This is a genomic window from Bacillus sp. K7 (genome assembly GCF_053903245.1).
Map to the genome: position 1 here is coordinate 3,622,550 of NZ_CP096406.1, position 230,686 is coordinate 3,853,235.

The 230,686-nt window shown below is 44.2% G+C and carries 220 protein-coding genes, 4 tRNA genes, 10 pseudogenes, 4 riboswitches and 1 other annotated feature (1 of these 239 only partly in view); of the genes and pseudogenes, 76 read left to right on the top strand and 158 right to left on the bottom strand.

Features of this window, described 5'->3' with window-relative positions; translation table 11 throughout:
- Positions 1-501 carry the 5' portion of a class I SAM-dependent rRNA methyltransferase gene (locus M1D98_RS18535; RefSeq protein WP_268522678.1) on the bottom strand. The gene continues 687 nt to the left of window position 1, outside the view, so only the first 501 of its 1,188 coding nucleotides appear in the window; the start codon lies at positions 499-501; the stop codon falls past the left edge of the window.
- Positions 502-623: 122 nt separating this feature from the next.
- Here M1D98_RS18535 and glxA point away from each other — a divergent pair, with 122 nt between their 5' ends.
- A complete protein-coding gene (gene glxA / locus M1D98_RS18540) occupies positions 624-1,004 on the top strand; it encodes a glyoxalase GlxA (protein ID WP_100739859.1) in 381 nt (126 codons plus the stop codon).
- Between the two features lie 38 nt (positions 1,005-1,042).
- On the opposite strand, the gene M1D98_RS18545 is transcribed toward glxA, so the two are convergent.
- Complete coding sequence (locus M1D98_RS18545; protein ID WP_121643553.1) at positions 1,043-1,720, bottom strand: DUF2711 family protein; 678 nt, start codon at positions 1,718-1,720, stop codon at positions 1,043-1,045.
- Between the two features lie 98 nt (positions 1,721-1,818).
- Complete coding sequence (celB, locus tag M1D98_RS18550) at positions 1,819-3,135, bottom strand: PTS cellobiose transporter subunit IIC (protein WP_039075091.1); 1,317 nt, start codon at positions 3,133-3,135, stop codon at positions 1,819-1,821.
- 227 nt (positions 3,136-3,362) lie between these two features.
- Here celB and M1D98_RS18555 point away from each other — a divergent pair, with 227 nt between their 5' ends.
- The 3 genes from M1D98_RS18555 (at position 3,363) to sacY (ending at position 8,027) form a co-directional block, all read left to right on the top strand.
- Positions 3,363-5,300 carry a S8 family peptidase gene (locus tag M1D98_RS18555; protein ID WP_121643554.1) on the top strand — a complete coding sequence of 646 codons (1,938 nt, stop codon included), beginning with the start codon at positions 3,363-3,365 and terminating at the stop codon, positions 5,298-5,300.
- Positions 5,301-5,751: 451 nt separating this feature from the next.
- The gene (locus M1D98_RS18560) at positions 5,752-7,131 is read left to right on the top strand and encodes a sucrose-specific PTS transporter subunit IIBC (RefSeq protein ID WP_456279837.1); all 1,380 of its coding nucleotides are present in this window, start codon (positions 5,752-5,754) and stop codon (positions 7,129-7,131) included.
- 53 nt (positions 7,132-7,184) lie between these two features.
- Positions 7,185-8,027 carry a transcription antiterminator SacY gene (gene sacY, locus M1D98_RS18565; protein ID WP_121643556.1) on the top strand — a complete coding sequence of 281 codons (843 nt, stop codon included), beginning with the start codon at positions 7,185-7,187 and terminating at the stop codon, positions 8,025-8,027.
- Positions 8,028-8,077: 50 nt separating this feature from the next.
- Here sacY and M1D98_RS18570 read toward each other — a convergent pair whose 3' ends face one another.
- Entirely contained in the window at positions 8,078-8,938 is an 861-nt protein-coding gene (locus M1D98_RS18570) for a glycosyltransferase family 8 protein (protein WP_456279838.1), read from the bottom strand.
- Between the two features lie 110 nt (positions 8,939-9,048).
- On the bottom strand, positions 9,049-9,762 hold the full coding sequence (locus M1D98_RS18575; protein WP_456279839.1) for a YwaF family protein: 714 nt from the start codon (positions 9,760-9,762) through the stop codon (positions 9,049-9,051).
- 150 nt (positions 9,763-9,912) lie between these two features.
- Between M1D98_RS18575 and M1D98_RS18580 the strand changes: the two genes are divergently transcribed.
- The 3 genes from M1D98_RS18580 to M1D98_RS18590 all read left to right on the top strand — a co-directional run bounded on the left by M1D98_RS18580 (position 9,913) and on the right by M1D98_RS18590 (position 13,438).
- Positions 9,913-10,428: a MarR family transcriptional regulator gene (locus tag M1D98_RS18580; protein ID WP_456279840.1), complete on the top strand. Its 516-nt coding sequence runs from the start codon at positions 9,913-9,915 to the stop codon at positions 10,426-10,428.
- Positions 10,423-10,635, top strand: a binding site (T-box leader). (Overlaps the previous gene by 6 nt.)
- 43 nt (positions 10,636-10,678) lie before the next feature.
- The gene (gene tyrS / locus M1D98_RS18585; RefSeq protein ID WP_456279841.1) at positions 10,679-11,917 is read left to right on the top strand and encodes a tyrosine--tRNA ligase; all 1,239 of its coding nucleotides are present in this window, start codon (positions 10,679-10,681) and stop codon (positions 11,915-11,917) included.
- Between the two features lie 153 nt (positions 11,918-12,070).
- Positions 12,071-13,438, top strand: coding sequence for a M28 family metallopeptidase (locus tag M1D98_RS18590; RefSeq protein WP_456279842.1), 1,368 nt, complete (start codon positions 12,071-12,073; stop codon positions 13,436-13,438).
- 28 nt (positions 13,439-13,466) lie between these two features.
- Here M1D98_RS18590 and ywaC read toward each other — a convergent pair whose 3' ends face one another.
- Positions 13,467-14,099 (bottom strand): GTP pyrophosphokinase YwaC, encoded by a 633-nt coding sequence (gene ywaC, locus M1D98_RS18595; RefSeq protein ID WP_100739848.1) that lies wholly within the window; start codon positions 14,097-14,099, stop codon positions 13,467-13,469.
- A 141-nt stretch (positions 14,100-14,240) separates the two neighbouring features.
- Positions 14,241-15,176: a 1,4-dihydroxy-2-naphthoate polyprenyltransferase gene (locus tag M1D98_RS18600; RefSeq protein ID WP_121643580.1), complete on the bottom strand. Its 936-nt coding sequence runs from the start codon at positions 15,174-15,176 to the stop codon at positions 14,241-14,243.
- Positions 15,177-15,624: 448 nt separating this feature from the next.
- Here M1D98_RS18600 and M1D98_RS18605 point away from each other — a divergent pair, with 448 nt between their 5' ends.
- The 7 genes from M1D98_RS18605 to M1D98_RS18635 all read left to right on the top strand — a co-directional run bounded on the left by M1D98_RS18605 (position 15,625) and on the right by M1D98_RS18635 (position 21,998).
- Positions 15,625-15,774 (top strand): teichoic acid D-Ala incorporation-associated protein DltX, encoded by a 150-nt coding sequence (locus tag M1D98_RS18605; RefSeq protein ID WP_039075082.1) that lies wholly within the window; start codon positions 15,625-15,627, stop codon positions 15,772-15,774.
- Positions 15,775-15,791: 17 nt separating this feature from the next.
- Positions 15,792-17,303, top strand: a complete 1,512-nt coding sequence (gene dltA / locus M1D98_RS18610) for a D-alanine--poly(phosphoribitol) ligase subunit DltA (protein ID WP_456279843.1) — start codon at positions 15,792-15,794, stop codon at positions 17,301-17,303.
- A complete protein-coding gene (gene dltB, locus M1D98_RS18615; RefSeq protein WP_121643582.1) occupies positions 17,300-18,487 on the top strand; it encodes a D-alanyl-lipoteichoic acid biosynthesis protein DltB in 1,188 nt (395 codons plus the stop codon). Before dltA ends, dltB begins: the two co-directional genes overlap by 4 nt.
- Before the next feature lie 16 nt (positions 18,488-18,503).
- A complete protein-coding gene (dltC, locus tag M1D98_RS18620; protein WP_039075079.1) occupies positions 18,504-18,740 on the top strand; it encodes a D-alanine--poly(phosphoribitol) ligase subunit DltC in 237 nt (78 codons plus the stop codon).
- Positions 18,740-19,918 (top strand): D-alanyl-lipoteichoic acid biosynthesis protein DltD, encoded by a 1,179-nt coding sequence (gene dltD, locus M1D98_RS18625; protein WP_456279844.1) that lies wholly within the window; start codon positions 18,740-18,742, stop codon positions 19,916-19,918. The genes dltC and dltD overlap by 1 nt, the downstream gene beginning before the upstream one ends.
- Before the next feature lie 88 nt (positions 19,919-20,006).
- Complete coding sequence (locus tag M1D98_RS18630; protein ID WP_121643585.1) at positions 20,007-20,765, top strand: SDR family oxidoreductase; 759 nt, start codon at positions 20,007-20,009, stop codon at positions 20,763-20,765.
- Between the two features lie 141 nt (positions 20,766-20,906).
- Positions 20,907-21,998 (top strand): branched-chain amino acid aminotransferase, encoded by a 1,092-nt coding sequence (locus tag M1D98_RS18635; protein ID WP_039075076.1) that lies wholly within the window; start codon positions 20,907-20,909, stop codon positions 21,996-21,998.
- Positions 21,999-22,028: 30 nt separating this feature from the next.
- Here M1D98_RS18635 and licH read toward each other — a convergent pair whose 3' ends face one another.
- From licH to M1D98_RS18670, 7 genes are all read right to left on the bottom strand, one after another.
- Entirely contained in the window at positions 22,029-23,357 is a 1,329-nt protein-coding gene (gene licH / locus M1D98_RS18640; RefSeq protein WP_121643586.1) for a 6-phospho-beta-glucosidase LicH, read from the bottom strand.
- The gene (licA, locus tag M1D98_RS18645) at positions 23,354-23,686 is read right to left on the bottom strand and encodes a PTS lichenan transporter subunit IIA (RefSeq protein ID WP_039075074.1); all 333 of its coding nucleotides are present in this window, start codon (positions 23,684-23,686) and stop codon (positions 23,354-23,356) included. The genes licH and licA overlap by 4 nt, the downstream gene beginning before the upstream one ends.
- An 18-nt stretch (positions 23,687-23,704) precedes the next feature.
- On the bottom strand, positions 23,705-25,063 hold the full coding sequence (gene licC / locus M1D98_RS18650) for a PTS lichenan transporter subunit IIC (RefSeq protein WP_121643587.1): 1,359 nt from the start codon (positions 25,061-25,063) through the stop codon (positions 23,705-23,707).
- A 15-nt stretch (positions 25,064-25,078) separates the two neighbouring features.
- On the bottom strand, positions 25,079-25,387 hold the full coding sequence (gene licB, locus M1D98_RS18655) for a PTS lichenan transporter subunit IIB (protein ID WP_003218755.1): 309 nt from the start codon (positions 25,385-25,387) through the stop codon (positions 25,079-25,081).
- Between the two features lie 128 nt (positions 25,388-25,515).
- Positions 25,516-27,441 carry a transcriptional regulator LicR gene (licR, locus tag M1D98_RS18660; RefSeq protein WP_121643588.1) on the bottom strand — a complete coding sequence of 642 codons (1,926 nt, stop codon included), beginning with the start codon at positions 27,439-27,441 and terminating at the stop codon, positions 25,516-25,518.
- 385 nt (positions 27,442-27,826) lie between these two features.
- Entirely contained in the window at positions 27,827-27,985 is a 159-nt protein-coding gene (locus tag M1D98_RS18665) for a hypothetical protein (RefSeq protein WP_268522710.1), read from the bottom strand.
- A 28-nt stretch (positions 27,986-28,013) separates the two neighbouring features.
- Positions 28,014-28,604, bottom strand: coding sequence for a DNA-3-methyladenine glycosylase (locus M1D98_RS18670; RefSeq protein WP_121643589.1), 591 nt, complete (start codon positions 28,602-28,604; stop codon positions 28,014-28,016).
- A gap of 128 nt (positions 28,605-28,732) precedes the next feature.
- Between M1D98_RS18670 and katX the strand changes: the two genes are divergently transcribed.
- From katX to M1D98_RS18690, 4 genes are all read left to right on the top strand, one after another.
- Positions 28,733-30,376, top strand: a complete 1,644-nt coding sequence (katX, locus tag M1D98_RS18675; RefSeq protein ID WP_268538548.1) for a catalase KatX — start codon at positions 28,733-28,735, stop codon at positions 30,374-30,376.
- Positions 30,377-30,507: 131 nt separating this feature from the next.
- Positions 30,508-31,485 (top strand): guanitoxin biosynthesis L-arginine gamma (S) hydroxylase, encoded by a 978-nt coding sequence (gene gntB, locus M1D98_RS18680; RefSeq protein ID WP_268522646.1) that lies wholly within the window; start codon positions 30,508-30,510, stop codon positions 31,483-31,485.
- Positions 31,482-32,405 (top strand): DMT family transporter, encoded by a 924-nt coding sequence (locus M1D98_RS18685; protein WP_268538549.1) that lies wholly within the window; start codon positions 31,482-31,484, stop codon positions 32,403-32,405. Before gntB ends, M1D98_RS18685 begins: the two co-directional genes overlap by 4 nt.
- Positions 32,406-32,496: 91 nt before the next feature.
- Complete coding sequence (locus M1D98_RS18690) at positions 32,497-33,699, top strand: MFS transporter (RefSeq protein WP_435576364.1); 1,203 nt, start codon at positions 32,497-32,499, stop codon at positions 33,697-33,699.
- On the opposite strand, the gene M1D98_RS18695 is transcribed toward M1D98_RS18690, so the two are convergent.
- Genes M1D98_RS18695 through sigY form a run of 6 tightly spaced genes read right to left on the bottom strand, consistent with a single transcriptional unit; the run spans position 33,696 to position 36,600 of the window.
- Positions 33,696-34,472, bottom strand: a complete 777-nt coding sequence (locus tag M1D98_RS18695) for an ABC transporter permease (protein WP_435576365.1) — start codon at positions 34,470-34,472, stop codon at positions 33,696-33,698. The two genes, M1D98_RS18690 and M1D98_RS18695, sit on opposite strands and share 4 nt — an antisense overlap.
- Positions 34,469-35,356 (bottom strand): ABC transporter ATP-binding protein, encoded by an 888-nt coding sequence (locus M1D98_RS18700; protein WP_121643595.1) that lies wholly within the window; start codon positions 35,354-35,356, stop codon positions 34,469-34,471. Before M1D98_RS18700 ends, M1D98_RS18695 begins: the two co-directional genes overlap by 4 nt.
- A 6-nt stretch (positions 35,357-35,362) precedes the next feature.
- Positions 35,363-35,551 (bottom strand): sigma Y negative regulator YxlE, encoded by a 189-nt coding sequence (gene yxlE / locus M1D98_RS18705; RefSeq protein ID WP_121643596.1) that lies wholly within the window; start codon positions 35,549-35,551, stop codon positions 35,363-35,365.
- Positions 35,548-35,754: a sigma Y negative regulator YxlD gene (gene yxlD, locus M1D98_RS18710; protein ID WP_121643597.1), complete on the bottom strand. Its 207-nt coding sequence runs from the start codon at positions 35,752-35,754 to the stop codon at positions 35,548-35,550. Before yxlD ends, yxlE begins: the two co-directional genes overlap by 4 nt.
- The gene (locus tag M1D98_RS18715) at positions 35,754-36,071 is read right to left on the bottom strand and encodes a YxlC family protein (protein WP_435576366.1); all 318 of its coding nucleotides are present in this window, start codon (positions 36,069-36,071) and stop codon (positions 35,754-35,756) included. The genes yxlD and M1D98_RS18715 overlap by 1 nt, the downstream gene beginning before the upstream one ends.
- A complete protein-coding gene (gene sigY, locus M1D98_RS18720; protein ID WP_121643599.1) occupies positions 36,064-36,600 on the bottom strand; it encodes an RNA polymerase sigma factor SigY in 537 nt (178 codons plus the stop codon). The genes M1D98_RS18715 and sigY overlap by 8 nt, the downstream gene beginning before the upstream one ends.
- A 210-nt stretch (positions 36,601-36,810) precedes the next feature.
- On the opposite strand from sigY, the gene M1D98_RS18725 reads away from it, so the two are divergent.
- Entirely contained in the window at positions 36,811-38,184 is a 1,374-nt protein-coding gene (locus tag M1D98_RS18725; RefSeq protein ID WP_121643600.1) for a cytosine permease, read from the top strand.
- 27 nt (positions 38,185-38,211) lie between these two features.
- On the opposite strand, the gene M1D98_RS18730 is transcribed toward M1D98_RS18725, so the two are convergent.
- From M1D98_RS18730 to cydA, 5 genes are all read right to left on the bottom strand, one after another.
- On the bottom strand, positions 38,212-39,042 hold the full coding sequence (locus M1D98_RS18730) for an NAD(P)H-hydrate dehydratase (protein ID WP_121643601.1): 831 nt from the start codon (positions 39,040-39,042) through the stop codon (positions 38,212-38,214).
- Between the two features lie 83 nt (positions 39,043-39,125).
- Entirely contained in the window at positions 39,126-40,853 is a 1,728-nt protein-coding gene (gene cydC, locus M1D98_RS18735) for a thiol reductant ABC exporter subunit CydC (protein WP_456279845.1), read from the bottom strand.
- A complete protein-coding gene (gene cydD / locus M1D98_RS18740) occupies positions 40,850-42,553 on the bottom strand; it encodes a thiol reductant ABC exporter subunit CydD (RefSeq protein ID WP_456279846.1) in 1,704 nt (567 codons plus the stop codon). Before cydD ends, cydC begins: the two co-directional genes overlap by 4 nt.
- Positions 42,553-43,566 carry a cytochrome d ubiquinol oxidase subunit II gene (cydB, locus tag M1D98_RS18745; protein WP_456279847.1) on the bottom strand — a complete coding sequence of 338 codons (1,014 nt, stop codon included), beginning with the start codon at positions 43,564-43,566 and terminating at the stop codon, positions 42,553-42,555. The genes cydD and cydB overlap by 1 nt, the downstream gene beginning before the upstream one ends.
- Positions 43,553-44,956, bottom strand: coding sequence for a cytochrome ubiquinol oxidase subunit I (cydA, locus tag M1D98_RS18750; protein ID WP_268400412.1), 1,404 nt, complete (start codon positions 44,954-44,956; stop codon positions 43,553-43,555). The genes cydB and cydA overlap by 14 nt, the downstream gene beginning before the upstream one ends.
- Before the next feature lie 558 nt (positions 44,957-45,514).
- On the opposite strand from cydA, the gene cimH reads away from it, so the two are divergent.
- From cimH to M1D98_RS18765, 3 genes are all read left to right on the top strand, one after another.
- Positions 45,515-46,867 carry a citrate/malate transporter CimH gene (cimH, locus tag M1D98_RS18755; RefSeq protein ID WP_268538561.1) on the top strand — a complete coding sequence of 451 codons (1,353 nt, stop codon included), beginning with the start codon at positions 45,515-45,517 and terminating at the stop codon, positions 46,865-46,867.
- A 121-nt stretch (positions 46,868-46,988) separates the two neighbouring features.
- The gene (locus tag M1D98_RS18760) at positions 46,989-48,677 is read left to right on the top strand and encodes a M56 family metallopeptidase (RefSeq protein ID WP_268559002.1); all 1,689 of its coding nucleotides are present in this window, start codon (positions 46,989-46,991) and stop codon (positions 48,675-48,677) included.
- A 57-nt stretch (positions 48,678-48,734) separates the two neighbouring features.
- Positions 48,735-48,938 carry a hypothetical protein gene (locus M1D98_RS18765; protein ID WP_268538562.1) on the top strand — a complete coding sequence of 68 codons (204 nt, stop codon included), beginning with the start codon at positions 48,735-48,737 and terminating at the stop codon, positions 48,936-48,938.
- 13 nt (positions 48,939-48,951) lie between these two features.
- Here the strand turns inward: M1D98_RS18765 and M1D98_RS18770 are convergent, their stop codons facing one another.
- From M1D98_RS18770 to M1D98_RS18785, 4 genes are all read right to left on the bottom strand, one after another.
- Complete coding sequence (locus tag M1D98_RS18770; RefSeq protein ID WP_268538563.1) at positions 48,952-49,791, bottom strand: polysaccharide deacetylase family protein; 840 nt, start codon at positions 49,789-49,791, stop codon at positions 48,952-48,954.
- A 102-nt stretch (positions 49,792-49,893) separates the two neighbouring features.
- Positions 49,894-50,622: a ZIP family metal transporter gene (locus M1D98_RS18775; RefSeq protein WP_456279848.1), complete on the bottom strand. Its 729-nt coding sequence runs from the start codon at positions 50,620-50,622 to the stop codon at positions 49,894-49,896.
- A gap of 102 nt (positions 50,623-50,724) precedes the next feature.
- Positions 50,725-51,822: a maltodextrin ABC transporter ATP-binding protein MsmX gene (msmX, locus tag M1D98_RS18780; RefSeq protein ID WP_039075051.1), complete on the bottom strand. Its 1,098-nt coding sequence runs from the start codon at positions 51,820-51,822 to the stop codon at positions 50,725-50,727.
- Between the two features lie 118 nt (positions 51,823-51,940).
- Positions 51,941-52,834 (bottom strand): PucR family transcriptional regulator, encoded by an 894-nt coding sequence (locus M1D98_RS18785; RefSeq protein WP_268538564.1) that lies wholly within the window; start codon positions 52,832-52,834, stop codon positions 51,941-51,943.
- 182 nt (positions 52,835-53,016) lie between these two features.
- Here M1D98_RS18785 and M1D98_RS18790 point away from each other — a divergent pair, with 182 nt between their 5' ends.
- Positions 53,017-54,474, top strand: coding sequence for an aldehyde dehydrogenase family protein (locus M1D98_RS18790; RefSeq protein WP_456279849.1), 1,458 nt, complete (start codon positions 53,017-53,019; stop codon positions 54,472-54,474).
- Positions 54,475-54,513: 39 nt separating this feature from the next.
- Here the strand turns inward: M1D98_RS18790 and M1D98_RS18795 are convergent, their stop codons facing one another.
- On the bottom strand, positions 54,514-55,350 hold the full coding sequence (locus M1D98_RS18795; RefSeq protein WP_121643613.1) for a YitT family protein: 837 nt from the start codon (positions 55,348-55,350) through the stop codon (positions 54,514-54,516).
- A gap of 71 nt (positions 55,351-55,421) precedes the next feature.
- Positions 55,422-55,524, bottom strand: a riboswitch (guanidine-I (ykkC/yxkD leader).
- A 385-nt stretch (positions 55,525-55,909) separates the two neighbouring features.
- Here M1D98_RS18795 and M1D98_RS18800 point away from each other — a divergent pair.
- Positions 55,910-56,452, top strand: a complete 543-nt coding sequence (locus tag M1D98_RS18800) for a DUF4352 domain-containing protein (RefSeq protein WP_268527278.1) — start codon at positions 55,910-55,912, stop codon at positions 56,450-56,452.
- 74 nt (positions 56,453-56,526) lie between these two features.
- On the opposite strand, the gene galE is transcribed toward M1D98_RS18800, so the two are convergent.
- Both galE and M1D98_RS18810 read right to left on the bottom strand, forming a co-directional pair.
- The gene (galE, locus tag M1D98_RS18805; RefSeq protein ID WP_268522622.1) at positions 56,527-57,546 is read right to left on the bottom strand and encodes a UDP-glucose 4-epimerase GalE; all 1,020 of its coding nucleotides are present in this window, start codon (positions 57,544-57,546) and stop codon (positions 56,527-56,529) included.
- 114 nt (positions 57,547-57,660) lie between these two features.
- Positions 57,661-58,167: a YbhB/YbcL family Raf kinase inhibitor-like protein gene (locus tag M1D98_RS18810; protein WP_121643616.1), complete on the bottom strand. Its 507-nt coding sequence runs from the start codon at positions 58,165-58,167 to the stop codon at positions 57,661-57,663.
- A gap of 131 nt (positions 58,168-58,298) precedes the next feature.
- Between M1D98_RS18810 and M1D98_RS18815 the strand changes: the two genes are divergently transcribed.
- From M1D98_RS18815 to M1D98_RS18840, 6 genes and pseudogenes are all read left to right on the top strand, one after another.
- Positions 58,299-59,177 carry a LysR family transcriptional regulator gene (locus M1D98_RS18815; RefSeq protein ID WP_456279850.1) on the top strand — a complete coding sequence of 293 codons (879 nt, stop codon included), beginning with the start codon at positions 58,299-58,301 and terminating at the stop codon, positions 59,175-59,177.
- A gap of 203 nt (positions 59,178-59,380) precedes the next feature.
- Complete coding sequence (gene pepT / locus M1D98_RS18820) at positions 59,381-60,613, top strand: peptidase T (protein ID WP_456279851.1); 1,233 nt, start codon at positions 59,381-59,383, stop codon at positions 60,611-60,613.
- A gap of 109 nt (positions 60,614-60,722) precedes the next feature.
- Positions 60,723-60,848, top strand: a complete 126-nt coding sequence (locus M1D98_RS18825) for a hypothetical protein (RefSeq protein ID WP_052245596.1) — start codon at positions 60,723-60,725, stop codon at positions 60,846-60,848.
- Between the two features lie 303 nt (positions 60,849-61,151).
- Positions 61,152-61,405, top strand: a pseudogene (locus M1D98_RS18830) (hypothetical protein).
- Positions 61,406-61,750: 345 nt separating this feature from the next.
- A riboswitch (SAM riboswitch) is annotated at positions 61,751-61,857 on the top strand.
- A gap of 84 nt (positions 61,858-61,941) precedes the next feature.
- The gene (locus tag M1D98_RS18835) at positions 61,942-63,075 is read left to right on the top strand and encodes a 5-methyltetrahydropteroyltriglutamate--homocysteine S-methyltransferase (protein WP_039075283.1); all 1,134 of its coding nucleotides are present in this window, start codon (positions 61,942-61,944) and stop codon (positions 63,073-63,075) included.
- 68 nt (positions 63,076-63,143) lie between these two features.
- Positions 63,144-63,250: riboswitch (SAM riboswitch) on the top strand.
- Positions 63,251-63,327: 77 nt separating this feature from the next.
- Positions 63,328-64,464 (top strand): 5-methyltetrahydropteroyltriglutamate--homocysteine S-methyltransferase, encoded by a 1,137-nt coding sequence (locus M1D98_RS18840; RefSeq protein ID WP_456279852.1) that lies wholly within the window; start codon positions 63,328-63,330, stop codon positions 64,462-64,464.
- 51 nt (positions 64,465-64,515) lie between these two features.
- On the opposite strand, the gene M1D98_RS18845 is transcribed toward M1D98_RS18840, so the two are convergent.
- Positions 64,516-65,172 (bottom strand): 3-oxoacid CoA-transferase subunit B, encoded by a 657-nt coding sequence (locus M1D98_RS18845; RefSeq protein WP_268538570.1) that lies wholly within the window; start codon positions 65,170-65,172, stop codon positions 64,516-64,518.
- The gene (locus M1D98_RS18850; protein WP_435576372.1) at positions 65,169-65,885 is read right to left on the bottom strand and encodes a 3-oxoacid CoA-transferase subunit A; all 717 of its coding nucleotides are present in this window, start codon (positions 65,883-65,885) and stop codon (positions 65,169-65,171) included. Before M1D98_RS18850 ends, M1D98_RS18845 begins: the two co-directional genes overlap by 4 nt.
- A 325-nt stretch (positions 65,886-66,210) precedes the next feature.
- Positions 66,211-66,312: riboswitch (purine riboswitch) on the top strand.
- A 127-nt stretch (positions 66,313-66,439) separates the two neighbouring features.
- On the opposite strand from M1D98_RS18850, the gene M1D98_RS18855 reads away from it, so the two are divergent.
- Positions 66,440-67,633: a NupC/NupG family nucleoside CNT transporter gene (locus M1D98_RS18855; protein ID WP_121643623.1), complete on the top strand. Its 1,194-nt coding sequence runs from the start codon at positions 66,440-66,442 to the stop codon at positions 67,631-67,633.
- A 521-nt stretch (positions 67,634-68,154) separates the two neighbouring features.
- Here M1D98_RS18855 and M1D98_RS18860 read toward each other — a convergent pair.
- Positions 68,155-68,445 (bottom strand): hypothetical protein, encoded by a 291-nt coding sequence (locus tag M1D98_RS18860; protein ID WP_121643624.1) that lies wholly within the window; start codon positions 68,443-68,445, stop codon positions 68,155-68,157.
- Between the two features lie 49 nt (positions 68,446-68,494).
- Positions 68,495-70,555: a catalase gene (locus M1D98_RS18865; RefSeq protein ID WP_456279853.1), complete on the bottom strand. Its 2,061-nt coding sequence runs from the start codon at positions 70,553-70,555 to the stop codon at positions 68,495-68,497.
- 200 nt (positions 70,556-70,755) lie between these two features.
- On the opposite strand from M1D98_RS18865, the gene citH reads away from it, so the two are divergent.
- Together citH and M1D98_RS18875 are read left to right on the top strand one after the other, a co-directional pair.
- Complete coding sequence (citH, locus tag M1D98_RS18870; RefSeq protein ID WP_121643626.1) at positions 70,756-72,036, top strand: citrate transporter CitH; 1,281 nt, start codon at positions 70,756-70,758, stop codon at positions 72,034-72,036.
- Between the two features lie 96 nt (positions 72,037-72,132).
- On the top strand, positions 72,133-72,714 hold the full coding sequence (locus M1D98_RS18875; RefSeq protein WP_456279854.1) for a DUF421 domain-containing protein: 582 nt from the start codon (positions 72,133-72,135) through the stop codon (positions 72,712-72,714).
- A gap of 38 nt (positions 72,715-72,752) precedes the next feature.
- On the opposite strand, the gene M1D98_RS18880 is transcribed toward M1D98_RS18875, so the two are convergent.
- From M1D98_RS18880 to M1D98_RS18900, 5 genes are all read right to left on the bottom strand, one after another.
- A complete protein-coding gene (locus M1D98_RS18880) occupies positions 72,753-73,856 on the bottom strand; it encodes a hypothetical protein (protein ID WP_121643627.1) in 1,104 nt (367 codons plus the stop codon).
- A gap of 93 nt (positions 73,857-73,949) precedes the next feature.
- Positions 73,950-75,374, bottom strand: coding sequence for a glycoside hydrolase family 1 protein (locus M1D98_RS18885; protein ID WP_121643628.1), 1,425 nt, complete (start codon positions 75,372-75,374; stop codon positions 73,950-73,952).
- Positions 75,375-75,394: 20 nt separating this feature from the next.
- The gene (locus M1D98_RS18890) at positions 75,395-77,227 is read right to left on the bottom strand and encodes a beta-glucoside-specific PTS transporter subunit IIABC (RefSeq protein ID WP_456279855.1); all 1,833 of its coding nucleotides are present in this window, start codon (positions 77,225-77,227) and stop codon (positions 75,395-75,397) included.
- Positions 77,228-77,540: 313 nt separating this feature from the next.
- The gene (gene licT, locus M1D98_RS18895) at positions 77,541-78,374 is read right to left on the bottom strand and encodes a transcriptional antiterminator LicT (protein WP_129550948.1); all 834 of its coding nucleotides are present in this window, start codon (positions 78,372-78,374) and stop codon (positions 77,541-77,543) included.
- Between the two features lie 94 nt (positions 78,375-78,468).
- Positions 78,469-79,149, bottom strand: coding sequence for a hypothetical protein (locus tag M1D98_RS18900; protein ID WP_268551475.1), 681 nt, complete (start codon positions 79,147-79,149; stop codon positions 78,469-78,471).
- A 206-nt stretch (positions 79,150-79,355) separates the two neighbouring features.
- On the opposite strand from M1D98_RS18900, the gene M1D98_RS18905 reads away from it, so the two are divergent.
- Entirely contained in the window at positions 79,356-80,642 is a 1,287-nt protein-coding gene (locus M1D98_RS18905; RefSeq protein ID WP_121643632.1) for an MFS transporter, read from the top strand.
- A gap of 18 nt (positions 80,643-80,660) precedes the next feature.
- Here the strand turns inward: M1D98_RS18905 and dbpA are convergent, their stop codons facing one another.
- The 22 genes and pseudogenes from dbpA to M1D98_RS19015 form a co-directional block, all read right to left on the bottom strand.
- Positions 80,661-82,100 (bottom strand): ATP-dependent RNA helicase DbpA, encoded by a 1,440-nt coding sequence (dbpA, locus tag M1D98_RS18910; RefSeq protein ID WP_268558999.1) that lies wholly within the window; start codon positions 82,098-82,100, stop codon positions 80,661-80,663.
- Between the two features lie 81 nt (positions 82,101-82,181).
- On the bottom strand, positions 82,182-83,330 hold the full coding sequence (locus M1D98_RS18915; protein WP_456279856.1) for a rhamnogalacturonan acetylesterase: 1,149 nt from the start codon (positions 83,328-83,330) through the stop codon (positions 82,182-82,184).
- Positions 83,331-83,702: 372 nt separating this feature from the next.
- Positions 83,703-83,823: pseudogene (locus tag M1D98_RS18920) on the bottom strand (hypothetical protein); the annotation flags it as partial.
- A 17-nt stretch (positions 83,824-83,840) separates the two neighbouring features.
- Complete coding sequence (locus M1D98_RS18925; protein WP_456279857.1) at positions 83,841-84,296, bottom strand: hypothetical protein; 456 nt, start codon at positions 84,294-84,296, stop codon at positions 83,841-83,843.
- A 12-nt stretch (positions 84,297-84,308) separates the two neighbouring features.
- Complete coding sequence (locus M1D98_RS18930; protein ID WP_456279858.1) at positions 84,309-84,605, bottom strand: YxiJ family protein; 297 nt, start codon at positions 84,603-84,605, stop codon at positions 84,309-84,311.
- 27 nt (positions 84,606-84,632) lie between these two features.
- On the bottom strand, positions 84,633-85,106 hold the full coding sequence (locus M1D98_RS18935; protein WP_456279859.1) for a DUF2716 domain-containing protein: 474 nt from the start codon (positions 85,104-85,106) through the stop codon (positions 84,633-84,635).
- 17 nt (positions 85,107-85,123) lie between these two features.
- A pseudogene (locus tag M1D98_RS18940) lies at positions 85,124-85,384 on the bottom strand (DNA-binding protein); the annotation flags it as partial.
- A 268-nt stretch (positions 85,385-85,652) separates the two neighbouring features.
- Complete coding sequence (locus M1D98_RS18945; protein WP_456279860.1) at positions 85,653-86,069, bottom strand: YxiG family protein; 417 nt, start codon at positions 86,067-86,069, stop codon at positions 85,653-85,655.
- Between the two features lie 50 nt (positions 86,070-86,119).
- Positions 86,120-86,449, bottom strand: a complete 330-nt coding sequence (locus M1D98_RS18950; RefSeq protein WP_411813177.1) for a hypothetical protein — start codon at positions 86,447-86,449, stop codon at positions 86,120-86,122.
- Positions 86,450-86,508: 59 nt separating this feature from the next.
- Positions 86,509-86,982 (bottom strand): hypothetical protein, encoded by a 474-nt coding sequence (locus M1D98_RS18955; RefSeq protein ID WP_051922653.1) that lies wholly within the window; start codon positions 86,980-86,982, stop codon positions 86,509-86,511.
- A 190-nt stretch (positions 86,983-87,172) separates the two neighbouring features.
- Positions 87,173-87,955, bottom strand: a complete 783-nt coding sequence (locus M1D98_RS18960) for a hypothetical protein (RefSeq protein WP_456279861.1) — start codon at positions 87,953-87,955, stop codon at positions 87,173-87,175.
- 25 nt (positions 87,956-87,980) lie between these two features.
- Positions 87,981-88,655, bottom strand: coding sequence for a hypothetical protein (locus M1D98_RS18965; RefSeq protein ID WP_121643641.1), 675 nt, complete (start codon positions 88,653-88,655; stop codon positions 87,981-87,983).
- Positions 88,656-88,679: 24 nt separating this feature from the next.
- Complete coding sequence (locus M1D98_RS18970; RefSeq protein ID WP_121643642.1) at positions 88,680-89,150, bottom strand: YxiF family protein; 471 nt, start codon at positions 89,148-89,150, stop codon at positions 88,680-88,682.
- A gap of 145 nt (positions 89,151-89,295) precedes the next feature.
- The gene (locus M1D98_RS18975; protein ID WP_121643643.1) at positions 89,296-89,850 is read right to left on the bottom strand and encodes a DUF4240 domain-containing protein; all 555 of its coding nucleotides are present in this window, start codon (positions 89,848-89,850) and stop codon (positions 89,296-89,298) included.
- A 120-nt stretch (positions 89,851-89,970) separates the two neighbouring features.
- Positions 89,971-90,288 (bottom strand): hypothetical protein, encoded by a 318-nt coding sequence (locus M1D98_RS18980; RefSeq protein ID WP_121643644.1) that lies wholly within the window; start codon positions 90,286-90,288, stop codon positions 89,971-89,973.
- A 63-nt stretch (positions 90,289-90,351) separates the two neighbouring features.
- A pseudogene (locus M1D98_RS18985) lies at positions 90,352-90,688 on the bottom strand (hypothetical protein).
- 48 nt (positions 90,689-90,736) lie between these two features.
- Entirely contained in the window at positions 90,737-91,144 is a 408-nt protein-coding gene (locus tag M1D98_RS18990; RefSeq protein WP_121643645.1) for a YxiG family protein, read from the bottom strand.
- Positions 91,145-91,869: 725 nt separating this feature from the next.
- On the bottom strand, positions 91,870-92,247 hold the full coding sequence (locus M1D98_RS18995; RefSeq protein ID WP_039075020.1) for a DUF2750 domain-containing protein: 378 nt from the start codon (positions 92,245-92,247) through the stop codon (positions 91,870-91,872).
- Positions 92,248-92,262: 15 nt separating this feature from the next.
- Positions 92,263-93,168, bottom strand: a pseudogene (locus M1D98_RS19000) (polymorphic toxin type 8 domain-containing protein); the annotation flags it as partial.
- A gap of 67 nt (positions 93,169-93,235) precedes the next feature.
- Positions 93,236-93,595 (bottom strand): YxiJ family protein, encoded by a 360-nt coding sequence (locus tag M1D98_RS19005; RefSeq protein ID WP_121643646.1) that lies wholly within the window; start codon positions 93,593-93,595, stop codon positions 93,236-93,238.
- A gap of 36 nt (positions 93,596-93,631) precedes the next feature.
- Positions 93,632-100,636, bottom strand: a complete 7,005-nt coding sequence (locus tag M1D98_RS19010) for a DNRLRE domain-containing protein (protein WP_456279862.1) — start codon at positions 100,634-100,636, stop codon at positions 93,632-93,634.
- Positions 100,637-100,805: 169 nt separating this feature from the next.
- Positions 100,806-101,741, bottom strand: coding sequence for a DMT family transporter (locus M1D98_RS19015; RefSeq protein WP_268559005.1), 936 nt, complete (start codon positions 101,739-101,741; stop codon positions 100,806-100,808).
- Positions 101,742-102,192: 451 nt separating this feature from the next.
- Between M1D98_RS19015 and M1D98_RS19020 the strand changes: the two genes are divergently transcribed.
- Positions 102,193-102,957, top strand: coding sequence for a TerC family protein (locus M1D98_RS19020; RefSeq protein WP_121643648.1), 765 nt, complete (start codon positions 102,193-102,195; stop codon positions 102,955-102,957).
- Positions 102,958-103,148: 191 nt separating this feature from the next.
- Here M1D98_RS19020 and M1D98_RS19025 read toward each other — a convergent pair whose 3' ends face one another.
- The 24 genes and pseudogenes from M1D98_RS19025 to M1D98_RS19140 all read right to left on the bottom strand — a co-directional run bounded on the left by M1D98_RS19025 (position 103,149) and on the right by M1D98_RS19140 (position 123,821).
- Positions 103,149-103,595 (bottom strand): universal stress protein, encoded by a 447-nt coding sequence (locus M1D98_RS19025; protein WP_121643649.1) that lies wholly within the window; start codon positions 103,593-103,595, stop codon positions 103,149-103,151.
- Positions 103,596-103,697: 102 nt separating this feature from the next.
- Positions 103,698-105,107, bottom strand: coding sequence for an aryl-phospho-beta-d-glucosidase (bglH, locus tag M1D98_RS19030; protein WP_121643794.1), 1,410 nt, complete (start codon positions 105,105-105,107; stop codon positions 103,698-103,700).
- A 22-nt stretch (positions 105,108-105,129) separates the two neighbouring features.
- Complete coding sequence (locus M1D98_RS19035) at positions 105,130-106,968, bottom strand: beta-glucoside-specific PTS transporter subunit IIABC (RefSeq protein ID WP_456279863.1); 1,839 nt, start codon at positions 106,966-106,968, stop codon at positions 105,130-105,132.
- 300 nt (positions 106,969-107,268) lie between these two features.
- Positions 107,269-107,478: a DUF2247 family protein gene (locus M1D98_RS19040; protein ID WP_121643651.1), complete on the bottom strand. Its 210-nt coding sequence runs from the start codon at positions 107,476-107,478 to the stop codon at positions 107,269-107,271.
- Positions 107,471-107,782, bottom strand: coding sequence for a DUF2247 family protein (locus tag M1D98_RS19045; RefSeq protein ID WP_121643652.1), 312 nt, complete (start codon positions 107,780-107,782; stop codon positions 107,471-107,473). Before M1D98_RS19045 ends, M1D98_RS19040 begins: the two co-directional genes overlap by 8 nt.
- Before the next feature lie 322 nt (positions 107,783-108,104).
- The gene (locus M1D98_RS19050) at positions 108,105-108,368 is read right to left on the bottom strand and encodes a hypothetical protein (RefSeq protein WP_121643653.1); all 264 of its coding nucleotides are present in this window, start codon (positions 108,366-108,368) and stop codon (positions 108,105-108,107) included.
- A gap of 160 nt (positions 108,369-108,528) precedes the next feature.
- Entirely contained in the window at positions 108,529-108,915 is a 387-nt protein-coding gene (locus M1D98_RS19055; RefSeq protein WP_121643654.1) for a hypothetical protein, read from the bottom strand.
- Between the two features lie 92 nt (positions 108,916-109,007).
- The gene (locus M1D98_RS19060) at positions 109,008-109,253 is read right to left on the bottom strand and encodes a hypothetical protein (protein ID WP_162985574.1); all 246 of its coding nucleotides are present in this window, start codon (positions 109,251-109,253) and stop codon (positions 109,008-109,010) included.
- A gap of 34 nt (positions 109,254-109,287) precedes the next feature.
- The gene (locus M1D98_RS19065) at positions 109,288-109,584 is read right to left on the bottom strand and encodes a hypothetical protein (protein WP_240467600.1); all 297 of its coding nucleotides are present in this window, start codon (positions 109,582-109,584) and stop codon (positions 109,288-109,290) included.
- Between the two features lie 380 nt (positions 109,585-109,964).
- Entirely contained in the window at positions 109,965-110,303 is a 339-nt protein-coding gene (locus M1D98_RS19070; RefSeq protein WP_121643655.1) for a hypothetical protein, read from the bottom strand.
- Between the two features lie 20 nt (positions 110,304-110,323).
- Positions 110,324-111,739: pseudogene (locus M1D98_RS19075) on the bottom strand (T7SS effector LXG polymorphic toxin); the annotation flags it as partial.
- A gap of 55 nt (positions 111,740-111,794) precedes the next feature.
- Positions 111,795-112,089, bottom strand: a pseudogene (locus M1D98_RS19080) (hypothetical protein).
- A 50-nt stretch (positions 112,090-112,139) separates the two neighbouring features.
- Positions 112,140-112,586 carry a hypothetical protein gene (locus M1D98_RS19085; protein WP_121643656.1) on the bottom strand — a complete coding sequence of 149 codons (447 nt, stop codon included), beginning with the start codon at positions 112,584-112,586 and terminating at the stop codon, positions 112,140-112,142.
- A 714-nt stretch (positions 112,587-113,300) separates the two neighbouring features.
- A complete protein-coding gene (locus M1D98_RS19090) occupies positions 113,301-113,714 on the bottom strand; it encodes a hypothetical protein (protein WP_121643657.1) in 414 nt (137 codons plus the stop codon).
- A 25-nt stretch (positions 113,715-113,739) separates the two neighbouring features.
- A complete protein-coding gene (locus tag M1D98_RS19095) occupies positions 113,740-115,470 on the bottom strand; it encodes a T7SS effector LXG polymorphic toxin (protein ID WP_456279864.1) in 1,731 nt (576 codons plus the stop codon).
- A gap of 19 nt (positions 115,471-115,489) precedes the next feature.
- Positions 115,490-115,759 (bottom strand): YwqI/YxiC family protein, encoded by a 270-nt coding sequence (locus M1D98_RS19100; RefSeq protein ID WP_129550925.1) that lies wholly within the window; start codon positions 115,757-115,759, stop codon positions 115,490-115,492.
- 11 nt (positions 115,760-115,770) lie between these two features.
- Positions 115,771-116,136 (bottom strand): YwqH-like family protein, encoded by a 366-nt coding sequence (locus M1D98_RS19105; protein WP_268526153.1) that lies wholly within the window; start codon positions 116,134-116,136, stop codon positions 115,771-115,773.
- 305 nt (positions 116,137-116,441) lie between these two features.
- The gene (locus M1D98_RS19110; protein WP_456279865.1) at positions 116,442-117,860 is read right to left on the bottom strand and encodes a glycoside hydrolase family 43 protein; all 1,419 of its coding nucleotides are present in this window, start codon (positions 117,858-117,860) and stop codon (positions 116,442-116,444) included.
- A gap of 73 nt (positions 117,861-117,933) precedes the next feature.
- Positions 117,934-118,134, bottom strand: a complete 201-nt coding sequence (locus M1D98_RS19115) for a hypothetical protein (RefSeq protein ID WP_240467602.1) — start codon at positions 118,132-118,134, stop codon at positions 117,934-117,936.
- Between the two features lie 402 nt (positions 118,135-118,536).
- Positions 118,537-119,838, bottom strand: a complete 1,302-nt coding sequence (locus M1D98_RS19120; protein WP_456279866.1) for a pyrimidine-nucleoside phosphorylase — start codon at positions 119,836-119,838, stop codon at positions 118,537-118,539.
- 28 nt (positions 119,839-119,866) lie between these two features.
- Entirely contained in the window at positions 119,867-121,048 is a 1,182-nt protein-coding gene (gene nupC / locus M1D98_RS19125; RefSeq protein ID WP_121643664.1) for a nucleoside permease NupC, read from the bottom strand.
- Positions 121,049-121,140: 92 nt separating this feature from the next.
- Positions 121,141-121,812 carry a deoxyribose-phosphate aldolase gene (deoC, locus tag M1D98_RS19130; protein ID WP_121643665.1) on the bottom strand — a complete coding sequence of 224 codons (672 nt, stop codon included), beginning with the start codon at positions 121,810-121,812 and terminating at the stop codon, positions 121,141-121,143.
- Positions 121,813-121,917: 105 nt separating this feature from the next.
- Positions 121,918-122,859, bottom strand: a complete 942-nt coding sequence (gene deoR / locus M1D98_RS19135; RefSeq protein ID WP_121643666.1) for a DNA-binding transcriptional repressor DeoR — start codon at positions 122,857-122,859, stop codon at positions 121,918-121,920.
- 134 nt (positions 122,860-122,993) lie between these two features.
- On the bottom strand, positions 122,994-123,821 hold the full coding sequence (locus M1D98_RS19140; protein WP_456279867.1) for a DUF1206 domain-containing protein: 828 nt from the start codon (positions 123,819-123,821) through the stop codon (positions 122,994-122,996).
- 367 nt (positions 123,822-124,188) lie between these two features.
- Between M1D98_RS19140 and M1D98_RS19145 the strand changes: the two genes are divergently transcribed.
- Positions 124,189-125,067: a PA5033 family protein gene (locus tag M1D98_RS19145; RefSeq protein WP_456279868.1), complete on the top strand. Its 879-nt coding sequence runs from the start codon at positions 124,189-124,191 to the stop codon at positions 125,065-125,067.
- 19 nt (positions 125,068-125,086) lie between these two features.
- Complete coding sequence (locus M1D98_RS19150) at positions 125,087-126,064, top strand: PA5033 family protein (protein ID WP_121643669.1); 978 nt, start codon at positions 125,087-125,089, stop codon at positions 126,062-126,064.
- Between the two features lie 31 nt (positions 126,065-126,095).
- On the opposite strand, the gene yidA is transcribed toward M1D98_RS19150, so the two are convergent.
- The 3 genes from yidA to M1D98_RS19165 are packed head-to-tail and all read right to left on the bottom strand — an operon-like array spanning position 126,096 to position 127,908.
- A complete protein-coding gene (yidA, locus tag M1D98_RS19155; protein WP_268538598.1) occupies positions 126,096-126,908 on the bottom strand; it encodes a sugar-phosphatase in 813 nt (270 codons plus the stop codon).
- A gap of 39 nt (positions 126,909-126,947) precedes the next feature.
- Positions 126,948-127,508 carry a hypothetical protein gene (locus tag M1D98_RS19160; RefSeq protein ID WP_129550918.1) on the bottom strand — a complete coding sequence of 187 codons (561 nt, stop codon included), beginning with the start codon at positions 127,506-127,508 and terminating at the stop codon, positions 126,948-126,950.
- Entirely contained in the window at positions 127,498-127,908 is a 411-nt protein-coding gene (locus M1D98_RS19165; RefSeq protein WP_121643795.1) for a DUF3255 family protein, read from the bottom strand. The genes M1D98_RS19160 and M1D98_RS19165 overlap by 11 nt, the downstream gene beginning before the upstream one ends.
- A 114-nt stretch (positions 127,909-128,022) precedes the next feature.
- Between M1D98_RS19165 and cotNE the strand changes: the two genes are divergently transcribed.
- Together cotNE and M1D98_RS19175 are read left to right on the top strand one after the other, a co-directional pair.
- Positions 128,023-128,391, top strand: a complete 369-nt coding sequence (cotNE, locus tag M1D98_RS19170) for an inner spore coat protein CotNE (protein WP_121643672.1) — start codon at positions 128,023-128,025, stop codon at positions 128,389-128,391.
- 249 nt (positions 128,392-128,640) lie between these two features.
- Complete coding sequence (locus M1D98_RS19175) at positions 128,641-128,994, top strand: hypothetical protein (RefSeq protein ID WP_121643673.1); 354 nt, start codon at positions 128,641-128,643, stop codon at positions 128,992-128,994.
- A gap of 42 nt (positions 128,995-129,036) precedes the next feature.
- Here the strand turns inward: M1D98_RS19175 and M1D98_RS19180 are convergent, their stop codons facing one another.
- Positions 129,037-129,435, bottom strand: a complete 399-nt coding sequence (locus tag M1D98_RS19180) for a hypothetical protein (protein WP_039074979.1) — start codon at positions 129,433-129,435, stop codon at positions 129,037-129,039.
- 176 nt (positions 129,436-129,611) lie between these two features.
- On the opposite strand from M1D98_RS19180, the gene M1D98_RS19185 reads away from it, so the two are divergent.
- A complete protein-coding gene (locus tag M1D98_RS19185; RefSeq protein WP_268538599.1) occupies positions 129,612-130,577 on the top strand; it encodes an iron-hydroxamate ABC transporter substrate-binding protein in 966 nt (321 codons plus the stop codon).
- A gap of 46 nt (positions 130,578-130,623) precedes the next feature.
- On the opposite strand, the gene fba is transcribed toward M1D98_RS19185, so the two are convergent.
- The 10 genes from fba to iolA form a co-directional block, all read right to left on the bottom strand.
- The gene (gene fba / locus M1D98_RS19190) at positions 130,624-131,496 is read right to left on the bottom strand and encodes a class II fructose-1,6-bisphosphate aldolase (protein WP_268522938.1); all 873 of its coding nucleotides are present in this window, start codon (positions 131,494-131,496) and stop codon (positions 130,624-130,626) included.
- 20 nt (positions 131,497-131,516) lie between these two features.
- The gene (gene iolI / locus M1D98_RS19195) at positions 131,517-132,353 is read right to left on the bottom strand and encodes a 2-keto-myo-inositol isomerase (RefSeq protein ID WP_121643676.1); all 837 of its coding nucleotides are present in this window, start codon (positions 132,351-132,353) and stop codon (positions 131,517-131,519) included.
- Positions 132,354-132,440: 87 nt separating this feature from the next.
- A complete protein-coding gene (locus tag M1D98_RS19200) occupies positions 132,441-133,310 on the bottom strand; it encodes a sugar phosphate isomerase/epimerase family protein (RefSeq protein WP_039074975.1) in 870 nt (289 codons plus the stop codon).
- Between the two features lie 20 nt (positions 133,311-133,330).
- Entirely contained in the window at positions 133,331-134,365 is a 1,035-nt protein-coding gene (gene iolG / locus M1D98_RS19205; RefSeq protein ID WP_121643677.1) for a bifunctional inositol 2-dehydrogenase/D-chiro-inositol 1-dehydrogenase, read from the bottom strand.
- Positions 134,366-134,387: 22 nt separating this feature from the next.
- On the bottom strand, positions 134,388-135,704 hold the full coding sequence (locus tag M1D98_RS19210; RefSeq protein ID WP_435576394.1) for an MFS transporter: 1,317 nt from the start codon (positions 135,702-135,704) through the stop codon (positions 134,388-134,390).
- Between the two features lie 14 nt (positions 135,705-135,718).
- Positions 135,719-136,612, bottom strand: coding sequence for a myo-inosose-2 dehydratase (iolE, locus tag M1D98_RS19215; RefSeq protein ID WP_456279869.1), 894 nt, complete (start codon positions 136,610-136,612; stop codon positions 135,719-135,721).
- 15 nt (positions 136,613-136,627) lie between these two features.
- Entirely contained in the window at positions 136,628-138,541 is a 1,914-nt protein-coding gene (gene iolD, locus M1D98_RS19220) for a 3D-(3,5/4)-trihydroxycyclohexane-1,2-dione acylhydrolase (decyclizing) (protein ID WP_456279870.1), read from the bottom strand.
- Positions 138,542-138,573: 32 nt separating this feature from the next.
- The gene (iolC, locus tag M1D98_RS19225) at positions 138,574-139,551 is read right to left on the bottom strand and encodes a 5-dehydro-2-deoxygluconokinase (RefSeq protein ID WP_268538604.1); all 978 of its coding nucleotides are present in this window, start codon (positions 139,549-139,551) and stop codon (positions 138,574-138,576) included.
- A 23-nt stretch (positions 139,552-139,574) separates the two neighbouring features.
- Entirely contained in the window at positions 139,575-140,390 is an 816-nt protein-coding gene (gene iolB / locus M1D98_RS19230) for a 5-deoxy-glucuronate isomerase (RefSeq protein ID WP_121641569.1), read from the bottom strand.
- Between the two features lie 74 nt (positions 140,391-140,464).
- A complete protein-coding gene (iolA, locus tag M1D98_RS19235; RefSeq protein WP_121641570.1) occupies positions 140,465-141,928 on the bottom strand; it encodes a methylmalonate-semialdehyde dehydrogenase in 1,464 nt (487 codons plus the stop codon).
- A gap of 417 nt (positions 141,929-142,345) precedes the next feature.
- On the opposite strand from iolA, the gene iolR reads away from it, so the two are divergent.
- The 3 genes from iolR (at position 142,346) to M1D98_RS19250 (ending at position 144,640) form a co-directional block, all read left to right on the top strand.
- A complete protein-coding gene (iolR, locus tag M1D98_RS19240; RefSeq protein ID WP_121641571.1) occupies positions 142,346-143,101 on the top strand; it encodes a myo-inositol utilization transcriptional regulator IolR in 756 nt (251 codons plus the stop codon).
- Between the two features lie 54 nt (positions 143,102-143,155).
- Complete coding sequence (locus tag M1D98_RS19245; protein WP_268538607.1) at positions 143,156-144,088, top strand: aldo/keto reductase; 933 nt, start codon at positions 143,156-143,158, stop codon at positions 144,086-144,088.
- 237 nt (positions 144,089-144,325) lie between these two features.
- Positions 144,326-144,640: a DUF2628 domain-containing protein gene (locus M1D98_RS19250; RefSeq protein ID WP_121641573.1), complete on the top strand. Its 315-nt coding sequence runs from the start codon at positions 144,326-144,328 to the stop codon at positions 144,638-144,640.
- A 104-nt stretch (positions 144,641-144,744) separates the two neighbouring features.
- Here the strand turns inward: M1D98_RS19250 and M1D98_RS19255 are convergent, their stop codons facing one another.
- Positions 144,745-145,074, bottom strand: a complete 330-nt coding sequence (locus M1D98_RS19255) for a hypothetical protein (RefSeq protein WP_435576396.1) — start codon at positions 145,072-145,074, stop codon at positions 144,745-144,747.
- Positions 145,075-145,229: 155 nt separating this feature from the next.
- Between M1D98_RS19255 and M1D98_RS19260 the strand changes: the two genes are divergently transcribed.
- Positions 145,230-146,615, top strand: a complete 1,386-nt coding sequence (locus tag M1D98_RS19260) for a sugar porter family MFS transporter (RefSeq protein WP_268538609.1) — start codon at positions 145,230-145,232, stop codon at positions 146,613-146,615.
- A gap of 37 nt (positions 146,616-146,652) precedes the next feature.
- On the opposite strand, the gene htpG is transcribed toward M1D98_RS19260, so the two are convergent.
- Together htpG and M1D98_RS19270 are read right to left on the bottom strand one after the other, a co-directional pair.
- Entirely contained in the window at positions 146,653-148,533 is a 1,881-nt protein-coding gene (gene htpG, locus M1D98_RS19265; protein ID WP_456279872.1) for a molecular chaperone HtpG, read from the bottom strand.
- A gap of 164 nt (positions 148,534-148,697) precedes the next feature.
- Positions 148,698-148,952: a hypothetical protein gene (locus M1D98_RS19270; RefSeq protein WP_121641579.1), complete on the bottom strand. Its 255-nt coding sequence runs from the start codon at positions 148,950-148,952 to the stop codon at positions 148,698-148,700.
- Between the two features lie 117 nt (positions 148,953-149,069).
- Between M1D98_RS19270 and M1D98_RS19275 the strand changes: the two genes are divergently transcribed.
- Complete coding sequence (locus tag M1D98_RS19275) at positions 149,070-149,891, top strand: SDR family oxidoreductase (protein WP_129550901.1); 822 nt, start codon at positions 149,070-149,072, stop codon at positions 149,889-149,891.
- A 703-nt stretch (positions 149,892-150,594) separates the two neighbouring features.
- Here M1D98_RS19275 and M1D98_RS19280 read toward each other — a convergent pair.
- A complete protein-coding gene (locus M1D98_RS19280) occupies positions 150,595-151,737 on the bottom strand; it encodes a TetR/AcrR family transcriptional regulator (protein WP_435576398.1) in 1,143 nt (380 codons plus the stop codon).
- 141 nt (positions 151,738-151,878) lie between these two features.
- On the opposite strand from M1D98_RS19280, the gene M1D98_RS19285 reads away from it, so the two are divergent.
- The gene (locus M1D98_RS19285; RefSeq protein WP_435576399.1) at positions 151,879-153,216 is read left to right on the top strand and encodes an aldehyde dehydrogenase family protein; all 1,338 of its coding nucleotides are present in this window, start codon (positions 151,879-151,881) and stop codon (positions 153,214-153,216) included.
- Positions 153,217-153,419: 203 nt separating this feature from the next.
- Positions 153,420-153,890 carry an RDD family protein gene (locus tag M1D98_RS19290; RefSeq protein WP_268558987.1) on the top strand — a complete coding sequence of 157 codons (471 nt, stop codon included), beginning with the start codon at positions 153,420-153,422 and terminating at the stop codon, positions 153,888-153,890.
- 82 nt (positions 153,891-153,972) lie between these two features.
- On the opposite strand, the gene M1D98_RS19295 is transcribed toward M1D98_RS19290, so the two are convergent.
- Positions 153,973-154,389 (bottom strand): DUF5391 family protein, encoded by a 417-nt coding sequence (locus M1D98_RS19295; protein ID WP_268558986.1) that lies wholly within the window; start codon positions 154,387-154,389, stop codon positions 153,973-153,975.
- Between the two features lie 230 nt (positions 154,390-154,619).
- On the opposite strand from M1D98_RS19295, the gene M1D98_RS19300 reads away from it, so the two are divergent.
- Positions 154,620-155,075 (top strand): RDD family protein, encoded by a 456-nt coding sequence (locus tag M1D98_RS19300; RefSeq protein ID WP_039074955.1) that lies wholly within the window; start codon positions 154,620-154,622, stop codon positions 155,073-155,075.
- Between the two features lie 30 nt (positions 155,076-155,105).
- Here the strand turns inward: M1D98_RS19300 and M1D98_RS19305 are convergent, their stop codons facing one another.
- From M1D98_RS19305 to yxaF, 3 genes are all read right to left on the bottom strand, one after another.
- The gene (locus M1D98_RS19305; protein WP_121641586.1) at positions 155,106-156,314 is read right to left on the bottom strand and encodes a DUF418 domain-containing protein; all 1,209 of its coding nucleotides are present in this window, start codon (positions 156,312-156,314) and stop codon (positions 155,106-155,108) included.
- A gap of 107 nt (positions 156,315-156,421) precedes the next feature.
- Positions 156,422-157,435 carry a quercetin 2,3-dioxygenase gene (locus M1D98_RS19310; RefSeq protein ID WP_268558985.1) on the bottom strand — a complete coding sequence of 338 codons (1,014 nt, stop codon included), beginning with the start codon at positions 157,433-157,435 and terminating at the stop codon, positions 156,422-156,424.
- A gap of 81 nt (positions 157,436-157,516) precedes the next feature.
- Complete coding sequence (yxaF, locus tag M1D98_RS19315; protein WP_121641588.1) at positions 157,517-158,092, bottom strand: transcriptional regulator YxaF; 576 nt, start codon at positions 158,090-158,092, stop codon at positions 157,517-157,519.
- A 128-nt stretch (positions 158,093-158,220) separates the two neighbouring features.
- On the opposite strand from yxaF, the gene M1D98_RS19320 reads away from it, so the two are divergent.
- On the top strand, positions 158,221-159,291 hold the full coding sequence (locus M1D98_RS19320; RefSeq protein WP_456279873.1) for an SDR family oxidoreductase: 1,071 nt from the start codon (positions 158,221-158,223) through the stop codon (positions 159,289-159,291).
- A gap of 38 nt (positions 159,292-159,329) precedes the next feature.
- Here M1D98_RS19320 and M1D98_RS19325 read toward each other — a convergent pair whose 3' ends face one another.
- Together M1D98_RS19325 and M1D98_RS19330 are read right to left on the bottom strand one after the other, a co-directional pair.
- The gene (locus tag M1D98_RS19325) at positions 159,330-159,821 is read right to left on the bottom strand and encodes a DUF1433 domain-containing protein (RefSeq protein WP_121641590.1); all 492 of its coding nucleotides are present in this window, start codon (positions 159,819-159,821) and stop codon (positions 159,330-159,332) included.
- A gap of 3 nt (positions 159,822-159,824) precedes the next feature.
- Positions 159,825-160,205 carry a DUF1433 domain-containing protein gene (locus tag M1D98_RS19330; protein WP_456279874.1) on the bottom strand — a complete coding sequence of 127 codons (381 nt, stop codon included), beginning with the start codon at positions 160,203-160,205 and terminating at the stop codon, positions 159,825-159,827.
- Between the two features lie 362 nt (positions 160,206-160,567).
- Between M1D98_RS19330 and M1D98_RS19335 the strand changes: the two genes are divergently transcribed.
- Entirely contained in the window at positions 160,568-162,145 is a 1,578-nt protein-coding gene (locus tag M1D98_RS19335; RefSeq protein ID WP_129550890.1) for a Na+/H+ antiporter, read from the top strand.
- A 38-nt stretch (positions 162,146-162,183) separates the two neighbouring features.
- On the opposite strand, the gene M1D98_RS19340 is transcribed toward M1D98_RS19335, so the two are convergent.
- Together M1D98_RS19340 and M1D98_RS19345 are read right to left on the bottom strand one after the other, a co-directional pair.
- Positions 162,184-163,215, bottom strand: coding sequence for a polysaccharide pyruvyl transferase family protein (locus M1D98_RS19340; protein ID WP_456279875.1), 1,032 nt, complete (start codon positions 163,213-163,215; stop codon positions 162,184-162,186).
- A gap of 93 nt (positions 163,216-163,308) precedes the next feature.
- Positions 163,309-164,457: a glycerate kinase gene (locus tag M1D98_RS19345; RefSeq protein ID WP_456279876.1), complete on the bottom strand. Its 1,149-nt coding sequence runs from the start codon at positions 164,455-164,457 to the stop codon at positions 163,309-163,311.
- 194 nt (positions 164,458-164,651) lie between these two features.
- On the opposite strand from M1D98_RS19345, the gene gntR reads away from it, so the two are divergent.
- The 6 genes from gntR (at position 164,652) to ahpF (ending at position 172,402) form a co-directional block, all read left to right on the top strand.
- Entirely contained in the window at positions 164,652-165,383 is a 732-nt protein-coding gene (gene gntR / locus M1D98_RS19350; protein WP_456279877.1) for a gluconate operon transcriptional repressor GntR, read from the top strand.
- Positions 165,376-166,917 carry a gluconokinase gene (gene gntK, locus M1D98_RS19355; RefSeq protein ID WP_129550887.1) on the top strand — a complete coding sequence of 514 codons (1,542 nt, stop codon included), beginning with the start codon at positions 165,376-165,378 and terminating at the stop codon, positions 166,915-166,917. The genes gntR and gntK overlap by 8 nt, the downstream gene beginning before the upstream one ends.
- A 28-nt stretch (positions 166,918-166,945) precedes the next feature.
- On the top strand, positions 166,946-168,292 hold the full coding sequence (gntP, locus tag M1D98_RS19360; protein WP_121641597.1) for a gluconate permease GntP: 1,347 nt from the start codon (positions 166,946-166,948) through the stop codon (positions 168,290-168,292).
- 22 nt (positions 168,293-168,314) lie between these two features.
- The gene (gene gnd / locus M1D98_RS19365) at positions 168,315-169,721 is read left to right on the top strand and encodes a decarboxylating NADP(+)-dependent phosphogluconate dehydrogenase (protein ID WP_121641598.1); all 1,407 of its coding nucleotides are present in this window, start codon (positions 168,315-168,317) and stop codon (positions 169,719-169,721) included.
- 574 nt (positions 169,722-170,295) lie between these two features.
- Positions 170,296-170,859, top strand: coding sequence for an alkyl hydroperoxide reductase subunit C (gene ahpC / locus M1D98_RS19370; protein WP_003219098.1), 564 nt, complete (start codon positions 170,296-170,298; stop codon positions 170,857-170,859).
- 13 nt (positions 170,860-170,872) lie between these two features.
- Positions 170,873-172,402 carry an alkyl hydroperoxide reductase subunit F gene (gene ahpF / locus M1D98_RS19375; protein WP_100739580.1) on the top strand — a complete coding sequence of 510 codons (1,530 nt, stop codon included), beginning with the start codon at positions 170,873-170,875 and terminating at the stop codon, positions 172,400-172,402.
- A 261-nt stretch (positions 172,403-172,663) separates the two neighbouring features.
- Here the strand turns inward: ahpF and M1D98_RS19380 are convergent, their stop codons facing one another.
- Genes M1D98_RS19380 through M1D98_RS19390 form a run of 3 tightly spaced genes read right to left on the bottom strand, consistent with a single transcriptional unit; the run spans position 172,664 to position 173,008 of the window.
- On the bottom strand, positions 172,664-172,756 hold the full coding sequence (locus M1D98_RS19380; RefSeq protein WP_268558775.1) for a GatB family leaderless bacteriocin: 93 nt from the start codon (positions 172,754-172,756) through the stop codon (positions 172,664-172,666).
- Between the two features lie 32 nt (positions 172,757-172,788).
- A complete protein-coding gene (locus tag M1D98_RS19385) occupies positions 172,789-172,881 on the bottom strand; it encodes a GatB family leaderless bacteriocin (RefSeq protein ID WP_198530920.1) in 93 nt (30 codons plus the stop codon).
- A 31-nt stretch (positions 172,882-172,912) separates the two neighbouring features.
- Positions 172,913-173,008 carry a GatA family leaderless bacteriocin gene (locus M1D98_RS19390; protein WP_268558776.1) on the bottom strand — a complete coding sequence of 32 codons (96 nt, stop codon included), beginning with the start codon at positions 173,006-173,008 and terminating at the stop codon, positions 172,913-172,915.
- Positions 173,009-173,417: 409 nt separating this feature from the next.
- Here M1D98_RS19390 and M1D98_RS19395 point away from each other — a divergent pair, with 409 nt between their 5' ends.
- From M1D98_RS19395 to M1D98_RS19405, 3 genes and pseudogenes are all read left to right on the top strand, one after another.
- Positions 173,418-175,160 (top strand): ABC transporter ATP-binding protein, encoded by a 1,743-nt coding sequence (locus M1D98_RS19395; RefSeq protein ID WP_268558777.1) that lies wholly within the window; start codon positions 173,418-173,420, stop codon positions 175,158-175,160.
- 51 nt (positions 175,161-175,211) lie between these two features.
- Positions 175,212-175,409 carry a helix-turn-helix transcriptional regulator gene (locus tag M1D98_RS19400; RefSeq protein WP_268558778.1) on the top strand — a complete coding sequence of 66 codons (198 nt, stop codon included), beginning with the start codon at positions 175,212-175,214 and terminating at the stop codon, positions 175,407-175,409.
- A 220-nt stretch (positions 175,410-175,629) separates the two neighbouring features.
- Positions 175,630-175,752, top strand: a pseudogene (locus tag M1D98_RS19405) (hypothetical protein); the annotation flags it as partial.
- Positions 175,753-175,864: 112 nt separating this feature from the next.
- Here M1D98_RS19405 and M1D98_RS19410 read toward each other — a convergent pair.
- The 3 genes from M1D98_RS19410 to M1D98_RS19420 all read right to left on the bottom strand — a co-directional run bounded on the left by M1D98_RS19410 (position 175,865) and on the right by M1D98_RS19420 (position 180,811).
- Positions 175,865-177,217 carry a polysaccharide pyruvyl transferase family protein gene (locus M1D98_RS19410; protein WP_268558779.1) on the bottom strand — a complete coding sequence of 451 codons (1,353 nt, stop codon included), beginning with the start codon at positions 177,215-177,217 and terminating at the stop codon, positions 175,865-175,867.
- A gap of 272 nt (positions 177,218-177,489) precedes the next feature.
- Positions 177,490-178,929, bottom strand: coding sequence for a 6-phospho-beta-glucosidase BglA (gene bglA, locus M1D98_RS19415; protein WP_268551544.1), 1,440 nt, complete (start codon positions 178,927-178,929; stop codon positions 177,490-177,492).
- Between the two features lie 13 nt (positions 178,930-178,942).
- Positions 178,943-180,811 carry a beta-glucoside-specific PTS transporter subunit IIABC gene (locus tag M1D98_RS19420; RefSeq protein ID WP_268551545.1) on the bottom strand — a complete coding sequence of 623 codons (1,869 nt, stop codon included), beginning with the start codon at positions 180,809-180,811 and terminating at the stop codon, positions 178,943-178,945.
- A gap of 156 nt (positions 180,812-180,967) precedes the next feature.
- Here M1D98_RS19420 and M1D98_RS19425 point away from each other — a divergent pair, with 156 nt between their 5' ends.
- Both M1D98_RS19425 and M1D98_RS19430 read left to right on the top strand, forming a co-directional pair.
- The gene (locus M1D98_RS19425) at positions 180,968-181,678 is read left to right on the top strand and encodes a GntR family transcriptional regulator (protein ID WP_268558780.1); all 711 of its coding nucleotides are present in this window, start codon (positions 180,968-180,970) and stop codon (positions 181,676-181,678) included.
- Between the two features lie 28 nt (positions 181,679-181,706).
- Positions 181,707-181,862, top strand: a complete 156-nt coding sequence (locus M1D98_RS19430) for a hypothetical protein (protein WP_100739591.1) — start codon at positions 181,707-181,709, stop codon at positions 181,860-181,862.
- Between the two features lie 59 nt (positions 181,863-181,921).
- Here the strand turns inward: M1D98_RS19430 and M1D98_RS19435 are convergent, their stop codons facing one another.
- Positions 181,922-182,644: a peptide ABC transporter permease gene (locus tag M1D98_RS19435; RefSeq protein WP_100739593.1), complete on the bottom strand. Its 723-nt coding sequence runs from the start codon at positions 182,642-182,644 to the stop codon at positions 181,922-181,924.
- Positions 182,645-182,664: 20 nt separating this feature from the next.
- A complete protein-coding gene (locus tag M1D98_RS19440) occupies positions 182,665-183,294 on the bottom strand; it encodes an ATP-binding cassette domain-containing protein (protein WP_456279878.1) in 630 nt (209 codons plus the stop codon).
- A 455-nt stretch (positions 183,295-183,749) separates the two neighbouring features.
- Between M1D98_RS19440 and fbp the strand changes: the two genes are divergently transcribed.
- On the top strand, positions 183,750-185,675 hold the full coding sequence (gene fbp / locus M1D98_RS19445; RefSeq protein WP_100739599.1) for a fructose-1,6-bisphosphatase: 1,926 nt from the start codon (positions 183,750-183,752) through the stop codon (positions 185,673-185,675).
- 540 nt (positions 185,676-186,215) lie between these two features.
- On the opposite strand, the gene M1D98_RS19450 is transcribed toward fbp, so the two are convergent.
- From M1D98_RS19450 to M1D98_RS19470, 5 genes are all read right to left on the bottom strand, one after another.
- Entirely contained in the window at positions 186,216-187,880 is a 1,665-nt protein-coding gene (locus M1D98_RS19450) for an ORC-CDC6 family AAA ATPase (protein ID WP_268533248.1), read from the bottom strand.
- Complete coding sequence (locus M1D98_RS19455; RefSeq protein WP_268533250.1) at positions 187,873-188,580, bottom strand: hypothetical protein; 708 nt, start codon at positions 188,578-188,580, stop codon at positions 187,873-187,875. Before M1D98_RS19455 ends, M1D98_RS19450 begins: the two co-directional genes overlap by 8 nt.
- A 129-nt stretch (positions 188,581-188,709) precedes the next feature.
- Complete coding sequence (locus tag M1D98_RS19460) at positions 188,710-191,013, bottom strand: ATP-binding protein (RefSeq protein ID WP_268533252.1); 2,304 nt, start codon at positions 191,011-191,013, stop codon at positions 188,710-188,712.
- Between the two features lie 123 nt (positions 191,014-191,136).
- Positions 191,137-191,616 (bottom strand): 23S rRNA (pseudouridine(1915)-N(3))-methyltransferase RlmH, encoded by a 480-nt coding sequence (gene rlmH, locus M1D98_RS19465; RefSeq protein WP_003226975.1) that lies wholly within the window; start codon positions 191,614-191,616, stop codon positions 191,137-191,139.
- Positions 191,617-191,696: 80 nt separating this feature from the next.
- Entirely contained in the window at positions 191,697-191,867 is a 171-nt protein-coding gene (locus M1D98_RS19470; protein ID WP_003236479.1) for a CxxH/CxxC protein, read from the bottom strand.
- Positions 191,868-192,051: 184 nt separating this feature from the next.
- Between M1D98_RS19470 and M1D98_RS19475 the strand changes: the two genes are divergently transcribed.
- Positions 192,052-192,465 carry a hypothetical protein gene (locus tag M1D98_RS19475; RefSeq protein WP_456279879.1) on the top strand — a complete coding sequence of 138 codons (414 nt, stop codon included), beginning with the start codon at positions 192,052-192,054 and terminating at the stop codon, positions 192,463-192,465.
- 33 nt (positions 192,466-192,498) lie between these two features.
- On the opposite strand, the gene fdhA is transcribed toward M1D98_RS19475, so the two are convergent.
- The 6 genes from fdhA to M1D98_RS19505 form a co-directional block, all read right to left on the bottom strand.
- Positions 192,499-193,725 (bottom strand): formaldehyde dehydrogenase, glutathione-independent, encoded by a 1,227-nt coding sequence (gene fdhA / locus M1D98_RS19480; RefSeq protein WP_456279880.1) that lies wholly within the window; start codon positions 193,723-193,725, stop codon positions 192,499-192,501.
- A 62-nt stretch (positions 193,726-193,787) separates the two neighbouring features.
- Entirely contained in the window at positions 193,788-193,958 is a 171-nt protein-coding gene (locus M1D98_RS19485; protein ID WP_268558787.1) for a hypothetical protein, read from the bottom strand.
- A gap of 79 nt (positions 193,959-194,037) precedes the next feature.
- On the bottom strand, positions 194,038-194,286 hold the full coding sequence (locus M1D98_RS19490; protein ID WP_456279881.1) for a DUF2651 family protein: 249 nt from the start codon (positions 194,284-194,286) through the stop codon (positions 194,038-194,040).
- 16 nt (positions 194,287-194,302) lie between these two features.
- A complete protein-coding gene (locus M1D98_RS19495) occupies positions 194,303-195,466 on the bottom strand; it encodes a hypothetical protein (RefSeq protein ID WP_456279882.1) in 1,164 nt (387 codons plus the stop codon).
- 10 nt (positions 195,467-195,476) lie between these two features.
- A complete protein-coding gene (locus M1D98_RS19500) occupies positions 195,477-196,214 on the bottom strand; it encodes a YiiX/YebB-like N1pC/P60 family cysteine hydrolase (RefSeq protein ID WP_121641611.1) in 738 nt (245 codons plus the stop codon).
- Between the two features lie 157 nt (positions 196,215-196,371).
- Positions 196,372-196,842: a GNAT family N-acetyltransferase gene (locus M1D98_RS19505; RefSeq protein ID WP_456279883.1), complete on the bottom strand. Its 471-nt coding sequence runs from the start codon at positions 196,840-196,842 to the stop codon at positions 196,372-196,374.
- 110 nt (positions 196,843-196,952) lie between these two features.
- Between M1D98_RS19505 and rapG the strand changes: the two genes are divergently transcribed.
- Positions 196,953-198,050 (top strand): response regulator aspartate phosphatase RapG, encoded by a 1,098-nt coding sequence (gene rapG, locus M1D98_RS19510; RefSeq protein ID WP_456279884.1) that lies wholly within the window; start codon positions 196,953-196,955, stop codon positions 198,048-198,050.
- On the top strand, positions 198,051-198,167 hold the full coding sequence (locus M1D98_RS19515) for a Phr family secreted Rap phosphatase inhibitor (protein WP_039074919.1): 117 nt from the start codon (positions 198,051-198,053) through the stop codon (positions 198,165-198,167).
- 38 nt (positions 198,168-198,205) lie between these two features.
- Here the strand turns inward: M1D98_RS19515 and rocF are convergent, their stop codons facing one another.
- The 3 genes from rocF to rocD all read right to left on the bottom strand — a co-directional run bounded on the left by rocF (position 198,206) and on the right by rocD (position 202,002).
- On the bottom strand, positions 198,206-199,096 hold the full coding sequence (gene rocF / locus M1D98_RS19520; RefSeq protein WP_087993685.1) for an arginase: 891 nt from the start codon (positions 199,094-199,096) through the stop codon (positions 198,206-198,208).
- 73 nt (positions 199,097-199,169) lie between these two features.
- On the bottom strand, positions 199,170-200,573 hold the full coding sequence (locus tag M1D98_RS19525; RefSeq protein WP_121641614.1) for an amino acid permease: 1,404 nt from the start codon (positions 200,571-200,573) through the stop codon (positions 199,170-199,172).
- A gap of 223 nt (positions 200,574-200,796) precedes the next feature.
- A complete protein-coding gene (gene rocD, locus M1D98_RS19530) occupies positions 200,797-202,002 on the bottom strand; it encodes an ornithine aminotransferase (protein ID WP_129550870.1) in 1,206 nt (401 codons plus the stop codon).
- Positions 202,003-202,242: 240 nt separating this feature from the next.
- Here rocD and rocR point away from each other — a divergent pair, with 240 nt between their 5' ends.
- On the top strand, positions 202,243-203,628 hold the full coding sequence (gene rocR / locus M1D98_RS19535; RefSeq protein ID WP_456279885.1) for an arginine utilization regulatory protein RocR: 1,386 nt from the start codon (positions 202,243-202,245) through the stop codon (positions 203,626-203,628).
- Positions 203,629-203,987: 359 nt separating this feature from the next.
- Here the strand turns inward: rocR and M1D98_RS19540 are convergent, their stop codons facing one another.
- The 13 genes from M1D98_RS19540 to dnaB form a co-directional block, all read right to left on the bottom strand.
- Entirely contained in the window at positions 203,988-205,190 is a 1,203-nt protein-coding gene (locus tag M1D98_RS19540; protein WP_456279886.1) for a S1C family serine protease, read from the bottom strand.
- A gap of 79 nt (positions 205,191-205,269) precedes the next feature.
- Positions 205,270-206,064, bottom strand: coding sequence for an MBL fold metallo-hydrolase (locus tag M1D98_RS19545; RefSeq protein WP_039074913.1), 795 nt, complete (start codon positions 206,062-206,064; stop codon positions 205,270-205,272).
- A gap of 21 nt (positions 206,065-206,085) precedes the next feature.
- A complete protein-coding gene (locus M1D98_RS19550; RefSeq protein ID WP_121641620.1) occupies positions 206,086-206,928 on the bottom strand; it encodes a two-component system regulatory protein YycI in 843 nt (280 codons plus the stop codon).
- Positions 206,915-208,282: a two-component system activity regulator YycH gene (gene yycH / locus M1D98_RS19555; protein ID WP_121643680.1), complete on the bottom strand. Its 1,368-nt coding sequence runs from the start codon at positions 208,280-208,282 to the stop codon at positions 206,915-206,917. The genes M1D98_RS19550 and yycH overlap by 14 nt, the downstream gene beginning before the upstream one ends.
- Positions 208,272-210,107 (bottom strand): cell wall metabolism sensor histidine kinase WalK, encoded by a 1,836-nt coding sequence (gene walK, locus M1D98_RS19560; RefSeq protein ID WP_039074911.1) that lies wholly within the window; start codon positions 210,105-210,107, stop codon positions 208,272-208,274. The genes yycH and walK overlap by 11 nt, the downstream gene beginning before the upstream one ends.
- A 7-nt stretch (positions 210,108-210,114) precedes the next feature.
- Entirely contained in the window at positions 210,115-210,822 is a 708-nt protein-coding gene (walR, locus tag M1D98_RS19565) for a cell wall metabolism DNA-binding response regulator WalR (protein ID WP_003244363.1), read from the bottom strand.
- Between the two features lie 381 nt (positions 210,823-211,203).
- Positions 211,204-211,276: transfer RNA gene (locus tag M1D98_RS19570), tRNA-Phe, on the bottom strand.
- A 35-nt stretch (positions 211,277-211,311) separates the two neighbouring features.
- A tRNA-Asp gene (locus M1D98_RS19575) sits at positions 211,312-211,388 on the bottom strand.
- An 81-nt stretch (positions 211,389-211,469) separates the two neighbouring features.
- Positions 211,470-211,541: transfer RNA gene (locus M1D98_RS19580), tRNA-Glu, on the bottom strand.
- A 9-nt stretch (positions 211,542-211,550) separates the two neighbouring features.
- A tRNA-Lys gene (locus M1D98_RS19585) sits at positions 211,551-211,626 on the bottom strand.
- A gap of 223 nt (positions 211,627-211,849) precedes the next feature.
- Positions 211,850-213,142, bottom strand: a complete 1,293-nt coding sequence (purA, locus tag M1D98_RS19590) for an adenylosuccinate synthase (RefSeq protein ID WP_039074910.1) — start codon at positions 213,140-213,142, stop codon at positions 211,850-211,852.
- Positions 213,143-213,347: 205 nt separating this feature from the next.
- Positions 213,348-213,767 (bottom strand): VOC family protein, encoded by a 420-nt coding sequence (locus M1D98_RS19595; RefSeq protein ID WP_456279887.1) that lies wholly within the window; start codon positions 213,765-213,767, stop codon positions 213,348-213,350.
- 116 nt (positions 213,768-213,883) lie between these two features.
- The gene (dnaB, locus tag M1D98_RS19600; protein WP_039074908.1) at positions 213,884-215,248 is read right to left on the bottom strand and encodes a replicative DNA helicase; all 1,365 of its coding nucleotides are present in this window, start codon (positions 215,246-215,248) and stop codon (positions 213,884-213,886) included.
- Positions 215,249-215,418: 170 nt separating this feature from the next.
- On the opposite strand from dnaB, the gene M1D98_RS19605 reads away from it, so the two are divergent.
- Entirely contained in the window at positions 215,419-215,619 is a 201-nt protein-coding gene (locus tag M1D98_RS19605) for a DUF2188 domain-containing protein (protein WP_082022651.1), read from the top strand.
- A 47-nt stretch (positions 215,620-215,666) separates the two neighbouring features.
- Here the strand turns inward: M1D98_RS19605 and M1D98_RS19610 are convergent, their stop codons facing one another.
- Positions 215,667-215,870 carry a hypothetical protein gene (locus M1D98_RS19610; RefSeq protein WP_456279888.1) on the bottom strand — a complete coding sequence of 68 codons (204 nt, stop codon included), beginning with the start codon at positions 215,868-215,870 and terminating at the stop codon, positions 215,667-215,669.
- Between the two features lie 121 nt (positions 215,871-215,991).
- On the opposite strand from M1D98_RS19610, the gene M1D98_RS19615 reads away from it, so the two are divergent.
- Together M1D98_RS19615 and M1D98_RS19620 are read left to right on the top strand one after the other, a co-directional pair.
- A complete protein-coding gene (locus tag M1D98_RS19615; RefSeq protein WP_052245589.1) occupies positions 215,992-216,135 on the top strand; it encodes a YycC family protein in 144 nt (47 codons plus the stop codon).
- Positions 216,136-216,208: 73 nt separating this feature from the next.
- Positions 216,209-217,417 carry a CynX/NimT family MFS transporter gene (locus tag M1D98_RS19620; protein ID WP_456279889.1) on the top strand — a complete coding sequence of 403 codons (1,209 nt, stop codon included), beginning with the start codon at positions 216,209-216,211 and terminating at the stop codon, positions 217,415-217,417.
- Positions 217,418-217,508: 91 nt separating this feature from the next.
- Here M1D98_RS19620 and rplI read toward each other — a convergent pair whose 3' ends face one another.
- The 4 genes from rplI to M1D98_RS19640 form a co-directional block, all read right to left on the bottom strand.
- Positions 217,509-217,958, bottom strand: coding sequence for a 50S ribosomal protein L9 (gene rplI, locus M1D98_RS19625; protein ID WP_039074906.1), 450 nt, complete (start codon positions 217,956-217,958; stop codon positions 217,509-217,511).
- Positions 217,955-219,934 (bottom strand): cyclic-di-AMP phosphodiesterase GdpP, encoded by a 1,980-nt coding sequence (gene gdpP / locus M1D98_RS19630; RefSeq protein WP_456279890.1) that lies wholly within the window; start codon positions 219,932-219,934, stop codon positions 217,955-217,957. Before gdpP ends, rplI begins: the two co-directional genes overlap by 4 nt.
- A 36-nt stretch (positions 219,935-219,970) precedes the next feature.
- Positions 219,971-220,900, bottom strand: a complete 930-nt coding sequence (locus tag M1D98_RS19635; RefSeq protein ID WP_039074904.1) for a YybS family protein — start codon at positions 220,898-220,900, stop codon at positions 219,971-219,973.
- A gap of 225 nt (positions 220,901-221,125) precedes the next feature.
- A complete protein-coding gene (locus M1D98_RS19640; RefSeq protein WP_087993668.1) occupies positions 221,126-221,275 on the bottom strand; it encodes a hypothetical protein in 150 nt (49 codons plus the stop codon).
- Between the two features lie 143 nt (positions 221,276-221,418).
- On the opposite strand from M1D98_RS19640, the gene M1D98_RS19645 reads away from it, so the two are divergent.
- Positions 221,419-221,901 carry a spore coat protein gene (locus M1D98_RS19645; protein ID WP_039074902.1) on the top strand — a complete coding sequence of 161 codons (483 nt, stop codon included), beginning with the start codon at positions 221,419-221,421 and terminating at the stop codon, positions 221,899-221,901.
- 29 nt (positions 221,902-221,930) lie between these two features.
- On the opposite strand, the gene hypR is transcribed toward M1D98_RS19645, so the two are convergent.
- Positions 221,931-222,308 (bottom strand): transcriptional regulator HypR, encoded by a 378-nt coding sequence (gene hypR, locus M1D98_RS19650; RefSeq protein WP_121641626.1) that lies wholly within the window; start codon positions 222,306-222,308, stop codon positions 221,931-221,933.
- Between the two features lie 204 nt (positions 222,309-222,512).
- Here hypR and M1D98_RS19655 point away from each other — a divergent pair, with 204 nt between their 5' ends.
- The gene (locus tag M1D98_RS19655) at positions 222,513-223,442 is read left to right on the top strand and encodes a manganese-dependent inorganic pyrophosphatase (protein ID WP_100739630.1); all 930 of its coding nucleotides are present in this window, start codon (positions 222,513-222,515) and stop codon (positions 223,440-223,442) included.
- A gap of 32 nt (positions 223,443-223,474) precedes the next feature.
- Here M1D98_RS19655 and M1D98_RS19660 read toward each other — a convergent pair whose 3' ends face one another.
- On the bottom strand, positions 223,475-223,921 hold the full coding sequence (locus M1D98_RS19660) for a DUF6376 family protein (RefSeq protein ID WP_268551575.1): 447 nt from the start codon (positions 223,919-223,921) through the stop codon (positions 223,475-223,477).
- Positions 223,922-224,354: 433 nt separating this feature from the next.
- Between M1D98_RS19660 and M1D98_RS19665 the strand changes: the two genes are divergently transcribed.
- Both M1D98_RS19665 and M1D98_RS19670 read left to right on the top strand, forming a co-directional pair.
- Positions 224,355-225,665 carry an MFS transporter gene (locus tag M1D98_RS19665; RefSeq protein WP_100739632.1) on the top strand — a complete coding sequence of 437 codons (1,311 nt, stop codon included), beginning with the start codon at positions 224,355-224,357 and terminating at the stop codon, positions 225,663-225,665.
- A gap of 280 nt (positions 225,666-225,945) precedes the next feature.
- Positions 225,946-226,698 (top strand): hypothetical protein, encoded by a 753-nt coding sequence (locus M1D98_RS19670; protein WP_456279891.1) that lies wholly within the window; start codon positions 225,946-225,948, stop codon positions 226,696-226,698.
- A 111-nt stretch (positions 226,699-226,809) separates the two neighbouring features.
- Here M1D98_RS19670 and M1D98_RS19675 read toward each other — a convergent pair whose 3' ends face one another.
- Positions 226,810-227,586 carry a hypothetical protein gene (locus M1D98_RS19675; RefSeq protein WP_268558798.1) on the bottom strand — a complete coding sequence of 259 codons (777 nt, stop codon included), beginning with the start codon at positions 227,584-227,586 and terminating at the stop codon, positions 226,810-226,812.
- Positions 227,587-227,708: 122 nt separating this feature from the next.
- Positions 227,709-227,842, bottom strand: a pseudogene (locus M1D98_RS19680) (DUF4440 domain-containing protein); the annotation flags it as partial.
- Positions 227,843-227,973: 131 nt separating this feature from the next.
- Here M1D98_RS19680 and M1D98_RS19685 point away from each other — a divergent pair.
- The 3 genes and pseudogenes from M1D98_RS19685 to M1D98_RS19695 all read left to right on the top strand — a co-directional run bounded on the left by M1D98_RS19685 (position 227,974) and on the right by M1D98_RS19695 (position 229,845).
- Positions 227,974-228,821, top strand: a pseudogene (locus M1D98_RS19685) (pentapeptide repeat-containing protein).
- 18 nt (positions 228,822-228,839) lie between these two features.
- The gene (locus tag M1D98_RS19690) at positions 228,840-229,283 is read left to right on the top strand and encodes a GNAT family N-acetyltransferase (protein ID WP_019716360.1); all 444 of its coding nucleotides are present in this window, start codon (positions 228,840-228,842) and stop codon (positions 229,281-229,283) included.
- A gap of 82 nt (positions 229,284-229,365) precedes the next feature.
- Positions 229,366-229,845 (top strand): DUF2798 domain-containing protein, encoded by a 480-nt coding sequence (locus M1D98_RS19695; protein ID WP_121641630.1) that lies wholly within the window; start codon positions 229,366-229,368, stop codon positions 229,843-229,845.
- A gap of 115 nt (positions 229,846-229,960) precedes the next feature.
- On the opposite strand, the gene M1D98_RS19700 is transcribed toward M1D98_RS19695, so the two are convergent.
- Complete coding sequence (locus M1D98_RS19700) at positions 229,961-230,623, bottom strand: MBL fold metallo-hydrolase (RefSeq protein ID WP_268558799.1); 663 nt, start codon at positions 230,621-230,623, stop codon at positions 229,961-229,963.
- Positions 230,624-230,686 lie beyond the last annotated feature (63 nt).

Sequence of the window (230,686 nt, forward strand, 5' to 3'; positions counted from 1 at the left end):
TTCGACGTATTGTCCAGCCGTGTCGAAGCGTTTTTTCTCGTAAATCGCTTGATAATCAAGATCAAGCTCATCCAAAGCGGAAATCAGCATGTCTTTAAAGGCGTAAATGCCTTTGCTGTACCATTGAACCAGCAGGTAGCCGCCATAATAGTCGATCGTGACACCGCCGATACCGTCGCCCTCCCCATTGAACATGCGAAAAGCCGTTGTATCTTGGGCCACGAATAGATTGGCGCGTGCTTGGACCGCTTTGGATAATTTGCTGAGAAAAAATGCTTGGTCAATCTGTTCTTGTTTATTGCGGGTAAGCGTCCAGCCGACCCCTTTGTTTTGCAGGCCGTAATAACCACGCGCGAGAAACTCCCCGCTCTCAGATACGATATCAACGAGGTCTCCTTCTTTCACGTGCCCCGCACTCCCTGCGAGCGCTTCCTTTTCGATGAGGGGGTAGCCTTTTTTGATTTTTGCAGTGTGTGCTTTTTTTAGGGTGAGTAGCTTCATGTGTGTTCGTCCTCTTTCTGTTTGCTTTCTCTTATCGTACCACAAAACGCCAAGATGTCTGCATTGACAGAAAGGAAAGGTTTTTCTACGATAGACAAATAAGAGTTACGAGGAGGAGCAGCATGGCAAAACGAATTGACCATACAGGCATTATGGTAAGAGATATCAACGCGTCCATCACATTTTATGAAGAGGTCCTCGGCATGAAATTAAAGGATCGCATCACACACACGAACGGTGTAATCGAGCTTGCTTTTCTCGGCTTTGAAGACGGCCCGGAAACAGAGATCGAACTGATTCAAGGCTACAGCAGCGAGCTTCCGGCCGAAGGAAAAGTGCACCACATAGCCCTGCTGACGGATGACATCGCGGCTGAATATACAAAAGCGGAAAGAATGAACGCGACATTCATCGACGAAGAGATCACAACACTCCCAAACGGGTATCGTTATTTCTATATCGAAGGTCCTGATGGTGAGTGGATTGAGTTCTTTCAGCGGTAAAAATAAAGAACGTACATTTTGTGGTGTACGTTCTTTTTTCATCTATACCAACTGATATGTGTGCCCTCATCGCAAATCATGGCTTCCCAGCCCATACGCTGAACCAACTCATTGATGTTTCCACCTTTCGCTAAAAAGACAGTAATGAAGGAGTCATATACACTCATCAACACAAAATCCATTTTTTTATCAGTCAACATGAGCTCTGCGGCGGCATCATCAAGAACTGTCTGTAAGTTAGTCTCAGTTATCTCCAGAAAGCCACTGTTTTCTATAATTGGTTCTGAGTAATAAAACTGATTGGCCCCGTTCGAACGAAACACTTCTACCAAACTGGAAATATGAAAATTTGAAATATGGTCCTCACTGGGATAAAAGAGGCCTTCATTTATATTCCCATGTAAAACTTCAGCCAAATCCTCTCTCCCGCACTCATCCCTTAAGGCGCCTATCGACGTCATTAAAGCCAACGCCAGCTCGGCATTTGTTTGAAAGCCGCAAGAGGACTTGACCTTCTTCCATGACACGGCTTTGCCTTTTTCCCTTACTTCCTCATCATTTGGATAGATATGTTCATACTCATTTTTTCTCTTTTCTTTCTCCCATCCTTCAGGCATTTGAATAAAAGGAGAAAATAAAATAGCTGCTGATGTATATTCTGCTGGTATTTGTTTTAAGATTGGTGATTCGTCATCGAACCATATGTATTCTAGCATTACGCACCCCCTTTACATATTCTAACATCCGCTTTTAATTGAAAGAAGCTAATCATCCCAACGGCCCAGGCTGATTAGCTTTAACAACACACATTATCTCAAGATTCACCCGCACTCTCTTCCCGCCATTTTTGATGGTCCCATATTCTGAAAAACGGATAGTAGATAGCACAGGTGATCACAAGATTCACCAGCTGCATAACGGCTCCGGACACTTTTCCGCCTGTCGCCAGGTAGCCTGATATGAGCGGCGGCATCGTCCATGGTACGGCGATTCCCGCCGGCCTTGCCACCAGCCCTGTGCTCATGCCGATATAGGTTGCGGTAATCGTGAGGAGCGGCGCAATGATGAATGGAACGATGAGGAGCGGGTTCATGACAATCGGCATGCCGAAAATGATTGGCTCGTTGATATTAAATAGCGCAGGGCCAATCCCTAGTCGGCCAAGCTGCTTCATTTGTTTGCTACGGGAGCGCACAAGCATCGTCAGGACAAGCGCCAGCGTCGCCCCGCTTCCGCCGACATTGATCCAAATTTGAAAAAACTGAGTCGTAAAAATACTCGGCAGCGCCTCGCCCGCCTGAAACGCGAGACGGTTGGCATCCATCGCGCCATACCAAATCGGCGCCATAATTCCGCCAATGATGGAAGCTCCGTGAATCCCGCACGACCAAAGCAGCATCTGCACAAATTCAGCGATCAAGCTTCCGCCGAGACTGCCTCCAAGGATGGAAAGCGGTGTGCCAAGCAAGTCTCCTACGACATTGTGCAGGCTCTGAAAAGGCGTCATTTCAATCAGTAGACGCGCCAGCCACACGAGAAATACAATGATAAAGCCGGGAATCAGCGCGACAAATGATTTGCTTACCGCCGGCGGCACGCCGTCTGGCATTTTGAAGACGATATTCTTTTGAATAATGTACCGATAGATTTCAGTCGAAAACAAAGCAATCAGCATGGCGACAAATAAACCCTTGCTGCCAAGCAGTGTGATCGGGATTCCGCCCCCGACCATGATGGATTCCGTTGAGCCATTCGGCGTAAACGGCACCTCAAACGGCGTTGCCAACAGAAATGCGGCGATTGATATCGCGCCGGCCGACAGCGCATCGACACCATAGCTCTCCGCCAGCCGATAGGCGATTCCAAATGCGGCGATCATCGCCATAATATCAAACGAAGCATTAACGGGATAACCGAGTTTATCGGCCCACTGATCTCCAAACACACTCGCCATGAAATCAGCATAACCGGGAATCGGCAGGCTCGTTAAAATTAGAAAGACAGACCCGATAATAATCAGCGGCATGGTCAGGATTATGCCGTCACGCAAAGCGCTGAGATGCCGCTGCCCGGCAATTTTCCCGGCGACAGGCATGATTTTTTCTTCCATCACCCGAGTGAATGCGCTCATCTGAAAAGCCCCCTTTTTTCATTGCTTTGTAAACAACCTTCGCAATGTTTTCTTTATCTTATTTTGAAAACGCTTACAAATTCATTTGGAAAATTTCCTTTTCCTGCGGAAAAAAACTGCATTCTGCTGAACAGTCTTGTCAATGAAAAAATTTTTCCTCCTAACTATTAAACTCTCTTTTTTCTCCGATATATATATCAAACATCATAGAAAGAAGGAGAAGAATCATGAAAAACGTGTCGTGCAAGCTTGCCATATCAGTCACTCTGTTTTTCAGTTTTCTCGCCATAAGCCCTTTCGCGCATGCGCAAAACAGCAGCGGGAAAGAAGTTATTGTGGTTTATAAAAACAAAGCCGGCAAGGAAACCGTCCTTGACAGCGATGCTGAGGTTGAACAGCAGTATAAGCATCTTCCGGCTGTAGCCGTCACAGCAGATCAGGAGACAGTGAAAGAATTAAAACAAGATCCTGATATTTTGTATGTGGAAAACAATGTCTCATTCACCGCAGCAGGCAGCACGGATTTCAAAGTGCTGACAGACGGCACTGAGGATACTGAAAACTTTGAACAATGGAACCTTGAACCCATACAAGTGAAGCAGGCTTGGAAGGAAGGACTAACCGGCAAAGGTGTCAAAATCGCAGTCATTGACAGCGGGATTTCCCCCCACGAAGACCTGTCGATTGCCGGCGGGTATTCAGCTGCCAGTTACACCTCTTCTTACAAAGATGATAACGGCCACGGAACACATGTCGCTGGGATTATCGGCGCCAAGCATAATGGCTACGGAATTGACGGCATCGCACCGGAAGCCCAAATATACGCGGTTAAAGCGCTTGATCAGAACGGTTCGGGCGATCTACAAAGCCTTCTCCAAGGAATCGACTGGTCGATCTCACACGGGATGGACATCGTCAATATGAGCCTTGGCACGACATCAGACAGCCAAATCCTTCATGATGCCATGGACAAAGCATATGAACAAGGCATTCTGCTTGTCGCGGCCAGCGGTAACGACGGGAATGGCAAGCCAGTGAACTATCCGGCGGCATACAGCAGTGTCGTGGCTGTTTCAGCAACAAACGAAAAGAATCAGCTTGCCGGATTCTCTACAACTGGAGATGAAGTTGAATTTTCAGCGCCGGGAACCAACATCACGAGCACGTACTTAAACCAATTTTATGCGACAGGAAGCGGAACTTCCCAAGCGACACCGCACGCCGCTGCCATGTTTGCCTTGTTACAGCAGCGTCATCCTGCCGAGACAAACGTGCAGCTTCGCGCAGCTATGCAAAAACATGTCGTTGATCTTGGAACCGCAGGCCGCGATCAACAATTTGGCTATGGGTTCATCCAGTTTAAATCGCAGGAAGCAGATTCTGCGTATGCTGCCGCACAGCAAGCGGTGAAGAAAGCGGAACAAACAAAAACGCAAGCCGATATCAACAAAGCGAGAGAACTCGTCAGCCAGCTGCCGGATTCTGACGCCAAAACAGCCCTGCAAAAAAGACTGGATAAAGTACAGTCATTCAGAAATGTAAAAGACGCGAAAGATAAAGTCGTAAAAGCTGAAAAATATAAAACACAGCAAACCGTTGATACAGCACAAGCTGCCATTAACAAGCTGCCGAATGGAACTGACAAAAAGAACCTGCAAAAACGCTTAGACCAAGTAAAACGCTATATCGCATCAAAACAGGCGAAAGAAAAAGTGGCGAAGGCGGAAAAAAGCAAAAAGAAAACAGATGTTAACAGCGCACAATCAGCCGTCAGCAAGCTGCCGGCAGGTTCAGAAAAAACGTCCCTGCAGAAACGCCTTGCCAAAGTAAAAAACAACAATTTGAAAACGGCGAAGCAATCCGTATCTGCAGCAGAAAAGAAATCAACTCACACCAATGCGGCAAAAGCGCAATCAGCCGTCAATCAGCTTCAATCAGGCAAGGACAAAACGTCATTGCAAAAACGGTTAGACAAAGTGAAGAAAAAAGTGGCAACAGCCGAAACAAAAAAGGTTAAAACCGCTAAAGACAAAGTGAAGAAAGCGGAAAAAGACAAAACGAAAAAAGCAAAGACATCCGCTCAGTCTGCAGTGAATCAATTACAAAAATCCAATGAAAAAACAAAACTGCAAAAACGGCTGAATGCCGTTAAACCGAAAAGGTAGCCAAAAAAGCCTGTCAGCCTCTCATTCTAGGCCTGACAGGCTTTTTCCATTCTAAAGAACATCACACACAACCTTTTTCCCATTCGCCGCACAGGCTTTTCCTACTATTGATATCCAGTCATGAACAGCATAAAATGAACGTTATTACAGTTATCACCACATATGGAGGGATTGTGACTGGTCAGCAGGCAAGACCCAATGATGCAAAGGGAGTATTAGTGCCTAATAAACAGGGCATTTTAACCCTTCTTTTCGTGTTGGGCTTATAACGGCGCCATGGACAACCCCTATCCTTTTTTCATGCTCCGTCACCGACGCGGGCATTTTTTGTTGTCCCTGCTCGTTTTGTCATTTTGAGCCGGTATTTCTCACTTTTTTCATTTTGATTGTCAACTTTTCATTTGATAGGATGAACAAGCCGACTTTTTTCAGCAAAGGAGGTTTTGATTGATTGCAAAAAGAGATTGCAAACGAATTGTTGGTCCTCATAGGAGGAAAAAGCAATATTATCAGCATCAGTCATTGTACGACCCGTCTTCGTTTTGAGGTAAAAGACGAGACGAAAATCGATATACATGCCATTAAACAGCTGCAAGGTGTGCAGGGCACCTTTTTCCGATATGGGTTATTCCAGATTATCTTTGGAGCAGGCGTCGTCAACAAAATATATAAAGAACTCATTCACGTGTGGGAGAACGCGCCATCTGAAGAGCCTGGCCAACAGAAAAGCTCCAGCCGGAAGCTGAACCCTGTCGCAGCTTTTGCAAAAACGCTGTCCGATATTTTTGTGCCGATCATTCCGGCCATAACCGCAAGCGGCCTGCTCATGGGATTGATTGGCATGATTAAAGTGTTTCACTGGTTCGCAGCCGGAAGCCCTTGGATCAAAATGCTCGACCTCGTGTCCAGCACAGCCTTTATTTTGCTGCCGATTTTGGTCGGCTTCAGTGCCGCACGGCAATTTGGCAGCAATCCCTATTTAGGGGCAGTGATAGCGGGGCTTCTGACGCATCCCGATCTTCTGGACCCGTCTATGCTCGGCAGCAAAACCCCCGCTTCTTTAGACATATGGGGGCTACATATTCCAATGATGGGCTATCAAGGCTCCATTATACCGATTCTTTTTTCCGTTTATGTCATGAGACGAATCGAGAAGCTATTAAAGTCGATCGTGCCGAAGTCGCTTGATGTCGTTATCATTCCCTTTACTACGATCTTGATGACTGGGTTCCTCGCGCTGATTGTCATGAATCCCGCCGCGTCCATCATCGGCCAGATCATGACACAGTCGATTGTTTATATTTATGATCACGCTGGCATTGCCGCAGGCGCCCTATTCGGAGGCATCTACTCTACTATCGTTCTATCTGGCTTGCATCATAGCTTTTATGCGATCGAAGCAACATTGCTTGCTGACCCGCATGTCGGTGTGAACTTTTTAGTGCCGATATGGTCGATGGCGAATGTGGCCCAAGGCGGAGCGGGACTTGCGGTCTTCTTCAAAACGAAACAATCAAGCCTGAAAAAAATTGCGCTCCCCGCTTCCCTGACCGCGTTTTTAGGCATTGTGGAGCCGATTGTATTCGGAGTAAATGTCAAATTGATCCGGCCTTTTATCGGAGCTGCCATCGGCGGCGCGATTGGCGGAGCATACGTGGTTGCGGTACATGTGGTGTCGAATTCCTACGGGCTGACAGGCATTCCGATGATTTCAATCGTGCTGCCGTTCGGTGCCGCCAATTTCGTTCATTATATGATCGGTTTTTTGGCCGCGGCCGTCTCTGCTTTTATAGCTACACTGTTTCTCGGGTTTAAAGAAGAGACAGAATAACTGGATTTATTCGTTTTCATTCATAAAACGGGGGATGAAAGGACAAAAAAGCTATGAAAATTAAAAGAATCTTAAATCATAATGCTATCGTCGTAAAGGATCAAAATGAAGAGAAGATTCTCTTAGGTGCAGGAATTGCGTTCGACAAAAAGAAAAATGATATTGTCGATCCGTCAAAAATAGAAAAAACGTTTGTCAGAAAAGATACTCCTGATTATAAGCAATTCGAAGAGATTTTAGAAACATTGCCGGAAGACCATATTCAGATTTCTGAGCAAATTATCTCCCATGCCGAAAAAGAGCTAAACATCAAAATCAACGAGCGCATTCACGTCGCTTTTTCAGACCATCTGTCCTTTGCGATCGAACGCCTGAGCAATGGAATGGTGATCAAAAACCCGCTGCTGAATGAAATCAAAGTCCTTTATCCGAAGGAATTTCAGATTGGCTTATGGGCTCGAGCGCTGATTAAAAATACACTGGGGATTCACATTCCTGATGATGAAATCGGCAATATCGCCATGCATATCCACACAGCAAGAAACAATGCCGGGGATATGACACAGACGTTAGATATTACAACAATGATCCGTGATATCATCGAGATTATTGAAATTCAGCTGTCCATCAATATTGTGGAAGATACCATTTCTTATGAACGGCTTGTGACCCATCTCCGCTTTGCGATTCAGCATATCAAAGCGGGCGAATCCATTTACGAGCTGGATGCAGAAATGATCGAGATTATTAAAGAGAGATTTAAGGATGCATTTCTTTGTGCCCAAAGCATCGGCACATTTGTGAAAAAGGAATACGGCTTTGTGTTCCCTGAAAAAGAATTATGCTATATCGCCATGCATATTCAGCGCTTTTACCAACGCTCTGTCGCGCGCTGAGGCAAACAAAAAAAACGCTTTTGAGATGATCAAAAGCGTTTTTTAAAAATTTATTGGTTCATCGCCGGATTGCTGATTGTATTCCACTTCGTATACGACATGTAATGGAAATACTCATCGCGATAAGGATGTTTGGTATTGGAGTTCCAAGGTTTTTCTCCGCCGCAGAAGTGGACAATGGCCGGGTTCTCTCTCGTTTCTCTATAAAGCTTTTGGCCTGACAGCGTCGCAGGCGATTTTAGTTTTAATATGATATAGGTTTGAGCGTTCCAGCGTGGATGAAGTTCATACCACTTATCGTATAAGATCGCATTCAGCGCGTCTTGGTCGTGCAGCACAAGAAAATCTTCGTCTGGGTGTTCATTGATAAAGTTGATGACTTTTTCTGTGATGTTCTGCTTTCTCCAAGATTCAAAATCAATCACCATGATACCTGAGTTAAAATACTTCCCTGTATCAGTGACATTCATTTCTTTCAGGCGTTCATGCTGCCCCGCATCTTCAACAGCAGCGACCGTATATGGCGCAATATCCAGATCCCACAATTTCGAAATATCTTCAAGAATAATCGCGTCACAATCGATATAAATCATTCGTTTGATGCTCTCATCCTTAATTAAGTCAGGAATTGAGATGCGGTAATACGCCGCTTTTGTAATATGGCTGCTTTCTACCGCATGTTCATACATGTTAGTATCCACTTCTAAAAATTCAATCGGCACACCGAATTTCAATGTGGTTTCTTCCAGTCTTTTTTTGTTATCAGGCTCAATTCCGCCATCAATGACGTATAATTTGACCTCTCTCTCCTGGTCCATGTTTGTCAATAAAGAAACGAACATTCCACCTAAATGACGAGCATAATTATCATCTGCGCATGACACGATATGCATAATTTCATCTTTCTTCAATGGTATTCATCTCCCTTTGTGTTGTACAAGTTACATTCCCGATTTCAGAAAATTAAACACTATTCAACAATATTTTTTTAAATAGAATGTGCTATACAACAAAAAAGGAATCACTTTTTGAACATGCGGTAAAGCCAATAAAGGATGTAAAAGCTTGCGATCGTAATGGCTTCAGCTGAGGCAATATACCATGGCCACGGCCCGAGAACATCCAAGAGAGAAGAGCCGCCCGGTTTTTTCGTCAAATACATATAATTCGCGCCAAGCCAACGATCAATCAAGTAAATGCAGACGCCGTACACATTGACAATCAGGACAGTCATCCATAAAGAGCGCTGGCCCATTCTGTAAGTGCCGATCACCGCCATCAGCAGACAGGACAGAAACACGGACCCGTGCGACATAAAAAAGAGGATATATCGGACATGCGGAAATGAAAACATACCGAGGTCAGGTGTCAAAAGTGCCTGCATCGAGCTTGCAATGCCGACAAAATATAAAAATACAAACAGTCTCCAGCTTTTAGTCACCAGCATAATGGCTGACAAATACACCGATAGATCACTGAGCTGGAGAGGCAATGAAGTGCGCACCGACCACCTGCCCGTAGCGATCATCCATATTTGATAACCGATTTGCGAAGCAAGCAGCAGAAACACAAACAAATAGCGCAGAAACAAGCTTAGTTGAGGCCGCTTGGCTGCCTCGCGGAATAGAAACAACAAAATGGCCAAGAGAGCGATTATCGCTAATGTCACCACATGCTCTGCTGAAAAGAGATGAAACGGATCATGTTTATAGACGGCTTGAACATACTTTTGCAAGATGGCACCCCCGTTTGCGGGTTTTTGTTTATTGTGGTGTTGTTTAGGTCTTTTTTATACAACCGATATATGGGCTTGAAGTTCAGAACAAACTCTGTTACAATTCATTTCATAGCTAATGATTCTGATAATTTAAGGAAGGCATAAAAAATGGAACGTTCCTATCAACATCAACAGCTTCGGAAAGAAGAACACGACACACTTTCTAAGCTTAAACAAATGCCCATCGAGTCACTCAACCTGGAAGCCATATCGATTGCGACGAATCTGTATCGATCTGCGCAAAAGCTCCGTATCAAAATGGAGACTAGGGTTCTTTCTTCCTATGGCCTTTCTTGGACAGCTTTCTCCATCCTTTATGATTTATGGGTATGGGGAGCACTCGAAACGAGAAAAGCTGCTGAGCTGTCAGGCATTTCAACAGCTACAGCAAGCAACGTGATCAAAACGCTCGAAAAAAAGAATTTTTGCCGCAAAAGCATCGACACAAGAGATCGGCGACTTGTTTTTGTCTCCATCACCGATTCCGGCAAACAAGCAATCGAAGAACTCTACCCGGAGTTTCACAAAGGGGAAACTGAGCTTATTGCGGGCATGACGAAAGACGAACAAAAAACATTGACAGAGCTGCTTAGAAAGGTAGCTGACAATCTTCATACAACATAAGCTTTGATGGGAATCCAGTAGCGGTTTGTCTCCCTGTTTCAGAGAGCCGGCGGAAGGTGCGAGCCGGCACACAGGCAAACGTGAATTACCTTCCCTAGCTTTCTTTGCGAACCTTAGTAGCAAAGAACGGGATACCGTTATTCGAATGAGCGGAAGACGATGTCTTCAACCAGGGTGGTACCGCGTGCATTGAGCCACGTCCCTTTTCGGGATGGGCTCTTTTTGTGTTTTTATAAAAGGAGGAAGAAGGATGAAAACTTTTGAGCAACTCACAGCAGCACAGCAAAAAGAAGTCGAAAGACAGCTTCAGATATACATGACAGGCGCCCACGAAGTCATACCGCCGGAGGAACTAAAGGCCAAGCTTGTGAAATCTATTTCTACAGGCGCACCATTAAAAATTAAGCTTGGATTAGATCCCTCTGCACCGGATGTGCATTTGGGCCATACGGTTGTGTTAAACAAGCTTCGCCAATTTCAAGAAAACGGCCACATTGTCCAGCTGTTAATTGGGGATTTCACAGGAAAAATCGGTGATCCAACCGGAAAATCAGCAGCCAGAAAGCAGCTGACTGATGAAGAAGTGCAGCATAACGCCAAAACATATTTTCAACAATTTGGAAAAGTTCTGGATCCTGAAAAAGTCGAGCTTCACTACAATTCGAAATGGCTGAAAACATTGAGTCTGGAGGATGTCATTGAATTGGCAGGAAAAATAACCGTAGCCCGCCTGATGGAGCGCGACGACTTTGAAGAACGCATCGCCATGCAAAAGCCGATCTCGCTTCATGAATTCTTTTACCCGTTGATGCAAGGTTATGATTCCGTCGTTCTTGAAAGTGATATTGAATTAGGCGGGACAGATCAGCATTTCAATGTCCTCATGGGCCGGCATTTCCAAGAACGATACAACAAAGAAAAACAGGTCGTCATCCTCATGCCGCTTTTGGAAGGCTTGGACGGCGTTGAGAAAATGTCGAAGTCAAAAAATAACTACATCGGCATTGATGAACACCCAAACGACATGTATGGGAAAACGATGTCACTGCCCGACAGCCTGATGAAAAAATACATTCATTTGGCAACTGACTTAGAGCTTGAAGAGAAAAAACAGCTCGTGAAAGACTTAGAAACCGGCGCCATTCATCCAAGGGATGCCAAAATGCTCTTAGCCAAAACGATCGTCCGAATGTATCACGGAGCGGAAGCAGCTGAATCTGCCGAGCAATCGTTTAAAACCGTCTTTCAGGAAAACAGCCTGCCAGACGATATTCCGGTAGTGCAATGGGAAGGCGAGAAAACAATCGCGATTGTCGATCTGCTCGTTACATTGAAACTCCTTTCTTCAAAGAGCGAGGCACGCCGCATGATTCAAAACGGAGGTATCCGCATCGACGGAGAGAAAATAACAGATGTTCATGCCGATGCAGAGATAAAAGAAAATATGATCATCCAAGTCGGCAAACGCAAGTTTTTAAAACTCCAATAGCCCAATATCCCAAAACGCTTATGACTCTCCATTCATAAGCGTTTTTTTGCAGGTATAAAGCACTGTCTTTTCAAAAATGCTCTCCATTTTGCAGGAAATTCCCTTAGCTTCCCGAAATATTCCCCATCCATACATTAGGGAGGGTTATTTCCGATGAAAAAGCTTTTGACTGTAGTGACGTTGGCTGTTTTAACTGCCGGAACAGTTCTTTTGCCGCCACAAAGTATCACCCCTGCCGCGCGTGCTGTACAAATATCAGATAGCGAGCGAGAGCTTCCTTTCAAAGCAAAGCGTGCGTACTCAACCATTTCCCAGCTAAGTGAAGCCATCGGCCCCAGAATAGCCGGAACGGCCGCTGAAAAAAAGAGCGCCCTGTTCATTGCTTCATCCATGAGAAAAGTAAAGCTTGATGTGAAGGTACAACGATTCGATATTCCTGACCGGCTCGAGGGAACGCTGTCTTCAGAAGGAAGCGATATTCTTCTACGGGCGGCATCCGGCTCAGCCCCGACTGACAAACAAGGGCTGACGGCTCCGCTTTTCAATGCCGGCTTGGGCTACCCAAAGGACTTCACCGCTGACGCCAAGGGCAAAATCGCCTTGATTTCCAGAGGAGACCTTACGTTTTACGAGAAAGCCAAACATGCTGAAGCCGCCGGAGCCAAGGCTGTCATCATTTATAACAACAAAGAAAGCCTCGTGCCTGTGACGCCAAATCTGTCAGGCAATGAAGTCGGCATCCCTGTCGTCGGCATTAAGAAAGAAGACGGAGAAGCCCTTGCCCAGCAAAAAGAAGCAACCTTACACCTAAAAGCATTCACAAACCAGACCTCCCAGAACATCATTGGGATCAAAAAACCGAAGAACATCAAACATCCAGACATTGTGTACGTGACGGCCCATTACGACAGTGTTCCTTTTTCGCCCGGAGCAAATGACAACGGCTCAGGCACCTCTGTCATGCTGGAAATGGCGCGCGTCTTAAAAAGCGTTCCTTCTGATAAAGAAATCCGCTTTATCGCTTTCGGCGCAGAAGAGCTGGGCCTGCTCGGCTCATCTTATTATGTAGATCATCTGTCGGAAAAAGAGTTGAAACGCAGCGAAGTGAACTTCAACTTTGACATGGTGGGCACAAGCTGGGAAAATGCGTCTGAGCTGTATGTCAACACATTGGACGGCCAATCGAACGATGTTTGGGAATCCAGTCGGACGGCCGCTGAAAACATCGGGTTTGACAGCCTGTCTCTGACACAGGGAGGGTCATCCGATCACGTGCCATTCCACGAAGCCGGTATTGATTCCGCCAACTTTATTTGGGGAGACCCGGAAACCGAAGAAGTCGAGCCGTGGTATCACACCCCCGAAGACTCGATCGAGCATATCAGCAAAGATCGCCTCCAGCAGGCCGGCGATCTTGTGACAGCCGCTGTCTATCAGGCTGTGAAAAAAGAGAAGAAACCGAAAACCAATAAGAAACAAATGAAGGCCAAAGCCTCTGACATTTATGAAGATATCAAATAAAAAAGACGGCACTTAGCTGCCGTCTTTTCTAATCCACCTCTTTCTTTATCCCCAGCATTTTCTCATCAAGATAATGGGCGATCTCCGCTGCTTCCTTCAGTTCGTCTGTTAATTGCTTCGGAACGTCATTATTCAATTTATAGTAAATTTTATGTTCAAGGCTCGCCCAGAAATCCATCGCGATCGTCCGGATTTGAATTTCCGCTTTGACATATTCCACACGGTTTGTTAAATTCACAGGCATCTCAATGATCAAATGCAGGCTTCGGTAGCCGTTCGGTTTTGGCGTCTGAATATAATCCTTCACCTTTACGATTCGCAAGTCATCATGCTGCTTTAAGACATTCACGACATTATAAATATCAGAAATAAAGGAACAAATGATGCGCACACCGGCAATGTCGTGAATGTGCTCTTTCATTTCCTTCGTCGTAATCTCGCAGCCCTTTCTCATTAACTTATTCACGATGCTTTCAAAGCTTTTGACACGGGATTTCGTATGTTCAATCGGGTTGTGTCCGTGAATAAGGTTATACTCCTGGCTGATAATGGAGAACTTTGTATCCAGTGCATCCAGCGCAAATTTATAAACTAATAATTCATTTTTCCAATCTTCCATTACTGTTTTCAAATCGTCCATATGCGTTACAGATAAATCCATTTCCATCATCTCCTTTAACGGACCTTTATCCGCTGTCCATGTACTAGACGTCCTTGCTTCCAGTATGGTTTTGTGAATTTTTTTACAAAATGCGGTCTAATGTAACAAAAAAAGACCGCACGAAACATACGGTCTTTCTTTTTACCGGAAGTAACTGATCAATAACCCGATCGAGAGCAGGAATCCGAAAAATGTGTTGGTTTGGGCTGTGGATTTCATCGCCACAATCATGTTCATCGGCAATTCTTTTCGGACGAAACCCTTCACTGCCTGAACCGGCTTAGGCACGCTCAAAAAGACGACAAACAGCCACGGGCTAGCGGCACCGGTGATGACCAAGCCGACAACCCAAATATAAGCGACAGCAAACGACGCGGCTAAGAGCGTGACAGCTCCCTTATGCCCCATCAAAATCGCCAATGTTTTGCGTCCGCCTTTTTTGTCCTCTTCAATATCGCGAATGTTGTTCGATAGGTTAATTGCGCCGACAAGAATTGCAATCGGGATCGAAATCAAGATGCTTTGCAAATTGATTTTATCTGTCTGAATGAAAAACGAAATCAGCACAAACACCGAACCCATGCAAATGCCCGAGAATAACTCACCGAACGGCGTGTACGCAATCGGCAGCGGCCCGCCTGTATACAGGTATCCGATCGCCATGCCGACGAGGCCGATCAGAGCCAGCCACCAGCTGCTGCTTGCGCAAATATAGACGCCGAGCAATATAGCAATCCCATATGATGCAAGGGCTAATTGCAAAATCGTAATTGGCTTCATTCCGTGGCGTACGATCGCCCCTCCGATTCCGACAGATTCTGCTGTATCTAACCCGCGTTTAAAATCGTAGTATTCATTAAATAAGTTCGTCGCGATCTGGATCCATAAGCAAGAAAACAGCATAGCCAGAAACAGCAGCAGATCAACCTTGACATAAAACATCGCCAATACTGTTCCGAGCAGCACAGGCACAAATGATGCCGTTAACGTATGAGGACGGGTTAACTGCCAAAGGATCTGCCCCATGCTTTCTTTTTCCGGCGCAGTCTGACCCTCACCCTTATTTGTTTGGTTCATCTTCCTCTTCCTTTCTATTAAAAGGCTTACTTTTTTTCAGCCGGCGCTTTGATAAAAACTCCTTTTGCTTCCTTATCTATCATAATGACTTCTCCCCCATTTCACAAGATACCGAAAGAAGGCGTTTTCTTTCTTATTATACGCTTTCCGCCCCGATTTCATCAGGTTTCTGCTTTCACTAGAACGAACAGATACAGAAAAATTTTTTTAAGTGCTTTACGCTTTTTAAAAGTTAAAAAGATCGTTTTAACCCCTTGTGTCTTATCCTTTTATTATAAATGATCACCAGGCAATTCATTTTTTTCCCTATCAGGCATAAAGATTCATTTTCAATAGAAAAACGCCGATATATTTATTTGAGGGAGTTTAGGGAAAAGATGAAACTTTTTGCGCACCTAATCGTCAATACTCATGTGATTGTCGAAAAAACGGGAAAGGAACTTTTGATATGCTGCAATTGATGAAACAGCTGTATGAAAAGCCCGCTGTCAAGTGGACATGTCATACAGGTTTTTATTTGATTATACTTCTTGTTTTGTTTTTCATGTATGGTTTTCACACCGCGAATACCGGTTCATATATTTATAACGATTTCTAATTGGAGAGAGAATAACGATGAAACTTTTACATGCTATTCAAACACATGCGGAATCTTATCCGCAAACCGATGCCTTCCGCTCTCAAGGCCAGTCGCTCACATATCAGGAATTATGGGAGCAGTCTGACCGTGCGGGTGCCGCGATCCAAAAACGCATTTCTGGGGAAAAGAAATCGCCTATCCTTGTGTACGGCCATATGGAGCCGCACATGATCGTTTCCTTCTTAGGAAGCGTCAAAGCGGGACACCCTTATATTCCCGTTGACCTGTCGATTCCGTCCGAGCGGATTGCGAAAATTATCGAAAGCTCTGGAGCAGAATTGCTGATCCACGCAGCCGGGCTTCCAGTTGACGAACTCGGCCAGCAGATTCAGGCGGTTTCAGCAGAAGAACTGCTGGAAAACGCGGACGGCACTGTCAGCCAAGATCAATGGGTCAAGGATCACGAGACGTTTTACATCATTTACACTTCCGGAAGCACGGGAAATCCTAAAGGCGTGCAGATTTCCGCCGCGAATCTTCAAAGCTTCACAAACTGGATTTGCGCAGACTTTCCAGTTAACGGAGGAAAAACATTTTTAAACCAAGCGCCGTTTTCATTTGATTTATCAGTCATGGACCTTTATCCGTGCCTTCAATCAGGCGGAACGTTACACTGCGTGACAAAAGATGCTGTGAATAAGCCGAAAATATTATTCGAAGAGCTGAAAACATCTGGTCTGAATGTGTGGACATCAACACCTTCCTTTGTGCAAATGTGCCTGATGGACCCGGGTTTCTCACAAGACTTGCTGCCTGATGCGGACACCTTTATGTTTTGCGGGGAAGTTCTTCCGGTTTCTGTTGCAAAAGCGCTGCTTGAGCGTTTTCCGAAAGCAAACATCTTTAATACGTACGGCCCGACCGAAGCCACAGTGGCTGTCACATCGGTTGAAATTACGGATGATGTCATCAGCCGCAACGAATCGCTGCCAGTCGGCTTCGCCAAACCTGATATGAACATGTTTATTATGGATGAACAGGGACAGCCGCTTCCTGATGGAGAAAAAGGAGAAATCGTCATTGCGGGGCCAAGCGTAAGCCGAGGCTACCTTGGTGAGCCTGAGCTGACGGAAAAGGCGTTTTTCTCTTATGAAGGCCAGTGGGCATACCGGACTGGTGATGCTGGCTATATCCAAGAGGGTCAGATTTTCTGCCAAGGACGTTTGGATTTCCAAATCAAACTTCACGGCTATCGAATGGAGCTCGAGGAAATCGAAGTCCATGTGAGACAGTCTCAGTACGTTCGCTCTGCTGTCGTGATTCCGTATCAGCCAAACGGAACAGTTGAATACCTGATCGCGGCTATTGTGCCTGAGGAGCATGAGTTCCAGAAGGAATTCCAGCTGACAAGCGCCATTAAAAAAGAGCTTGCCGCTTCCCTTCCAGCGTATATGATCCCGAGAAAATTCATTTACCAAGATCACATTCAAATGACGGCTAACGGAAAGATTGACCGGAAACGCATCGGCGAAGAGGTTCTTGTATGACGCCTTACAGTTCGTTTTTATTCTTTATACTGCTTGGCATTCTCCTTCTGCCGACGATCATTCTCGGCCTGAACGGAAAAAGATTTCAAGCATACAACATGTTCATATCTATCATTATATTGGCATTAATTTTTTCGCACGACGTACACGGGGTCATCGCACTGTGTCTGTTTACGATATGGCAGGTGCTTTTGATCAGCGGCTACTTGGCGTACAGGCAGAAAGCGAATAGCGGCTTTGTCTTTTGCGGAGCTGTGATCGCGGCGATTCTGCCTTTATTTTTGTCGAAAATATGGCCGTTTCTTTCACACCCGCAGCCGCATCACCCGGCACATAACCTGATCAGCTTTTTAGGGATTTCATATTTAACCTTTAAAGGCGTTCAGCTGATTATGGAAGCAAGAGACGGTCTGCTGAAGGAACAGCTGCCGCTCCACCGCCTGCTGTATTTCATCCTGTTTTTCCCGACGATTTCCTCCGGCCCGATCGACAGATACCGCCGGTTCGTCAAGGATGAACAGAAGGCTTGGACGAAAGACGAATACGCCGATCTATTATATACAGGGATTCATAAAATCTTTATCGGTTTCCTGTACAAGTTTATTATCGGCTACGCAATCAACACGTACTTCATCATGAACCTTCCCGCGATCACGCATCATAAGATTCTCGGGAACCTGCTTTACATGTATGGCTACAGCATGTATTTATTCTTTGATTTTGCCGGCTATACGATGTTTGCCGTCGGGGTCAGCTATATTATGGGCATTAAATCACCTGAAAACTTTAATAAACCGTTTATCAGTAAGAATATTAAAGATTTCTGGAATCGCTGGCATATGTCTCTGTCCTTTTGGTTCAGGGATTATGTGTTTATGAGATTCGTATTTTGGATGACAAAGAAAAAGTGGATTAAAAACCGCATGGCCGTCTCAAACATCGGGTATTTCCTGCTGTTTATGCTGATGGGGGTTTGGCACGGGCTTGCGCCGCAATATATCATCTACGGCCTCTATCACGCCGTGCTGATGACATGTTACAACTTTTTCGAGAAGTGGAATAAGAAATACAAATGGCTACCGTCCAACCGCTGGACAACCGCTCTTGCAATTGTGATCACTTTCCATTTCGTTTGCTTCGGATTTTATATTTTCTCAGGAAAACTATTTCATCACCACCATTAAAGGAGAATAGAAAGCTATGGAATTTAAACAAGAGGTATTAGACGTTTTAGCAGAGGTTTGCCAGGATGACATCGTAAAGGAAAATCCTGATATTGACATTTTTGAAGAAGGTTTGCTTGATTCTTTTGGAACAGTAGAATTGCTGCTTGCGATTGAAAACCGTTTTGATATTTTAGTGCCGATCACTGAATTTGACCGGGATGTTTGGAATACGCCTAACAACATTGTAAATCAGCTGTCTGAGTTGAAATAATGAAAAAGCGTTTTTTCGGTCCAATTATTTTGGCGTTTATTCTATTCGCAGGCGCCATCGCAGTTCCATCTTCATGGCTGTCAGGCTTCATTACCGATAAGCGGGTGAAAGAGTCGGCAACAGCCTTGAACCCGAGTATGTTTCAAGGGCTTTATTTACAAGATCAAATGCTCAAAGATCCGGAATACCTTCCGATTTACGGATCTTCTGAGCTTTCCCGGCTGGACGAGTTCCACCCATCTAATTATTTTCAGGTGAACAATGAGGGGTTCACGCCGTACCTTGTCGGCAAAGGCGGATCACAGTCATTGATTCACTCTTTAAACTTCGCTGCCCATATGGATCAGCTGAAGGGCAAAAAAATCGTATTCATCGTGTCTCCGCAATGGTTTATTAAGCGCGGGTCTGATGAACAGCATTTCGCGCCGAACTATTCTGCGCTGCAAGGGCTTGATTTGGCATTTAACGAGCAGATCGACTCCGATGTGAAAAAGAAAATGATGAAACGCATGCTGCGCTTTAAGGCCGTGCAAAATGACGCGATTCTATGCGAGCTGTACAAAGCAATCGTAAACGGCCAAACGTGGAAAGTGAACGCGCTGAAGCCGGCGGCAAAAGTCTATTACAGCATGCTGGAAAAGAAGGACATGTATTATTCAGCGACGGAGTCATCCGGTCCAAAGCGTTATATCTCGCAGTCAGTAAAGGACCAGTCATGGTCTGAATTAAATAAACTCGCAGATCAGTCAGGAAAACGCCACTCAGGGTCTAACGATTTTTACATTGACAATCCTGTTTATAAAAAGCTGAAGCCGAAAGTGCCTAAGCTGAAAGGGAAAAACAAAGGAAAATCGTATGCAGTGTCACCGGAATACGGTGATTTTGAGATGATGCTTGATATCCTGAAGGATGCGGGGGCAGAGCCTATGTTTGTCACCATCCCTGTTAACGGAAAGTGGTACGACTACACTGGCTTCCCGAAAAAAGGACGTACTGATTATTACCAAAAGGTGAATAAACAGATCAAAGCCAAGGGCTTCCAGGTTGCTGATTTCTCAAAGCATGAATACGATCCGTATTTCATGAAAGACACCATTCACATCGGCTGGAAAGGCTGGGTGTATGTCGATAAAGCAATTGACGAATTTTATAAAACTGGAAAAGTCACATCATCCTGAGCATCTCATAGGACGCGGCTGCATATTTCCTGCTAAGATTTGAAATAGTAAAGGAATCACAGCCAACTGAATAAGAGGTGTTACATCAATGAAGATGACAGGCAATACCGTGTTAATCACAGGCGGATCTGCGGGCATCGGGCTTGAGCTGGCCAAGCGGCTGCTGGAACTCGGCAATGAAGTCATTATTTGCGGGCGCAGCGAAGCGCGTCTGACAGAAGCGAAGCACAAGCTCCCAACCATCCATACAAAGCAATGTGATGTTGCAGACCGTTCGCAGCGGGAAGCATTGTATGAATGGGCGGTAAAGAAATTCCCAAATCTGAATGTTCTCGTCAACAACGCCGGCATTCAAAAGGAAATCGACTTTACAAAAGGGACGGAAGAGCTTTTTGTGGACGGAGATGAAATTGAACTTAATGTCCAAGCGCCTGTCCATTTATCAGCCCTTTTCACGCCTCATTTGATGAAGCAGCCCGAGGCGGCAATCGTTCAGGTCACATCCGGGCTTGCGTTTAACCCGTTAGCTGTTTATCCGGTGTACTGCGCAACGAAAGCGGCCCTTCACTCGTTCTCGCTTACGCTGAGACACCAGCTCCGTGACACAAGCGTGGAAGTGATTGAAATGGCGCCGCCTATGGTTGACACGGGTTTAAACCAAAAATCACGCGATAAACAAGGCCTGACGTACCGCGGCATATCAGCCGAAGAATATGTTCAGTATTTCTTGGACGGGTTGAAGGAAGGCAAACAAGAGATTACAAATGAACGTGTCGAAGGTCTTCGGAACGCCACTCGAGCCGATTACGACAGGGTGTTTGAGCAAATGAACACGCAGGAGAATTAATGTCTCCTGCTTTTTTCTTATGAATTTCTTACAAATTTGAGCAAACCTATTGCGAATATTTGTTGAAGGTATACAATAGAATATAAATTATTTTCAAATAAGTTTGATAATACAAACAATTTAACAACAGGGAGATTGACCATGACTAAACAAGAGATTCGCGTTGAATTGACAACGGCAAAAAAACCGAAACCAGATGCAAATCAGCTTTCGTTCGGAAGAGTGTTTACAGACCACATGTTTGTAATGGACTATGCGGCGGATAAAGGATGGTACGACCCAAGAATCATTCCTTATCAATCCTTTTCAATGGATCCGGCTGCAATGGTATATCACTACGGCCAAACCGTGTTTGAAGGGTTAAAGGCTTACGTCACAGAGGATGACCATGTCCTGCTTTTCAGACCGGAAAAAAATATGGAGCGCCTCAATCAATCAAACGACCGCCTTTGCATTCCGCAAATCGATGAAGAACAGGTACTCGAGGGCTTGAAACAGCTTGTCGCGATTGATAAAGACTGGATTCCGAATGCGGAGGGCACATCCCTTTATATCCGCCCGTTCATCATCGCCACCGAGCCTTTCCTTGGTGTTGCGGCATCTCATACGTATAAGCTCTTTATCATTCTCTCCCCGGTCGGCTCTTATTATAAAGAAGGCATCAAACCAGTCAAAATCGCTGTTGAAAGTGAATTTGTCCGTGCGGTAAAAGGCGGAACGGGAAATGCCAAAACCGCTGGAAATTACGCTTCAAGCTTAAAAGCGCAACAGGTAGCCGAAGAGAAAGGATTTTCTCAAGTGCTCTGGCTGGACGGGATTGAGAAGAAATACATTGAAGAAGTCGGGAGCATGAACATCTTCTTCAAAATCAACGGTGAAATCATAACGCCGGTGCTGAACGGAAGCATCCTGGAAGGCATCACGCGAAATTCTGTCATCGCCTTGCTGAAGCATTGGGGACTTCCTGTTTCAGAACGGAAAATTGCGATCGATGAGGTCATCCAAGCCCATAAAGACGGCATCCTTGAAGAAGCCTTCGGAACTGGTACAGCAGCAGTTATTTCTCCAGTCGGCGAGCTGATCTGGCAGGATGAAACACTTGCGATCAACAACGGCGAAACAGGAGAAATCGCAAAAAAACTGTATGACACGATTACTGGCATTCAAAAAGGCGCTGTCACAGACGAATTCGGATGGACGACCGAAGTCGCAGCGCTTACTGAAAGCAAGTAAAAAAACCGGCCCACTGAAGGCCGGCTTTTTTTACGCTTCAATTTTGTTAAAGAACTGCGGCAGGTACGCTTTGTGCGCCTCCAGCATGTCGTCTAAAATCTCTTTTGCCACTGTGTCGGACGGAACGAGCGGGTTAATCGTCATGGCGAGGAGCGCTGTTTGATAGTCGCCTGTAACCGCCGCTTCTGCCGCGACACGCTCAAAGGATTTGATTTGCTGGACGAGGCCCCTGACAGATACCGGCAAGTCGCCGACAGCAATTGGCTGAGGGCCGTTTTTCGTCATTACACAGTTCACTTCCACCGCGGAATCGTCTGGGATACTCGCGATTGCCCCGTTATTCATCGTGTTCACCGGCTGAATGTCGTGTTTATCATTGTAAATGGAGCTGATTAAATTACACGCGGCATCGCTGTAATAAGCACCGCCCCGTTTTTCCAGCTGCGGCGGTTTGATCGCGAGATTCGGGTCTTTATAAAGGTCAAACAGTTCTTTTTCAACCTTCTGCACAACTTCAGCGCGGGTGCCTTCCGTTTGTGATGCTTCCAGTTCGTGCTCCAGCATTTCTTTTGTTTTGAAGTAGTAACGATGGTAGCCGCAAGGGATGATATTGAGCGCTTTTAAAAATTCCGGCTCCCATTCTGCGCCTGCGATGTTTTTCATTGTCATCGCGTTTTTCGGGTCCCCCATCGCTTCGATGACTTGATCCTTCACACTGACGCCGTCCAGAAAAACATCAAGCCCGAACACCATATGATTCAGTCCGGCGAATTGGACGTCTACGCGGTTCACATCCACATCAAGCGCTTTGGCCACGCCCATTTTGATGCCAATTGGAACGTTACAGAGACCGACGACTTTCTTCAAGTTGGAGTAGCGAAGCAGTGCTTCTGTCACCATGCCGGCCGGGTTTGTGAAGTTAACGAGCCATGCGTTCGGGCAAAGCTCTTCCATGTCCTTTGCGATTTCAAGGATGACCGGAATCGTGCGCAACCCTTTAAACAAGCCTCCCGGGCCGTTCGTTTCCTGGCCGATGACGCCGTATTTTAATGGGATGCGCTCATCCTTGGCTCTTGCCTGCAGAAGTCCGACGCGGAATTGAGTCGTGACAAAGTCTGCGTCTTTCAGCGCTTGTCTCCGGTCGAGCGTAAGATGAATGTCGATCGGGACACCGGCTTTTTCAACCATCCGTTTGGCGAGCGTGCCGACAATATTGAGCTTTTCTTCGCCCTCCGGGATATCGACGAGCCATAATTCACGAACAGGCAGCTCATCATACCGTTTAATCAACCCTTCCACGAGCTCGGGCGTGTAGCTTGAACCTCCGCCAATCGTTACAATCTTCAATCCTTTTGTCATATGCTTGCTCCCCTTTGCTCGGTAATCTTTTCATATAACGCTATGATTTCCGCCGCCATATCCTTCACTGTCATCGCATTCATTAAATGATCCTGTGCATGAACCATCAGAAGCGTCATTTCCGTTTTTTCTCCGCCCGCTTCACTTTGGATCAGCTCTGTCTGATAGTGGTGGGCTTTTGACAATTCCTCTGCGGCTTCTTGAAGCTTGTTCCGCGCTTCTTCTGCGTCACCGCTTTTCGCAGCGGCAATGGCCTCCATTGCGGAGCTTCTTCCGTTTCCTCCGTGAAGGATGATTTGAAAAATAATGTGCTCCATTTTCTCATTCACGCGATTCACTTCCTTTCTCTAGAGAGCCGCTTCTTTGTCATCTAATATGGCCGGCTTTTGAGTTAGCTCCAGATCGGTTTCTTCTTTCAGCTTCTGCTTATCCCACATTCTAAAAAACGGATAGTAGACAACAAAGGATACAACGATATTAATGGCTTGCATGACCGCGCCTGAGACTTTCCCCCCTGTCGCCAAGTACCCTGAAAAGATCGGCGGCATGGTCCACGGCACTGCGATTCCCGCCGGTTTGGCGACAAGGCCGGTGCTCATTCCGATGTAGGTGAGTGTCAGTGTGACAAGCGGCGTGATGATAAACGGAAGCAAGAGCATCGGGTTCATGACGATCGGCATTCCGAAAATAATCGGTTCGTTGATATTAAAGATGGCCGGCCCGATCGCAAGCTTGCCGAGCTGTTTCATTTGTTTGCTTCGGGCGCGCAGGAACATCGTGACAACCAGTGCCAAAGTGGCGCCGCTTCCGCCGATATTGACCCATATATCGAAAAACTGCTGGGTGAAAATCTTAGGCAGCTCCTCACCGGCTTGGAAGGCAATCCTGTTGGCATCCATGGCGCCATACCATATTGGTGCCATGACGCCGCCGACAATGTTAGCTCCGTGAAGTCCGCAGGCCCATAGAAGCATTTTGACAGCTTCTGCCACAAGGCTCCCCCCGAGGCTTCCTCCAAGAATAGAAAGCGGCGTTCCAAGTAAAACGCTTACAATATTATGAAGGCTTTCAAACGGTGTCGCTTCAACAATCAGCCGGGCCGCCCAAATCAGGAAGATGACGGCAAAGCCGGGAATTAACGCGACAAATGACTTGCTGACTGCCGGCGGAACGCCATCCGGCATTTTGAAGACCAAATTGCGCTGGATAATGAGGCGGTATATCTCTGTCGAGACCATCGCGATAATCATGGCGACAAACAGGCCTTTACTCCCCATCAGCGAGAGCGGGATTCCGCCGCCGACCATGATTTCTTTCGTCGTACCGTCCGGTATAAACGGCACTTGATAAGGTGTTGCCAATAGAAATGCCGCTAGTGAAATGGCTCCGGCTGACAGAGCGTCAACGCCGTATTTCTCGGCGAGCCGATAGGCGATGCCGAACGCGGCGACAAGCCCCATAATTTCAAAGGTCGCGTCGACTGGATAGGCCAGTTTTTCAGACCAGGAGCTGCCAAACGTTTTTGCCATAAACTCAGCGTATCCCGGGATCGGGAGGTTGCCGATGATGAGAAAAAAGGAACCGATGATAATCAGCGGCATCGTGAGGATGATACCGTCACGCAGCGCCTGCAAATGACGCTGTCCCGCAATTCTTCCCGCTATAGGCATGACCTTTTCTTCTAAGATCTGATTGACTTTATTCACATAGCCCGCCCCTCTCTATGACACATGTCCAAGCTGCTCAGCTGATTTCAGCACTTCCGCCCCGTTGCACGTGCCATAATGGACGGTATTAATGACGTCTACCGGAACCCCCTTTGACTCTCCTAATTTTTTCAGCTGCGGAAGCATGTAACGGACTTGCGGGCCGAGAAGCAGTACATCCGCTTTATCGATATGATTCTGTACAGAATCGCCTGAAACTGCCCAAATGGTATAGTCTTTTCCTTGTTCCTGCGCACTTTTTTCCATCTTGCTTACCAGTAAGCTGGTAGACATTCCTGCTGCACAAACGAGTAATATATTCATATAAAAGACCCCCTAGAGTTTGATCAATTTTGTTATGTCCTGCTGTTGCTATCATCATATTATGAAATCGCTTTCATAAACACTCAAGGTTTTTCCGCAGGAAACGGAAAAAAGGTATATACAGGCTGTCAGCTCGGCATTTTTTTGTCAAACACATCTGACAGCTCTTGATACGAACGGCATTTGATCAGCTGGTTCACCGCTGCCGGGTCATCCAAGATGCTGCCGAGCAATCTATACATGCTTTGCAAATCCGCTTTGTTCTCCTTTTCAACACAAAGCAGACAGACAAATTGAACACGCTGGTCCTCCCAATCTATCGGCTTTTCGAGCGTGCAAACGGCCCAAAACGTCGTTTTTGTCTGCGGAACGAGCGGGTGCGGGATGGCGACAAGATTGCCAAAACACGTTGGCGACATGTCTTCTCTTTCAAAAATGGAATCTATGATTTCTTCATCGGCGTAGCCACAATCAACCGCTTTCTGCCCTAAAAATTGAATCACTTCTTGTTTTGAGCGCAGATCCTTCTGTAAAAAAACGAGTTCTTTTTTTAGGTAGCGGACCGCTTTTTCTTTTTCATCGCTTAGAATGGATTCGATTTTTGTAAAGTCGGTTCCGCCCAAGAGTGTGTTGACCTTTAGCACTGGTACAGGGAGCTCTTTTTTGATCGGAATGGTGCTGATGACTACATCAATAGAGTCATAGGACATTTGGTCAAGACTGTAATACTCAGCGGTTCCAAGAATATCGAGCCGCCTTCCGAAATGGGAGCGGAGTTTTTCTCGCAGCAGCTGGGCGCTTCCCGCGCCAGATGCGCACACAATAATACAGCGTTTCGGCGGGACCTCTGTTTTTTTCCGTTCAATCGCGGCGCCAAAATGGAGAGCCAGATATCCAATTTCGTTTTCATGAATGTCGATGCCCGTCTGTTCCTTTATGACCATCCCTGCAATGATTCCGGCTTCAAAAGCGAGCGGATAATGTTCCTTGATCGCTGCCAGCATCGGATTCCGAAGATTCATGCCGTATCGGTTGCGGCTGATCGCCGGCTTCACATGCAGCGCCAAGCCGATTTTCAGCTCTTTGTCATGCAGAATGCCAAGCTTCAGTTCTCGATCAACGGCTTTGATCATAGCAAAAGTCAGCTGATCGGTTTCTTCGTCTATTGACGTTGTCTCCTCCCCGCATTGTGGCAGCGTCATTCGTTTTGTGCCGAGGAGGTGCATGGCGATATAAGCCGCCTCGTCTTGCGGAAATGTAACGGCGAGAGCTGATTCCAGCTCTTTTATAATGGCTTCGGCAGCCTGATATTCTTTTTGATGCAAGATATGATCCATATCATCCTGAAAAAAAGAAACATAGTTTTCCGTCCTGATCCGTTTACAGGCGATGGCGATATGGATGATGAGGTTATTCAGTCCCAAGTTAGAGAGAGGAATACGGTCGCTTTTCATTTTTTTCAGGATGGCGGACCGGATGATCTCAATTTCTTCTTTTGGCAAAATATCAGCCTTTTCATTCAGAACATCAATCTCCGTTTCTCTTTCATCAACAATGTACTCGGCCATACAGTACCGCATTTGCACCTCGTCCCCGCGCAGTTTGAAGCCGTAATTCGGACGGGTTTCCATGACGATGCGGTAAGGCAGAAGCCGTTTCTTTACTTCTTTTAAATCCGTTTGGAGTGTAGATTTTGAGATAAATAGTTCTTCAGCCAGTTCATCTAGCTTGAGATAATGCTCCGCCAGCAGCAGCCGTTTCATAAGATAGGCCATTCTCTCCTCCGGCAACACCGGCAGGCCCTTTTTTTGCTGAAGCACATCTTGCAGCAGGGTTCTGAATATCTGCTCGTCATGAATGCGGAGCTTGTAGCCGGAGCCTCTGGCCGAGTGGATTAAGGCGCCATGGCCGCTCAGCACGCTTTGCAATTCCTTTATATCATTGCGGACCGTCCGCGCCGTTACGTTTAGTTGCGCGGCAAAAAACGAGCTCGTCACCGGGGCTTCAGCCGCCATCAGCAAGCGCAGAATTTCACGAAGTCGCCCATGAAGCATGAGAAAAACCTCCTATCAAGTAGATGCGGGAATAAAGTGAATAGGCAGAAAGGATGGTGAAGGAATGAAATGTACATAAATTCTATAATGGAGAGAATGGCAAGTCAATGAACATCCGGAGGGCAATAGGGAAAACGGGCCCATAAAAAACAGCCGGGTTCAGCCGGCTATCAGATTGCTGGCAAAAGCCTAACACGTTTACGTGTTAGGCTTTTCCGCAGAATTGAAAACCCTTGAAGTCTAGGGCGGGCAAACATTGGGAGCGGACTTTCAAACGAAGTGATGACGGCGGCGTATAGGCAGGACGCCCTGAGAATGTAGCAGCCGTTCCCCACTTGGAGTTTTATCACGAATGCAGGTTTGTCGATTTGCTGAAAAGCCGGGTTCAGCCGGCTTTTCGGGATGAGGACGTGTTCTTTTGTTTAGACGCCTTGCGTTCCTTCATGATTTTCCGAACAATCGGGTAAACGACCGGCGCCCATTTGATAACGGTTTTGATCATCTTTTTCAACGCTCCGATTCCCCCTTCTTTTTTCTCAACCATTCCCCTGATTGCTTTTTGCATAAACATGCTAACGCGACACGTACCTGTTTCCCGTCACCCAGAAACGCCACGGATAATCCCGCGCCTCTCCACTGTTGTCAATGCCGATGCGCGGGCCCGTTGAAATGTCCTCCGGTGTATACCCGCTTTCGATGTAAAGCGGCTGTTCCGTGATCCAGCGTCCATAGTCATTCATCGTAACGCCAAGCGCCTTGGTCAGCTTTCCGGGTCCGTTTGTCCATTCCCTCGGACGACGGCCCGGCCTCCTTTCTTCCATTAACAGCTGGCCTTCATGGGGCTCAATCGCCCTGATTAATACCGCTTGCGGGATATCTGCTTCTGCGGCGACGACATTCAGCAACGTATGGGTATGCATGACGTATGTATACACGCGCCCAGCATCCGCAAACATAATTTCAGTCCGCTTCGTCCGGCGATTGTTAAAGCTGTGGGCCGCTCTGTCTTCAGCCCCCATATAAGCTTCTGTTTCCACGATATAGCCTGACGCTGTGCCTTGGTCTGTTTCTTTGACCAGAAGGCAGCCGAGAAGCGCCGGGGCAAGCTCAAGGGCGTTTTTTTGGTAAAACGTGATGGGCAGCGGATGTCTTTCTCTCGTCACAAAGCGACCTCTCCTTTTACCGATTTTTGTACATTGTACCATTCCCGAACCCGCTGAAAAAAAACAGCTGTTTTAAAATCTTTCCATTCAGGGAATATTGTTACCGTTCAAAAAAGGAGGGTCAACCAATGAAAGATGATCATCAAAACAAGTATCACGGAACAAATGCCCAAAGCAGCGAGGATGCGCTTTCTCATAAGACATCCGGGAAAAACGAGTCAGAGGATACTTTGACGAACAGGCAGGGGCACCCTGTCACTGACAACCAAAATGTGAGGACGGTCGGGAACAGAGGGCCTACGACGCTTGAGAACTACGATTTTCTTGAAAAAATCAGCCACTTTGACAGGGAACGCATTCCGGAGCGGGTTGTCCACGCCAGAGGAGCGGGTGCACACGGGTATTTTGAAGCTTATGGAACCTTTGGAGACGAGCCGATCTCAAAGTACACCAGGGCCCGGCTCTTTCAGGAAAAAGGCAAGCAAACGCCGGCATTTGTCCGTTTTTCTACGGTGAATCACGGCAAACACTCACCTGAAACATTGAGAGACCCGCGCGGTTTTGCCGTTAAGCTTTATACCGAAGACGGAAACTGGGATTTGGTCGGGAACAACCTGAAAATCTTTTTTATCCGTGACCCGCTGAAATTCCCGGATCTTGTACACGCATTTCAGCCTGATCCAGTGACCAACATCCAAGATGGTGAACGTATTTTCGATTTCATTTCTCAGTCTCCTGAAGCGACACATATGATCACTTTCTTATTTTCGCCTTGGGGCATTCCGGCCAACTACCGGCAAATGCAGGGTTCGGGCGTACACGCCTATAAATGGGTGAATGAGGAGGGCAAGGCCGTTCTCGTGAAATATCATTTCGAGCCGAAGCAGGGCATCCGCAACCTGACACAAAAGGAAGCGGAAGACATTCAAGGGAAGAATTTTAACCATGCAACACAGGATTTGTATGAAGCGATTGAAAATGGCGATTATCCAGAATGGGAAGTCTATGCCCAAATCATGAGCGACGATGAGCATCCTGAACTGGACTTTGATCCGCTTGATCCGACAAAGCTGTGGTATAAAGACGATTTCCCATGGAAGCCGATCGGCAAACTCGTTCTGAACAAAAACCCTGAAAACTACCATGCGGAAGTGGAACAAGCATCATTCGGAACGGGAGTGCTTGTTGACGGGCTTGATTTCTCAGATGATAAATTACTTCAGGGGCGGACGTTTTCCTACTCTGATACGCAGCGCTACCGTGTAGGCGCAAATTACCTGCAGCTTCCGATTAACTCGCCGAAAAAGCATGTCGCCACCAACCAGGAAGGCGGACAAATGCTATACCGGACCGATAGAGCAGAAGGCCAAAACCCGCACGTCAACTATGAGCCATCCATTATGGGCGGGCTGACGGAAGCGAAGCAGGATGGCAAAGATCATACGCCGCATGTCGAAGGTGATGTGAAGCGTGAAGCGATCGACAGAACGAACAACTTCGGGCAGGCTGGAGAGACCTACCGGAGATTTTCTGAATTTGAACGGAACGAATTGATCACGAATCTGGTCAATACCCTTTCCACATGCCGAAAAGAAATTCAGGATCAGATGATTGAAAATTTTACAAAAGCTGATCCCGACTATGGAAAACGTGTAGCGGAAGGGCTGAAAAAAGTCTCAGAAAACAATAGCAACGGACCGATCGGCACAACAGAGACTGAGCAGGCTGCCATGCAGGCTGAACAGGAGAGCCATCCGTCTGATCCGTATTAATATACAAAAAGGCTGCCGACCAGGCAGCTCTTTTTGTATAATTTTTGTATACTTTTTGAATATAATGTTGAATTTTAACAAAAATGCGATTAATATGTTCATGTAAATATTCTCAAAAAAGGAGTGCAGACGTGGATTATCTTCATTACCGTTTCTCAAAAGAAATCACAACTGAATTAAGGCCCTTGTACAAATCAAATAATTATCGCGGGCTGGCAGGTATTGTTTATGATTTTCTAGTTATTGCTGTTGCCATCTATTTATGCCAGCTTAATTATTTATTCTACCCTTTATCAGTTTTGTTAATTGGGTCGAGGCAAAGAGCACTAGCCACAATTCTTCATGATGCATCACATCTATGCTTAGCAAAAAACAAAAAACTTAATTATTTCTTAGGTACATATCTCTCCGGTTATTTAATTGGACAAGAATTCAATATTTATAAAGATTCACACGTCAAGGGCCATCACACCCATTTAGGCAATCCCGATAAGGACCCCGACTATCAATACCATCTCGATATAGGTTTATACAAGTTAAATAGCCATAAGCATTTTTTATACAAATATATACTTAAGCCCCTATTTTTATTAAATATTATAAGTTATTCTTATTATGTATTTAAAAATAGAATGCTTCAATTTAAAAAACACCCTAGACAATATTTTTATATGTCTGTTTACTGGCTTATCATTTTAGCAGTTATCATTTATTTTGGCGTGTTTCATTATTTTCTATTATTCTGGGTGGTTCCCTTCTTTACTTCATTTATGGCAATTGGTTGGTTTATTGAATTGGCCGAGCATTATCCATTAGTTTATCGAAATAATGAAAGCTTAAAAATGACCCGCAATCGTTATAGCCATTGGCTGGAAGCCTTCTTTTTAAGCATTCATGGAGAAGCCTATCATTTAACCCATCACCTTCAAGCCAGCATTCCCTATTGGAACATAAAAAAAGCCCATCTCATCATGATGAAAGATGAAAATTATAAAACATTAAACAGCTATATGGGCGGAGTGTTTTTCTCTTCCAATTCAAATCCGCCGTTAATAAAAGATCTTATTAAGAATCAAAAACTACCGATTTCAGGAAAGGTGGCAGGATGAAAAATCATTATGTAATAGGAGCAATTTTGGCTCTTTTAGCAGCTTTACTGAACGGCAGTGTTGGAATCATCAGCAAAAATCTATTCATGTCAAATCTAACTTCCGCCGCCATCTCATTTTATAAATGTTTATTTGCTTTTCTATTCATTTCAATTGCAGCTTTGTTTCATAAAGGAATACAAAAAGAAATAAGAGAACTCAGGGGTAGGAGTAAACAATTAATTATTTGCTCTTTCTTAGGCATATTTATTCTCTATTATTTTGAAACAGCTGCTTATCAATATGATCAAGTTTCGATCGTCGTCTTTATATTATTGGGAACCTCAGCGCTTACTACATTTCTTTGCGGGGCAGTCTTCCTGCGTGAGAAAAAAAATATGTTCCAAATGGTTGGATTAATTTTACTAATTGCCGGGTTGCTTTTCATGCATATGGGCGAAGGAACAATGAATTTTCATTTTTCAATCGGTACCTTGTTGGCAATCATTGCTGGTATGGGCTATGGCTTGTTTTTAGTAGCCACTAAAAAGTTCGATTTAAAGAGTGGGCTTGCTTTAGTATGGTATTTTACACTTTTCGGAAGCATCTATCTTTTTTTCCCGTTTGTTGCAGAAGGATTTGTGTTGCCTCAGGCTCATGCGTATCCATCGCTCATAGCACTTGCGCTTTTGCCGACAATTGGAGGTTTCTACTGCACAACAAAAGCATTAAATTACCTTAAAGCGAATCAAGTTCAATTTTATGAATTAACAGAACCTATTTTTGCCACTCTATTCGCGTTTATGTTATTAAACGAAATGATAAAGGGTTTTGAATGGCTTGGTGCAATATTAATCCTTCTTGCCATTTATACGTCAGAGTATCAGCCTAAACAAGCAGCAGTTCCACAAGATAGCATAAATAGCGGGAAGAAGTTATGAACAGGACTTATTTGCAGTCCTGTTTTTTATTTTTGTATTGAAACGCCTTCAGCATTTGTGTTGTACTGGAAGAAAAGGGTGGAGAGGAAAGATGGAATTACAGCAGGACATGATGTCTCAGAAAAAAACAATCGGCGCTTTAGACCACGCCGTTTTTTTATGCATGGTATTTTGTTTTTGGTTTTCAGGCTATATTTACGTGCCTGTTTTCAGCCTGTATTTGGAGGACCTGCACTTTTCATACGGCGCCATCGGCATCATTCTCGGCAGCTACGGAGTGACGCAAATCCTTCTTCGATTTCCGCTCGGCTTGCTGTCAGACATCCTGTTTTCTATACGCAAGCAATTGTTAATCTGCGGGTTTGGTTTTTCCGTCCTCAGCAGCCTGCTTTTTCTGCTGTTTGATTCTTTCTTCTTCGTACTGGCCGCACGGTTGTTTGCGGGAATCACCGCCTCTATGTGGGTCATGGCGACCATTTTATACGCGCAGTATTTCAACAGCGAAAACGCCTCAAAAGCAATGGGCATGATGCAGTTTTTCACTGTCATGCCTCAGTTCGCCAGCATTGTGTTCTGCGGGCTTGCGGCAGCCCGCTTAGGCAGGCAGGTTCCGTTTTGGATGGCGCTGGCGGCCTCGGCCATCGGCTTGGTGATCTGCTGCTTTATTAAAGACCCTTCGGCTGCTCCAGCGAATCGCGACACAATCCGTGTGCCGCAATCCATCAAAGACACATTGCGGCTGCCGAAGCTCAAGCTTTTCACCATCCTGTCTATGACCGCCCACGCGGTGTTATTTATGACCGTGTTTGGTTTTACACCGCTTTACATTCATCAGCTCGGAATGGGTGACGCGGAGCTGCTTTGGGTGATGAGCGCCTTTTTCCTCCCTCATGCAGCCGCCACATTAAGCGTTGTATTTCTGCGCATGACAAGCCGAACCGCTTACTCCGTGCTGCTCTCAAGTTTTGCTGTGACCGGAGCCTGTTTGCTATTCGTTCCGTTTTCAGCTACATTGTTCACGATTTGCATCACGCACGCCTGCATCGGGCTGGCGCTCGGTTTCGTGTTTCCTCTGCTGCTCAGCCGAGTCGTCGATATCAGTTCGGCCCGTTTAAAAATGTCGGCCATGGGATTTTATCAATCATTTTATGCGCTAGGCATCTTCCTCGGGCCCCTTCTTGCCGGAAAAATCGCACAGCTTTTCGGGCTTGCGGGAGTTTTTTATGGAGCCGGGGCGCTGGCATTTGCCGCCTTTCTTGTGATGTTTGCGCAAAAGCGTGGCATGAGCAATTAATAGCTTTCATACCGCCGGAAGCGCCACACTGAAAACATGGCCAGAAGCACGATGCACAAAGAGGAACATGTAAGCGACCATCCGAAGAAATCCGCCCGCTCTCCATGAAGAAGGATATGCTCCGCCTGCTTGCAAAGCGCAGCCGGAAGCCACTTCGCATCTTCGGGAAATAGCGAAGCCGCAAAGGAAACGGCAGCTGTAAGCCCGATTCCGGAAGCCGCGGCTGCTCCGAGAGACCGAAACATCGTGCTTCCGGCAAGGCCGGCAGTCACCATAAACATGATCCAAAGAGCATAAAGGCCAAGGCTTCCGGCAAAGCGGCTGAAGGATGTGTCCTCAAACAGCAGCCGGACGTAATAATAGGCAAGCCCGTATCCAGCGGCAAACGACGCGATGCCGATCACGCTTTGGATAAGCCATTTGCTCATGATATACTGTACTGTCGAAACAGGCCGCGACATGATCAGCGACGTAACGCCTTGGCTTCTTTCATTCGCCACGCTGCCCATGACGCTGAAGATGACCAGAGCCATGCCAAGCGTGTTGAATTGAGAAAGCGTGCTGACCATTACTTCAGGTCCGGAAGGCATTGAAAAACTGATTTTCATGCCGTCGGGAAGGTTTCCCCCGTGTGCGATGATTTCCGGCATATAATATATGGTCAGCGGCTGTGTCAGCCCCACGATCATCATCGCGATCGGCAGCCAAATCAGCTTGCCGCTTTTCCATCCCTCGAGCCATTCTTTTTGAAATAGCGTCATCAACACCTTCATGCGTGCACCACCTGTAGATAGACGTCTTCAAGAGACTCCGTTTTCTGCTCGAAATGGGTGACGGTCAATCCCGCCCGGATACAATCACTCAACAATGCCCGCCCAGCGTGTATACCAGGCAGCTCGAAAACAGCTTGGGACGGATTGATATAGATAATAGCTGATACGTAAGGCTTATCTTCAAGCCAGCCCTTCAAATTCTCTTTCACTGAAAGGGTGAAAACGTTCGTTTGATGCAGTTTTTTCAACTGTTGTAACTCGCCTTTCCAAGAAACCTCCCCGCTTTTCATGATGACCACCTGATCACACACCTGCTCCGCATCGTGCAAAACGTGTGTGGAAAACAGGACAGCCATGTGCTTCTTCAACTCCCGCATCATATCCAGCACTTCAAACCGTCCTGCCGGATCTAGAGCGGACACCGGTTCATCCAGTATCAAAAGCTTCGGTTGATGGAGCAGCGCCTGTGCCAGCCCGAGTCTTTGCTTCATGCCGCCTGAATAGCCGCCGATTCTTTTGTGTGCCGATTCCTGCAAGCCGACAAATTCAAGCATCCCGCCGACTTCCTCTCGGCATTTTTTCTTCGTGAGGCCGGACAGTCTCCCGGCAAAGGTTAAACATTCGTTTGCGGTCATCCACGAATAAAAGGCTGGGTACTGCGGAAGGTATCCGATCAAACGCCGATCCGGCTTTTTCTCCCCTAACAGTTTTATGGTGCCGGAGGTTGGTGAAAGCAGCCCGGCCAGCATATGGAGCGTTGTGGTTTTACCTGCACCATTAGGGCCTAACAGTGCGACACATTCGTTTTTATTCACATGAAAACTGACATTCTTTACAGCTGGATGGTGCCGATACGATTTGCATAATGACTCGATAGACAGCATGCCCGCTCACCTTTGCTTTCTGCCGACGGTAAAAAATAAAATCGGCCCGATGATATTGATACACACAATGACCGCTGCCCATATCCACTTTGGCCCGTTTGTCCGCTCCTCCTTTATACAGCAAATAAGAGCGAATACAGCCAGTACAACCTGCAATCCAATCAGCGGCAAAATCATTTCCCAAGAAATATTCATTTCTTTATCCCCCTTTTCTTCCGGTCTGGCCTAATCACAAAAAAGTAATAGCAAATCAGAGGCGTCGGCGCTTGAATTAACCCGACAATTCCCCAGACCCATGCCAGACGATCCCGTTTTTTCGCATCAATGAATAAAAAGATTCCCTGTGCCAAAAGGATGAGACAAGCAGCCACCGCTACGATCATTTCTGTTTGGGACATCAGCGCTTCACCTCACGTTCGCCGAGGTATCGTTTTTTCTCGGCCGCAATCAAAACCGGCAGGACAGCCAGCGCACAGACCTGAAGCACGACAAAAACAACGGGAACTTGATGAAATGCCAGCATCGCCGCGCTTACCATCGCCAGCGCACAGAACATAAATAGCATCACTTCTTTCAGCAGGCTTTTTCTTCGTTCGGCTTTCATTTGTGCCAATTGATCAAGCAACTCTTTTTGACTCGGTATATTCGGGTTGGCGCATTGGTCGATTTTCTGTAATTCCGATTTTAAATGAACAGATCGCTTTTCTTTATTCATCAGTCCACTCCTTTCTGATTTGCTGGAGCCCTTTATGAACCCTAGACTTAACCGTGCCTTCCTTGATTTGCAGCATCAGCCCGATTTCGGCGTAGGTATAGCTGTAATAGTGCCTTAATAAAACGGGCGTGCGCAGCTTCGGGTCAAGCCGGGAAAAGAGATCAAGCGTCTCCCTCCACTCAGATCCTTTCATTGACATGTCCCACTTTATTTTGCGTATTGTTTCCTCTGTAACCGCCTGATTCCGTTTCCATTCTCTCTTTCTCTTTTTCTGGTGATCGAGGTAGAGCCTCGACGCAATAGAGATCAGCCACGTGGAGAATTTGGAACGGCCTTGGAAGCTCTTTAAATGAATGTACCCTTTTAGAAAGGTTTCCTGAACAAGTTCCTCGCTGAGATCAGGGTGAAGGGAAAGCTTCAACAAGTATTTATATAAAAAAGAATAATGATAGTGGAATAGGGCTGTAAACGCCTCGTCGTTCCCCTCTTTCGCCTGCTGAATCAGCTTCTGTTCTTCATGTGTATCCAATGGCCGCGATCCCCCCTTTTTTGTTTTTCTGCCTTATGAGACGACACCGGATTCAAAGCCGTTCATTTTTTTTACAACTCTATTCAGCTATGGACAGATAGGCTTCCCGGCCGATTGGCCGCATATCCTCATTTGTAAACCCCCTCATAGTCTGTTAAGCTATGTCTTTATGTCGATTTTAAAATAACATCCAATATGGAGGACGATGCATTGAAAGTAGAAAGGCGAACGATTGAACATATTCCAAATGAAGAAAGACATGGTAAAGCGAAAGATTTATTCCCCGTGTGGTTTGGGGCTAATATGCATATCACTACGTTAGTGACCGGTACTCTTCCCGTGGCAATGGGACTTAATCTGTTTTGGAGTGTTGCCGCTATTATTTGCGGAACCTTACTCGGTGCCATATTTATGGCGTCTCATTCCGCGCAAGGCCCTCAGCTTGGCATCCCGCAAATGATTCAAAGCCGTGCCCAATTCGGCGTAATCGGAGCGATTCTTCCCCTCTTCTTAGTCATGTTTATCTACCTTGGTTTCTTCGCAAGCAGCACGATTCTGGCGGCCGGAACCTTAAGCAGCTTTGTTCCCATCCCGGGATCATGGAGCATTATAGGCTTAAGCGCCGTATGTTTTTTACTCACCATTTTCGGCCATGATTTGATTCACAAAATGCAAAAAATCCTGTCTTGGACCTCTTTTGCTGTATTTTTTGCTGCAACGATTCTTATTTTTCAATTGCCGATCCCGGCAGGCAGCTGGATTCCCGGGGCGGTTGATCTGCCTGTTTTCTTGGTTGCGGTCAGCGCAGTCGCGACGTGGCAGCTGGCATACGCGCCGTATGTTGCCGATTATTCACGATATCTGCCAGTTCAAACACCGGCTTCTCAAACATTTTGGTACAGCTACGCAGGCACATCTGTCAGCTCCATCTGGATGATGCTGCTCGGCGCTTTACTGACGACGGCACTGCCTGACTTTACAACAAACTCAGGCAGCCAGATTGTCCAACTGTTCGGCCCTTTCTCGTTCATTATGCTGATCATTGTGTTATTCGGGCAAATGGCGATCAATGTCTTTAACCTGTATGGGGCTTTCATGTCCACAACCACAACGCTTGAGCCATTTCTGAAGTTAAAAGTCACGCCCAACGTCAGAATCATCATGATCCTCGGTGTCACGCTTGTCGGTACAGTCTTAAGCCTGCTCGGACAAAGTAATTTTATGGAGCTGTTTTTGAATTTTATCTTTTTCATCAGTTATTTCTTAATTCCATGGACGGCAATCAATTTAGTCGATTACTACTTCGTCCGCCATGGAAACTATCAAGTCAAAGCCATGTTCGATGTAAACGGGCCGTATGGAAAGGTCAATTGGATCACGACGATGGCGTTTGTTCTTTCCATCTTGCTAGAGATCCCGTTTATCAATACATCCTTTTACATCGGGCCGCTGGCCAAAATGTTTGGCGGCGGAGACATCGCATGGATTGTCGGCTTGGTCGTGCCTTCTGTTCTATATTATGTATTGATGAAACCGCGTCTGAAAAAACAAGCCGGTTATCAAGAAAAGCTGTCTTCCTTGTGAAGACAGCTTTTTATGTTACTGCTATTCTTATTCAAACCGTTTCCACATGCGAGGCAATACATCCGAAAGCTCGTGAGCGAGCAGGGTATGGGCGGAGTGCTCGTCGGTCCAGAGCTCGGCGCACGCACCGTGCAAATAGACCGCGTTTAATATCGCATGTTTCGGGTTTTCATGACAGCAGAGCATGCCCAATATCATGCCTGTCAGCGTGTCACCGGTGCCGCCCTTGGCGAGCGCCCCGTTTCCAGTTTGGTTGCACCAGCAGGCGCCATCGGGAAACGCGATCATGGTTTGATTTCCTTTTAACACAATGACAGCCTGCAGCTGAGCCGCCCATTCCTTTGCATATTCGGCTCTTTTGTTTTGCAGCTCTTTTACAGGCACCCCTGTCATACGGGAAAACTCGCCCGGGTGCGGCGTGAGGATGGTGGGCGCCTTCCGTTTCGGATACGTGCGCTTGGCCAGCGCTCCGGCATCCAAAATAACAGGGCAATCCGCCGCAAGCACATGATCAACTGCCTGCTGCACGCTTTCGGTTTGCGGAAGACCCGGACCGATGGCAATGGCCCGGTACGTCTCTTCAAGCTGAGCGTCCGCCGCTTTTTCCCAGCCATTACGCCAATAGGTCGCCTCGGGCAGAACAGGAACGACCAACGGGATCACGCTTTCCGACGTGCCGATGACAAGCTTTCCGAGACCGCTCCGCATAGCCCCAAGCCCCGCCAGAAGCGTTGCGCCCGGCATATCGTCGCTTCCCGCCAAAAGCAATGCGGTACCGTACGTGCCTTTATGGCTCTCCGCCTCTCTTTCAGGAAGCGAGGCCCTCACATGCTCCTCCGTCCAAATTGGAATCTCCATCTCTATCCCTCCTCTGCATTCTCTTCCTATTTTTCCTGCACCTTTTCTATTTCAAACAAAAAAGACAGCCTTAAAGCTGCCTTCTATTTTACAGGAACATCAAGATGGTACAGGCGGCGATACCGTTCGTTTGCCGTCAGCAGTTCTTCGTGTGTTCCTTCCATTTCTGTTTTTTCGTTTTCAAGAAACACGATTTTATCGGCCGCTTCCACTCCGGCGAGGTGGTGCGTAATCCATAAGATTGTTTTTCCTTTCAGCACGTCAAACACCGTATCCATTAGTTCACGCTCTGTAATAGGATCAAGGCCGACTGTCGGCTCATCGAGAATAATGATCGGCGTATCCTGAAGCAAAATGCGGGCGAGCGCAATCCGCTGGCGCTCCCCTCCGGAAAAGCGGATGCCGGTTTCCTGAACAGAGGTATGATATCCGTCAGGGAGTGACTCAATATAATCATGGAGCTTTACCTGCTTTGCGGCGCGGCGCACATCCTCGTCGCTTGCGTCTCCATTTCCAAGCCTGATGTTGTTTAGAATGCTTGTATCAAAGAGGTGCGGTTTTTGGTTTAACACAGCTACCGCATCGGCAATTTGATCCTTTACCAGCACAGTCTCCACTCCGTTTAACGTTACAGATCCTGAATCCGGCTTTAAGGCGCCCTCGATTAATGCGAGCGACGTTGATTTCCCAGACCCGCTTCGGCCGAGCAGCGCCATTTTTTCTCCTTGGCGCAGTGTAAAAGAAAAGTCGTGCAGCACGTGGCTGGTGTTGTCATACGAAAACGCCACATCACGAAAGGACAGTGTGACATCTTGGAGATCGAGTGTTTCAGCTGCAGTTTCTGTTTGTGACGCCTCCGGCTGAGAGGCCACCTTGTTCATGCGTCTGATGGAATCCTGATAGCCGGGCACTTCTCCCAAGGCATCGGACAGCGGAAGAAAGGCTTCTGTCAGCGGGAACACCACAAGCACAAAAGCTGCGATCATCGTGTTGGCGAGTTCGCCGTCCGCATGCTGCCCAGCCGTCCAAAACAGCATCAGCAAAATAAGGCCGGCGACAAGGCATTGTGCGGCAAAGTCCCGCCATCTTATAAAGCGGTGTTTGTTCCGTTCAAGCTCAAACCAAGCAAGTTCTTCTTTTTCATAGGAGTCTACAAACTCATGCCGGCGGCCGCTGAACATCCAGTCGCTGACACCCATCACGGCATCTGTCAGTCGGCTGTACAGCACGTTCCTCCCGCTTTTCAGCTTTGCATTCTTCGCTCTTGTCACGAGCAAAGACACAACTGGAAACAGCACAACGAGAACAAACAAGTAAAGCCCAAGCAATACGGCAAACGGCCAAGAAAAGAACCCGAGTGCAATCACTGAAACAGCGTACAGGAGCAAGGCTGAGATCGCAGGAAAAATCGTTTTTAAGAAGGCATCCTGCAAATGTTCAATGTCCTCAGACAAAATGCCGAGCATATCCCCCGTGCGAAAACGGGAACGCAGCATCAAAGCACCCGGTTCAAGCATGTTGTACAGGCGGACACGCATGTCGGACACGATTTTCAAAATGATATGATGCCCGACGAGGCGTTCCACATATCGTGACACAGACCGTGCAATCCCAAAGGTGCGGACAGCGACAATCGGCACATAAATGAGCAGGATGTTTTCCGGTCTTGTCGCCGCCTTTGAGATCAAAAACCCTGAGGTGAACATGAGAAAAGCAGCAGAAAAAATTGTCACCGCGCCCAAAAGGATAACCAGAACGAACAGACGGGCATTTTGCTTGATATATGGCAGAATCCATTCTTCTTTCTTCATGCTCTTTCCCCCAGTTGTGCCTCCACGAGTTTGGCGTACACACCGTTTTTCTTCAGCAATTCATCGTGAGTCCCGATTTCCGCAATCCTGCCTCCGTCCAGCACGATTATTTCATCCATATCGAGCATCCAGTGAAGGCGGTGAGTCGCGAGAAAGACGAGCTTATCCTCAAATAGATCCAGCATCGTTTCTTTGATTTCATATTCTGTTTCGATATCAAGATGGGCGGTTGGCTCATCCAGCAGCAGGATCGGACGGTTTCCCAAAAAGGCGCGGGCGAGGGCGACACGCTGAGCCTGGCCGCCACTGAGCGCCCGGCCGCCTTCCCCGATCCGTCCCTCTAGTCCGTCCGGAAGTTTGTCCACCAGCTCTGCCAGTCCCGCCGCGGCAGCTGCGCTGGCCGCATCCTCATCTGAAGCGCTTGGATGATAGAAGCGAATGTTGTTCGCCAGTGTATCATCAAAAATGTACGGATGCTGCGGAATATAAAGAAGGTTTTTCTGCCAGCTGCCGTCCTGCAAATGGGACCGTTCTGAACCGTTGACCTCTATCGTACCGCCATTTGGCTCCAAAAACCCGCCGAGGATATCAATTAAAGTTGATTTTCCCGCACCGCTTGCGCCAATGATGCCAATTTTTTTCTTGCCTTTGAATGACAGATCAATATCGGACACCGACCGGCCGACTGACACGCCTGACAGCTTCAGCTCATCCTGTTCGGACCAAGCCTCAAGCTGAAGCGGCGCCTCTTCTTTAAAACCAGGCTGCGACAAAATCTCTTGAATGGTTTTGCCTGCTTCCTGTCCGTTCAGCGTCGCATGATAATCATTTCCCACTTCCCGCACCGGCAGAAAATACTCAGGTGCGAGAATAAGCGCCGTTAAAGCCGGACCAAGCAAAATATCGCCGTCAATCAGGCGCAGGCCCAGAAACACGGCAACTGTTGCCACCGACAGCATGGCGAAAAAATCGAGCGCGAATGAAGATAAAAATGCCACCCGAAGCGTGCTCATCGTTGCTTTGCGATACCGCTCACTCACGTAGAAAATGTTTTTGCTGTGCGAGGTGCTCAAACCCAAAAAACGCAATGTCTCCAGCCCGCGAAGAGAATCAACGAAATGATTGGAAAGCCTCTGATAGGATTTCCACTGGCGATCCGCTTTTCTCTGCGCGACAAGACCGAGGAGAATCATGAAAACAATGAGAATCGGCATCGCCGCAACCAAAATGAGGGCTGATGTGCGATCCTGAAAAAACACATAAATGACAACAGCCGCAGGCACAATCGCCATGCTGACCATTTTCGGCAGAAACAGCTCAAGGTAACGGCGGAACTGGCTGATGCCTTCCATCGCCAGCGTCACCATTTGCCCCGTCCCCTCTTTCTTTGCAAAACGGGGACCTAACCGGAACAGCTGATCAAGAAAACTCTTTCTCACATCTGCTCCTGTCCGGGCAGCATATTGATAGACGATTTTCTGGCGCGCCACCGCGACCCCGTGCCGGGCGACAAAAGCGATGAGGAAAAAGCCGATCACCGGAAACAGGGAGGCCATACTCTTCCCGTTGAACAGACCGGTTACGGCTTCACTCAGCCACTCTGCCTGCATAATAATGGCGGCTGTCTGAAATAACGTTAAACAAGTAATCACGGTGAGAATTCGCTTCATTCCTTTATATCGAAACAGGTCTTTTCCCATTAATAAGTCATAGGCTCCTTATGGCTGACGCGCTTCCGGAAGACATAATAACTCCAGATCTGGCTGCCAATAACAAACGGCAATAGCGTTAACGCCGTAATTGACATGACTTTAAGCGAATAATCACCGGAAGAAGCGTTAGCTACTGTTAAATCGTACGCGCTTTGAAGCGAGCTGACCATGACCCGAGGGAATAATGAAATAAAGATCATCCCTACCGTCAGCCCCAGCCCCGCGCCAGTCATCCCAAATGTCCAGCCGTCTTTTTTCTTACGGATAAAGACAGCCGCCAGCATAAAGCAGATGACAATCAAAACAACGAGCGGAATGGTAATCTCGCCGCGGCGTGTAAACATGTCTGTCTGATAGGCAGAAAGGGCCGCGAAGGCAAGAACCGCTACAAAAACAACACCCATTATCTTCTGCGCCATGTTCCGGGCGCGTTTTTGCAAATCACCGATCGTACGCAGTGTGATAAACATTAATCCATGCAAAAAGCAAAGAAGTGTTACAGTCACACCGCCAAGTACAGAGTACACATTGATATAATCGGATACATGCGCGTGAATGTTCATATCGGCATCAATCGGCATCCCGCGGAATAATGTCGCGAACAATACACCGAGCACAAACGGAGGAATCAGACTGCCGAAGAAAACGACCCAGTCCCAAATCTTCACCCATTTTCCATGCTCCACCTTGCCGCGGAACTCAAACGCGACCCCGCGGCCCATTAACGCTAGAAGCACAATGACAAACGGAATGTAATAACCGCTCAGCATCGTTGCATACCAGTTCGGAAACGCCGCGAAAATGGCGCCTGCACCAGTCAATAGCCATACTTCATTTGCGTCCCAAAACGGCCCGATCGTGTTGATCAGCACTCTGCGTTCTAATTCATTATGGCCAAGAAAACGGGTCGCCATGCCGACTCCGAAATCAAAGCCTTCCAAAAAGAAGAAACCTACAAACAATACAGCAACGAGTATAAACCAAAGATCATGAAGAGACATGGTATACCTCCTGACTAAATGGGTCTGTTGATACAGGAACATCATGATGATCACCATGCTCCGCACCTTTTTTAATTTCACGGACGAATAAGAAGACAAGCAGTGCGCCCAGAATCAAGTACATCACACCGAATGCGATGATTGAGAATAACAGGGAGCCCGCTGTTACGTTAGGCGACACGGATTGAGCGGTTGTCATCAAGCCCATGACCGTCCACGGCTGACGCCCTATTTCTGTCATAATCCAGCCCGCGGAGTTGGCGATAAACGGGAAGGAAATCAAGGCGATCATCAATCGCAAGTACCACTTGCTGGTTTCAAGTGTTTTGCGGCGGTTTAGCCAAAGGCCGCCTAACGTGGCAAGAATCATGACAACACCTGCGCCAACCATGATGCGGAAACTCCAGAATGTCGTTTTAACAGGCGGAATATAGTCGCCTTTTCCGTATATTTTTTCGTACTCAGCCTGAAGTGTTTTCATCCCTTTGACACTTCCGCTGAATTTTTGATACGCCAGGTAGCTTAATGCATAAGGAACTTTGATTTCATTTGAGCTTTTTTCATTTTTTGTATCGATCATGGCAAAAGCTGTCCAAGCAGCAGGGTCACCGCTGTCTTCCCAAAGGCCTTCACTGGCAGCCATTTTCATCGGCTGAGATTCCATCAAGTGCTCAGCCTGCGCGTGGCCGCTAAGTGCGACGCCAAGACCTGCGCAAAGGCCAACGATCATTGCGAGTTTAAAAGAATGCTTGAAAAACGGCACTTCTTTTTTCTTCAATAGTTTAAAAGCACTCACACCGGCGATAAAGAAAGCCCCGGTGGCAAGCGCACCGAATATGACGTGCGGAAACTCAACCCAAAGCTGAGGGTTTGTGATCAGTGCGGCAAAGTCGTTCATTTCCGCGCGGCCGTTTTTGATCGTAAAGCCGACCGGCTCCTGCATAAAGGAATTGGCGGTTAAAATCCAGAAAGACGACATAATCGTTCCAAATGAAACGAGCCAAATACAGAGAACGTGAATTTTTTTCGGCAGGCGGTCCCAGCCGAAAATCCATAATCCGATAAAGATAGATTCCATGAAAAACGCCAATAATGCTTCAATTGCAAGCGGAGCGCCAAATACGTCGCCGACAAAACGGGAATAATCAGACCAGTTCATGCCAAACTGGAATTCTTGCAAAATCCCCGTTACAACACCGACTGCGAAATTTATTAAGAATAAGTGTCCCCAAAACTTTGCCATTTTGAGGTACAGCTCATTTTTTTTCACAAGATAAAGAGTCTCCATCAACGCAACCATAAATACAAGCCCGATAGACAACGGCACAAACAAGAAGTGAAACAACGTTGTTGATGCAAATTGAATGCGGGCTAAAACCAATTCACTCATGCTTTCTCCTCCATTTCCGGTTAAAAACTGATGTTATTTGCTCACTACTTCACAAATTAAACCAAGACTTTGATCATCAATTCACAAAGTAGACGAAAAAAATATTTGTTCAATATTTCACAAACATGTCAAAAGATGAACCAATCTAATGCCAGATTGCCAGATTGATCTAATGACACATTCTCTTACTGGTTCATATTAAGTACTTTACAACGATTTATTTCAAAAATAAAGCCTAAAATACCTAAAAAGTCCCACATTATGTGACGGATTGTTGTCTATTTTGTTGATGTTTTTTGACGGCTGCTAGGATAAATGACCCTTTATCATCGTACATCAACACTCCGCTGCTTGCGAGTAAAATGCTTATCCGGCACCCGCACTCGTTTCTCAGCACTCCGTCATGGACCATTTTTAGTCAGAATGCCTCTTTTCCTTTGGAGCGGGAGAACCCGAAAGGTATAATAGTAAAATTTTAATATATTAATAATTTCAATTTTTTAGTATATTTATTGTAGTGAACTATTTCACTGCATCAAGAATAGGGGAGGTTTTTCAATGGGAGAGCTTCAAACACAACTGCAATTGCAAACGGATACAATTCAAGAAGGGGTTCGAAAAGAGAATTGGTTTGCGAGAGCCATGAATATAAAAGTAGGCATCATACCGCTTCCTGTGTATGCCTTGCTGTTTATATTAATCACTGTTTTTGTGATGCATCACGATGTAAAAAGTGACATCTTGACATCCATTGCCGTCATGGCATTTTTCGGGTTTACTTTTGCCCAAATCGGCAAATCGATACCGATTGTTCGTTCTATCGGCGGTCCGGCCATCCTAGCTACGTTTATTCCGTCCGCTGTCGTCTACTATCACCTGCTGCCAAATGATATCGTCAAATCCACCACAGAATTTACAGAAAACTCAAACTTCCTTTACTTATTTATCGCCGGGATTGTCGTCGGAAGCATCCTCGGCATGAAAAGAGAAACACTCGTAAAAGCATTTATGAAAATCTTTATTCCGCTTATTGTTGGTTCTGTCGCGGCCGCTATTGTCGGACTGGCTGTCGGCACATTACTCGGGCTCGGATTTCAGCACACATTGCTGTACATCGTCATTCCGATCATGGCCGGGGGTGTCGGTGAAGGCGCTATCCCGCTGTCCATCGGGTATTCCGACATCATGCCCATGTCTCAAGGGGAAGCGTTTGCACTTGTTCTGCCGTCCATTATGCTGGGCAGCTTGTGCGCGATCATTCTTTCGGGGCTGCTGAACAGAATCGGGAAAAAAAGACCGGAATGGACAGGCAACGGCAAAGTGGACCAATCCGAGGAAGAGCCCCCTGCGCTGGAGGAATCGCAAAGCGGACAGCAAATGTTCAACCTCTCCTTATTTGCGTCAGGCGGTATTCTTGCTGTTTCTTTATACTTAGTCGGCATGCTCGCTCACGACTTTTTTGGATTTCCGGCACCGGTTGCCATGCTGTTACTGGCTGTTCTGATTAAACTGTTCAGGTTGGCGCCAGCCTCAATTGAAAATGGCGCGTTTGGGGTGTCCCGCTTCTTTTCAACAGCTGTGACCTACCCGCTGCTCTTTGCGATCGGGGTGTCCATGACGCCGTGGGACAAGCTTGTCGCCGCTTTTAACCTCAGCAATATCATAACCATTCTGTCTGTCGTTGTGACCATGATGGGCGTCGGCTTTTTCACTGGAAAATGGCTGAACATGTATCCGATTGAGACCGCCATTATCAATGCGTGCCACTCAGGACAAGGCGGCACCGGGGACGTCGCCATTTTAAGCGCCGCCGAAAGGCTTGAACTCATGCCATTCGCCCAGGTATCTACCCGAATCGGGGGAGCGATTACAGTGTCCTTAACCTTATTGCTGCTTCACCAGTTTTATTGATGCACCGCAAGCAAGTTCCGTCAAACGAAAGAGCTTGCTTTTTTTGCATATTCCTGTTTTTGCAAGTTCCCGTGCCATGCTATAGTAATAGTTGGAAATACTAGATAGAAAGGACTCTGGCATGCCTATGGGAACACATCTATTTCTCTATATGATTCTCGGGCTGGGACTTTATTTGATATCAGCCCTGGCAGCAAAACTCATTCCGGTCATAGACTTCTGGATCGATATCGTTCTTTGGGTTTGTGTTGCTGTGTATACCTTCTCTCATCAATCATTCATGGACGGCATTGTCTCGATCGCGACCATGTTTTACTGTTACTGGACCGCCATGGATCTCACTGTCTCAAAGCGCGCGGAAACACCAACGGGAGACTGGCAGGAAATCGAGCTTGCCAGAAACAAAACACGCCTCCTATCAGACGTCACCCTGACCGCCGCAGTGTTTGCGGGCGCCATTATTTTTTTCATCTATGGGCCCGACTCAAGCCCCCTCAAATATGTGATCCTTTTGGGCGTGATTTCCGGCGGAGGGGCACTGGTGAAACGAATATGGAATGTCTTCAGTGTAAACGTTTTGTATTCGGCGTCCTTAGAAAAGTTGCACATTAGCTCTCGTTATGAAACCCGTACATACCCGCTTACTGATTTGAAAGACATTCAGCTTGAATCAACGGCTGACCTCTTAAAGCTTCACCCGCTTCTGACGATGTATTCATCCCGTTTGGATCTGACCACAAGCTTTCAGCAGGTCATGAAGCTGTCTCTTCCCGGTGAAACGGTGTTTTTGACGGTGAAGGAACCACAAAGGTGGAAAGCGATTCTCCGGGAATACACAGATTCAGAAAACAACGAGGACACTGTGATTTCTGTTTTGCCGTTTTATCATAGAAAAAATGTGAAGCGGCTGCTTGGGAAGCTTTATTTTGCCGCCAGCGTAAAAGGCGTATCAGCTTACGCCCTATTGGTGCTCGCGTTATACGCATTACATGCCTCCCCTTGGATCATGGGCGGTGCTGTGATGCTGTACTGGGTATTCAACATGTATCTGTCAGACCGTGTTTTGCGGGCGGCAATGGACGCCAGGCCTTGTCATCATCCGCATGTACAGGCAGCGGCCGACAAGATTTACCGCAAGGCAGGCATTCCTCATGTCCGCATATACGAAACGGAGAGTGATGATTACAACGGAATGGCAGTCGGCATGAATGTCGGAAGGTCAATGGTCATTCTGACAAGCGCCACACTAACACTTCCGCAGCGTGTCATCGAAGGCGTTCTGGCCCATGAAGCGATTCATATTAAAAAACGTGATGTTCTGTCGTCACAGCTTTTGCGTTTTCTATATCTAGGAGCCGTCGTTGGCATCATCCTCTTATTTCAGCGGCATGTCGCCCACCCCGAGGCTTACAAAATCGCGCTTTGGGCTTTCATTATGGCAATCATCCTTTTGTTTCAGCTGTATCAATCCTTTTGTTCACAATGGATGGAGGTGCGCGCCGACAACCTTGGCGCATCACTGCTGGAAGGCGGGTACAGCCAAATGGCCGAAGCCTTGAGGATCTTGGCGATTCGGCAGGATGAGGATATACAGAAACAAAGCGCCTACAGCGCTGAGGCAGATGAAGACGAGCTTCAGATCGACTCTCTCACCCGCGATAAAAGCTGGCTTTTCAGGTTCATTGATTTTCAGTTCGCACCACATCCCCCTATGTATTGGCGTGTCAGCACATTATTGTCAAATAAAGGGCACGGGGTGCTGAAGCGCTGGCTCAGAGACCGGCTGAAAGAATCAATCTCTTTGAAGTGAAACCGATCTCCACTTCATCCGTATAACAGATATGGTGAAAAAAGGGAGTGATGAGAAGTGATTGTGATCATCTTATTGATTATAACTATTATCGTTTTTCTTTCAGTCATACAGCCGCAGCCCTCGGAAAACAAAAGCCGCCAGCAGGCGGACAGTGGTTTTTTCGGTTATTCAGATCATGGCTCGCACCATAATGGATGCGGCAATGACGGAGGCTTCAGCGATTCCGGATGTGGCGGAGGAGGAGACGGCGGCGTTTAAGCGCCGCCTTTTTTCATTTCATCGATTCGATGTACGCGCCAAATGACGCGCCTGACATGCCCGGAGATACGCGCACTCGGTGGAGGGCGTACATTCCCTGGTCTCTCGATGCCGCGCCCGGTTCTGTCGTCACACCCATTTGATAGCCCGTTTCTTCGGCTGCCTTCAGCGTCTCCTCATTGTAGCGCCCTACCGGATAGCTGATCATGGAGGTTTCCTGATGAAACATGTTGTCAAACAGCTTTTTCGAATCAGCCATCTCACTGTACTGCTGTTCAGGCGATAACCCGTTCAGTTCAAGGTGGTCAATTGTATGGCTTTCAATTGATACGCCGTTCTGCGCCATTTCTTTCATTTGGTCCTCTGTCAGATGATGCTTACGTCCGATCGATTTGCCGATCATAAAAATCGTCGCCTTCATCCCGTACTTTTTCAGCACCGGATACGCGTCCTCGTAATTGTCGGTGTATCCGTCATCAAACGTGATCAATACGCATTTCTCACTCGGTTTTTTATCCTGCGTCAGCATAAGATATGCCTCTTTTGGCGTTACTGTCTGATAGCCGTTATCGTGCAGCCACTTCATATGCGCTTCGAATTCTCCCTTTGGGACACGGAGGCTGTTTCCAGAGGAAATGCTGTGGTACATCAAAATCGGCAGCTTTGCCGGTTTCTCTGTTTTGATCCATGTGGATGTATCTTCTTCTTTTTTCTGAACATGTACTGTTTTTTCTTCCGGTTTCTGTTGTTCCGCTTTCGGCATCTCCTGCTCCGCGTTCGCCTCTTGATCAGCGCAAGCTGCAAGAGCCAAGCAGCTTCCCAAAAGAAAAATGCTTACCATCAATCGTTTCATCGTTCTCCTGCTTTCTGTCTATTTCTTCCTCCTTTTTCATCGGTTTTTTTCTGGGATTTTCAAGCTTAAAAAACCGGACATGGAAGCATGGCCGGCTCACATTTAAGAAAACTGATTCAAAACCAGCGAGGTTAACAGCCCAAGAGCTGCAATTAACCCTGTCATCGGGCCGCTGTCTTCGTACGCCTCAGGCATCATCGTCGACGCAATCATCGCAATGATCCCCCCGCCTGCAAACGCCGCGATTGCTGACATTACTTCTTCAGAAGCACCGTCGAGAAAGAAATACCCTGACCATGAAGCGAGAATTGAAATCATGAGCACCGCGCCCCAAAGCAGCAAAATTTTCTTTCTCGTATACTCGCTGCTTTTCATGCCTGCTGTACTGGACAGCCCTTCAGGTATATTGCTGATAAATATAGCGATCACCAAAAGGAGGCTGACCGATTGTTCCTCAAGAAGACTAGCGCCAATCATAATCGATTCGGGTACAGCGTCCATGACGGTTCCGATAAAAATGGCGATTCCTCCGCCGCTGGCAGCTGCTTGTCCCGATCGTTTTCTATGTGACGCGCCTCTTTTAGAAACCGCGTAATCAAAAATCGTAAAAACGACCGCTCCCGCAATAAATCCGGCGCCTGTCGATACAATTCCGCCTTCAGCCACTGCATCCCCGAGAAGTTCGTAAGCCGCCGCGCCAATTAATACGCCTGTGCCAAAAGCCATAATATAACCGATGATCTGTTTGCGAATCGAAAAAAACATGGACGCCAGCGCGCCCAGCAAAACAGCAGAGCCTGAGATCCCGCCCCACATTGCCGCATGCCACATTTCTATCTCCCCTTTCTTACCAACCACTACCCGCTGCGGTTTTTTCTGTAAACCTTAGAGAAAGAAAAAGCCGGACATGTCTCCATGTCCGGTTTTCTGAACCTATCGAATTCTCACTTCTGTCTCACTGTCAAAGAAGTGGCCTTTATTCATATCAAACGCAACCGTCAGCTCATCCCCAGATTGAATATCTAGACGGGCGTCGATCCGCGCAATAAAATCTTGATGATCAATCTGCGAATAAATCATGATTTCAGAACCAAGCAGCTCTGCGACATTGATTTTCGCTTTAATTGAGGAATTCTTATATGACTCCACGACAACCAATTCATCATGAATATCCTCTGGACGGATGCCGAAGATAACCTCTTTCCCGATGTAGCCCTTTTCACGCAGCACCTTCATTTTTCCTTCCGGGACGGTTAATGCAGCAGAACCGATTTTGATGACGCCCTCCGTCAGCTTTCCTTTGAAAAAGTTCATTGCCGGTGATCCGATAAAACCGCCGACAAACACATTTTCAGGGAATTCGTATACATCCTTCGGCGTCCCGATCTGCTGGATTTTTCCGTCTTTCATGACCACGATCCGTGTCGCCATCGTCAGCGCTTCTGTCTGGTCATGCGTCACGTAAATCGTTGTGGTTTGCAGTCTCTGGTGGAGCTTGATGATTTCCGCCCGCATTTGCACCCTCAGCTTCGCGTCAAGGTTTGACAAAGGCTCATCCATCAGGAACACCTTTGCATCCCGCACGATCGCACGGCCTAGCGCGACCCGCTGTCTCTGTCCGCCTGAGAGCGCTTTCGGTTTACGGTGCAAATATTCCTCCAGCCCGAGAATTTTAGCTGCTTCCTCTACCCTTTTTTTGATTTCAGGCTTTGGCATTTTCCGAAGCTTCAGCCCGAATGCGATGTTATCATAGACCGTCATATGCGGATAGAGCGCGTAGTTTTGAAAAACCATCGCGATATCCCTGTCCTTTGGCGCTACATCATTTACCCGTTTTCCTTCAATATAAAAATCGCCTTTTGTAATTTCCTCAAGTCCTGCCACCATCCGCAGCGTCGTTGATTTTCCGCAGCCGGACGGGCCGACGAATACGATAAATTCCTTATCGGCAATGTGAAGGTTAAAGTCATCAACAGCCGCTTCCTTCTGATCATAATATTTAAAAATGTGCTCCATCCGCAATTCAGCCATCTTATATCCCCCTTGTTTTTGTAAACGCTTTCTTAATTCGAGTGTAACAGCATTTCCATATCGTTGAAATGGGCAGGGTTCATAAAATCAGCAGCCATTTTTCGTGCAGATTTCCAATTTATTCTGAACCTTCGCTCTGCAGGCAGATAAAATAAGCGACTAGCGCGCCTTTATATGTTTTAATGTCTATCCCCGACCGCTCAATAAATCTATCAATTCTATATTGCAGGCTGTTGCGGTGCAGATGCAGCTGTTTCGCCGTTAACGTCACATTTGAGTTGTTTTCAATATAGAGCTTGATGGTCTTTCTCAGCTCAGGCTCATTTTCAAATAAAAGCTCAGCTTCTTCTGAGAGCTGCGTTTTCAGCTTTTCTTTTTCTGTTCCCAATAATAAAATGGGGAAAATGACCTCAAAGGTCATACTCTGCATCTGAGGCAGCCGTTTTTCAGCAAAGAGAAAATACGTCTGTTCGCGGGTGTAATGTGTACGAAGGCTTTCATCCGTTTCATAAAATCTCCCAGCGTAAAAACGGACACTGAAGTAGAAATCACTCTCAAGAACCTTAGCAAGCGATTCTAGTTCATCCTTCCCCGCCGCCGCTTCGCTTTCCTGCTCGACAATCACGCCTCTGTCCTCATGCATCCACACAATCACAAAAGGCACCGGCCAAAAATGGCGAACCGCTTCCGCAAATGACGTCCGCTCTATTTTGCCGATCAAATGAAAATGAACAAATCTCGTCCGCTTCTTGATATTCGCCGGCACTTCCCCTCTCGAAAAAAGAAACTGGAACCACTTGTTTTCTTCCGGCGACTTCAAAGACATTTGATTGATCTCATCCGCAGGCGTCAAAAATGACTGAAGCAGCAATATCTCTTTTTCGCTGATTTCTGTTTTCGGAATGGAAATATATCTCTGGCTGTTCTCATCAAAAAAACATAAATAGCCTTCCTGTACGCAAAGCTCCTCAGACACAATTGAACCGGGATAAATAGCCAGCAGCGATTTCATATGGTCTCCTCTCTTATGTAAGGATCTGTATATCCAGTATAAGGCGAAACACACAGGTTCTCCAATAAAAAAGCGTATATCCGGCACAGGAAGGAGAAACTGAAAGGGAAAGCCGATTCGTTTACATATCGGTCTCAACGGAAATAGAAGAGTAATGCAGGACCAAAGGAGGATGATCATCAATGGACTTAGAAGCGTTAAACAAAAGTTTTATCAATGGAAAATGGACAGAAGGAGAAAGCGGACGTACGGAGGATATCTTGAATCCATACGACCAGTCTGTGATTACAACAGCATCTCTGGCAACAAGCAAGCAGCTGGAGGATGCGTTTGACATTGCACAGCGGGCGCAAAAAGAGTGGGCCAAGAGCACAACGGAAGACCGAAAAGCAGTCCTGCAAAAAGCACGCGGCTATTTACAGGAAAATCGTGATGACATCATCATGATGATCTCCCGCGAAACGGGCGGAACCATTATTAAAGCCACAATCGAGCTTGAACAAACCATTGCAATTATAGATGAAGCCATCACGTATACCGGTGAATTAGGCGGCATCAAAGAGGTTCCATCTGATATTGAAGGAAAAATCAATAAGATTTACCGCCTTCCGCTCGGCGTGATTTCATCGATTTCTCCATTTAATTTTCCGATGAATTTATCAATGAGAACAATTGCTCCCGCAATCGCGCTAGGAAACAGCATTGTTCACAAGCCTGATATTCAAACCGCTCTTTCCGGCGGAACGATCATTGCGAAAGCGTTCGAACACGCCGGTCTTCCTGCGGGTATCCTTAATGTCATGTTGACGGACTTAAAAGAAATCGGTGACGGCATGCTGACAAATCCAATCCCTAGATTAATCAGTTTTACGGGATCAACCGCGGTCGGACGCCACATCGGTGAAATCGCCGGGCGCGACTTCAAGCGAATGGCTCTTGAGCTCGGCGGCAACAACCCATTTGCCGTCCTTTCAGACGCGGATGTCGATCGTGCTGTAGACGCAGCGATTTTCGGGAAGTTTATTCACCAAGGACAAATCTGTATGATTATCAACAGGATCATCGTTCACCAAGATGTGTATGATGAGTTTGTTGAAAAATTCACCGCCCGTGTCAAACAGCTCCCGTACGGCGATCAAACCGATCCGAAAACCGTAGTCGGCCCGCTGATCAACGAGGGCCAAATCGAGAAAGCGCTGGAAATCATTGAGCAGGCAAAAGCAGACGGCATCGAGCTTGCGGTTGAAGGCAAACGCGTCGGAAACGTACTCACACCGTATGTTTTCGTCGGCGCTGACAACAACAGCAAAATCGCCCAAACCGAGCTGTTCGCCCCGATCGCCACCATTATCAAAGCCTCCAGCGATCAGGAAGCGATTGATATGGCAAATGATACTGAATACGGGCTCAGCTCGGCGGTCTTCACTTCTGATTTAGAAAAAGGTGAAACATTCGCCCTGCAAATTGACAGCGGCATGACCCATGTCAACGATCAGTCTGTCAATGATTCGCCGAACATCGCCTTTGGCGGAAACAAAGCAAGCGGTGTCGGCCGCTTCGGAAACCCTTGGGTGGTCGAGGAGTTTACCGTGACAAAATGGATTTCGATACAGAAGCAATACCGCAAGTATCCATTCTAAACGAACAAATCCCTCTGCTTCCGCGCAGAGGGATTTTCTTTATTTCGATATATCAACAAACCCTTCGCCAAACACATCACGTACGTCATGAACGATCACAAACGCTTTTTTGTCGCAGCTTCTGATGATTTTCTTCAGCATGGACAGCTCCTGTTTGTTAATGACGATATACAAAATCTCTTTTGACTGGCCCGTATAGCTCCCCTTCCCTGATAAAATCGTCACGCCCCGATCCATCAAGGTATTTACTTGCTCTGAAATCTCACTCTTATGTTCCGAAATGACCGTAATCGCTTTTTTCGTATTCAAGCCTTCAATAATGAAGTCCATCACTTTCGTACCGATGTACAGCATCACGATCGTAAACATCATTTTTTCCGCACCAATAATAAAATAAGAGCTGAATACCACAATTAAATCAAAGAACAAGAGCGCATAGCTGATATTCCAGTCTAAATATTTATTTGCGATTCTCGCCAGAATCGCAGAACCGGCTGTCGTCCCGCCGACACGAATGATCATGCCAATACCGATTCCCGCAAATACACCCGCGAAAATCGTATTGATGATCAATTCATCAGACGGCGTGCTCCACCCGTGTGTCAGATGGAGGAATAGCGAATTCGCCGCTACGGCAATGATGGTATAGACAGTGGTTTTACCGTCCAGAAACTTGTAGCCGATTAAAAGCAGAAACGCATTTAAGATAAAGTTCGTTATCCCAGGAGACCATTCAAATACATAATACAAGATCAGCGTAATCCCTGTGACCCCGCCTTCCCCAAGGTCATTGGGAATCGCAAACAAATTCACCGCAAGCGCGAAGAAAAAAGCGCCAATCACAAGCATAAGCACATCCAGTATTCTTTTTTTCATCACGAAAACACTCCTTCTCCAGATAGTATCAACAAAAAAACCCAGGAGTACGCTCTCGCAAAAAGAGCAGAAACTCCTGGGCTTTTATCCCACCGTGTCACAACAGCAAGGCTGTTATGTGTTTTCTCTCGGTCACAGTCCAATATGCATTGCGGAACCCTAGAAAACCATTGTTTTTATCATATCTTCTTTACTTTCCAATATTAGCATTATAAGGGACGGTGTGAATTGGTTCAAGGGGTATTTGCGGAGATTTTCTTTGATGAAGGTGTGAAAAAGCATTTTCTATTAATAAATAATAGATATGTCCGATAAGAAAAAAAGCATATATTTTACAAGTAAAAATAGCTATAAAATGAGAATTTATATAATAAATTCATAATTTTATATTGACTTAGTGAAATATTATAGGCATTATAGTACATATATTTTGTACATTTAATACATAGGAGGAAATATAATGGCAGGAAAACTAGTTCCCTGTAAAGCTTGCGGACAAGAAATTGCAAAGGGTGTAAAAAAATGTCCTAACTGCGGTAAGGATCAACGTAACTTTTTTATGCGACATAAAATCATTACGTTTATTCTCGCAGTTGTAGTCATCATTATTATTGGTAATGTTGTTGGCGGCGGAGGCGATTCAGAAGCCACTTCCAAAACATCTAGCAGCAGCAAAGCCAAAACTGAAAAAACATACAATATCGGCGATGCTGTAAAAACTGAAAAAACTGAAGTGACAGTTACGAAAGTAGAGGACAGAGATACTGTCGGAACTCAATACATTGAAAAGAAAGCATCTGATGGAGGTACGATTGTAGCTGTTCAATATACGATCAAAAACGTATCTAAAAAGCCGATAAGCTCTTTTTCAATTCCAACTGTTAAATTAGTAGATGCCGATGGCACTTCTTATGATTCTGATATTGATGCTTCTTCGACCTATGCAACAGAGACAAAAGTTAATAACTCTAAAATTTTGAGTGATTTAAACCCTAATATTAAAGTAACAGGTGTGAAAGCATTTGAAGTTGACAAGGAAGCTTACGCAAAAGGAACTTGGAAACTCAAATTCAGCAATGATGTCATTGTGAAAATCAAATAATAGCTGACAAGGGCGCCTTAGCTGGCGCCCTTTTTCTCTAAAAAGGCCTTCTCAAAAGAGAAGGCCTTCCATTCTTATTCCGCACTCTTATACCCATTCACATTAGAAGACTGCCATCTCCAGGAATCGGCGCACATTTCCTCAAGGCCGCGTTTTGCTTCCCAGCCCAGTTCCCGCTTGGCTTTTGCAGGATCTGCGAAGCAGGTCGCAATGTCTCCAGGGCGGCGGTCCGCAAAACGGTACGGAACCTCTTTTCCTGACACTTTTTCAAAGGCTTTGACCATTTCTAGCACGCTGTAGCCTGTGCCTGTTCCGAGGTTGTACGCTTCGGCTCCTGTGGTGTTCAATACTTTTTCCAGCGCTTTGACATGGCCTTCTGCGAGGTCAACGACATGAATATAATCGCGTACGCCTGTCCCGTCTTTTGTCGGATAGTCATTTCCGAATACGCTTAATTGCTCCAGCTTGCCTACCGCTACCTGCGCCACATATGGCATGAGGTTATTCGGAATGCCGTTCGGGTCTTCACCGATCCGTCCGCTTGGATGCGCGCCGAACGGATTAAAGTAACGAAGAAGCGCAACGCTCCACTCATTGTCGGCTTTATATAGATCACGCAAAATTTGTTCCAGCATCAGCTTTGTCTGTCCATAAGGATTGGTCGCGCCTAATGGAAAGTCCTCCGTAATCGGCGATGTTTCCGGAATGCCGTAGACTGTCGCGGACGAACTGAACACGATTTTTTTAACACCGTATTTCTCCATGACCTCACATAACATAAACGTTCCTGTGAGATTATTATGATAATATTTGAGCGGAATCGCAACAGACTCACCGACCGCTTTTAACCCCGCAAAGTGAATCACAGCTTCAATCTCGTTTTCCGCAAAGACTGTTTCTACCGCTTCCCGGTCCAATAGATCCGCTTCATAGAACGTTACATCTTTTCCTGTAATCTCCTTGACGCGGTTCAGCGCCTCAGCCGAACTATTCGACAGATTATCTAGAACGACAATCTCATAGCCGCTATTTAATAATTCAACACATGTGTGGCTTCCGATGTAGCCAGCGCCGCCTGTAACAAGTATTGCCATGATGTATAACCTCCTAAAGAGAATGTATTGTTTACTATTATAAAGTTTTCAGAAGCTTTCCACATCCATTTTCAAGAAGTTTAATCGTTTATTAATCATTTGTTCATATTCTTCTTACACCCTTGCCAGTATTTCAATAGAGGTCTCAGCGAGAATGTGCCCCTTCATTTCCTGATAGAGATGATTCATATAAAAGCCCTGCTGAAGATTCAGCTCTGTGTCTAAAGCATAGACCGTCAGCGTGTAAGCATGATCCTTGTCAGGCGGTGTCGGCCCGCAATACTGATGAATCACCTTTGGATTGCAGCTTCCCGCAAGCGGTGAAGCAAAGCTGTTTTGCCCTTGTATCATCAAGTCCTGTCTTTCCTCGCTCGCATGCTCAGGAAGCTCTGCGATGCGCGCCGGAATGTTTGCCGCTGTCCAGTGAATCCAGCTGAATCCGCATACGGGAATGGCGTCATGATCAATGAAAGTAAGCGCGAGCGTCTTTGCGCCGGGCGGGACGTCCTCAAAACGAATCGGAAAGGATACAAATGGATTCCCTTCTCTTTTATATTTTTCATCAGTGTATTTTGAAAACTTGTCATGTAAATACGGATTTGCTTCTACGTATATGTTCATATATGAATCCCTCTCTCTATTTTCTCATTCTATAGGTATACTAAACGAATGGATGTATAATCAGTGAAAAGCAAATGCGTATGTTCACTTAACAATTTGTTATTGATTACTTGCAGTGAAGGAGATAAGTTATGGATTTAAAATGGCTGCAAACCTTTATCGTCGCAGCGGAATCAGAGAACTTCAGAGAAACGGCTGAGCGTCTTTACCTCACCCAGCCGGCTGTTTCTCAACATATACGAAAATTAGAAAATGAACTGGACATGCGGCTGTTTTTGCATCCCGGGAGACGCGTCGTCCTGACTGACGAAGGCAGGCTGTTTCTGCCTTATGCCAAAGAAATGATCCATGTATACCAAGCGGGAAAGCAAAAAGTCAGCCAATGGAAGCAAGGATACAGCCGTTCACTTACACTGGCCGTCCATCCCTACATTGCGTCCTATATCTTGCCTCGTTTTCTCCCGGCTTATATCCAAAAACACCCGCATGTTGAACTTTCAACTCATGTGGCTGGATCTGATGAGATCAAAAAAGCGGTGGAACAAAATGAAGCTGATATTGGTTTGTCGCGGAAAGATCCGAACGCAAACACGCTCTATTATCAGCACATATGCGAAGGCACGCTGTGTTTGGCGGCTCCTTTCCAGGAAAACACGACTGCTGATGCTGCTTCTGTCTTCAGCCATTTTCGGCTTCTCACGCATGATCACCCTGCATATGAGGATGCTTTTTTATACAACATCCGTTCACATTACCCTCACCTTCAAACGATGGCTGCCGGGCAGATTGATACGGCTGTCCATATGATAAAAGCGGGAATGGGGGCATCATTCCTCCCCACCTACATCATCAAGCGGGAAGAGGCAGAAAAAAAGCTGATGGCTGTCAGCACGCCCCCGCAACTTAAATTGCCGGCGTCCCAGACGTTTATGATGTGGAAAAGAAACAACGAGGACATTCAGCACTTTCACGCCATGTTACATGACTTTATGCAGCGCGAACAAGTATAGCATCTGAAAAATCAATCTGCCGGTTGACGTTTTCTTGTCCGATATTCGCTATGCTTCATGCAGAAAGGATTTGATGACATGGCGATGAGCCCCTATATTCCAAGACCGGACACAGGCAGTCGTGTTTGCCATTCGTAACGGTATTGTGCAATAGAAATGTCTCGTCCCGCCATGATAAGATAAGACAAAGGAGATGATTGGAAATGAAAGAAGAAATCATGAAACGGTTTACTACATACGTAAAAGTCGATACGCAGTCTGATGAATCGGTCGACACCTGCCCTTCCACACCCGGCCAATTGACGTTAGGAAATATGCTTGTTGATGAATTGAAATCAATCGGCATGCAAGACGTAACCATTGATGAAAACGGCTATGTCATGGCGACTCTTCCCTCCAATACAAATAAAGACGTGCCGACAATCGGCTTTCTCGCCCACGTTGACACCGCCACAGACTTTACTGGCAAAAATGTCAATCCGCAAATCGTTGAAAGCTATGATGGAAAAGACATCGTTCTGAACGAAAAGCTGCAGGTCATCCTGTCACCTAATCAATACCCAGAGCTAACTGGCTATAAAGGCCACACACTCATCACCACAGACGGCACAACCCTGCTCGGCGCGGACAATAAAGCCGGGGTTGCCGAAATCATGACAGCCATGGATTACCTCATCAAACACCCTGAAATCAAACACGGCACCATCAGAGTCGCCTTTACGCCGGATGAAGAAATCGGAAGAGGGCCGCACAAATTTGATGTGAAACGATTCAATGCGTCCTTCGCCTATACAGTTGACGGCGGCCCGCTTGGCGAGCTTGAATACGAAAGCTTCAATGCCGCTGCCGCAAAAATCACAGTCAAAGGCAACAACGTACATCCCGGCACCGCAAAAGGAAAAATGGTCAACTCCGCGAAAATTGCGATGAAGCTCAACAGCCTGCTGCCGGCAGACGAAGCGCCTGAGTATACAGACGGCTATGAAGGATTCTACCACCTGCTCTCCATTCAAGGAGATGTAGAGGAAACAAAGCTGCACTACATTATCAGAGACTTTGACAAAGAGAACTTCCAAAGCAGAAAACAAACGATGAAGCGTGTCGCTGAGGAACTGCAAAGCGAATACGGGCAAGACCGAATTCAGCTTGATATGAATGATCAATACTACAACATGAGAGAGAAAATCGAACCTGTCATCGAAATCGTCAACGTTGCAAAGCAAGCGATGGAAAACCTCGGCATCGAACCAAAAATTTCTCCTATCCGCGGCGGAACGGACGGTTCCCAGCTGTCCTATATGGGACTCCCGACACCAAACATCTTTACTGGCGGAGAAAACTTCCACGGCAAATTCGAATACATTTCAGCCGATAACATGGTCAAAGCCGTCAACGTCATCATTGAGATTGCAAAGCTGTTTGAAGAACAGGCATAATGCCTAATGCCAAAGCCAGTCCAAAAAAGGACTGGTTTTTTACGTGAAAATGAAACATTTCTCATGCGTCCTCCGTAAAACAAGTATCAACGGTTGAGGAGGAGAAACAATGACAAAACATGCAATCGCTGCAAAAAGTCTATTAAAAAAATGGTTCATGACCCGTCCGCCTATCATACAAAAGAAATCAAGCGCATTTCAAAAAATCAGAAAAATGTTCAAACGCTTCTTCTAATCAGTCATCCCATTCCCCAAAACCACTATCTGCGTTTCCTCGTCCCACCCAAATGCTCCGTGATTTGGGTTTTTTGTGTTCAATTGCGCAAAATAGGGTATACATCAAACAAGCACGAAAAGACCATCCAAAAACAGGTAATTGGAATCACATAAATTTAGGTTAAAAGTAATATAAAGGAATTTATTTTTCTGTCGATAGTAACGATAGAACCAATCATCAACAAGAGAAATCACCATGATATAAGACTATTTTCAGGCTATCAGGTTAGACTGTTTTAGAGGGGCAGCTATGTAACATTGGATTTATTTTGAATTTTTTGAATACTTTTTGGCCATTTATCCGTACAATAGAGAATACCAAAACTTTTTTGGGAGGTATGTAACATGATCCTAGTTGTTATCATCGCATTATGCGGCTATCTTCTTTTTTCTTTCAGCAAAGACAATCGCCGCAAACCGCAAAAGACAAGCCCTCAGCCAGCAGCCGCACCTCATCAAAACAACCTAATCGACCTTGACGCCATCCGCCATAAACGCCGAATGCATCTTTCCTAAAACGATATTCAAACAAAAAGGCTGCTGAATCACGCAGCTTTTTTCTTTTCCATTTTCACTATAAGAACAACCAGCAGTATTTCTGATCGCCTCCTATTCGCAATCACTTAGCAATGATCCATTTATCTATGAGTCAACATGTAGAGGTATGATTCTCAGCTGAAGGATAGGATTCCTATCATTTGCAGATTGCAAACGGGGTGGATGTGCTGAATTACACGCCCATTGCTAACTGCTAATATCGTATGATGTAGCGACAAATCCGAAAGTATTTTCTGATAAAGTGTTGACAATTAATCCAAAAGTATTAATATTAAGATAATTGAAATGTAAATATGACGTTTTACCTTATCAAGAGAGGTGGAGGGACTGGCCCTATGATACCCGGCAACCGCTGTTTTAAACAGAATGGTGCTAAATCCTTAAGAACATTGCGTTCTTGCAGATGAGGCGGAGATTTGATTATTCAAGCTCTTCCTTACTCAAAGGAAGAGCTTTTTTCATGCTTACCATATATCAGAAAAGAGGCGAATCACATGGCTCAACAAACAAATGTTGCAGGACAAAAAACAGAAAAACAACGCAAAGCTCCTTTCCGCGCCGATCATGTCGGCAGTTTACTGCGCTCCGCTCCGGTGAAAGAAGCCCGGTTAAAAAAAGCGGCCGGCGAGATCACGGCGGAACAGCTTCGTGAGATCGAAAACAAGGAAATCAGCCGCATTGTGGAAAAACAAAAAGAAATCGGGCTCGATGTGGTAACAGACGGTGAATTCCGCCGTTCCTGGTGGCATTATGATTTTCTCGAAGGGCTTGACGGTGTGGAGCCGTTCATCCCGGCTGAAGGGATTCAATTCCATAATGTAAAAACAAAAGCACGCAGCATCAAAGTGACGGGAAAACTCGATTTTACGAACCATCCAGCGCTTGCCGATTATCAATTTTTACATAAGATTGCCGGCGATGCGACACCAAAGCTGACGATTCCGAGCCCGAATATGCTGTTTTTCGGTGAAAAGGCCGATAAAGGAATTTATGACGACCAAGAGGAATACTTTCATGATCTGGCCCAAGCGTACAAAAAAGCAATCAACGCCTTCTATGACGCTGGATGCCGCTACCTTCAGCTAGATGACACGTCATGGTCTCTCTTCTTTGAGGAAAAAGGCAGAGAGGTCGTTCGTGCCCTCGGCGGCGATCCTGAGACATTGCCTGCCTTGTTCGCCAAAACGATTAACGATGCAGTGGCAGACCGGCCTGATGATTTAACAATCACAATGCACATTTGCCGCGGCAACTTCAAGTCGACTTGGGCGGCATCAGGAGGCTATGACGCTGTAGCGGAAACGATTTTGGACGGCTTACACTTAGACGGCCTGTTCTTGGAATATGATGATGACCGCTCAGGAAATTTTGATCCGCTCCGTTTCGTGAAACGCAAGGATCTGCAAATTGTGCTCGGCTTGATTACATCAAAATACGGCGAGTTGGAAAATCCCGAGGATGTGAAGCGCCGAATCAATGAAGCGGCGCGCTTTGTCAGCTTGGACCAGCTGTGCCTCAGCCCGCAGTGCGGTTTCGCCTCTACGGAAGAAGGCAATCTGTTGACAGAAGAGCAGCAATGGGCAAAGCTGCGCCACGTCATCGACATCGCCAACGATGTGTGGAGATAATCTATCATTGACAGAAACAGAAAATGTGTGAATAATAGATATCATCAGAAAATTTCATAAAAAGGTTTTCCTTATCAAGAGAGGTGGAGGGACTGGCCCTGCGATACCCGGCAACCGCTGTTTAACAGAATGGTGCTAAATCCTTTAGAGCAATGATTGCTCTTAAAGATAAGGTTGAGATTGTCACACAAGCTCTTCCTTATCCCAAGGAAGAGCTTTTTTATATTCGAATGGAAAGAAGGAATGGACAACATGCCACAACAAACAACACACACAGAACAAAATTCACTCCAAAGAAAAAAGCCGCCGTTTCGCGCGGATCAAGTTGGAAGCCTGCTGAGGTCTGAGCCCGTTAAAAAAGCGCGTCTGCAAAAAGCGGCTGGCGAGATTACAGCTGAGCAGCTCCGCCAAATTGAAAACGATGAAATCATCCGCATTGTGGAAAAACAGAAGGAAACCGGCCTGAACATCGTGACAGACGGTGAATTCCGCAGGGCGTGGTGGCATTTCGATTTCTTGGAAAATCTGGATGGGGTTGAGCCGTTTATTCCTGAGCAAGGCATTCAATTCCATAACGTACAGACAAAAGCACGCGGCATTAAAGTCACAGGTGATATCGACTTTTCAACTCACCCAATGCTTGAAGATTACTCTTTCCTCCATAGCATTGCCGGTGATGCGACACCAAAAATGACGATCCCAAGCCCAAATATGCTGTTTTTCCGCGGAAAGCTTGAAAAGGACGCATACAAAAACGACTATCAGCTTTTCCAGCACGATGTATCCAAAGCATATAAAAAAGCCATTCAAGCGTTTTATGACAGAGGCTGCCGCTACCTGCAGCTTGATGATACAGCATGGGCTGTTTTCTTATCTGAAAAAGGCTTAAAACAAATTGAAGCCTTCGGAACAACGCCTGACGAGCTTCGCCAGCTGTTTGCAAAATCCATTAACGACGCGATTGCGGACCGCCCGGATGACCTGACGGTGACAATGCACATTTGCCGCGGCAACTTCCAGTCCACTTGGACAGCTGAAGGCGGTTATGACGCAGCAGCTGAAACCATTTTTGACGGTTTGAATCTTGACGGCCTGTTCTTGGAATACGATGATTCACGTTCAGGAGGCTTTGAACCGCTCCGTTATGTGAAGCGCTCCGATCTTCAGCTTGTCCTTGGCTTAGTCACCTCTAAATTCGGTGAGCTTGAACATCCGGACGATGTGAAACGCCGTATCGAAGAAGCGTCCCGCTATGTGAACTTAGACCAGCTGTGTCTCAGCCCTCAATGCGGATTCGCTTCCACTGAAGAAGGCAACAAGCTGACTGAAGAACAGCAATGGGCGAAGCTGCGCCATGTGGTTGAAATCGCGAACGATGTTTGGAAATAAGCAAAGAAAAACACACTTGATTCCCTGGCGGAGCAAGTGTGTTTTTTCATATCAAGCGTTTGATTTGAGCACAGACTGACTGACAGCAAAATCGGCTTCTGTTTTTTCATAAACCTCATCCATTGTGACGCCTTCCTGAAGTTCAGTCAGTGTCATGCGGCCGTGATCAAAATCAAACACAGCCAAATCCGTAATCAGCCTGTGAACAACTTTCTGCCCCGTCAGCGGAAGAGAGCATGTCTTTTTCACCTTTGGCTCGCCATGCTTATTGACATGCTCCATGATGACAACGATCCGTTTCGCGCCGTTGACGAGATCCATGGCGCCTCCCATCCCTTTGACCATTTTGCCGGGGATCACCCAATTGGCCAAATCCCCCTGCTCAGAAACCTCCATGCCGCCAAGGATAGCCAAATCGATATGCCCGCCTCTTATCATCGCGAATGACTCAGCGCTGTCAAAATAGGAAGCGCCCGTGACTTCAGTGATTGTTTCCTTTCCTGCATTGATCAAATCCGCGTCTTCCATTCCTTCCACAGGATACGGGCCGATCCCGAGCAAGCCGTTTTCTGACTGAAGCATGACGTGAACGCCATCGGGTATCTCATTTGCGACAAGCGTCGGCATTCCAATCCCAAGGTTGACGTTCATGCCATCCTTAATTTCTTGTACAGCCCGTTTGACCATTCGTTTTCTCGCCTCTTTCATCTCGCCTCACCCTTTCCCGCCGCTTGCCGGACTGTCCGCTTTTCAATCCGTTTTTCATGGCTCGCGCCAAGCACCACATGCTGTACGTAAATGCCCGGCGTATGGATGTGATCTGGATCGAGCTCTCCCGCTTCCACGATGATTTCCGCCTCGGCAATCGTGATCTTGCCTGCCATGGCGGCAACGGGATTGAAATTTCTCGCCGTTTTCCGAAAAACCAAATTTCCCATGGTGTCCGCTTTCCACGCTTTGACAATCGCCACGTCGCCGGTAATGCCTTGCTCCAGCACATACGGCCGCCCGCCGAATGTTTTATGTTCTTTTCCCTCTGCTATTGAAGTGCCGACCCCTGTCGCCGTGTAAAATCCCGGTATGCCCGCACCGCCTGCGCGAATCCTCTCGGCGAGCGTGCCTTGGGGAACGAGCTCGACCTCAAGCTCTCCGCTTAAAAACTGCCGCTCAAAAATTTTATTTTCGCCGACATAAGATGAAATCATTTTCTTGATTTGCCTGTTAGCCAAAAGCAAACCGAGCCCCCAGTCATCGACTCCGCAATTGTTGCTGACTACGGTTAAATCCTTGACTCCCTGATCTCTGATCGCCAAAATGAGCTGTTCAGGAATGCCGCACAGCCCGAATCCCCCTGCGATCAGCATATCTCCATCACGAATCAGCTCCGCGGCTTCCTTGCTTGATGACAGTACTTTCCCCATATTGATGCTCCTTTCGTTTTCTCCATCAACTTTAAGGACGAAAGCGTTTACAATCTTCTCGGTTGTTTTCTTCCCCTTTCCATATGTACGGGGAGCAGAGGCCGACTATTCCGATTAAAATATGCATTTTCCCGCTTCCCATCAAAGAAAGCAGTTACAGAAAAAAAACGCGCGGATCAAATGGTTTTACCCATCAACATCATTTCAACATAACAATCCAACATGTCCTGCCTTTATTTTCTCATTTCAAAATATAAATTTTATTATTGTGAAAATAGTTAAAAAGGTTGATTTTCAAAAAGTGAAAGGATAAAATACTGCTATCAACTTAGAAAATAGACATTCTTGTATATGATCAGTAATATGGTCTGATTGTTTCTACCTAGTAACCGTAAAAAACTAGACTACAAGAAAGTTTGAATAAATTTGAACGAGTTGAAAAGGACATGTTCTTTTCTGTTTGCTCTTATTTTTCACACTTTCTGCTTTTCCAGAATTTGTGAAGGATAAGAGCTTTTTTTGTTTCCAAAATAAACCTCATAGGAGTTGCTATCATGTACTTTTTATTAAACCTTGTCGGTCTCATTGTGATTATGGCAGTTGTATTCCTATGTTCTCCGCAGAAAAAGAAAATCAAGTGGCGACCGATCATTACGTTAATTGTTCTGGAATTGCTGATTACTTGGTTTATGCTGGGAACAAAAGTCGGGGGCTGGACCATCGGTAAAATTGGTGATTTCTTCACTTGGTTGATTGCTTGTGCGAGTGACGGTATCGCGTTTGTCTTTCCGTCAGTGATGGCGAATGAAACAGTAGACTTTTTCTTTAGCGCACTTCTTCCAATTATCTTTATCGTCACATTCTTTGATATTTTAACCTATTTCGGCATTTTGCCTTGGCTGATTGATAAAATCGGCTGGTTGATTTCAAAGGCTTCCCGCTTGCCGAAATTAGAGAGCTTTTTCTCTATTCAAATGATGTTTTTGGGAAATACAGAAGCACTTGCGGTCATCCGCCAGCAGCTTACGGTATTAAACAACAACCGCCTGCTCACATTCGGCTTAATGAGCATGAGCAGCATCAGCGGCTCCATTATTGGATCTTACTTGTCAATGGTGCCGGCGACATACGTGTTTACAGCGATTCCATTGAACTGCTTAAACGCGCTGATTATCGCAAACCTGCTGAATCCTGTTCACGTGCCGGAGGATGAAGATATCATCTATACGCCGCCTAAAGAAGAGAAGAAAGACTTTTTCTCTACGATTTCTAACAGTATGCTTGTCGGCATGAACATGGTGATCGTCATTTTGGCAATGGTAATCGGATATGTCGCGTTAACGTCAGCGGTCAATGGCATTCTTGGCGTTTTCGTTCACGGCCTGACCATTCAGACGATTTTCGCTTATCTCTTCAGCCCGTTTGCATTCCTGCTTGGGCTGCCGGTACACGATGCGATGTATGTCGCTCAGCTGATGGGAATGAAATTGGCAACGAACGAGTTTGTTGCGATGCTTGACTTGAAAGAAAATCTCACATCCCTTCCGCCTCATACTGTTGCGGTGGCGACGACATTCCTGACGTCATTTGCCAACTTCAGTACGGTCGGCATGATTTACGGCACGTACAACTCGATCCTTGACGGCGAAAAGTCAACGGTCATCGGGAAAAACGTGTGGAAGCTGCTCGTCAGCGGAATTGCGGTATCTTTACTAAGTGCCGCGATTGTCGGCCTGTTTGTGTGGTAGAAATATGGAGCCATATCCCTTTGCGGATATGGCTCTTTGATTATTGAAAAATAGAGGATGGCGGCGGTATATGGCCCTAAGCCATATTGGCCGAATGGCGATTCCGTTTTTCGTAAAGGTAAACATTGTATCCTGTTAAGGACAATATCCTCTTTCTTTACATCAGGGCAAAACAGCGTGTCCTGTTTTTGATATAGCTATATAGGTCAGCTTTTGTTTTGGTATTCAGTATTTGATCCAGCGTCACACGCGTTTTGGTTCTCAAGCCATAGTTGAAGGACTGAACAGACGTTAAACCATGGATCCTTTTGTACGTATGGCTGCTGACAGTTGGTGTTTTGGCCTGAACCGCTTTTAAAGATGCGATCTGGACATACAGAAAAAAGCAAAACCGCAACCCCAGCGGCTTTCAGCAGGTGATACGACCTCCTCCTTCGATGTCTTCGTTTATCCGTCCCTTTTAGGGCTGATCAACTCAAAAGAAGTGTCTAAATAAAAAAAGAGACAAGATGCCTCTTTTTTTACTGTTTACGCTCCAAAATCGCTTCATGAACCGCTTGTGCCAAATCTATATTTCCGAACATCTCTAACACCGCAATGACGGTTTGGTCCGGAATATGTTCTGACTCGTGTTTCGGCACGGTCAGTTCGTCCATGGTTTTGTTTAAGCTTTTATTTCGTTTTTGCTGCGGATACGCTTTGGCGTAGAGCTCCAGCGGATCTATGTCATGGTTGACGCACCATTGGGCAAATACCAAAATCATCATATTTTCATCGCGTTCGTAAGCTTCAGCGAGCTGTTTTTCGTTCATTTGTCATGCTCCTTATGAAAAGTATCTTCCTTTAAGATACAGGAGCGGGTCACATTCGTCTATCCCAATGGCGATGAGCGGCGACCGCCTCGATAAACGCCTTGCTGAAGGCGGTATAGTCAGCTTCGCCCTGAGCAGTTACGATGCCTGGCCCCTCGGTTGTGCCGACAGCTGCTTGGAGAAGATCAATTCCTTCATTTGCCGCACCGACCGCTTTATAGTGATTGTAAGCTTCTTTCATAAACGCCATCGCTTGTTTGTTCTCTTTTAACGCTGGCCCTCCCGCGGCATAGACGGTATCATACAGAACAGAGTCAGCCGTTAAGAACGTGCCGCCAGCCTCAAGCTGCTGCCCATTTCCGCCTGTTATGTATCCAAGCGTTTCGCTGATGATATCCGCTGTGATTCCTTCTTGCTTTAAAACGTCCAGCACAGTTTGCAGCTCTTTTTCATGAAATCCGTTTCCGGCGAGAACAGCGACTTTTCTTGAGGATGCTGTTTTCACTGTATTGATCTGGCTTAACGCAGGCGAGGTCAAAATTTCTTTAGACGCCTTACGTTTCACTGGCGGCGCCACACCTACTCCTTTGGCGATTTCCTCTGCCAAGCCTGCATCCACATTGCTGAAGACGTCAACGACTTGCCGCTGCACGTCTTTGCTTGTCACCTTCCCGACCTCGAAGCAAAAAGCGGAAATCATGTGCTTCTTCTCAACCGGGGACATGCTGTTCCAGAACAGCTTCGCCTGTGAGTAATAATCGTTAAAGCTGTCACTCCGCTGGCGGATTTTTTTGCCCTCGACTTTTTCTTGGTAGTGAACGTAGCCGCCTTCTTCGGCTGTCGCAGGCGACGGGTCGTTGTTTTGCAGTGAGTTTTTATGATAAGCGACCGGCCCTTTATTGATCGTCATCCGGTGATAGCCGTCGTATTGGTTGTTATGGAACGGACATACCGGGCGGTTAATCGGCAGCTCGTGGAAGTTCGGGCCGCCAAGTCGGATGAGCTGCGTGTCTGTGTAGGAGAAAAGCCGCCCCTGCAGAAGCGGGTCATTTGTAAAATCGATGCCCGGCACGACATTTCCCGGGTGGAATGCGACTTGTTCTGTTTCCGCAAACACATTGTCCTGGTTGCGGTTCAGTGTCATTTTCCCAATGATTTTCACAGGCACGAGCTCTTCCGGCCATAGCTTGGTTGGGTCAAGAATATCAAAATCAAATTTGAATTCATCTTCTTCGTCAATCATCTGTACGCCGAGCTCATATTCTACCGTGCCGCCGTTTTCAATTGTTTCCCACAGGTCGCGGCGGTGGAAATCAGGATCTTTCCCGGCAATTTTCTGCGCTTCATCCCATACGAGAGAATGCACGCCGAGCACTGGCTTCCAGTGGAATTTCACGAAACGCGCCTTTCCTTGTTCATTGACAAAACGGAATGTGTGAACGCCGAAGCCCTCCATCATTCTGTAGCTGCGAGGGATGCCCCTGTCAGACATCGTCCACATCACCATATGCGCTGACTCAGGGTTATTGGCGACAAAATCCCAAAACGTATCATGAGCGGTCGCGGCCTGAGGCATTTCATTGTGAGGTTCAGGCTTAAACGCGTGAACCAAATCTGGAAATTTGATCGCGTCCTGAATGAAAAACACCGGGATGTTATTTCCTACGAGATCATAGTTTCCTTCTTCCGTATAAAATTTCGTCGCAAACCCTCTGGCATCCCGCACCGTGTCTGCGGAGCCTTTAGAACCCGCGACTGTAGAAAATCGGACAAATACCGGTGTTTTCACTGAAGGGTCCTGAAGAAATTTGGCCCGTGTGAATTCTGTCATCGGCTCGTAAACCTGAAAAAAGCCATGCACGCCAAATCCGCGCGCATGCACAACACGCTCCGGAATCCTCTCATGGTCAAAGTGTGTCATTTTTTCCCGGAAGTGAAAATCCTCCATCAGCGTCGGGCCGCGAACCCCGGCTTTTAACGAGTGCTCATCCTCTGACACCCGCAAGCCTTGGTTGGTCGTCATTTTCTTCCCGCTGTTATCAACCCTGTACTGCTCAAGCTGCTCGTCCTTTGCATGTTCATTTACACGTTTGTTTTGATCATCACTCATGTCCGTTCCCCCTTTTATTGATTTCCCAAAGTGAAACATTCTACAGCACATTTACCCGCTGCATTCTCCAGATAAACTGCTGATCCGCTCAATAGGATTTTTGGTCTGCCTATCATGATAGGGACATACATATAGGAAATGAGCCTTCTGCGCGGATGAGTGGGAGCGCTTACTTATAATTGATAGAGGGAGGTCATATTTTGCTTGCCCTACTCGGTTTTGTGATGATCATTGTCTTTATGTACTTGATTATGTCTAACCGGCTTTCCGCACTTATTGCGTTGATTGTTGTCCCTGTTGCGTTTGCCCTGATCAGCGGATTTGGAAAAGACCTTGGCGAGATGATGATTCAAGGGGTAACAGACCTCGCTCCGACCGGCATCATGCTGTTATTCGCCATTCTCTATTTCGGGATTATGATTGACTCAGGTTTGTTTGATCCTCTCATTGCAAAAATATTATCAATTGTCAAAGGAGACCCGTTAAAAATCACCATCGGCACAGCGGTTTTAACGATGACCATTTCGCTGGACGGGGATGGAACAACCACCTACATGATGACCATTGCGGCGATGCTGCCTCTGTACAAACGGCTTGGCATGAACCGTTTGGTATTAGCGGGCATTGCGATGCTTGGTTCGGGGGTGATGAACATTATTCCGTGGGGCGGGCCGACGGCGAGGGTTTTGTCTTCTTTAAAATTGGACACATCGGAGGTTTTCACTCCGCTGATTCCCGCTATGATCGCCGGCATTCTTTGGGTGATCGCCGTTGCTTATATCCTTGGAAGAAAAGAGCGAAAGCGTCTCGGCGTCATGTCAATTGAGCACGCACCGTCCTCCGATTCAGATACAGCACCGCTCAAGCGTCCCGCTCTTCAATGGTTTAATCTTCTGCTGACTGTCGCTCTCATGGCTGCACTGATCACCAGCCTGCTTCCGCTCCCTGTTCTTTTTATGACGGCGTTCGCCATCGCCTTGATGATCAACTATCCAAATGTGAAAGAGCAGCAAAAACGGATCTCTGCTCATGCGGGAAATGCGCTAAACGTTGTCTCAATGGTGTTTGCGGCAGGTATATTCACAGGCATTCTTTCAGGCACGAAAATGGTGGATGCGATGGCCCATTCTCTCGTATCACTCATCCCCGATGCTATGGGCCCGCACCTGCCATTGATCACAGCTATCGCCAGCATGCCATTCACCTTTTTCATGTCGAATGACGCCTTTTACTTCGGTGTCCTTCCCATCATTGCAGAAGCCGCCTCCGCTTACGGAATAGACGCAGCCGAGATCGGCAGGGCCTCATTGCTGGGCCAGCCAGTGCATCTGCTCAGCCCGCTTGTGCCTTCCACCTATCTATTAGTCGGTATGGCAGGCGTCAGCTTTGGCGACCATCAAAAATTTACCATCAAATGGGCAGTGGGGACAACGATTGTGATGACGATTGCGGCGCTTTTGATTGGGATTATTTCGTTTTAATGAGAAAAGGATTCCGCTGGCTGAATCTCTTTTCTCCTGTATAATCCGAAACCCTAAGATCATACTATGAAAAAATCAAAACAAAAAGGTGATCGCATGAATTTTGCTTGGCAAGCACTCATTTTAATTGTATCCGGCATCATATTACTCAGAATTTCAGGGAGAAAGTCAATCTCTCAAATGACGTTGGCACAAACTGTGGTGATGATTTCCATTGGTACGATTATTGTCCAGCCAATAATAGAGACAAGTTTATGGAAAACCCTTGTGGCAGCCAGTATTTTTACTGTTGCTCTCATCCTCATGGAATGGTTCCAAGTGAAGGCCAATTGGATGGAAAAGTTCTTAACCGGCAAAGCGAAATTAGTGATTGAAGATGGCAAACTCCATGTAGAAAACATGAAAAAACTCCGGCTGACAGCTGACCAGCTTGAAATGCGAATCAGGATTCATGGAGTTTCCAGCATAAAGGACATTAAGCATGCAACGATTGAAGCAAACGGCCAAATCGGATATGAATTACAAGATGACAAGAAACCGCTCACGATGGGCGATTTTAAGAAACTGATGAACATACCGGCCGAAACCACAGTTCAACAGCCTGAGCCAGAACAACAAGAAAACATTTTTCAAGAAATTAAAAACGGACATTCCACTCCATCTGGCAAACTAAAATAAGGCTGTTCCTTGTGCAGAAACAGCCCGAGTGATTGAACTTATTGGATATATGAAATGACCGGCAAGCTTTCTACACCCGATGCATAGTAGTAATTTAAAACACTGAAAAAATCGATTGCTTTGCCGGTTTTTGTATCTACGATTAAAATATGGTCTCCGTAAGTTTGATCATCCGCATCTAGCCTTCTAGGGGTTTTTTTGCCCAATGTATCAAGAAAAGAGTCTTCGTAGCCTCCCCCTGACTGATACGCTGATACATGGTGCATAAACAAAGTGCCCGTATCTAAGTAAACCATTACTGCCGAATTTGAGCTGGCATAACTTGAATGATAGGTAACAGGAGCCGAAACACTTTTCACTTTGACATCCGAAATAGAGTGGGTACGCTGATTATATCCGCCGCCATGCGAAAAATAATATTCTCTTTCCCAGCTTAATGAAGATGTTTTTGTGCCGGTGTTGTATAACAATGTCCCGTTTGCATAAACAGAACCGTCTGCGTACTCAGCTACAAAGGTTTGAAGATTAGAGGTGATCGACTGCACGCTCGTGTAATTTGCAGGGTTTTTTGCATTTAACTGAATGTGATATGAATCGCCCAGCGTTCCTTCAGAATACACCCGAATCATATAATCGCCGGCCGGAAGCTCTTTTAAAAGCACTAGGTTCCCCGCATCCATTTCGATAGTAGTCGGCTGTGCTTCCCCCGTATCCCAATTGACCACATACAATGTTAAATGATACTGGCTGTTGGCAGACAAAATTCGTGTAATCAGCGTTCGGTCTGACGACGTACTGAAAAAGTACATATCGTCCGGGTTACTTTCGTTAAGTACAGAGGAAGTATCAAATACCTGGTCTTCGGAGTTGTACATGGAAGCTGTCTTAAACACATTCTCATTAGCCGGTTTCTTTACTTTCATGGTTTCTTCATGTTGATCCATTTTAAGGCTTCCTTCATCTGCTTGCTTTAAAGAAACATCCTTCATTTCCTTATGGTTTTTCAATGTTTCCTGCTGCTTCATGATCGCCTTCTCTTTTGGAACGCTTTGTGCAGCAGCATGTGAAGTCAGGCAAAAGCTAAAGGCCACAATCAAGACCGTACACAAAAAGGGCAATGACAATCTTTTTTTGTTCTTCATATACAAACTCCTTCCAGATTTTATACAGTACATATCGGCAGGGAATGTTAACTCATTTACATTTATAACTCAATATTCATAATTTGTATACAATTAACTATTTTTCAATGCCTCGCCATGTGAAGCAATCAGTTCTTTATACCAATAAAAGCTTTTCTTTCGGATGCGGCGCAGGTCCTTCAGGTCAAATTCGTCCCGGTTGACGTAAATGAAGCCGTAGCGTTTCGAACAGCCTTGGTGTGTAGAGATCAAGTCAATAGCTGACCATGGGGAGTAGCCAAATACATCGACGCCGTCTGTGATCGCCCATTGAATTTGTTCGATGTGCTGTTTTAAGTAGTCAATGCGGTACTCGTCATTGACCGTATCATTTTCTTCCAATTGATCAAAAGCGCCAAGCCCATTTTCTGTGATGATCAATGGCAGCTGGTAACGGTCATAGATTTCTCGAAGTGTGGATCGGAAACCGACCGGATCAATCTCCCAGCCGAAGTCATTTTTCTTCAAATGCGGGTTGCTGCTGCCGCGGTAAACGCCGTCTTCTCCCGTTTTCAAATGCTGGTCTCCTCCGCGTGTCGATTCATCCGATCCGTCGCCTTTGCTTGCTTCCGCTGTTTGGGAGGTGTAGTAGTTAAAAGCGATAAAATCAGGCTTCGCGGATTGCAGAATCTCCATGTCACCATCTTCAATAACTGGCGTATAGCCTTTTTCTTTCATATAAGCCCACGCCGTCGTATTGTAGCGCCCATGAACGGCCATATCTAAATAGAGCCAGTTTCGAATCGCGTTATAGTTGAAAGCCGCCATAATATCCTTCGGTTTCGAAGACGCCGGGTAGATGAGCGCGATATTTGGGGCAGGGCCGATTTTCGCGCCCGGCAGCATGTCGTGGCAGAGATTCATGGCCTTTGCTTGCGCCACCAGCATATGATGATTTTGCTGATACAGCTCTTTTTTCGGGTTTTTGAGATTCGGGTCAAGTGTGCCTAAAGCGCTGCCGTGCAGGATCATCATGTTTTGTTCGTTGATGGTCAGCCAGTACTTCACACGGTCGCCGAAGTGCTCAAACAATACCTTGGCATACCGTTCAAACGCGTCAATTGTCGCCCTTTGCGACCAGCCTCCTTTTTTCTGCAGGGCATTCGGCAGATCAAAGTGATACATCGTGACGATCGGCTCAATCTTATATTTGAGCAGCTCATCAATCAGATTGCTGTAAAACTCAATTCCCTTTTGATTGATGTCACCGTCGCCGTCAGGAATAATTCGCGTCCACGCGATGGAAAAACGGTACGCTTTAAAGCCCATTTCAGCAAACAAGGCAACGTCTTCTTTATAGCGATGGTAATGGTCGCTGGCGACTTTAAAGTCAGTCGTTCCCTCAGGATAGCTGTCGCGCGCGTCAATCACTGACGGGCCTTTCCCATCTTCGTTCCACGCCCCTTCCACTTGATAGGCTGAAGTCGATGCCCCCCACAAAAAATGCTCTGGAAATGCTGCAAGTGTTTGATAATTCATCGTCTATTCCTCCAATGGTTTTAGATTAAAGAAAAAATTCGTTGTTCTATTTTGACATGCTTTTGATCTGTTTGAATGACGTCAGTATCATGCGCTGCGTTTGTGATGACGATCGGCGTGTTCATATCAAATCCCGCCTTTAGCAAGTCATCAAGGTCAAACTCAGCAAGCAAATCACCTTGTTTGACGGCTTGCCCCTGCACGACTTTAGGATAAAAATGTTTTCCTTCCAGCTTTACCGTATCAAATCCGAGGTGAATAAGGATTTCTGTACCCTGATCAGTCACCATGCCAAATGCGTGGCCAGTCGGGAAAACGGTTGATATTGCGCCATCCGCTGGCGCGACAAGTCTCCCTTTTACCGGCAATATCGCGATTCCCTTTCCGAGTGTCTCAGATGAAAACACTTTATCCTTCACTTCTGTTAACGGAACCACTTTTCCTTCTAACGGGCTGCTGATCTCTTCACGGCGAATGGAGGGTGCAGATGGTTCTGCTCTGGTTTCTGTTTGCTCCGCGGGATCGTCAAACCCGACAATGTACGTGAGGATGATTGATAGAATAAAAGATACCGAGATTCCCAAGATAAACCCTGCAAAGCCCTGTCCGTAGAAAATCGGAATGGTCAACAGACCCGGTGCGCCAGAAGCAATGGCGACGCTGTGGGCCTGCCCGATAATCGCTCCGCCAACGGCTGCGCTAATGAAACCGCATACAAAAGGTTTTTTCAGTCTGAGCGTCACGCCGTACACGGCCGGTTCTGTAATGCCAAAAATCCCTGTGACAGCGGCGGAACCGGCAAGCGCCTTTAATTTTTTGTTTTTCGTTTTCAGCATGACACCGAGAGCCGCTCCTGTTTGTGCAAATACGGCCGCGGCAGTAGCCGGTTTGATCGAATCCTGCCCATTGACCGCAATGTTATTTAAAATAACCGGCACAATCCCCCAGTGGATGCCGAAGATGACAAGAATCTGCCAGAGTGCCGCGATCACAGCGCCGGCCAGCATCGGGTTAAAGCTGAAGATGGCCAGAATCGCAGACGCGATGGCATTTCCCGCGTTTACACCAACCGGGCCAAAGACGATTAGTGTAAGCGGCACAATGGTTACCAGACAAATCAGCGGGGTGATGAAGGTTTTCACACTGTCATGAATCACCCGGTTCAAATACTTCTCAACATAACTCATCACAAAAATCGCCAGAATGATCGGTATCACAGTTGAAGTGTAGTTCATTAACACGACTGGAATCCCGAAAAAGTCCGTTGCCGCATTGCCGTTCTTCAGCTCAATGATCGTTGGATAAATAAGCGCTCCGGCAACTGTGACAGAAACAAAGAGATTCGCGCCAAACTTTCGGGCTGCGGTGACGGCCAGCAAGAGCGGAAGAAAGTAAAACAGGCTGTCCGCAGCGGCATACAGGATGGTATACGTCGTTTCCTCTGTTTTGAGCCAGCCGGCATTTGTGCATATCATCAGCAGGCCCTTTAAAATTCCCGCTCCCGCCATCACGCCAAGCAAAGGAGTGAAAATGCTTGATACGATGTCCACAAGCCGCCCGAACAGATTCCCTTTCTGGGCAGAACGTTCATCTCGGTCATCATTCAGCAGGTTAGATATTCTTCCAATCTCTTGATATACCTCTGAAACACGATTGCCGATCACGACCTGAAACTGCCCGCCGCTTTCCACGACCGTGACGACATCGTCCAAAGCTTCAATTTTATCTTTGTCTGCTTTCGACCGATCGTTTAATGTAAAACGCAAGCGTGTCGCACAATGTACAAGAGAACGCACATTTTCTTCCCCGCCGACCAGCTGTAAAATGTCTTTTGCTGCTGCTTGAACCCCCATTTCCCTCTCATCCCTTCTGTTAAAAAATAAAAAACCTAAACTACCCCTACCGCAATAGGAACAAGTAGTTTAGGTTTTGCCTGCCTGACCAGTAACAATCCTATGATACGCTCTTATTCGTTTTTTTCTGTAAAACGCTATGATCACCACCCCTCCGAAAAAAATAAAAACCTAAATTACATCAGCACAGACAGAGATCATCCGCACTTATTGTAATTTAGGTTTTGCCTGCTTATCAGTAACAATCCTAACAACATCATATATGAATGTAAGAAAAAATTAACATAAGGGGATAAAAATGTCAACGCTTTCATTATGCTTGTTTGACGACCCTTTCTATGTGAATCGTTACATACAGCAGCTCGTCACTGGTGAGTTTGTGTTTGTACTCCCGCTCAATATAAGTTTGAATTTTCTTCGTGCATTCATACGCGCGATGATACTTTTCTTTTACTGTCTCCAGCAAAAAATCGTCCTGGCTTTCGATGTGTGTGCCGTTAAAAAGACGCTGCGCGAAAAACTTTAAGTGGGTGACAAACCGATAATAGTGAAGCGATTCTTCGTTGAATTCAATCTTAAAATGGTATTTTACAATACTCAAAATCTCTTGCATGACTTTTGTAATGTTGATGATATTAGGCATCTCTTCATTGAGCTCGGCGTTTACGATATGCAGCGCGATAAAGCCTGCTTCATCCTCCGGCAGAGACACGCCAGTCTTGTTTTTCACCATCTGCAGCGCTTCTTTGCCGATCGCAAATTCGTCTTTGTACAGCCGCTTTGTTTCCCACAGCAAGGCGTTTTTGATATCAAGCCCTTTCTGATTGCGCTGGATCGCGAAGTTAATATGGTCGGTCAGCGACACATAGATGCTGTCATTGAGCTTTTTGCCAAGCTTTAATTTCGCATAGCTAATAATCTCTTCGGATACTTCCATACACTCGATCGGTATATCATACAAAAGGGTTTTGAATTTTTCTGATACATCTTTGTTATCGAGCGTGAACACCTTTTCAATGCGGGCTTCATCGACATCATCACCGGTCTTTTTCTGGAATGCGAGCCCCCTGCCCATAATGACCAATTCTTTTCCCTGTTCATTGACCACGCTGATGACATTATTGTTGATCACCTTCGCAATTTTCATGATATGTTCCTCCAATCAACTAAGAACAGACTACACCTTGATTGTACATTCTTTTTGTACTAGGTCAATATCATCAGGGAAAGAGTCGGGCAGGTCAATACAATCCACTCAGCACCGGCTGTCCGGGGTGTTTCTGAAGCAGCTCCTCCAGATGGCGCTCAAATGACGCCTTGTCTGCTCCCTGCTTTTCGACAATGCTGTTCATGATTTTCACGCTTTCAGCGCTGTATTGCGTATATTGTGTTTTCAGCTGATCCAGCTGCTGTCTTGTCTTCTTCGCGTTTTTCGGTGTGACTTGGCTGATGAGTGTGATCATACTGTCTGTGACCTCAAAAAAAGCGGCTCGGTTTTCCTTCAGCTGCTGCACTTCGTTGCGGCTCATTTCTTGATTGCGGCTTTTTTGAATCAAAGCGATTGACTCGCTATTTTGTTGTTTGAGCGATTTATTTTCGAGTTGAATCGATTCGAGATTCTGCCTCGCAATGTTTGCTTCTTCCTCCGTCATGCCGCTCCGGACGAAGTATTCAGGATTACCGATTCCATAATCAAATGCTTCGCTTACACGTATCATGGAACTGAATACAATGGCCAGCTGCATATCGCTTGGGAGGGTCTGGAAATCCCGCTTATTCTTATTGCTCATCGGTTTGGTTGTGGTTTGCTTTACTGTCTCTTGATTACAATCTGCAAACGTCTGAGCCTCATCTTCACTTTCGCATGCGCTCATCACAAGAACTGTGATCAGCAGGCTTATGCATAAGCCTATTCGCCTCATGCTCTGTCTCCTCTCTGCTGAATCCCTTCTGGAAAATACGGCAAAATATAGATAAATGGTACCAGATACACCTACACCCAGCAATAAACCAAAAGTATGATTTAAAGCACAAAAACATAAATATTTTGTAAAAATTGACGTTCATTCCATTCTTTTCTGTCCCATTTCTCGTACAATAGAAATATCGTTACCGGAGAGGGGCTCTGATGATGAAACGTTTTACGAAACAAGAAAACAGCTGGATGTTATATGACTGGGCAAATTCCGCTTACTCGATTGTCGTGACCACCGCGGTGTTTCCGTTATTTTATAAAGCGGCGGTTGCACAAAGCGGCGTCGGAGCCGCTCAATCGACTGCCTATTTAGGATACACCATTGCGATTTCAACATTTATTCTTGCCATGCTCAGTCCGATTTTAGGCACGATCGCCGATTATGAAGGGTGCAAAAAAAAGTTCTTTGGTTTCTTTGTGTCAGCCGGTGTCGCCAGCACCGCGACGCTTGCCTTTATTCCGAGTGAACATTGGCTGCTTTTATTGCTGTTTTATACGATATCGGCGATCGGTTTTTCCGGCGCCAACGTGTTTTATGATGCCTTTCTCGTTGACGTCACGTCGGAAAAACGGATGAATGTCGTCTCTGCGCGGGGATTTGGTTTGGGTTACATAGGAAGCACGATTCCATTTATCATCAGCATTGCTGTTATCCTGCTTGCACAATCAGAGAAGATACCGATGTCTGTATCTGCCGCAAGCCAGCTATCCTTTTTCATAACGGCTGCCTGGTGGGGGCTGTTTACCATTCCGATGCTGAAACATGTCCATCAGCGCTATTCCATCAAAAGAGAGCCGCATATCGTCCTCAACAGCTTTAAGCGGCTCGGCCAAACGATGATGCGGATTAGGCAGTATCGGGCGTTATTCCTTTTTTTGCTTGCTTATTTCTTTTATATCGACGGAGTCGGCACGATTATTACGATGTCGACCTCCTATGGGTCTGATTTAGGGATCAGTCCCACCAGCCTCCTGATCATCCTGTTTGTCACCCAGGTGGTCGCCGCGCCGTTTTCTATTGTATACGGAAGGCTTGCGGAACGCTTTACGGGGAAAACAATGCTGTACGTTGGGATCGTCATTTATATGATCGTCTGTGTATATGCTTACTTTATGGAAACAACGCTTGATTTCTGGATACTGGCTATGCTTGTCGCTACCTCACAGGGCGGCATTCAAGCCCTGAGCCGATCCTATTTCGCCAAGCTCGTGCCAAAGCGCCACGCTAATGAATTCTTCGGCTTCTACAACATTTTCGGTAAATTCGCTTCCATTATGGGACCGCTGCTCATCGCCGTTACCGCTCAGCTGACTGGAAAATCGTCAACCGCAGTGTTCAGTCTGATTGTTTTATTTGTGATCGGTATTGTGATCCTTGCTTTCGTTCCGGAGGAGACTGGCGCCGATGTCAGCCAGCAAAAAAACGACCTGCCCCTTTAACTGGGAGCAGGTCATTCATCATTTATTCGCTTTATTCACCTTGAGCTTTTTCCCTTTGACGGTTGTATCCTTCATCACTTTGAGAACATGAAGGCCTTTTCCGTTTAAAATCTCCACGTAGGAGGCGTTATCCATGATCGTGATAATGCCGATGTCATCAGCTGACACACCATCAATTTTGGCAATCGTTCCTACAAAATCAACGGCTCTGATTTTCTTTTTCTTTCCGCCGTTAAAATACAGCTTCATAATGTCTTTATTCAGCTCTTCGCTTTTTTCCTTTTTGAATGCCGGACGGTCATTTAGTTTAGCTAGGAAATCAGGTTTCTTCTTGGCCACTTCTTCTTGAGAAGGGGCTTTTATTTTTTGAATCTCAAACCCGATATACCCTTCAATGTCAGCTAAAAACCGTTTTTCAAAGGCTGTGACAAACGAAATGGCCTTTCCTTTGTTTCCTGCGCGCCCCGTCCGGCCCGTGCGGTGGACGTAGCTTTCCTTTTCAAGCGGCAGATCATAGTTGATGACAAGGGAGATATTTTCAATATCAATCCCGCGCGCGGCGACATCTGTCGCGACGAGGTACCGATATTCGCCCCGTTTGAATTCATTCATAACGTCAAAACGGTCTTCCTGAATCATTCCGCCGTGAATTTTATCGCATGGATACCCTAAGTCATCCAATTCATCGGTCAGCTGATTGACATGCTCTTTCGTCCGGCAGAAGATGATGCAGCTGTCGGGGTTCTCCGTTATCAGCACATCCTTCAGCAAAGAAAACTTATTCTCTTCTCTTGCTTGAATTACCGCATGTTCAATATTCCTTGTCGTTAGCCCGGCCGCTTTGATTTCGATATGCTCGGGGTTTTGCATGTATTGACGGCTTAATTTCTCAATATCCTCCGGCAGCGTCGCCGAAAACAGCATTGTCGTGCGCTCAGTCGGCAGATGCTTGATGATCGCCTCTACTTGCTCGATGAAGCCCATATTCAGCATCTCATCTGCTTCATCAATGACCAAATAGGAGAGACGGTCTAACGGCAGCGTGCCCTTTTCAATATGATCCAGAACACGCCCCGGCGTGCCGACAACGATGTGGCTTTTTTGCTTCAATTCAGCTTTTTGTTTGTCAAAGGATGACTTTCCAAACACCGCGGTCGCTTTGATCCGTTTAAAGCGTCCGATGTTTGTGATATCCTCTTGTACTTGCACCGCAAGCTCCCGGGTCGGTGTTAAAATAAGCGCCTGCGGCTTGTTTTCATCCCAATCCGCCAGCTCACAAAGAGGAATCCCGAATGAAGCCGTTTTTCCGCTTCCCGTCTGTGATTTGACGACAAGATCTTTTCGTTCAAGGGCTGCGGGGATCACGCTCTGCTGCACCTTGGTCGGTTCTGTATATCCCAGTCCATCTAATGCTCGTAAAATGTCATGGCTGATTTGATAGTTTGTAAAATGACTCATGTATAAACTCCTGTCTCTTGCAGATGTTCTCATTATACTCTAATTGGCGAAGGCATATGTGTTTTGTCGAAAAATGACGTATTAAAAGCCATCGATTTCCTGGCGTTTTAATTCCTGAACGGCTAGTCGCGCCAGTGCATCGGCTCCCGCGCGGTTTGGATGTAGCGTATCTCCGTCCATGTATAATGCGAGTGTTTTTTCCGGGCCGATTGATGTAAAGTAAGCCGAGCTGAGGACATTTAAGTCAATGAGGTGTGTGTTTTCCTCTTCGGCTAAAGCCAAAATAGAAGCCCTGTACCATCGGTTGACAGACGAATGGATGCCTTCAGGCGTAAAATCTGTCGCCCGTCCCTGTGGTGTGGAAAGGATGACTTCCGCCCCCTTTGCTTTCACCTGGCGGATCATATCACGCATCAACTCCTTAAATTCCGCTTCAGATTCATTATGCTTCGGATTTGTATCATTAATGCCAAGCTGCAACACAAAATAATCCCCCGGCTTGATATACTTCAAGATCGCCTCCAGCTGTCCGTCATTTCGAAACCCTCTCGCGATCTGCCCGCCAGACGCCATGTTTCTCACTTGAAAGGTATGTTTATCGATATAGTGAGGCAGCATCTGCCCCCAGCCCGCCTGCTTGCTGCTGTTGAGCGGATAATAATTGCACACCGTCGAATCACCGCCGACATAAATGGTTCGATTCGTTACAGGCTGATCAGACAATTTCTTGATTTTCAAGGCGCTGAGCGTAAAAGCGGTGCCTGCTTTCCCCTCTGTCACCAGCAGATTCAACTGCCCGTCAGTGACAGGGATTTGGAACGTATCCTCCGCGCCGTCCCCCGTCATATTGATGACCTGAAACACACCCTCCGCCGCCACACTGGCCCTTGCTGTATTGCCAAGCGTCACCTTCACCTCATAAAGGCCGTTCGGGAGATCCACATGAAACGTATTGTCGCTTTTCGTCCCATACGCCAAAAACTGAACCGCATCGCTCTTCACACCAGTCCCGGATGCCGCCACATCTTTCATATTCTCCGGTGTTTGAAAACCGTAGCCCTTTAACCGGTCATACCGATCAGACGCCCTGACACCAATGTAACCAGGCTCCACCGAACCGCTCCCAAAGTCAAACTGATACACCTTCGGCTCCGCCGCCTTCATACTCTTAACCCCGCCCAAACCAAGCATCAATATCATCACAAAAACCGCAGCCATCCATTTTTTCATTAAGATTCCCCCTCTATGAAAACGCATACATTAATGCATACTCGGTGATTGTTTCTTTATGATGATTGTAGGGAGAAAAAAATTGCGTTGACAAATAAAATTGATGTGCCATTTTTCAAAAAGGTGGGTCTCAAGCAAAAAAGGCGAAAATCAGTGTGACTTCTTGTCACACTTGATCACATCCCATCCTCCACAATAGAAACTCATTTGGTTTTCTTGATCATACACATAATAGCGGAGCCTTTCCCATTGATCATCAGTCGGTTCAATCTCCAACTCAACCCCATCGATGGATTCAAGATCATCCAGCTTCGATGCACTGATGTCTTCAAACCGCAGATGAATGTCACAGGTTTGAGCTGATAGTTTTAATTCAAACACAGGAATTGAATAACATTCATCTTCTTTCATATAGTAAGAAAACTCTTTTAATGTATATGGTATCCGTATCAGAAAGGTGCTGTTTTATTTTCTCGTATTGTGTGATATTCATATGGATTCCTCCTATTTTTATGATTCATCACCAACCATATAGATGTTCACAGCATCGTATTCAAACCACATGATCCGTTCGCCTGAGTCCGTGAGGCGTTGGAGCTTCCCTTCTGAAAAATAGCTTTTATCCGGTTGAGGATCAGTGATCAGAAAAACATCGTAATTGATAGAAGCTAACAGAAAGAGAAAACCTGCAATGTCTCGGTCTGCATCATGTAATACGCATTGGAAATGGAATTCTCGTTTCGCCAGCTTCGTCACCTTGTAAGCATAACCTTCAAAGTACTCGGACAGGTCTTCTATAAATGAACCAGTCGTTATCACCTGTATCATGATTCGCTCATAGACAAGCCCTTGCCAAAAACGATAAAAAGACTCAGCATCTTCAAGTTCGCATGACATAACGGTTTGGCCAGGCTTAAGCTCGATCATGTCCAAATTGCCAATACTGCTTATAGAGGTTTTTTCCATATAATCCTCCTATCAGTTGGATAGTGCAGCACAAATCTCTTGTCTAACTTGCTCATAGAAGCAAATGTGATGATACAGTTCGGTATCGTTTTTGGTCAAGTCCGGCGATATTTCAGGATACAGCTCAAAAAAGCTTTTCCCCAGCAAACGCCGCTGATGCAGGGGCATCCTTTTATTCGCCAGCACATAATCCAAACTGCCCGCAACAAGCATAAAAAACTCATATATTTCCGCTTCAAAGCCATACAATTCATCAGGATATGGCTTTTCTTCAAGCTCCTGCTGTCTCTTTCTCAGTTTTTCAAACACGCTGATCCTCTCCCTTCCGCAACAATCTCATTTATTTGGAAACAAGATAGGCGGATCATTATCTATCGCCTCCAACAGCTCTTCACCAAACACAGTGATTGTACATTTCCACGGGTCTCCCAAAAGTCCCCAAGAGAAGGCCTGATGAAAAAAGAAATAATAGTCTCCATTTGGAAATACGGGAACAGACCATTCGCCAAATTCATCCTGAGGCATTGCCTGATGAGGACTAAAAGTATATCCGTCATGCTGCCAATCTAATGCGTACATCACATCGTTCTTTCCAGTACATAATTGAAATGCTTTTAAAATAGAAGTCTCTAAATCACTCAGCACTCCGCTCACATCATTATGACTCGCGCTTGAGATATCAAACACTCGATATGGATCAGACGGGATGATATGATGAAATCTGCTTCCGGGCTTCCATTTTATGAGCTTGTTCACTTTTGACCAGATGCGGTCTTGTTTTGTATGACTTATAGCGCGCCAATTCACCATCATCCCACCCCTACACATTATTGGATATCCTGCTTATAAACACCAGAAGAGGTCACTGCGTAAACAGCGTTACTTGTCAGTTTCAGCTGTTGAACGTCTAGGGCTTCATCGTTCGAATCACAGCATGTGATCTCTTCCATCTCTTGACTCACATCGGCAGAAATCAAATAAAGAGATGACTTAAGGTCTGCACTGTAACAGTTGACCGTCCCGATCCAAAAACCTTCTTTTGATACTATAAGCTGATCAAATGCTTCTAATTCAGGTGCTTCATCCGACTCAGCATGGAAAAAATAATCTTGGGTGTCCATGTTGATGATTTTATTCATTTTTAATTTTTTCATTTGTTACGCTCCCAGGTTAGAAATGAAGTGATAAGAATAAGCCATTTATTAGCTAGTAGTAACGGACAGCCTAGTTTATTAATCGTTTTGATATAAAGCTACTTTCCAATTCAGTCTTAAATCCCGATGACGTTGTGTTTTACTTTTCGTCTGGCTGCTGTTATGTTCTATAGGAAAAGAGAGGCTGACAACCTCTCTTTTCTTATTTAGTGTTTAATTGGTATGCATAAAACGATTGATCATCAAAGCGAACTGTTTCAGCTTCTATAGCAATCAGCATTCTGTTCATGTCAATGAGAAAGTTAGCATTTGATTGATACTCTGGAATTTCAGGATTTGATAGATTCCCGATTCCTTCTGGATGATAACTCATCTCAAATACTTGCCAATTGTATTCTTCCGGATCTATTTTTTCCAATCTCATGTCAACAACATCTGCACTATAATAAGTAGATGCCACATTTTGAAATAATATCTTATGCGTATATTCACCTTCACCTTCAAAAACCTTGATATTAAGTGAGAGCTCTTTTTTAAACACATTAAAATCTAAATGAAGGACACTGCGCCCTTCATCTATATAATCAACCCAATCATTAATTGTTTTGTACATTGTCATCTCCTACCTCGTTTTAATCAATAACGCATTGCAACAAGCAGAAAAATTAATTACTCCGTATATGGTTTGATCCAATCATTTAAATCATCTGTTGAATGCAAATAAGCATCAGGAGAATCTTTCAAATCAATCCCGCTTAGGAGGATTAACATATCCCAGACTCTATCGTCTTCTACCTCGGGATCATCAGCATAAACATAAGTGCCCGCCCAACCTGACACTTCTTCTCTTGTTGTTTGTCCATTTAAGACACTTTTGATTTTATTTATGCATTCTATTAGCTTTGGCTCGCTCAATTTGATCACCACATTTTCAAAGACTGTATGACATTTGTTAACATACGATTCGGTCACCGTACATAGGTTTTGTGACTTTGTTATCTGTGTGTTGTTTCATAAAATATAATCATCAAACCAGTCTCTAAACTATAAGCTAAGTACTACCCTAAATACTCCTCAACGGTTTTTATATTTGGTAATAGCCTTTTTAGAGTACCTATGAAATCGGGGCAGCCAGTGAATACAATATCTGACGAGTCAAAAAATCCGATTTCGATTACAGCTCCTTCAACTGGTGAGCAATAGTTCTTATTCCAGTAAGCCGCATTCTCATTTATGAGAGGTATCGAGGATAAAGACAGCTTCTCTAATGATTGTGGGACAGCTGTAAATACTCCAAAAGCGGGAATGATGTCATAAATACTGAGTATTTCCTTTAGATTTTGACCTTTTATGTACATGAATTCTATTTGTCTCGTGAATAATTCATGCTCAATGTAATCTTTGTTTTTGAAAACTGCTACATCAGAAAGATCACTGATCAGCCAGTTATACTCCTCAACCTTCAACTCAATCCTGTCAAACAAGAGTTTCACATTAAAGAATTGATCATTATGTTCTAAAACAAGTCTCATTTTCCTCACCTCCTTATACAGTCATAAGCCGTAAACCAGCATTATTCGCTAGCCATACCCATACCGATATGCTTTCAAAAGCGTACCCCTTCTGACAACATGGATATGACAAAGCAACCGGGCTGATACCAACATGAAATTACATCGCACTGCCCTTCAGATATTTTTGTAACTCGCCCAAATATTGACCTTATACAATGTCATCGTATTTTCTAACTGAATAGCAGGGAAAGCCGGGAGCGGCTGCATTCGCCAGATGGACGTCTGAGCCAGCACTTTTCAAGAAAATCCAATTTGAAATCCCTTCTTCTTTAAAATGGTCAGGCAAATCGATCGGCAAAGCTTCCCCCTCAAAAGCCCGGCTGTTTTGCATGAGCATTTGAACAAGTGCTTCTGTATCAATAAGAGGATGATTCTTAAATCGCAGCACATATGCCTGATGCAGGTAAATGTTCAAATCGTATTCGTGTTCGAGGGAGTCCATTTCAATGTACATTGTCTCCTTCAAGGTGTTCAGCGGGGCAAGGTCGATTCCGTTTTCATTACCTTGCAGTACGCTTAGGAAACTGTCAATTGCTTCAAAATGTTTTTCGCTAGCTATCAATTGAAACTGATCGTTTTCCCCAATCACCCGCAGCGCTTTCAGCAAGTCAGAACGGCGGATTTTCATAAGGCTAGAAAAATGATGGAGCTCACCCGTTTTATAAACATGTTCAGCCCCTTTTTCTGCATCTGCAAAATCAATGCCTTGTAGCGCATTCCACAGCTTGCGATGCAATTGAACACGGGTCGGGGATTCATAGGTCATCTGGGCAAACAGATAGATACCGGCCTCTCCGGGCAGGATCTTATAGATAAATTGGCAAGCATGTCTAAGGTATGCCTCATATTCACAGTCCATAAAAATTCTCGAACCGCGCAAACACACTTTAGGATGAGTGCCGTCAAGCACAAGATCAGACCAAACGTCCATTTTTCACCCTCCTCACAAAACACGTTTAAATGCTTTGAGCTTCAACTTTAAGAATATGACATGCCCCGCAGAGGGAAAAATAAAGGATCATCTCTCCAAAAAACAAGTCGCCATATTTTCCATCGAAGTCATTCTCACCGGTTATCAAAGCGACAAATGTCATGTCCTGTCCGCATTCACAGCAAGTCAAATCAAGCTTATCTTCCGCGACCAAAGGTTTGCCAAAAACACGGCCAAAATATGTGGTTCCGAGTGCTGTAAAAATCTCATCGTACCTTTCTTCAGACGTAGGATAATCTTCAGCTTCCATCTCGACAAGCGAAACCGGGACATGCCGCAACGGAACCGGAATTTGATCTTCGGCATCAGCCTTTTCAAACTCTTCCTGTTCTTGTTTGATGACAGCCGCAGAGCGGTTTCGAAAGTCGATCTTAAAGAATTGCTCCTCCCAGAGCATTGAGCAATTTAAGCATGAAAACAAAACCAGTTCTTCACAGTGCTCCCCTCTCAACACGCTCAGCCGGTCATCCTTTACATCAAGACAAACAAGCTGATGCATTGGAGTCCCGCAAAGCCTGCAATTCGGCAGAATCCACTCATCCCCTCCGACATGATGATGATCCTCTCCCGGTGACTCTTCAAACATGATTTTATAGTCGATCGGTTGATTGAAGCTTTTTCCGTAAAAAATATGTTCCAAAAGGTTTCCTCCTCAGAAAGCAATCTACCAATAAACAAGCTCGCACCCGTATTCCGTGTGGAATATACATAAACCAAACTGACACTCAGGCTCAATCAAAATAAAACTATGATGGAGAAGCCCTTCGTCGAACTCAATACACTCCAATAAGCCATCAAGGTGCTCGAGACATTTTCCTAAGGTACAAACTAACGCACCAATTTCGCTGCTGTATTGATGAAACAGCAGAACGTCCCTGTCATCATAGGCAACATAGGACTGAGATGTTTTCAAGATCAGCTGTTTTGCTTCCGTTTTTCCGAGAGCATCAACCTCACGGGTATTGGCTGGTTTTGAATTTGATAAAACCAGCTCAAGCAACTGCTTACTTCTCGGCAGATCAGCAAAGCGATAACTGAAGCCTCTTTCTGCACAAGGGACTAGTTTTTCTTTGATTTCACTCTTCAACAAACGTCTTTTATTCTCGGCGAGTTTTTCGATTAATCTTTTTTGCATGAGCCGCATTCCCTTCGCCGTTAATTTCTCAAGTTCTATTAAATTGTTTCACTATTCTCTTGTCTTCTTTGTCATGTATCCTTCCAGATTTGTTCTAAAAAAAGCTTGTATCGCTTATTGATACAAGCTTCATATTCTATACTACTTAAAACTCACCCAGCGGATTTTCCCCAAAACGCTCCCACAGTTTTGGAAACCTTTGAGGCAAATCTTCCTCTTCCCAATCCAATTCAATACCGTCCGATTCGGCAACTCCCTTTTGTTCAAGCGCATCTAAAAGCTCGTCGTGTACTTCATCATCCCATTCATCGTCGCCAGTCTTCATATATGTCAACGCCTCAATTGCCACTGACAGCAAGTCTTCATTTTGCGGATAGCCTTCCTCGTCAAGCGTTTCCTCCGTGATGTATGCTGCCAAATACTCGTGATCATCCAGCACTTTTTCAAATGTATCTTTGCCTTGGGCAATCAGCCATCCTCGGAAATAATCAAATGTATCGTCCGAACAACCGTCGATTAAGATGTATGCTGCCGCCCATAGTGAGGACAGATAGCTTTTGTGCATGAATGTCTGAAGCATAAATTCAAAATCAACGATCTCATTGATTTCTTTTTTCAATAATGCATCACGCAGCCACTCATTAGGTTCTTCCTGGCTGCCAGCTTGGTCAATAAGCTGCCAAAACGATGTTTCATTCATTTGCTTTTCCCCCTCTGATATCCCTCTTATAGATCCCCGAGTCTGATATTGCATAAATAGCATTACTTGTTAGTTTTAGCTGTTGTATCGAGAGCTCCCGCCCGCCTGGATCACAGCACTTCACCTCTTGAACCGGCATCTGACATCAGCCGGAAGGAGGGACAGTGAATGTTCATCTTTGCATATCCAAAACCCGTCATCTGAAATCGCAAGCTGGTCATATACCCCCGAACATTCTTTATCAGAAACAATCCACACTCGTCTCACGTCCGTCTCATCAAAGGCAGCAATGACTGTATAAGAGTAATACAGCATGTATATCAGTCCGTCTTTTTCTGCAAGTGCATAGCAGTCATCTACCACGGGCGCATATATTTCTGAAAGCTGTTGATCAAAGTGAGTTTCCTTTAGTTGTCCGTCTAAAGTGAAGCACAGCACACTTTGTCCATTCGAGTTTTCATCATCATAAATGCCTTCATCACTTAAACCGACCCATAGGTTTTATTTCCCATCCAAAAGACAGCAGGAAACCCCGGAAGGCAAGTGAAAAACACTTTTCTCCCTTCCCTCTTCTGAAAAAACCTTTACTTTCGGCTCATACGATTCGTAATAAACCAAAACATAGCAATTTACACTTTGTTGAAAGAGCTGAATATCGCTGTATGCAATCTGCTCTTTTACTTTAAAATCCTTAACAATCACCAGAAGGATCATAGATTGAAACAGTGATATCACCTTTCACACCTTTTCCAATGTAGACACGTCCCTGTGCATTGGCATGAAAAAAACAATCGTGGGTTTTCGTGTTGATGATTTTATTCATTTTTAAGTTTTTCATTGATCATGCTCCCGAGTTAGGAGTTAGAAATGGCTGAAATTTGTTCTCTTACTCGTTAACCTTATACGCATAAAATTGTTTTGAATCAAAAGAAACAGTCTCAGCCTCTACAGCTATCAATCTTCTGTTTATGTCAATGAGAAAATTAGCATTTGAATGATACTCTGGAATTACAGGATTTGATAGGTTTCCGATTCCTTCCGGGTGATAACTAATCTCGTAAATTTGCCAATTGAACTCCTCCGGTACAACCTTTTCCAATCTGATATCACCATCACCTCCATTAAAATAAACAGAAGCTACATTTTGAAATATAATATTATGCGTATATTCAGCTTTATTTTGAACAACCTGAATCCCAAGTAAGAGTTCTTGTTTAAAGAACTGATAATCGACCTTTAAAACATTGCAACCCCCGTCAATATAATCTATCCATTGTTCAATTGTTTTGTACATTCTTCCTCTCCTGACTAATCTCTGTTTATATACCAACAAATCCGTATATAAAAGGGGCTTGATGATAATCATAATTTCTCATCAAGCCGAAAAAGTATATACCTTTTATCCAATCATTAAATCATCTGTTGAAAACAAATAAGTACATGAGAGTCCTTAAAATCAATCTCGCTTTTGATTTTAATTATGCATTCTATTAGCTTTACCGCGGTTAAATTGATCACCACGTATTCAAAGTTACTAAGAGGATGGTTCTTGCAAAATAAAGCTAATAGAAAGTAATTGACCTTCAAATTCAATAAAATTAATAAACAGTCTAGATGCGCAATTTCTTTCAGGGTACTCTTGATAGCTCCCACTTCATCACTATGTGGATTAAATAGATAGACAATATCATTTATGCTCTAAAACCCAAGATAAAAACGGTTTCTTTTAATAACTGTTCAGCCTCCTTTTTGCTATTCACCTTGAATTTTCGCGCAACATACATTCAATAGAATTTGATAAGACTACTTCCAACAAATCGCGGCTTTGCCCTACATCAGCGAATTGGTAGGCAAAACCTCTTGCCGTATTTTTTTTAATAGACTTTCTATGATTTCCATTTAGTTTTTCAGATATTTTTTCATAAAACACTACCTTTTTTAGTTATTGATAGAAAAACTCCTTTCACAGTTAATTAAATTAAGAGAGAGCGAAGATTGTCTGTCTTAAAAAGTGTTTAATTAATAGTTTTCTAATTCATCCTCGATATCAGAGTGAACTTGAGGAATTGGTATTGAAATTGAATCATTATTATTGAAAAAAATAGAAATGCCGACTTTATCTTCAAGCATACCAGGAAGCCAGTTCTCTACAAAATCCTCTAAACTTATTGATTCCGGGTTTGTATCTTTCCACTTCTCAATTGCACAATATTTTGCATGCTCTTTTGTTGGCCAAAAATGAAGTTGTATTTTTCCATTATCGTCTTCAGATGTAACCCATCCTTTCTCATTACTTAATGACCAGACTTCTTCATAATCAACAACTTTCTTAATAAAATAACGATATCTTTTATTAGGATCTAACCTTAACGTCATTTCAAGTTCTTTTTCATTCATTTTTTATTCTCCTTATTATCTTCTATATTTCCACCGAGTACTTTTATTTTTTCTACCTTTACCGTAACCATCGTGAAAATGCTGCAACCTATGATTTCTTATTACTTGTAAATTAGAATGCTTATAGCTCGAACCTTTTCTTGCCTCATATCCTCTTTTGTGAGCTAGTTCATATCCTTTTGGGACACGTATAGATTTCCTATTTTTGTATTTTTTATGCCTGATTTCATTTTTTATCCACCCTCTAACATGCCTAGGTTGTTTAGGATCCTTTAATAAAGATTTTAACTTAGCTTGTTTTCCTTGTCTGCCTGCAATTTTTGCAAAACTATAAACCCTCTTAGCACCCTTAAATATCTTCCCAGGACCAAAGTTAGAAGCAGCTGCCCAAGCAACACCTTTCCATCCTTTACCTGATTTATATGCCTTATACCCATCATAGGCTGCAAATCCGGCATTTACCACAAGCCATACCCAATGCCCGTCCGGATCAACATTCATCACCGGGTTATTGTTTCCATAAGCATACCCATTCTGATCCAATGAATCTCCGTCGCTGCCCGGGTCTGGGTCGAGCGATAGGAACACGCCGTTTCTTGGCTCGTAGTAGCGGGCCATGAGGTAGTACAGGCCGGTTTCTTCGTCGTATTGGTAGCCTGCGTAGCGGTAGCGGTTGTCTTTTACTTCGTCGCTTGCTTCGGTTTTTGTTGGATTTCCCCATGCGTCATATTGATACTTGGCAACGGTTTTTCCCGTGCTATCTGAGATTGCAATGACGTCACCTTGTGCGTTGTAGTGATAGAAATATTTCTTGCCATTTTGCGTGAATGCTAGCAGTTGTCCACTATCACCGTATGTGTATGCTTTTGTGAAAGTATACACATTCAGACTGTCGCTGTAAAAATAAATTGTGTCTTTCCCGAATTAATTAAAACAGCTGTCAAATATACTTGACAGCTGTTTTTGTTTATTATTTTAGTTTAAAGATTCATACTCCTGTTATAAGCTTATTAATCAAAATCCTAATTTTTTCATGAAATTCTAAGCATTCACTTAATTCTTGATATTTTAAAATATCACTTTTATAATTCCTAAAATGAGGATAATGTTCATAGAACGTTTTTTTTAACATTTCTCTTTGATATCTAGGAATTTTTTTATCTTCAATTATATAATTTAAACTTCCAGTTATTAAGGCAAAAAATTCATAAAATTCATCTAAAGAAGTATTTGTTTCTTCTTCAAAATCATACATATCATTTGGAAACGGACCATGTAATAATACATAATATTTTTTGAACTCATCTAATGTTTTTTGATCAATATTATATCTTTTAAAAAATTTCATCCATATTCAGGCCCTTCTATATTGTAGAAATTAAAATTAACGTTTTTTCTTTTTCTTCCATTTATTATTCACAAATGTAACTACCTTTCCACTTCTTGTGTAATAACCAGTTCTTTTTCCATTCTTAATCCTGTAACCTTTTTTTCCAGTAGCTAGTATTACTTTTTCGCGTAAATGCTTATTAGATCTATAAAATGCTCTAGCAACTTTTGTATATCTCTTTTTACTGTAAGATTTACCATTTCTCACAATATGTTTATTATGATGATAGTCCAATGACTTTCTTTTAGTTTTAAATGTTCCTTTATACCAATGTCTTGAGGTGGCCCATTTTCCGATTTTTTTTGTTAATTTTAACTTTCCACCACCTACAAATCCTGATGCGGCTGCAACCGCTACGCCTTTCCAACCCTTGCCTGATTTATAAGCTTTGTATCCATCATATACCGCAAATCCTGCATTGACAACAAACCATACCCAATGGCCGTCTGGATCGACATTCATGACCGGGTTGTTGTTTCCATAGGTATATCCGTTTTGATCTAGTGAATCTCCATCGCTTCCTGGGTCTGGGTCGAGCGATAGGAACACGCCGTTTCTTGGCTCGTAGTAGCGGGCCATGAGATAGTACAGGCCGGTTTCTTCGTCGTATTGGTAGCCTGCGTAGCGGTAGCGGTTGTCTTTTACTTCATCACTTGCTTCGGTTTTTGTTGGATTTCCCCATGCGTCATATTGATACTTGGCAACGGTTTTTCCCATGCTGTCTGAGATGGCAATGACATCACCGTGTGCGTTGTAGTGATAAAAATATTTCTTGCCATTTTCTGTGTAGGATAATAGCTGGCCGCTGTCACCGTATGTGTATGATTTTGTGACTTTGTTGTCCGCGTCCGTTTCATACAAGACGTTCAGGCTGTCTCCGTCGTAGAAGTAGTTCGTGACGTTTCCGTTGACGGTTTTTTGGATTCTGTTTCCTTTTTCATCATATTTGTATGTTGCGAACGGCTTGTCTTCGCCTTTTTTTGTAACAGCAGTCAGGTTATCCTCTGCATCCCACGTATATGTGAATTTGCCGTCGGATGTGCGGTTGCCGTTTTTATCGTAAGAGATGCTTTCATCATTGACTTTTGTCAGCTGGTTCATGATGTTGAAGGAAGCATTCACCGTTTTGCTTGAACCGTTTTTTACAGTTGTAACGGTTTCCCGGTTGCCGAATCCATCGTATGTGTATTCAATGACAGTACCGTCTTCATGGGTTTCTTTGACAAGCTGATTCAGCTTTCCATATTCATATTTCACCTTGCCGCTTGCTGAGCTGTTTATCGTGATGCGGTTGCCGTTGGCGTCGTATTCATAGCTTTCCGTCAGGATGTTTCCGCCATTTTTGTCGCCAATATGCAGCGAGCTTACAAGGTTTCTTTCGTCATAAGAAAAACTTGTTCCGCCGCCGTTGCCCGTAATAAAGGTTTGGACGTTGCCATTTTCATCATAATCAAATGAATATGAAGAGATGCTGTCTTTCATCTCAATCATTTGATCCAGTTTGTTATACGTAAATTGATTCGTTCCTTTTTGGTCCCCATGAGTCCATGAGAAGGTTTTGAGCTTATCGGAGTCACTAGGATATGTCCAAGTTTGGCTGCCGCCGCGGTCGGTCAATTCGGTTAAACGGTTTTTGTTGTCAAATGTCCGTTTCTTTGTGGTGTTCTGCTCTTTATTGACGACCGACGTTTCATTTCCATTTTTGTCATACGTGAAATTGTACTTTTCTGTACCGTTATACGATTTTGATTTTACCCGGTCTGTTCCATCATAAGAAAGAGACACTTCGTTGCCATTCGGTGAAATGGTTCTGGTCAGGTTGCTGTTGGCGTCATATTCGCTTGCTAGCACATTGCCCAGAGGGTCAGTTGTTTTGACAAGCTTGCCCATCACATCATATTCGTATTGATAGGTTTGATCTGCTCCTGCCCGAATGGTTTTGCTTACCTCATTGCCTTCCTTATCATAGCTGTGAAGGATAGACGTGCCGTTGGAGAGCATCATGTTTGTCAATTGGTCTGCCTGATCATACGTATAGGTTGTTTTTTCGCCTTTTGCATCCGTTTCAGCCGTCTTCTTACCCGTTTCATCGTAATCAGTTGAAGTGGCGTATCCTAGTTCATCTTCTTCCTTGGTCACATAGTTGCCATTACTGTCATACGTGCTTTTTGTCAGAAGGCTTCCTTCAATCAGACGGATGTCATCAAACCAGACTGTTCCTGTCGCACTCTTTTGAAACAGAATGCTGATATCGACTTTATTGACCGGTTTTGTTTTTGGTATAACGACAGCAGCCCGGTTCCATTCCTGTGTTCCTGATGGGAATTTTGCATTGTATACACCTGTGCTGCCGTCCGCGTAAGTGACATTCGCCTGCAGAGAATAGTCTTTTTCATCTGTAAATTTGACGCTGCTGGCTTTCGACATTCCTGTCAGTGTGAGATAAACCGGTTTGTCGTTTGCGCTTTGCCCTAAGACAACGGTTTGTTTTGTTACTGATCCGGCTTGGGACGCACTGGTTCGGGCAGCTTTTAATGATACATCATCATTAAATCCTTCCTCAGAATCAACGGATGCCCCGCTTACGCTCCAGTTTTCCGTTGCTGCTGTGAAACTGCTGTTTTGAACTGGGTTATAGCTTGACGATACTTCGCCTTTTTCCAGCTGGACTTCATCAAACCATGCTTTTCCTTTGCCATCTTTATCTCTATGATCGACTTCCATGTACACTACAGCTTTTCCTGCATGTGCTGGAGTCGTAAAAGTGATTTGCCGTTTGGTCCAATCATTTTTCCCGGCTAATGCACTGTATTCATTGTGAATCCATTGAATTCGTTTTTGATCTTTGTCTCGCAAATCAATGTTAAAATAGGCTCTTGATTTCGATAGATCTGTTTTGATTTTCCCGCTTAATGTATAGGTTGTATTCGGCTCCAGCTCCACTGTTTGTGTCGCTGACGAATACCCGAGATCTGTTCCGGCAGTCGTTGATTGGCTCAAGACTTCCAATGCCTTTGATCCGGAAAGGACTCCGCTTTTAGCGGCGACGACTGAGATTTTGCCGCTGTCTTTAGATGCAGTCAGATTCCAGGCGGATTTTTGCACTTCAAAGCTTCCGTCTTTTAGAATATTGGTTGAGGCTGATAAATCTTTGCTGGATTGAATCTGATTTCCGTATTGATCATAAACAGCTGCTGAAGATGATTTTCCGCTCTGATCGGTTTCGGATACAGCATCCAGTCCGTCATAGGCAATATCAGTGACATTCCCCTCGGTATCCTTCATCTTTGTGACATCGTTGTTTTTGTTGTATTCGTACGTCTCTGTTCCATATGCGTCTTTAATCGATGTAACGTTGCCATCTTTGTCATATTGATAGCTTTCTGTTGCTTTTCCGGTTCCAACGTCGTTTGGATCTACATCTTCTACGACATTATTGCCTTCATATTTTGTATTCGTTGTAATTTTGAGCCCTTCCGCATCATCAATGACCTGAATTGGATTTCCCGCTTCATTATAGCCGTACTGTACTTTCCGGCCATTCGGCTGTGTCATAAGAAGCGTCTTTTTATCAGCATCATAGCTGTAGACATATGTTTCTTTTTTAGCGTTGATTGCTTTATCGAGACGGTGCCCGCTATACTGATATTCGGTAAAGACAGGCTTTGTTTCGGTACTGTTAGCTGAATACTGTTTGACCAGGCGCCCTTCCGCATCATAGTCATAGCTTGTGACAGTCCCGTCTGTATCCGTAACCTTCTTCAGCAAATCATTCTCATATGAGTAGGTGACTTTTTTATTCTTAGGTCCGGTGATGGAAGTCACATGGCCATTTTCATCATATGTGAATGTGAGCTTGCGGCCTGATGCGTCTGTAATGGCTGTCAGTTGATTTTTGTCATTGTAAGTGTAGACAGTTGCATTGTTATGGCCATCCACTACCTTTTGGAGTTTGCCGCCTTTTTTATTGAAATAAGCGTTGGTTTGATCCTTTGTTTTTAATATGAACTGATCAGCTGTTTCTGTTAATTCAAGATAGACACCGGTCGGCGGCTGATATGTGCCATCGGCTTTTTTGGTAAAGCGATGTGTCGTAGCATCTTCATCAATATACATTGCCCCGCCGTCCATTGAGATGACAGATGTTTCTGCATCAGCATACCAGCCTTGTCCAAATAAGTGATCGGAGCTGTCAAGACTGTTGTAGGTTCTCGATAAGCCAAGTCCCGGCCCTCGTCCGTCAATTGATAAATCTTCTTCATTTACGATGACATTGCCTGTCGCACCATTTAACTGGCCGCTTGGGATATCAATGATAGACCAGTATTCTTCTGTTCCAAGGAATTCTGCGCCTTCATGGAACGTTGGGTTAAAGGGTGCCGTCGGAATCGTTTCACCATTGGCATCATAGGCGGATAGAGTGAAAGAATAATTCTTCCTCCCTTTATCATTCCCATTCGCATTGTTATAGACAGGTGACGGGTCAAGTGCCAATTCACGGCCTTTTCCGTCTGTATGCAGCTTGTAGCTTCCGGCTTTTATTTCCTCAGACGTCGGCCAGATGTTTTTATTTTGGGTTGTCCAATGATCCACGTCCCCAACATCATAGGACTGATATTCTTTTCCGTTATAGATATTAATTTTATAGCCTTTCGCATGTTGAACCTTTTCCCATATCAAATTCACATAGCCGGTTTGGCTTGATTTTGTGTTTGTATACACATAACCGGATAAGTTCTTTGGTTTAGCGATATCAGGAAGTGTCGGGTTGGCAGCCGGTGATGCAATGGCTTCGCCATCTTTGTTATAAGCGATGATTTTAAATGAGTAATTTTTTTTGGCTGCATCCCCTCCGGCGTTTTTATAGGTTGGTCCGGGATTGATCGGCAGCTCTGCTCCGTTTCCGTCCTTTAGATGAAGAGCATACTTTCCCGCTTTGATTTCTGCACTTGTCGGCCAGATTTTTTTCCCCTTGGTGGTCCAAGACGTCTGATTTCCCAGATCAAGTGTCTCAAAGCCTTTTCCATTGAACACCTGAACCTTATAGCCGGTTGCACCAGAGACAGCTTTCCAAGAAAGATCGAAGTACCCTGTGGCATTCCCATTATTAAAGCCCTTTGTTGACGGTGCTTGAGCTTTTCCTACATGAGGGATAACAGGCTTTGCCGGTGCGGACATTGCTCCTTCTCCCTGGTCAAAGATCGCACTGACGCCAATCCAATAGTTTTTGCTTGTGGCATAGCTTCCGCCGGAATTCTTATACACGGGGGATGGATCTAGCGCTAATTCAGTTCCGCCTTTTCCATCAAGGTGAAGCTTGTACTTACCGGATGAAATTTCTGCACTTGTCGGCCAAATGTTTTTCCCTTTTGAGCTCCAGGATGTCGTGTTGCCGACTGAGATCGCTTGATATTCTTTCCCATTATAAATCCACACCTTATAACCTTTTGCACCATCGGCCTTTTTCCAGCTGATATTGAAAAAGCCAGTGCCGTTCCCGTTACTGTATGCTTTAACAGCAGGTGTGTTTCCCTTTGGTATGGTGTACGTCACTTCAATATACGGTTTATTGGCGGAGTTCGCTGATGAAATCAGTTTTTTCCAATATTCTTTGCCGTTTCCGTTTGCATGAAGCTTAAATCCATAGTTGGCCCCGCCGGAATTCCATGACTTTACAGCCGCAGTCACATCGTAACTCGCCCACTGTCCTTTATGGACGTCTGCTTTTCCGATATTTTTAGATGCCGGTTTCGTGTTCCAAGTTACTTTTGCATGATCATAATTGCTGTTGACTGTATCCAGCCAGAGACCGGTTGCCTTTGTTCCATAATAGGAATGGGCAACGTATGTTTTTAATGTCGCTTTGGTGACAGTCATATTTTGAATCGGTTTTAGGTTGTTAAATTTCATGAACGCATAGTTTGTGCCTGTTGTTTTGTCATAGTAGCCCGTTTTCAGCACGTAAGACTTTAAATTGGCATCCCATTTTTGTGAGGATGCCGAGTAATTCGTCGTCGGATAGGCGCTCATGACAAACGTATCTGATGAAACAGATACAGACGTTGACGGGTCGATAGAAACTGGGTATACCCGTTCAGGGTCTTTCAGCCAATTCTCGTCCGCTGTGAGGTGAAGCAAATACCCTTGTTCATTCTTTTCCAGCTTGTAGCTGACTTTGTCCGACCGTTCAACCTCACCGGAAAGTTCATCTAACTTTGAATCCGTCATAAAAGGTCTAGGCACAGAAAAAACAACTTTGCCTTTTTCATCAGAAAAATCAATGGATCCATCCTCTTGTTCTTTAGCCTGTAAATCGGTTTTGACCTGAAATGTAAATGTGTTGTATCCATCATACTGATGAAGGACCAAATCTTCTTTGATGTTTTCGTTGAATGTGAAAGTCTGAAGATCAATATTCGGAAACACATCCGGATACACAATCTCATTACTGTCGGTCTTATAGTCTGCTGAGGTATCTATCGGAGTAAGTGAAGTTTTATTTGGGCCTTTCGCTTCTACAAGTGAATATGTAAGTTTGTGGTCATTGTGCTCAAAAGTCGCATAAAGCCCGTTGTTCATTTGCTTTTGAAAATCTGAATTCAGGATGGCATTTTCTGTCTCGACTTGTTTGCTTGTCGACTCTTTTAACTCAGGAGAAATGTCTTCCCAGTCAGCATTCGGTGTTTCCTTTGTATGAATAGGCTCAGGATATACTTCCTGTTTATAAACACCGTCTCCTTCATAATAAAGCTTTGTATTTTCTGTTCTTTCTGAGGTGATTTCTCCCTCTTTGTTTATATCTTGTTGAGGAAAAGGCACCGCTTGTTCTGTTTGTTCATTCTGAAGCGTTTCTTCTGGATCATCAGCAACGATACGATTTCCAGTCTCTTCTTCTGTGGTTTTTGCCAGTACATCTGCCGGCAATAATGAAATCATTAGAGCCAATACTAAAAAAACTGCAATGAACCTATTAAAGGTCCGCCTCTTTCTTTTTTTCATTTCCTCTCTCCTTTTGTAATAAACGTAATATTTACCCAATAATCTTAACTAGAATGAAATATTATTACAATATTTTTCTAGAAAGTTTATGTTATATTAAGGAATAGCGAGAGTCAATTGACCTAAAACAAAAAAAGGCCCATTAGGCCTTTTCACACTCTTCCTGTCATTATTGAACTTGTTCAACATCCTTATCCTCAGCAACCAACTCCGCCTTCCCCCGCTTCCTGACAAGCGTCAAAGCCATGCCAGCAAAGATCATCACGATGCCTAGTGTTTGGTAGAGGTCCGGGCGAAAGCCTGTGAAGACGGTATCCAGCACGATTGCGACAGCCGGATCGAGGAAGACAATGATGGAAATAAATTTCGTTGATAAAAATCGTAAACTATCAAAAAACAGCAAATAGACAATACCCGTATGGATGATTCCGGTAGACACCACCATGATCCAGTTGCCTTGAGACAGACCGGCAAAAGCGCCGAAGTGAATAAACGGAATCAGGATGATGATCCCTAAACCCGTTTGCAGGAAGGTGGTCGTGTAAGGGCTGAGGTTTTGAATGCCTTTTCCCAATAAAGTGGTAAACGCATAAAACAACGCGGCGAGAATGGCCCAAATGATTCCTGATCCCATCAGCTGTGTTAGTGATGTGCTGCCATTAATCCCGGAAATCAGCGCCGTTCCCAGAAAACAGATGATGATGGAGCTGACGGAGATGACGTTTAATTTTTCTCTGTAGATGATGCTTCCCAGAAGAAGAACAAGCACCGGCGCAAGATGATATACGGATATGGCGATCGTGACAGATGTTTCTTCAAAAGACTTAAATAAAAACACCCAGTTGAATACAAGAAAGAAACCGCACGCCAATGTCTGCAGCACGTCCCTCTTGCTCCACTTTTCAGTTTTATACTGGCCGGACGCCAGCCAGCAGAAGCTTAAAAATAGCGTCGCGCAAAGGCAACGGACAAATACCAATTCAAATGACGGCAGATTGGTATGCTCCGAGAAAAAGCCGATGGAACCGAAAATCACCATGGAGATGACCATTTTCAGCACGGCTGTTGATTTTTGTTTCGACGAAATGGAAAAATCCTGTTGCATCAAGCGTATTCTACCTCCAGTTATGTATAGGGAAAGCACCCCAACTGCAAGTTGCTTCCCCATTATTCAGCCATCGTCTATACAGGGTTTGAGCATTATTCACTATAAATTCTGACATCTCATCCGTTTCATTTTCTACTCCAACGACACACTGACCGCTAGAAGTTGCTTTACGCCTCAAAGTCTGTGCACCTACCTGTATTTATTATATTCTTTTTTTCGCTATTTTACATTATTCTTTGGTAATTTTAAACAATACGGACACTATACTTACATGATGTATCACAAATCATTTTGCATGTTGCAATGTACATTCCTGGTTTCTGCCAGCAAGAAGCCCCCCCAATAAATACCAACCTACTCAATTGGGTTAACGATAGATGAGAAGGGGAATGCTGTTGATATCGCACCTTTTACAGCACACTTTACGTTTTAGAAAGGAAAGATGTTGATGGAGTCTATCTGGTTGGAATATGCTTGGACATTACTCATTTTAATTGGATTAGAAGGACTGCTGTCGGCTGATAATGCCCTTGTACTGGCAGTGATCGCCAAGCATTTACCCGATGATCAGAAAAAAAGAGCGATAAATTATGGAATCCTCATGGCATTTGCCTTTCGGTTTGGGGCGCTTTTTGCCATTTCGTTTATCGCAAATGTCTGGCAGATTCAGGCGATAGGAGCAGCGTATCTTCTTTACCTGGGCTTAAAGCATGTGATAAAAGCCCGTTTCGGGAAAAAAAATGAAAATATTCATGAGGAAGCGAAAGAGGAGGCTGCCGGAAAAGGTTTCTGGCCCACAGTCGGAAAGATTGCTTTAGCGGACCTCGCTTTTGCCATCGATTCGATTCTGGCTGCGGTTGCTTTAGCGCTCGGCCTTCCGGATTCACCGCTTGATGATTTCGGCGGCATGGATGGAGGACAGTTTGCTGTTGTTGTCCTCGGCGGGATTGCCGGCCTGATCCTGATTAAGTTTGCAGCAACCTGGTTTGTTAAGCTCCTTAATCAACGCCCTGCACTGGAAACAACCGCTTATGCCATTGTGGCCTGGGTCGGTGTCAAACTGGTGGTCATTACCCTTGCCCATGAGGATATTGGGATTCTGGATCACCACTTTCCGCACAGCACCACCTGGACGCTGATCTTCTACGGCGTCTTAATAGCCATTGCATTATTCGGTTGGTTTGCGCCGGCCAATAAAGCAGCAAAGAAATAGCATACGGGACTATTATATGAACAAGGCCGCTACACGCATTGAAAACAAAAAGAGGCGTCCATCCCTTAGGTATCAATGGGAGTCGCCTCTTTTGGTAAGCTGAAAATAAGTTTATTTAAAGGTTTAATGAAACGCATTGCCTCTGACGCCGTCCAACCGCTATCTTTTAGAAGAGATATTTACATTTTCATCTATCGAACAATTAATACAGGGCAGGGCGATAATTGAGACACTTTATGGCTGACGCTTCCAAGCATCATTTCTTTCAGTCCGCTGATGCCCCGGCTGCCGACTACGATCAGGCTGGCGCTTTTCTCTTTTGCGGTGTTTAGAATCTCATGCGCAGGCTCGCCTTGCGCGTAAATCGTTTCAGCTTGAATGCCGTTCTCGGCTGCTTGTTCTTTTGCCTTTTCAAGGATGTTCAGGCCTTCTTTTTTAACCTCGCCCCTGATTTCTTCAATAAAATGTTCAGGCACATAGACAATTCCCGTCAGAGAAGAAGTCGTGACGACGGCTTCTCTCCCCACATGAAGAATGCTTAGTTCCGCTTGCTGTTCTTTGGCCAAATGCACTGCGGCTTCAAGCGCTTTTGCACTCATGTCTGATCCGTCAATCGCAACTATCATTTTGTTAAACATGCTCTTCCCGCCTTTCAGACTGTGGGTGGTTCATCTTTCTCTTTTATTGTCCGCCTGCTTCCGGTTATTGTCAATTGAGGCGCATGAGTATTCAAAAAGTTGTCAGAGACTCTCTCCATTTGTGGCGATGACCTGCTGATACCAGTCGAAGCTTTTTTTCTTGATGCGGTTTAATGTTCCGTTGCCTTCATTGTCCCGATCAACATAAATGTAGCCGTAGCGTTTTTTCATTTCCGCAGTGGATGCGCTGACAAGGTCAATCGGCCCCCACGACGTGTATCCGATTAGGTCGACACCGTCAGCAATCGCTTCCCGGGCTTCAATGAGGTGCTCTCGCAGATAGTTGATTCTGTAATCATCCTCAATAGAGCCGTCCTCCTCCACTTTGTCTACCGCACCAAGGCCGTTTTCCACGATAAACAGCGGCTTCTGATAGCGGTCATATAAGGTGTTGAGCGTGGTTCGCAAGCCCTTCGGATCAATCTGCCAGCCCCATTCGGATGATTTCAGGTAAGGGTTTTTGACGCCGCCCAGCAGGTTGCCCCCTGATTTTGCGAGTTCTTTTGGATCAGTGCTTGCCGCCATCGACATATAGTAGCTGAATCCGATGTAATCCACCGTATGTTCTTTTAAAATCTCTTCATCGCCATCAGCCATTTCAATTTCAATATGATTTTCTGCTAAGAAGCGTTTCATATAGCCCGGATACGCGCCTCTAGCCTGCACGTCAGAGAAGAAAAGGGTTTTGCGTTCATTCTCCAGTGCCGCGAAGACATCCTCCGGCTTAGGTGTCATCGGATAGGTTGTCGTTGCCGCTATCATACAGCCGATTTTCGAATCAGGGATGATCTCGTGGCCCGCTTTGACGGCAAGAGCACTGGCCACAAATTGGTGATGCGCGGCCTGGTACATCGCGTTTAATTTGTTTTCTCCTTCTTCAAAAACAAGCCCGCCTCCGGTAAATGGCGCATGGAGCACCACGTTAATTTCATTGAACGTCATCCAGTACTTCACTTTGTGCTGATAACGTTTGAAAACGGTTTTGGCATAACGTTCATAGAACTCGATGACCTTGCGATTCTTCCAGCCGCCATACTGTTTCACTAAACCGAGCGGCATTTCATAATGAGAGATGGTGACAACAGGCTCAATCTCATGCTTTAACAGCTCATCAAACAGATCGTCGTAAAAGTTGAGGCCTTCTTCATTTGGCTCCTCTTCATCGCCATTCGGAAAAATCCTCGTCCACGCAATGGATGTGCGGAATGCCTTAAACCCCATTTCCGCAAACAAAGCGATGTCCTCTTTATACCGATGATAAAAATCAATTCCTTGGTGATACAGATTCAAAGACGTCATCGACTCATCAAATGGAGACATAATGCCGTTCGGTGATACGTCAGCCGTTGAAAGCCCCTTTCCGCCCTCGTTATAAGCACCCTCGACTTGGTTAGCGGCAACCGCGCCGCCCCATAAAAATCCTTCTGGAAATCGTTTTGCATTTGAACTCATATTGATCACCCCATCAGTTTTTTTAAGATAAAGCAAGCAGCGCCTCTTTTGTCTGCACTTTGCCGATTTCTTTCACTGGCGAAATCGAATATTGATCTGTGTTGGTCACGATCACCGGGGTAATGACGTCATATCCCGCCGCTTTGATTTGTTCGAGATCAAAGGAAACGAGCGGATCGCCCGGCGCGACCTTGTCGCCTTCTTTGACGTGAGCGGTGAACCATTGTCCTTCCAGCTTCACCGTGTCCAATCCAATGTGTATAAGAATTTCAGCTCCCTGATCACTCGTAATGCCAATCGCGTGTTTTGTTTTAAAAATAGTGGTAACGCTGCCATTCACAGGTGAAACTACTTCTCCTTCTTCCGGCTCAATCGCGAATCCTTTCCCCATGATCCCGGCAGAAAACACTCCGTCATTGACTTCACTTAATGCCTTTACTTCACCTTTAATCGGGCTGTGAATGATTTCTCCGCTGCCTTCATGGCCATTTGTCACAGACGGCTGCTGATCACTGTCAGACGGCACATCCTCGAATCCAATGAGATAAGCTGCCGCTGTTCCCGCCGCGAACGCAATCACAAGACCGATCATGGCGTAAATAAACGTTGGGCCGATAAAGACAGGGATACTCGGCAGACCCGCATTCCCCCCGACAATATAGGAAGCAACACCCGTCACACCGTAAAATGCTCCGCCGGCCGCGCCACCCAGCAAAGCCGCCGCGAACGGTTTTTTCAATCTCATATTCACGCCGTACATCGCGGGTTCTGTAATCCCCATCAGCGCCGTGACACTCGTTGTGAGCGCAAGTGATTTAAACTTTTTGTTTCTGGAGCGAAGGAAAACGGCAAAGGATGCCCCGGCCTGCCCCATATTCGCCAAAAACATAGCTGGCAGCAAGTAATCGTGACCGTTTTGGGCGATGTTGTTAATCATAATCGGCACAAGTGCATAGTGCATGCCCGTCATAATGATTAAAGAGAATGTTCCCGCAAGCAAAATCATTGCAATAAGCCCTGCATGATCAAATAAAACGTTTACACCGACAGACAAGTATTCTCCTAAAATAGCGCCTAACGGACCGACTGTAATCAGCGTCAGCGGCACAACAATCAGCAATGTCAGGGTCGGAACCACAATCAGCTTCAGAGAAGAGTGGGTGACCCGGTCAATCCACTTCTCAACATACGATGCGATCCAAATCGCCAGCAAAATCGGAATGACTGTTGACGAATACGTGGCAGCGATTACAGGAAGCCCGATAAAGGAAATTGGTTTCCCCGCTCCAAGCAGCGCTGTCAAATCCGGGTGCAGAATCGCCGCCCCAATCGCCGCCGCTACATATGGATTGCTTCCGAACTTTCTCGCCGCGCTCATCGCAAGCAGAAGCGGCAGGAAGTAGAACGCGCCGTCACCGATAGCCGAAAGAATCACATGTGCCTGGCTCGTCTCTGTCATCCAGCCGAATGTAACAGCTAACGCAACAAGCCCTTTAATCATCCCCGCTCCTGCAATCGCCGGAAGAATCGGGGTAAACACACCAGAAATCACATCAAAGACCGCACTCAGCACATTCTTTTTTTGCGAGGATGAACCCGCGCTCTTCTCATCACTGAGATTGCTGTTCCGCAGCATCGCCTGATACACCTTCGGCACATCGTTTCCGATAATAATTTGAAACTGCTCGCCGCTGATATTTGTGCCCATCACACCCGGCAGCCGCTCCAATTGACCGCGATCCGCCTTCGAATTGTCATGAAGGTTAAAACGAAGCCTCGTCATGCAGTGAATCACGCGCTGAACGTTTTCTTCACCACCTACGAGTTGTAATATGTCTTTCGATAATTTATCATAATCCATGTGTATACCTCCTTTTTTTGGGGGGACCCGCTGGATGAAAGGTGGCCGCCTTTCTCCAGCTTTTTTTGTATCAAATGCCGCATCACATCCTACATTGAGAATAAAAAAAACCTAAATGACACAGATTGCGAGAGTCTCCTCCTGCACCTGCACCATTTAGGTTTTGCCTGCTTTCGCAGTAACAATCCTGACGGGTCGTTTTATTTGTTTGTAGGTATACTTTAGCACTAGGTTTATTTCATGTCAACGCTTTCATTTTTGGTATTGACTAAGAGAATTACTTATTAAGGACTGTTTTAGTTATAGCGGTAAGCCATTTTGTATATATTGTTTTTCTTTTACTAAAAAGTCTTGAAACAAATTGCATAATCTATTTATATTTTTCTCATAGGAATGTAAATGCGGATTGCCTGCGTCATTAGAAGGCTGATAATAAATAAAACCCTCCATATCTTCAGGGTAATTCATATCTGCGTAAACTTCTGCAAGCTTGCTCAAGAGCTCAAACATGATCAGTGTACTTTAATTTTATTTCAAGAAGAATAACGTATCTCCATTTTCTTTTTTCAACAGCATAAAAACTATATATTTCAACTCGTATTATATTTAAAATGGTTTCTTCAATATTATCCTTGTCTCCCCAAGCCAGTTCTAGAATTTTTTCTTGTTGTACATTGGGATGGTCCACCAAATATTCAACAGCATAATTCATGACTTCCATTTTGTTTATCCAACCCTGCTTCAATCCAACATAAAGCGTTTTCCAATCGTAATTTACATAATGCGCTCTGAAGGTTTTAAAGGTGATTTTCAATTTCTAACATCCTTAAATTTTTACTCAAACTTGTATATGTCATTACATAAAAATAATTCCAAGTTGCTTTTTAAATACAACCTTTGCTTTTGGTTCGTTATGTATATATATAAATAGATTAGAATTACACCTCTTTAATTGAGTAACATTAATAAACTTAGAACTCTATTTTCATAGGCTTTTTATCTCTACATTCTAATGTTTTTAACATGATTTCAAATTACCTTCTAATAATAGTACAAACCCTATCCCCAGATGCACTTTCTTGAATGGATTTCTTTCAACAATGGCTCTTATACTGTACGTTCACGCTTTAGCAACTCTATTGATATCCGTCTATATCATTTACTTTTTTTATAAGTACTCTTTTCCTGAATATATAAATACCTAAAGGGAATACAAAGAAAAATACACCATATGAAAAACCAGCAATCACATATAGCTCTATATCGTTAACTTGATTGGCATTTGCTAACCAGATTGTCATGATAGTTAGAAATATTCCTGTTAGGGGGAATACAATCTGAATGATTAATAATGATTCATTTATTTTTCTCAATAAAAATTTCTTATCTATCTTTTTCACTTTCTATCATCACCTTAAATAAAAGTCTGGTTTTTTAAGTAATTGTTCAAAATGTAAAAACCTTGATTAGCAATTTCAATCAAGTTCTCCTTCATTTTTTCTAATAATACCCAAAAAATAAAACCTTCTCTAATTTTTATAATCATTTTACTTTTTATATTTAAACGGGCTCCCTTAAGAATTCAATGCTTATTCTGTCAACCTTCATCTCAACATTTTTCCCAATTAAATGAGGATATTCAGAAAAATACTCATCTTCATCAGTAAGTATGATTCCTGCATCAATTGAATCCTTTTGCAAAATTCCCCTAATATAATATTGATAATCCAAACCAATCCGTTCTAATTCTTTTGTTTTTTCTTTATTTTCACGAATAACTAACTCATCCAAAATTGTAAAGCCAACCAATACAGGATAATGTTTTCCCGTTTCAATTTCATAAGGACAGACGGAAGAAAAACCTGTAAATTCTACCCCTTCTATTTCAAGAATCACTTCCTCTTCGATATGTGGATCAAGTTTTTTAACAAGCGCCTTATATTTCATAGGAAAACCTCTTCGATTTTTTTATTATATTGAATGCAGATTAAAACCTCGACAGGCGTTTTGCTAATCAAGGTTTTATCATATGCTAAGACTCAAAAGCTGTTTTTTTGGAAATTCATCCCCCTTCTCTTACTTACACAAACAGCTAATCTTTGTGCAGCTCGATCAAAATAAAATGTTGACGCAAGATCTTTATCAGGAATTTCTTCTAACTTTGAAAACTTCCTAGTTATTTTATTTAATTGAATATTGCTCATAGTATTTTCATTAGGCCCAAATTTGCAAACCACAGTTTCATCATCTTCAAATTCCTTTAGTAATAAAACGTATGTAGCCAATGTTTTTTCCTTATATAATAAAATCTAATTCACTCTACTTTTCTTTTATCCATTTTAGTCTTTCTTCAGCTTTCTCTCTTCCTAAAATACCTCGTTTGTTTTTGTACTTAATATTTTCTTTAGCCCAGATTAAAATGTCCTTGGTATATTCCACTCTCTCTATTGGGAATATACTATTTTTCTCATCATCGTCTGCAAAAATATCTTCAAAGACTGTTTTATGTTTATCAGAACTAATTAAAATTACATTCCCATCACTTTCGAATATTGGTAATTTTCCCGCTATTACATTTGATAGTAGTAGACCTTTCTCTGCAAACTTATCAAGCAATTCTTTTGCTTATTTATTATCGCCATAGAAAAAATTCTTGTTGTTTTACCATTTGCTATCTCTTACTTGTAGTTAAGAACTCTTTTACATTAATCATTATTTATTTTCACGAGCTTGTACGAGCTCGTGAATTTATGGATTTCTCAAAGATATACCTACCCCTGCGATGTAAAATGTCATCTCGCCCCTTTCTCGTTCGTGTTCAGTTCCCCAAAGAGTTAAAACGATACTCCTTGTTTTTACTAATCACGAGCTCTCGATTCTAACACTATTCATTTTCAATTTGTTTCTCAAAAATATCAGCTGACTTAATATAAATTAAATTAAAAAACCTTGAAAGGCAATTTAACCCCTCAAGGTATATATTTAAAGTAACGTTTTTATTTTTGACTACCCCTTTTCCATACACTTTCTCCGTCAGTTAAAAAAACTGCACTTGGCGGATCATCATAAAGTGAAATTTCAACTAATGAACTTTTTTCTTGTTTCAACCAATTGTATACACTGCCTTCGTTAGTAGCTGGATGGGATAAAATATGATTTACTTGAAATGCAGTTGCATAATATTCTACGTACTCGGGATCATCATCATCTAATCCATTGTCTGTCTCAAAAAATGTGTCTGTTTTGCCTACAATTTTTAATCCATTGTTCCACTCTATTATGATCTCTACACCTTCATACTCTATTAAAGTTTTAAATAAAGAATCTGCTTCCATAGTCATCCTCTTTCTTTTTTTTATTCTGATGGTTTTGCTGGTACTATATGAGCACCATCTTTTCCATAGTGTATCATTCCTCTACTAGTCTCTATATATTGTCCAGTCACAGTGTCATAGTATTTACCTATTGGCTCACCAAAGTCCACTCTCTCTTTATTTTTGGTAACAGTGGTTCCTTTCCCTGCATGCTTATCAAGCAATTCCTGCGCTTTTTTATTATCTCCATAAAAAATACTTTTGTTTTTCCCATTCGCTATTTCTTGCTTGTAGTTAGGAGTATTGGGAATATGTTTCTCTTGGGCACCCGGCTTTAATTTAACAGGATATCCATTTACTTCACGATACGGCCCTTTAGGTACTGACTTCTTTCCATAAGAAGGTACACCATTACCCGTATCCTTAGAAACGTTTTTAACTTCCTTAGCCTTCTTCGCCTTTTTCCCATCATCAATTAGTTTATTAATATCTCTTAACTTTTCTAACTTAGCTATTTTGGCAAATGGTACTGAGTTTATGGAGGCAACAATACGGTCTTTTCCTGTGACTTTTTCGCCTGTTACCGGATCTCTGCCCGTGACGGCCTTAAAAAGATCATTCACGCCGGTAAGATCTACAGCTGTCTCTAAGACTTTTACATATCCACTCTCATCCACTTTGATGTCCGAAAGCGAGACGACAGGTTCAAGTTTCATATTATTACCTGATATATACACATTATAAAGTGTATCATTATAAACAACTTGCTTAACTTCTGCATTTGAGAAATCAGTTTTTACATGTTCTACATGTTCACTCGTATGATACACTTTACCATTAATAACAATGATATTTTTATTTACCTTTTTAGAATGATCCGTTTTGACAACTGAATCAACTTTAGACTTTTCTTTCTCGTCTAATTTCTTCAACATCATCTCCATCGGTGAATCAACCGCCTGCTTCATTTGCGGGTTAATCGCGCCGAAGGTTTGGTTGATGTTTTCTTCTTCCTGCGATTTCAGGATGGAGCCGCTTTTGTAGCCTGTGATTCCGATTTCCGGGCCGGTGTACATCGCTTCGAGCTGATCTATGTACTTTTTCATCGTTTGAAAATCTGTTTTTGCTGTTTCTAGCACGTAGGTTTGCTGGCCTTCAAATCGAATGAGCTTATGCAGGGTGTCTGTAATAATCCGTTCAGCCTGTTCTGTTTCCATCTGAAAAAAGGAGTCATTGACTGTTGGCAGGCTGATGATGTGGCCAATGGTCGATGTCTGACGATTGACTGCGTCTGTGAGCTGTTCTGTCACTTCTCTTGCATGTTTGACCCCGTGTCTTGCATCTTGCGAGAGAAAAGCCTCCGCAATTATGCCGTGGGAGTCAGATTCTACAGAGGAAATCGTATGCTGCGTTTGTTTCAGGACTTTTTTGTATTCGTCGATAAACATGCCGAAGAAAAAGAATTAGCTTTATACTTATAAAAAACCTTGAATAGCATTTTTCCAATCAAGGTTAATAATAGTCATATTTTAATTTTTTTCTTAAAGATTCTACTATTTGTTCCCTTACATTTTTCAACCACTCAATTGGTTCTAAATTAAACGAAGGAAAATACACTCCCTCTGCACAAGAGTGCATGTAATCAGTTTTTTTCATTACCTGAATAATCACTTACAATAAAACCCGTGAAAAAGACAGCAGCATACTCCAAATGTTCTTTACTTTTCTCTGTTAATAACTCTAGTAAAGCGTCATCGGGACTTTCAATATCTTGATAGAATGTTCCAGCCAAAAGCTGAAAATAGATTACTCTTACTTATTCCTTTTAGGGATAGGCAAGAGAAGTTGCAATTATCACTACATAAAATTCAATTCACTGCATTTTTCTTTTATCCATTCTAGTCTTTCATCGGTTTCCTCTATTGCTAAAATACCTCGTTTGTTTTTGTACTTAATACTTTCTTTTGCCCAGATTAAAATGATCTTAGTATATTCCACTGTCTCTATTGTGCATACACTATCTCCTTCATCTTCATCTGCGAAAATATTTTCAATCACTGTTTTATGTTTATCAGAACTAATTAAATTTAAATTCCCGCCACTTTCGAATATTGGTAATTCCCCAGACATTACTTTTAATAATTGTTGAATTTCTTCCTTTATGCTATCGAAATCACTAAATATATCAGATCCTAACGAATTACTAATAAGGTAACCATTTTTAGGTATGTTCTCTTTTTCCAAATCCAAAATGACTTCATCATAATCTTCTATATATTCAATTGCATATTTATATTTGAGCAATATACTATCTCCGTTATTTCTTATTCACCGGTAGATGGTGTGAGTAACACAAGCAATATAATGAGTATTTCCCAATCATAATTAATTAGAAATTATTTTCCTCTCAGTTTCCAAAAATTCTTTCAGTAGTTCTTTTACTGTATATTTCAAATCAGAAGGATAATAGAAAACAGGCGATACAATTCTAAAAAAATTGTTCATATGTTCAGTTGTGTTAAACATATAAACAATGTTTTCAATGTCGCTAAACATACTATCATCAGAAGAATTATTATATATTCTTCAAAACAGTGTATAACCACTTATGATACTCTCTATTCAAGACTTCAGAACGGCTATTAGAGACTATGTGGTCTAATAATGCATCTGCTCTTTCTTCAGTTTGTTCCCAAAGATATTCTCATCTTTAATATTAGGATTATTCACTAGATAATTAACCGCATAATTTGTTACTTCTTGTGAAGAAATTAACTTAAACTGCCTACTAATAAACAATGTAATCCAGTTACATTCAAATTCTTTATTCTTGATTATCTCAACTGTATACACCATCTATCTCTTCCTTGTGGTTATTTTACCTGAGTCTTTAAAATTATAAGCTGATCCTGCAATAGGAAAAGCTTATTCCATTTCACATCACTGTGTGAGAATAAGCTTTAAAAAGTTATTATTGACTTTTAAGCATTGTTGTATAAACAATTCTATAACAAATTATTAAGAATGAACCTTCTCAAGGAAGTCTTCAAGTATTTTCTTTACTGGGGCACTTGCTTTTGGCAACTTATCATTTATTCTCTGAAGTATGGATGGATCGTTCAATATCATTTGTTTACTCTCGGGAGTCACAAAGCTTCTTAGAGAATCTATGCATACCTCAAATAGCTCTTCATTATCAATACTAAGTAGTGATAGTAATATTGAAAATTCATGTGAACTTCCGTTATTATCCATACAGTATGCCAGTTTTTTTTGCCATTCCAAAGGTTTAGTAAGTGCTTCGTTTTTTAATTTTCCCCAATCATCTGCTCTAAAGTCTGACAATATATCACTTGCAATTATACAACCATCATCGTACCATGAGTCCTCAGTTGTTTTAGCAGATAAAAGATTATCCAATTCTCTATACATTTTTTATCACCTTTCAATTTACATCTCAGAAACCTGATGGACGAGGCGCATTTACCTTTCCTGTTGGGTAACCACTAGTTACCTCGTCACCATTTTTGATAACATCTATTTCCACTCCATTTTTTGATGCTCTATGCCAAGTTGATCTATCCCTCAACCTTGTAGATATAGGTGGTGTATTTCCAACCTCTATAATACTCTTAAGAATCTGATCATCATTCCACGATTCCGGAAATAATGTACTCTTTTTAATTTTAGAAATATTACCATCTACAAATTGCTTAGTAAACATAACACTTTTCGTCCCATCTGCATTAGTAGATAGTACTTCCACTGCGAAATTATCATTAGCGTTGTTTATACTTGAGGAATGTCCACCTATTAAAATATTTTTTGGAACTTTACGTTGTCCTTCCAATATTTTCGCTTCCATATCTGAGCTAATAACCGTCTTTGAAGACACCAATTTCTTACCTTCACTCGCACCCTTTGAAGCAACCTTATTAACCTCACCCTTACTTTCCTTCTCCGCAACATGTTTAGCCACATCTGTGACAACACGCTTCCCGCCTCGGACTGCCAATTTTTTAACAGCACCCTGAGGACTTACCCACTCAACAAATTCATACTGAGTTCCGGAAAGAAACGAATCAAGCGGCTTAGCTCCACCTACTTTATCCTCTGGAATGTAAGAAACTTCTTCTAGCCGCTTTTTCCCTCCAGCATAGAATTCTCTCACAATTTGCCCGTTTTCATATACAAAATATTTGCCGCCGACGTAGTCAATGCTTGCAGTATCACTTTCTAACTCATCAATCACTTCAATCGTATCTATCTTTTTTAATCCTTTATGATTATACAGTTTATCATTTATAACCCGTATGTCATTATAGACTTTCGGATGGGCTGCTGCTTCTTTCTGTAATACCGTTAAGTTACTGTCATCAGCATGAATCTCACGCTCGATCTTCTGTTGTTTGCCATCTTTCATCACGGTATCAACGTTGGACTGCTTATGTTTCTCCAGCCTTTTCAACATCATCTCCATCGGTGAATCAACCGCCTGTTTCATTTGCGGGTTAATGGCACCGAAGGTTTGGTTGATGTTTTCTTCTTCCTGCGATTTCAGGATGGAGCCGCTTTTGTAGCCTGTGATTTCGATTTTTGGGCCGGTGTACATCGTTTCGAGCTGATCTATGTATTTTTTCATCGTTTGAAAATCTGATTTTGCTGTTTCTAATGCCTGGGTTAGCTGGCCGTCAAAGTGAAAGAGCTTATTCAGGGTATCCGAAATCAGCCGTTCAGCCTGTTCTGTTTCCATCTGAAAAAAAGAGTCATTGACTGTCGGCAGGCTGACGATGTGGCCAATAGCTGATGTCTGGCGATTGACTGCGTGTGTGAGCTGTTCTGTCACTTCTCGTGCATGCTTGACTCCGTGTCTTGCATCTTGTGAGAGAAAAGCCTCCGCAATTATGCCGTGGGAATCAGATTCTACAGAGGAAATCGCATGCTGTGTTTGTTTCAGCACTTTTTTGTATTCGTCGATAAACATGCCGAAGAAAAGGAGAAAGGGCTTGTGGCACTCCTCGTAGAAGGTTCGGATCGCATCTCCGCCTTTTCCTTTTAACGCATCCTTCATGCCTGCCAGATGCTCAACGCTTTTTTCCAGCTTCTCCAGCTGCTGTTTTTGCTTGTCCAGTTTCTCAATTGTATGCTGAATACCCTCGTGAAGAGCGTGGACATCTAATGTTTTCAATCCCTTGTCCTCCCGCGCTTTATTTCATGGAAGATGATACGTTCTCGTCCGTTTCCTTCATGGCGTTTACCGCGCTTTCCGTTTGTGCGATATGCTTGGCCAGAACGGACGCATATGCTTCAGTGAGCTTTTTGATGTCCTTATTTAATTGCTCGATGGACTTCACAACGTTTAAATGGTTTTTGCCTGAGATATGGCCGGGCACGGAGGATTTGAGTTCAGCTGAATTCTTGAGCTGAGAAAGCCCTTGCTTCACTGTGCCATACACCATTTTGATTTCCTGTGCCATTTGTGCTCACCTCACTTTCTATGTTTTTCAATTTTTATTTCATGCTCTATTTTTGTGATTTGACGTCTTATGGAATAGACGTCTTCCTCTAATGAATTGATTTTCCCTTCTATGCTTTTCATGATTCCGCTGACCTGTTGGCTTTTGATTTGATCATACGTTTTGTTCATTCCATCACGAATATCTTCAAACCGCTCAGCATGTTTTCCTCTCCATGCATTCCGGTCAAGGTACGGCTGGTGGATGAAGTGCTGAACCTCGGAAAAATCGTGTTTGATTTGTCTGATTTCATGTAGCACTCGCTTTAACTGATGGATCTGTTCTTGCTTATCATATAAGTCGGCTTTTACCGAATGTAACAACATTTCACTATGCATGCCGCAACACCTCATGTTTCTATCAAACTGTGTTAATTCTTTACAATACAGACCATTTTCATATTACATGATGGGTCATATTGGATAAATAGGTGTAAAGTTTTGTCTTCGAGGAGGAGTGGTTAGTTCAAAAATGCTAAAAACTCACTTTTGATGATTTTACAAGGAGAATAATTAGAATAGAGAGGACTTTTTATTTAGGTCTTTATTCCTTACTGACCCTCTGTTTTTTCTTCCTTTGGACTGTTGCTTATAGTCAATAAAGCGGATAAAAAAACGCCCTCCTACGAAGGCGTTTCTCCATCTTATTTAGTTCCCCAAACAGCTTCACCACTGCCATTCAGCACACTAAACGTCATCACGTTCTTCTCTCTCACCGAATCCCACTGCCGTAAAAACACTCCGCTATATTTCTTGCCGGCTAACGTGATTTCGGCTGTGTTTTTTCCGGTTTTCTTCCATGTTCCGGTCATTTCCCCGGAAATGGTGCGGTTTTTGTTGAGCTGGATGCTAATGGTTTTTTTGATGTCGGCTGAGATGTCTTTTCCGTGCTGGATGAGCTTGTAGGTTCCTGTGATGTCTTTTTGTTTTACATCTTTCAGCGTTTCACCCGCATAGCGATATGGCGCTGTTACCGGCCACCCGTCTTTGTTCATGAACATTTGATGGACTCTGACCTGGTGTTCTTCACCTCTGCCCGGGAAGCGGGTGTGGAAGAGTAAATAGGAACGTCCGGTTTTTTCGTCATAATATGCCGAGTTGTGGCCTGGCGAGACGTATCCTGTTCCTTTTTCATTTTCTGTCTCAAACGAATAGCTGCCCATCAGTTTGACACCGTATGGTTCGATCGAGCGGTCGTCGAAGACTGTGCCTTCTTTGCCGCGGACGTCAATCATTGGGTTGCCTTCTGCGTCATAGTATGGACCGTCCGGTTTTTTGGAGCGGACCACACGGATGTTGTAGCCGCCTGTTGCGTCGAGACCGCCATATGATAGGTATAAGTAGTAGTACTTGGTGTCTGGATTGTAGAGAACATACGGGCCTTCAATTCTACTGTGGTTGCCGCCGAGCAGTTTTTTGCCATATCCCTGACCAGGAAGCGGAAAGCCCGTTTTCGGATTCATTTCTAGAATGAAAATGCCGCCAGAGTAAGATCCATACACCATCCACAGCTTGCCGTCTTTATCAAAGAAGGTATGCGGATCGACAACATTCGGATGTTTGGTCGCGTCATACGGTGTTCCATCGTCACTTGTGCCTTCCATGCCTGATTTCAAAAAGATGCCTTTGTTTTTGTAAGGGCCTTCAATGTGATCAGCGACGGCAACCCCCATGGCGGATCTTGGCGAATCGCCGCGGCAGGCGTTGTAGTACATGTAGTATTTGCCGTCCGCCAGCTGTCTGACGTCAGCCGCCCACAAGGTATCGGATTGCGCCCATTCGAAGGTATCTTTTAATTCTTCGTAGACATTCGGAATCAGAGGATTGGTGTTGCTTACACTAGTGGTCAGCTGCTGCCATTGCATGAGGTTATTTGTTTTTGCTGAAGCAAGATGAGATCCAAAAACATAAAAGGTGCCGTTTGTCTCAATGACGGAAGGGTCATGGACACTGACTTCTGTAAATACGGGTTTTTCTGCCTTTTGTGCATACGCGGAGTTTGGCAGGGTGAAGGCCATGATAAGGGCTGCAAGAAAACATACACGGAATAATCGACTGAACATTTACACAATTCGCCTCACTTTTTTATTAAAATTTAAAGCGCTTACATTTTTCTATGAAGAAACCCCGGCCCGTTTATAAAGACCGGATGTTTTCATATTCAAACGGGTAAGTGATTTCCCACTGTTCTCTTACTATGATGTTCATGATATCCAGGGAGAGATTGATGGTCTCGCTACCTGCTTGGTGCAGGACTGCTGCTTGCATATCCTCTACTTCATAATTCAACCCTTTTGCCATTTTTCCTTCTTTCTTGTTTTCTATTTTTCCATCCACATGTGTCAAACGCTTTGGCCGGTCTTGCCACGTCATAGATTATAATAAAGCGGCTTTCTTCTGGATCAGTTCCCTTTTCGTGACATTTTTTATTATCAAACCTGACTGATCGTTACGGTTTCACTTGACTTGGCCATACCCTAGATTTCATTAAACTCGGTCGCTTAAACAATCGGGGGTCCTTACCTCCCTATATAGATGAGAATGCGAGTACTAACTTTAGAAAGAAAATCTTAAAAAAGAGAGAAAGTAAAGGATCTGTTTTTCGCACACCGCTTTAACCTCTTATGCCTTCTTGCATCGTCCTCACTTTTGATCCCATCTTTTCAAAAAATCAGCCGAGAGGGAATGCCAAGACAATCAAAACAGCACACCCCACTCAGGATGGGATGTGCTTTATGATTATTCCGTAATCAACGTATGAATCAGCTTCGGCGCCTTCGCTTCCGCTGCGATGCGGATGTTATCATAGACTTTTGCCCTGACTTCATCGACGTTCTCATGGTTGGCGTAAAGCGTGACGAACGGTTCACCTTTTTCTACCTTGTCGCCGACCTTTTTGCGGAGCATAATGCCGACGGCTAAATCGATTTCGTCTTCTTTTGTGGCACGTCCAGCACCTAACAGCATGGCTGCGACGCCGATTTCGTCCGCGACGATTTCGGAGACGAAACCGGCTTCTTTGGCAGGCACATCAATTTGATAGGCAGCCTGCGGAAGCTTAGACGGATCGTCAACAATCGAGCTGTCGCCGCCTTGGTTTTTCAGGAAGTCCTTGAATTTCTCCAGCGCTTTGCCGTTTTTCATGACTTCTTCCAGCTTCGCTCTTGCCTCGTCTAATGTATTGGCTTTTTTCGCAAGCACAACCATTTGGCTACCGAGCGTTAAAACTAGCTCATGAAGATCTTCAGGACCCTCGCCTTTGAGCGTGTCAATCGCTTCTTTGACTTCAAGCGCATTGCCGATCGCAAAGCCGAGCGGCTGGGACATGTCAGAAATGACTGCCATGGTTTGGCGGCCGACGTTATTTCCGATACGCACCATCGCTTTGGCGAGTTCAGCGGCGTCTTCTTCCGTTTTCATGAAGGCGCCCGCTCCCGTTTTGACGTCGAGTACGATGGCGTCCGCTCCGGCAGCGATTTTCTTGCTCATAATCGAGCTTGCGATGAGCGGGATGGAATTAACCGTTCCCGTTACATCACGCAGCGAGTACAGTTTTTTATCAGCCGGCGTCAAGTTGCCGCTTTGGCCGATGATGGCAACCTTGTCGCGGTTCACGAGCTTTATAAATTCATCTTTCGACAGTTCCACGTGAAACCCGTCAATGGCCTCTAATTTATCAATCGTTCCGCCCGTATGGCCGAGGCCGCGTCCTGACATTTTGGCTACCGGCACATCAAGAGCCGCAACAAGCGGGGCGAGAACGAGTGTTGTCGTGTCGCCGACGCCGCCGGTAGAGTGTTTATCCACTTTAATCCCTTCAATGGCAGAAAGATCAATCGTTTCACCGGAGTTCACCATAGCCATCGTCAAGTCCGCACGCTCGCGGTCACTCATATCCTGGAAAAAAATCGCCATGGCAAGCGCGCTTGCCTGATAATCAGGAATGCTTCCGTCCGTATAGCCGTTCACGAAAAATTGAATTTCCTCTGTGGTGAGTTCTTTTCCGTTTTGTTTTTTGATGATGATGTCTACCATTCTCATTATGGTCACCGATCCTTTTCGATTATGTTCAGTAAATCAAGCCCACAATTGCCGCTGATAAAAAGCTGACAAGCGTTGCGCCGTATAATAATTTCAAGCCAAAACGAGCAACAACATTTCCTTGTTTTTCATTCAGTCCTTTTACGGCACCAGCGATGATCCCGATTGAGGAGAAGTTCGCAAATGACACAAGGAATACCGATACGATCGCTGTTGTTCGGCCGCTAAATTCGAATCCGTTTTGCGTTAATGTCGTCATGGCGACAAATTCATTAGATACCATTTTTGTTGCCATAATGCTTCCCGCATTAACAGCTTCATTCCATGGGATCCCCACAAGAAAAGCGAATGGAGCAAACACATATCCAAGAATGTCTTGGAAGGAAATACCGAATACTGCATTAAAAATACCGTTAATCAAGGCAATGATCGCAACAAATCCAATCAGCATCGCAGCGACAACAACCGCTACCTTGAAGCCATCAAGGATGTATTCTCCGAGCACTTCGAAGAAGGATTGCTTTTCTTCCTCTTCAACACGCAGCATATCCTCTTCTTCTTCCACATCGTAAGGATTAATAATAGTAGCAATAATGAAACCGCCAAATAAGTTCAAGACCAGCGCCGTTACAACATATTCCGGCTCCAGCATCGTCATATACGCGCCGACGATTGACATGGATACGGTTGACATCGCAGAGGCGCAAAGCGTGTACATGCGCTGCTGATTTAAAAGACCGAGTTCTTTCTTCAAGGAGATAAATACTTCAGATTGCCCTAAAATAGCAGAAGCGACTGCGTTATACGATTCCAGTCTTCCCATACCGTTTATCTTGCTGAGAGCAAGTCCAATATATCTAATAATGAACGGGAGTATTTTCCATTTTTGCAAAATCCCAATCAGAGCGGAAATAAACACAATCGGCAAGAGAACATTCATAAAGAATGTCGTTTGGTCCGCATTCACCAGACCGCCAAACACAAAGTTGATTCCCTCTGCCGCGTATCCAAGCAGGTAATTGAATCCTTTTGCAAATCCTCCTACAAGGAAATTCCCTACACCAGTATTGAGGAGAATGTAGCCGAGTATAAATTGCAAAATGAGCATAACAACAATTGGGCGGATCTTAATTCTCTTTTTCCCGCTGCTTGCGATCCATGCAAGGCCTAAAAACACGATTAAACCGATAATCCCAATCAAATACTTCATATGTGTTCTCCTTTATCTGTATTCGCTTACAATATTATTTCCCCGTGAATAATAGAAGAGTAACGGAAAGCAATCGGCCTTCCGTCAGCTTCTTAATAGTTGTCTCCGCCAGATGCATGTTCCCCTTTTACAATGGAAACGCCTGCGCTAGCGCCGATTCGGCTCGCTCCCGCCTCGACCATTGTGTCAACATCTTCTTTCGTTCTGATGCCGCCGGACGCTTTCACGCCGATATCAGGGCCTACTGTTTTGCGCATTAAGGCGATATCTTCCTTCGTTGCGCCGCCTGTTGAGAAGCCTGTTGATGTTTTCACGAAATTCGCTCCCGCAGAAACCGCTAAACGGCATGCACGCTCTTTTTCTTCATCAGTCAGAAGGCATGTTTCGATAATGACTTTGACAAGCGCTTTTCCGGCTGCAGCTTCCACCACACCGCGGATGTCCGCTTCAACCATATCATCTTCTTTGTCTTTCAAAGCGGCAATGTTAATGACCATGTCCACTTCAGTGGCGCCTTTTGAAATCGCGTCTTTTGTTTCGAACGCTTTTGTTTCAGTTGTGCTGGCACCGAGCGGGAAGCCGATGACCGTACAAACGTCAACTCCAGTTCCCTCAAGCTCTTTTGCAGCAAGCTGCACCCATGTCGGGTTGACACATACAGAAGCAAATTTGTATGTTTTCGCTTCTTCGATTAATGTTAGAATTTCCGCTTTTTGTGTATGCGGTTTCAAAGCTGTATGATCAATTATGTTAGCTAATGACATCCGTCCCACACTTCCTTTTTTGTTAAGATATTTTTTAGCATAACCGACTTTTGAACATATGTAAATTGGTAATTGAAATTTTGTTCAGCGAACAGTTAGCATATGTCACAAATCATGAACAAGCGCCCTTGCGGTATGCTGGTCGATGATTAAAACGTTGGCGTATTTTCCTGTCAACGCACCGTGTATGGAGGACACTTTTCTGCTCCCGCCGGCCACTAAAATGGAGCGTTCCTTCTGCCTGAGGTCTTCAAGCTCGACGCCAATGGTCCGGTCATTGATGGCGCTGCTGCAAATATTCCCTTCTGCATCAAAAAAGCGTGAACAGATATCCCCGACAGCTTGCCTTTTTAAAAGGGCCTTCTCTTCTTCATTGAAATACCCGAGCCGGAATAACAGCGCTTCGTCACGGACCGTTCCCACCGTGAAGAGAGCGATATTCGCCTGCTTGCCCATCTCGATAATCCGTTCGATATGTCGGTCGTTCTCCACCATTTGCTTTACATCCGCATGATCAAATACGACGGGAAGCGGGAGATAGCGCGGCATCGTTTGAAAAGCCTCTGCAAACAGCTGAATCGTTTCAGCAGAATACGTGTTCACCCGGGAGTGGCTGATGCCGCCTTTCAGCTGGACGACCTCAACGCCTTTTACCTCCTTCGGCTGCATGTTTTGCGCGATTTGATACATGGTGGTTCCCCAGCTGACACCGACAATGTCGCCGTCTTTCACCGTTTCATGCATATATTCTGCACCATAGCGGCTTAGGTCATGTGTAATTCCTGCATAATCGGGTGTCGGAGAAAACACAACATGCGCCTCGAGAAGCCCGTACTTTTCTTCAAGCATGGAACCGAGCGCATCCAAATCCTCAAAAGGGTCCATGACGCGAATCTGGACAAACCCTTTTGCCTTTGCATATTGCAGCAGCCGGGAAACGGTCGGCCTTGAAATGTTGAGCTGCTCAGCAATTTGCTGCTGACTGTAATCAGACTGATAGTAGAGCCTTGCCGCTTCTATGCTTAATTGTTGTTTTTCCCGATCCATTCCGCACCTCCCTGTGGATCAGTTCATGATGAAACTGCTTTCGATTTGCTTTTATTATACAGGCTGACGCTGGCTTTCATCCACCTGATTTCAGAGAAATTGAAAAACGCTCTGAACGCGGACCTGTCCAGAGCTCACTTCTTCCATGTCATATACTGATAAATGCCTTTCATAATGGCGTATATTCCATATAAAATCAGCCCGAACGCCAACATAGATAGAATCCATTTGCCATGCGGCTGCTGTGCGAGTTCGGCGAGCGCGCCGTCAAAGCCTCTTGTATCATCAGGGTCAGCGGTCATGGCTGTCTTAATAAGAAAATAGCCGATGGCCGAGAAAATACTGGCTCGGGCGATATGGCCTGCGCGCCCGGTGTTTTTCGCGATGCATATCATCTGTTTGTTCATTTTTGATGTATCGAATTCTTTCATAAATGAAGCCCGGATGCCCTTCACAAATTGAACAATCGCAAATAGGACAAAACCCGCACCCGTAAGCCCTGTGAGCCATCGGCCAAACGGCTGTGCCAATACATAAGCGGACCACGTCTGTTCCGACGTGCTTCCTCCCCCTTGGCCAAATACAAAACGCAAGGCTTTCCAAGCAATGGTTCCGTATACAGCGGCGCTAAAAAGATTTCCCATCCTCCGCGACAGCCCGCGCCTGCTTGTTCCGTGTCCCTCTGTGTCTTTGAACGCGCTCAACACCATCCATATCACATAGCCGGTGAGACCGACGCCAATGAGCAAAAGCAAGATCGGTCCATACGGCATGCGTGATAACATGTGGAGCGCTCCGCTCGAATCTTTCGCGCTTCCCGCTCCAGCTGCCGTCATACACGCTAAGATCCCGAGCAGGATAAAAACGCCGCCAAATGCAAAGTAACCAAGCCTCCCGCACCTCTTGATCCAAGGCTTGGTTTCTTGTTTGATTTTAGACATGCACTCGTCTTTCACGGCCATGTGCCCAACCCTCTTTCACAGAATCATTACTGTAACATTCCCGAATGGACAGAGTTGAAACAGCCTCTGCCTCAGCTATCACCGGCTGAGGAGGAAGCCACTCCGGCAGCCATGAACCCGCAAGCTGGTTTTCCAAGGTTTCTAGCCGCTATTTTTTCATTCTGCATCAAAACGGGGATGGATGTGCTTACCACAACTGCGACACTCATGGCCAGCATTGGAAGATGATGAATCAAAAAAGATGGCCAAGAGCCTTAAACCGATATGTCAAAAGTTTGACATTTTCTCAAAAGAAGAGGGATAGAGTCTAGAGCGCAGAATGTACTATTTTGAATTGTTTTCCAAATAAAAGATGAGGAGATACTTTATGAGAAAAAAATGCTCGATATTGATGGTGATGGTGATGGTTTCCTTGTTCTTTTCACAGACCTCTGCAGCGGCTGCGCCCATTCGAAATTATTTAGGTTCCTGGGATCTAAATGGTGATGGGAAACTGGAGCAAGTATTTTCGTATAACGGAAATGCGATAGAGGTCGTCAACGAGAGAAATATATCAACAACATTTTCGATTTCAAATCCGGTATGGGAGCTTTCAGCTGTGGCTGATACGAACGGCAAGCCGGGTGCTGAATTGATTGTGAAGGCGGGAAATCATGCCCAAGTGATTCATTATACCGGCAAATATGTGAGAGAATACCAGATCACAAACGGCCCTTGGGACGTTGCAGGAACAGCCAATACAAACAGCAATGAGGGAGATGAAGTGATTGTGAAAGCAGGTGACTATGTCAAAATCATTGATGATAGGGCGAGCAACGTCCGTGAGTATCGCATGGTGACTAACGGCGTATGGAGTATAGGCGGGATTGCGGATATCGATAAAAAACCAGGCAGTGAAATCGCCGTAAAAGCAGGAAATGACTTAAAAATCATATACGACAGCGACCGCCGGGTTGCCACTTATCCAGTATCTGTATCGACACAGCCATGGAAAATCGAAGGGGTTGTAGATACAAATGGTGATAACGGTGCCGATGTCGTTGTTTCGAAAGGCAATTACATTCACATTTTTCGCAACGGCGGTGCAAAGAAAGACTACTTCATCCTGCAAAACGGCGTTTGGAATGTGAAAACCATTACTGATATTGATGGTCTTCCCGGAGCAGAGGTCCTCATTGACATTCCCAACTCTCCGCAAAAAATGATTACGGACCGGATTGGCTTGATTGCCGATGTCAAAAAATAAGAAATGGAGCTGAGAGGACATGAAAAAATGCTGGCTATTTGTTCTAGTGTTCTTCCTTTTTTCTTCTCTAAATCTGCATGCCGAAGCGGCCGGGCAGAAAGTATACATCGGCTCTTGGGATCTGAACGGAGATGGGCGATTAGAGGCTGTTTACAATACTGTGGATTCTATATTGGTTGCCAGCTCTGACGGGAAAACGGCCTCATACAAAATCCCAAGTGCTGGCTGGCATGTCGCAGGCGGCGCTGATTTGGACGGAAAAGCCGGTGCAGAATTGGTCGTGGTCAGCAGCGGTGAGGTGAAATGGCCGCCAAAGGCTCCGCAGCCTGTTCCCGACCCTGATCCCGCTGTCCCTGAACAGCCGCAAACGGTGAAGCCGCTGGCCAAAAGCACTGTAGCTCCATTTAATGGTGTATATGTGATCAACCATGTGGATCGCACAGTCAAAACCTATTCAGTACCATACGGAAACTGGGCGATTACAAATGTAATCGATACTGACGGACAGGCTGGAAATGAACTCGTCATCATTGAACGCAATAAAATTATGATCGTGAATGACCGTTTAAAATCTGCCAGAGAGCATACCGTGCCATCGGGCAACTGGGGATTTTGGAATGTTGTCAAAGCGGCGGATACCGATGGAAGGGCAGGCGCTGAGCTTGTGGTCACCGTCGGCAACAAGCTATATGTCTTCAATGATACGAAAAAAAACTTCAAGTCCTATGATGTGCCATACCTCTCTTGGACGTTCTATGATACGGCGGATACAGACGGCAAACCCGGTGAAGAAATCATTCTCAAAACACAAGACTCTGTCTATCTTGTGAAAGACCATCAAGGAACAGGCAAAAATTATGTCTTGGGAGGAGGAGCATGGTCAATCGCTGACGTCCTTAATATTGATGGCATCGCCGGAAAAGAAATCTTAATCTCCATTCCGCAGAAAGGACTGCAGGTCATTACAGACCGGACAGGAACAATAAAGCCCCGATAAAAAAATCCAGCCTCCTAAAAGGCTGGATTCATTATTTCGCCAACACAAGCTCGTGAATCGCATGCGCAACGCCGTGTTCATTATTGGAGCGCGTTTGAAAGTTTGCTGCCTCCAATATTTCCGGAATGGCGTTTGCCATGGCAACGCCGCAGCCCGCCCATTCAATCATTGTCAGGTCGTTCCCGTTGTCGCCAATCGACATGACTTCGGCCTGTTCAATTCCAAGCAGCTCCGCCAGCTGGCGTACAGCATTTCCTTTGCTGGCTTCAGGGTGCAGAATTTCATAAAAGAAAGGCGCGCTTCTAACCATCGTGTATTTTTCTCTCACGTCTGTAGGAATCGATGTAATAACGTGGCTTAAGTTCTCCGGTTTATCAATAAACATCACTTTCGGGATGAGGATGTCTTTTGGCATTTCGTCAACTTTTCGGTAGTGAAGCGGCACTTGTGTCACATAGGATTCGTATACGGTAAATTCGCTGATATCCCGGTTAGGCGTATACAGGTTAGATGAGTCAAAGAAATGCATCGGCGTCTTCAGCTCTATGCTCAGGTCATATAATGAAGTCAAATCATCATATCCGAGAGACAGCTCCGTGACCACTTCATTTGTATGCGTATTTTGAACAAGCGCTCCGTTATACGCGATGACATAGTCACCTTCTTCAATTAGATTCAGTTCATCTAAATATCTCCGCACGCCCCCGATAGGCCGGCCGGTGCAAAGCACAATTTTAACGCCTTCCGCTTTAGCCGCGTGAAGCGCATTGCGGACCTCCTCTGTTACTTCATGATGATCATTTAAAAGTGTTCCGTCCATATCAATTGCAATTAGTTTGTACATCCTGCATCTCCTTCGTGTCGTTTTCAGGCTATAGTCCCATCATATCGTTTTTTCTTTTTGATATTCAACTGGAAGAGATGATTTTCTCCTGATTCTATTGAGACGCCGGCCTTGTCTTCGGATGCGCGTGCGCGGTTTCCGCTTTCTTTCTGTCTCCATTTCGCCGTTTTCTGCTTTTTTCTGTTTCATCAACAGGAAGCCGGCAGCTAAAAAAGGAATGCCGGTTATATTCAAGATGGCGAGCTTCACACCTGCCGCCGCCAAAAAGACTGACCATGATGATGCAGGATTCCGTCTAATCATGATGTAAGCGGCCAACTCCATCACAATCAAGATGGCATGCAACACGACAGAATAAATAAGAAAGGCAAGCGCAAAAAACAAAATATAATTGACGAAAGCCCCTGAGTACATCATAGCGCGCATCATTTGGATAAACGATAAGGATTGCATAGATCCGCTGATGACATGTGGGTTATAGATCGTATAGTCACTAAATAAATGTTTTATCTTGAGAAAAGCCCATAATATCAATATCCACTGTATGATATGTAAGATAAGTCCTGTTAACACCAGGCTTTCAGCTTTTTTATTTCTCATATGTCTCCTCCTTGCCTGTCTTTGATTCCATTCTCGTCATCGTTTTTGTCTGGCCATTTTGCTCCCATATCAACGTCTCGTTTTCTCCCCTCTTCAGCGTGCTTTTGATCGGATAATAGGAGCCGAGATACTGAATCTCAATGGACCCGTCAGTGCTCTGGGACAACACCTTGTACGCCTTAGAAGGCAGCTGCACCTCTCCTCTTCCTTTTATCATTTCCGTCTCCAGCACCTCGTCTTTGGTAAACATAACCGTTGCTGACCTCACGCCATCCATAGGTCCTGGGGTTAGTCCCTCATTCCACGTTCCGTAATAAAACGGTGTTTCCTCCTTTTGCTGCTGGCAGCCCCCTATCATGAAACATAAAGCCGCTAGTAACATGACACAGTTTTTTCTCATGGCGATCACCGTCCTTTCTCTCCTTGTTGGGCGAATGCCGTGGCACTGTGCCAATGACTACATAAGTTATAAGGAATTCACCCATACATTACATTTTGTAAGGAGATTGATCACATGTACCCTTATCCATATTACGGCCCGCAGCCGCCTCAGCAGGAACCTTACTATAGCCACTATGAATACAATCCTCATCCGGGGCAGGATGTATACAACCCACACCCCATAGACAGACAGCCGCCGGCATTAGAAAGAAGAGTTGCAGCTCTTGAACGGCAGAATGAACAACAAACAAGGGAATTAACACGGCTCACAAATGAAGACCGGCGCCAAAATCGGGAAATTGCCCGGATGGCCGAACAGGTCAGTCAGTTAAGCCAAGCCATTGAACGCCATACCCGCCGCTTAAATCGGCTCAATCAGCGCCTCCGTACGGTAGAAAACAGGCTGAATATCCCATTTACCGCGGGTGAAGGTGGTTTTTGAAGCGGGCAAAGAAAAAAGCGGAAGACGAATCCCTCATTTCAGGGCTTCGTTTTCCGCCATTCATGCGGTATAAATAGCGGAGCATTTACATAAAAAGGGTTTGTACAAAGTATACAATTCTTATCGGCTGTGTTCAAAGAAAGAAAAACTGAGGAAAATAATTGTAGTTTCTCGTTTGAGGAATTTCTTTTCATTCAGGTTGCATGATAATACCGACTCACGTCAATCGATCACATGGAGGGATAACTCATGCATAATACACAACACGGCTTGCAGCAGCTGAACCAAGCCCGCCAGACTGCTCAGCAGCTTATTCAGCAAACACAGCAAAGCAGCCAGCAATATCGCCAAATGCTTCATCAGGAACAGCAAAACATCCAAATGCTGCAGCAAATTCTAAACCACGAACAACAAGCTGCACATACCATTCAGCAAGCGCTGCACGGACATGACACGGCCATTCAAAAATGCCAGCAAGTTGTCAATATGTGCAACCAAATGCAGCAGGAACTCACTGGACAATCCAGCGTGATGAATACGAATGTTTCTACACTTCCATTCGGCCAAAACACGTCATTCCAGCAGCATTCCTATCAGCAGTAACCATAGAAAAAGCTCAACACCCTGTTCGTGTTGAGCTTTTTTTTACCGTTCTTTGCGAATATGTATATCCTGAATAGACTGCTTCGGAGCATGAAATCTGCTCTCGGCTTCACTTCTTGCCTCAGCAAAGGCCCGTGCCTCCACATTGTCTTTGTAGACATCTAGCTGAATCAGATACAGCGGACGCACTTTAAAACCATGAATAATCGTCACAGCCCATAATGGGAGAACAACAAAAATTCCTGGTTCATCGGGCAGCACAAAACCAAATGCAAATACGAAAAAATAAATGATTCCATACATGATCCACTTTCTATTTCTGACCTTGATGCCAATAAATAAAAAAGCAAAAAAACTGGTTATGGCAAAAGGCATGAAAATAAACAGCATCCACCAGCTATTCAGCCACTCCCACGCGGCACCTCTTTTTGTGATTCCCATATTTTCCTCCTCCCATTTACCTATAATAATTGATTAAGCATACCGCGTCATCTGTAAACGAAAAAACTTTCTCTCCCTAAAATAGAGATAGACGGGGAACTGGTTTCTTGCTATATTATTAATTGATAATGATAATCATTACTAATAAAATTACCGTACATATTGGGGGGTTCTTGATGAAAAAGAACATATTGCTCGTGGGCATGCTGGTGCTGCTTCTTATGTTTGCCAGCGCTTGCAGCGGCACGGCTTCGAAAGGAAGCTCAAGTGATTCAGATACCGAAAAGACAGAAATGAGAACATACAAATCAACAAAAGGGAACGTCAACATTCCAGCACATCCGAAACGCATTGTCACTGATTTTTATGCTGGGGAATTGCTGTCTGTCGGAGCGAATGTGGTCGGCTCAGGCTCATGGTCATTTGATAATCCGTTTTTAACATCAAAGCTAAAAGATGTGAAGAATATCGGTGATCCTATCAGCGTTGAAAAAGTGATGGAGCTTCAGCCTGACTTAATTGTTGTCATGAATGAAGAGAATGTCGATCAATTAAAGAAAATCGCTCCAACTGTTGTCGTTCCTTATAACACAGCGAAAAATGTACAGGATACGGTCAGCATGTTCGGAGATATCGCCGGAGCGAAAGATGAAGCAGCATCATTTATGGCTGACTTTAACAAAAAAGCGGAAGCAGCCAAAAAGAAAGTGGCCGGCGTCATCGACAAGGATGCAACCTTCGGCATATATGAAAACACGGACAAGGGTGAATTCTGGGTGTTTAATGATAATGGCGGACGCGGCGGCCAAGCTGTATACAACGCGCTTGGGTTCAAAGCGCCTGAAAAAATCGAACAGGATGTCATTAAAAAAGGAGAGATGAAACAGCTCTCTCAAGAGGTTATTCCTGAGTATGCCGCAGATTATATGTTCATTACGGACTACAATCCGAAAGGCGAAAGCAACACACTCGATAAGCTAAAGGAATCCGCTATCTGGAAAAACCTAGACGCTGTCAAACATAACCGTGTGTTCATCAACGATTTTGACACATTCTACCCGTACGACCCGATCTCCGTCAGCAAACAGGTTGATTTGATTGCTGATATGCTGGTGAAGCGCGAGAAAGAAAACCAAAAATAAAAAATGGCATGACAAAAGCACTCACGCTGACGTGAGTGCTTTTTCTTCAGCTGACTTGCTGTCTAGCGGCTTTTCCCGCTGAGCCGAATTCTCTCATTTTGCTTTTCACTGTTTCTTTTACCGCGTCGATTCCCGGGGTCATATAAGCGCGGGGTTCATATAAGTCAGGATTGTTCTCGAACATGACGCGCGTTTTTTCTGCCCATGCCACCATACATTCTGTATTGATGTTGATCTTCGCGTGGCCAAGCTGGATTGTTCGTGCGATTTGATCAGCCGGAATTCCCGAGGCGCCGTGAAGAACAAGCGGAATGTTCGTGATCTTAGCGATTTCCTCCATCTCTTTGAAGCCGAGTTTGGGCTCACCTTGATACTTACCATGTACTGATCCGAGCGCAGCCGCCAGGGCGTCAATATTGGTTTCTTCCACGAGACGCTGGCATTCATGAAGATCAGCGTATTTGACACCGCCCACAAGGCCGTCCTCCATGCCGCCTACTGTGCCGACTTCAGCCTCCACTGACACACCGTGAAGCTTCGCATAGTCCGCTACCTCTTTCGTCATGGTGATGTTCTGATCAATCGGCGAATGTGACCCGTCAATCATCACCGAGCTAAACCCTGCGTCAATGGCTTGTTTGCAGCGCTCCACACTGCTCCCATGATCAAGGTGAAGGACAACGGGAACGGTAATTGACAATTCTTCCATCAGCGTATTGACCATCGCGGCTACGGTTTTGAATCCGCCCAAATAGTCGATCAGCCGGTCCGACGCCGCTGCAATGACAGGCGACTGTTCATCCTCCGCAGCCTGTAAAATCGCCTTCGTCCACTGCAGGCCGTTGATATTAAACTGGCCGATTGCGTAATGCTCCCGCTTTGCATCTTCAAGAAGCTCTTTCATCGATACAAAAGCCATGTTCACCCCTCCTTTATCCATTACATCTTGAAGTATTTTGAAACAACATCAACTGTTGTTTTTTTCGCTGTTTGAATAGCTTCCTCGGCACTCAGCTTATAGTATTCGGGACGGAAGAGCTCAACCGATACAACATCAGAGAACCCGATTTCTTTGAGGGCTGATAAGTGGGCATCTAAGTCAATCGCCCCTTGGCCAGGCCACACACGATCCTCATCCGTTAAAAAGCCGATTGGGAAATCTTCGGTATCGTCGATGTGGTAGATGAAAATTTTCTTTCCGTCCGCCTGCTTTAAGCTCTCGATATTTGACCCCATCGCATGGAAGTGGAAACTGTCAAGGACAAGCCCGACATTGTCACGGTCGACTGTGTTTATGATGTCGTATGCCTGTTCAAATGTGTTAACTGTACACTGTGGGTGGCCGACAAATTCGAACGCGATTTTTACGCCATACGGCTCCGCAATATCTGAAAGCTCAGTCAGCACCTCAACACAGCTCTTTTTGATCTCTTCTTTTACAATTTTCTGCTCAGTCACCAGCGGGACGGCCACGACATATTTCACACCAAGGGTTTTGCACGTTTCCATCATGTCTTTAAATTCAGCGATGATCTCATTGTGCCCCTTTTCATCACGGTTGTTGAAGAAAACGAGTGCGTTTAAAGCAAGCGGTTTGATGTGATGGGTTTGAAAATACTCCGCCAGATCGTCCAATGAATGGTCTTTTAAGTATTCCGGCAGCTTATCCAATGTACGGATTTCAATATAATCATAGCCGTGCTTTTCGCATAGTTCCACATCCTGTTTAAGATTTGAGTTTTCCAATGTTGTTGCTTCATTAAAACAAAGTTTCATGTCAGACTCCCCCATCTGCGTTTTAGATATGAAGGGAGTTCGGCAGGAAGGCTGCTTTATCCTATCCCGCCGAACTCCATGCTCAGCTTATGCCAGACCTAATTCTTCTTTCATTTTTTGAAGCATAAAACGGCTTGATTCATCCGCTCTTTTGTCAACCCAAGCAAATACGGCGTTGGTCGCAATTCCATCGAACTTCATTTCTCTCATCTTTCTGAAAATCGTATCAAAATCAACTTCGCCTTGGCCAATGTCTAAATGCTGATGGACCGTTACTTTGGCGTCAGGCGGGTTGACGATATAGCGCAGGCCATGAGCCGCTTTGTGATTATAGGTATCTGCAAATAAAACATGTGTAAGGCGGTCGCCGGCTTCGTCAAACATGGTCTCGATGTCGCCTTTGCCGTCATCATAGAAGAACGTATGCGCAGTCGAGTAGACAAGATTGATCCAATCCTTGTCTAGCGCGCGGATCATATCCATTGCGCCTTTGTGGGTTTCGATAAAATCGTATGGATGGGCTTGAAGATTGAGTTTAACGCCTTCTTTTTCAAAGACTGGCAGAAGCTCATCCATCGATTTGATAAATTTTTCTTCACTTGTTAAAGGATCATATTTTGAACCGCTGAATTCACTGTTCATCAAATCCACTTCAAGTTCAACCGCAATTTCGATCGCCCTTTTCCAATTGCGCACCGCAGCCTGGCGACGATCTTCATCAGGACCCGCCCAGTGGTAAAGAGGGAGGAGAGATGAAAGCTTAACACCTGTATCCTTTAAAAGCCGCTTTAATTGTTTGATTTTTGCTGAATCGACCTTCGGATATTTATAGAATGGACAAAAATCCTCGCGAGGCGACAGCTCAATATATTCATAGCCAAGCTCCGCCGTTTTATATACCATTTCCTCCAACGTTAAATCATCACGATACATCGATGGATCCAATGCTAATTTCATATTTTCACTCCTCTATTATTTTAGTTTTCAACTGTTGTATAAGATTGATAGAATTCAGGCTTTTCCTTCAAATCAACTTTTTCTTTTTGTCCGGATTCCTGGGCTTTTACACACGCGTCAGTCGTAACAGCGGCAATATAGCCGTCCCACGCCGTCGGTCCGCTAACCTCGCCTTTCTTTTGAATCGAATCAATGAAGTCTTGAATTTCCACATCGTACGCAGCCACAAAGCGTCTCTGCCAATCCATCAGAATATCCGTGCTGAATTTCCCTTCTTTTCTCAAGCTGATGCTTGATGGTTCAGGGAGCTTGATGATACCGTCTTCTCCGACGATTTCACATTGAATGTCATAGCCGTATTTACAGTTCACATAGATTTCTGCATTGATGACGATGCCGCCTTTTGTTTCAATGACTACGATTTGCGGATCTTTTAAATGCGGAAGCGCATTTTTCGATTTTTTCGGATAGATGACTTGAACGGACTCGTAGTCATCATTGACGAGCCAGTGCAGCACATCAATTTCATGAACAAGCGTATCAACAACGGCCATATCCGTTGTGTAATTTTCGGCAACACTTGGGTTGCGGTGCGCGCAGTGAATCATAAGCGGCTCACCGATAACGTGGTTATCGAGCGCTTCCTTCAGCTGTACGTAACCGCTGTCATAACGGCGCATGAAACCGACTTGAACAAGGCGTTTGCCCACTTTGATTTCCTCTTCGACGATACGCATGCATCCTTCAGCCGTTGTCGCGAGCGGTTTTTCACAGAACACGTATTTTTGGGCTTTGATCGCTTTCAATACGCTCGATTCATGCGCAGGGCCCCAGCTTGTCACTAAGACAGCGTCTACATTTTCGTCTGCAAGCAGGCTGTCATCGTTCGGATAAACCGACGCGTTTAATTGGTATTGCTCAACGACCTTTTGTGCAGCCTCTTGATTCACATCCGTTACAGCAACGATTTCCGCGCCGGACAGCTTGTTCGTGATCCGGTTAATATGTTCTCTTCCGATTGCTCCAGTTCCAATTACGCCAATACGTAAACTCATTGACAGCCACTCCTTCTGTTGGTTACATGATTTTGCTTTCTGTTCCTTGCTTTACCTGGCTCCGATGAGAGCCGTAGAGTTCCTCTTGAATTTCTTCAAGCGACTTGCCAGACGTATTCGGCGCGTAGAGAAGCCCGATGATCATACTGGCCGTCACACATCCGAGAAGAATTGCAGCCATTGTTCCAATGCCGAAATTGGTCATAACCATTGGGACAAACAAGCTCCAAATCCCTATTGAAATACGGACGAGGAAAAACATCAGCCCTTGTGCAGATGCACGATACTGCGTGGGAAAGATTTCACTGGCCCATAACTGATAGTTTGCTTGCTGCCCGGCTCCGTTATTGATGCCGATCACAACAATAAACAGGAGCAGAATCGGCAGGCCCTCAACCGGCAGCAGAAACAGTGTCCATCCAATCACCGCCATAAAGGCCGCGATTCCAAATACAGTTTTTCTATACTTGTCAGCAAAGGGCATGAAGATCAAGGCGACCCCTAACCCTGTGAAGATAAACAGCCCCATTTGCAAAAGATTTGCCGTAGTGGGCGATACACCGCCGACCTGCTGATAAATGTATGGCATAAAGAAGCCCATCACGCCGGCTGCTAGATTCCAAACCAGAAACACACCCATTAAAAACAGTATGTTTTTCAGATACATCGGCTTGAGCAAATCAAAATACGATGTTTTGTTCAGTACGACAGGCTTCCCTGCCTGCGAATGTCCCGGCTGTGTTTTTGGCTGCCAGGCATCTGACTCCGGAAGCCTGATTCTCAGCACGTACGTGATCAGCGCGATGACAAGCAGATGGGCAAATACAATTTTATTGCCCAGAAGGCCTAAATCACCGACCAGTACGGAGAGAAGCAGCACAACCACAGCCCCCGCGGCCCAGGCGACTTGTGCGACGCCGCAATGCCGGGCCCGATTTTTCTTTGGCGCATTTTCTGCGATAATTGTCCATGATGCGGTAATGTCGGCTCCTACTGATAAACCGATAATCATGTAACCGCTTAACAACATGGGGAAATTAGCCCCGAACAGAACCAAACAAATCCCTAGCGCATAAACAAGCATGCTATTGGTATAAACAGCCTTCCGTCCGATTTTATCTGCCAGAAACCCGCCTAACAAAGCGCCGACAGCGGCTGAAATTGCATTTGCGCTTAGCGCGCCGAGGAGCCCGATCTGTGTATCAGATAACTTGAGGTAACTGACCCATAACGATAAACCAGCAGATCCAGCTACTATGGAACCCGCGTCAATATAGTTGGCCAATGCCGCTGCGATTGTCCGTTTATTGAAGGCTGAATCCGCTTTGGTATGTCCCATATATTCAGTCCCCATTAAGCCAGATCCAACAACTGCTTATCAATATAGTTTCTTGCGATTAATGCATACTCAAGCGGGTTTGCGACATCGGGGTCCTGTTCAGCTTCAACGACAATCCATCCGGAATAATTGTTCTTTAACAGCAGCTGATATACGTCTCTAAAATCAATGCACCCATCGCCGGGGACCGTAAACATGCCTTTTAAAAATGATTGCCGAAACGATTCCCCTCCGAGTCTGCATTGTTCCATGACATTCAGGCGGGCATCTTTAAAATGCACATGCTTAATGCGTCCGATATGCTTCTCAAGCATTCCCATGTAGTCACCGTCAGAAATATACGCATGCCCTGTATCATAAAGGAGGTGTACATGCGCGGGGTTTGTTCCTTCCATCAGCCGGTCGACTTCTTCTGCCGTTTGGACACCAGTGCCAAGGTGATGGTGATAGACGAGCTTTAAGCCATGCTTGTCGGCAATTTTGCCAAGGTGATTCAGCCCTTCGCAAAGCCGTTCCCATTCATTATCCGTAAAGTGCGGCTTCTCTTTGAAGACGTTTTTCTCTAAGCCTTGTACGCTGTGAGTTTGTTCAGAAACGACAGCGACGTCCGCGTTTACTTTCTGTAAATACTCACAATGCAGGGTAAATGCTTTTGCCGCTTCACCAAGTCCATCACGCAAGATAAAACTGCTGAACCATTTTCCTGCGATTCTTAAGTTTCGAAGTTTCAGCTCTTTGTTCAGGATGGCAGGTTCGGGGAAAAAGCCCCCGACTTCCGTGCCTTGAAAACGTGCGACAACAATATCACTTAACAAATGCTGCAGTGTATTTCCCGCTCCGATTTCAGGAATATCATCATTCCGCCACCCTATTGGAGCAATGCCCCACAGAATCTTATCTTTGCCCATCGATGAGCCTCCCCCCTAATACTGCTTCGCAGAATTCAGCATTTTCTCTTTTGCTTCGTATGCCTTCTGAACACTTTCTTGTTCAGACACTTCTGCCACGCCGACATGCCACCAGCTGTCATAGCCGTCCGTCATTGTTTTTGGCAGAACCTTCATTTCAATTAACGTTGATACGTCCTGTTTCTTCGCATCCTCTAACGCCGCTTTTAACTCCTCTACTGTGTTTGCACGGTAGGTTTTCGCGCCGTATCCCTCCGCAACTTTTGCGTAATCAACATTCAAAATTTGGTTGTCATCTGTGCGGAACTCGCAATAGTAGCTGCCGCTGCCATGATCCATTTGCAAGTTGTTGATACATCCAAAACCAGAGTTATCAAAGAGCAGCACATTGATTTTCTTGTTGTACTGAATCGCCGTAATCAGCTCGGAGTGAAGCATTAGAAAGCTGCCGTCTCCGACAATGGAATACACCTCTCTGTCAGGGTGGGCCAGTTTCAGGCCCAGTGTCCCGGACACTTCATAGCCCATGCAGGAATACCCGTATTCCAGATGATACGTATTCGGAACATTAGAATGCCACAGGCGCTGCAAATCTCCTGGAAGGGAGCCTGCTGAACAGATGATCACGCTGTCTTCTGGAATCGTCTCGTTGATGGTCAGCAATGCCGTTGTTTGCGGAAGCTCTGTATTCAACGCGTCAGCGTATTCATTTAGAACCTCTTGAGAAAAATGATGTTTGATTTCCGGATCAAACGCTTTCCGTTTAAACGTCACTTTGCTGAGGCGTTCGCGTTCAGCGAGCCATTCGTCCTTCAGCTCCTTGATCGTTGAGCCGAATTCACTCTTATAGCCTTCAAGCAGACCGTGCAGTTTGCCAAGCGTCACTTTCGCATCCGCTACCACTTGGAACGCATCGAGTTTATACGCCTGCATTCGGCTGACATTGATGTTCAGGAACTTCGCTTTATCAAAATCAAAAGCGGTCTTAGAGGATGTCGCAAAATCCGTGTATCTTGTGCCGATACCGATAATCAAATCAGCTTGGCGGGCCGCTTTATTTGCCGCAAGTGTACCTGTGATGCCCATTCCGCCGAGGTTGTTCGCAAAATCAGCTTCAACGGTCGACTTTCCTGCCTGCGTTTCAACTAACGGAATGTGATACGCTTCAGAAATGGCGACCAATTCATCGCGCGCACCGGAGTATTTTGCGCCTCCGCCGACGAGGATCACAGGATGCTTGCTGGCTTTGATCAGCTCCGCCGCACCTTGAAGCTCGCGCTCGCTCGGCTGCATGCGATCAATATAGTGAACCCGTTTGACGAAGAAACTTTCATCAAAGTCGTACGCTTCCCCTTCAACATCCTGAGAAATACAAATCGTTGCCGGACCTGCTTTTGCTGGATCAGTCATGACTTCAAACGCGCGCAGCAAACTGCTCATCAGCTGCTCAGGGCGCGTAATGCGGTCCCAGTATCTCGATACAGGTTTCAATGCATCGTTTGTTGTAATCGCCGCACTGTATTCTTGCTCCATTTGCTGCAGTACAGGGTCTGGCTGTCTTGTCGCAAATGTATCTGCCGGAATTAAGAGAACCGGGATATTGTTTGCCAATGCGGTGCCGGCCGCCGCCACTAAGTTGGCCGCTCCCGGTCCGACGGATGTAGAGACCGCATATATTTTTCTTCTCAGCATTTGCTTGCTGTACGCCATTGCGGCATGCGCCATTCCTTGTTCATTTTTCCCTTGATAAACTTTCAAATGGCCTGCATCCTGCTCAAGCGCCTGCCCGATCCCCAGTACGTTTCCATGACCGAAAATCGTGAAAATCCCTTCAACGAAAGGCTCTTCCCTTCCATCTACATGGATGTACTGCTGGTTTAAGAATTTAATCAGCGCTTGTGCTGTTGTTAAGCGAATTTTCTGACCCACAAACGATCCCACCTTTACTCGATCTTTTTCAATTATGACTGTGCTTCAATAAGCTGTACGATTTCTTCCGCAGTCGGCATCGCTTCTGACGAACTGTGCTTGCTCACCACAATGGAGGCTGAAGCGCTGCCGTATTTCAATGCCGTTTCGATATCTTTTCCGCTGACAAGGCCATAGATGAAGGCTGATGCATAAGAATCACCGGCTCCAAAGGTTTTCAGCACTTTTGTCTTGTACGCTTGGGCGCGGAATACCTCGCCGGATTTGTTGTATGCGTAAGAGCCTTCGACGCCGTGTTTGATGACAACGAGGTCGGCTGAATGCTCAAATAAATGGTTGACGGATTCCTCATTGCTTCCGCCTGTGCGGTTTTCCATTACATCAAATTCATCGCGTGTGCCGATGACGACATCAGACTGCTCGGCGACCAAAGAATAGTAAACGGCTGTTTCATCAGCTGACTGCCACGTATACGGGCGGTAATCCAGCTCGAACACCACTTTGACCTGATGCTTTTTCGCGTATTGAACAGCTTTTAACACCGCTTCCCGTGACGGGCTTTTGGCGAGCGCTGTACCGGAAACAAGCAGCATTTTCGCATTTGCGATATAGTCCTCGCTTACCTCTGAAGGCTCAAGATAAAGATCCGCCACATCATCGCGATACATTAAGATGCTGCATTCTTCTGGGCTGAGGATTTCTGTAAATGCAAGGCCCGCTTTATGGCCATCTTGATCCACAATCATTTGTGTTGTATCAACACCGGTATTTCTCATATAGGACTCTATGAATCTTCCATGCTGGTCATCTGGAATTTTGCCGATGAAGCCCGCTTTTAAGCCAAGCTTCGCGCTGCCGATCGCGATATTCGCAGGTGAACCGCCGACGTATTTCGAAAACGTCATCGTTTCTTCCATTGGGCGGTTGTATTCCACTGCGTTCAAATCAATACATGCCCGGCCGATGGCAACAATATCAAAAGCCTTCTCTTCATTGAATATATACTTCATCGTAAACAGCCACTCCTCACTTGTTAGCGTTCTAAAATCCACTCATGCGCCGGGTCGTTATGAAACTTCCATTTCCGCGTCGGCCCTGCCATGACATTTAAATAGTAGGATGTATATCCGTCCGGAACGCCTACCGGGTGGTATCCCGCAGGAACAATGACAACGTTTTCATTTTCCGCGGTCATTGTCTCGTCAATGGAGCGGTCATCTGTGTATACACGCTGAAACACAAAGCCCTGTCCCGGATCTACCTCATGATAGTACGTTTCTTCTAAGAAAGATTCTTCCGGCAAGTTGTCTTGGTCATGTTTATGTGGCGGATAGCTGGACCAGTTGCCGCTGTCCGTATAGACTTCAACTACTAAAAGGCTGTTAGCTGAAGGATTGGAGTCCGGAAGAATGTTGTGAACAGTACGTTTGTTTGAAAACTTCCCGCGATGCTCAATTCCGGTGTCTTCCGCTTTGATCAGCTTGGTCGGAAGCTGGTTTTCCGACGGTGAATAGCACAGCGCCACTCTTGCGTCGCTGACCGCTGTGATCTCAAATGAACGGTCATTAGAAATATAGACGCTGTCTGTCGGTTTCCGTTCGAATACGCTTTCACGTGTGCCGATATTCTCAAAGGTCGACTCATGATCGCTCACAGTGATTTTCCCCGTAACCGCTACAATACAGACTTCCTGTTTTTCCAACTCTTCTGCATAACTGGAACCGGAATCGAGATCTACCACTTTAAACTCTACATAGGTGAGATCAGAATTGGATTTCGTTACTTCGTGCACCAGCTTGACCCCATTCGAGCCTTCATTCGACTGCGGCTTACGCAATAAATAACTCATAGTGAAGCCCTCCTCTTTCTATTGTAAGAATGAGCCCGAACAGCGCACATGGACGCCGTTCGGCTGTTCGTCATTTAGTTGAAATCAGGTGCTGGATATCTTGCCGTTACCACTTTTTTACGCGTATAGAAGTCGACGCTGTCTTTTCCGTTCGCATGCAGCGTTCCAAAGAATGAAGACTTCCAGCCTGAGAATGGGAAGAACGCCATTGGAGCCGGCACACCCAGGTTGATCCCGAGCATTCCCGCATCGATGTTTTCACGGAAGTAGCGGATTGCGTTTGAGTTGGAAGTGAACAGGCAGGCACCGTTCGCAAACTCAGACTTATTGGCAATTTCGATCGCTTCTTTCAGGTTTTTCACGCGGATAACCGATAAGACCGGAGCAAAAATTTCATCTTTCCAAATCGTCATCTCTGTCGTGACATTGTCAAAGATCGTCGGGCCGACAAAGTAGCCTTCGTCAGACACATTTTCACGTCCGTCACATACGAGTCTCGCGCCTTCTTCCAAACCTTTTTCGATATAGCTGAGTGTGCGTTTCTTGTTGTCTTCGCGAATAACCGGTCCTAAGAATACGCCGTCATCAAGGCCGTTTCCGATGTTAATGTCAGCCACTTTTTCCTGAAGCTTCGCCATAAATTCATCAGCGATCCCTTCTTCAACCGTTACAACCGCACAAGCCATGCAGCGTTCACCGGCAGAACCAAAGGCTGCTCCGATGATGTTTGTGATCGTATCATCGAGATTCGCATCGTTCAGGACAATCGTATGGTTCTTCGCTCCTGTCAAAGATTGAACGCGTTTTAAGTTTTCGCTTCCTTTTTTGTAGACGTATTCGCCGACCGGCTTGGAGCCTACGAATGAAATCGCTTTAATTTCAGGATGCTCGAGGATGCCGTTCACCACGTCATGCGCACCGTATACGACGTTGAATACCCCTTTCGGAAGGCCCGCTTTTTCAAACAGCTCAACCAATTTCTCTGTTAACAGCGGCGTCCGCTCAGATGGTTTTAAAATAAATGTGTTTCCGAGTGCGATTGCCATTGGGAACATCCAGCAAGGAACCATCATCGGGAAGTTGAATGGCGCGATTCCGCCGACTACTCCGATTGGGTAGCGGTAGTTTGCCGCTTCAACGTCCGTTGCGATGGAAGCAAGCGAGTCGCCCATCATCAGGGAAGGCGCTCCAGCCGCGAACTCAACGTTTTCAATTCCGCGTCCCACTTCTCCCAGCGCTTCTTTTGTGTTCTTGCCATTTTCAATGGTAATCAAATGAGCAAGTTCTTCTCTATGCTGAGAAAGCAACTGCTGGAAGTTAAATAGAATTCTGGCACGGCGCGGAACCGCCACTTTTGACCATGTTTGGAATGCCTCAGCCGCTTTTTGCGCAGCGTACTCAATATCCTCTTTTGTAGAGATCGGCACTTGGCAAAGCACTTCTTTCGTTGCCGGATTCACAACGTCTTCGTATTGATCTGTTTTGCTTTCAACCCATTCACCGTTGATATAGTTTTTTAATTTTCTGATTTCTGCCATTCTTATTGCCTCCTTCATTAGTAAACACATACACTTGTATGGATGGTTCAGGATAGATTCATATCAATATCCACTGTTTCAGCAAGCCAAGAATTAAACGCTTTCATAAAAACCAAAAAAATAAATGGCGATGCAATGTTAGATACAAGCAACCATTTCATGCAAATCAGGTTACTTTTTGGTCATTTCTTGGTTATATTCTAATCGCATAATACCCATAAGTCAATCATAAACACTAAATTTTTTCATTATTTTTATGATACTAATCTTTTAACTACTAAATAGAGTAACGAGAAGCCCGTCGAATCTTGCAAAAGATATACACCAATGTTATCATTTTTTAACCAACTATTGATCAACTCTTGGGTTTTATTATATATTTATGTTACGTAAAGATTCAAGAAGGAGTTTATTTATATGAAACTGATGCGGATTCAGGAAATGGAGGAGTACATTTTATCGCATGGCACTGTTTCCTTAGATGAGCTGTGCCAAGTGTTTAATGTCTCTAAAAACACAGTCAGACGTGATATCAACAAGCTAACGGAAAAGGGTGCGATTGAAAAAGTATACGGCGGCGTAACATCTATTGAAAAAACCGCATTGGTTCCTTTTGAAAATCGCACCATTCAGCATCAAGATGAAAAAACAAAAATCGCCCATTATGCTTCACGTTTTATTGAAGATCATGATTTAATCTTCATTGATTCAGGAACAACAACAAAGTCTATTCTCGATACGCTTGATCCTTCCAAAAATGTCACCATTCTAACCAACAGTTTGGACATTATCAATGCGGCATCAGCTTTAAAGAATATCAACTTAATCATTATCGGAAACAACTATAAGAGAAAAACGCGCTCCTTTGTCGGCATGGACGACCCGGCTATGCTTGATAAGTACAATATCAACAAAGCGTTTATGTCCGCAACCGGAACAACGCTGACACACGGTTTGACGAATTCGGATCTGCTGGAGTACGAAATTAAAAAAAGGATTTCGGAAAAAGCAAAAGAAGTGTATTTATTGGCTGACCATTCTAAATTCGGAACATCAACGCTTTTGACGTATGCGCCGTTTGACAGGCTACATTGCATTGTGACATCCCAGCCATTAGATGACGAGTACACACAGTACTGCAATGAGCACCAAATCGGCATTCATCTGGCCTAAAACGTTACAATGATGTTGAGAGTCTTTGATCCATTTTATTCTAGGAGGCAGATCATGAAAAAAGCTACGCTCGGAAAATCAGACTTGCAGGTATTCCCTATCGGATTAGGAACAAATGCTGTCGGAGGACATAACCTCTACCCGAACCTGAATGAAGAAACCGGAAAAGAATTGGTGCGCGAGGCGATCCGTAATGGCGTGACCATGTTAGACACCGCTTACATTTATGGGATTGGCCGTTCCGAAGAATTAATTGGTGAAGTGCTAAGCGAATTCAAACGTGAAGATGTGGTCATCGCGACGAAAGCGGCACACAGAAAACAAGGAAATGACTTTGTCTTTGATAATTCACCAGAATTCCTTAAGAAATCAGTTGATGAAAGCCTGAAGCGTTTGAATACGGATTATATCGATTTGTTCTACATTCACTTCCCGGACGAACATACGCCGAAAGATGAAGCGGTCAACGCGCTGAATGAGATGAAGCAGGCCGGAAAAATCCGCTCCATCGGTGTATCCAACTTCTCTTTAGAGCAGCTGAAAGAAGCTAACAGAGACGGCTTGGTAGATGTCTTGCAAGGCGAATACAACCTGTTAAACCGTGAAGCGGAAAAGACATTCTTCCCGTATACGAAGGAGCATAATATTTCATTTATCCCTTACTTCCCGCTCGTATCAGGATTACTGGCAGGAAAGTATACAGAAGATACAGCGTTCCCTGAAGGAGACCTGCGAAACGAACAGGAACAATTCAAGGGCGAGCGTTTCAAAGAAAATATCAGAAAGGTCAACAAGCTTGCGCCAATTGCCAAAAAGCACAACGTTGACATCCCGCACATCGTATTGGCTTGGTATTTGGCAAGACCGGAAATTGATATTTTAATCCCAGGAGCAAAACGCGCCGATCAGCTGGTTGATAACATCAAAACAGCCGACGTCACGCTTTCTCAAGAAGATATTTCATTTATTGATAAGCTGTTCTCATAATAAATAAACCCGCCTTCACGTTTAAAGGCGGGTTTATTTTATTATTAATTTCCATATTTAAACTGAAATGGATTTACACAATCGTTTTTTTCATTTTTTAAAAATTGAAGTTACTTTTTCCCTAAAGTCATAGTATGATAGGAATTGTTGAGCAGAAAATGCACATTGCAATCTTTCTATTGTCTTATTTTTTTGATTCTGCTTACAACTATCATCTTAGAGAAGAGGTTGAATACGATGAAGGTTTTGCTGAAAAATGAAGGCGGACTGACAAAGGAAGTAAAAGTCGGATTTAGCTGGACGACTTTCTTCTTCGGGTTTTTCCCTGCGTTATTCCGCGGTGATTTAAAATGGGCTGCCATCATGTTTATTATTTCTGTCGTTCTTGGCTCATTTACGTTAGGAATCGGCGGCTGGGTCAGCGGCATTGTTTTCTCATTTATTTATAACAAGCTCTACATAAAAGAACTCATTGAAAAGGGATACCGCCCGGCAAACGAAGAATCCCAAGCGATTTTAGAAAGAAATCAAATCGTTACACCTGCAGCATAAGAATGAAAACCTTACTCCATGAGGAGTAAGGTTTTTTCATGCCGGTTCCTCATCGAAGAACAAGCCAAAACGATTTCACATATGACAATCACAAGAACATCTCTCTATGCTGTTGTAAACCACGTATATAAATAAGCTGTCGTCCCTTCATATCCAAACACTAAAAACAAATTCCATTCATCATAGATGACGACATGTCTGCTTTCATCTGTAAACAGCCGCTCATCAAGTTGAATGCCTTTATGGCCAAAAGCAAGGATTCGCTGTAAAACAGAAACTCCATCGATTTCCGAAAAGGCCCCATGCTCTATCACCGGTTCCAGTATTTTGGTGATTACAGCATCTCTGTTTTTCTCTACCGCCGCTCTGTTCCATTCCCAGCCTTCTTCTGCATACGCTTCCCTCTCCATCAATAAACGAAAGACGTCTTCCACCGATCTCTTCTCTGATCGTTCAGCTGTTAAGTAAAAAACAAATGATAATGTTCAAAACAAATGTTTCAAATCAGATAGGAAAAGGGTACTCATTTATTAACTTTGTTAAACATATATGAGGTGCTTATTGGCTCAACAACTGAGGGGGAACATTTGTGAAGAAAGACATAAGGAAATATATGATCTACTTTTTCGGCGCTTTAGGAGGGCTGCTTTACGGTTACGATACGGGCGTCATCTCTGGAGCGCTGCTGTTTATCAACAACGACATTCCCCTAACGACATTGACCGAGGGACTGGTCGTCAGTATGCTGCTTCTTGGCGCGATTTTCGGATCTGCTTTAAGCGGCACATGCTCAGATCGCTGGGGCAGGAGAAAAGTTGTATTTGTCCTTTCCATCATTTTCATTATTGGCGCGCTCGCTTGCGCGTTATCTCAAACGATCGGCATGCTGATTGCGTCTCGGGTGGTTCTCGGGTTGGCCGTCGGCGGTTCAACGGCGCTTGTACCCGTGTACCTGTCAGAAATGGCACCAACGAAAATTCGCGGGACACTCGGTACAATGAACAACTTAATGGTTGTTACCGGTATTTTATTAGCGTATATCGTAAACTATCTGTTCACGCCATTTGAAGCGTGGCGCTGGATGGTAGGGCTGGCAGCCGTTCCTGCCGTACTTTTATTAATCGGGATCGCATTTATGCCTGAATCACCAAGATGGCTCGTGAAACGCGGGCGTGAAGATGAAGCGAGACGGATCATGAACATCACTCATGATCCCAAGAATATTGAAATGGAATTGGCGGAGATGAAGCAAGGGGAAGCAGAGAAAAAAGAAACGACACTCGGCTTACTGAAAGCAAAATGGATTCGCCCCATGCTTTTGATTGGCGTCGGTCTTGCCATTTTCCAGCAGGCCGTCGGCATTAACACGGTCATCTACTACGCGCCGACTATCTTTACGAAGGCCGGTCTCGGCACATCGGCATCAGTACTCGGCACAATGGGGATCGGCGTCCTCAACGTCATCATGTGTATCGCCGCCATGATCTTAATTGACCGTGTCGGGCGCAAGAAGCTCCTGATCTGGGGAAGCGTCGGCATTACACTGAGCTTGGCCGCACTAGCAGCTGTGCTCCTGACACTGGGTCTCTCTACATCAACAGCGTGGCTGACTGTCGTGTTTCTCGGCGTCTATATCGTGTTTTACCAGGCAACATGGGGACCGGTTGTATGGGTTCTGATGCCTGAGCTCTTCCCATCCAAAGTGCGCGGGGCCGCAACAGGCTTTACAACATTGGTCTTATCAGCAACCAACCTGATCGTGTCGCTCGTCTTCCCGCTGATGCTCAGCGCCATGGGCATCGCATGGGTCTTTACCATTTTTTCAGTGATCTGCCTGCTATCGTTTTTCTTCGCCTTCTACATGGTTCCTGAAACCAAAGGGAAAAGCTTGGAGGAAATTGAAGCCAGCCTGAAACAACGGTTTAAAAAGAAGAACAGCACGCAAAGCCAAGTGCTGAATGAGCGTACATTATAAAAAAAGGAATCGTCCCAGAGGGCGATTCCTTTCTTAGTTACACCATAACCTTGCAAATGTTGTTCGTAAATTCCACTGGATCCTGAATCGGCAGGCCTTCGATGAGAAGCGCCTGATTATACAGAAGGTTTGTGTACAGGCTCAGCTTCTCTTTATCTTGTTCAAACGCGTCTTGCAGCGTATTGAACACCTCGTGATTCGGGTTGATTTCCAGCACTTTTTCCGCCTGTACATTTTGGCTGTCCGGCATCGCGTTTAACACCTTTTCCATCTCGATTGTCACTTCGCCGTCCGCAGCAAGGCAGACCGGATGTGATTTGAGGCGTTTTGAGATTTTGACGTTTTTCACTTTGTCTGACAATATACTTTTCATTTCCTCAAACAGATCCTTGTACTTGCTTTCCTCTTCCTCGGACTGCTTTTGATCCTCCTCCGTGTCGATGCCAAGGTCTCCGCTCGATACGGATTTGAATTCTTTTTCCTGATAAGATGCCAGCATTTTAATCGCAAACTCATCGATGTCCTCAGTGAAGTAGAGGATTTCATAGCCTTTGTCCGCTACCATTTCCGTTTGCGGCAATTTCTCAATGCGATCGTAGGAATCACCGGTCGCGTAATAAATGTATGTCTGTTCCTCAGGCATTCTCGATACGTACTCATCTAGGCTGACCAGTTTTTTCTCTTTCGAAGAGTAGAATAATAAGAGGTCTTTCAATTGATCTTTATTCGCTCCAAAATCATTATACACGCCGAATTTCAGCTGTCTGCCGAATGATTTGTAGAATGTCTCGTATTTCTCACGGTCTTTTTTGAGCAGGCTTTGCAGCTCGCTTTTGATTTTTTTGCTGATGTTTTTCGCGATCAGCTTCAGCTGGCGATCATGCTGCAGCATTTCCCTGGAAATGTTCAGTGACAGATCCTCAGAATCGACCATCCCCTTCACGAAGCTGAAGTGGTCTGGAAGCAGGTCCGCGCATTTGTTCATGATCAGCACGCCATTGGAATACAGCTCCAAGCCTTTCTCATATTCCTTGGAATAATAGTCAAACGGCATGTTTTCAGGGATAAATAGAATCGCGTTGTAGCGAACGGCGCCGTCCACACTGATATGAACGTGTGAGAGCGGTTTATCAAATCCGTAATGCTTTTCAGCATAGAATTTTTCATAGTCCTCATCTGTCAGCTCGCTTTTGTTTTTTCTCCAGATCGGCACCATGCTGTTGACGGTCTGTTCTTCCTGCACCTCTTCAAATTCATTCTCGCTGTCTTCCTTCGGCTTATTAATGGTTGTATCCATTTTGATCGGATAGCGAATGAAATCGGAGTACTTTTTGATGATTGCTTTTAAACGGTATTCCTCCAAAAACTCGTCATAGCTGTCATCTTCTGTGTTCTCTTTGATTTTCAGGATGATGTCTGTACCGATACAATCCTTTTCACACGGTTCAATCGTGTAGCCGTCTGCACCCGCTGACTCCCATTTATACGCCTCTTCGCTGCCGAGCGCCTTACTGATGACCGTCACGACATCGGCAACCATAAACGCCGCGTAAAAACCGACACCGAATTGGCCGATAATGTCATGGCCGTCTTTCAGCTCGTTTTCCTTTTTAAACGCAAGGGAACCGCTTTTCGCAATTGTGCCGAGATGCTGCTCAAGCTCGTCCTTCGTCATCCCGATTCCTGTATCGGATATCGTTAATGTTCTCGCATCTTTGTCAGCCGCGACCTTTATGTAGTAACTGTCTTTATCAAACGTAAGCGCATCGTCTGTCAGCGCTTTGTAATAGATTTTGTCAATCGCATCACTCGAATTGGAGATTAACTCACGCAGGAAAATTTCTTTTTGAGTATAAATGGAGTTAATCATCATATCCAGCAGTCGTTTGGACTCTGCTTTAAACTCTTTTTTTGCCACTCTAGATCGCTCCTTTTTGATATGTAGTTGTGTTAGGTAAACTCTTTTCAGCATCTATTTATCATATACGATGACAATTGTCAATTAGATTGCCAGATGCATATATATGTAAATTTAACATGATTTAGCAGCACTTTCACTATTTATTGTCAAAAAAAGAGAGGTCATAACCCTCTCTTTTTTGCTGCGCCATTCCAGCGGCCAAACTCCCGCTTCATCCATATATGCACCGGATAGAAAAACAAACCGAACGGTATCAGAAACAATAGATTATGCCATGAAGCATTCAGAAATGCGCTTGCTGTAACTGGAAACGTAATCTCTTTGAATAGAAAAGAGATGACAGTCAGCACAACAAACGCAGACGGAATTGTGATGAAGCAATAAAACTTGAGCTCCTTCTTATGCTGTACTTTCAAAACATATAAACCTCCCAACAATTTCTAACCCATTCTAACATATGTTGGCAGTTGTTTTCCCGCATGTTTATCACTGCACAGAGCGGGAAGACAAATAAAAAAAGGAGGACTCGTATCATGGGAAGACTGGAAAACAAAACCGCAGTCATCACAGGCGCCGCGACAGGCATTGGGCAAGCGACGGCAAAGGTTTTTGCCAATGAAGGCGCGCGTGTGATAATCGGAGACATCAATGCAGATCAAATGGAAGAAACAGTTGAAGCGATCAGACAAGAGGGAGGACAGGCGGACGCCTTTCTCCTTGATGTGTCAGATGAAAACAGCGTGAAAGCATTTGCTGATCAAATCAAAGACACCTGCGGTACAATTGATATTCTGTTTAATAACGCCGGGGTTGACCAGGAAGGCGGAAAAGTGCACGAATATCCCGTTGACCTGTTTGACCGCATTATCGCCGTCGATCTGCGCGGCACGTTCCTTTGCAGCAAATACCTGATTCCGCTCATGCTCGAAAAAGGAGGCTCCATCATCAATACATCCTCCATGTCAGGCCGGGCCGCTGACCTCGACCGCTCTGGCTACAACGCGGCAAAAGGCGGCATCACCAACCTGACAAGAGCGATGGCAATTGATTACGCAAGAGACGGCATCCGCGTCAATTCCATCTCACCGGGAACGATCGAAACCCCGTTGATTGACAAATTAGCAGGCACCAAGGAACAGGAAATGGGCGAAACATTCCGCGAAGCCAACAAATGGATCACGCCGCTCGGCCGTCTCGGCCAGCCGAAGGAAATGGCAACGGTGGCGCTGTTCCTCGCTTCTGACGACAGCTCATACGTCACAGGCGAAGACATCACCGCAGACGGCGGCATCATGGCGTACACATGGCCTGGGAAGATGCTGATTGATGAGAAGTGGAAGGAAGAAACGAAATAAACATAGTCTGCGCATTATCAATGATCAAATATCAATCATAAAAGGGAGCTTTCCTTAATCACTAGGATAAGCTCCCTCTTCATCATTCCTCAATCTTTTTTCGCTCTCCTGCAGAAAAAAACAGACTGCCTTACTCTATATATTTTACATATTGTCGATCCTATCCTACAATGGATTTAGAATTTATTGGGAGTTGTTAGAATGAAATTGCTATTTATCTATATCATTTTAGGAGGCTTCACTAGCATTTCTCTTTCTTGCCTTTTTGATTTAGGTATTTTTAATCTTGCTTTATATCTTATCTATTTTAACTTTGCACTTTTTTTATATAGGCGAGCTAAAAGCCCCGAAACTTCAAATTAATACTAAAATAAAATCTTGCAGGATAAAATGTGGAGGCAGCTATTGAATGTTTAAAACATCACATTTTCCATATAAAAAGGTACGTCATTTATGTCTGAAAACAAACTATTATTTCTCATTTTGTCATTTTCTTCTATCCTTCACTCGCTCAATTCAATTTTAGACCCTACTGCAAGCTGGACATCTTGGTTGGTGAACATTGCTCTATTTCTTTTGGCCCTTCTCTTTTTAAAGTACACCTTGAAGGAAAAGAAAGAAATGCAAAAGACCAAGCCAAGTGACACAACGACACAGAGCCCGGACTGAGTATCCGGGCGAATGTATATCCAGTTCGATTCGTTTACAGCAATACAACCTTATACTTCTTCACATCCAAAAACTGCAAAAATTCCCTCGCCAGCACTTCCGGCGCATGCGCCCTTCCTTCATCAAGCCGATACAAAATCAGCCCGATAATCATCGCGGATACATAATAGGCGTGAAGTTTTTTCTCTGCATGAATGTCAGTCTGCTGATGCAGGTAAAACGATTCCAGCGCTTTGAACATATCGCTTATCACATGGGGTACGCCCCTGTCCCGATTGAGAAAATGGACAATAGGCATGTTTGATAAAGCAGAAAACAAGCTGGCAAGCGCCTCCTCCGCTTCCTCTAAGGAAAGCCCGCTCGGACTGGAGGCAATCGTCAGGTGGTCTATGATCTCCGCGCATGATTGCTGAATCATAGTTTGCAGCAATTCCTCTTTACTGGCATAGTGATCATAAAAGGTTGCGCGGCGGAGGTTGCTTTTACGGGCAATATCCGAAATCGTGATGGCTGCGTAATCTTTTTTCTCCGCCAATACGTCCAGCAAAGCCTTCTGCAGCGCCTCTCTCGTTCGCACCACCCGCCTGTCGATTTGCTTGTTCTCCTGCCGCTCCCCTGCCACAGCCTGTCCAAACAGCCAATAAAACCGCTTCTGAGAAACGAACTCCCATACCTTTTGGCTGATCGCTTCTGGAGTCGCGCCCGCATCTTCATTCAGCCAATACCGAATAATCGCGTAAGTGTACAAAGCCCGGTAATGTCCGTAAATGTCCCGTTCGATCGGCGTGAAGTTCACATGGATCGGAGCGAGCAGGATATCCTGCTGAAACACATCCTTAAAAAAACGATGAACATGTTCTCTGTTCATCATCGTACGAAAAAAGGATCGATGCTCGTGAACAAAGGACAGGGTCGGATGCACCGTTTGCCGTTTTTTGTTCAAATGGAGGGTATCCATATGCTTGAAAGCCTCATAAAGCGCTTGACCCAGCCCCTCCTTCATGTCTTCAATCACGTCCTCAATGATTGAAAACTTATCTTCATAATAAAGGTAGAGCGTCCCGCGGCTCACTTTGGCCTTCTCGGCAATTTCTTTCATTGTAATCTGTTGAATATCTTTTACTTCCAGTAGAGACAGCAGCGCCTTTTTGATTTGAGCCTCAGCAGATTCCGGCAAAGAGACACCTCCGATCATTAGACAGATGATTTATATATGTACGGTAACGTATAGATGGTTCACCGTTGTCTTTCTTACAGAAAAGGTACCACTTTATAATAGGTCCGAGAATAGAAGAAAGCAAATGAGGGGGATTTTACAATGGAACAGCAAGTTAAAGACGACATTCAGCGTGTCTTTCAGCTTCAGAAAAAACAGCAAAAAGCATTGCGCGCTTCAACAGCGGAACAGCGCAGAGAAAAGCTTCAGCGCTTTTTAGATTCTGTCATCGCCCATGAGGAAGACATCATCGAAGCGATCCGCAAAGACGTCCGCAAACCATATCACGAGGTCAAAAAAGCGGAAATCGAAGGAACAAAAAAAGCGATTAGAGATAATATGAACAATCTGGAGAAATGGATGGCACCTAAAGAAGTCGGTTCATCGTTAAGCCCCGAGGCGAATGGGATTCTCCTGTACGAGCCAAAAGGCGTCACACTCATCCTCGGACCGTGGAACTATCCGTTTATGCTGACGATGGCGCCGCTGGCTGCTTCGATTGCAGCCGGAAACAGCGCGATAGTGAAGCTGTCTGATTTTACGATGAACACAAGCAACATAGCCGCAAAAGTCATTCGAGACGCTTTTGACGAAAAAGAAGTCGCGATTTTTGAAGGAGAGGTTGAGGTGGCAACCGAGCTACTGGAGCAGCCGTTCGACCATATTTTCTTCACTGGGAGCACAAATGTCGGAAAAATCGTCATGACAGCGGCTGCCAAACACTTGGCATCTGTCACACTTGAGCTTGGCGGCAAGAGCCCGACAATCATTGACAGTGAATACGATCTCATGGACGCAGCGAAAAAGATCGCCGTCGGAAAATTTGTAAACGCCGGCCAAACCTGCATCGCACCTGATTATTTGTTCATTAAAAAAGACGTGCAAGACAAGTTCGCAGGGATTTTACAAACAATCGTCAACGCGGGATTTATGGAGGATGATCGTAACCCAGACCGCAGCAAATTCACGCAGATCGTCAATGACCGCAACTTCAACCGCGTCAAAGACCTGTTCGACGACGCCATTGAAAAAGGGGCGGAAGTCGTCTTCGGCGGCGTCTTTGATGCCAGCGACCGCACGATCTCGCCGTCCGTTTTGAAAAACGTCACGCCTGACATGAAAATCATGCAGGAGGAAATCTTCGCACCAATCCTGCCGATGATGAACTATGAAGACATCGACGAGGTGATCGATTACGTAAATGACCGCGATAAACCGCTTGCGCTTTATGTATTCAGCCACAACCAAGACCTGATCGACAACGTCCTTCAGCACACGACTTCAGGCAACGCAGCCATCAACGATGTTGTCGTTCACTTCAGCGACGTCAACCTGCCATTCGGCGGCATCAACACCAGCGGTATCGGCTCCTATCATGGGGTATACGGATTCAAAGCATTTTCTCATGAGAAAGGTGTATTGATTCAAGCTGTTAAATAATGATGTGAAGAGAATCTGCATGATCTTGCAGATTCTTTTTTATCACCCTATTAACCTAAATAAAAAAAGGAAAATAGAAGAAACGAATAGTCATAAAATACCGTTTTTGCTACAAGACCAAATTCCTCTAGTATATCTCATTGAAACCGCACAGCCCCTCACGTATAATATCCCAGAAAACTTCAAAGGAGAGAATTTTATACATGGAAAAACCAGCTGGATTTTGGATACGGGCAGCCGCCGCTATTATTGATGGACTGATACTATCGATATTCATTTTTATTATGTCTCTGATTAACGTCCTTATTGTAATGCCTCTCATTGATGCGGCAGGGACACATATGACAGAAGCTCAATATCAATTCTATATGTTGATATTTGGTACAATACCCCTTTTTGCGATCATATTGCTCACCTGTATTCTTTACTATAGTGTGCTGACTTCATCACACATGCAAGCAACACTGGGAAAAAAACTCATGGGCATCATCGTTGTCAATCAATATGGTGAACGTATTTCTTTTTGGCACAGCTTCGGTCGTTTCTTTGCCTACACATTGTCAAGGATCCTGTATATTGGTTTCATCATGGCGGCCTTCCCCGCTAAACTGGCATTGCACGATTATATTTGCGGGACAAAGGTTATTTATCAAAATAAATATAGGATTGATTAACCCAACACAGGCTGCCGAGTTGTCCTCGCCAGCCTGAATTTCTAATTTTTTGCGACCGCTATGACATGTTCACTCTACTCGTTTAGAAAATGGCAGCTTTTTTAGAATCTGAACGAAATGCAGCCACAAACCAAATAACATTGACAGCTGCCGCAGCGAGACAAACTCCAATCACAAAGATCACCTCAGAAAGGAGATCTTCACTGAATAGGCCAAACAGCAAGATAAAACCGGCCGTAGACAAGTGAATCAGCAGCCCAAAGGCGCAAAGCACCGCCATGACATACCTCATCGCATCTACTCCAAGCATATAAATGAGAAAAGGAATGAAGTACAACACAAGGACCATACCAATAGCTGACCACATGCCGACTGAGTTGAACTGATTGGCCGCCCCGCCCGTTTTGGACAGCGGCGAAAGTGAAGCCGCAGCAATCATAGCGCAGAAAAGAAAAGCAGAAATGACTGTCATGATCGCCACGCTGTTTTTTCTAGACATCAAACTCCTCCCCCGAATAGAAATATTATCCTTTTTTATTATGGGTTATCCAGCAGGTGAATTCAATATACAATCAATTTAGATTTTACCGGGATATTCATATAGTAAAAAACAGAGGATAAAAGACTCATTTTTCAGGCATATCAGGATTTTATCACCATATCATATTGCATATGTTATTTTTTCAAAGTATACTATTCCAGATTAATTCAAAGGAGAGAGAAAAATACATGGAAAAACCAGCAGGATTTTGGATTCGTTTTTTAGCTTATTTTATCGATGGCATTATTGTATCTGTTCCTAGTTATATTATTCTATTTATTATCAATAGCGTGTTTATAGCTGGATCTGTGGCAACAGACCCATACATGACAGAAGAGGAGTATCTCGTGAAATACATGACGTTCGCATTTTTGCCTACCATGCTGATCATGCTCGTCATCTGTGTGTTATATTACGGTCTGCTCACAGCTTCTAAAATGCAGGGCACACTCGGCAAAAAAATTCTTGGCTTGAAAGTGGTCAATGAACAAGGCGAACGGGTTTCTGTCGGACAGGCAATCGGCCGTTACTTCGCCTATATCTTATCTGGAATCATCTTTTATATTGGTTTTATCATGATCGGCTTTGGAGAGAAAAAAGGCCTGCATGACATCATTTGCAAAACACGTGTCGTGTATAAATAATAGAAAAAAAGTCTAGACGCCAATAGGAGTCTAGACTTTTGCTTTTTTTACCATAGGCTGCCACGCCAAATACGCAGCGCTTCTCCACAGCCACTCAAACGGCCCCATCTTAAACAAACGAAGCCACAGATGGCTGAAGACCATTTGAACGGCACAAACCACAATCGTCATAAACACGCCTGCAGCAGGATACACTTTCCCGTACAGCCCCAAGCCGTAATGATAGAATATCCATGTACACACGATAGACTGCATCAGATAATTGGTAAATGCCATCCGTCCAACAGCGGAGAAAGATTGCAGCACAGCTTTCACTCTTGTTTTATGATAAAGATAGACAACCGTTGTGACATAGAAAAACATGAGGAAAGGCGCGCCAATCAGCAAAAACACTTCCCTATCCGTTACACTGTACACAACATGGGCGCTGATGCCGATGACTAGCCCAGCCATCCACACTCTTTTTAATTCTTTGCGATACTTTCCGGGATCGTGCAAATAGCGTGACTTCGCCGCCGCAGCTCCCAGCAAAAACATGCTGAAATAAGGAACGGATGCAAAGAAAAAGCTGATCGGGTTATACGTAAGCATGCCATTCGAAGACATGTAAACGAGACGATCACGAATCCGCTGTTCCGCAATCTCCTTCAAGCTGCCGCTTCCGTAAACATGGAGCGCTTGCTGAGCCTGGTGAACTGCAGCTTCTGCCCCTTCCTGTCCATTAGATTGATAAAAGCTTGCCAAAATGAACGGGACCGTAAACAAAAGATACAAAGAGACCGCCCATATCATCAGTGTTTTCGGCGTTGCTTTCCGAAATAAGAGCAGGACAAAGCCGAGCAGGGCGTATTCCATCAAAATGTCACCGTCCCATATCAAAAAGGCATGAATCGTCCCAAAAAAGAGAAGCGCCGTTAACCTTCTCGCATATAACGGAACAAATCGTTTCCCTTTGCTTTCTGTCCTCTCCCTCATAACTACCATGCCAAATCCAAATAAAAAGGAAAACAATAAAATGCACTTTGTTTGGATGAAGAATGTCAGTATGTCTGCTACTGCAAAATCGGCTTTTGACCACTTTTCCGTAAAAAAGTTCTCTTTCCCAAGCATCGACAAATACATATCCGGATAACTGAAATGTGCCAGATTGACAAATAAGATGCCGAAAATCGCTATTCCCCTTAGCACATCAAGCACGCCAATCCGTTCATTTGCCGAAATCGGATGTAATGAAGACATAGCCATCACGCTCCTTTTTTCTGTACCTTAAGGGTATAAAAAAGAGGAGCGCGGAAACATCGATTTAGATGTCAGGCAGGTATGGAAATCTTACAATCTTGTCATCTTTATGGTTTCATTACCTTTAAATCTAGTGCTTCGATATTCTGCAACACACGATCAAAGCGCAGAGCCCGAGGCTTACTTGGGAAGATGTGGCCTTCGTACGGCTCACCTAGCGTCCGGAAAAACGGTTCAAATAAGCCAGGAACCAATACGCCCACCATCTTTGTGTAATGGGAATCCAAACGATAGGAGTGAACCGTATTCGCAGGAACATGCAGAAAATCTCCAGGACTCAGCTGGATTTCTTGGCCATTTGCCCACATCGTCATCTGCCCTTCTAGGCAATAAAATGTTTCTGTATGATGTTCATGGTAGTGATCAACAATTCGGTCGCCTTTAGGGCCGTCTGATACGACGACGATAAACTGGCCTTCTGTATTTTTTTGTGCAGCCACTATGCGGTGAAGCTGATCTCCCGTCAATAGGCGGTCGCCTTCTCCAGACTCAAGCACGTATGGAACAGCTCCATCCGGAAGCTCTGTACGTTCCGCTAATTTCGCCGCACCGGCAGGCTTTTCTTCATCCAGAAATGCAATGTCCGCCTCAACGGCTGCTTCTGCAAATCGCTCGTTTGACACCTCTTGGCTTACGTGCGGCGGATGTTCAACGTGAGCATATGGATTTCCAATCACGGAATACATGTGCGCCACATTTCCTTTCATCGTGTAAGACACCAGTCGCGTTCTGTGGCTCTGCATCCGGTAGCTGTGCGGTGTTCCGGCTGGAATGTTCGCATAATCGCCTGATACTAATAAATAGCGTTCTCCATCAATCGTCAGCTCAAGCTTCCCGTCCAAAACGAGAATCCCTTCATGTGTGTCCTTGTGGACGTGGAGCGGAAAAGCATCTCCTTTTCCCCCGGAAAGCAGCACGATCTCAAATAGATCGCCTGTGCTCTTCCCATTCGCCATCACCGTGGCAACCTGTCTGCCGAACAAATAGCGCTCGCCTTCTCCGCTGCGGAGCAAATATGGCATTTTTTCTTTTGGCAATGAATGTTCACGTAATGTTTTCATCAATCGTTCCTCCAGTTTAAACCAGTCTCCATATATAACTAGACCGTTCTATATAATTGTAGGAGAAAGGATAACAAAATGCTACCCTTTTTTTCTCACAAGCACTGGAATTTGATCGGCGATGAGAAGAAGGGGCGTTTTGTCTTTATTCGTTAACGAAAGCATGATACCGCCCTCAATCATCGAATTGATCAGCATTCCGAGCTGATTTGCTTCTTCTTCTGCAAATCCGTTTTCCATTAGTTTTCTGGCAAAACCAGCTTCCCAGCTTTTAAACACCTTCATGCAAACCGTCCGCAGCGGTTCACTGATTAACGCAGTCTCACTCGCCAGCAAACCAACCGGAAGGCCTTGAATGCTTTGTGTATTGTCAAACTGGCTGGCTGTTTTTTTGATAAATTGCTGAATCGCTTCTATTGGATCAGAGGATTCATCCATGCTTTGCTGTATCAGATGTTCAATCAGTTTTCCTGTATATGAAACCGCTTCAATCGCTAATTCTTCTTTGCCGTTCGGGAAAAAGTGATAAAGCGATCCCTTCGGAGCACCGCTTTCTTTCACAATCTGGTTCAAACCCGTCGCGTGATATCCTTGCAGCTGGAACAGACGTGACGCCGTGTGAAGAATTTTTTCACGTGAATCTCCTCTGCTAGTCATAAAACATTCCCTCCTAGGTATGGTAAAGCGACTTATATAATATAAAAAAGAACCCTGTGATTGTCAAAAAGGGTAAGACCCTCCCGGATGGGGTAAATGTAGAAAAACAGCGTCTAGGAGGGATCTCAATGACAAACGATTATTCAGTCACGAATACAGAAAGACTTGAACAACAAAACACAGGCATGAAAACGAAGCTTAAACTGAAAAAACTCAAGGATCAAGTGATCGTCATTACCGGCGCTACGAGCGGGATCGGCCTTGTCACGGCAAGAATGGCAGCTGAAAAAGGCGCAAAGGTTGTCGCGGCAGCTCGAAATGATGAGGCTTTGAAGGAACTCACTGAAGAATTAGAGGAAAAAGGGCATGAAGCGATATGGGTGAAAGCGGATGTCGGAAAAGAGGAAGACGTGAACCGCATCGCAGAAACCGCGATCAGCACATATGGCCGTTTTGACACATGGGTCAACAATGCCACCGTCTCGATTTTCGGACACGCCATGGATGTCACTGTTGAAGACATGAAGCGCATGTACGACACAAACTTCTGGGGGCCTGTTTACGGTACAAGAGCGGCAGTCAAACACTATACCAATAGAGGCGAACCGGGCGCACTCATCAATGTAGGCAGCCTGTTTGGCGATAGAGGAACTGTCATTCAATCCACATATGCGTCAGCCAAATTTGCGCTTCTCGGTTGGACGGAAAGCATCCGGATGGAGCTTGAAAAAGAACAGGCACCCGTCTCGGTTACGCTCATCCATCCTGGCAGAATTGACACGCCCTACAACGAGCATGCTCACAGCTACCTCGACAAACAGCCGGCTCATTACCGCTCGATGATCTACCCGCCGGAAGCGGTCGCCGAAGCCATCCTGTTTGCAGCTGAACACCCGAAGCGCGACATGTACATCGGATCACAGGCAAAAGCCATCGCCATGCTGGGCGCTCTTTTCCCCCGGCTGACCGACAAACTAATGGAAAAAATCATGTACCACAGCCAGCATGCCGCAAGACCGTCCAAACCGCGTGAAGAAAGCGCGCTTTATGAAGCGGGATACGGCATGCATGACAGGGGCACAAACAAAGGATGGATGCGGTCAAGAAGCTATTACGTGAAAGCCACAAAACGCCCGATTGTATCGGCTGCAGTCGTTGCCGGACTGGTGGCTTGGGGAATATCGAAGAGGAGAAAGTAACCGATCACAAAAATAAACAGGCGTTTTGCCTGTTTATTTTATTCCCCTATGTCTTTTAAATATTGTTCTCGTTCCTTTTTATCAGGGTAAGCGGTTTTGATGTATTTATCTTTTACTTCTTTGCTGTACTCGCTCCAATCGGTAAAACGATTACCTACATCCTCAGAATAACTCATTCCGTCCACTTTATTGGAATCATAAATTAAATCTGCTGAGAAATAAAACTTATTTGGATTGTCATTGATATAACCTTTCACTATCATTCTTCCCATCGGGTTTATCGTGACTTTATCTTCAAAAGTTACAGACTTAATAAAATGATGGATATCCTCTTTTCTTAACTCTTCTTCTATTTTCGGTTTCATTTCTTCGACATATGCTTCAGCTTTTTCTTGATCACTTTTTTCTTTACTAGTTATGTACTTTTTAGGAGTGTCTATCGTTTTTTTTATTTCATAAATGAAACCAACCATTACGATTAACAAGACGCTAACAAAAGCTAGTAGTTTAAATGGCGCTTGTTTTTTCATAGATTATTTTATTTCCCCTATATCTTTTAAATATTGTTCTCGTTCTTCTTTCGATAAACTATTTAAAAAGTCTTCTTTGACCTCTTTATCAAAATCATCCCAGTTTTCAAATCGGTCCGCTGAGTCTTTATCATAACCTATGGAATCTACTTTATCAGTTCCATATCTCAAAGAGACATCGAATGAGAATTTTTCAGGATTGTTGTTTACGTACCCTGATAGTTCGATCATTCCCATTGGACTGATTGAGACATCCTTATCGAATGTTACATCATTAACAAAATGATGGATATCATCTTTTTTCAATTTTTCCTTTATTTTCGGTTTCATGTTTTCAGCGTATTCTTCTGCCTTTTGTTGTTCATTTTTTTCATTTGTGTTCACGATATGATCCCCTCCGGATTTAACTGCTGATTGATTAGAATTTGAAATTTTATGATGAAAGTAAACAATTCCTATTAAAAATACTATAATTACGCCAACAAAAAGTTTTTTTTTTGGAAAACGACATGGTTTTTCACCCTTTTTTATTTTATGATTATACTAGACTTGATACGTTCGTTCCCATATATCGAGTGAGTATAGTCAATTCCATTGGTTTATAGAATAAACAACCCAAAGCTGGCAGTTTGCCTGCTTTTTTGCTTTTCTGCAGACTGGCAAAGGGCTGTTTTACATATGATATGATTACAAATGACAAAATGAGGGTAATGTGTTAGTTCTACAATTCACAAAAGGAGGTTCTAATGGAGCACTTAGATTTGCATCATATTTTCGAACTCGGTTTTTTGCTGGTTATGATTGCAGCAGGGATCACTGCGATTGCCAAGAAGTGCAAGCAGCCTTATCCGATCGCGCTCGTGATTGTCGGAACGATCATTGGACTTGTACATATTCCGCTTTTTGAACCGCTGAAAGATTTTATCACTGAGGGCGAAGTCTTTAACTTCGTCATCATTACGCTGTTCTTGCCGGCTTTATTAGGAGAAGCTGCGCTGAAGCTGCCCTTTTCCCATTTGCGAGAAAATAAGCGTCCCGTTCTGGCGCTGGCCTTCGGCGGCACGCTCATCTCGTTTCTGATCGTCGGCTTTTCTTCCATGTGGCTGATGCATTTAGCCATTCCGGCGGCGTTTGTGTTTGCCGCGCTGATGAGTGCAACAGACCCAGTCAGTGTGCTATCCATTTTCAAAAGCGTCGGCGCGCCGAAAAAGCTGTCGATTGTCGTTGAAGGAGAAAGCCTGTTCAATGACGGGCTGGCGGTTGTGCTGTTCAACATTTCCGCTTTTTACTTAATGACTTATTTGGATCTCGGTATCCAAGGCGCTGGTTTAGGCTTGTGGGAGTTTGTCAAAGTCATTTCTCTCGGCCTCATCATCGGAGGCGCTCTAGGATTTGTCTTTTCCCAGCTCACCAAGTATTTTGATGATTATCCTTTAGAAATTATTTTTAGTATCATTCTGTTTTACAGTTCATTTCTATTGGCGGAAATGGCAGGTGCCTCCGGCGTAATCGCTGTCGTAGTCGCCGCGCTTATTTTCGGCAATTACGGGGCAAAAATCGGCATGAGCCCGACGACCAAGCTGAATATTAATAACTTTTGGGACGTCGCCGCCTTGCTCGCGAACTCCCTTGTCTTTTTAATGGTGGGACTTGAAATCACGAGAATTGACCTGACTGACAAATGGGGTTTGGCGATTATGGCCATTGTCATTGTGCTCATCGCCCGAAGTGCCGCCGTCTATATCAGTCTGGCCTTTATCAAAAAATTTCCGGTGACATGGAAGCATACCATCAATTGGGGCGGGCTGAAGGGGTCTCTGTCTATTGCACTCGTACTGAGCCTGCCGAGAGACTTCCCGGGGCGTGAAGACATTCTGATTTTCGCCTTCAGTGTCGTTTTGTTCTCTCTTGTTGTTCAGGGGCTCACGATCAAGCCGCTTCTGGAACGGTTAGGCGTGAATCAAAAGGAAGAAGGCAATCAGGAATATGAGACATTGCTTGCAAAGGGGCACCGGCTAGAAACCGCTATCCAGGAAGTCCAGCAAGTCAAACACAATTTGCTGATTCACGAAGCTGTCTCCAGGGAACTGACAGACCAGTACAAAGAAGAGGTCAGCCAGCTGCATCAACAAACAAACCAATTATTCGAAGCCTATCCGGAACTCAAAAACAAACAGCAAACCATCTTGAAAAAACATGCGTTATACGCCCAATACCAAGCGATCGAGAACTTATCAAAGGAAGATATCATCTCAAACGAAGTGGCTGAACAAGAGCAAGCGCGTATCATTGATGAAATCGTTCGGTTGGAAGAGGATCACTAACGCAAAAAAAGCAGACTGCCATCAGTCTGCTTTTTCTTTTATGATTTGAAAAAATCAATCAGCGGCTGAAAATCCTTTGATACATCAACGTCATTTGGTTCTGCTTGAAGCAGCCGGTCGATCATGCGCTCCAGTTCCTTTATATCATGTTGATCTGTGTATTCAATGAAATTTAAGCTTTCGAGCCAATCACGGTACGAATGTTTGGCTTTGCCGTAGCTGTTTCCAAAGACGAGGCAAGGTGTCTTGGTGATAATAGAGAAAATCATCGCGTGAAGGCGGTCGGTGACCACCAATTTACTTGACCCGATGCGATCAAGCATCTCCATAAAATGCTTCTCTCGATCGGCGTAATCGATGGTGTCAACCGTATCCAGCACCGTATCAGTACGCTCCGTATAGGTTGTTTTTTCTGCCCATTTTCGCATCTGTGAAATAAAATCTTCGTCAGTCACTTTCTCCTTATCCGCTCTTAAAATAAAGAGAACGCCGTCCCGCTCAAGCTCTCTCGGCACAATATCCAAGGAAAGCACCATGTCCGGGGTAAAGATCACATTGGAGTCGAAGGTCTCTTTCACCACATCCAGTGTTTGCGTCTCACGCGCGGCTATCGTTAAGTTAGGATTTTGATGATACGCATCCTGTGTTTTTTTCTTTTCTTTATTTCCTTCCTCTGTGTCTTCAAAATAAACGGATTGCGGCAGAGAAATCGATTTGTAATCCTTAAACGCCGAGAAGACTTTCCTTCTGTCTTCCTCAATATCGAGATACAGGTTTCCTAAATTGCCTCCGCCGGTAAAGCAGACAATATCGTCTTCACGGATGATCTCCTTCACCAGTTCAATACCCTCATCCGTCGCATAATCCATAATCTCAATGTATTCATAATACGGAAAATGATTTCTGATAAATTTCTCTTCCGCATACGCAATCGCTTGGTCACCAATGTTTGTGTAACTCGGGGAACCAAACAAAAATACTTTCCGTTTATCATGGAACAGGGCTTCTGGCTCTACATTTGGCGCAATGCCTTTTACGAGTTTCTTACCTTTGATTTCTTGTACCGTCATGTCGTCGTCCTCCTTCTGGGATGATTGCCTCATTGTGTAGTTAACTGTCTCTACCCCAAAAGGAGGGTGGCTATGCATCGGCATGTGCGCCGGCTATATCAGAAACATCGTTTTCGCCAATTTGATGGCTGCGGCAATGTCCCGCGCCGTTCTTTCCATGTATTCTGCGGCATGTTCAAACGCGTCTTCAAGAGACACGGCGCCGGGAACGATGCTGAAAAGCGCATCAATTCCGTGCTGATAGACGGCATCACTGTCTCGTGAGACCGATCCCGCTATGCCAATGACGGGCACATCGTATAATTTAGCCGCTTTGGCTACGCCGATCGGTGTCTTCCCGTAAATCGTTTGGCTGTCGATTCGCCCCTCACCGGTAATCACAAGGTCCGCATCCTGAACTTCATCTTCAAAATCAACCGCTTCTAGGACAATATCAATGCCTCTTTTCAAATCAGCATCAAGAAAAGCCAGCAAGCTCCACCCGAGACCGCCTGCTGCGCCGGCGCCCTTTATTTCTCTGGATGTTGTCCCAAGCGCTTTTTCTGCCACATCCGCGAAGTGGGCCAAGTTCTGATCCAGCACATCCACCATATCTTCTGTCGCGCCTTTTTGCGGCCCGAAAACAGCCGCAGCCCCTTTTGGCCCTGTTAATGGATTGTCCACGTCGCAGGCGACCTCCAATTTGACATTCTCCAATCTGGGATCAAGCTCGCTGATATCGAGTGATGCGAGTTGAGATAACGCGCCGCCCCCGGGCCCAATCTCACGGCCTGATTCATCAAGAAGCCTTCCGCCCAACGCTTGAATCATCCCGGCTCCTCCGTCATTCGTTGCGCTTCCGCCGATCCCGATCATCAAATGCTCTGCGCCCGCGTCAAGAGCCGCTGCCATCAATTCTCCCGTCCCCCTTGTTGTCGTGACGAGCGGATTGCGCCTTTCAACAGGCACGAGATGAAGCCCTGAGGCGGCAGCCATTTCAATCACTGCTGTTTTTCCATCTCCCATCATGCCAAAAATCGCTTTCACCGGTTCTCCCAGCGGCCCCGTGACAACCTGTTCTTTGATCCATCCGTCTGTGGCGTCAACCAGAGACTGAACGGTGCCCTCACCGCCGTCCGCCATCGGCAATTTTCTGTAATCAGCACTCGGAAAGACCGATTTGAAACCTCTTTCTATCGCGTCAGCGGCCTCCAGAGCTGATAAGCTTTCCTTAAATGAATCCGGTGCAATGATGATTTTCATTCAAATCGCCTCTTTCAATACATGATTCACTTTCACGTTCTATCTCCAATGTATCATATCGGGTTTGGAAATACATGACATCCATTATGGTAAAAATTTAATAAAAATTAGAAATGAAAGTGTTTGCATAAATGAAAAAACCGCGTTATCATACTTGTATACAAGTATACTTCTTGAGTGAGGAAGGTGAATGTATGCTAGACTCCAAAGACCTGTTGTATCCCGCAAAATGGCTCTCAAAAGCGTCAACCGGTGTTCGTATCGCATACGAGCTGAGAATGCGAATTATTTCAGGTTTGATTGAAAGCGGTACCATTTTATCAGAAAATACGATCGCCACCGAGTTTTCAGTAAGCCGTTCGCCGGTTCGCGAAGCGTTAAAAATACTCGCATCCGAAAAAATCATCCGCTTAGAACGAATGGGAGCGGTCGCAATTGGGTTAACTGAGAAGGAAATCACAGAAATTTATGATGTGCGTTTACTATTAGAAACATTTGTCTTTGAACGGCTTGTCAAAATCGACATTGAGCCCTTAGTCAAGGACCTCAGCAAAATACTTGAAATGATGAAAGTCTCCATCAAATACGAGGACGTAGATGAATTTTCATTTCAAGACGTGCTGTTTCATGAAACGATTATCCGAGCTATCGACCATTCATACATTCAGATGATCTGGAACAATCTAAAACCCGTTATGGAAAGCTTGATTCTGTTGTCCATGCGGGCACGGTTAAAGGAAAAACACGAGGATTTCACAAGGATTTTAGATAACCATGAGCTTTATATTCAGGCCATTAAAGCAAAAGACAGGGCGCTGATGATTCAGTCTCTTCACCAAAACTTTGATGATGTGCAAGAAAAGGTAGAAGACCTGTGGCTCTCACAACAAATGCTGGCAAAAGGAGCTGAACACCATAATGACTAGTTATATGTTAGGAATCGATATCGGCACGACAAGCACAAAAGCTGTGTTGTTCAGTGAAAAAGGAGACGTGGTACAGAAAGAAAGCATCGGCTACCCGCTCCATACACCGGACATCTCAACGGCTGAACAAGATCCGGAAGAGATTTTTCGTGCGGTCATCCAAACAACCGCGAGAATGACAAAGCAGCATCCAGAAAAACAGATCTCATTCATATCATTCAGCAGCGCCATGCACAGTGTCATCGCAATCGATGAAAATGACCAGCCGCTGACGCCATGCATCACATGGGCCGACAACCGGAGCGAAGGCTGGGCGCATAAGATTAAGGAGGAATTGAACGGGCATGAGGTGTACAAACGGACAGGAACACCGATTCATCCGATGGCACCGCTAAGCAAAATCACCTGGATCACGAACGAACAAAAAGAAATCGCTTCCAAAGCAAAAAAATATATCGGCATCAAAGAGTACATTTTCAAACAGCTGTTCAATGAATATGTCATTGATTACTCATTGGCCTCAGCGACAGGCATGATGAATCTGAAAAGCTTGGATTGGGACGAAGAAGCACTGCGCATCGCAGGCATTACGCCGGACCACTTATCAAAACTCGTGCCGACAACCGAGATCTTTCAGCATTGCAACCCAAATGTAGCGATACAGATGGGCATCGATCCGGAAACACCTTTTGTCATCGGCGCGAGTGATGGTGTTTTGTCCAATCTCGGCGTCAACGCCATTCATAAGGGCGAGATCGCCGTCACCATCGGAACAAGTGGCGCTATCCGGACGATTATTGACCAGCCGCAAACCGATGAAAAGGGACGGATTTTCTGCTACGCCTTGACGGACAAGCACTGGGTCATCGGCGGGCCGGTGAACAATGGCGGAATCGTCCTGCGCTGGATCAGAGACGAATTTGCCTCTTCCGAAATCGAGACAGCGACACGGCTGGGAATTGATCCATATGACGTGCTGACGAAGATCGCCCAACGCGTCAGGCCCGGTTCCGACGGTCTGCTGTTTCACCCATACCTCGCCGGAGAACGCGCTCCGCTGTGGAATCCGGATGTACGCGGCTCATTTTTCGGCTTGACCATGTCGCATAAGAAAGAACATATGATACGCGCGGCATTAGAAGGGGTCATTTACAACCTGTACACGGTGTTCCTGGCATTAACCGAATGCATGGACGGCCCGGTAACCCGCATTCAGGCGACAGGGGGATTTGCAAGGTCTGAGGTTTGGCGCCAAATGATGTCGGATATCTTCGAATCAGAGGTCGTCGTTCCGGAAAGCTACGAAAGCTCATGTCTCGGCGCCTGCATTTTAGGCCTGTATGCGTTAGGAAAAATTGATTCATTCGAGGCTGTGTCCGACATGGTCGGCAGCACACACAGGCACACGCCGATTGAAGACTCAGCCAAGGAATACAGAAAATTAATCCCGATCTTTATTAATCTCTCAAGATCATTAGAGAATCAATATACACAAATTGCAGATTATCAGAGAGGCTTAATCACACACAACTAGTACATGACATGAAGGGGAGGGCATTATCATGCCATTAATCATCGTTGCATTTGGGATCTTAGCTTTACTGCTTTTGATAATGGGCTTAAAATTAAACACATTTATTTCCTTGCTGATCGTATCGTTCGGCGTGGCATTGGCACTCGGGATGCCGTTCGATCAAGTTGTCAGCTCTATAGAAGCAGGAATAGGGGGAACTCTTGGCCACATCGCGCTCATCTTCGGGCTTGGTGCGATGCTGGGCAAGCTGATCGCGGATTCAGGAGGCGCACAGCGCATCGCGATGACACTCGTCAATAAATTCGGGGAGAAAAACATTCAATGGGCCGTTGTCATTGCCTCATTCATTATTGGGATTGCATTATTTTTTGAAGTAGGATTGGTTCTATTAATTCCGATTGTATTTGCGATTTCAAGAGAATTGAAGATTTCTATTTTATATCTTGGAATTCCGATGGTCGCAGCGCTCTCCGTCACGCACGGATTCCTGCCGCCGCACCCGGGGCCTACGGCCATTGCCGGTGAGTACGGCGCAAACATTGGGGAAGTGCTGCTGTACGGCTTTATCGTTGCTGTTCCGACAGTGCTCATCGCAGGGCCATTGTTTACAAAGATCGCGAAAAAAATCGTTCCTGCATCATTCGCGAAAAACGGCAACATCGCATCACTCGGCACGCAAAAAACGTTCAAGCTTGAGGAGACACCCGGCTTCGGAATCAGCGTCTTTACTGCAATGCTTCCGATTATCATCATGTCGGTCGCGACCATTATCGACCTGCTTCAAGAAACAATCGGATTTGCGGACAACGGCGTTTTAGCTTTTATTCGATTGATTGGAAACGCATCGACTGCTATGATTATTTCGTTATTGGTCGCAGTCTATACAATGGGCATCGCACGCAACATTCCAGTCAAAACCGTGATGGACTCTTGTTCAGCAGCCATCTCGCAAATCGGCATGATGCTATTGATCATCGGAGGAGGCGGCGCCTTCAAACAAGTGCTGATCAACGGCGGTGTCGGCGATTACGTGGCAGACCTTTTCAAAGGAACGGCATTGTCGCCAATTGTCCTGGCCTGGCTCATCGCGGCGATCCTCCGCATTTCTCTAGGATCAGCCACCGTTGCCGCGTTAAGCACAACAGGGCTCGTCATTCCGTTATTGGGACATTCTGATGTCAACTTGGCATTAGTCGTGCTTGCAACAGGCGCCGGAAGTGTCATTGCTTCGCACGTCAATGACGCCGGCTTCTGGATGTTCAAAGAGTACTTCGGATTAAGCATGAAAGAAACATTTGCCACATGGACATTGCTGGAAACGATTATTTCCGTTGCTGGACTTGGATTCATATTATTGTTAAGTTTAGTTGTATGAAATTAAGAAGGAGCTGTAACACATGTTCAATACGATTGGTGTCATAGGCTTAGGCGTAATGGGAAGCAATATCGCCTTAAACATGGCAAACAAAGGTGAAAACGTCGCCGTCTATAATTACACCAGAGACTTAACGGACCAGCTTGTCCAAAAGCTGGATGGACAAGCTCTCAGCCCGTACTACGAGCTCAAGGATTTTGTTCAATCGTTAGAGAAACCAAGAAAAATCTTTCTGATGGTCACAGCGGGGAAACCCGTAGATTCCGTCATCCAATCATTAATGCCTTTGCTTGAAGAAGGCGACGTCATCATGGACGGGGGCAACTCCCACTATGAAGATACAGAAAGAAGATATGACGAGCTGAAGGAAAAAGGCATCGGCTACCTTGGAATCGGCATTTCCGGCGGCGAAGTCGGGGCATTAACAGGGCCTTCCATCATGCCGGGCGGGGATCGCGACGTCTATGACAAAGCCGCTCCTATCCTGACAAAAATCGCAGCGCAAGTCGGAGAAGATCCGTGCTGTGTCTACATCGGCCCTAAAGGGGCAGGGCACTTTACAAAAATGGTGCACAACGGCATTGAGTATGCCGACATGCAGCTGATTGCAGAAGCGTACACGTTTCTAAGAGAAACACTGCGCCTGCCGCTCGATGAGATTGCATCTATTTTTGAAACATGGAACCAAGGTGAGCTGAAAAGCTATTTAATAGAAATTACAGCTGAGATTTTACGCAAAAAAGACGAAAAAACAGGACAGCCTCTGATTGATGTCATCCTTGATAAAACCGGCCAAAAAGGCACCGGAAAATGGACGAGCATGCAGGCGATTGATAACGGCATTCCGTCCACCATCATCACAGAGTCCTTATTCGCCCGCTACTTGTCATCCTTAAAAGAAGAACGGATGGCAGCTCAAGAAGTGTTAGCAGGCCCGGAAACTGAAGAAAAACACTTCGATAAAGAGACTTGGGTTGAATACGTCAGACAGGCACTTTACATGGGGAAAGTATGCGCCTACGCACAAGGCTTTGCCCAATACAAAATGTCATCTGAGCTTTACGGCTGGAACCTGCCGCTCAAAGACATCGCTTTAATTTTCCGCGGCGGCTGCATCATCCGCGCAGATTTCCTAAACGTGATCAGCGAAGCATTCAGCGACCAGCCAAATCTGTCAAACCTGCTGATCGCGCCTTATTTCTCAGATAAGCTGCAAAGCTATCAAACAGGCCTGCGAAAAGTCGTTTGCGAGGTCATCAGCACAGGAATCTCATTCCCATGCTTAACCACCGCGCTCTCTTATTACGACGGCTACCGCACAGGACGTTCCAATGCGAACCTCTTGCAGGCGCAGCGCGATTACTTCGGCGCCCATACGTACGAACGAACAGATATGGACGGCGTTTTTCATACGAATTGGGCTGAATAACAGCCATCAAAAAACACGGTCAGTTTCAACTGAACCGTGTTTATTTATCTTATTTCTTCTTTCCTCTAAAAAAGAGAAACAGCAATAACAGAATCACCCAAACAACAGGAGACATAAGTAATGTTTTAAATATCATAAACAGTGATACAATAATAGCGAGAAACAGCCCCCAAGAAAATAATGTAAAAGTTGACATGCTTGTTGCTCCGTTCTATTTTTTTACTTTCTATATCGGTTTATTGTATGAGAACTGAAGGTATATGTTCAAATCGTATCTTTCTGCCCCTTGCCCATGGTCTCATAAAATGTTCAAATGCCTAGACGGACTGACATGCTGATTCACATTAGTCCCAGAAAACCCTGTCTAATTGAGAAACAGCCCATATTTACATTTTCATCTGCTTGAAAAGAAATGCCAATACTCTTCCTGTCATACCTTAAATAGGATGAAAAAAAGCAAGTGAATAATGGGTTTTGGCTTGACAAAAAATATATATTAATTAATAATCGGTATATAATTAGAATTATTATCGAAAGCAAGTCTGCTTTCAAATACATTTAGGAGGAAGATATTATGTCTTTAATCGGAAAAGAAGTACTACCATTCGAAGCGAAAGCATTCAAAAACGGTGAATTCATCGATGTAACAAACGAAGATTTGAAAGGTCAATGGAGCGTATTCTGCTTCTACCCAGCAGATTTCTCTTTCGTATGCCCGACTGAGCTTGAAGATCTTCAAGAGCAATACGCTGCACTTAAAGAATTAGGTGTTGAAGTATACTCTATCTCTACAGATACACACTTCGTACACAAAGGCTGGCACGACAGCTCTGAAAAAATCGGCAAAATCACTTACGCAATGATCGGTGACCCTTCTCAAACGATCTCTCGCAACTTTGACGTTCTTGACGAAGAATCTGGTTTAGCTGACCGCGGAACTTTCATCATCGATCCAGATGGCGTCATCCAAACTGTAGAAATCAATGCAGGCGGTATCGGCCGTGACGCAAGCAACCTGATCAGCAAAGTAAAAGCAGCACAATACGTTCGTCAAAACCCAGGTGAAGTTTGCCCGGCTAAATGGGAAGAAGGCGGCGAAACTCTTACACCTAGCCTTGACCTAGTAGGTAAAATCTAAGGAGTGCATTCCATTGGTACTTGATGCAAATATCAAAGCACAATTAAATCAATACATGCAGCTTATTGAGAATGACATTGTTCTCAAAGTGAGCGCAGGTGAAGATGACATTTCTAAGGACATGCTGGCTCTCGTTGATGAGCTGGCTTCCATGTCATCTAAAATTACAGTAGAAAAAGCTGAATTAAACAGAACGCCAAGCTTCAGTGTCAATCGTGTCGGAGAAGACACTGGTGTTACATTCGCCGGTATCCCTCTAGGCCACGAATTTACTTCATTGGTTTTGGCGCTGCTTCAAGTGAGCGGCAGACCGCCTAAGGTAGACCAAAAAGTCATTGACCAGGTGAAGAAGATCAGCGGTGAATTCCACTTTGAATCTTATATCAGCCTGACTTGCCACAACTGTCCTGACGTTGTACAAGCTTTAAACATGATGAGCGTGCTGAACCCGAACATTACGCACACGATGATCGACGGCGCAGCATACAAAGCAGAAGTTGAAAGCAAAAACATCATGGCAGTGCCGACCGTTTACCTCAATGGCGAATCCTTCGGAAGCGGCCGTATGACGCTTGAAGAAATTCTTGCGAAAATGGGCAGCGGCGCAGACGCATCTGAATTTGCGGACAAAGAGCCGTTTGACGTTCTTGTTGTCGGAGGCGGACCTGCTGGCGCAAGCGCAGCGATCTACACGGCCCGTAAAGGCATCCGCACTGGTGTCGTCGCTGAACGCTTCGGCGGACAGGTTCTCGACACAATGAGCATCGAAAACTTCATCAGCGTCAAAGCGACAGAAGGTCCGAAGCTTGCGGCAAGCCTTGAAGAGCACGTGAAGGAATATGATATTGATGTCATGAACCTTCAGCGCGCAAAACGCCTTGAAAAGAAAGACCTTTTCGAACTTGAACTCGAAAACGGCGCTGTTCTGAAGAGTAAAACAGTGATCCTGTCAACAGGTGCCCGCTGGCGCAATGTCAACGTACCTGGTGAACAAGAGTTCAAAAACAAAGGTGTCGCATACTGCCCGCACTGTGATGGGCCATTGTTTGAAGGCAAAGACGTAGCGGTCATTGGCGGAGGAAACTCCGGAATCGAGGCTGCTATTGATCTTGCAGGCATCGTCAAACACGTCACTGTGCTTGAATTCGCGCCAGAACTGAAAGCAGACGAAGTGTTGCAAAAACGCCTCTACAGCCTGCCTAACGTCACTGTCGTGAAAAACGCGCAAACGAAAGAAATCACAGGCGATCAAAGCGTAAACGGCATCACATACGTTGACCGTGAAACAGGCGAAGAAAAACATGTTGAACTCCAAGGTGTATTCGTCCAAATCGGCCTCGTACCAAACACAGATTGGTTAGATGAAACAGTTGAACGTAACCGCATCGGCGAAGTCATCGTCGACAAGCACGGCGCGACAAGCGTCCCAGGCTTATTCGCTGCCGGCGACTGCACAGACAGTGCGTTTAACCAAATCATTATTTCCATGGGATCAGGTGCAACTGCCGCTCTCGGCGCGTTTGATTACCTTATCCGCAACTAATATAAGAAAGCCGCAATATTGCCAGATTGGCAGCATTGCGGCTTTCTTTAAAATTAATTGCTATAGTACAGTCTTTTTACAATATATCATTTAAGGGTTTAAATAAACTCCTAAACGTAGTTTAAAAAAAGACTTTACATATATATTGCTTTAAGTTATTCTTAAAGCAATATATATGTTTCTTTGATAGTCAAAAATATATTTTTAATAAAAGGGGGTAATGGCTTGCTGTCAACAAACCATTACCTGTCCTGCTCTAAACTACTTGAATAGTTTTTCAAGACCATAAATTGTACCGCCAACTGCAGCGCCGCCTCCGATTACTTTCAAAGCTCCTTTTACAATAGCACCCATTTTCTCACCTTCTTTCTAAACACGTTTAAAAATCATCCAAAAATTTTCTTAAGCCCAGCGTATGTAGCGCCTCCGGCTGCTCCACCAACAAATGCTTTCCCTAAAAATTTTGCTACTGCTCCCATTTTCTCACCTCTTTTCCGTAATCAATATCGTTTACTTTCCAACAATTCTACTACCAGCTTCCCAACCTAGCCAGTTAGCAGCTCCGCCACCAATAATTTTTAAGCCACCTCTTATAATAGCACCCATTTTCTCACCTTCTTTCTAAATCATTTGAAATATTAGGATAAATAATGTTAATATTATCCGCATGAAGAGATTAATATAATTTCAGGAAATAGTCAATACTTTTATCCTAAAAATTGAAAGGAGTTATTTAAAATGAAAAAGGAAAAATCTTTTTTTGATTCAACTATTTTCTTTATAATCATTTGTATTTTAGGTGGCTTACTTTTTCTTCTAACAAAATGAGATTTTATTGATGAGTAGTTATTTTAAATCTTTCCTCCCCCGTACAAGTGTATAGGGGAGGATTTTTAGACTAAAATCTAACTCCAAATAACTATTTTTTCTAGAACATATAGTTTGACTCACTGGTAAATATAAGTATAATTAATCATGGTTAATTAATATTATATTCCCAAAAGGAGTCAATTGCGTGGAAAACAAAAGTAGTTTAAGTGCTCTTTGGAAAAAAACATCCCCTCCAAAAACACCTTTAGTTATAGGTATATTATTAAGTCTTATTAATACAGCTTGTTCTTTAATTATTCCGTTAATAATTAAAGAACAGATTGAAGTGTTAACTAGTGGATTTTCTGCTGGTTTATTGACCATAATAATCATTTTATTCTTACTAGAGTTAACTTCAATGTCTATTTCTCTTTATCTTTTAGCTTTTGTAGGACAAAAAATTGTTGCAAAACTTAGAGAAAAAATTTGGAGGAAATTATTAAGACTTGATGTTGAGTTTTACAATAGTAATCAAACAGGGGAAATAATAAGCCGTGTTACTAATGATACTTCTGTGACAATGAATCTTCTATCAACAGATATTGCAGATTTATTTTCTGGGATATTATCAATAATCGGATCATTAGTTATTCTTTTTATATTAGATATTCCTATGACCCTAGCTTTACTTTCTCTAATCCCTTTAATACTTTTTATAGTATTACCGATTGCAAAAAAGATTTATAAAGTTTCATACGAACAACAAGAAAAAACTTCTAAGTTTTCAGGTTTCTTGTCTAATGTTCTTAGTAATATTCGACTAGTAAAAGCTTATAATGCAGAAAAAATTGAAATTGATTATGGAAATAAACATATTGATTCCTTATATAAGAACGGGCTTAAAAGAGCCAAAATTGAAGCAATTCTAATTCCATTGTTAACTAGTATTATTACACTTATGATAGTTGGCGTTGTTGGATTAGGTTCATATCGTGTTAATTCAGGATATTTAACTTCTGGAGAGTTAATGGCCTTTATTTTGTATTTATTTCAAATAGTAGCTCCTGTAGGAACCTTTAGTCGATTTATTACAAATGTACAGTCAGCTTCTGGAGCTACTCAAAGAATATTTGATATTCTAGAAAAAAAGGAAGAGAACCCACAAAGTATATCGACACCTGCACAATCAAAACCGCAAATGGGCAGTTTAATTATTGATAATATTAGCTTTAAATATAATGAAAAGCCGGTATTAAAGAACATATCTATTGAAATAAAACCTAATACTACAACAGCAATTGTAGGAGCCAGTGGGGTTGGAAAATCCACATTATTTTACCTATTAGAGAGGTTTTATGCTCCTGATCAAGGTGATATAATTTTGAATGGAGTTTCTTATACTGATATTGATTTGAATCAATGGAGAGGTATGTTTAGTTATGTATCTCAAGATTCAGATATAGTTTCTGGAACAGTTCGCGAAAATATATTGTACGGGAATTCCAATATTGTATCTGAAAAGGACATCATAAATGCCTGTATTTTAGCTAATTGTCATGATTTTATTATGGAGCTTCCAGATGAATATGATACCCAAGTAGGTGAAAGAGGCGCAAACCTTTCAGGAGGACAAAAACAAAGAATCACAATTGCAAGAGCTTTGCTAAGAAATTCTCCATTCTTGTTATTAGATGAAGCAACAGCAAATTTAGACTCGGAATCGGAAAATGCTATTAGAAACTCATTAAATAACCTTTTAACAGGAAGAACTACAATTATAATTGCTCATCGTATCTCTACAATACAAAATGCAGATCAAATAGTAGTTCTAAATAAAGGCGAAATTTGCGGAATTGGAACTCACAAAGATCTCATGCAACAAAATGAAACATATATAAATTTAGTGAAACATTCTAAATCTAATGAGATTAAAAAGGTAATGAGCTGAGTGAAACTCTAAGTTTTTATTTGTAATTGTTAAATAGAGGTGTAAATTAAGTTGTGTAACACTGATCTCAAAAGAGCAAGATTAGAAAAAGGGTTAACACAAAAAGAATTAGCGGTAATTGTAAACGTCACTCGTCAAACTATAGGTCTTATAGAGTTAGGGAAATATAACCCTACTTTAAAGCTTTGTACTGATATTTGCTTAGCTTTAGGTAAGACCCTAAATGACTTGTTTTGGAAAGTTCAATGAATTAAGCGTAATTCCCTTAGGAAACATAGAGGACACCACTGTCATTTATATAATATCCTCTATACTTTACTCTATAAGATTGCTTTATCTAAAAATTCCTTTAACAATTAAATGCAATGGTCTATACATCTTTTTCATGTTTAGGCTTCAAATAATCCTTCTTCCTATTCAAGCTCAACCAAAAGCTTTAACGGAGACTCCCCTAGATATAGTTAAAAACGCGTTGGCAGGCTTATTCGCTGCCGGCGACTGCACAGACAGTGCGTTTAACCAAATCATTATTTCCATGGGATCAGGTGCAACTGCCGCTCTCGGCGCATTTGATTACCTTATCCGCAACTAATATAAGAAAGCCGCAATATTGCCAGATTGGCAGCATTGCGGCTTTCTTTTTTTATTCTAACTATATTGCATATTTTATCCATTTGTAATATAGTTGTAATGTTAGTGAAACATCACTTCACTCTCAGCATATTCGCTGTTTTTAGAGCGAAACGCACTGATTTTCTATTTAAAGTGCCCTGATACTTTTTGACCTTGTGCTTTAGATCTTTAATGGTTTTTTCCTTCTTGGCATTTTCTAGTGCCATTAGCGCTTCCCAGCGTTTCGCTGTTTCTGTGGAACTGCAGCCGCTAACTGTAGTCACAGGCGATAGAAGCTTCGTGTTAGATAGTTTTTCGTCAAAAGGAACGGTATCAGGAGTCGCTTTCTCTTTATAAAGATGATCCAATTCATTTTGATTCAAGAAGCTGATGAAGTGGTCAAAGTTTTGCGCTTGCCGTTTTTCAGGCTGTTGAAAATCGACTGTTTCAATTAACTCTGACAGTTTTGTTTTCTCCGTTATCTCATTTGCCATGATATGCGTTAACTGATGGTACTCAGCTAATTCCCGCATTCTGGCGTCTTTCGGAAGCAGAAGGCTCGGTGTTCCGGCAATCGTCGCCGCGATATTCCCATGCAGCCTTGCGCCAAAGCTTAAATCAGCTTGTCTCAGGAAATCCAGCCAAGTCGGCACATTTAAAAAGAACCGGACTCTATCATTCTGATAAGCCGGGTCTTCCATGCTTACCGGATAATTATTGGCAGGCTTCGCTATCGCAGGCGCCCCGGCATACGTCAGAATCATCTCTTTTCGCCATTGGGGGATAAAGTAATGGTTCGGGAATTCTTTCATGCTTCTCGTAATGAAGTCCAGCACATGCTTTGGAGACAGCCTTGATGAGTTAACCGTCACCATTGATTCCGGTGTGATATTGGTTTCTCTAATCTTCAGCTCTCTGCCAAATGCATACATAGATGGACAGCCAATAACCGTGTGGTCAATGCCTTCACGGAATCCTAATCTGGAAAGGTATTTCGCAGTAATTTCACCGCGGACACCGATCATATTTGATCTTTCCAGCACGGCACTCACAAACGCCTTCACATCTTCATCAAAAGGAAAACCTTCATTTAGTTTTGGTTCAAACGGAGCCCGCAAACCAACACCAATCACAACAACCGGAATGGTTAACTTTTTAATTAATTGGGTATATTTCCGTAAAGAAGGCACAAAATCCTCGCGGAATGCATCTGCCAGCGGAATAATATACATATCATATTTTTCATTGATTTTCTCCGCATCCGCCGGATGAATCCGATAATAATCAGGAGTTATCGTCGTTCCTTCTGTCATCAGCGTACGAAACACACTATAGGCATATACTAAGTTTCCTACGTTTCCGCCAATGGAGTTGCGAACAATCATTTCAGCTGCATTGAATGTATCGAACGGTGATATGCCAGCTCTGATTAAAATGTTTTTCAATGTCATATTGCCCCTTTCTCACCAAAATTTTTAGTAGGAGATTTGCTTAGGGAACTCTCTCATGTTCTTCATTTTTCATCCCTTTTCTCTCACACATTCTCTCCCTCTCTTCCGTTCTAATAGTCAATTATACAAAAAAGGGTCTTACAGGTGAAATCATAACATAGCGATCGGGACTGGAAGTATACCCCCATCAATAGGTATCTGTTTACATTACATAAAAAAACCCAAATCAGGCACCTCAGTAAAAAGTGCATGATTCGGGCCGCTTCTTATAATTCTTCGCCATTCGTTTGGATCACATTTTTGTACCACTCAAATGAATCTTTCTTATACCGCTTCATGGAACCATTTCCTTCATTATCACGATCAACATAGATCATGCCATAGCGCTTTTTCATCTCGCCTGTTGTGAAAGAGACGATATCAATAATGCCCCACGGCGTGTAGCCTATCAAATCTACACCGTCATAAATGACTGCTTTTTCCAATGCTTCAATATGTGATTTCAAATATTGGATGCGTTCCGGATCATGGATCTTGCCGTCTTCCTCCACCGTATCCACCGCGCCAAAGCCGTTTTCCACGATGAATAGCGGAATTTGATACCGGTCATAAAAACGGTTTAACGTATATCTCAACCCGGTTGGATCAATTGCCCAGCCCCAGTCACTCGATGTGATGTATGGATTTTCGACACCATTTGGCAGTCCGCCGTTAACGATATCGCCTGTATTATCATTTTCCACATCGCTTTTCACAGTGGTTGACATGTAATAGCTGAAGCCTAAGTAATCGACGGTTCCGTTTCGTAAAATCTCATCATCGCCATCTTCGAAAGTGATGTCATAGCCTTCTCGCTCAAATTCTTTCAACGCGTAGCTCGGATAGTACCCGCGAACCTGCACATCCGGGAAGAAATACCGCTGTCTCATTTCTTCTTCAGCCAGCATCACATCTTTAGGATTGGAGGAGAAAGGATAAATCGGCACATGTGACACCATGGCACCAATTTGGAAGTCTGGATTGATGTCTTTTCCTTTTGCCACCGCTAAAGCGCTCGCCACTAATTCATGGTGCGCCGTTTGGTACATGACTTCTTTGGCGTTTTCGTTTTCGCCCACCGTAACACCCGAGTTCGTCCATAGGAACAGCGGATTGCTCACATCCATTTGGTTGTTGATCTCGTTAAAGGTCATCCAGTACTTCACTTTATCTTTATAACGCTTGAAACAAGCCTCTGCGAAATTCACGAAGAAGTCCACGACTTTCCGGTTTCTGAAGCCGCCGTATTCCCTTGCCAGGTGCAGCGGCATCTCAAAGTGAGACAGGGTAATAACCGGCTCGATCCCATGCTTCAGCAATTCATCAAACACATCATCATAGAACTGCAAGCCCGCTTCGTTCGGTTCAGCCTCATCGCCTTTCGGGAAAATCCGGCTCCACCCAATGGACGTCCGCAAGCATGTTAAGCCCATTTCTGCAAACAAAGCGATATCTTCCTTGTATCTGTGATAGAAATCTATGGCTTCATGGTTCGGATAAAACTCGTTCTCTTCAATCGTATCCGTAATTTTTCTCGGCACGCCGTGCGCACCCGCAGTCATCACATCAACGACACTCGGCCCTTTCCCGCCTTGATTCCATCCGCCTTCAAATTGGTGGGCAGCTAATGCGCCGCCCCATAAAAAATCTTTTGGCATATGTCCCATGTTTTATTCCTCCTTAGCTTACAACTGTAAATAATTTTTGGCCTAACGCACTTTCTTCAAGCTCCTCAATGAGAATTTCCTGATACGCATGTGAATTCGTGATGATGACCGGGGTGATCGTTGATAACCCTTTTTCTTCAATGATCGCTTTATCAAATTCAACAAGCACTTCGCCTTTTTTGACTGTATCTCCTTCTTTCACTTTCAAAGCAAAAGGGGTGCCGTCTAATGTCACTGTATCCAGTCCGATATGCACAAGCAATTCGACGCCAGACGCCGAACGAAGGCCGATTGCATGCTTTGTAGGCGCGACCATGACGACGGTTCCGTCAAACGGAGCATAAAGCTTATTATCAGATGGCTCAATCGCCAGCCCTTGTCCCATCGCACCTGAACTGAATACTTCATCAGGCACGTCGGAAAGCGGGATGACCTTGCCGCTAAATGGTGCATATACTGTTTCTTCATTTGCCTGTGCCGTTTGAACATGTTCCTTTTCCGCCTGTGCAGCTGTATCTTCACCATAGCCAAAGATTTGAATCAGCACAACAGGGAGAATAATCGCAATCGCTGCACCGATCAAAATGCCCCAAATAGACGCCGGGAATTGTTCATTGATGCCATTCACGATCGTCAGCGGTCCCGGAAGCCCCGCATACGCAAAGTAATACGGATTGAAAAAGCTTGCCACAACTGCCCCAATCGCACCAGATATACAGCCAAAAATAAATGGTTTCTTAAATCTCAAGGTCACGCCGTAGATCGCCGGCTCTGTAATGCCGAACAAGCCTGTGACCCCAGCTGAAACACTGACTTTTCTCGTTTCCTTGTTTCTCGCTTTCAGGATGACGCCAAGGACCGCCCCAACCTGTGCAATGACCGCAATCGTTTGATACGCCTGGAATGAATCACGTCCGTATAAATCATAATTCGCCAATACCATCGGCGTGATGCCCCAATGTACGCCAAAGATGACGATGACCTGCCAGAAGGCGCCTATGATCGCTCCAGCTAAAGCCGGCACGTTTTCCGCCAAGAAGTTGTAACCGTTCGCAATCCCATTTGCGCCTAATGTTGTCACAGGGCCAATGAGGACGATCGTTAACGGCACCATAACCACCATGCACAGAAACGGAACAAATAACGGCCTGACCACTTCGTTCATTCTCTTATTCAAAAATCGTTCGAGATAAGACAATATCCACACTAAAAATAATGGCGGCAGTACGGAGGATGTGTATGTCGTTTCCGATAAAGCAATCCCTAAGAAAGAAATACTCTTTCCGTCTGCGATTTGAACAGCCATCTCCGCCCATGTCGGACTGACTAACGCGGCACAGCACGCTACAGCGATATACATGTTCGTCTTAAAATGCTTTGATGCCGTAATTGCGATAAAAATAGGCAAAAACGTAAACGGCGCCCAAGATATGAAACTAAAAACCTGATAAGCTCCTGTTTTCTCAAAGCCATCAAACAATAAATTAATGATAATTAATGCCCCTTGCAAAATACCAGCAGCGGCCAGAATGTACACAAACGGCGCAAACACCGCTGACATCGTCGCAATGATCCGGTTCAGAATCGTCCCTTTATTCTCGCTCTGTTCCTCAGACAGATCGATATTGACCAGCTTTGAAAATTCTTCGAAGACTTCTCCTACGTGCTGTCCAATGACAATCTGAAATTGGCCGCTGTTCTCTACAACCGTAATGACGCCGGGCATCGATTTCACGATATCCTTCGCTTTAGGGTTAGACCGCTTCAGCACCAATCGAAGCCTCGTCGCGCAGCGAGAAGCTCCAATGACATTCTCTTCCCCGCCTACGGCCTCCAAAATGTCTTTTGCTAGTCTGCTATAATCTCTCACTTTCCCCGACATTTTCACCCACCCCTTTGTTTTGGTTACGCTTTCATTATAATTGTACCGGTATAATTTATCAATACTCAAACAAAATATTTATTCATCAACTATAATTGTAAGCGGTTTATGCTATAATTTCTTTAAGTGAAACTAACGAATAAATGAGGAATGCGTATGTTAAAGTACCAGCAAATCGCAGCAGAGATTGAAAAGTATATAGAAGAACATGAGCTGAAACAGGGAGACAAACTGCCAGTGCTAGAAACCCTCATGGCCCATTTTGAAGTCAGCAAAAGCACAATCACAAAATCCCTGGATCTATTAGAGCAAAAAGGCGCGATCTTTCAGCTCAGAGGAAGCGGCATCTTCGTCAGAAAGCATAAACGAAAAGGCTACATCAGCCTTCTGTCGAATCAAGGATTTAAAAAAGACCTTGAGGATTTCAATATCACCTCAAAAGTCATTGAACTGGACGTGAGAAAGCCTACACAAGAGGCAGCAGAAAACCTCAACATCGGACTTCATGAGGACGTCTACTTTGTCAAAAGGGTCCGCTACATCAACGGCCAAACCCTTTGCTACGAGGAATCCTATTACAACAAATCCATCATCACATATTTGAACAACGAAATCGTCTCCCACTCCATCTTCCATTACATCCGGGAAGGACTGGGATTGAAGATTGGTTTTTCTGATTTGTTTCTGCACGTGGGACAGCTTAATGAGGAAGAAGCGGAATATTTGGGGCTGAAGGCTGGACTTCCGAAGCTATATATAGAAAGTATTTTTCACCTGACGAATGGCGTCCCGTTTGATTTCTCGAAGATTTCTTATAATTATGAGCAGTCGCAGTTTGTGGTGCAGGCGAATAGTTTTTTATTGTAGGGCTGCTTCACTATGGAAGGTGGTCGACATGTACAAAATCATCATTCTTGCCATACTAGCCATCTTCGTGCTATGGATGTTCTTACAGATTTCACTAGAGATGAGCATCTTTAAGAATCCAATGAACTACTTTATTGTATTCATTATCTTTTTCCTCTTTATAAAGATGGTGAAAGAAAAATAACGATATAGATGCACACAAAAAGCAAAAAGCTACTTCACTAAGAGAAGTAGCTTCCTTTATCATATGCCCATTTTGATCCATCTCGTTTTAGAAAAGCGAAGTATAATCGCATTTATGATCATGATTGAAACTAAATATAAAATAATGTATAACATATCATGATTCCCAAGTGTCATGTTATCAGATTGCAATACTCTTTCGATTCGGGGATACATCGTATTACCTGCCTCAAATGGAGCAATAAAACCAAACACTTTGTTGCTTACAGCAACTAAAATAACAGAAGTCATCCAATAAACGATACTTACACCTATGCTAATTAATATATTCGGACATAGCATGCTGATCGTACCAATGATGAAAATATACTGCAGTATAACTGCTGAAAATAAAAACAGTAATAATGTGAAATGCGAAAAATCCTGGTACATCAACGAAATGATTAGCAGGCCTAGCGCGATAAACGCAAAAGATTCCAAAAATAAAACAGCTATCTTCTTATAAAAGAAGGTATAGATGTTGTCCCCTATTAATTTGTAAAAGAGAATATTTTTGTTTGAATACTCTCTATTAATAAAGAAAGCTATAACAAATGAAAATAACATCAAACCAAACTGGGTCGCAACGGTATAGGAGCTAAAGAAAAACATCTCAGGTGTAACATGGCTGACTTTATCGATTCCAACAAGCAAAAAATACCCCAGTAAAAATAAAAACGCGAACATTGCTCCTAAAATAATGAAAACTTTGTTGCTCATACTTTTTTTAAACTCTAATTTCATCTTAAGCCCCCACTGTTTTATTACTCATTTATATACACTTCAATTAATTGATCCACTGAATGATACTGCTGGATTTCTTGGTGATGAAATATAAAATAATCCCCTTCTATCGCCTTTAAATCAGACAGATCGTGTGTAATATTAATGATCATCTTCTCTGGGTTCTCCTGAATATACTTGTTTAAGAAGCCATGAATCTCTATAACTGTTTTTTTGTCTAGCGAATTCGTTATTTCATCTAGAACAATAATATGTTTATCCTCTAGTAAGAAGCTAAGCAGTTTTAATTTTTGCTTTTGCCCATCACTCAAATTCTTAATAAGAACTTTACCGTCGATATTATCAAGATTAGGTAAATGTGCAATCTTATTTATCTTCTCTGAATCGAACTTTTCGCTTAAAAAGTGTAATAAAAAGTCCTTAGAAACATCATGAGGTATATTCGAGGAGCTAGATATTAAAGATACATTTTGACGAATATCTCTGCCAATTCGTTTGCTATTATTCAACAAAAAGTCTTTAGCAAGCTGTGATTTGCCGACCCCATTTTTTCCGACAACATGATTGATTTTCCCACTCGAAAAATGTAAGTCAGTGTCCTGAAGTAACGTTTTGCCTTTCACTTTTAATGTATAATTCGCTATGTTCATATGCATACTCCCTAAAAATATTGACATCAGCATTAAGCATTTCTGCTCTGAAATTTGGTTATTCATGTCTTTATTTGAGGCAACTCTTCGGATTAGCGATTCAGATCCAGCGTAAGGAGAGCTACGGAATCTTTTTCTCCATTTTACAATATATAGTATTATAAGTTCAACGAAAGACTAATTTCCATTATGATTAATAAGCACTAACCAAATCTGTAAAACCTTCTTTTTTAGCTCTAGCTTCCTTACGTTTATCTTCTGTTTTCCGCTTTTCTTGACCCACGCTCATCTCATGCACCTCTTTCCCTTCATTTTCATTGTCTCTAAAAGGCGTTATGCGGTACTATCATATAAAGGTCCAATGATGAAAAAGAATGTCACACTTTTAAATTCACCTTATCATGCAAAAGCTTATCAATAGGGACAGCTTTATTCTATAAAGGGGATGGACGATTTTGGAAAGCAAATACTTAGATTTACTCGCGCAAAAATACGATTGTGAAGAAAAAGTGGTAACGGAAATCATTAATTTGAAAGCGATTCTGAACCTGCCAAAAGGCACCGAGCATTTTGTCAGTGATTTGCACGGGGAATATCAGGCCTTCCAGCACGTGCTGCGTAATGGTTCAGGACGAGTAAAAGAAAAAATTCGCGATATTTTCAGCGGTGTCATTTACGATAGAGAAATTGATGAATTAGCAGCATTGGTCTATTATCCAGAAGATAAACTAAAGTTAATCAAACACGACTTTGATACGAAAGAAGCATTGAATGATTGGTATAAAGAAACGATAAACAGAATGATTAAGCTCGTTTCTTATTGCTCCTCGAAGTATACCCGCTCCAAACTGCGCAAAGCACTGCCTGCCCAGTTTGCTTATATTACGGAGGAGCTGCTGTATAAAACAGAAGAAGCCGCCAACAAGGAGCGATATTACTCTGAAATCATAGATCAGATTATTGAACTTGGCCAGGCTGATAAGCTGATCACCGGCCTTGCTTACAGCGTTCAGCGACTGGTGGTCGACCATCTGCATGTTGTCGGCGATATTTACGACCGCGGTCCGCAGCCGGATCGGATTATGGAAGAACTAATCAACTACCATTCTGTCGATATTCAGTGGGGCAATCACGATGTGCTTTGGATAGGCGCCTATGCCGGTTCCAAAGTATGTCTGGCCAATATCATCCGTATCTGCGCCCGCTATGACAACTTGGATATTATTGAAGACGTATACGGCATCAACCTGAGACCGCTGCTGAACCTGGCGGAAAAATATTACGACGATAATCCAGCGTTCCGTCCGAAAGCAGACGAAAACAGGCCAGAGGCTGAGATAAAGCAAATTACAAAAATCCATCAAGCGATTGCGATGATTCAATTCAAGCTTGAGAGCCCGATTATTAAGAGACGGCCGAACTTTAATATGGAGGAACGGTTGTTACTAGAGAAAATAGATTATGACAAAAACGAAATCACGCTGCACGGAAAAACATATCAACTGGAAAACACCTGCTTTGCGACGATTAACCCGGAACAGCCTGATGAGCTATTAGAAGAAGAAGCAGAAGTCATGGACAAGCTGCTATTCTCCGTTCAGCATTCTGAAAAGCTGGGCCGCCATATGAAGTTTATGATGAAAAAAGGCAGCCTTTATTTAAAATATAACGGCAACCTGTTAATTCACGGCTGTATTCCTGTCGATGAAAACGGCAATATGGAAACAATGATGATTGAGGACAAAGCCTATGCGGGCCGCGAGCTGCTCGATGTATTTGAGCGATTCTTACGGGAAGCGTTTGCCCATCCGGACAAAACCGATGACCTGGCCACAGATATGGTCTGGTATTTATGGACAGGCGAATCCTCCTCTCTCTTCGGAAAACGTGCCATGACGACATTTGAGCGCTATTTCATTAAAGAGAAGGAAACGCATAAAGAGAAGAAAAACCCGTATTACTATTTACGTGAAGACGAGGCAACCTGCCGAAACATCCTGGCAGAATTCGGCCTCAATCCAGATAACGGCCATATCATCAACGGCCATACACCCGTAAAAGAAATCGAGGGAGAAGACCCAATCAAAGCCAACGGAAAAATGATCGTCATCGACGGCGGCTTCTCCAAAGCCTACCAATCCACAACAGGCATCGCCGGCTACACGCTGCTATACAACTCCTACGGCATGCAGCTCGTCGCCCATAAACACTTCAACTCCAAGGCAGAAGTCCTAAGCACCGGAACCGACGTCTTAACGGTGAAACGATTAGTGGACAAAGAGCTTGAACGGAAGAAAGTGAAGGAAACGAATGTGGGTGAGGAATTGTTGCAGGAAGTGGCTATTTTGGAGAGTTTGCGGGAGTATCGGTATATGAAGTGAGGGATGTGGGGTTCAGGGATGACTTTCTCTGGGCTCTACTCATTTAGCACTGCAAATTGTAACAAGTCTGGTTATCTGCTCGGCATAAGTACCTAAATAGGCTAGTACTAAATATAAGAGGACGTTATATGTTACAAAGACGAATTTTTAAAAAATAAATGATTCAACAACTTATTAAACAAAATTGCAATTGAGCTAACAAAAGGATGTTAAAGAGTGGTTAATAAAATTAAAATAAATTTTGATTTTACAGAAGTCAACATATAAAACCCTTTACCCTTTTACACAACTATATGCGAAACGGATAACGATGATTTTTCGAAGTCATTACCCGTTCCATCCAGTAAGAATACTACCTTTGTTTACAACTTTCTCCTTTTATTTATGATACGATTCTCTGCGTTGTATCTAAATGAGATTTCAATCACTTAACATAATAAAGGAGAAGAGTAGTTTTATTGAATAATTTATCTTCCTTTCAGTAATAAAGATAAATCTTCTCATAATTAATCTTTTAATCAAAGAGTCTCACGTTTTTTATTATCCTGATACATATTCAATTACAGAATTATAAGCACTATTCCATATTTTTCTGGATCTTTTTTTCCCGACATTAGGAACTCTCATTAAATCAGATTCCGATCCAGATAAGACTTGTTCGATTGTATTTATTCCTGCATCAATCAATAAACTTTTTTGATAGTCAGTTAAATCTAATTCATTTACAGATTTCTGTAAAATTATCTTTATAATTTCTTCTCCGCCTTGATAATCTGTTATTCCATTTATTTCACGTAAATCAGGATACTTAGAAGAATTCATCCCATAATCTGTATATAATTTAATGGACAAGTTAGGCATTATTTTAACTAGTAAATCAGATGGATTTGATTCTTGAGAAACCATTATACCTACATTTAATAAATATCTGTCATACACTGCTTTTCTTACTTTCGTTCCTTGAGTATGAAGAATTACTACTCCTGAATATTCTAATAAACGCATTGCTTTTTTTACTGATTCAGGAGCATCCCTATGGATACAAAAGAACGAGGTTTGGCGGCTATCTTCTTCTTTTAATGCCCAATCATTATTTTTGCTTATTGTATCGGGTACTACAACATCTTCTATAAAGTCTCTACCCCAGTTAACTAAAGGCTTAATATTTTTATATAAGTCAGCTATTTTTGTATGCTCAGACCAAATATCATTACGATAGAAATTTTTAATTGTCTCATTGACTAAATTTGTTTTTAAACCTATTTTAAATTCATTTGTAGCAGAAAACACGCTCTTTAGTAAAAGTCGAGGATTCCCAGACGAAGCATATATTAAATGGTTTAGTAATTGACCCGTTCTAAGAAGCTTTGCAAAACTTTCTTCGGGCATTTGTTTTTCTAGTATTTCTCTCATATTGTTTATATACGAGTCATTTAAAATATCTCTGTTAATAGTTTTCAGTTCTGCATCATGAAAGGGTTGGAAAGTTCCAAATGAAGTTAAACCTGGGTAAACAGCTGCTTTACAAGAAATATAAGGACTCCTTAAATCCCTAAATAGAGTGAAAAATTCCCTTTGCTGATAAGGAATAAAGTTATGACACGCTTCATCAAAGTATAATATTATTCTATCTATACCGGTACTTTCACATAATTCTTCAATAATTTCTTGAAAATATTCAATTTCACTAACAGGCTTTATATCATCAATTATTCCCTCTGCTAGTTGCTTTATCTCCTCTTTTTCTAGAGAGGTACGTTTTTTTGAAGCCTTTTCGAGTTTATCGGAAAAGGAAACAAGCTTACTAATAATATCTTCTTCGGATTCAAGTCTTGATGTATAATATTCCTGAAATAAATTAAATTCCCCTATTCCAGTAATTTTTCTCAATTTCCTTTTCAGGGCAATCAAAATTTTTGACATCATCCAATAATTAAAAAAATTACTTTCATCCTCATGTAAAAATCCAGCTTTTTTAAAACTTACAATTACACTTAACGTACGATTATCGTTAAAACTATTATCTAACTCTTGTTCTGCTACCTTCAAAAGCATGGTTTTACCATTTCCACGGCTTCCCATAAGTAGAATAGGTGACTTTGATTTGAGACTCTCAATTATATCTCTATCCATTTTTGATTCAACGAAATAATCTAATATTTCATTATCCTTAATGTCTTCAGTTCTGTATAAAACATTATTCATAAACTAGAATCTCCTTTAAACCTTCGGATTTCAAAATAACTTCTACATCATCAAGATATTCTGAGTTTAAGTTATTTAGGAATTTATTAAAGCGAATAACTTGCAAGATTATCAAACAAGTTACAACTTCTTTATAAGAATCTATAAATTTTTTATAATCGTATTCATCATATTCATACCTTGTTGATAAATTTGTTTTCATATATCCATATTTACCATGAGTATATTCCGAACAAATTCTATAATTAGAATTACATTTACCAATTAAAACTTCATAAGCTTCATCCAAATTCTCTGTTTCATAAAAAAGTTTTAAATAGTCTACTCTTAAAACTCCATATTTTTCATCATTTAATCTACTCCAACTTAAATCAAATTTGTTCTTTGTCCACTTTATGTAATCTAAGTTATTATCTAGAAAATAGAGATAACCAATACCTAATTCTAGACTGCTTCTTAATGAAATAAATGCATTTCTGTACATACCCTTAGTTGATAAGTATATTGAAGAGAATAAATCTGTCTTAACTTCATCCATAATTATATTAGATTCAATATTAGGATATATAGTATTCAAGTTAGTTAGGCACTCTAATAAACTATATAGCTCAATTATTTCCTTATCATGTTCTTCAAAATGTTGCTTCACAAGATCATGCATATATAAGTCAAAGTCTTCCATCTGTTGTAAGAAATTCATATCTTTCACTCCTAAATTCCATATCTATTCTATCAAAAGTTTATAAAAAGATATCAGTAACTGGAAATTCAAATCAAAAACTAAGATATGGATTCTCATTCACTTATGATATAACTCTCCGTGTTCTATCTAAATGAAGTTATCATCCGTAGTTGCTGCTATTTCATTTTCAGTACCCGAAAGAGGAGGTTGGATTACTTTATTCAAGTAAGCCTCCATTCTTCCAGTACTAAAATTAGTTCTATATTCAGATGCATAAAATAAATATATATCACCTTGCAACTCATTGTATTCATTTATAATTACTCTATTGATCGCATTTTCAAACTGCTCAAAAGCTTTTCTACTTTCTTTCGAGAACCAAAAAATTACCAATTTGTTTCTTTTTTGGTTCTTAGCATTGTATTCTTTTAATAAGTGTATTAATCTATAACCTAAATCTATATCATTACTTGATGTAATGTTTCTGTACTTTATTTCAAAAATAATATCTCCTAATTTATTATTCATTGCCAATATATCAAATTGATTAAATGAATTATTTACAACTATATCATTATTACTGTTATATACATTGTAACCAAGTCCTGTTAGATATCTGTTAATAACATAAAAACAATACCCTTCAATTAGTTCAGATATTAAAATCTTAATATAATTGGCATTCTGGACAATGTCATCAACCTCTTTAATGCTTAAAGTTTCTCCATGTCTAATTTTATTACTTAATCTATATAAATATTTGTTTTTATTACTTAACCACCTTTCCCTTACAACACCTATGTTTACTAATTGTTCTATCAACTTCATAAGATTACGTTTACTGTACTCATGGTTATATTCTTCCAAATCCGCCAATATATCTCTACAATATCTCTCAATCTCTATCATGCCTTCTAAAAATTTCATTTTTCCTTGAGATTGATCATTACTGATACCATCTATCTTTATATTCGCCTTTGTTGTCCATCTATAATAGGTTTCTTCATCACCACTGATTTCCTTTTTTTCAAGTAAATCTTTATCTAATAACATATTCATTAAATCATTACACATTTCATTTAGCTGAAACTTTGTCCAAACTGGATATTGTTCTGAGTAATCTTCTTCAAAATTATACACTTCATTATTGGTGAAATATGTATTACCTTTTAATTTCATTTTCTTAGTCCATAAAAATAGTTGATATGTTAAAAAATCTTTAACTCCACTTTCATAATCATAGCTATCTATTTTTATTTCAATTAATTTTGTTATTACTTCTAATATTATTGAATCAGTTTTATAAGAATCTAAATTGGATTCATCTATGTATAAATAAGATTCATTACTATCCCACTCTATGTTTTGTAAAATTAAATTGTTAAATCTTCTCAATGTTCTATAAGAATTTAAAATTAATGAATCCTTATAATGACTTATTAATTCAATACTAATACTACCTGAATCGATTACATACGAATTAAACAATTTCTCTAAAGCTATATTGGTAGTCAATGGAATATGTATATTCTTTGCAAAAATACTTGTCATAATTGAATCATCTAATACGCTTGCATTTATAAATTTATAATATAACTTTTGCCCTGATATAACAATAAAACTCGCTAAATCTGATAACAGCAGTGGTTTCAAATTAGATATTATACTGGTCATATCAGCTTCGTTTTCAATTTTATCTAACTCATCTAGAACAATTATTATTTTTATACTTTCTTTCTTCAGATCCTCTAGCATATTTCTTAGTTGATATTCAGCTATTTCATCGTCATATAATGACTTTCTATTTAATTCTTCTATAGAGGAATTTCTCTTTTGAATTTTTAGTTTTAATTTAAACCCATCTATAATGAACCAGCATATACTTAACAATAGTAAGCTGACATCCAAATGCTTAAAAAGCATAGGAAAGATATCAAAGCTAATATTTAAGCTTGTTAGTATTACTACCATTATTGGCAGTAAATACTTAACTATATCCTTTAAATTAAAACTTCCTTCCAAATTACTATTAACCTCTTTTAAATTCTTGATATTAGAACTACTAAAAATTTCGTAAAATGTGTGATCATACAGTAATTCAATATTATTTATTAATTGTTTATTTTTTATTTGTTCAAATATTTCACTAGAAGATAATGTGAGGTATATTTCTCTTATTAGCTTTCTCAGTATTAATGAATAATCTTCATATTTAGAAAGATTTAAGTGTACAAATATATAATTTTTTTCTTGTATCTCTTCTTCCAATTTTTTAATTAATGTAGTTTTCCCTGTGCCTCTATATCCAGATATTAAGAAACAAGAATTATTTCCAAATAATAATTGTTGCGTTAACTGTTCTTTAATTTCATTTACAGTTACATCATAATTGATGTTATTTTTTATGTTCGATGAGGAACTTATTTTTTTTGAATCTATTCTAACTCTCACAATACAATCTCACCCCTCAAAAAGAGTAACTACTTAATTTTATCCCTCACAAAAATCGGTTTGCTATAGAACAATTGAAGTATACTTCATTCTTTTGTATTGTATCCAATCCTAAAACCTCATTCACTTATGATAAGGCTCCCCACGATTAATCCGAAAAGCCCGATAAATCTGCTCCACCAGAATCAACCGCATCAACTGATGAGGAAACGTCATTTTCGAGAACGACAGCTTCTCATCCGCTCGCTTCATCACTGCGTCACTCAATCCGAGTGAGCCGCCGATGACGAAGGTGACTTTGCTTTTTCCATATGTAGCCAGCTTATCTATTGTATCGGCTAGTTCTTCGGATGTTTTCATTTTTCCTTCAATGGCGAGGGCGATGACGTGGGCGTCGGGGCTGATTTTGGATAGGATGCGGTCGCCTTCTTTGTCTTTTATGATTTTCATGTCCTGGTCGCTTAGGTTTTCCGGCGCTTTTTCGTCCGGGAGTTCGATGATGTCGATTTTTGCGTAGGCCGATAGTCGTTTTGTGTATTCTTCAATGCCTTGCTTGAGGTATTTTTCTTTTAGTTTTCCGATTGTCACAATATTGATATTCACAGGTCATCCCCACTTTAGAAACAAGTTATTCATATATGTTTTCCACAATTGTGGATATCTTTTCTGTATTTTGTGTAAGATCATTCGTTCCCTACTATATATACTGCGGGGTCTCCACATAATTCACAGGCTGTGGATAAACTGTTAGTATGTTCGATTTTTCTGATTTCGGGCGGCAGCTCGTGGTCGTCAATGTACATATCCAGCACGGTTTCGATGTGTTCTTCACAGGAATAATACGTTTGTTTCATGTTCAAATCCTCCGATGGTTTCTTGCGTTTTTGTAAATGTTCTCTTCCCAATATAACCTATTTATTCACATGTTAGTAGTGCTTCGGGCTGAGTTTTATCCACAATTCGACAAACAAGCTGTTGATGACTCTATTTCGCTCGTGTGTTAGTTTGATTGTAACCGATGTTTGGGGAGGTCTGCATTTGCGCTTTAGATGGGTTTGGCTTTTTGTGTTCATGTTGTTGCTTGCTGGGTGTCAGCCGTCTTATTGGGTGTTAGAGAAAGATCGAATCGGTGAAGGGAGTCCAGACTTAGAAATATACACTAATTACCTTCAAATGCATGATGACGTAAAAGGATATCAAGTCTTCACCATTTCAGAAGGCAAAAAAATGGTTGTTGTGTCTCTTGGAAGCAGAGAGAAGGATAAGAAGCTTGAGGTGTCAGGCGTCAAATTCTCGCCTAAAGAAACGATTGTAACTGTGAAGCGAAAACCCGCTCCCAAGGCAAATGAGAGTAACCCTTATATTCTGATTGGACTGGACAAAATCGAAGGGGATTTCATCGTCCAAGACGAATCAGGAGATCGCTTTGAAGAAACAGATGACCAGCAATAAAGCCGGCGTTCTGAGAACGTCCGGCTTTTTCTCTTACTTCAGCATTCCATGCGGGTCGATAACGAATTTTTTGGCTGCGCCTTTATCGAAGTCACTATAGCCGTTTGGCGCGTCGTCCAGCGTTATGACGGTGGCGTTGACGGCTTTTGCGATGTGCGCTCTGCCGCTCAGGATCGCTTTCATCAAATTGCGGTTGTATGTCATGGCAGGTGTTTGTCCGGTGACGAAGGTGTGGGCTTTGGCCCAGCCGAGACCGAAGCGAATTTTTAATGAGCCTGTTTTGGCGTCAGCATCCTTTGCACCGGGATCTTCGGTCACGTATAAGCCCGGAATGCCAAGGCTTCCGCCGACCTGGGTGACGTCCATGATCGAGTTCAGTACGGCGGCTGGCGCTTCTCCTTGGCTGCCGTGTCCAGATGCTTCAAAGCCGACACAGTCCACTGCGGCATCAACGGTCGGTTCACCTAGTATTTGTTCAATTTGCTCGCCAAGGCGGTCGTGTTTTTGCACGTTGACCGTTTCACAGCCGAAGCTTCTCGCCTGTGCCAGTCTGTCTTCGTTCAGGTCACCGACAATCACCGTCGAAGCGCCAAGAAGCTGGGCGGAGTGTGCAGCTGCTAAACCGACAGGACCCGCTCCCGCGATATAAACGGTTGAACCTGTTTGCACGCCCGCTGTATACGCCCCGTGAAAGCCGGTCGGAAAAATATCGGACAGCATCGTCAAATCGAGAATCTTTTCTAACGCCTGTTCTTTATCCGGGAACACCAACAGCTGAAAATCGGCGTACGGCACCATGACGTATTCAGACTGCCCGCCGACCCAGCCGCCCATATCGACGTAGCCGTAAGCCGATCCCGGCCGATCCGGATTGACATTCAGGCACACATGCGTTTTTTGCGTTCTGCACATCACACAGCGCCCGCAGGCAATATTGAAAGGAACGGATACAATGTCGCCTTTTTTGATAAATTCAACATCCCTTCCCGTTTCAATCACTTCTCCGGTGATTTCATGCCCGAGCACCAAGCCTTCAGGCGCCGTCGTACGGCCTCGCACCATGTGCTGGTCGCTTCCGCAAATGTTTGTGGTAAGCACCTTCAAAATCACCCCGTGCTCACATTTTCGGTTCACATTCGCCTTTGGAACGCCGGGCCCGTCCTTCAAGATTAACTCAGGATAACCGATATCCTCCACCGCTACAGATCCTTTGCCTTTGTACACAACCGCTTTGTTTCCAGTCAACGCCATTCCTCCCATTCATGGTTTTGGGCTTTGCGCCCTTGAACATGACTTCGGTTCGTCATGACCCTTTCCCTTTTTCACGACTGTTTTTTCTGCAGCTTAACGACAATAAAAATGCCAAGCCAGCAGCCGACAATGGTTCCGAGGATGTCCAACCAGCCCGCTTTCCCTCCATTCAGCAGGAACACAGTAACCGCCGAAGTCAAACCAATAATCGCTGCTTGCATAATGACACGTTTGGTGCCCATTTGATCCCTCCTTTACAAATCACTGCGAAATTGATTCAACAAAAAAAGAGACTTCACCCAGTCTCTTCATAAACAGCGATCAGTTAAAACATTTCCTGAGAAATAATGTGACAACACTGGTCGCTAACGCAATTGCAGTATAAAGCACAACCCAAAACAAGAATGAACTGTTGCCAGCGGCTAACGTAAACAACAAGATCAAACTCCCAATAAGGACGATAAGCGGAGCCACCCAAAATCTCTTAAATAAAAAATGACCCGCTATACCAAATACACCTGCAATGATTGGAAAACCAAAAACGATAAATAAGACAGCGATGGCTCCCATACTAACCTCCTAGCCCTTAAAACCCCTTCATCACTTCAAAATCATACAGCTTCAAATGACTCTTCGGCGTCACGACATCCTTTACCTTCTTCATCTCTTTTTCTTTCACTTTCTTTCCGGTTTTCAGGCTGTATTGTTCAATATATGCAGGCTGGTTATAAGTGTATGTGAAGAAATAGAGGTTGCCGCCTTTTCGGGTGATTTCTTTGAAATCGGCTTTCATTTTTTCCGGTGAAAGGGTGAAGGCAATGGTTGATTTTCCTGTCTCTGCGTCGATTTTGTATACCTTTCCGAAGCCGTCAATGAAGTACAGGTATCCCTCATGAAAGAAAAAGCTGTTTTTAAAGCTGAAGGGCATGGAGCTGTATATCGTTTGTTCGTCATTTTTGTATTCGGCGATGTCGTGCAGCTCTATTTTTCCGCTTTTCTTGTTGATTTTGACCATTTGATAAAGATTACGAGCCTTTTGGCCGCGAATCATGACATAAACCGCTTGATCGTCCACAGCAAGCTGGGATTCGATTGAGGCTCCTTCCCGATACTGCCATTCCGTTATCGTGTGATAGGCGAGATTCTGTTGATCGGCTTGAATCTGGAGGAGCTGATAGCCTTTTTCGTCAGCTGTCGGGACGAGTGTGTAGATGGTGCCGTCATGAAAACCGGAGGCGCGGATGTAATGGGGGATGACGTCTTTTTTCCACTCTCCGTCCATCTGGCGGTACAGCTCTGAGCGGTACCCGTCTCCCTTTTTGTCGTAGCCGGAGTTGTAGAGCGTGTAAAAACCGTCCGTTTGTTGTAAAAAGCCGGCACTGTCACCGGTGTGCTGATAGGCTCTTTTATAGGAGCGCAGGCCGTTTTTGATCGTGTAAATCGTGTTTTTATCCTCCAGCATCACACTGTCTCCGTGAACCTTGGCTGAGCCCAGCTCAAGACCCTTCATCTTAAAAGAAGACAGCGACCCGTCTTGGCTGATAAACAGGGCGTAGCTTTTCCCGCCGCCGAATGCATCTTGATCCGCAGAGGTTGAGAGATACAGCAGGACTTCCTTGTCATCGAGAAAATCAGGGTCTCGGAGCTCCTGCTGACTCACAGCTTTATGGCTTTTGAGAGGAGAAACGAAGACAAATAGTGCGATCCCTGCGAGAATCAGCATGGCGATAGCGATCATCCACTTCCTCATATCCTTCTCCTTAGTAAATGGTCATGATGGTCGACGTATAGGAAGAGTCGGTGATGTCGCGCGGATATACGCCTAAGCCTCCGTTGCCGTCTATATCAATGCCTGCTTTCAGCAAAAAGGCGGACCATAGGAGCTTTGAACAGTTTTTGGCGCCATCATGGCCGGTATTTCTGTTATTGACGAAGTTAAATGAGTATGGGTCACCGACTCTAGATACCGCCCAGTCGGCAGCGGATGTTTTCTGTGAAGAAGTGACATTGACTGTCTGTACGATGGAGTTGTCTTCCACGTCTCTGGCATTGTAAGCGATCTGCCTGACGCCGTCGCTCGGGACAGATTCTACAATTTTGTCAGCGGCGGAATACATGCCGACGTGGCCGTGATTATAGTAGGCTGTGTAGGAGTTGGTGTAGTAGATATTCCCTTTCGCGCTTGTCGGAAGTTTTTTCGTGCCGGACGAGCCGCCCATGATAGACATGCCGCTTTCCTTGGCGAGCCTGTCGCCTTCTGCCTTATCAGCTGTGATTTCCTCATAGAACTGTTTCAGAATGGCGTCTTGCTTGACGTGCTGCTGTTTGGCAATCTGGCTGGCGGACTTCATGATTTCTTCCGGCGTCGTGCCTGGCTGCAGTGCGGCGATTTCTTCTGCATAGTTTGTGGTTTTTACGGCTTTGGCGGGAGAAACAAACAATCCGCCGCACATTGCAAGCGCTACCATAAACATTGAAATCCTTGCCTTGAACTTCAATTACATCTCCTCTTTTCTTGTGAATGTAAGGAAGGTGATTTCCTTCACCCATATTATATTAGGAACATAAGGAAAGGAACTAGGTTATTTACAGAATGTTTAGAAATCATTTACAGAAGGCTGTCCGCAAAAAAAAGGCCGAATAAAGGCCCTTTTCTTACAGCTTCTTGCTCATCATCACGTCCGTTTCTTGAAATCCGGTCCGTTCATATAGCTTCCGCGCCGCCTGATTGTGGGCAAAGACATGAAGGGACAGCTTCCGGATTCCCAAGCTGCGTGCTGTTTGATCTAACGCCGCCAATGCTTGCTTTGCATAGCCCTTGCCCCGATATGGTTCATATAACCCGAAATCGTAAATAAACGCTTCCTGCTGCGGGTGCTCCGGTTCAGCATGAATCCAGAGCCAGCCAACGATTTCCTTTTCATTCAGCGTGAGGCTCCACAAATGATGGTGGGGGGTTTCCAGCCCTTTCGGAAGCAGATTGGAAAAGGCCTGCCTAGACAAAAGCTGTGCGTCTTCAGGCTGCCATGTTCCCGCCTTAACCTTCTCTTCCGCGTAATGCTTGGTCGTGTACGTGAGATAAGACCGAAATTCTTCTGTCTGCATGGGAGTCAGCATCATTGTCATATCATCTCTCCTTTATTTATTGACTAGAGGATTTTACATAAAATAGAAAGAGGTGTTACTATCAGAATAAGCAACTGAGATTGATAAGTCACGAGAGAAGGGAGTTTCACATGAATAAAATTGCACCTGCAGAAATCGCTAATATGCTCAACGATTGGTACCTTGCAATCAAGAAACATGAAGTGGAAGAGTCCGCCCGTTTGTTTGAAGAAGTGAAGCCTTTATTGGATGACATGGAAGAGGATCAGGAGGTGCTTGCCTACTTCTCCTTATTGGAATTGCGCCACAAGGTATTGCTTCACGAGGCGAGAGGACAGGGCTTCCAGCATGAGGAGCCTTCTCATATGAATGCTACGTCAGACATGCTGAAATATTACTTTTTTCTGTTTGAAGGCATGTACGAAGCCTATAAAAATAATTACGATATCGCCATTGGGCTTTATAAAGAGGCCGAGCAGTATCTTGGCAACATTCCCGATCCGATTGAAAAAGCCGAGTTTCACCTGAAGGTCGGTAAGCTCTATTACAAACTGGGTCAAAATATTGTGTCCCTCAATCATACACGGCAAGCGGTCAAAACATTTAGGGAAGAGACCGATTATAAAAAGAAACTCGCCTCGGCGCTGATCACGATGTCAGGCAATTGCACCGAAATGAACCAGTTTGAAGAAGCTGAAACATACTTGGAAGAAGCGATCCGGATCACGAGAGAATTAGAGGATCATTTTTTTGAAGCCCAGCTTTTGCATAACTTCGGACTTCTTCATGCGCAAAGCGGCAAATCAGAAGAAGCGGTCTCCAAATTAGAAGAGGCCCTGCAACACGAAGAATATGCCCGCTCCGCCTATTACTATCATTCTGTCTATCTACTGATACGAGAACTGTTTAAGAGTCAAAAGAAAGAACAGGCTTTATCTTATTACCAAGATGTGAAGGAAAAACTGGCTGTCGAGCCGAATAGAATATGTGAGGCTAAAATAGATATTTTATATGCCATTTATGCAGAAGGAGGTCATGCGGAAACGTTTCACTTATGCAAACAACATATGGATGAATTGGTGTCCGAGAAAGAGTATGACAGTGTAAGAGAACTTTCCATTTTGGCTGGCGAAAAGTATAAAGAGCATGAGCTTTATAAAGAAGCTGCCCACTTTTTTTATGAGGCATTACAAATTGAAGAACTCATTAAACGAACGGAGGTTATATAAATGAAAAAATGTCTGATTGGTGTAGGCGTCGCAGCGGTGATTTTATCAGGATGGTTTATTGCAGACCACCAAACTCATTCACAGGAGATGAAAGTCGCTGAGAAAATGATTGGATAAATCAAAAACCCCCGCGGGATGCGGGGGTTTTCTCATGTCTACAGCAGCTTCTTCCCTAGCAGAGATTCTACGAGCTCTACCGCTGTTTGGCCAGTCTTGTTTTCATGATCAAGAATCGGGTTGACCTCGACGAATTCAGCTGAGGTGATGATGCCTGCGTCATACAGCATTTCCATCGCCAAATGGCTCTCACGGTAGCTGATGCCGCCGATGACGGGGGTTCCGACACCCGGTGCATCGTTCGGATCAAGCCCGTCCAGATCAAGGCTGAGATGGACGCCGTCACATGCTGATAAATAATCAAGGGTTTCTTCGATCACCTTTGTCATGCCGAGACGGTCGATTTCGTGCATCGTGTACACCTTCATGCCGCTTTCCCTAATATACTTGCGCTCCCCTTCATCAAGTGACCGGGCGCCGATGATGACGACGTTTTCCGGTTTGATTTTAGGCGCGTAGCCTTCAAGGTTCACCAGTGACTCGTGGCCGATGCCGAGGCTGACGGCAAGCGGCATGCCGTGAATATTGCCTGATGGTGATGTTTCAAGCGTATTCAAGTCGCCGTGCGCGTCATACCAGATGACGCCGAGATGATCGTAATGCTTCGCTGTGCCTGCCAGCGTGCCGATCGCAATACTGTGGTCGCCGCCCAGGACAAGCGGGAATTTTTTCTCTTCGATGACTTTGTTGACCTTTTGCGCGAGTTTTTCATTTCCCGCCAAAACGGAATTCAGGTTCTTTAATTCCTCGTCATTTTTGATCTTTTCGCGGTTGATCGGAATGTCACCGAGATCTTCAACCGTATACCCCATGTCTGAAAGCCTCTCAATCAGATGGGCGTACCGGATGGCACTCGGGCCCATGTCCACTCCGCGTCGTGCTTGTCCTAAATCCATTGGCATTCCAATAACCGAAATCGTTTTATCCATCTGTGATTCCACCTCAACATATAAGATAATGTCCTATGCGGGTTATAACAAAGATGACTTGCGGACAATGTGTTTAAAGCTCTAGCTGACGATTTGCCTGCTGCCGTTTTTTAATGACGACATGATAAACGATGTAGCAAATGATCATAAACGGTATGCCGCAATACAGCGCGATACGCTGCTCCGGATCAAACGCAAGGCTGATGAGAACGACCGTATTTAATGTCAGGCCGATCAGCGGAAGCACCGGATAAAGCGGTGTTTTGAATTTCAGATCTTCCTTCTTGCCGCCCTCGCGGATATATTTGCGTCTGAACATGATTTGAGAGAGCGTAATCGTGATCCAGCCGACCTGGGCGCTCATGCCCGCCAAAGATAGAAGCACCATATACACGGTTTCAGCCGCCGCCACTTTCGATAGAAGCGATAGGCAGGCCACAGCCATCGTTACGATTAACGCATTCAGCGGCACACCTCGTTTGTTTGTTTTGCCCAGCGCTTTGAAGGCCTGTCCTTCATTCGCCATCGCGTACAGGATACGTGTCGATGCGTATAAACCTGAATTCGCAACAGATAACAGCGCGATTAAAATAACAAAGTTCATGATATCAGCTGCATACGGAATTCCGATTTGTTCAAATACCGCAACAAACGGACTTTTCACAACACCCGCCTGTTCCCACGGTATCATGCCGGCAATGACAATAATGGAAAGAACAAAGAAGACAAGCGTTCTCCATACTGTCTGTTTGATAGACCGCGGAATCGTTTTTTCAGGGTCTTCACTTTCTCCTGCTGCAACCCCGATCAGCTCAGTTCCCTGGAACGCGAAGTTCACGGTAATCATCGTTATCAATATTGCCTTAATACCGTTCGGGAATAACCCGTCTTCATAAAAATGCGTAAAAAACGGCGCCTGCTCTCCGCCCTTCAAATCGATCAGGCCAAACATGGCGGCTCCGCCGAGAATAATAAATAAAAGGATAATCAAAATTTTAATGCCTGAGAACCAGAATTCCGATTCTGCAAAGGCTTTTGCTGTTATCGCATTTAGGATAAACATCAGTGCCGCGAATACCAGACACCATATCCACACGTCTACGTGCGGAAACCAGCGAAGCATCAGCTGTCCCGCTGATAAAAATTCAATAGCGCATGTAACTGCCCAGCCGAGCCAGTACAGCCAGCCGAACGCAAACCCGAAAGCCGGGCTGATGAATTTCGTCGCGTAGGTCTGGAAGGACCCCGACACAGGAAAGGCGACTGCCAGCTCCCCTAAGCAAAGCATTGTCAAAAACATGATAAAGCCGCCCACTAAATAGGACAGAACCGCGCCGAGCGGTCCCGCCTGGTTAATGGTAAATCCGGTTCCAAGGAAGAAACCGGTTCCGATCACTCCGCCCAATGAAATCATGAACAAGTGGCGTGATTTCATTGTCCGCTGGAGCTGATTTCCGTTATCTTGGTTTGTATTCACATTCTGCACCCCTTCAGCAACTTGTATTGGATCTAAGCTGGAACAACTACACGGTGCATATCCCAGTTTGCTGTCCAAAGAGTTTTTATCTATTTAATATAAAATTCACTTCTTCTCATAAAGATACATTATACTAAAATACTGTAGCTGAGCAAATAGGGAGTGCTAATTTTTCTGTTGTAAATTTATACAAACGAAGTGAATATCCCGCCATGGTGCGGCGTTATGCGTTTTGAAGCACGTGCTTAATTTTCTCTATCGCCCAATCCAAATCCTTTTTCGAAATGATTAATGGCGGTGCAAAACGAATGACAGTATCATGCGTTTCCTTGCATAAAAGCCCTTCTTCCTTCAAACGCTCACAATACGGACGTGCGGCTTCCGTTAATTCCACACCGATAAACAGCCCTCTGCCGCGGACTTCTTTAATGACAGGATTGTCAATGCTCTCAAGCTCTCTTTTAAAGTATTCGCCAAGCTCAAGAGAACGTTCCGCGAGCTTTTCATCCTCCATCACTTCCAATGAGGCGATAGACACCGCACAGGCAAGCGGGTTTCCGCCAAATGTCGATCCGTGTGAACCCGGGTTAAATACGCCCAAAATCTCTCGGTCCGCCGCAATGCATGAAATCGGGAACACACCGCCGCCAAGCGCTTTGCCCAAGATATACATATCCGGAACAATGCCGTCCCAGTCACAGGCGAATATCTTGCCTGTACGCCCAAGACCCGTCTGAATCTCATCGGCAATAAACAGGACATTCTCTTCCTTACAAATCGCCGCTGCTTCCTGCAAAAACCCTTCAGGCGGAATCACGATACCCGCTTCGCCTTGAATCGGTTCAAACAAGAATGCCGCTGTATTCGGCGTAATGGCCTGACGAAGCGCTTCCGCATCGCCGTATGGGATTAATTTGATTCCCGGAAGCATCGGGCCGAATCCTCTTTTGTATTCGTCTTCAGAAGACAGAGAGACCGCCAGCATCGTCCGCCCGTGGAAGTTCCCGACACACGCGATGATTTCCGCTTGATTGTCTGCCACGCCTTTCACTTCGTATGCCCACCGTCTCGCCGCTTTCACCGCGGATTCAACCGCTTCAGCTCCTGTATTCATTGGCAGAATCATTTCTTTGCCCGTCAGCTTAGCTGTTTTCTCGTAAAACGGTCCTAGCTGATCGTTGTGAAACGCGCGTGACGTGAGGGTGATTTTATCAGCCTGATCCTTCAATGCCTGAATGATTTTCGGGTGCCTGTGCCCCTGGTTTACCGCAGAATAGGCACTCAGCATATCCATATATTCATTGCCTTCCGGGTCCTTTACCCAAGCACCCAGCGCTTCAGAGATGACAATTGGGAGCGGATGATAATTATTGGCTCCGTAATGAGACGTCTGATCAATAATGTCTTTGGATTTAGATATAGATGGCATATTTGAATTCCCCCTTATTTTCTGTTTCAACATGATATCCTGCTTTCCCTTTATATAAATGCAAGTTCTGTGCCAAATCAAGATTTCGTGTGTTTTCTACAATTTTCGAGGACAAGGTGCAAAAATATTCAGTTTTTTTAAGTGAAAATCTCAGCAAGTGCAAAATTCTTTTGCATATCCTCTACATTCTTTTATAAAATAGAAGAAATATTAAGAAAATAATTGAGGGAGGTTTATACATTGGTCAAGGACAGCGAATTCCTCACATTGGTTTTTCAGAGCATACTGGATGAAATTGATGTTGGCCTGCACGTGGTGGACGAGCACGGAAACACGATCGTTTATAACAATAAAATGATGCAGATTGAAGATATGGAGAAGCATGACGTCCTGAATAAAAACCTGATGGATGTGTTTATGTTCTCTAAGCAGCAGGACAGCACCCTGGTACAGGCCCTTCAGGAAGGCAAAACGATTAAAAACGGCAAACAAAGCTACTTTAATAATAAAGGCCAGGAAATTACGACAATCAATCATACATATCCCATCGTCAAAGACGGCAAAATCAGGGGCGCAGTCGAAATTGCCAAAGATGTAACAAAGCTTGAACGGCTGATCAGGGAGAATATGAACAAAAAGGGCAGCACAACCTATACATTTGACAGCATTCTCGGCACCAGTCCGGCCATTCAAGACGTCATCGAAAACGCGAAACGGGCTACGCGCACATCTTCATCGGTTCTTCTCGCAGGAGAAACCGGAACGGGAAAAGAGCTGTTCGCACAAAGCATCCACAATGGCAGCGACCGTTCAGGCGGCCCGTTTATTTCACAAAACTGCGCGGCGCTGCCAGACAGTCTTGTGGAAAGCATTTTGTTCGGAACGAAAAAAGGCGCGTTTACCGGCGCTGTGGACCAGCCCGGCCTGTTCGAACAAGCCCATGGCGGCACGCTTCTGTTAGATGAGATCAACTCACTAAATCTCAGCCTTCAGGCAAAGCTGCTGCGCGCCCTTCAAGAACGGAAAATCAGGCGTATCGGTTCCACTAAGGATACGCCGATTGACGTGCGTATTATTGCGACGATGAATGAAGACCCCATTGATGCGATTGCGGGCGAACGAATGCGAAAGGACTTGTATTACAGGCTGAGCGTCGTGACGCTCATTATCCCGCCGCTTCGGGAACGAAAAGAGGATATTTTGCCTCTCGCATCCGAGTTTATTCAGAAAAACAACCACTTGTTCCAAATGAATGTGGAACATATCAGTGAAAACGTGAAGCAATTTTTCTTATCCTACGACTGGCCGGGAAACATTCGTGAGTTAGAACATATGATTGAAGGCGCAATGAACTTCATGACGGACGAGCAAACCATTACAGCTTCCCACCTGCCCTATCAATACCGCATGAAAATCAAGCCAGCTGACAGCCCAGAACCGGAAATACCAAGACATCAGCCGGCCGCGGACTTAAAAGAAAAATTGGAGAGCTTCGAAAAATATGTGATTGAAAATGTGTTAAGAAAACACGGACATAACATCTCGCAGGCCGCTCAGGAGCTTGGCATAAGCAGACAAAGCCTTCAATACCGGCTGAAGAAATTTTCTCACCCGCCTGCCGAGTAACAGCCTGTTCCAGCGCAGGGAAGATGGCGCATATGCGCAAAGTTCACAATGTCAACAGCAATGGAGGATGAGTCGTCAAACATCACGTATGGACACAAACAAGCAGCCTAACACAGCAGCTAAAAGCAGTACGCTGAACAACTGCAAAGGTACAGCCATATCTTCTGCAATGAAGAAAGAAAATGGCACCTATGTATACCTCACACCCAGCAACCACCCGAACAAACTATCACATTCAATCCTGTTGTTTCACGTGTAACACCCATCTAGTATATATTCTTTTCAACTGAACGGGCCTGGCCCTCGTTCAGTTTTTTTGCATAAAAAAGCAGTCTGGCCATTGTGCCAGACTGCTTTGATTACCTTCCTAGCTGATCTGCCGAGGAGAGCTTAATATCAACGGATTGTTCTTTAGCGCCGCGATAAAATGTTACCCTGACGCGGTCACCAACTTTTTTCTGGTAAAGGCGTTTGCGCAGATCAACAACATCATTTACTTTTTGGCCGTCAAATTCCGTGATGACATCCAGTTCCTTAAGCCCTGCTTTTCCAGCTGGTGAAAAGGCATCTACACCCATCACTACCGCGCCATTGGTGACATCCTTAGGAAGCTTTAATGTTTCATCCCAATGATAGCTTGCAATGTCGCTTAGCGATTTCATCTCAATGCCAAGGAACGGACGTTTAACTTCGCCGTATTTCTCCAGATCCTCTATCACCGGGATCACAAGCTTAGACGGAATGGACAGGCCAATTCCTTCAACCGCCGACTCCGCTATTTTCATTGAATTGATGCCAATGACTTTTCCGTCCATATTTAACAATGCGCCGCCGCTGTTTCCAGGGTTAATGGCCGCATCTGTTTGCATGACTTCTGCGTTCCAGTCAGGCTGTCCATCACCGTTTGAATCCACCGGGATGGCCCTCTCCGTACCCGAGATGACACCTTGTGTGACAGAGCCTGCAAATTCAAGGCCTAATGGGTTCCCAATCGCGATAACCGGCTCCCCTGACTTCACTTTGTCTGAATTCCCGAAGTCAGCGACTGCTTTTATTTTATCGCTTTTCACTCGTAACACAGCAAGGTCCATCAGCTGGTCGCTGCCAATCAGTTCAGCCGATACACGCGAACCGTCTTTCAAGCTGATTTCAATTTGGGAAGCGCCCTCGATCACATGATGGTTGGTCACGACATAAGCAGCGTTGTCATTTTTCTTATAGATGACGCCAGAGCCGCTCCCAGCCTCGCCGCTCTCTCCCCAAATATCTGATTTTTGGATGTTCACAACACCGACAACGGCGGGCGACACATTGCTGACAATCTTGGTGACTGCGTTGTTGACACTGACATTCACCGTCCTGATTGATTCCCGGTTATTGTTGTTCTGCTGCTGTTCTAAGGCGCCCGTATCGACCCCTTCATCTGAAAGGTACGGCATGAGAAACGCCATTAATACGGCACCCACAATCACGCCAATCAGACTAGAAAGGAAATATCCTTTTTTGCTTCGCTTTCGCTGTTCAGGAGCAGTATAGTCTTCCTCACGATCGTAATCCACCATATTCCACCCTTTCCAAGAACGTTAATATGGTTATATTGTGGGTTAGAAACTCCTATAATAGTCATGGTTTACATAAAAATTATACAGCGCAAAGCGGAGTAGCCTTCTTCGGATCAGTGTCAAACAAATCAAATGTCTCCCCCGTCACAAATCCTTTAGAAGCCAATGTCTGCTGCACAGACATTCTCGCCAGATCCTTCATGTTGTTGTCCTGGCTCAAATGCGCCAGATAAATGCGAGACGTCTCATCGCCAATGACATCAGTCATTGCCAAGGCAGCATCTTCATTTGACACGTGCCCGACATCACTTAAAATCCGCCGCTTAATGCTCCATGGGTATCTTCCCATTTGCAGCATGCCGACATCGTGATTGCTTTCAAACACAAACACATTCGCTGAGCGGATGATGCCTTTCATCCGGTCGCTGACATATCCCGTATCTGTCATTAATGCAAGCTTTCGGCCGTTATAATGGAACACATAAAACATAGGCTCCGCCGCATCGTGCGAGACGCCAAACGACTCCACGTCAAGTCCGCCGAACGACTTCACCGTCTCCATCGGAAACACAAATTTCTGGTCGGTATCAATTTTGCCGATCTGGTTCTCCATTGCTTTCCACGTCTTCTCATTCGCATAAATCGGAAGCTTGTACTTTCTGGCGACGACGCCGAGGCCCTTAATATGGTCACTATGCTCATGCGTCACAAAAATGCCGTCTACATCATCCAGCTTACGCCCAATTTGCGCCATCAGCCCATCCATGGCTTTCCCGCTCAAACCGGCGTCTACCAAAAATGCGTGATCCTCCGTTTCAAGATAAAACGCATTCCCCGTACTCCCGCTCGCAAGTACGCTAAATTGCAAGCTCATGTTTGTCTCACTCCATTATTTTCATTGATCTGTATCTAAAATCGTGCTCTCCAAAGCATTGACAGTAAAATACTCTTGTACGGTCTTTTTCTCACCGTTCACTTTTTTGTCATACTCAACCGTAATTCTCCATACCGGCGCCAGCACCTGTGTACTTGTCAGCGGATATTGCGCAACGTAGCCGAATTTGACACTCTTTATCGTACTGTACTCTTTTAATTGATTTTGATAATACAATAACTCAACCGCATCCATTTCAGTGATCAGGCTTTCCTTCTGGATTTGCTTAAAGGTGTCAAGCGTCGTCTGGTCGTATGACACAACCTCGTTTTTATCGTTCAAACGCAAAATCACTTGCCCGATCATATTAGAAGACGTGTCGGTCTGCTGATAAATGTAATGGCCCTCATATGTTTGGAAGAAAATAATTTCTTTTTGCGATTTATCAACCTTCCAAAGCTTATATTTTTCACCGTCTTGGATTTTCGAAGAAACAAGCGCCTCGGCATCGTCCTCGATTTTCTTCTTGGACAAGGCGATCGGATTTGTAAATTTCATTTTCAGGGTCGTTACTTTACGATCATCACTAGGCATGTCCATCAAAGGCTTTTGATCCTTAAGCGCCTCAATTTCGTCCTTGGTGAAGGCCTTTTGATTCGCTGTGATTCGGTAGCCTTCTGTCGCTTCCTTATTCAGCCCTTCATACGTAATATGATCGGCCTTCATGTCATGCTCGACATCATTTTTAATGACTTCGTAATCTTTGCTGGTAGACTGCCATTTTTGAAAAAACTGATAGCCTAAGAAAATATCTAAAATGAGGAAGGCAACGATGAAGATTGATTTTGTCTTATTCCACTCCACTGTTTGCCCCCTCCTTCTTCAATAGGTCCTTCGTGATCGGCACAATTTTCCCGTTTATTTTCATCGCCCAAACAGGTTCCAGCTCAACAAGAGGGTCATTATTGGATGATGTTGATACCAATTGATACGCAAGGAAAATCTGATCAATTTTATCCGTATTATAAGCGGTTTGTTTAGAAAGCAGCAGCTTCACTTCACTTCCGCTCATCAGCTCAGTCTCAGTCGTTTTAATCGGATTTGTCCCGAGACTGAAATTCGGCCGTTTATAGCTTAGAATTTCATCATTCGCCCACTGCACCGTAATCGCTGATGTCGCTCCAAATGGTTTGGAGGTGCTGTTAATGACCGGTGTCTGGTCCATAAAGATATAAAAGCTTAGCTGCTGACTGTCATTGATATTGAAGAATTGATAATGATCTGTCCAACTTCCCGTATCCTCAAGGTATTTTTGGCTCTTTTTAATCAATTCTCCGGTTTGATAGGATGTGCTTTGCACCAAATTGCGTTGTTGAAATTGCACCTGGCGCTGGCTTAAATTCACATCTAAACGGCTGATCCCATCTGTCAGCACGTTTCTGTTGTTGTAATTCGAATCTTCCCTTACAATACTTGGATCGCTGAACAACGCTTGCTTAAAGGTGTTTGTTTTAATGGATTCTGTCACAAATTCTTTTTTATCCATCGTAAGCGTTTTGTTCGGCAGCAGAAACTCTTTCTTGGAACCGATAGAGAACAGACTGTATGCCGGCATGTTTGATTGACTGTTTTTCAAGTCATTCATCATGTTTCGGTAGTTTGCCGATTCAACGGTCACTTCCAGAATCAGCTGCTTGCTGAAAGATACCAAATAGATTTTCTTGTTCGCTTTTGTTTCATGAAGCGGAATCAGAATGTGGTCAAACGAACTGTATTCAAATGACTGGTTAGACCATTTAAACAGCGTTTGGAAAATATCAATCGGAATCGTGTCATTGAATTGCAAGTCGAGTTTAGCATCATACCCGCTTATCCCATAAAACCAGCTCTTAAATGCTGTCTTGTCATACTGATCAGAAATATCTTTGATTCCTTTTACATCCCAATGCGGCAAGTCAGACCAGACTTCATGATAAAGGGAATCATCGTCCACTTTATAATGAGCGCCGCTATCATGGATAAACATGTCTCTCGGCCTTACCGTTTCAGACAGCCTTTGGGTGTTTTTTTCGATTTTATGCTTCTCACGCACAGGAGACGCTGTTGAAGATGAGCCTCCGGAAAAATTTGGCTGGAACGTCCATATCCCCCACGTAAACACAAGGCTGATGACGACGAGTACCGTAAGTAATATCGTTTTTATATTTTCACGCTTCATCCCAATCATCCTCTTGTTCCTCTTTATATGGAAGAGTAAATGTAATCGTCGTGCCTTTTCCTTCTATGCTGTCCGCCCAAATATCCCCGCCATGCGCCTGAACCATTTCCCTGGCAATCGCAAGTCCGAGACCGGTCCCGCCGAGCTTTCTCGTTCTTGCTTTATCCACCCTGTAGAAGCGGTCAAAGACTTTTTCGACATCTTTTTTCGGAATACCGATCCCTTCATCCTTGACGCTAATATAGAGAAGCTCTTCCTCTTCATTTACGTCAATTGAGAATGTCACATGTCCGCCTTCCGGTGAGTATTTCAAAGCGTTGGAAATAATATTATCAAGCACCTGCGTAATTTTATCTTGGTCAATCTCAACATACAGATTTCTATCCGGCAGATTACGGATAAATTCCACATGCTGTTCTTTGGTCATTTCAAAACGGTCAATAATAAGGGACATAAACCGGACAATTTGAATCCATTCCCGGTTAAATTGATAATCCTTGCTGTCGAATTTGGAAAGCTGAAGCAAGTCATTGACAAGCCGGATCATACGCTCCGTTTCATTTTGCGTCACCATTAAGAAACGCGGGGCAATGTCTTTATTTTCCCACGCGCCTTCGGCTAACGCTTCTAAATAACTGCGCATTGTCGTAAGCGGCGTCCGCAGCTCGTGTGATACATTTGCCACGAATTCTCTGCGCTCCTGATCCATTTTCTCTTGCTCGGTTACATCGTAAATGACCGCAATTAAGCCATCAATTTTGCCATGTTCCCTTTGAATCACAGAGAAATTCACGCGAAGCACCGTTAATTGATCATCACGCTCAATTTCAAGCAGCATAGAATCCTGCTGCTCCACTAAATCTTCAAACGTATAATTCTCTTGAATCCCCAGCAAACTCGTAATCGGCATTTCTAAAGCTGTTTCACGTGAAACGTTCAACAGCTCAAGCGCCGGGCTGTTTAAGAGAATAATCGCTCCGTTACGGTTCGTGGCGATAACGCCGTCTGTCATATACGCAATAACAGAAGCTAGCTTTCTGCGTTCTCCTTCTGTCATCGCCTGGGCATCTTCAAGCTCTTTCGTTAAGTGGTTAAACGTGGTGGCGAGCTGCCCGATTTCATCATGCCCATACTTTTTAACCTTCCTCGAGAAATTCCCTTTCGCAAGCTCCATCGCCTGCTTTCTCATATCTGAAAGCGGGTGGGTGATGGTTCGCGCCAGAAAAATACCGAGGAGCGCCGTCAAAACGAGCGCCAAACCAGTGCCGGACGCCAGTATCGTGTTGATGGTCTTCATTTGGTTAAAAACTTCTTCCATACTCGCGACAACATAGATCGCACCGACAACTTCTTGGTTTTCAGTCATGACGGGCTTTGCGGAAATGAGCACTCTAATTTTGCTTCTCGGGTCATAGTACTTTCTTAAATACGATTGTTTAGTAGAGAAAATCCTTTTAAATATGAGATCAGTCGTTTGTTTCCCTGCTACTTCCTCACCATACGGTTTTGATGAACCGACCACTTCATAGCTTTTATCTACAAAACTAATTTCCCGAACTTCATCACTTTTCGTGAAATCATTCAAAATACGGCTGACGTCATCCTTGATGACGGTACTGTCGTTATCACTTTTATATTCTTGTTCGATATAATAAGAAAGGTTGTCGATTCGCTGATTCAGCGACTGTTCATAAGAGCTCATCAGCGATTTCTCGACCTGATTGACAAAATACACCCCAATGATTTGCATGGCAATGATGATCAAAAGCACATAGATCAAGGTAATCTTAAATTGGATCGACCGAAAAAAACCAACCTTATTCATAAGGGCATTAGTCCTGTTCTGGGTTTCTCAAGTAATAACCAACTCCGCGGCGTGTGACAATCCAATTTGGATGGCTTGGGTTGTCCTCAATTTTTTCACGAAGCCGGCGGACTGTTACGTCAACCGTTCTGACATCACCGAAGTAATCATAGCCCCAAACGGTTTGAAGCAAATGTTCACGTGTCATCACTTGTCCGATATGCTTTGCTAAATAATGAAGCAATTCGAACTCACGATGAGTCAATTCGATTGTTTCATCCCGTTTTGATACGACGTACGCGTCAGGGAAGATGACAAGAGAACCGATATGAATCTCGTTAGAGGACGGCTCTTCCTCCGCAGGCGCTGTTGTCAGCTGTCGGCGCAAGTTCGCTTTTACACGCGCCAGAAGCTCACGTGTGCTGAATGGCTTTGTCACATAGTCATCCGCACCGATTTCAAGCCCGATGACCTTATCAATTTCTGAATCCTTGGCCGTCAGCATAATGATCGGCATATCGTATTTCTTTCTGACTTCACGGCACACTTCAACGCCGTCTTTATTAGGAAGCATAATATCTAAAAGAATTAAATCAGGCTGAAGCTCTTCTACCATTTCAACGGCTTCATTTCCGTCGTGGGCGCAGTGCACTTCATAGCCTTCTTTTCTCAAGTTAAATTCCAATATATCTGCAATCGGTTTTTCATCATCTACTACAAGGATCTTTTTATCCATCATTTTGATTTTCCTCCTGCCGAATAACTTCATTTCATCTATATCCTATTCATTTCATCACTTATGGCCTGTAAACAATAGGTCCTTGTCTATTATAACGGTTTAAGGTGAAAAGATAAAAAAAATAAAGGTTTAGAAAAAAACACATGTTTCACCTTTATCCGCCAATGGTTTCTCTTTTGTCATACCGGTAAATCTTTTTAAAAAAATGATCATTCAATTGAAACCTCCCCTCATAGGAGTGCGTCTTTATCAATGACGTCTTCTTCTTTGAACCGGCCGCAGGGCCGGTTCTCCCTTTTTCTTCTATTATAACACTTCTCATGTTTGCCTTTTCCTAAAAGAAAAAACGCACCTACAATTGCAGATGCGTTTGGTAAGTGGCTCGGGACGGAATCGAACCGCCGACACACGAATTTTCAGTCCGTTGCTCTACCAACTGAGCTACCGAGCCAAATGTTTTATTTTTCTCTACTATGTAAAGTAAAATGGCGGTCCGGACGGGACTCGAACCCGCGACCTCCTGCGTGACAGGCAGGCATTCTAACCAACTGAACTACCGGACCTTACAGTAATTGCCCGGAGAGCTGTCGTGTCAGCTCTCACAGACAAATAAGGAATTTAGCAATAACGCTAAAGTAAATCAATGACCCGTACGGGATTCGAACCCGTGTTACCGCCGTGAAAGGGCGGTGTCTTAACCGCTTGACCAACGGGCCTTCACGAAATGGTGAGCCATGAAGGACTCGAACCTTCGACCCTCTGATTAAAAGTCAGATGCTCTACCAACTGAGCTAATGGCTCTCAATATGCCGGATATTCCATAGAGCAAACGACTCGGATCAAGTTCTCATCTTGTACTCTATTGAAGCAGTTTCCGTAACAACGAGATTTATAATATCACGAACAAATAGAAGTGGCAATAACTTTTTTGGTTTTTTTTCATATTTTTTTCTCAGACCAACTTAGATTCGGGGTTCACTAAAAAACAAGCCCCAGAATTAGGGGCTTGTAAGGGCATGATCTATTAGTTCGCACGGTACACGCTGCGAAGGACATTTGTCTGTGCACGGTCTGGACCGACAGAGAAAATAGAAAGCGGAATGCCTGTCAGCTGAGACACACGCTCAAGATAGTGGCGCGCGTTTTCCGGAAGCTCGCTCAAGCTCTTCGCACCTGTGATATCCTCAGTCCAACCCGGCATTTCTTCATATACCGGCTCACATTCAGCAAGCGCTTTGAGGCTTGCCGGGAATTCTTCAATGATTTCGCCTTTGTAGCGGTACGCCACACAGATTTTCAGCGTTTCAATTCCTGTTAAAACGTCAATTGAGTTCAGGGAAAGATCTGTAATTCCGCTCACACGGCGGGCGTGACGGACAACGACGCTGTCAAACCAGCCGACACGGCGCGGACGGCCTGTTGTTGTTCCATATTCACGTCCGACTTCACGGATTTGATCACCGATTTCATCTTTCAGCTCAGTCGGGAAAGGACCATCACCGACACGAGTCGTATATGCTTTTGATACACCGACAACGTGCTGAATTTTGGTCGGGCCAACGCCAGAACCAATCGTGACACCGCCGGCAACCGGGTTAGATGATGTCACAAACGGGTATGTTCCTTGGTCGATATCGAGCATAACCCCTTGCGCGCCTTCAAACAATACACGGCGGCCATCATCAAGCGCATCATTTAAGACAACAGATGTATCGCAGACATATTTTTTAATCTGCTGGCCGTACTCATAATATTCGTCTAAGATTTCCTCAATTTTAAACCCTTCTGTCTCGTACATTTTCTCAAGCAGGCGGTTTTTTTCTTCAAGATTGCGTTCAAGCTTTTCCGCAAATGCGTCACGGTCTAACAGGTCCGCGATTCGAATTCCGATGCGGGCTGCTTTATCCATGTAAGCAGGGCCGATTCCTTTTTTCGTTGTGCCGATCTTGTTAGCCCCTTTTCGCTCTTCTTCCACTTCATCCAATTTCAAGTGATACGGCAGAATGACGTGAGCTCTGTTGCTGATTCTCAGGTTATCTGTACTGACGTTGCGCTCGTGAAGATACGCTAGCTCTGTGACTAATGCTTTCGGGTCTACAACCATTCCGTTTCCGATCACACACGTTTTATCCTTATAGAAAATTCCAGACGGGATTAAGTGGAGCTTGTATGTGACTCCGTCAAACTTGATTGTATGCCCTGCGTTATTTCCGCCTTGATAACGGGCGATCACTTCTGCATTTTCTGACAGGAAATCTGTAATTTTACCTTTTCCTTCATCGCCCCATTGCGTACCTACTACAACTACTGAAGACATGTCCGTGCACCTCCGTTAACCTTTCAAAACGATTCTATTCAAACAAATCAAGTTTATCAGTGAAGAAACAGAAAGTCAATTGTAAATCCGAACATTAAATTAATGTAAAACTATATTTGTTCGCTTTCATTCGTTTTAGAAGCGTTTTCTCACCGATTTGCCATCAAAATCTTACGAAACTTTTGTCCTTTACCATAAAAAAGAATCACTTGCCTGATAGCCCTTTTGTACTCATAAAAACGACTCGCCAGCCGTCCGGATCCTCTATCGTCACGCCTCCATGGCTCCAGTAAGGGTTCTCTGATTCCACCTGTTGATAGCCCATGTGCTGAAGCTTTGACGTGATCGCTGCCAGTTCATCAGCATCAGGCACATAAAAAACGAGGAGACTGTCGGGATGGGGAACAGGGGCACTGCTTTCCCCCTCATATTGAGTGAATTCCAAATGATAATCAGCACGCGGGAGGCCGTACATGACACCATCGTATCCGTTATGCTTCGAAAATTCTCCGATTCGTTTCAAGCCCAGCCCCTCTTCGTAAAAACGAATGATTTCATCTAGCTGGCCCGTAGGCCGGGCAATCCGGATTTGCGCAGCGTGAAAATATGAAAAACGCTTTCCCATGTTACCATCTCCTTTTTACACCATTTTATTAAAACGCTTTCAAACCTACATCCGCTGAGCGACCGGAATATCTTCCATCTTTCGAATGAAAAAACCCCAAGATCAGCTCTTGGGGTTTATGCGCCAGGCGGAACACCTGCGTCATCAAAACGCCGTTCCAGGTTGACGAACTTATTGTATTCTTTTACGAACGCAAGAGACACGGTTCCCACCGGGCCGTTACGCTGTTTGGCAATAATAATTTCGATAATGTTTTTATTCTCGCTCTCTTTATCATAGTAGTCATCGCGGTAAAGGAACGCGACAATATCCGCGTCCTGCTCGATACTTCCTGATTCCCGAATATCAGACATCATCGGACGTTTATCCTGACGCTGCTCAACACCACGTGAGAGCTGAGAAAGCGCGATAACAGGGACTTGCAGCTCCCTGGCGATCGACTTCAGCTCACGGGAAATTTCTGATACTTCCTGCTGACGGTTATCCTTTGACCGCCCGCTTCCCTGAATCAATTGCAGGTAATCGATCAAAATCATGCCGAGTCCGCTTTCCTGCTTTAAACGGCGGCACTTGGCGCGGATTTCACTCACGCGGATACCCGGTGTATCATCGATGTAAATCCCGCTGTTTGACAGGCTTCCCATCGCCATCGTCAGCTTGCCCCAATCCTCTTCCGTCAGGTTTCCAGTACGAAGATTTTGGGCATTGATATTTCCTTCGGCACAGAGCATACGCATCACGAGCTGCTCTGCACCCATCTCAAGACTGAAAATCGCTACGCTTTCGTCGGTCTTGGTCGCCACGTTTTGGGCGATGTTCAGGGCAAAGGCCGTTTTCCCCACAGACGGACGGGCAGCCACAATGATCAAGTCGTTGCGCTGGAACCCCGCAGTCATCCGGTCAAGTTCTGTAAACCCTGTCGGAATTCCCGTAATATCGCCTTTTCGATTGTGAAGCTGCTCGATATTGTCATAAGTCTGGACAAGGACGTCCTTAATATTTTGGAAGGCACTCGTGTTTTTGCGCTGTGCCACTTCCATAATCGTTTTTTCCGCTTCACTGAGTAAATCCTCGACCTCATCCTCACGGGTATATCCGTCTTGAGCGATGGTTGTCGCGGTTCTGATTAATCGGCGAAGAATCGATTTTTCCTCAACGATTTTCGCGTAATATTCTATGTTAGCAGCTGTCGGCACCGAGTTTGCGATATCTGTCAGATACGAAATGCCGCCCACTTCTTCCAGCAGTTCCGTGTTCGCAAGCTCAGACGTAACCGTCACTAGATCAACAGGCTCACCCCGGTCACCGAGCACCAGCATCGCATTATAGATTTTTTGGTGGGACATTCTATAGAAATCATCTGGTATCAATACTTCTGAAGCCAGTGTTAAAGCAGACGGCTGTAAAAAAATAGCGCCTAACACGGCTTGTTCGGCTTCTATGTTTTGAGGAGGAAGCCGATCATTTAGAAGGTCTGTCATGCTAAGCACCGTCCTCTCATTAAAAAAATCTCCAAACTCCATTCTACCATTTCTGCAGAAAAAAAATAGAAAATTTGTTGGTTTCCTATTTTTTTCAGCTAGCCGATTGGATCGTTTTGGACAGCAACAGCTCGGGAAATACGAAATAAAACGTGAGGGAGGAATGAAATATGATGAAAGAATATGCCGTTACACCCAATGTCGATGCGGACGGCTGGTTTATCAAAGTGGAGAATGTGGCGCCGACAGCTTTGTATACATCTAAGGACGCCGCAATTGAAAAAGCCAAACAGGTGGCAAAAGAAAACAGTCCGGCAAAGCTTGTGATTTATGACAAGTTTAAAAATGTGGAAGAAGAACACTCATTTTAATGATTAAAACCCTTCGCTGCAGCGGGGGTTTTTTTAGCGATACTCGCTTATTTCATCCATTGGAAGCCTGTGTGCATCATCAGATCAGCGGCTTTTTGATACAGGTCCCACTCCTCGAATAAAGCACATTTCCCCATCAGCTCCTGAAGCTTTCGCTTCACTTCTACATATTCTTCAAAGGTGACAGCTTTCTCAGTGTCTTTTTGGTGTTCAATCAGCATTTGTCTTAATAATGGCAACTGCGCGTGCATAGGAACCCTCCTTTACCTCTTTTATAATGGGCATTTTCGGATTGCTCCACTCCTTTGTGACATCTTCTTACGTTTCCCATCTGATTCTTGTACAATGGACAGAAGAGAGGAGGGATCTTTTGTGAGACCTTTGCAAATTTCTGCTGAAACTGCACAAAAGCTTGCAGCGTCCTTGAATCTGCCGCTTGAACAGATCATGCATATGCCTCAGCATACCCTGCTGGCCAAGTTGGCTGAATTGCAGAAAGAAGAAAAACAATCGTAGCATTTCGTTCGCATACTTGCTTACGTCTTACGGAATCATAATCATTATATGTTAGAAAGAAGAGGTAACTGCTTTGCCACATCCACAAAATAAAAAAATCCAATCGTTTTGGCTGATCGCCGGCATCATTTTTATTGCGTTTAACTTACGGCCCGCGATCACTTCAGTCGGTCCGGTCATCAGCTCAATCCGGGCAGAGCTGCATATGTCCAATGGGGCGGCCGGGTTTTTGACGGCACTCCCGCTGCTATCGTTTGCCGTTTTTTCTCCGCTTGCGCCCAAGCTTGGACAGCGGCTCGGAAATGAACGGACATTATGGCTTGGCCTTTTGGCACTGTTAATCGGCGTCTTGGTTCGCTCTGCCGGCTATACTCCCGCTTTGTTTTTCGGAACGGCACTCATCGGTATCGGAATTGCGCTCGGAAACGTACTTTTGCCAAGCTTAATCAAACATAAATACCCCGAAAAGTCAGGGATCATGATCAGCCTGTATACAACATCAATGAACATATTCGCCGCTTTGGCATCGGGTATCAGCGTTCCTTTAGCGGCCCAGATGGATGGCGGATGGAAGCAGGCCTTTCTCCTATGGGGCGGGCTGGCTTTACTCGCATTGCTGATATGGATACCACAGCTGCGCCACCGCGATACGGCAAACAAAGCGGTAAAGCTTCAAACCAGTTCCATTTGGGCTTCAAAAATGGCATGGTATGTCACCATCTTTATGGGACTGCAATCCTTTTTGTTTTACAGCAGCATCACCTGGTTTCCCGAAATTCTCCGTTCCCACGGGATTGATACGGCAACAGCCGGATGGATGGTGTCACTGATGCAATTTGCGAGTCTGCCTTCCACGTTTCTGACACCTGTTTTCGCAGACCGCTTGAAACACCAGCGCGGCATTGTTGCGGGGCTGATCGCCGTTTACCTCATCGGGCTGTGCGGATTGCTGGCAGGCGGCAGCCACACACTTCTTGCCATCTGGATGGTGATTATCGGTATCGGACAAGGCTCCAGCATTAGCCTGGCACTCACTTTGATTGGCCTCCGCAGTGAAAATGCCCAGCAGGCCGCGGCGCTGTCAGGCATGTCACAGTCTTTCGGCTACCTGCTTGCGGCCATCGGGCCAATCTTTGTCGGCTATCTCTTTGACCAGACGCATTCATGGACAATGCCGCTTATCCTTCTCATTGCTGCCCTGGTTGCAATGGGAGCAGCCGGACTGGGAGCCGGACGGGATCAGTACATTTTTCAGACAGGAAGACAAAGAAATTCAGCTTAAAAAAATGACAAAGCCCTAAAATGAAAACCGTTTTAGGACTTTGTCATCAACTGAGAGGCTTGGATTGCGCCAAGCCTCTTTTCTATTTCTATTAAGCTTCTTCTTTCACATGCACCTTCAATACAGCCTGCACCTCAGGATGCAGCTTCACAGGCACGTTTGTGTAACCTAACGCGCGAATGCCATCCGGCAGGTCAAGTTTCCGCTTATCCACTTTAATCTTATGGTCTTTTTGGAGCTGTTCAGCAATTTGCTTGCTAGTCACAGAACCGAATAAACGGCCGCCTTCACCTGATTTCGCGCTGATCTCAACAGTCAGTTTTTCTAAAGTCTCTTTTAGGCTCTTAGCCTGCTCAAGTTCGGCGATGGCTTCTTTCTTCTCTTTCTGCTTTTGTCCGTTTAGCGCGCTGATGTTTGACGCATTCGCTTCAACCGCGAGGCCTTTTTTAACCAGAAAGTTTTGCGCATATCCGTCTGCTACGTTTTTGACTTCGCCTTTTTTCCCTTTTCCTTTTACATCTTGCAAGAAAATAACCTTCATCTCTGTACGCCTCCCTCAAAATACTCATCTATGGCGTGCTTCAGCCGTTCCAGCGCTTCCGTTACTGAAATGCCGGACAACTGAGTCGCCGCATTTGTTAAATGTCCTCCGCCTTCCAGCGCCTCCATGATGATCTGAACATTGACCTCGCCAAGTGACCGCGCACTGATGCAAACGGTTTGTTCATCTCGTCTCGCGACAGCAAATGAAGCCTCAACCTCACTCATCGACAGCAATGAATCAGCTGCCTGCGCAATCAGCACTTGATCGAAGTATTCCTCCTCATTTTCAGGAAGAGAAGCAATCGCAATGTTCTCTTTATAAAGGATCGTATGCTGGATCAGCTTTGCCCGTTTAATATAGGAATCAACGGTTTCTTTCAGGAACTTCTGCACAAGCACCGTGTCGGCGCCTTTAGCCCTTAAATAAGAAGCCGCATCAAAAGTCCGCGAGCCCGTGCGGAGAGAAAAGCTCTTTGTATCCACTATTATACCAGCTAATAGGGCTGTTGCTTCAATCATATTGATTTTTAAGCGCTTCGGCTGATATTCAAGCAGCTCAGTCACCAATTCCGCTGTCGAAGAAGCGTACGGCTCCATATAAACGAGCAACGGATCTCTGATAAACTCCTCACCCCTGCGGTGATGGTCGATGACCACGACATGTTCAATTTTATTGACCAGCCGTTCCTCCATGACAAGTGACGGCTTATGTGTATCAACGATCACAAGCAGCGTGTCATCATTGGAAATTTCCATCGCTTCTTCAGGCGTAATAAACCTTGACCACAATTCTTCATATTTTTTGATTTCTTCAATCAAGCGCTGCACACTTGATCCGATTTGATTTGGATCAATCACGATAAAACCATCTTTGTTATTTGCCTGTGCGACCTTTAAAATCCCGATCGCCGCGCCGATAGAATCCATGTCGGGGAATTTATGCCCCATGATAATGACATTGCTGCTTTCAGAGACGATTTCTTTTAAGGCGTGTGAAATGACGCGGGCCCGCACCCTTGTTCGTTTCTCCATCGGGTTTGTTTTACCTCCGTAAAACTTCACCTTGCCGTTCGGCAGCTTAATGGCTACTTGGTCTCCGCCGCGCCCCAGCGCCAAGTCCAAGCTGGATTGCGCCAAATCGCCAAGTTCTTTCAGCGAGGAGACTGAAGCCCCGACACCAACGCTCAACGTCAGCGCAACGCCGTCAAATGAGGTTTTTTCCCGCACCTCATCAAGAATCGAAAACTTCGAATTTTCAAGTTTCGTTAAGATATGTTCATTAAGCACAGCGATAAAGCGTTCTGAAGACGTCCTTTTCAGGAAGATCCCATACTCCTGCGCCCAAGCGTTCAGCAAAGATGTCACCTGGCTGTTCATCGTGCTTCTCGTCTGGTCATCCAATCCTTGTGTCACATCATCATAGTTATCAAGGAAAATATACGCCAGCACGGTTCTTTCATTTTCATAAAGCTTTTCAATCTGGATTTGTTCTGTTACATCAAAGAAATACAGCAAGCGCTCATCCCGTTTGATGACAACCTTAAACTTGCGGTCATTCAATGTAACCGTTTCCGATTCCACCTCTTGTTTGATGAGCGGCACAACCGATTCACAAGTGTCGTAAAGTGATCTCCCCACTAATGTGCTTTCATTAAAGCAAGAAGAAAGAAACGGATTTGCCCATTCTATATAATATTGGTCATTAAAAAGCATGATGCCAATCGGCATTTCCATCAATGCCTCTTCACCGACTTTTTTCAACCTGTAGGATAACGTAGAAATATAAGCATCAATCTCTTGTCGAATAAGAGAATCAGCGCGTTTAATAAAAAACAAAATAACTGCAAGCAGCAGCACTTCGACGGTTCCTAATATCCAGTTAAAATAAAAGCTGATGAGGATTGTAATGATTGACAGAGCAATCATTGCATAGATGGGATACCGAAACAGCGGTTTTTCATAAAAGCTTGGCAATTCTATCACTCCCCACCATGTGAGTAAAACTCATGTTCACTTCACCTTTTTCCTTATATGAAAGCCTATATCTATTACGCCTAAAATGCGAATCGCTGCCATAAAAATCGGATGCATCAGCCCAAGAATCACTGCAATCACTGCCGCAGCCTTCGGATATTGTTTTTTATGGCAATAGAAAAAGATAAATGATAAACCTTGGATGAAAATCAGAAACCCGAGTATAAACTCCCCATTTAAAGCGATAGAGTACAGCATTTGGCCCTTTTCTAAAGGCAAAAATGAAAGCAACACAATCATTAAATACAGCACTACAACACTTTGCGGAAACTTCAACTCTCTAAAAGGCTTTAGATTAGGAATATCGGGGGAGAATCGCCTTAAGAGCGGCTTAGCGATAAGGTAACTGAGGAAAGAAAAAATAGCTCCTACCATCACAATAGCTGTTGGAAAAAGATATTGAACGATACCCATTTGTTCTTCCATCAGTTTCAATTGCTTATCAAGCTGTTCAGCATTGCCCGACTGCTTCACTACCGTTCCTACCATATCAAGAGTCTGCCGGTATTGTATCATTGCTTCATCAATGATATTGATACCCAAAAACTGAATGCTTATCACAAAATAGAAGACAATACAAAGCATATAAATAAGAGCGCCCGAAATGATGGCATTCCCGGGTTCTTTCTTCTTGAAAAAGTGCCCCATGGCAATGCCAGCGCAAGCTGACATAAAAGCTAAAATAAGTCCGTTGAAGGACCCGACAATAAAAACGACCGGAAGACTGACAGCGCCCATCCACGTCCCTAATTTCAATCCATGTCTGATCGTATACAGGATCAAGGGCAGAGGCATTGCAAAAAACAGAATTGTTCCGATCACAGGTACATATACGACCAAAAGCGTGATGATCGCAAAAAGACTGATTAAAACAGCACCTTCCATTAATGCTCTCGTTTGTTTCACTTAGTCACCTCGTATCATCCTGAACACACGAATAGAAAAGAGCAGCATAAACGACTGCTCTTTCTTCATCGCTGCAACATGCTTTGCACCGAATGTTTTCATATCTTCTCTGCATTTTCCTTTTCCATTTTAACATAAGTCCAAATCGCAAGTAAAATGACGCTGATGTTTCATGTGAAACATTGCAAATGAAAAGACATTCTTTGAAAAGAATGCCCATCACGATTAATGTTTATCATCCATAAAGCCAGAAGATTCCTTGTTTTTCTTTTTCGTTTTTCTGACATACATAAAGATTAAAATCACTAGTAAAAGGGTTGTTGCTTGCAGAACGCCGCTGCTAAACAAGAAAAAATTCCTTATCATGTCCCACATGTGTTTCACCTCATTTGCATGTTCTCAACCCGTATCCTATATAAGGTGAATTTCCCGTTTTAAAAACTTCAAAACATCATGAACAACATTGAGCATTGGGCATATGCTGGTATGGAATCTCATTGATAAAGGAGAATTGTTAAATGGATGAACGCAGAACATTGGCTTGGCATGAAACATTAGAGTTGCATGAGCTGGTCGCTTTTCAGTCAATCGGACTCATTAAACTGAAGAAAATGATAAAGGAAGTAAGAGATCCCCAGCTTAAACAGCTTTATGCCGTATCCATACAAGCCATAGAGCAAAATCTAAGAGAGCTTCTCCCATTCTTCCCACAAGCACCGATGGCTCGTGATGACGAGGAAGAACGCGCGGATAACCCATTCTACAGCGGCGACCTGCTTGTTCTTGCCAAAACCTCAGTCCGCAACTACGCGATCGCCATCACTGAAACAGCGACACCTCAATTAAGAAATGTGCTTGTCAAACAGCTCAACGCAGCCATTAAGTGGCATGCGCAAGTATTCCAATACATGTATCAGCACGGATACTATCCAGCCTACAACCTTTCTGAACTATTGAAAAATGATGTCAGAAACGCCAACAAAGCTCTTTCAATGAAATAAAACAAGCAGCAAAGGAGTTTCCTTTGCTGCTATTTGTGCTGGTCCTTCAGCATGCCGTTCGAACGATAAGATTCCAGCACGTCTCTGTTAGATTCTCCCCACTCTTTCATTTGCAACACGATTGGTTCAAGCGTTCGCCCGAATTCCGTCAGAGAGTATTCAACCTTTGGCGGCACCTGATGGTAAACCTCACGATGCACGATGCCATCCGCTTCCAGCTCCCGCAGCTGAAGAGTGAGCATTCTTTGGGTGATACTCGGGCAGATCCGGCGAAACTCATTAAACCGCTTCTTGCCATCTATCATGTGATAAAAAAGAATTCCTTTCCACTTTCCGCCAATGACATCTAGCGTAAATTCAACTGGACAGCCTTCTTTGTTCGGGTATTTATTCTTTTTTTCACTCATACTTGACCTCCAATAGTACCTTTTTTGATACTACATTACATTTCGCAACTTAGCTACCCAGTATTTTACACGCCTTTTCTCTTAGGCTCAAAGAAAATGCTTTTTATTCACATCAATTTTTAAGGGTTTGCATGATTACACCCGCATCAAGACGTGTTAAACTATATAAAGATGACAATACTTAAAAAAAGATAAGGAGCTATCATGGAAAAGATACTTATTTTTGGACACCAAAACCCAGACACAGATACGATTTGTTCTGCGATTGCTTATGCTGATTTGAAAAACAAACTTGGCTTCAATGCTGAACCAGTCCGTCTCGGACAAGTCAACGGAGAAACACAATACGCGCTTGACTATTTCAAACAAGAAAGCCCGCGTCTTGTTGAAACAGCTGCTAACGAAGTAAACGGTGTTATCCTGGTTGACCATAACGAACGCCAGCAAAGCATCAAGGACATTGAAGATGTTCAGGTTCTTGAAGTGATCGACCACCACCGCATCGCTAACTTTGAAACAGCTGAGCCGCTTTACTATCGCGCTGAGCCTGTAGGCTGCACGGCTACAATCTTAAACAAAATGTACAAAGAAAATAACGTGAAGATCGAGAAAGAAATTGCCGGCCTGATGCTGTCAGCGATCATTTCCGATTCTCTGTTATTTAAATCTCCTACTTGCACAGACCAAGACGTAGCTGCTGCAAAAGAGCTTGCTGAAATCGCCGGCGTAGATGCAGAAGAATACGGCTTGAACATGCTAAAAGCTGGTGCTGATTTAAGCAAAAAAACAGTCGAAGAACTGATTTCTCTTGATGCCAAAGAATTTACACTCGGCAGCAAAAAAGTCGAAATCGCACAAGTGAATACAGTGGACATTGAAGATGTGAAAAAACGCCAAGCTGAATTAGAAGCTGCGATTTCTGCCGTTGTGGCCGAAAAGAACCTTGACCTATTCCTTCTTGTCATTACAGACATCTTAGAAAATGATTCACTTGCCCTTGCGATCGGTAACGAAGCAGCGAAAGTGGAAAAAGCGTTCAACGTTACATTAGAAAACAACACAGCCCTCTTAAAAGGCGTTGTTTCCCGTAAAAAACAAGTCGTCCCTGTCTTAACTGACGCAATGGCTGACTAATGAAAAATCATCCCGCGCAGGGATGATTTTTCTTATTCGCCAAGCTTTTCAATCTGTCCCATGACATCGGTGATTTGCTTTGCGTTTTTGACAATGTCGGACTGCTCCATTTCCTCAAGCGATACTTTGCCTTCCTCCACTTGTTTCAATACATCTTCAGCACTTTTCTGCAACGTTTCATTATGCTCCTGAATGGTTTGATGAATCTCCGCGGCGGCATCGGGCGGTGTTAATTCATTAAAATCAGCGGCAGCCTGCTGAATCGTTTCAAGCTGCGCTTCAAGTTTTTCTTTCGCCTCCGCGTCATTTACAGCTTGTTCAGCCAATTCAGGCGCCTCCTCTGCAAATGTCTTCACCTTCTCCACATAGCCCGTCGCTTCACTCGTATAATTCAATCCGTCAGTCACCTGATCAAGCATACCACATCCACCTGCACTCAAAAGCCCCACTCCGGCAACAACAGTCAACATGATTTTCATCGTCAGCCTCCTCATCGTTTCTTCTTCATCTTTTCTTTTAAGATCGGGATCAATTTTTCTTTCGCTAATGGCAGCCCTTTCCTCACCAATTCTCGCTTCAGGCACTTTTTCAGCTTAGACATCCTGACGCTCCTCCTTTATGTTAAAAATGAAAAAACTCCACCGATTTTGGTGAAGTTTAGAAACAAAAAGACCTTCACCAAATCAGATTTGGCAAAGGTCTCGCTAACAATGAGATTGCCAGCAAAGCCGAGGACATCTTGTCCCGTAATGACGACTTTACTGTGAAAGCTACTCCCCTTTGGAGTGTTCATTTTTATTACTTTCATTCTAAGGCACCGGGCCTGACCAGTCAAATTTCTGTTGCCCGTTTACGTAAACGCATGCTGTGGTATGTAAAATTTGAATGGTATTTCAATCAGGAGATCATGCTATGACAGAGGAGGTTTTCATCATGAGTCAAGAGCGCGTGAAACGGCCTGGACATACCAGATGGTACATATCTTCGTTACTCAGCGGCATTATTATTCTTAATTACTTTGACCGAGTGGCCATCTCTGTAGCGGCCCCTGCGATACAAGATTCGTTTCACCTTACAGCAACCGAACTCGGCATCGTGTTTTCCATTTACACTTATTCCTATACACTGATGCAACTGCCTGTCGGAAGTTTGCTGGATCGGTTTGGCGTGGCGTGGGTCACGAGGATTGGAATGACCATATGGAGTCTTTTAACCATCCTCCTTGCTTTTTTGCAAGGAAAATTGCTGTTGTATCTATTTCGCTTTCTCATTGGGCTGACGAGCGCCTCCGCGTTCCCTGCCGCTTCTAAGGCAACCGCTCAATGGTTTCCTCCAAGTGAGCGGGGGTTGGCAAACTCACTGTTCGACTCGGCCGCCAAGTTTTCAAACGTGATCGGCGCGCCATTGGTCGCCTTTCTTGTTACCGCGTTTGACTGGCGTGTCGCTTTTTTGACGATTGGATGCATCAATGTGCTGTTTACAATCTTTTTCTGGCAGTATTATGAGCAGCCTGAACGGCACAAACGCATTTCCAAAGGTGAGCTAAACTATATCCAAAAACACAATTCAATCACAACAGAGCAAATCCCTTATAAAACGGGTCCGCTATTAAAAAAACTATTCTCCAACCGGAAAGTATGGGGCTTAATGATCGGATTTACAGGGTACGGCTATACATTCAACCTGCTGCTTACCTGGCTTCCGACTTTCTTTAAACATACATACGGAATGGATATCATGTCGTCCGGTTTATTTACGGCTGTACCATGGCTGATCTCAACCATTTCCGGAATTGTCGTCGGCGGCTGGCTCGTCGATTACTTTATTAAGAAAGGTTATCCCAACACCAAGGTATACCGAACCGTAATCATTGTCGGAATGAGTTTCGGCTTTTTCTTTTTAGGCTCCATTCTGACGAACAATATCACCGTCGCGATTATCTGCATTTCAATCGGACTCGCCGGCATTTCCGCAACCGCTCCAGTCGGCTGGTCCATCTCCGCAGAGCTGGCGCCGATAGGTTCCGTGTCCATGCTAAGCTCTATGGTGAACCTGGCAAACAACCTGTTTGGAGGCATTATCGCTGCTTCGCTGACAGGATATTTGGTTGATGTGACAGGCTCCTTTACGCTCAGCTTTCTGGTAGCCGGGCTGGTATTGCTAATAGGCCTGATTTTTTATGTATTTGTTCTAGGGGATGTGAAAAGGATTAAACTGGAATAGAGAGCCGCCTCGAACGGCTCTCTTTTTGTGTGACAAGATAAGAAAAATCGTTACAATCTCTTCACTCGGTTTCTAATCAAATGTAGAACTTCAAAAAGTGATGTAGTAAAGAATAAAAAAATGATTTCAGCTAACTCTTCAGCATACAGAACCCCATAGATATTATCATCCATTTTTCCTATTTAACTCAGATATACCATGATGTAACATTAAAAATAATCTATAAAACACCCAGTAGCGCCGGGTCATTTGAACCAAAATCAGAAGGAGCGTTGGCAAGATGTTAATGATGGAGAAGGTCTCATTGCTAAAACTAAATGAAAATGTGAAATACAGAGATTTACCTACTGAAATACAGACACATTTAACTTCTCCAAATACAAATCGTGAAAAATTCGGCATGATTTTTGCAATTCTATTTATTCTGGATATTTGTTGTTTAATTCCGTTAATCGTTAATGAGATTCGTCCTTTTACCTTTGCGACTTTACCTCTAATTTTAATTGTTCATATCTGGTCCCTGATTGCACTATTTAAAAGGCTAGATAAATATAAAAATAGCCATAGTTTTTTAATTTATAGCGGGTGCTCTTTTGCAGTAATTTCTTATAGTTTTTTTATTGTCTCTATTAAAAGAGCCTTTTTCGTCTATGGTTTAAATTGGATTTTTATTGCCATCTCACTATTAACCTACTGCATAGTCATGATAGGTTTTATACGATACTATCTAATTGAATTTCCTAATTATAAACGAAAGAAAACAAAATCGTTATCTTGGACAACAAACCTATTAACCATTGCTCCAGCTGCAGGTTATATCATAGCACAATTTCTCTTTCGTTTTTCTGACTCTGTTATTGATACAGTAATGAGTATGGTTGCATTATTCGGAGCATGCTTATTTTGCTACGTAGCTGTTAAGTTCATACATCAATATTTTTTTATAAAAGCAAACCAAAATATTATCAATAAACGTTTAAAAAAAGACTCTAATCGTGAATTAGATCAATCAAATAAAAGAAATAACTCTTAAGTGGCCAAAATAGAAGGGAGATAGAACAGCATAAAACAAAAAAGCTTATGGTGAGCACTCTTTTCCTTTGGCCATAAAAAACAAGCCCTCTCTCATAAGACGATTTGATACTTACGACAGGCCACTCCCAACAATCGATACATTCTGGCGGTCAAGCATAAATCTCCGTCCGTTCCATTTCAACACGGTTTGGACATATCCCAGCGAGTCAGCGTTATACCTCCCGGCGATCCGCTGATACGCCAGCAGTTCGTACGTGCCGTCTCTGTCAAAATCAACCGGGTACAAGCCAGACAAAGGATTCACCCAGCCTTCTATCGGCATTTTCAACACACCCTGAGCGGTATAAATCTCATTCAAATATTCCCCGCCTTTGTAAGTAAGGTCGAGCATATACATTTCATTCTGATGATGGCTGATGACGCTCGCTTTATATTGATTTTGGTACTTCACACTGTACTTCCATTCAGCATTAAACACATCCGAATGAAAAATCTGCTGAAACTGCCAGTTTAGATAGGCAAAAATATAAGCATATATAGCGCCTCCGCTTCCCCCAGTGTCCATCACCACTGCCACATCAACGATCTTATCGCCTGTCAAATCCCCGAGAAAAAGAGACGGATTGTATCCCATATTGTTCTGGAGCTGGAGTCGCTGTTCCTGATGGATTCTGCCGTCATGAATCACCAACATAATATCTCTCCATAAAGGGCTGCCAGGCATTTGGGTGCCAGTCAGAAAGACTTCGTCAATAACGCCGTCTCCCGTTACATCCCCGCGAGCTGATGTAATGATTGCGCGGGAGGAAACAGGCTGCCGAAATAAGTGTGGATTTTGAAGAACCCCTCTATACCTCCCCGCATCAAACCTGTCGTTTCCATTCAATGAAGTCACCTTCCTTATCAGCTGAATGAATCATTATATGCGGGATTGGCACGTGGAAGACATATTAGTCACTACACACCAATTAAATCCGTACCATATGAATGATCGCTGGCACAACGCCACTCGCCTTGCGCGATCATGCCGGGCACCACAACTAAAACGGCATCTTCCTTGCGAAAATTCATCAATGTATCAAAATCAATATTTGGGATCGCCAAATCACACGCAGAGATTTATCTTTTATTTGCTGTTCCAAAAGGTCCCCCAATCATCATGAATCATTTGGCCCGCTGAAATCGTAAAAAACAAAAGTGAAAAGGACCCCTATTTCCTATATAATCAAATAGATATATTTAACAAAGTTCCCAAGTGAAGGGGCAAACGATATTGTCTGCGGAATTGACATTACATGACAATATACATCATGGTTTAAGCGTGGATTGCCAGCACTGTTTTAGCCTGTGCTGTGTCGCCTTGCCCTATGCGAAGTCGGCGGATTTTGCTTTTGACAAAGACGGGGGCACGCCTTGCCGCAACTTGCAAGCAAACCATCAATGTTGTATCCATAAAGACCTCCGAGAAAAGGGATTTCGAGGCTGTTCTGCTTATGAATGCTTTGGCGCCGGCCAGAAGGTATCGCAAGTCACTTATGAGGGAAAGGATTGGCGAAACCAACCTGAAACGGCCAACGAGACGTTTGACGTCTTCCCTATCATGCAGCAGCTGCACGAAATGCTCTGGTGATTACATGAAGCGCTTTCTATAGAAACAGCCTAACCGCTTCATCGCGAGCTCAGAGCCTGTTACGAAAAAATAGACAAGCTCACCAGACTCAGCAAGGAAAATCTGCTGACACTGCAGGTACACGAGCACCGGGCTGAGATCAATGAATGGCTGTTAAAAACGAGTGAGCTGGTGCGCGCCCAAGCACGCAATCCAAAACGCCCCAAAAAATCAGCCGGGGAAGTGTCCTGATCGGCGCGAAACTGAAAGGGCTGGATTTACGCGGAGCAAATCTAAGAGGAGCGCTGCTCATTGCTGCCGATCTGAGAAATGCAGACCTGAGAATGTCAGACTTTATCGGTGCAGATGTAAGAGACGCTGATCTGAGCGGCGCCGACCTGACCGGGAGCATTTTTCTGACACAGGCACAGGTGAATACCGCCAACGGCGATGCAAACACAAAACTGCCGCCGTCACTACAGATCCCTTCCCATTGGGTCACAAACCGATAAAAAAGAGAGGATCGCCTTATGAATGTGAAGAGAATAATGGCAAAACATGATTTACATACAGCGTTTGAAATCAGAAAGGCAGTCTTTGTAGAAGAACAAGGCTGCCCCATTTCCGATGAATTCGATGAGTTCGATACACTCGGCGGAGATTGCCGGCACATCCTCGTTTATCATCAGAATGAACCTGTTGGCACTGCACGTGTCCGAATCGTTGACCACGTAGGCAAGCTGGAAAGAATCTGCATTCTGAAGCCTTATCGCAAATGCGGGCTGGGCAAAGTGATCGTTGAAGCATTAGAACGTATTGTGAAAGAACAAGGCATTTCCTCATTCAAATTGTACGGCCAGACACAAGCGGCAGGCTTTTATAAAAAACTCGGCTATCAGACAGCATCAGAAGAATTCATGCTGGATGGCATTCCTCATGTGCTGATGACAAAACAAGACGGATCCGGCCGATAAATCGTTCACAAATTTGTCACTTATGAGCGTAAGTGGTTCATTGGTATACTAATCACCGATTATGGAGAGAAGGAATGATTGTATGCCAACAAACAAAAAAGAAGGTCTTATATTTGGCGTGATGATGTGCTTTGGAATGGTCTGCGTCATGTCGATTTACAATGCCATCATCAACGGAGCCATTCATCATTTTTCATTGGTGACCGTTTTTGAAATGGTCATCGGTTTTATTGTCGCGCTGCTGTTAGATTTACTGGCAGTGGGACCCCTTGCCAAAAAGATTGCGTTCCGCTTGCCGTTCGACAAGTCTAAGAAATTGTATGTCATCCTTGTCATGTCAACGTGTATGGTGATCGGCATGGTGCTTTGTATGTCTGTGTTCGGTTTAGTGTCAGCAGCTTTATCGAATGGAATTAGCGGTGACAGCCTCTTCAACGCTTATCTTATGATAGTATTGAAGAATTTTATCCTGGCTTATCCCCTGCAATTACTGATTATGGGTCCATTCGTCAGAGGGATTTTTATGAAAGTTGTAAAACCAAAGCTCACAGCTGCTGTTTAAATAGAAAAGGAGTGAGCGTTACACCCACTCCTTTTCAGCACATTCACCTCAGCGCTTGCCGTCAATACTTGTTTCTTTCAGCATTTACTCAATCGATGTTTTTTCTAAACTACAATTAGTCCCTATACCTTAACACGTAGCTTTTATACAATTCTTCGTTATAAACAATTTCTTCTCCATGTGAAGAGCAGATAAGCGTTGGTTTGATTTCATCTATGATTGCGCCGCTGTCGATGTTCTCATTCATATCAACACTGAATCTTCTGATAGGCGGGTGTAAATTTTTCTTACTTGTGATAAAAAGGTCGCCAGATAATAGAGTATGGTCGATTTCATGATGATACACCACATGCCCCGGGGAATGTCCGGGTGTTAAGTAATATTGCAAAGGCAAGTGAGCCAGCGTTTGCTCCGTTAGCGGCTGGACAATATAGGCTACCCCTGTGTTCTCCACTTCATTTTTATTCGGATAAGGCTCTTCTCCATTGATATACACGAGTTCTTTTTGATGCGCATAAATCGGAAGATCAAATCTCTCCAACCACTTTGGTGCCCCCTGAATATGATCGCTATGGCCATGGGTAAGCAAAATGGCTTTTGGATTGCCGATCGCTAATGCTGCCATCATTTGAGCATCAGCAAAACGTTCTATTCCCGTATCAATGATATATACATCCTCACCATCTTTGATGAACCAAGTATGAACTGGGATATGAATAGGCACATCAAGTTCAAACTCACATTGAAAGACATGTTCTGATAACTGTCTCAAGTTCATGCAACCCACACCCTTTGGAATTTTTTTGATATCATTACTGTAATACATCTTCGCTAATTATGT

Bases quoted from the DNA above. Each gene is read 5' to 3' on its own strand.
- M1D98_RS19180 (WP_039074979.1), bottom strand. From the start codon at position 129,435: ATGGGAATCACAAAAAGAGGTGCCGCGTGGGAGTGGCTGAATAGCTGG.
- M1D98_RS19070 (WP_121643655.1), bottom strand. From the start codon at position 110,303: ATGGAAGCAGATTCTTTATTTAAAACTTTAATAGAGTATGAAGGTGTA.
- M1D98_RS19275 (WP_129550901.1), top strand. From the start codon at position 149,070: ATGGGAAGACTGGAAAACAAAACCGCAGTCATCACAGGCGCCGCGACA.
- dnaB (WP_039074908.1), bottom strand. From the start codon at position 215,248: ATGACAGACCTTCTAAATGATCGGCTTCCTCCTCAAAACATAGAAGCC.
- yxlE (WP_121643596.1), bottom strand. From the start codon at position 35,551: ATGAATATTTCTTGGGAAATGATTTTGCCGCTGATTGGATTGCAGGTT.
- M1D98_RS19695 (WP_121641630.1), top strand. From the start codon at position 229,366: ATGCCAACAAACAAAAAAGAAGGTCTTATATTTGGCGTGATGATGTGC.
- M1D98_RS19055 (WP_121643654.1), bottom strand. From the start codon at position 108,915: ATGAAATATAAGGCGCTTGTTAAAAAACTTGATCCACATATCGAAGAG.
- M1D98_RS19485 (WP_268558787.1), bottom strand. From the start codon at position 193,958: ATGGGCACCAAACGTGTCATTATGCAAGCAGCGATTATTGGTTTGACT.
- M1D98_RS19040 (WP_121643651.1), bottom strand. From the start codon at position 107,478: ATGTTTGAGCTCTTGAGCAAGCTTGCAGAAGTTTACGCAGATATGAAT.
- M1D98_RS19090 (WP_121643657.1), bottom strand. From the start codon at position 113,714: ATGTATAGAGAATTGGATAATCTTTTATCTGCTAAAACAACTGAGGAC.
- iolC (WP_268538604.1), bottom strand. From the start codon at position 139,551: ATGAAGTATATATTCAATGAAGAGAAGGCTTTTGATATTGTTGCCATC.
- M1D98_RS18665 (WP_268522710.1), bottom strand. From the start codon at position 27,985: ATGGTTGAGAAAAAAGAAGGGGGAATCGGAGCGTTGAAAAAGATGATC.
- M1D98_RS19690 (WP_019716360.1), top strand. From the start codon at position 228,840: ATGAATGTGAAGAGAATAATGGCAAAACATGATTTACATACAGCGTTT.
- M1D98_RS19505 (WP_456279883.1), bottom strand. From the start codon at position 196,842: ATGACAATGATGCTGACTCCCATGCAGACAGAAGAATTTCGGTCTTAT.
- M1D98_RS19140 (WP_456279867.1), bottom strand. From the start codon at position 123,821: ATGGCCGTGAAAGACGAGTGCATGTCTAAAATCAAACAAGAAACCAAG.
- M1D98_RS18875 (WP_456279854.1), top strand. From the start codon at position 72,133: ATGAATTTTGCTTGGCAAGCACTCATTTTAATTGTATCCGGCATCATA.
- M1D98_RS19160 (WP_129550918.1), bottom strand. From the start codon at position 127,508: ATGAGAAATAAAAAAGCTGAAAGCCTGGTGTTAACAGGACTTATCTTA.
- ahpC (WP_003219098.1), top strand. From the start codon at position 170,296: ATGTCTTTAATCGGAAAAGAAGTACTACCATTCGAAGCGAAAGCATTC.
- ywaC (WP_100739848.1), bottom strand. From the start codon at position 14,099: ATGGATTTATCTGTAACGCATATGGACGATTTGAAAACAGTAATGGAA.
- M1D98_RS19385 (WP_198530920.1), bottom strand. From the start codon at position 172,881: ATGGGAGCAGTAGCAAAATTTTTAGGGAAAGCATTTGTTGGTGGAGCA.
- M1D98_RS18635 (WP_039075076.1), top strand. From the start codon at position 20,907: ATGACTAAACAAGAGATTCGCGTTGAATTGACAACGGCAAAAAAACCG.
- M1D98_RS18690 (WP_435576364.1), top strand. From the start codon at position 32,497: ATGGAATTACAGCAGGACATGATGTCTCAGAAAAAAACAATCGGCGCT.
- yycH (WP_121643680.1), bottom strand. From the start codon at position 208,282: ATGAAGCGTGAAAATATAAAAACGATATTACTTACGGTACTCGTCGTC.
- M1D98_RS19645 (WP_039074902.1), top strand. From the start codon at position 221,419: ATGGATGAACGCAGAACATTGGCTTGGCATGAAACATTAGAGTTGCAT.
- M1D98_RS19175 (WP_121643673.1), top strand. From the start codon at position 128,641: ATGCATAATACACAACACGGCTTGCAGCAGCTGAACCAAGCCCGCCAG.
- deoC (WP_121643665.1), bottom strand. From the start codon at position 121,812: ATGTCATTAGCTAACATAATTGATCATACAGCTTTGAAACCGCATACA.
- M1D98_RS19440 (WP_456279878.1), bottom strand. From the start codon at position 183,294: ATGAACATAGCGAATTATACATTAAAAGTGAAAGGCAAAACGTTACTT.
- M1D98_RS18955 (WP_051922653.1), bottom strand. From the start codon at position 86,982: ATGAGACTTGTTTTAGAACATAATGATCAATTCTTTAATGTGAAACTC.
- bglH (WP_121643794.1), bottom strand. From the start codon at position 105,107: ATGAGTTCAAATGCAAAACGATTTCCAGAAGGATTTTTATGGGGCGGC.
- M1D98_RS19515 (WP_039074919.1), top strand. From the start codon at position 198,051: ATGAAAAAATGTCTGATTGGTGTAGGCGTCGCAGCGGTGATTTTATCA.
- M1D98_RS18630 (WP_121643585.1), top strand. From the start codon at position 20,007: ATGAAGATGACAGGCAATACCGTGTTAATCACAGGCGGATCTGCGGGC.
- M1D98_RS19435 (WP_100739593.1), bottom strand. From the start codon at position 182,644: ATGAAATTAGAGTTTAAAAAAAGTATGAGCAACAAAGTTTTCATTATT.
- M1D98_RS19490 (WP_456279881.1), bottom strand. From the start codon at position 194,286: ATGGGAGCCATCGCTGTCTTATTTATCGTTTTTGGTTTTCCAATCATT.
- M1D98_RS18835 (WP_039075283.1), top strand. From the start codon at position 61,942: ATGGCTCAACAAACAAATGTTGCAGGACAAAAAACAGAAAAACAACGC.
- M1D98_RS18935 (WP_456279859.1), bottom strand. From the start codon at position 85,106: ATGGTGAATTGGCGCGCTATAAGTCATACAAAACAAGACCGCATCTGG.
- M1D98_RS19610 (WP_456279888.1), bottom strand. From the start codon at position 215,870: ATGCACGCGCAGTTGCCATTATTAAGACAAATGCTGATTGAACACCAA.
- M1D98_RS19425 (WP_268558780.1), top strand. From the start codon at position 180,968: ATGTTAAAGTACCAGCAAATCGCAGCAGAGATTGAAAAGTATATAGAA.
- M1D98_RS19250 (WP_121641573.1), top strand. From the start codon at position 144,326: ATGAAGGTTTTGCTGAAAAATGAAGGCGGACTGACAAAGGAAGTAAAA.
- M1D98_RS18580 (WP_456279840.1), top strand. From the start codon at position 9,913: ATGGAACGTTCCTATCAACATCAACAGCTTCGGAAAGAAGAACACGAC.
- M1D98_RS19700 (WP_268558799.1), bottom strand. From the start codon at position 230,623: ATGAACTTGAGACAGTTATCAGAACATGTCTTTCAATGTGAGTTTGAA.
- M1D98_RS19015 (WP_268559005.1), bottom strand. From the start codon at position 101,741: ATGCAACAGGATTTTTCCATTTCGTCGAAACAAAAATCAACAGCCGTG.
- M1D98_RS19670 (WP_456279891.1), top strand. From the start codon at position 225,946: ATGTTAATGATGGAGAAGGTCTCATTGCTAAAACTAAATGAAAATGTG.
- M1D98_RS18770 (WP_268538563.1), bottom strand. From the start codon at position 49,791: ATGAAACGATTGATGGTAAGCATTTTTCTTTTGGGAAGCTGCTTGGCT.
- M1D98_RS18825 (WP_052245596.1), top strand. From the start codon at position 60,723: ATGACAAAACATGCAATCGCTGCAAAAAGTCTATTAAAAAAATGGTTC.
- M1D98_RS19290 (WP_268558987.1), top strand. From the start codon at position 153,420: ATGGAAAAACCAGCTGGATTTTGGATACGGGCAGCCGCCGCTATTATT.
- cydD (WP_456279846.1), bottom strand. From the start codon at position 42,553: ATGGGAAAAGACCTGTTTCGATATAAAGGAATGAAGCGAATTCTCACC.
- M1D98_RS19345 (WP_456279876.1), bottom strand. From the start codon at position 164,457: ATGAAAATCATCATTGCACCGGATTCATTTAAGGAAAGCTTATCAGCT.
- M1D98_RS18810 (WP_121643616.1), bottom strand. From the start codon at position 58,167: ATGAACATATACGTAGAAGCAAATCCGTATTTACATGACAAGTTTTCA.
- M1D98_RS19420 (WP_268551545.1), bottom strand. From the start codon at position 180,811: ATGTCGGGGAAAGTGAGAGATTATAGCAGACTAGCAAAAGACATTTTG.
- iolG (WP_121643677.1), bottom strand. From the start codon at position 134,365: ATGAGTTTACGTATTGGCGTAATTGGAACTGGAGCAATCGGAAGAGAA.
- M1D98_RS19200 (WP_039074975.1), bottom strand. From the start codon at position 133,310: ATGAAATTAGCATTGGATCCATCGATGTATCGTGATGATTTAACGTTG.
- M1D98_RS19295 (WP_268558986.1), bottom strand. From the start codon at position 154,389: ATGTCTAGAAAAAACAGCGTGGCGATCATGACAGTCATTTCTGCTTTT.
- M1D98_RS19430 (WP_100739591.1), top strand. From the start codon at position 181,707: ATGTACAAAATCATCATTCTTGCCATACTAGCCATCTTCGTGCTATGG.
- yidA (WP_268538598.1), bottom strand. From the start codon at position 126,908: ATGTACAAACTAATTGCAATTGATATGGACGGAACACTTTTAAATGAT.
- cimH (WP_268538561.1), top strand. From the start codon at position 45,515: ATGGGAGAGCTTCAAACACAACTGCAATTGCAAACGGATACAATTCAA.
- M1D98_RS19470 (WP_003236479.1), bottom strand. From the start codon at position 191,867: ATGAAACAAACGTATTATTCCTGTGAAGAACACATCGAAACCGTGCTG.
- M1D98_RS19285 (WP_435576399.1), top strand. From the start codon at position 151,879: ATGGAACAGCAAGTTAAAGACGACATTCAGCGTGTCTTTCAGCTTCAG.
- M1D98_RS19110 (WP_456279865.1), bottom strand. From the start codon at position 117,860: ATGTTCAGTCGATTATTCCGTGTATGTTTTCTTGCAGCCCTTATCATG.
- M1D98_RS19100 (WP_129550925.1), bottom strand. From the start codon at position 115,759: ATGGCACAGGAAATCAAAATGGTGTATGGCACAGTGAAGCAAGGGCTT.
- purA (WP_039074910.1), bottom strand. From the start codon at position 213,142: ATGTCTTCAGTAGTTGTAGTAGGTACGCAATGGGGCGATGAAGGAAAA.
- gnd (WP_121641598.1), top strand. From the start codon at position 168,315: ATGTTCAATACGATTGGTGTCATAGGCTTAGGCGTAATGGGAAGCAAT.
- galE (WP_268522622.1), bottom strand. From the start codon at position 57,546: ATGGCAATACTTGTTACAGGCGGCGCTGGCTACATCGGAAGCCACACA.
- M1D98_RS18790 (WP_456279849.1), top strand. From the start codon at position 53,017: ATGGACTTAGAAGCGTTAAACAAAAGTTTTATCAATGGAAAATGGACA.
- fdhA (WP_456279880.1), bottom strand. From the start codon at position 193,725: ATGGGAGGAATGGCGTTGACTGGAAACAAAGCGGTTGTGTACAAAGGC.
- rocF (WP_087993685.1), bottom strand. From the start codon at position 199,096: ATGGATAAAACGATTTCGGTTATTGGAATGCCAATGGATTTAGGACAA.
- M1D98_RS19010 (WP_456279862.1), bottom strand. From the start codon at position 100,636: ATGAAAAAAAGAAAGAGGCGGACCTTTAATAGGTTCATTGCAGTTTTT.
- M1D98_RS18960 (WP_456279861.1), bottom strand. From the start codon at position 87,955: ATGGACGTTTGGTCTGATCTTGTGCTTGACGGCACTCATCCTAAAGTG.
- M1D98_RS19545 (WP_039074913.1), bottom strand. From the start codon at position 206,064: ATGAGCTTGCAATTTAGCGTACTTGCGAGCGGGAGTACGGGGAATGCG.
- walK (WP_039074911.1), bottom strand. From the start codon at position 210,107: ATGAATAAGGTTGGTTTTTTTCGGTCGATCCAATTTAAGATTACCTTG.
- rplI (WP_039074906.1), bottom strand. From the start codon at position 217,958: ATGAAGGTTATTTTCTTGCAAGATGTAAAAGGAAAAGGGAAAAAAGGC.
- M1D98_RS19595 (WP_456279887.1), bottom strand. From the start codon at position 213,767: ATGGGAAAGCGTTTTTCATATTTTCACGCTGCGCAAATCCGGATTGCC.
- M1D98_RS19300 (WP_039074955.1), top strand. From the start codon at position 154,620: ATGGAAAAACCAGCAGGATTTTGGATTCGTTTTTTAGCTTATTTTATC.
- M1D98_RS18605 (WP_039075082.1), top strand. From the start codon at position 15,625: ATGCTGCAATTGATGAAACAGCTGTATGAAAAGCCCGCTGTCAAGTGG.
- rocD (WP_129550870.1), bottom strand. From the start codon at position 202,002: ATGCCATCTATATCTAAATCCAAAGACATTATTGATCAGACGTCTCAT.
- M1D98_RS18900 (WP_268551475.1), bottom strand. From the start codon at position 79,149: ATGAGGCGAATAGGCTTATGCATAAGCCTGCTGATCACAGTTCTTGTG.
- iolA (WP_121641570.1), bottom strand. From the start codon at position 141,928: ATGGCAGAAATCAGAAAATTAAAAAACTATATCAACGGTGAATGGGTT.
- M1D98_RS19335 (WP_129550890.1), top strand. From the start codon at position 160,568: ATGGAGCACTTAGATTTGCATCATATTTTCGAACTCGGTTTTTTGCTG.
- M1D98_RS18850 (WP_435576372.1), bottom strand. From the start codon at position 65,885: ATGGGGAAAGTACTGTCATCAAGCAAGGAAGCCGCGGAGCTGATTCGT.
- M1D98_RS18700 (WP_121643595.1), bottom strand. From the start codon at position 35,356: ATGCTGTCTATCGAGTCATTATGCAAATCGTATCGGCACCATCCAGCT.
- katX (WP_268538548.1), top strand. From the start codon at position 28,733: ATGAAAGATGATCATCAAAACAAGTATCACGGAACAAATGCCCAAAGC.
- cotNE (WP_121643672.1), top strand. From the start codon at position 128,023: ATGTACCCTTATCCATATTACGGCCCGCAGCCGCCTCAGCAGGAACCT.
- M1D98_RS19105 (WP_268526153.1), bottom strand. From the start codon at position 116,136: ATGCATAGTGAAATGTTGTTACATTCGGTAAAAGCCGACTTATATGAT.
- M1D98_RS18885 (WP_121643628.1), bottom strand. From the start codon at position 75,374: ATGAATTATCAAACACTTGCAGCATTTCCAGAGCATTTTTTGTGGGGG.
- M1D98_RS19185 (WP_268538599.1), top strand. From the start codon at position 129,612: ATGAAAAAGAACATATTGCTCGTGGGCATGCTGGTGCTGCTTCTTATG.
- cydB (WP_456279847.1), bottom strand. From the start codon at position 43,566: ATGTCTCTTCATGATCTTTGGTTTATACTCGTTGCTGTATTGTTTGTA.
- M1D98_RS19340 (WP_456279875.1), bottom strand. From the start codon at position 163,215: ATGACGGTACAAGAAATCAAAGGTAAGAAACTCGTAAAAGGCATTGCG.
- M1D98_RS18915 (WP_456279856.1), bottom strand. From the start codon at position 83,330: ATGAAAAAATGGATGGCTGCGGTTTTTGTGATGATATTGATGCTTGGT.
- M1D98_RS18695 (WP_435576365.1), bottom strand. From the start codon at position 34,472: ATGAAGGTGTTGATGACGCTATTTCAAAAAGAATGGCTCGAGGGATGG.
- iolI (WP_121643676.1), bottom strand. From the start codon at position 132,353: ATGAAACTTTGTTTTAATGAAGCAACAACATTGGAAAACTCAAATCTT.
- M1D98_RS19495 (WP_456279882.1), bottom strand. From the start codon at position 195,466: ATGAGGAAGTGGATGATCGCTATCGCCATGCTGATTCTCGCAGGGATC.
- M1D98_RS18890 (WP_456279855.1), bottom strand. From the start codon at position 77,227: ATGGGGGTTCAAGCAGCAGCAAAAGACATTTTACAGCTGGTCGGCGGG.
- M1D98_RS18795 (WP_121643613.1), bottom strand. From the start codon at position 55,350: ATGAAAAAAAGAATACTGGATGTGCTTATGCTTGTGATTGGCGCTTTT.
- M1D98_RS18905 (WP_121643632.1), top strand. From the start codon at position 79,356: ATGATGAAACGTTTTACGAAACAAGAAAACAGCTGGATGTTATATGAC.
- rapG (WP_456279884.1), top strand. From the start codon at position 196,953: ATGAATAAAATTGCACCTGCAGAAATCGCTAATATGCTCAACGATTGG.
- M1D98_RS18730 (WP_121643601.1), bottom strand. From the start codon at position 39,042: ATGGAGATTCCAATTTGGACGGAGGAGCATGTGAGGGCCTCGCTTCCT.
- M1D98_RS18860 (WP_121643624.1), bottom strand. From the start codon at position 68,445: ATGAACGAAAAACAGCTCGCTGAAGCTTACGAACGCGATGAAAATATG.
- gntK (WP_129550887.1), top strand. From the start codon at position 165,376: ATGACTAGTTATATGTTAGGAATCGATATCGGCACGACAAGCACAAAA.
- M1D98_RS19450 (WP_268533248.1), bottom strand. From the start codon at position 187,880: ATGAATAATGTTTTATACAGAACTGAAGACATTAAGGATAATGAAATA.
- tyrS (WP_456279841.1), top strand. From the start codon at position 10,679: ATGAAAACTTTTGAGCAACTCACAGCAGCACAGCAAAAAGAAGTCGAA.
- M1D98_RS19605 (WP_082022651.1), top strand. From the start codon at position 215,419: ATGATGAAAGAATATGCCGTTACACCCAATGTCGATGCGGACGGCTGG.
- M1D98_RS18975 (WP_121643643.1), bottom strand. From the start codon at position 89,850: ATGAATGAAACATCGTTTTGGCAGCTTATTGACCAAGCTGGCAGCCAG.
- M1D98_RS19325 (WP_121641590.1), bottom strand. From the start codon at position 159,821: ATGAAAAAACAAGCGCCATTTAAACTACTAGCTTTTGTTAGCGTCTTG.
- licH (WP_121643586.1), bottom strand. From the start codon at position 23,357: ATGACAAAAGGATTGAAGATTGTAACGATTGGCGGAGGTTCAAGCTAC.
- M1D98_RS19025 (WP_121643649.1), bottom strand. From the start codon at position 103,595: ATGTTTAACAAAATGATAGTTGCGATTGACGGATCAGACATGAGTGCA.
- sacY (WP_121643556.1), top strand. From the start codon at position 7,185: ATGAAAATTAAAAGAATCTTAAATCATAATGCTATCGTCGTAAAGGAT.
- M1D98_RS19150 (WP_121643669.1), top strand. From the start codon at position 125,087: ATGAAAAAATGCTGGCTATTTGTTCTAGTGTTCTTCCTTTTTTCTTCT.
- walR (WP_003244363.1), bottom strand. From the start codon at position 210,822: ATGGATAAAAAGATCCTTGTAGTAGATGATGAAAAACCGATTGCAGAT.
- dltC (WP_039075079.1), top strand. From the start codon at position 18,504: ATGGAATTTAAACAAGAGGTATTAGACGTTTTAGCAGAGGTTTGCCAG.
- licR (WP_121643588.1), bottom strand. From the start codon at position 27,441: ATGCTTCATGGGCGACTTCGTGAAATTCTGCGCTTGCTGATGGCGGCT.
- M1D98_RS19245 (WP_268538607.1), top strand. From the start codon at position 143,156: ATGAAAAAAGCTACGCTCGGAAAATCAGACTTGCAGGTATTCCCTATC.
- M1D98_RS19210 (WP_435576394.1), bottom strand. From the start codon at position 135,704: ATGGGACATACCAAAGCGGATTCAGCCTTCAATAAACGGACAATCGCA.
- M1D98_RS19665 (WP_100739632.1), top strand. From the start codon at position 224,355: ATGACAGAGGAGGTTTTCATCATGAGTCAAGAGCGCGTGAAACGGCCT.
- M1D98_RS19540 (WP_456279886.1), bottom strand. From the start codon at position 205,190: ATGGTGGATTACGATCGTGAGGAAGACTATACTGCTCCTGAACAGCGA.
- deoR (WP_121643666.1), bottom strand. From the start codon at position 122,859: ATGGATCGGGAAAAACAACAATTAAGCATAGAAGCGGCAAGGCTCTAC.
- M1D98_RS18815 (WP_456279850.1), top strand. From the start codon at position 58,299: ATGGATTTAAAATGGCTGCAAACCTTTATCGTCGCAGCGGAATCAGAG.
- M1D98_RS19455 (WP_268533250.1), bottom strand. From the start codon at position 188,580: ATGAATTTCTTACAACAGATGGAAGACTTTGACTTATATATGCATGAT.
- M1D98_RS19145 (WP_456279868.1), top strand. From the start codon at position 124,189: ATGAGAAAAAAATGCTCGATATTGATGGTGATGGTGATGGTTTCCTTG.
- dltB (WP_121643582.1), top strand. From the start codon at position 17,300: ATGACGCCTTACAGTTCGTTTTTATTCTTTATACTGCTTGGCATTCTC.
- M1D98_RS18800 (WP_268527278.1), top strand. From the start codon at position 55,910: ATGCGACATAAAATCATTACGTTTATTCTCGCAGTTGTAGTCATCATT.
- M1D98_RS18855 (WP_121643623.1), top strand. From the start codon at position 66,440: ATGTACTTTTTATTAAACCTTGTCGGTCTCATTGTGATTATGGCAGTT.
- M1D98_RS18760 (WP_268559002.1), top strand. From the start codon at position 46,989: ATGCCTATGGGAACACATCTATTTCTCTATATGATTCTCGGGCTGGGA.
- M1D98_RS19020 (WP_121643648.1), top strand. From the start codon at position 102,193: ATGGAGTCTATCTGGTTGGAATATGCTTGGACATTACTCATTTTAATT.
- M1D98_RS19035 (WP_456279863.1), bottom strand. From the start codon at position 106,968: ATGGATTATGATAAATTATCGAAAGACATATTACAACTCGTAGGTGGT.
- licB (WP_003218755.1), bottom strand. From the start codon at position 25,387: ATGAATATATTACTCGTTTGTGCAGCAGGAATGTCTACCAGCTTACTG.
- M1D98_RS18880 (WP_121643627.1), bottom strand. From the start codon at position 73,856: ATGAAGAACAAAAAAAGATTGTCATTGCCCTTTTTGTGTACGGTCTTG.
- iolB (WP_121641569.1), bottom strand. From the start codon at position 140,390: ATGAGTTATTTATTGCGTAAGCCGCAGTCGAATGAAGGCTCGAATGGG.
- cydA (WP_268400412.1), bottom strand. From the start codon at position 44,956: ATGAGTGAATTGGTTTTAGCCCGCATTCAATTTGCATCAACAACGTTG.
- M1D98_RS18600 (WP_121643580.1), bottom strand. From the start codon at position 15,176: ATGAACCAAACAAATAAGGGTGAGGGTCAGACTGCGCCGGAAAAAGAA.
- iolR (WP_121641571.1), top strand. From the start codon at position 142,346: ATGAAACTGATGCGGATTCAGGAAATGGAGGAGTACATTTTATCGCAT.
- fba (WP_268522938.1), bottom strand. From the start codon at position 131,496: ATGGCTTTTGTATCGATGAAAGAGCTTCTTGAAGATGCAAAGCGGGAG.
- iolE (WP_456279869.1), bottom strand. From the start codon at position 136,612: ATGGGCAAAGATAAGATTCTGTGGGGCATTGCTCCAATAGGGTGGCGG.
- M1D98_RS18590 (WP_456279842.1), top strand. From the start codon at position 12,071: ATGAAAAAGCTTTTGACTGTAGTGACGTTGGCTGTTTTAACTGCCGGA.
- M1D98_RS18840 (WP_456279852.1), top strand. From the start codon at position 63,328: ATGCCACAACAAACAACACACACAGAACAAAATTCACTCCAAAGAAAA.
- M1D98_RS19660 (WP_268551575.1), bottom strand. From the start codon at position 223,921: ATGAAAATCATGTTGACTGTTGTTGCCGGAGTGGGGCTTTTGAGTGCA.
- gntP (WP_121641597.1), top strand. From the start codon at position 166,946: ATGCCATTAATCATCGTTGCATTTGGGATCTTAGCTTTACTGCTTTTG.
- licT (WP_129550948.1), bottom strand. From the start codon at position 78,374: ATGAAAATTGCGAAGGTGATCAACAATAATGTCATCAGCGTGGTCAAT.
- M1D98_RS18995 (WP_039075020.1), bottom strand. From the start codon at position 92,247: ATGAATGAAAAAGAACTTGAAATGACGTTAAGGTTAGATCCTAATAAA.
- M1D98_RS19310 (WP_268558985.1), bottom strand. From the start codon at position 157,435: ATGAAAACATTACGTGAACATTCATTGCCAAAAGAAAAAATGCCATAT.
- dltD (WP_456279844.1), top strand. From the start codon at position 18,740: ATGAAAAAGCGTTTTTTCGGTCCAATTATTTTGGCGTTTATTCTATTC.
- M1D98_RS19640 (WP_087993668.1), bottom strand. From the start codon at position 221,275: ATGTGGGACATGATAAGGAATTTTTTCTTGTTTAGCAGCGGCGTTCTG.
- M1D98_RS19165 (WP_121643795.1), bottom strand. From the start codon at position 127,908: ATGAGAAAAAACTGTGTCATGTTACTAGCGGCTTTATGTTTCATGATA.
- glxA (WP_100739859.1), top strand. From the start codon at position 624: ATGGCAAAACGAATTGACCATACAGGCATTATGGTAAGAGATATCAAC.
- M1D98_RS18990 (WP_121643645.1), bottom strand. From the start codon at position 91,144: ATGTACAAAACAATTGAACAATGGATAGATTATATTGACGGGGGTTGC.
- celB (WP_039075091.1), bottom strand. From the start codon at position 3,135: ATGAGCGCATTCACTCGGGTGATGGAAGAAAAAATCATGCCTGTCGCC.
- msmX (WP_039075051.1), bottom strand. From the start codon at position 51,822: ATGGCTGAATTGCGGATGGAGCACATTTTTAAATATTATGATCAGAAG.
- M1D98_RS19655 (WP_100739630.1), top strand. From the start codon at position 222,513: ATGGAAAAGATACTTATTTTTGGACACCAAAACCCAGACACAGATACG.
- M1D98_RS18970 (WP_121643642.1), bottom strand. From the start codon at position 89,150: ATGCAAAAAAGATTAATCGAAAAACTCGCCGAGAATAAAAGACGTTTG.
- nupC (WP_121643664.1), bottom strand. From the start codon at position 121,048: ATGAAGTATTTGATTGGGATTATCGGTTTAATCGTGTTTTTAGGCCTT.
- cydC (WP_456279845.1), bottom strand. From the start codon at position 40,853: ATGAAGAAAGAAGAATGGATTCTGCCATATATCAAGCAAAATGCCCGT.
- dltA (WP_456279843.1), top strand. From the start codon at position 15,792: ATGAAACTTTTACATGCTATTCAAACACATGCGGAATCTTATCCGCAA.
- M1D98_RS19120 (WP_456279866.1), bottom strand. From the start codon at position 119,838: ATGAGAATGGTAGACATCATCATCAAAAAACAAAACGGAAAAGAACTC.
- yxaF (WP_121641588.1), bottom strand. From the start codon at position 158,092: ATGACTAGCAGAGGAGATTCACGTGAAAAAATTCTTCACACGGCGTCA.
- M1D98_RS18925 (WP_456279857.1), bottom strand. From the start codon at position 84,296: ATGGAAAAAACCTCTATAAGCAGTATTGGCAATTTGGACATGATCGAG.
- M1D98_RS18775 (WP_456279848.1), bottom strand. From the start codon at position 50,622: ATGTGGCATGCGGCAATGTGGGGCGGGATCTCAGGCTCTGCTGTTTTG.
- M1D98_RS18555 (WP_121643554.1), top strand. From the start codon at position 3,363: ATGAAAAACGTGTCGTGCAAGCTTGCCATATCAGTCACTCTGTTTTTC.
- M1D98_RS18715 (WP_435576366.1), bottom strand. From the start codon at position 36,071: ATGAATAAAGAAAAGCGATCTGTTCATTTAAAATCGGAATTACAGAAA.
- M1D98_RS18785 (WP_268538564.1), bottom strand. From the start codon at position 52,834: ATGAAATCGCTGCTGGCTATTTATCCCGGTTCAATTGTGTCTGAGGAG.
- gntR (WP_456279877.1), top strand. From the start codon at position 164,652: ATGCTAGACTCCAAAGACCTGTTGTATCCCGCAAAATGGCTCTCAAAA.
- M1D98_RS19380 (WP_268558775.1), bottom strand. From the start codon at position 172,756: ATGGGTGCTATTGTAAAAGGAGCTTTGAAAGTAATCGGAGGCGGCGCT.
- M1D98_RS18845 (WP_268538570.1), bottom strand. From the start codon at position 65,172: ATGAAAGAGGCGAGAAAACGAATGGTCAAACGGGCTGTACAAGAAATT.
- M1D98_RS18685 (WP_268538549.1), top strand. From the start codon at position 31,482: ATGAAAAATCATTATGTAATAGGAGCAATTTTGGCTCTTTTAGCAGCT.
- M1D98_RS19005 (WP_121643646.1), bottom strand. From the start codon at position 93,595: ATGAAATTTTTTAAAAGATATAATATTGATCAAAAAACATTAGATGAG.
- M1D98_RS18545 (WP_121643553.1), bottom strand. From the start codon at position 1,720: ATGCTAGAATACATATGGTTCGATGACGAATCACCAATCTTAAAACAA.
- M1D98_RS19305 (WP_121641586.1), bottom strand. From the start codon at position 156,314: ATGTCTTCATTACATCCGATTTCGGCAAATGAACGGATTGGCGTGCTT.
- yxlD (WP_121643597.1), bottom strand. From the start codon at position 35,754: ATGTCCCAAACAGAAATGATCGTAGCGGTGGCTGCTTGTCTCATCCTT.
- M1D98_RS19390 (WP_268558776.1), bottom strand. From the start codon at position 173,008: ATGGGTGCTATTATAAGAGGTGGCTTAAAAATTATTGGTGGCGGAGCT.
- hypR (WP_121641626.1), bottom strand. From the start codon at position 222,308: ATGAGTGAAAAAAAGAATAAATACCCGAACAAAGAAGGCTGTCCAGTT.
- M1D98_RS18945 (WP_456279860.1), bottom strand. From the start codon at position 86,069: ATGACAATGTACAAAACAATTAATGATTGGGTTGATTATATAGATGAA.
- M1D98_RS18865 (WP_456279853.1), bottom strand. From the start codon at position 70,555: ATGAGTGATGATCAAAACAAACGTGTAAATGAACATGCAAAGGACGAG.
- dbpA (WP_268558999.1), bottom strand. From the start codon at position 82,100: ATGAGTCATTTTACAAACTATCAAATCAGCCATGACATTTTACGAGCA.
- pepT (WP_456279851.1), top strand. From the start codon at position 59,381: ATGAAAGAAGAAATCATGAAACGGTTTACTACATACGTAAAAGTCGAT.
- bglA (WP_268551544.1), bottom strand. From the start codon at position 178,929: ATGGGACATATGCCAAAAGATTTTTTATGGGGCGGCGCATTAGCTGCC.
- M1D98_RS19320 (WP_456279873.1), top strand. From the start codon at position 158,221: ATGACAAACGATTATTCAGTCACGAATACAGAAAGACTTGAACAACAA.